Source organism: Aquimixticola soesokkakensis (assembly GCF_900172375.1).
Lineage (GTDB): Bacteria > Pseudomonadota > Alphaproteobacteria > Rhodobacterales > Rhodobacteraceae > Aquimixticola > Aquimixticola soesokkakensis.
Genome location: NZ_FWFS01000005.1, coordinates 55,903 through 264,700, shown reverse-complemented (window position 1 = coordinate 264,700; position 208,798 = coordinate 55,903). Strand labels below are relative to the sequence as shown.

Below are 208,798 nucleotides of genomic sequence, written 5' to 3'. Positions count from 1 at the left end.
GCGGCGATCATCAAGTCGGGCTGCGGCCTTATTACGGCTGGCCGCCACGACCATCGGCCGGAGCGACACGGCCGGAGCGACACGGCCGATGGTGCCTTCTACCGTCGCCTTTCGGCACGGATTGGAACATTCGATGAGCCATCAGGGCAATTGCCGCGACAACGCTGTCGCAGAGAGCTTCTTTCAACTCCTGAAGCGGGAGAAGGTCAGACGCAGGAAATACCGGACCCGCGAGGAAGCACGGCGAGACGTCTTTGAATACATCGAGATGTTCTACAACCCAAAGCGCAAGCACACGAACAACGGCATGCTGTCGCCCGTTGACTTCGAAGAAAGACAGCTCAAACTGGAAAAGGTAGGTGTCTAGGAAAGTAGGGGCACCTCAGGCCGCGCCTTCATCCGAACACCATTTCCGATATCGTCGGCAGAGCCGCAGAGGTCTGTGCGCTTGCTAAAAGCGACGGCGCGACAATACACCCCCCCAAAAAGATCCCCTTCATAGCCGGCATTACGGCTCCGGAGGATCGAGATCCGAAGGGTCGCTACGTAAGTTTCGAAGATATCGGCGCCCTGATCGAATCCTGCCGACGGCCGCACATGCGAGACCTGCTTCTACTCGTCGTCGGGTGCGGTGGCCGGATCGGTACTGTTGCTGATATGACTGGTGCCTAGGTGCGCCTCGATCTCGGCGTCATAGATCTTCCCGGCGACGGCAGTATAGACAACAACACGAGGCCGCCGATCGTCCCGATAACCGGACCTATGCACCGGACTCTGCAGAGACTGATCGCACAGTACGGCGACGGACACCTTCTGCATGAGAAGAATATGCCGATCGCGCAAGGAGCACGAAACTGGACTCAGATGATCCAGAGACTTGTTAAAAGATCCGGAATAGATAAGGAGCGAAACCCTGGAGACACCTGCGCAAATTGGTATTCGATCCGGCGCACTTTCGCGGACTGGCTTGACGAGCGCGTCAGCGATGCGGCTATCTCGGCAGTGATGGGCCACTTCGAAATTTCCTCAAGAACACGGCGACAGCTCTTCGACGCTGTCAGCCCGACAACCGATCTATACAAGCGCCGGAAATTGGGTCCGGTTCTCGAAGTTTCAGATGTTCTTGAGAAAGAATGGTGGCCTTCCATCCAGCCCCATACAAGTGTATTGCTGACGAAATAGCGTCGGTTTACTGATGCGGGCTGATGCAGGAGATATAGAATGACCATGAAAACAAAGGTGCATCAGTATAATGAAAGCCATGTCCACGACGTAACGATTACCCGTGAAAGCCCGAACTACAGGGTTGGCTAGGACCTTGCGCTGACGGGCTTATCTGGCTTGTCGCAACGGCATTGCAAAGCTTTCGCCGCGCCTGTTCGGGGCGCGGCCCTCGGGGTGACATACCCTGTCGGGCGGCCCGCCGCTCGCGTGATACGATCGGATAGACCATGACACCCGCCGCCCGCATCGCCGCCGCTATCGAGATCCTTGACACCGTGTTGTCGGGACAAAATGCCGAGCGCGTCCTGACCACTTGGGCGCGCTCGAACCGTTTTGCAGGATCGAAGGATCGCGCCGCCATTCGCGATCACTGCTTTGATGCGCTGCGCTGTCTGCGCTCCTATGCGTGGCTTGGAAATGCGGGGGAAGAGCCAAGCGGGCGCGCCCTGATGATCGGCGCGTTGCGCGCGCAAGGCTGCAGCGAAGCGGCTTTGGCAGAGATGTTCAGCGCGACCGGATATGGCCCTGCGGCGTTGAGCGAACACGAAACTCGAATGCCAAGTCTGCAGACAGCTCCGCCCGCGGTTGCGCTGGATGTGCCGGATTGGCTTTTCCCTTTGTATCAGAGTGCCTTGAGGGTGGATGCTCACCCAATTCTCGAACTGTGCCGTCACCGCGCTGCGGTGTTTTTGCGGGTCAATCTTGCAAAGGGCACGCGTGAGGCCGCCCAAGAGGACCTGCGTGCGGATGGGATCGAAACGCAGCCACATGCGCTGTCGGATACCGCCCTCGAAGTGACCCATGGCGCGCGCGCTGTTGCCCGTTCTGCGGCCTACGTCAGCGGGCTTGTCGAGCTGCAGGATGTTGCAAGCCAGGCGCTTGTAGATGCTTTACCCTTGGCGCAGGGGATGCGGGTGCTCGACTACTGCGCAGGGGGCGGGGGCAAAAGTCTTGCCATGGCCGCACGGGCGCAGATGCGCGTGACTGCACATGATATTTCCGCCGAGCGGATGCGCGATGTGCCGGTGCGTGCGGCGCGCGCAGGTGCCCGGATCGACACTGCCCTGCAAAGCGAGTTGCGCGGGCCATATGACCTGGTTTTGGTCGATGCGCCCTGTAGCGGGTCGGGGTCCTGGCGGCGTGCGCCGCAGGCCAAATGGGATCTGACGCCCGAGCGCTTGGCGCAGCTGACCACGCTTCAGGCCGAAATCCTGGATGAAACCGCACCTTTGGTGGCTGCCTCCGGGGTTTTGGCCTATGCGACCTGCTCGCTGTTCGAGGCGGAAAACTCCCGACAAGTTGAGGCATTTCTGACGCGCCATCCTGAATGGTCCGTGCAGAACACCCGCCTCTTTACCCCACTGGAGGGCGGCGACGGATTCTTTCTGGCGCAGTTCCAGCGCCAGTCCTGACGGCCTCACGCACGCTTTTCCCTTTCATTTTGGCACCTTCGCCACAGCAAGTGGTCGAAAAACCGGCCAGATCGCTTTGCGCGGTTGTCGAATGACGAAAAGTCATTCAACCTAAAGATGAGTTATCGGTGTTAAGGACCCGTTAACCCTTTTGCGGCGATGGTACAAAATGAGAATCTTGGAGGAACATGGTGTTGGATAAATCGCTCGCGCCGGGCCCCGTGACGCGGGTCGCTTTGCGGCTGGACAGGCGTGCCACTGTGTTGGCGCTTGCCGGTGGAGCCTTGTTGATCGCCGGTTTGCTGGTCCCGCCGGCAACGCTTGGATTGCTGTTGTTTTGCGTTGGCGGGTGCCTGGTCTGGACAGCCGCTGTGGCGCGGCTTTTGGCGCAGCGTCATCGCGCGGTGCGCCGCCGGTTCTACGCCCTCATTTCCAGTTTCGTCGAACATGATGCCTCGCCGTCCTTTACCACCGATATCGACGGTGTGATCGGCTATCAAAACCCTGCCGCGACGATGCGCTTTGGCGGGCAGGGCGGCGAGACCTTGCTACGTATTCTGGGGCAAAGCTTTGCCTCGCCCGCCGCAACCCTGTACCGCCTGCAGACCCGCGCGCAGGCCAAAGGCTCCGCCCGTGAAGATGTGATCACACGCCACGGGCATTTGCGTATTTCCGTTCATGCAACGGGGGAGGACGGCTTCTTGTGGCGGCTCGAAGACATCATCGACCGTACGGAGGGAGAGCTGGGCGGACAGATGTCCGCGCCGGTGTTGACGCTGTCGCGCAGTGGTGCCCTGCTGTCGATGAATGATGCGTTGAGCCGGCTGGTTGGCGGTGACGATGTGCCGCTTGAACGGATTCTCCCTGAGGGGCCGCTGCGTACGGGGGATGTCTATGACATTGCGACCCCCGACGGCGCGCGCAAAATGCGCCTGTTCGAGGTGGAAACCGCCTTGGGGCGGCGCGAAATCTATTTCATGCCCGATACCGCTGTCCATCAGGCGGCCGAATGGGTCGCCTTTGACACGCTGCCGGTTGCTCTTTTGAAGGTTTCCCCGACAGGTGATATCGAGGATGCGAACCGAAGCGCGCGCGACCTCCTGGGTGTTTGCCAGCTCGAGAACCAGCCTCTGGGCAATTTTGTCGAGGGCTTGGGGCGTTCTGTTGTTGACTGGGTGGCGGATGCTGCGGAAGGGCGCGGCATCGGTCGCCCCGAATTCATGCGCGCCTCCGAGGGGGCCAATGACACCTTCATCCAGATTGTGTTGAACCGGATCGACGCCGCAGGCAGCGCCAGTCTGATCGCCGTCCTGTCGGATGCGACGGAGTTGAAGACGCTTGAGGCGAAATTCGTGCAAAGCCAGAAAATGCAGGCAATCGGTCAGCTTGCGGGGGGGATTGCACATGATTTCAACAATCTTTTGACGGCAATTTCGGGGCATTGTGACCTGTTGTTGCTGCGCCATGATCAGGCGGACCCTGAATACGGCGACCTCGTTCAAATTCATCAGAATGCCAATCGGGCGGCCTCACTGGTTGGTCAACTGCTGGCTTTTTCGCGCAAGCAGACCCTCAAGCCCGAGCGGGTCGTCTTGCGCGATGCTCTGGCCGATTTGACCCATCTTTTGAACAGGTTGGTCGGGGAAAGGGTCACCCTGACCCTCAATCACGACCCGGATCTTTGGCCGATCCGCGCGGATAAGCGGCAGTTGGAACAGGTGCTGATGAACCTAGTGGTCAATGCCCGCGATGCCATGTCGGGGGGCGGTCAGATCAAGATCGAAACCAATAACGCGGTGCTGCAAGCGCCTTTCACCCGTGACAGGGTGACACTGCCCGCCGGCGATTACGTGGTGATCAAGGTCAGCGACGAAGGCTGCGGGATTCCGCCCGACCGGCTGCAAAAAGTATTCGAGCCCTTTTACACCACCAAGCGCACGGGCGAGGGCACGGGGCTTGGCTTGTCAACGGCTTACGGGATTATCAAACAAACGGGGGGCTATATTTTTGTGGATTCGGTGGTGGGCATCGGGACCTCTTTCCTTATCTACCTTCCGTCGTTCAACGCGTCCGACCCCGTCGCAGAGGCGGCACCTGCGTCGCTGCCTGTGGCCTCGCCGGAGCGCGGGTCGGGTGTGGTTCTGTTGGTCGAGGACGAAGCCCCCGTGCGCGCCTTTGCCTCGCGCGCGCTGCGCATGCGCGGCTATACGGTGATCGAGGCCGAAAATGCAGAAGAGGCCTTGGAAACGCTTGAGGACAAGTCCTTGGAAATCGACGTCTTTGTGACCGATGTGATTATGCCCGGAATGGATGGCCCGAGCTGGGTCAGCCAAGCCCTCAAGGACCGTCCCGGCGTGAAGGTCGTGTTTGTCTCGGGCTATGCCGAGGACAGTTTTTCCGAGCAGCAGTCGCGAATCCCGAATTCGGTCTTCCTACCCAAACCCTTCTCCCTGTCCGAACTTACGGCCACCGTTCATGACCAGATCCACTGATCGCGGGCCTTGGCGGGAAGGCGGGTTATAGCAGGTTTTGAATAAAACTGTTGCAATGTTCTCTTTTTGGTCTCATGTTGCATTAGGAACAAGACAAGAACACAAGCAGTGATTGCCGCACGGTATCTCGTGTGGGATAAGGGGATCGAACAATGGCTACGGCGACTGCAAACGATATGAAAAAGAACGATAGCGACAAACAAAAAGCGCTCGATAGTGCCCTGGCGCAGATCGAGCGCCAGTTTGGTAAAGGCTCGATCATGCGGCTTGGCGGGGACAATCCGATTGCCGAGATCGAGTCAACCTCGACCGGGTCGCTGGGGCTGGACATTGCACTGGGGATTGGCGGCATTCCCAACGGCCGGATCATCGAGATTTACGGGCCGGAAAGTTCGGGGAAGACGACCCTGACGTTGCACTGCGTGGCGGAAGAACAGAAAAAGGGCGGCGTTTGCGCCTTTGTCGACGCCGAACACGCGCTGGACCCGATTTATGCCCGCAAGCTTGGTGTCAACCTTGATGAACTGCTCATTTCGCAGCCCGATACGGGCGAGCAAGGGCTTGAGATCGTTGATACGCTCGTGCGCTCGGGCGCAGTTTCCATGGTCGTCGTCGACTCGGTCGCGGCGCTGACGCCAAAATCCGAACTGGAAGGCGATATGGGCGACAGCTCTGTCGGTGTCCATGCCCGTCTGATGTCGCAGGCGATGCGCAAGCTGACCGGGTCCATTTCGCGCTCCAAATGTACCGTGATCTTCATCAACCAGATCCGCATGAAAATCGGCGTCATGTTCGGCTCGCCCGAAACGACGACCGGCGGCAATGCGTTGAAATTCTACTCCTCCGTCCGTCTTGATATCCGCCGGATCGGCTCGATCAAGGATCGCGACGAGGTGGTGGGCAACCAGACCCGCGTCAAAGTTGTGAAAAACAAAGTGTCGCCGCCGTTCAAACAGGTGGAATTCGACATCATGTATGGTGAAGGCATCTCCAAAACCGGCGAACTTCTGGACCTTGGCGTCAAGGCGGGCGTTGTCGACAAATCCGGCGCGTGGTTCTCCTATGGGGACGAGCGGATCGGGCAGGGGCGCGAGAACTCGAAACAGTTTTTGCGTGACAACCCGCAGATGGCGCTCGAGATCGAGGATAAAATCCGCGCGGCCCACGGGCTTGAGTTCGACATGGACGCCGGCTTCAAGGAAGATGACGACTCGATGGTCGAGGAATAAGCGCTCAAGCCGTTTTCGAGCGAAATGATCACTGGGCCGGACCGTTTTGGTTCGGCCTTTTACATTTCTACGCGGCCTTTGGCTGCCAAAGCTTGGTGGGCTTATGGACACATGCGACTTGCAGGGATAAACGGGTTCAACCCTGATTGAAGAGAGCCGCATCCCATGCCCAGCTTGAACGAGATCCGTTCCACTTATCTGAAATATTTCGAAGGCCAAGGGCACACGATCGTGCCGTCTTCGCCGCTTGTTCCGCGCAACGACCCGACCTTGATGTTCACCAACTCGGGCATGGTGCAGTTTAAAAACTGCTTCACGGGTGTGGAAAAACGCGACTATGTGCGCGCGACGACTGCGCAAAAATGTGTGCGCGCCGGCGGCAAGCACAACGATCTCGACAACGTCGGCTATACCGCGCGCCACCACACGTTTTTCGAAATGCTCGGCAACTTTTCGTTCGGCGACTATTTCAAAGAGACGGCGATCAATTTCGCTTGGGAGTTGCTGACCAAAGAGTTCGACATCCCCAAGGACAAGCTGCTGGTCACGGTCTATCACACCGACGACGAGGCCGCCGATATCTGGAAGAAAGTCACCGGATTTACCGATGACCGGATCATCCGCATTCCCACAAAAGACAACTTCTGGCAGATGGGCCCGACGGGGCCCTGCGGTCCGTGCACCGAGATTTTCTTTGACCACGGCGACCACATCCCCGGCGGCCCTCCGGGCAGCCCCGACGAGGATGGCGACCGGTTCATCGAAATCTGGAACAACGTTTTCATGCAGAACGAGCAGTTCGAAGACGGGTCCATGACCGAACTGGATATGCAGTCGATCGATACCGGGATGGGGTTGGAACGGATCGGCGCGCTGTTGCAGGGCCATCATGACAACTACGACACCGATCTGATGCGCAGCCTGATCGAGGCATCGGCCAATGTGACCGACGGGGCGCCCGACGGTCCGGGCAATGTGCATCACCGCGTGATTGCCGACCACCTGCGCTCGACCTCTTTCCTCTTGGCGGACGGGGTGACCCCCTCCAACGACGGGCGCGGCTATGTGCTGCGTCGCATCATGCGCCGGGCCATGCGCCACGCGCATTTGCTGGGGGCGAAGGATCCGGTGATGTTCAAACTGGTCCCTGCTTTGGTGCGCCAGATGGGCGAAGCCTATCCCGAGCTTGGCCAGGCGCAAAGCCTGATCGAAGAGACCCTCAAGCTGGAAGAAACCCGTTTTATCCAGACCTTGGATCGCGGTCTTAAGCTGCTGGACGACGAACTTGCAGGTCTACCCGAGGATGCACCGCTTCCCGGCGCTGCGGCCTTCAAGCTGTATGATACCTTTGGTTTCCCGCTCGATTTGACGCAGGATGCGCTGCGCGAAAAGGGCCGCACGGTGGAAACCGAAGGCTTTGACACCGCGATGGCAGAGCAAAAGGCCAAAGCCCGCGCCAGTTGGTCCGGTTCGGGCGAAGCGGCGGATTCGACCATCTGGTTCGACATTGCCGAAACCAAAGGCACCACCGAATTCCTTGGCTATGACACGGAAGAGGCCGAGGGTCAGGTGCTGGCATTGGTCGTTGACGGCGCGCAAGCGGATGGCGCAACCGGCGCGGTGCAGATCGTCGTCAACCAGACGCCCTTTTATGGCGAAAGCGGGGGGCAGGTCGGTGACAGCGGCGTGATCGTCACCGAGACCGGCACAGCGACCATCACCGACACCAAGAAAGTTGCGGGTGTTTTCATCCATATCGGCACGGTGACGGCGGGCGAAATCAAGCGTGGGCAGGGCGCAAAGCTGACCGTGGATCACGCGCGCCGCTCGGCCATCCGTGCCAACCACTCGGCCACGCATTTGCTGCATGAGGCGCTGCGCCGCGCGTTGGGCAGCCATGTGGCGCAGAAAGGCTCGCTGAATGCGGCCGACCGGTTGCGGTTTGACTTCAGCCACAACGCGGCGCTGTCGCCTGCGCAGCTTCGCACCGTCGAGCGCGAAGTGAATGAATTCATCCGGCAAAACTCCGTGGTCGAAACACGGATCATGACGCCCGACGATGCGCGCGGCCTCGGTGCGCAGGCGCTATTCGGGGAAAAATACGGCGACGAGGTGCGCGTCGTGTCGATGGGCGAGCTTGCAGGCTCGAACAAAGGCGCGAATGGCAAAACCTATTCGCTGGAGCTTTGCGGCGGCACCCATGTCAAACGCACCGGCGATATCGGCGCGCTGGTGGTGCTGGGCGATAGCGCGTCTTCGGCGGGCGTGCGCCGCCTTGAGGCGCTGACAGGTCAAGAAGCGCTGGATTATCTGGCCGCGGGCGCAAGCCGCGCCGACCAGGCGGCGGCTGTGATCAAAGCGCCCGTGTCCGAATTGGTCGAGCGGGTGAAATCCCTGTCCGACGATCGCAAGAAGCTGGAAAACGAAGTCGCCACTTTGCGCCGCGAACTGGCGATGTCGGGCGGGGCGCAGGGCGGTCCCGAGGCCCAGGAGGTCAACGGCGTCAAATTCTTTGCGCAGGTGTTGAGCGGCGTGTCGGGCAAGGATCTGCCGGCCCTGATTGACGAACATAAATCCCGCCTCGGGTCGGGTGCGGTTCTGTTGATTGCGGATGCGGATGGCAAGGCGGCCGTGGCGGCGGGCGTGACCGAAGATCTCAAAGGCACGGTCTCTGCCGTCGATCTGGTCAAGGCGGCTGTGGTTGAATTGGGCGGAAAGGGCGGCGGTGGCCGTCCCGATCTTGCACAGGGCGGCGGCAAGGATATTGCCAATGCCGATCAGGCCATTGCGGCCGCAAAATCAACTCTTGAAGGATAAGACCATGCCAGCACTCTGGATTGCCCATGTGAGCGTCACCGACGAAGAGGCCTATGGCAAATATGCCAAGGCCGCCGGTCCAGCCATCGCCCAGCACGGCGGCACGTTTGTGGCGCGCGGTGCGCGCTACGTCCAGCTTGAGGGCAAGGATCGCGCGCGCAATGTCGTTGCCCGTTTCGACACGCTGGAGGCGGCTGTCGCCTGCTACCATTCGGACGAATATCAGGCCGCTCTGGCCTTTGCCAAAGGCGCATCCGAGCGCGATCTTTGCGTGGTGGAAACGACCGAATAAGTCGTCCCGCATATGCAGATTTAGGGCCGCTTCTGTCAGGGAAGCGGCCTTTTTTTATGCGCCAATGCCGGTAGGCTGGCGCGACCAAGAGAGGAGCACGAATATGAGCGAATTAGAGACGCGCTATCGCGGCTACATTGCCTGTCTGAATGCGCGCGAATGGGACCGTCTGGGGGAGTTTGTCGACGAGCGTGCAAGCCATAACGGCGCCGCCTTTGGCCTTGCGGGCTACCGCGCGATGTTGCTGGCAGATGTCGCGGCGATCCCCGATCTGGTGTTCACCATCGACCTGTTGCTCGTGGACCCGCCACATGTCGCGGCGCGGTTGCACTTTGACTGCACGCCGGTGGGGGCGCTTTTTGGTCTGCCGGTGAACGGGCGGCGGGTGCAGTTCAGCGAGAATGTGTTTTACCGCTTCGAGGCGGGCAAGATCGTGGAGGTGCGATCCGTGATCGACACCGCAGCCATTGCGGCGCAAATTGCCTGAAACGAAAAAGGCCCGCGCTGTGCGGGCCTTTTGATTTATGGGGTAAGGCGTTGGCCTTACTTGGCTTTTGCCATCCGCTTGCGTTCGTTGGGGTCGAGGAAACGCTTGCGCAGACGCACCGCATTGGGGGTCACTTCCACCAGTTCGTCGTCGTCGATATAGGCAATCGCCTGTTCCAGCGTCAGCGTCACGGGGGGTGTCAGGCGCACGGCCTCATCGGTGCCCGAGGCGCGCACGTTGGTCAGCTGTTTGCCCTTGAGCGGGTTCACTTCAAGGTCGTTCTCGCGCGAATGCTCGCCGATGATCATGCCCTGATACACGTCCGCCTGCGCACCGATAAAGAAGTGGCCACGGTCTTCCAGTTTCCACAGCGCGTAGGACACGGCCTTACCAGCATCCATCGAAATCAGCACGCCTTGACGACGCCCCGGGATCGCCCCTTTGTGCGGGGCCCAGTCGTGGAACACGCGGTTCAGCACACCGGTGCCGCGCGTATCGGTCAAAAATTCGCCGTGATAGCCGATCAGGCCGCGCGCAGGCACATGGGCCACGATGCGGGTTTTGCCGGCACCGGCCTGTTTCATTTCCACCAGGTCGCCACGACGCGTGCCGGTCAGTTTTTCGATCACAACGCCGGAGTATTCGTCATCCACATCGATGGTGACTTCCTCGATGGGCTCCATGCGCTGGCCGTCAACTTCCTGGAACAGCACCTGGGGACGCGAAATCGACAGTTCGAAGCCTTCGCGGCGCATGTTTTCGATCAACACGCCCATTTGCAATTCGCCACGACCGGCAACCTCGAAGGCCTCGCCGCCGGGGGTGTCGGTGACCTTGATGGCAACGTTGGATTCGGCCTCTTTCATCAGGCGCTCGCGGATGATGCGCGACTGGACTTTCTTGCCGTCACGACCCGCCAGCGGGCTGTCGTTGATGCCGAAGGTCACGGTGATGGTGGGCGGATCGATGGGCTGGGCGGGCAGGGCTTCGTTCACCGAAGTATCGACAAGGCTGTCGGCCACGGTGGCTTTGGACATGCCCGCGACGGAAACGATGTCACCGGCTTCGGCCAGATCGATGGGCTGTTGGCCCAGACCGCGGAAGGCAAGGATTTTGGTGACGCGGAAGTTTTCGATCAGCGAGCCGTCGCGGGCAAGCGCCTTGATCGACTCACCGGCCTTGAGGGTGCCGCTTTCGACGCGACCGGTCAGCAGACGCCCGATGAAGGGGTCGGAACCGAGCGTGGTGGCCAGCATGCGGAACGGCGCGTCGCGCTGTTCAAGCTGCTTGGGGGCGGGGACGTGTTTGAGCACGAGGTTGAACAGAGCGTTCAGGTTCTCGCGCGGGCCGTCCAGCGTTTCGTCGCACCAGCCGTTGCGGCCCGAGGCGTAGAGATGGGGGAAATCGAGCTGTTCGTCATCCGCACCCAGCGAGGCAAAGAGGTCGAAACACTCGTCCAGCGCGCGGTCGGGCTCGGCGTCGGGTTTGTCCACTTTGTTGAGCACAACGATGGGACGCAGACCCAGCGCAAGGGCTTTGGAGGTCACGAATTTGGTTTGCGGCATCGGGCCTTCGGCCGCATCCACCAGCAACACAACACCGTCCACCATCGACAGGATCCGCTCGACTTCGCCGCCGAAATCGGCGTGGCCGGGGGTGTCGACGATGTTGATGCGATGGCCTTCCCATTCGACCGAGGTGGCCTTGGCAAGAATGGTGATGCCGCGCTCGCGCTCAAGGTCATTGCTGTCCATGGCGCGTTCGGTGGTGGCTTGGTTTTCGCGGTAGGTGCCCGATTGCTTCAGCAGCTCGTCCACAAGGGTGGTCTTGCCGTGGTCAACGTGGGCGATGATGGCGATGTTACGAAGGTCCATAGGTGCGTCCCGAAAATTGGTCGGCCCCTAGGGAAGGGAGGGGGCCGGAAAACTCATTTGGCCACGCGTTATACTGCATGCGCGAAAAAGGCTAGACCTAATGGCGTGGCGTTGCGCGCTATTGTGGGGACTGTGCGTCTTGAGAGACCGCCGGTGCCGCTTGGGGGGCTGGACTGTGGCCGGTGTCGGAAAACAGGTGGATCACCAGAATGCCGCCCAGGATCATTGCCATGCCGATCACGGCGGGCAGGTCCAGTTTCTGGCCAAACACCACATAGCCGATTGCGGCGATCAGCGCGATGCCAAGCCCCGACCAGATCGCATAGACGATGCCCACAGGCATGGTGCGCAGGGTCAGCGACAACAGGTAAAAGGCCAGGGCGTAGGAGACGATCAGGATCACGGTCGGCAGCGGGCGGGTGAATTGCTGCGAAGCGGTCAGCGCCGTCGTGCCGATGGTTTCAGCGGCAATGGCGATGACGAGAAACAGATAGGCTTTGGGCATCACGCGTCCTCAGGTGGCGACATAGTGGTCGCGGCGGTGGTTGATGGCGATCACCAGGTTGACGATCATCGCGCCGAGCAGCGAATAGGCAACCTGGGGCAGGGGCAAGAGCAAAGCGGCGATCCCAAAGAGCACCGCATCAAACAAAAGCTGCGTCCAGCCCGCTTTGAACCCCGTGGCCTCCTGCAAATAGAGGGCCAGAATGCCGACGCCGCCAAGCGAGCCGCCATGGCGAAAGATGGCAAGCAGACCGGCCCCCGAGCAAAAGCCAAAGAGCACAGCGCCAAAGATCGGGTTGATCTGGGAAAAGCTGATATAGGCGGGGAAGATTTCCGAGCATAGCGAAAGCCCCGCCACGCAGGCAAAGGTTTTCACGACAAAGCGCAGCCCCATGCGTTTCCACCCGAGCCAGTAGAAGGGCAGGTTGACGACGAAAAACAGCGCGCCAAACGACAGCGGCGTGAGATAGCTCAACAGCACCGCAAGCCCGGCGGTCTGGCCGGTGATCAGCCCCAGATCGCGCAGCGGCACAAGCGCAAAGGCACACATGAAAATGCCAAAGGCAAGGCCCTGTGCATCTTCGATCTGCGAGTGCCGGGTTGCAGGCGCGGGCGGGGCGCCGGTCGTGGGTGTCTTCATGGCCCGAGCATTACGCAACCGCCGATCCAAGGTCCAGACCTTACGCAATGTTAAGAGGCTTGGCCTAAGCTGCAACAGAAGTTTGTTGAAAGGGGTTGCATGGCGTATTCAATTGCAACGTATGATATCGCGGATGTCGTCGTGATCAGCGGCGCCGATCCGTTTGCCTCCGATACCTCCGGTAATGGTGCCGCCGTGGGCAGCACCTTTACGCTTGCCTCCGATGCAAAAACGACGCGCGTGGACATCATCGACAACGACGGTTTTTTCAACGATGGCGATGGATCGCAAGACCTTGCAGCCCCGCTGGAAGGGGAGGGGCAGACGGCCAACGCGGGGGATCGGATCACCCCTGAATATTCCTACCGTATCCGCCCCAATGGCGGCGCTTTGGACGGATCGGACGATATCACGATCTATGTCTATGAGCTGGGCCTCGACAATGACGCGGACGGATTTGCCGCTTCGTCGCGGCTGGAGCCGGGGCAGACCTATACCATCATGCAACATGTGTCCGACGACCCTTCGGTCGCGGCAAACACGCTGGCAGTATGTTTTTGTGTCGGGACATTGATCGCCACCCCCTCTGGCTGGGTTGCGATTGAAACCCTGTCGGTGGGCGACCTTGTCGAGACCCGCGATCACGGCGCGCAACCCCTGCGCTGGCTCGAGCATCGCCACATTCCGCGCGCGCTTCTTGCGCAGGCACCGATGCTGCGCCCTGTGGTCTTTTCGCCCGGATCGCTGGGGCGTGGGGTGCCAAGCGCGCCGCTATGGCTTTCCGCGCAGCACCGTATTCTGGTCAGCGCCCCTGCGGTCGGGCGGATGAGCGCCGGCACAGAGGCGCTGGTCGCGGCCCACCGCTTTGTCGCGCGCCGTGACGGGCAGGCGGGGTGGAGCGGGCCAGAGCTGGCAGCAGGTGCAGCGGTTTCGGGCTATTCCAGCGGCTCGGTCATGCGCCGCGTGTTGCCGCCTGCGGGGGTAAGCTATATTCATCTTGCCTTTGAGCGGCATGAGTTGATTTGCGCAAACGGTGCCTGGGTCGAAAGCCTGTTTGACGGTCCGATGACGCGGCGCGCGGTTTCGGGCGCTGGTGGCGGGTCGGGCGCAGGCTATGAGGCCGCCATCGGCGCGAAGGCCCATACGCCCGCGCGCCCCTTTCTGGAAGGACGGCGCGCAGCGCGGCTTTTGTGGCGCCTTGCGCGCAATCGCCAGCCCGTCCAGCCACCCGAGGCAATGCCTGACTGCGGGACTGATGACTGCGTGACTGACCGCTTGCCTGATGTTTTTCGCGCAGGGGCGCGTCAGCCGGTGTCGTGACCCGGCCGCCCAGACTGAGAGTGTCGCAGAGGCGCGACCTTAGAGCGCTGCGGGCGGGACCTCGATGATATAGGGGCCGGGATCGACGAATTCCGGTTCGCTTGGCACGGGGGCGCTTTCGGGAATCGGGGCGCAGGCCGCCATGGTCAAGGCCAAAAGGGCGGCGGCAAGGGCTGGTGTCTTCATCAGGGTTCGTTCCGGTCGTGATAAGGCGCGCGCGGCGCGGATGTCTTTTGCCCATAACATAGGCTTGGCGCGCCAAAGGCAATGGGAAGGCGCAGCAAAGTGGCGCATTTTGCGACAGGTCGTCCTGCGCCGCCCTGTCGCCTTGCCGGTCAGGGATAGGCTGGTAGGGCGGGTGGTCTGGCACGCGCGATAGGACGGTGAGCGGGGGAATTGGCGCAAGGGCGTGGGGTATTATTATACCTATTTTTTAACTAATTGTTTTTGCTTAATAAATCGCACTTCACGGCGCTTGACTGTGCGGGGTAAATCGTTAGAACACCCCAATCCGAATTCCACCGAATTCATATGCAGGCCGGATAAACCGGTTCGCAGTGATCCAAGGGTACTACAGATGAAAACTTTTTCCGCAACGCCCGCGGACATCGACAAGAAATGGATCCTGATCGACGCTGAAGGCGTTGTTCTGGGCCGTCTTGCGTCGATCGTCGCAATGCGTCTTCGTGGCAAGCACAAAGCCACCTTCACCCCGTCGCAAGACATGGGTGATAATGTCATCATCATCAATGCTGACAAAATCCAGCTGACCGGCAAGAAACGCACTGACGAGCGTTTCTACTGGCACACTGGCCACCCCGGCGGCATCAAGTCGCGCACGATGGGTGAGATCCTTGAGGGCAAATACCCCGAGCGCGTCGTGACCAAAGCGGTTCAGCGCATGCTGCCCGGCGGCAAACTGTCGCGTCAGCAGATGACCAACCTTCGCGTCTATGCAGGTGCCGAGCACCCGCATGAAGCTCAGGCACCCGAAGTGCTGGACGTGAAATCCCTCAACAAGAAAAACACCCGGAGCTAATCCATGGTTGACGAAATCAAATCCCTCGAGGAGCTGAACAGCGTCGCCACTGGCGTCGAAGCTCCCGTTGCGGCTCCCCGTGAGCCCGTTCGTGACGCACTCGGCCGCGCTTATGCGACCGGTAAGCGTAAAGATGCGGTTGCACGCGTCTGGATCAAACCCGGTTCCGGCAAAGTGACCGTGAACGGCAAAGATCTGGAAGTGTATTTTGCACGTCCCGTGCTGCGCATGATCCTGAACCAAGCATTCACGGTTGCAGGTGTCGAAGGCCAATTCGACGTCATGGCAACCGTGAAGGGCGGCGGTTTGTCCGGTCAGGCGGGTGCGGTCAAGCACGGTGTGTCCAAAGCACTGCAGCTTTACGATCCCTCGCTGCGCGCTGCTTTGAAAGCTGCCGGCTTCCTGACCCGCGACAGCCGCGTTGTCGAGCGTAAGAAGTTCGGTAAAGCAAAAGCCCGTAAATCCTTCCAGTTCTCCAAGCGTTAAGCTTTACCGGAAGTTCGATTTTGCAAAAGCGCGCTCTGCAAGGGGCGCGCTTTTCGCATTTGGTCGATGGTGTCGGGTATTTTTATCCGAAAGAAGGCGCAGGTTTTGCCTTTGTCCTGTCGTTGTGCCGGTTTAAAATCGGGGCAAGGGACGGCCAGCTTGGAGATTGTATGGCGATGTCGGATCAAAATTCGGGAGCGCGCCCCGTCACCTCTATTCGCAACCTCGGTCCCGCGATGGCCGCAGGATTTGCGAGAGCGGGCATCGAGACCGCCCAGGAGATTGAAGAGATGGGGGCAGATGCGGCCTATGCTGCCTTTATTGCGGCGGGCGGCACTGTTCATTTCATCGCGTTTTACTCGTTGGTGCTGGGTCTGCAGGGGCGTCCTTGGCGAGACGCCAGTCCCGAGGAACGCCCTGCGTTGCGCAAACGGTTCGAGGCGTTGAAAGCGGGGCGGCCTGCGATGCAAGCCGATGGGGTCGATCCGGTGAACTATGCCATTGAGGCGGATTTGGACCTGATCGGCACCGGATTGCGCCGATAGGTCCTGCCTATTCGCGCAGCATCTGCGCGATGATCGGGCGATCGCGGTGGAAACCCGTGCAAATCGCGCTTGCATCGCGCTTGTGATCTGTCATCTGATCGCAGCACATAGCGGCGTGGGGGCCACAGACGGCATGGCAGGACTATCTCGTAAATTCAGGCGTTTGCGCCAGTCCGAGGCGGCGACCGGGTTGATGTTGATCAGCCCCACGGCGCTCTATGCGCTGGCGCTTTTGGCGATTCCGCTCGGGGCGATTGTGTTGATCAGTTTTTGGACCCAGACAGGCGTGCGCGATTTTGACACGACGCTGACGGGGGCAAACTACGTCGAGGCGCTGAGCGACCCGATTTATCGTGCGCTGATGTTTCGCTCGTTGCGGATTGCGGGATTGGTCACGCTGGTCACGGTGCTGGCGGCCTTTCCCATCGCCTACTTCGTGTCCTTCGGCGTGCCTGCGCAAAAGAAATCGCTGTGGATTTTCTTGATCACCATTCCGTTCTGGACCTCCTATTTGATCCGCGTCTTCCTGTGGAAGGTCATCTTGGGCTATAACGGCGTGTTCAATTCCGGGCTGAAGGTGCTGGGGGTGATTGACCAACCGCTGACCTTTTTGCTCTACAACGCCAATTCGGTGGTGATCACTTTGGCACATGCCTACGCGCCCTTTGCCATTTTGCCAATTTTCGTGGCCTTGGAAAAGATCGACCGCTCCTTGCTGGAAGCGGCGCGGGACTTGGGCGAAAACCGTGTCATGACCTTTTTGCGCGTCACCTTGCCGCTCGCGGCCCCCGGCGTCATCGCCGCCGTGCTGATCGTTTTTATCCCGACCATTGGCGACTACGTCACGCCGGAATTGATTGGCGGACCGGGGGGGACGATGATTGCAAATATGATCCAAGCGCAGTTCCTGCGGCTCAATAACGCGCCCTTGGGGGCGGCATTGGCGGTGCTTGCCATGCTGATCGTCAGCGTGATCGCCGTTGCCTTTCTGGTGCTGGGCAGCCGTGCCTCGGGCGCGAAGGGGACGCGCAAATGAAGGGGCTCAAACTCTACGCCATTCTCTATCTGATCTTTCTTTACGCCCCGATTTTTCTGCTTCCGCTTTTTGCGTTCAACTCATCCACCATCATCGCCTTCCCCTTGCAAAGCTTTACCACGCAATGGTTTTCCGCGCTTGCAGATATCCCCGAGATGCACAAGGCGGTGCTCAACAGCTTAAGGATCGCGGCGACTTCGGCAGTGCTTGCCACGAGCTTTGGCATCTTTGCGGCCATGGCCTCGACGCGCTACCGCTTTCCCGCTCAAAAGGGGCTGATGGGCTTTATCATGCTGCCCTTGGTGTTGCCGGAAATCATCGTCGCCGTGTCGTTGTTGGTGGTCATCGTGAATGCGGGGTTCTCCACAGGGGCCTGGTCGGTGATCGCGGGGCATACGTTGATCTGCACGCCGTTCGCCATCGCGATCTTGCAATCGGCTTTTGCCTCCCTCGACCCGGCACTCGAAGAGGCGGCCTTTGATTTGGGCGAAACGCCGGCCTCAACCTTCCGGCTTGTCACCCTGCCGCTGGTCATGCCGGGCATCATTTCGGCCTTGTTGATTTCCTTTACCATTTCAATGGACGAATTCATCATTGCCTTTTTCCTCACCGGCGCTGATCCGACCCTGCCGGTCTACCTCTTCTCGATGCTGCGCTTTCCCAAATTGTTGCCCGCCGTCATGGCGCTTGGCACGTTGTTGGTGCTGGCCTCTGTGGTCTTGCTCACCATCGCCGAATATTTCCGCCGCCGCGGCATCAAACGCGCCGGCGCAAAAGATACCGGAGGCTTCCTGTGACCCAGATTTCAACCGCCAATCGGGTAAAGCCCACAAAGCCGCTTATTGAAATGCGCGATATATCAAAGCACTACGGTGACTATCACGCGCTGTGCGGCATCACGCTGGATATCCACGAGGGGGAGTTTTTCTCGCTGCTCGGTCCGTCGGGGTGCGGGAAAACCACGCTGTTGCGGGTGATCGCGGGATTTGAGGGGATCGATAGCGGCGCGGTGTTGATCAGCCACCAGGATATGGCACGGGTGCCTGCGAACAAGCGCCCGACGAATATGGTGTTCCAGTCCTACGCCATTTTCCCCCACCTCAGCGTGGCGCAAAACGTCGGCTTTGGCCTGCGAAAATCAACGATGAGCAAGGCACAAAAAGAGGCCGCGGTGGCTGAAGCGCTCGAGATGGTCGGTCTCAAGGGCTATGGCGCGCGTGCGGCCCATGCGTTGTCGGGCGGGCAGAGACAACGCGTGGCTTTGGCCCGCGCCCTGATCCTCAAACCCAAGGTTCTGTTGCTGGACGAACCCCTTTCGGCGCTGGATCGCAAGATGCGTGAACAGATGCAGGTTGAATTGATCCGTCTGCAGCGCCAGGTTGGCATCACATTTATCCTTGTGACCCACGACCAGGAAGAGGCCTTGGTCATGTCGGACCGCATCGCCGTGATGTTCGAGGGCGAAATCGCGCAATGTGACGATCCTGAAATTCTGTACCGCCGTCCCAAATCCAAACGCGTGGCGGATTTTATCGGGGTCATGAATTTTTTACCCGCGACGCTGCACAGCCATGCGGGCACGATTATCGCCGATGTCGCAGGCTTGGGGGAGGCCGAGATCGCCGCGGATCAATGCCCGGCCGGCATTCCCGAGGGCGACGCCCTTGTCGGCTTTCGCCCTGAAACCCTGACGCTGCTCTATGATGGTCAGACCGCCACGCAGCGTGAGGCCGCCGGAGTCATCAGCGAGGTCGTCTACTACGGCGACATGACATATTACGACGTGACCCTTGTGGGCGTAAGCAAACCTGTGCGTATTTCGATGCGCAATGTATTCGGGCGCGATGTCCTGGCGGTGGGCGATGCGACCCGTGTCAGCTGGTCTGCCGGCGCGTTGGTGGTTTTTCCCTGACTTTGGCTTCTTTCGGATAAAAATACCCATTTACCGCGGGTTTCAGCGGCGCGCCGTGGGTATTTGGGTCCGAAAGAAACCACAGGCTGCGCGTCATTGGTCCTGTTCGATCAGGCCCAGACCGCGCAGATAGATTCCGATGCCGGTTTCCAGCAAATCCTCGGGGGGGAAGGGGCTTTGCGTGCCGGGAGACCCACGGGCAAAGAGTTCCACCACCCCGTGGCTCATGGCCCAGATGTGGGCGGCGAACATTTGGGGCGGCGGGCGCTTTTCCAGAGGAATATGCTGCGACAGCTTTTCAGCTGCCTTTTCCAGCACACCGAGCGCGCGGGTTGCCACGAGGTTCAGTTCGGGGGTGCGGTTGATCGAAATGCCGCTTTCGAACATGGCGACGTAATGGCCGGGGTATTTGCGGGCAAAGGCCAGATAGGCACGTCCCGTCGCTTCGAAACTGGCGAGTGCGGACGGCGCGCCACTGGCGAATGCGTAGTCGAGCAGGTCGGCAAAGACGTCATACCCTTGGCGCGCGATTTCGGCGATCAGGTCTTCGCGGCCTTCGAAATGGCGATAGACAGCCGCCGGGGTCACGCCTGCGCTTTTGGCCGCTTCCGACAGGGTAAAGCCCGTGGGGCCTTTTTCCTCGATCAATGTCAGCGCGGCTTCGACGAGGGCCTGTTTGAGGTTGCCGTGGTGGTAGCCGCGTTTATGCATGCCAGATGTCCGGCCCTGCGCAGATGGCAGGGTCGATTTTTTGCACCAGATCGTCGTCCTTTTCGGGATAGTCGATCCGGCTGAGGATCGCGCGAATGACGTTCAGGCGGGCGCGGTATTTGTCATCGGCCAGCACCACCGTCCAAGGGGCGATCGGGGTGTGGGAGCGGGCGAATGTCTCGGCGATGGCGTCGGAATAAGCCTCCCAGCGCGACAGTCCGCCAATGTCGATGGATGAGAGTTTCCAGTGCTTTAGCGGGTCTTTTTCACGCTGCAAGAACCGGCGCAACTGTTCGGCGCGCCCGACGTTGAGCCAGATTTTGATCAGGATGATGCCATCGTCAATCAACGTGTTCTCGACATTGGGAAGCTGGCGGAAAAAGGTCTCGCGCTGGGTGTCGTCGCAAAAGCCGAACACTTTTTCGACCACGGCGCGGTTGTACCACGAGCGGTCGAACAATGTGATTTCACCCGCGCTTGGCAGGTGCTGGAGGTAGCGCTGGAAATACCACTGGCCGCTTTCGGTTTGTGTGGGTTTGGAGAGGGCCACGACCCGTGCGGCGCGGGTATTCAAGTTCTCGCGCACCCGTTTGATGGCCCCGCCTTTCCCGGCGGCATCGCGCCCCTCAAAGAGCACAACGACCCGCTTGCCGCTGTCCTTGACGCCGGCAAGCATCTTGACCAGCTCGAATTGCAGCGCTTGGAGGTCGGCCTCGTAGTCTTTTTTCTTCATCCAGCGCGCATAGGGGTAGGTGTCGCGCAGGATGTCTTTCTTGTCGCCTTCTTGCACGGCCTGGCGGATCTGTTTGGGGGCTTCGTTTTCGAAATATGCGGAAATGGCGCCGTCAAAGGGCAGGTCGGTCGTGTCGGGCGAATCGGACATGTGGCTTCCTTTGAGAGAGCATCGCGACCATCTGGGTCGCGCAAGTTTACGCGCTGCGCCGGATCAGGGCAACGTCGCGCCAGCGGCGCGATCTACGGCGGCTATCACGGCCGGAATGGCAACGTGATGGGGCATATGGCCGATGCCGGGCAGAGCGGTGAGGTGCAGGTCGGGCACATCGCGCGCGAGCGGGACGGCATGGATGTCGAAGGGCACGATGGGGTCGGCTTCGCCGTGGACCGCCTCAACGGGCAGCGCCATGTTGGGATAGCCCGCAAGCAGGGCCGAGACCTCGTCGCGCAGGGCGATCCGTTGTCGGGCATTCACGAGCAGCGTTTCGCGGCGCGCGGACATGAAGGGATGGAAATAGTCGCCATAGCCGCTGGGCGCGGTTTGCGGCGCAAAGACGCTTTCGACCTGTGCGGCGATGTAGCTGCGCGGCACCCAGGCGGTGATCAGCGTGGCCAGTATCGGCCCGACCACCGGCGTTGCCAGCGCGCGGTAAAACAGCGAGGGCGGGTCGGGCCACAGGTGCGAGGGCGCAGAGACGGGCACCAGCGCGCGGATGCTGTCGGGCGCATCCTCTGCCCAGCGCAGCACTACCGAGCCGCCGTAGCTTTGCCCCAAAAGCACCGGGCGGGTCACGCCGATCTGCGCGAGTGCGCCGCGCAGCAGGGCGGCCTGGCGCGACAGTGACCGGTTGTCGTCCATGTCGGCCAGCGCGGGCGTATAGCCAAATCCCGGGCGATCCAGCGCGACAACGTGGTACCGGCTGGCCAGTTGCGGCCCCAGATCGCCGGTAAAGTCGCGCACCGACCCCGAGGCTCCGTGGATCAACACCACGCTTGGCGCGTTCGGATCGCCTGCTTCCCAGAGGTGGACGGGATGGTCATCCACCATCACAAAGCGGCCCAGGGGCGGGTTGGCCCGTTCGACCGCGCGCTCGCGCACCATCGCCCGCGCGACGGAAACGGCCGAAAACAGGGCGATCAGGATCAGGATCACGACGCTAGGGCTTGTTGCCAATTTCGGCAGGATCATAGGGCACCGTCTGGTAAATTTCGTTTATCCAGTTGCCATATAGAAGATGTGCGTGACTTCTCCAGCGATTGGGGGGGCGGTTCTCGGGATTGTCATCGGGATAGTAATTCACCGGCAGGGTGATGGGCTTGCCGCCCTGTTTGTCGCGCATCAGTTCTTCGTGCAGCGTCCCCGTGTCATATTCGAAATGGTTGAAAATATAGAGCGCGCGGTGATCGGGGTCCTGCACAAGGCAGGGGCCGGTGTCATCCGAACCGAGCAGCGGCACAAGTTCGGGCACCGCGTCGATTTCGGATTGGCGCATTTCGGTCCAGCGGCTGACGGGGATCACGCAATCGTCTGAAAACCCACGCAAAAACGGCGAGGCGGGCGCTAGGTTCGTCTGGCGAAAGCAGCCAAAGGCCTTTGCGCGCAACGCATGTTTGGGCACGCCGTGAAAATGGTTGATCATCGCCATGCCGCCCCAGCACACGCCAAAGGTCGAATGCACATGGGTCTGCGTCCAGGCAAACACCTCTTGCAGCTCGTCCCAATAGGTCACCTCCTCGAAGGGCAGGTGTTCGATGGGCGCGCCGGTGATGATCAGACCGTCAAGCTTTTCGCCCGATGCCGCGACTTCGGCAAAGGGGCGGTAGAATTCTTCCATATGTTCGGCGGCGGTGTTTTTGGTCTGATGCTCGCTCATGCGGATCAGCTTGAGGTTCACCTGCAGGGGCGTGGCGCCAATGAGCCGTGCGAACTGGTTTTCGGTCTGGATTTTTTTCGGCATGAGGTTGAGCAGGCCGATGTTGATTGGCCGGATGTCCTGGCTCACCGCACGGCCTTGGCCCATGACCATGACGCCCTCGTTCGAGAGCACGTCGAAGGCGGGAAGGTTTTCGGGCAGGGTGATAGGCATCTGGGTCTTTCCTAAAGGGGAGTGCTGTATTTAGGCGCGCGCGGCGCGGGCATCAATGGCCTGGCCGATCAGATCGTTAAAGGCCTGCGGCGAGGTGGCGCGCGCCACGTCTTCGGCTTTGACCGTCACACCCCATTTATCGGCCATGGCGCGGTAGCGCGGCTGACGATGTGCAAGGGCGGCGGCGTAGGTGTAGCGAATGAAGGCGTCGGGATCGACCTGGGCTTCGGGCAATCCGGTTTCGGCCAGATATTGCGCCCAGATTTTCTCGAGGAAGGCGGGCTGGTAGGCCATGGGTTTGGGGGCGCGGTCAAAGCGGCGCACCAGTTCGGCCGTATGATCCTCGGAGCCCTCGATCCAGACCAGAACGGCCTCGCGTGCGAGGGCCGTGAGGATCGGATCGTCGGGATTATGCGCATCGACCCATTCACAGATCGAGCCGCCCGTATCGCAGACGAAATTGGGGTAGCCGTAGAGGTCACGCGCGCGATTGATGAAATGCGCCGTGTCCAGCAAGGCGGCTTCCTCGGCGGTCTGGAACAGGCTTTGACGGCGGCGGTATTCGGTCATGGGCAAGCCCCCCTTGGCCACCGATCCCGGCTTGCCCAAAAAGGCAGAAACAGGCGCAAGATTGTCAAAGGTGATGTTGGAGCCGATGTAGATCGAATCCGTCATCAAAAGCCCCCGCAGATAGGGGTTTTTCATCGCCTCGAATTTGAGGTTGTCCTCGATCGGTTCGCCCATGTAGCGCGTGCCGATGCGGTAATCGATGGAATAGTGATACCACGTCCCGTCACTGCGCAGCATGTTGGAGACATGGGTTTTTCCAAGGCCGGACATGGCAAAGAGGATCACACGTTTTTCCGGTTCCGCCTGCCAGTCGGCAGCAGAGTGATAGCTTTGGGCAGCATCGGGCAGGGAGGATGTCATCGGGCACGGGCCTTTGGCAATTCTGAAACGGTGGGGGCAGGGGTGCCATGCCCGTCCGGATTTGCCAAGGTTTTTCGCCCGTTTTCTTGTCGCGGCCCTCTTGGGCGGTGGACAGTTGCGCGCGTGCCGCCAATAGTCGGCGCACCACCAGCCAAAAGGACAGAACCGATGCGCGATCCGATATTCGAGGTGACGGAGCCCATGGAGCAACTGCTTGAAATCATGCGGCGTTTGCGCGATCCGGCAGGCGGTTGCCCTTGGGATATCGCGCAGACGTTTGACACCATCGCGCCCTATACCATCGAAGAGGCCTATGAGGTCGAGGATGCGATCGCGCGCGGCGACATGGGGGATTTGAAATCGGAATTGGGCGATTTGCTGTTTCAATCGGTGTTTCACGCCCAAATCGCTGCCGATCAGGGCGCCTTCACCTTTGAGGATGTGGTGCGCGCGATTGCCGACAAGATGATCGAGCGTCACCCCCATGTGTTCGGTGACCAGAGCAACGACAAAAGCCCACAGCAACAGACGGTGGATTGGGAGCACCAGAAAGCGGGCGAACGCGCGCGGCGCGGCGAGCTGCGGGTGCTTGACGGGGTTGCACTGGGGCTGCCGGCATTGATGCGCGCGCAAAAGCTGCAAAAACGGGCCGCGCGGGTGGGGTTCGATTGGCCGGATGCAGGACATGTCGTCGATAAGATTGCCGAAGAAGCGGGCGAATTGGTCGAGGCCCGCGATCAGTTGACGCAGGCCGAGGTGATCGAGGAATACGGTGATCTGATGTTTGTCATGGTCAACCTCGGGCGGCATCTGGGCGTGGAAGCCGAAGAAGCCCTGCGCGCGGCAAATGCTAAATTCCAGCGCCGTTTCAATGCGGTAGAGGATCGTTTGAAAGCGATGGGCAAGGCCCCGAGTGACAGCGATCTGGCGCAAATGGATGCGCTGTGGACTGAGGTAAAGCGCGCCGATAAGGCCGGTGAATTGGGATAGCTCCGGCGTTGGACGTGATAAGAAATCTGCATTCTTCTTGACCTGACATAAATAGTCAGGTTTACGGGGGCCGACCCTTTTTTAAGGGCATGACAACAGGTCCAACTTGGAGGAGACCCCCAATGCGTTTTCGTTCCGTCGCTCTTGCCACCACCACCGCTGTGCTGACCGCCGCTCCGGTTCTGGCTGATGTGAATATCTATTCCTATCGCCAGCCCGAGTTGATTTCGCCGCTGACCGATGCCTTCACGGCCGAGACGGGGATCAACGTGAACGTGGCGTTTCTTGACAGCGGGATGGTCGAGCGCCTTGTGGCCGAGGGCGACCGCTCGCCCGCCGATGTGATCCTGACCGTCGATATTTCGCGCCTCACCGAGGCTGTGGATGCGGGCGTAACCCAACCGCTGTTGACCGAGACCCTGACACAGGCGGTGCCCGAGCAATACCACGGGCCCGATGGCAACTGGTGGGGGGTGACCACGCGTGCGCGCATCGTCTATGCCTCCAAAGAGCGCGTCGCCGAGGGCGAGGTGACCAGCTATGAGGATCTTGCAGATCCCAAATGGAAGGGCCGGATTTGCACCCGTTCCGGCACGCATGCCTATATGATTGCGCTGACCTCGGCCTATATCGCCCATCACGGCGAAGAGGCCGCCAAGACATGGCTCGAAGGCGTCAAAGCCAACCTTGCGCGCAAGCCCCAGGGCAACGACCGTGCGCAGGTCAAGGCGATCTGGGCGGGCGAATGCGACATTTCGCTGGGCAACACCTATTACATGGGCCAGATGCTGGATGATCCCGAGCAGGTGGACTACGCCAATGCCGTCTACCTTGCCTTCCCCGAATTTGAAGGCGGCGGCACCCACGTCAATATTTCCGGCGTGGCCCTGACCAAAGCGGCCAAGAACTACGATGATGCGGTGAAATTCATCGAATTCCTCGTCTCGCCCGAAGCGCAGGAAATCTACGCCGAGGCGAATGACGAATACCCGGTCATCGCCGGGGCCGAGGCCTCCGCGCGGGTTCAGGCCTGGGGCAGCTTTACCCCCGACGAGATTGCCCTGACCGATATTGCCGACCATCGTGCCGCCGCGCTGCGCATCACCGAAGAGGTCGATTTCGACGGCTAAGGCGCAGGCCGGCACCGTCAAGGGACCACAGACACCCGCAAGTCCGCGCGCTTTGCGGGTGTTTTTATGCGCAATTTCCAAGCCTTGGCGGTTTCTTGGCACGCCTGCGACATCTGCGCGCGCGGACAGCCTGTCGCATGGTATGTTCCTGGTGTTTGCAAGATATACCACTGGATAAGAACAGGCCCGGCATTGGCGCGCAAAGCTGTCGTTGTTAGGGTCATCCAAAGCGCTGGTTTAAAAGGAAACACCATGCAAGAGACCTTCCTTGGGTTGGACGCGATTGTACTGGCACGACTCCAGTTCGGCTTCACTGTCGCGTTCCATTTCATTTTCCCGTCGTTTTCCATCGGGACGGCGAGCTACCTTGCTGTGCTGAACGCCTTCTGGCTGAAAACGCGCAATGAAATGTACCTGCGGCTGTTCAATTACTGGCTGAAAATCTTTTCGGTGGCCTTTGCCATGGGCGTCGTGTCCGGCATCGTGATGTCCTATCAGTTCGGCACCAACTGGTCGGTGTTCTCGGACAAAGCGGGGCCGGTGATCGGGCCGCTCATGGCCTATGAGGTGCTCACCGCCTTTTTCCTGGAGGCCGGTTTCCTTGGAATCATGTTGTTCGGACGTGAAAAAGTCGGCGACGGCTTGCATATGATGGCCACAATGATGGTGGCGGTCGGCACGGCGATTTCGGCCACCTGGATTATTTCGGTGAACTCGTGGATGCATACGCCGCAGGGCTATTCCATTGCCGCCAACGGCCAGTTCATGCCCGAAGACTGGTGGGCCATCGTGTTCAACCCCTCCTTTCCCTACCGCCTTGCCCATGCGTTGACGGCAGCCTATCTGACCACGGCGCTGGTGGTGGGCGCTGTCGCCGCTTGGCATTTGCTGCGCGGCGCGCGGGGCAACCCCTCGGTGCGCAAGATGTTTGCCATGGCGATGGGCATGGTGATGGTGGTTGCACCCTTGCAGATTTTTCTGGGCGATGCCCACGGGTTGAACACGCTCGAACATCAACCGGCCAAAGTGTCGGCGATGGAGGGGCATTTCGAAAGCCACCCCGATGGTGCGCCGCTGATCCTGTTCGGCATTCCCGATCAGGAAAATCAGGTGATGAAATATGCGGTGGAAATCCCCAAACTGTCCTCGTTGATCCTCAAACACGACCTCAACGCCCCCCTTGAGGGGCTGGATGTTGTGGCGCGCGAAGACCAGCCGCCGGTGGGCATCGTCTTCTGGTCGTTTCGGGTGATGGTGGGCCTTGGCTTTGCCATGCTGGGGCTGGGGCTGTGGGGCGCGATCGCGCGGTTGCGGGGCAAACTTTACCAAAGCCGCTGGCTTGCGCGCGCGGCTGTCGTGATGGGGCCCATGGGCTTTGTGGCCGTCACCGCCGGCTGGATCACCACCGAAGTCGGGCGCCAGCCCTTTACGGTTTACGGTGTGCTGCGCACGGTGGACAGCGCCTCGCCGCTGGACGCGCCTGCGGTGGGCACCTCTCTGATCGCCTTTATCGTGGTGTATTTTCTCGTGTTCGGGGCGGGCATTTTGTACCTGCTCAAACTGATGTCCAAAGCACCGCATCCGGGCGAAGAGGGGCCGCGCGACGAACCGGGGCCGATGCGCACCACCGGCACGCAGGCGGGGGCCTCGACCGGCGAACAGGGGAAACTGTCCCCCAATCACAAACCCGCAAAATAAGGCGATTTGACCATGGATTACACGCTTATCTGGGCCTTTTTGCTGGCTTTTTCGGTCTTTACCTATGTGGTGCTCGACGGGTTCGACCTTGGGATCGGCATTCTGTACCCCTTCTTCAAAACCAAGCGCGAGCGGGATCTTCTGATGAACTCGGTCGCGCCGATCTGGGATGGCAATGAAACCTGGCTGGTGCTGGGCGGCGGCGGGTTGATGGCGGCCTTTCCGATGGCCTATGCGATCATCCTGCCCGCGCTCTATCCCCCTATCATCGCCATGCTTTTGGCGTTGATCCTGCGCGGGGTGGCCTTTGAATTTCGTTGGCGCGCCGAGGGGGCCTTTGGCAAGCGGGTCTGGGACTATGCCTTCATCGGCGGCTCGACACTTGCGGCCTTCATGCAGGGCGTGGCTCTGGGCGCGCTGTTGCAAGGCATCGAGGTCGAGGGGCGCGCCTATGCGGGCGGCTGGTTTGACTGGCTGACACCGTTTTCGGTTCTCACGGGGCTGGCCGTGGTGACGGGCTATGCGATGCTTGGCGCGGCGTGGCTGGTGTGGAAACTCGACGGGGTCGAACATGTCAAAGCCCGCGAAATCGCGCGCTTTGCCGGTATCGCCACCGTGGCCTTCATCGTCGCCGTGTCCTTTATCACGCCCTACCTGAACTACGCCTATTACGAACGCTGGTTTGTCTGGCCGCAGATTGCCTTTTCGGCGGTGGTGCCGGTTCTGGTCGCGGTGCTGATCGTGGCCATTGCGCGCTCTTTGCTGCGCGGCGGGCGCGATTGGGTGCCCTTCGTGCTTGGCCTCGGGCTGTTTGCCTTGTGCTTTATCGGTCTTGGCATTTCGATGTTTCCCTATGTGGTGCCGCCCAGCGTCACCCTTTACGAGGCCGCGGCACCGGAAAAATCGCAGGTTTTCATGCTGGTGGGGGCGGTCGTGCTGATCCCGATCATCCTGGGATACACCGCCTATGCCTATTGGGTGTTTCGCGGTAAGATCGATCCTGAAAAAGGGTACCACTGAGGAGGCTTTGCCATGCACAACACCAGGCTTTCGCACCTGCGTCACGACCGCAGCGCCTTGGGCAAATGGCTGATCCGCACGGGGTGGTTCGTGCTGTTGTGGGCCGCAGGGGTCGCTTGTGTCGGGGCGGTCGGCTATGCGATCCGCAGCGCGATCCTGTGAGGCGCGGGCAGACCAAATGACAAAGGCCCGCAGCGTTGCGGGCCTTTTTGATTTCTGTGGGGCGGGGTGAAAGTGGCGCGGCGCAAAGGAGGTGCTAGACCTCGATCACCTCGACGCGCTGGCCCTTCACCGCCAAGGCGAGTTCGCCCTTGCACAGGCGCAGGGCGTCATTGCCAAAAACCTCCGCGCGCCAGCCTTTGAGGGAGGGCACATGGCGCTCGCCAGCGGCAATCATGTCCAGCTCCGAAGCCGAGGCAATCAGTTTTGCCGCCACATTGGCATTGTCGGATTTCGCCTTTAGCAAAACGCGCAGCATATCCGCGAGTGCCGGGTTGACCTGCAATTTGTCGCGGCTTTCGTCAACCTTGGGCATGTCCTCGGTCCGGTAGGCCGCGGCCTTGGCGATCGCCGCCAGAATGCCGTCCGCGATGTCGCCCTTGCGCGCCTCGCGCAACAACAGCCGCGAGCGGTTCAGATCCTCGCTCGATTTGGGTTTGGTCGACGCCAGTTCCAGCAGCGCATCGTCTTTGTAGACGCGCGAGCGCGGGATATCGCGGCTCTGGGAATAGCTTTCGCGAAAGGCGGCAAGTTCTTTCACGGCGGCCAGAAATTTGCCCGAGGTGGTGCGGGTTTTCACCCGTTTCCACGCCTGCTCGGGTTCGACCACATAGGTCTCGGGCGAGGTGAGGATCGTCAGCTCCTCAGCAACCCATTTCTGGCGGCCTGATTTTTCGATCTCGCCGGCCAGAAATTCGTAGATCTGGCGCAGGTGCGTCACATCGGCCAGCGCATAGGTTTTTTGCGCATCCGTAAGGGGGCGACGCGACCAATCGGTAAAGCGCGAGGTCTTGTCCAGGCCCTCTTTGGCGATTTTGCGCACGAGCGTTTCATAGCCCACCTGTTCGCCAAAGCCGCAGACCATCGCGGCGACCTGAGTGTCAAACAGCGGCTCGGGCAGCACTTTGCCCTGAATGTAGAAAATTTCGAGATCCTGACGCGCGGCGTGGAACACTTTGACCACGCGGGTGTCGGCCATCAGATCGTAGAGCGGTTGCAAATCAATGCCCTTGGCCAGCGGATCGACCAGCACCGCCTCGTCCTCGGTGCTCAGGCCCGCGCGCGGGGGCACGGCCAGCTGCACCAGACAGAGTTTCGAATAATACGTGCGTTCGCGCAGGAACTCGGTATCGACGGTAACGTAAGGCGCTTGCGCTGCCATTTCGCAGTAGGCCGCAAGGCCCTCGGTGGTGGTAATGGTGATCATCTGGCTCATGTCTTTGGCTCGGGTCCGTCCCGATCCAGACTTGATACGCCGCTTTTTTCTGAATGGAAAGAGAGGCGCGCTGCCGGGCTGCGCTTTGCAGATCGGTGCTTGGCAAACAGGCACGCACAGTGCTAATCGATGCAGCATGAGACCGACAACCGCGCGCGGCGCCATCCCGATCTTTCGCTGCATTATCCGCTGACCACTGTCACGCGGGTCCGGTCTCTTTTCGCTCAGACGAATAGCTGCTAAAGCCCGCGGGGACACCCGAGGAAACGCTATGACCCAGACCCAGACCATCCGGCTGACCAACACGAAGACCCGTAAAAAGGAGGACTTCGTGCCGATCGACGCGCAAAATGTGCGGATGTATGTCTGTGGACCGACGGTCTATGATCGCGCCCATATCGGCAATGCGCGCCCTGTGATCGTGTTTGATGTGCTGTTTCGGCTGCTGCGCCATGTCTACGGCGCCGATCACGTGACCTATGTGCGCAATTTCACCGATGTGGATGACAAGATCAACGCGCGCGCGGCTGAAAGTGGCCGCTCGATTGGCGAGATTACCGCCCAGACAACGCAGTGGTATCTGGACGATATGGGCGCGGTCGGCGCGCTTGAACCCAGCGCAATGCCGCGCGCGACCGCCTATATTCCCCAGATGGTGGCCATGATCGAAGGGCTGATCGCCAAGGGCTTTGCCTATAGCGCCGAGGGGCATGTGCTGTTTGCGGTCGATAAATACGCAGCCTACGGCAAGCTGTCGGGGCGTTCGATTGACGACATGATCGCGGGGGCGCGGGTCGAAGTGGCCCCCTACAAACGTCACCCGATGGATTTCGTGCTGTGGAAACCCTCGGATGCGCAGACGCCGGGCTGGGACAGCCCCTGGGGCCGCGGGCGTCCGGGCTGGCATATCGAATGCTCGGCCATGGCGGCCGATCTTTTGGGCGCGCATTTCGACATTCACGGCGGCGGCAACGATCTGATGTTTCCGCACCACGAAAACGAAATTGCCCAAAGCTGCTGTGCGCATGGGCATGAGAGCGATGGCGGCGGCTTTGCCAATGTCTGGCTGCACAACGAAATGTTGCAGGTCGAGGGCAAGAAGATGTCCAAATCCCTGGGCAATTTTTTCACCGTGCGCGACCTGCTGGACCAGGGCATTCCCGGCGAGGTGATCCGCTTTGTGTTCCTGTCCACCCATTACCGCAAGCCGATGGACTGGACGCAGGACAAGGCCGATCAGGCCTTTGCCACGCTGAAAAAATGGCGCGAGGCGATGGGCGCCTGGGGCTATGACAAAAGCTTTGCCGATGAGGCCGTTGTGGCCTGCCTTGCCGATGATCTCAACACCGCAGGGGCGCTGAGCGCGCTGCACCACCAGTTCGACGCGATCCGCAAACGCCACGCCGCATGGTCCAAGGACGATCCGGCCGAACAGGCCGACATCGTGGCGCTCATGGGGCGTTTCGTGGCCTCTGCGCAGATGCTGGGGCTGCTGACGGATGATTTGGGGGGCTGGGACAGCGACAGGGTTGACCTGACGCCCTTTGCCACGGCCTTGTTTGCCTTGCGCGAAACGGCGATGCAGACCAAGGACTTCGCGCCCGTGGATGCGCTTAAATCCGCGTTGCTCGCGGCAGGCGTCGAGGTGCGCATGTCCAAAACCGGCGTGGAGCTGGACGCAGGTCCGGGCTTTGATGCCACCAAACTGGAGGGCCTGCTGTGAGCGCACCCATCGCCAAGGACCGCCTCTATCTCTTTGACACCACGCTGCGCGACGGGCAACAGACCCAAGGCGTGCAGTTTTCCACGCCCGAAAAGCACATGATCGCCGAGGCGCTCGACGATCTGGGGGTGGACTACATCGAGGGGGGCTGGCCCGGTGCAAACCCCACCGACAGCGCGTTTTTTGCCGAACCGCCCCAAACCCGCGCGACCTTTCTGGCCTTTGGCATGACCAAGCGGGCAGGGCGCTCTGCCGAGAATGACGAGGTGCTGGCGGGCGTGTTGAATGCGAACACCAAGGCGGTGTGTATCGTCGGCAAGACCCATGATTTTCACGTCACCACCGCCCTTGGCATCTCGCTTGAGGAAAACACCGACAATATCCGCGCCTCTATCGCCCATATCGTGGCGCAGGGACGCGAGGCGCTGTTTGACGCCGAACATTTCTTTGACGGGTACAAGGCCAATGCCGACTATGCGCTTGCCTGTCTTCACGCGGCCTTTGGTGCGGGGGCGCGCTGGATTGTGCTGTGTGACACCAACGGCGGCACTTTGCCCGACGAGGTGCATGAGATCACCAAAGCCGTGATCGACAGCGGCATCCCCGGCGCCCGTCTGGGCATCCACACCCATGACGACACGGGCAATGCGGTGGCGAATTCCCTGGCCGCCGTCAACGCAGGGGCGCGCCAGATCCAGGGCACGTTGAACGGCTTGGGCGAGCGCTGCGGCAATGCCAATCTCATCACGCTGATCCCGACCCTGAAGCTGAAAGAACCCTATGCCTCGACCCTTGAAACGGGGGTCAGTGACGATGCGCTGGCGGGGCTGATCAAGGTCAGCCGGATGCTCGACGACATCCTCAACCGCGTGCCGACGCGCGCTGCGCCCTATGTCGGTGCCAGTGCCTTTGCCCATAAGGCAGGGCTGCACGCGAGCGCCATCCTCAAAGACCCCACGACTTACGAACATATTGACCCCGCGCAGGTGGGCAATGAACGTATCGTGCCAATGTCCAATCAGGCGGGCCAGTCGAACCTGCGTAAGCGTCTGGCAGATATGGGAATTTCCGTTGACCCCAAGGACGCGCGCCTTGGTGCCCTGCTTGAGCGGGTGAAAGAGCGCGAGACAGAGGGCTATTCCTACGACACGGCGCAGGCCAGTTTCGAGTTGCTGGCGCGCGACGAATTGGGCCTTTCGCCGGAATTTTTCGCCGTTGACCGCTACCGCGTGACAGTGGAACGCAAACGCGCGCCTTCGGGCAAGATGATGCACCTGTCCGAAGCGGTCGTTGTGGTCAATATCGGTGGGGAGCGGCACCTGTCGGTCTCCGAAAGCCACATGCCCGACGGGTCGGATGCCGGTCCGGTGAACGCGTTGTCCAAGGCGCTGGCCAAGGATCTGGGGCCCTATCAGGCCGTGATCGAGGATATGGATCTGGTCGATTTCAAAGTGCGCATCACGGGTGGCGGCGTCGAGGCAAAGACCCGCGTGACCATTGATCACGAGGACGCCACGGGGCGGCGCTGGTCGACGGTGGGCGTCTCGCCCAATATCATCGACGCAAGTTTCGAGGCGCTGCTGGATGCGATCCGCTGGAAACTGGTGCGCGACGGGGCCAAAGCGCTGGGAGCCGAATGATGGATTGGCAGGCCTGCGCCGCCTTGGTGGAAAAGGGCGATCCGGCGCGGTTTCGCGCGGTGATGGCGGCCCCCGTGGCGGCGCGCGCGCGGCTGTTTCCGATCTATGCCTTCACGCTTGAAGTCGCCCGTGCGCCCTGGCTTACCCGCGAAAGCATGATTGCCGAAATGCGTCTGCAATGGTGGCATGACGCGCTGGACGAAATCGCCGCTGGCGGGGTCATCCGTCGCCACGAAGTGGTCACGCCGCTGGCGCTTGTACTGGAGGAAGCCGTGGACACGCCCGCCTTGGCCGCACAGTTGCAAGGCGCCTGCAGCGCGCGTCTGTGGGACATCTACACGGATCCTTTCGACACGGATGCCGCGCGGGCCGACTATATTTCAAAGACTTACGTCGATCCTGTCGTGGTGTCCGCAGCGCTGTGCGAACTTGAGCCGCAGCATATCGATGTGGCGCGCGACATTGCCTTTGCCGGTGGGCTGGCGCGGTTTCTGGCCGCTGTCCCCGCATTGGAGGCACAGGGGCGGCAGCCGGTCGAGGGGCTGGCGCTGGAGCGCATCGCCCAGATGGCCGGGGACGCCTTGGCCAAGGCCAGAGCCGGCGCGGTGTTGATCGGCGCGCAGTCACGCAGCGCGCGCGCGCCACTCATCGATGCGATGATGCTGTTGCCGACCTTGAAACTGATCGCCACCGATCCCGAGCGCGTGCCCGCAGGGGCGCTGCCGGATCGCCCGATCCGCGACGGGTTGCGCTTGGCGGCCTTGGCTCAGGCGCCCAGCTGGGCTTTCGCCTGATACCACGCCAGAACATGCAGGCGGATGGCGGTCGCAAGGCCGGTGTCGGGCGCGCGCGCATCGTCAATTTCCGCCGCGAGCACATTGACGGGCTTGCCGTCGGCTTCGGCGATCTGGCGAAAAGCACGCCAGAACGGCGGTTCGAGCGACACAGATGTGCGGTGGCCATGCAGCGTGAGGGAATGTTTGGCCGGGCGGTCACTCATCCGTCCAGATCACTCATTCGTCGTTGTAATCGTTGGATTCATTGTCGCAATCGCCGTCGCCATGCTGGCTGTTGCGCTGCGATCCGCGCGCCGCTTCGCTGCCCGCCGTCATCTGCGGGTCGCGTTTGTGCCCGTCGAGCTTGCGATCCATATTGGCGCTCGTCGCCTCATCCAAGTGCCGCTGCGCTTTGGTGCGGCCAAATTTGGCAGCATTGCTGTCAGCCTTCGCACGCGCGTCCTCGCGGTCGCGGCGTTTGCGAAATTGGTTGAGGTTGGTGACGTTACTCATGCCGATCACCTTACACGTCCCAAGGCGTTGCTGCAATTCTTGTGAATATTCAGAGAGTTGATTTTTTATCAAACAGTCGAAAAATTTAAGGCAAAAAACCACCGGCCAAAGGGAAAAAAGGCGACCCGAGCGGGCCGCCTTTCCCATAAAACCAAGTGAGTCGCGCCTATTTCGGGCCGATCATGTCCTCGGGGCGGACCACGCGATCAAAGGTTTCGGCATCGACAAACCCCAGCGCGATGGCTTCCTCTTTCAAGGTGGTGCCGTTTTTATGCGCGGTTTTGGCAACTTTCGTGGCGTTGTCGTAACCGATCGTCGGCGCCAAAGCGGTCACCAGCATCAGGCTTTCTTTCATCAGCTTTTCAATGCGCGCTTCGTTCGCTTTCGTGCCCACAACCATATTGTCGGTAAAGGCCGAGGCGCTGTCGCCCAAAAGCTGCATGGATTGCAAGACGTTATAAGACATCATCGGGTTGTAGACGTTCAACTCGAAATGGCCTTGCGACCCGGCAAAGCCGATGGCCGCATCGTTGCCCATCACATGGGCGCAGACCATCGTCAGCGCTTCGGCCTGGGTCGGGTTTACCTTGCCCGGCATGATCGAGGAGCCGGGTTCGTTTTCGGGCAGAATCAACTCGCCCAGACCCGAGCGCGGACCCGACCCGAGCAGGCGCATGTCATTGGCGATCTTGAACAGCGACCCTGCAACGGTTTTGAGCGCGCCCGAGAACATGACCATGGCGTCATGGGCGGCGAGGGCTTCGAACTTGTTGGGCGCGGTCACAAAGGGCAGGCCGGTGATCTCGGCCATATGTTTGGCAACGGCTTCGGCCCAGCCTTTTTTGGTGTTGAGGCCCGTGCCCACGGCTGTCCCGCCTTGGGCCAGTTCGTAGATGTCGGGCAGGCAGGCGTTGACGCGCTCGATGCCTTTTTTGACCTGATGGGCGTAGCCGGAGAATTCCTGCCCCAGAGTGAGCGGGGTAGCATCCTGCGTGTGGGTGCGCCCGATCTTGATGATATCCTTGAATTCTTCGGATTTCGCAACAAGGGCGGCGTGCAGTTTTTCAAGCCCGGGCAAAAGGACATCGCGCGCCTGCATCCCGATGGCGACATGCATCGCGGTGGGAAACGTGTCGTTGGAGGACTGGCCCATGTTGCAATGGTCGTTGGGGTGCACGGGTGTCTTGGACGCCAGTTTGCCGCCAAGCATCTCAATCGCGCGGTTCGAGATGACTTCGTTGGCGTTCATGTTGGACTGGGTGCCCGACCCGGTTTGCCACACGACGAGCGGGAAGTTGTCGTCGAACTTGCCGTCGATGACTTCGCTTGCCGCGGCGATAATCGCATCCGCCAGCTCTGCCGACAGATTGCCTTGCGCGCGGTTTTCCATGGCGCAGGCTTTTTTGACCACCCCGAGGGCGCGGATGATCGGCACGGGCTGCTGTTCCCAACCGATGGGGAAGTTCATGATCGAGCGCTGTGTCTGCGCGCCCCAATATTTGTCGGACGGAACTTCGAGTGGGCCGAAGCTGTCGGTTTCGGTACGTGTCGTGGTCATCGCGGCATCCCTACAAAAAAGGTCAGTGTCGCGTGCTGTGATAGGGGGTGGGGCCACGCAATGCAATTGCGCTGAACGGGCTGATAGCGCAATCAAGCGGGAAAAACGCGTCAAGCCGCGGGTTGTGATCACAGGAAAAACCTCCGTGATCACATCGCGATAAGGGAAAAGTCAGGCAGCTCTATTTGCGGAATTTGTCGAGGCTGACGATTTCCGCATCGCCCGTGGGGGCAGGGCGCTCGGGCGTTGCGGGGCGCTCATGCGTGGCCTCGTCGAATTCGGCGACATCGCCATCCGCGGCATCGTCATCCTCGTCCTCGTCGTCTTCCTCCCCGACATGGGTTTCAAAACGCAGGCCGAACTCGACCGAGGGGTCCACGAAGGTGCGGATCGCATCATAGGGGATGTATAGCGGTTCCGGGCTATCCCCGAAATTCAGGGTGATTGAAAAGCCGTCATCCGTCACATCGAGATTGTCGAACCAATGCTGGATCACGACGGTCATTTCTTCGGGGTAACGGTCCGACAGCCAATCCGCGAGTTCGACATCGGGGTGCATCGTGTCAAAGGTGATAAAGAAATGATGCGCCCCGGGAAGCCCGTCAGCGGCGACGCGGTCCAGAACCTTGCGGATCAGTCCCCGCATGGCGCTATGCATCAGGTTTCCGTAGTCGATGGAATTGGCCATCGGGTATCCCCTTATCGTCGTGCAATCATCGGGCGGGCAAGGCGTCGCAGTCCGGTTGTGGTGCGCAGCCCGAGCGCTGCAACCTCTTGCGCGTGCAAGCCACGTCCCCGGCCCGTTCACCCCGACCTGTTAATGTCGCACAGCATAAGGGATTCTGGACCGAAGGAAAGGGCGAACCAGCGCGTTAAGGGGATGGGGCCAGTCGATCTGCTGTCGATCTTCGGCCGGTGCTTTGACGGGGCGCTGTGTCGGGGCGACGTTGGGGCGCTTCCATGACAGCACCGCCGCAAAACGACCCAAAGGCCCGTGGCAACTGCACCCGTAACAGCGCATCTGGCGCAGGCCAGCGGGGGGTCAGGAAAAGCGCATCCCCGACAGCGCCAGGGCAAGCGTATCTTTGGGAAGGGCCCCCACCTGTTCCAGAAATCCTAGGAAATCAAAGTGGTTATAGGCTTCGACGATCAGCCCGCCTTCCATGCGCATCATCACATGGCCATTGATTTTAACGGGTTGCATTGTTTCGGCCGATTTTGCGGCCATGCTGACCATGGCAGAGACCCAGTCGTCTTGGACCAGAACCAGATCGACGGAAAATTTGATTTCGCGCAGCATACTTTGCACCGCGAGAACAAGGTCGCGCATATCGGCTGCGCTGGCTTGCAGGTCGGGCATCATCCCGTTGGCTGCTGCTTGCGGAGCAAAAAATTCATCGACGGCGTCCAAGTCGCCTTGTGACCAAACCCGGTCGTACCAAGACTGCAACAGCTGTTGATACTCCATGCTGTCGGCCCTCTCGTGTTATAAGTTTCCTAGACTGAGAGGTTTAGACCAATTTGCTTAATGTTTTCTCACCAAGCCCGCGCCGCAGGGGCGTGTCACGTTGACTGCGCTGCAAGTGCGCCGTTGCACAGCTGTCTTGGGCCGTGAGCCGGGCCGTGAGCGGGCAAGGAAAAGGTGGAATGCGGGAAAAGTGCAGGTTTCTGTTGCCAGGTACCTGCGAACCCCGCCTTAGGTCGCTAAACCCAAGGACTTAGGTTTCGATATTTCGCACAGCTTACGCTGCGAGAGCCATCGGAGCTTTGTTGTCATTTGCAACTAGCTTAAGTGTACCGATAACGGTGGTAACTCACCGAAACAAAGCAAACCCCTTTAGACGTCCGTCGATCCTATTTCGTCCCCATGATCCAAACCACAACCGCCTCAAATGAAGGCCGGATGCAGCGGTGTTATGGTGGAGACGCCGGGTACCGCCCCCGGGTCCGATCCGCGTATTACGAGCGCGTTTATGTCCATAGTCGAGCAAGCCCGACAGGCCCTACTTAGGCGCAAATGCCGACGGCTTCAAGGGGGCAGGGCCACAGCACTCTGCGCGCGGTGCCACAGAAAAACGCCGCCCCCAAGGAGAGCGGCGTTTCAAAGTCATTCTCGATATCAGGGCCTTAGAAGCCGGCTTTGATTTTCTCGAACTCTTCGGATTGTTGTTCGCGCAGGGCGATAGGCATGGGAAGTTGCGCGAGCACAGGTGCGGCGATCGGGCCGAGACCCGCAGCGACCAAAGCCTCTTCTCCCAAAGCGTCGAGCGCGGGTTTGTTGGATTGGCCCCAACCGGCATCCAGCAAGGGTTCGGTGGTCGAGGGGTCGAGGAAGGCATTGAGGAAATCATAGGCCTTTTCCTCATCGCCGGGGCCGTCTTTGAGGTTCACATAGCCACAGAGCCAGAGCGAGGACCCCTCGGCCGCTTCGCGCTGAAAGCCGATGGGGAAGGATTCCTCGACCATCGTGGGCAGGGTTTCGTTCCACGCCCAGCTGACCAGAACCTCGCCGGTGGCCATCAACTGGCTCAACTCGCCCGGATCGATCCAATAGGTGCGCAGGTAGGGATGCACCGCACGCAGCCAGGCGGAGGCGGCTTCGAACTGCTCCTGGGTCGCCGTGGTCCAATCGGTCACGCCGGTGGCAAGATAGGCCAGCGCATAGGCGTCATCGACATTGTCGGGAATGGTCAGCCGCCCCTGATATTTGGGGTTTTGAAACACCTGAAGGCTGGCAACATCCTCGGCAGGGACTTCGTCGGTGTTATAGGCGATGGCCGTGGAGCCGAAATCGGTCGGGATAAAATAGGCCGCATCGGTGGTCACGGACTCGCCGGTCAGATTGGCATCCAGATCGGCGTAATGGGTGATCTTGCTGGTATCCCACGGCTCGAGAATATCCGCCTCGATCCATTTGCTGACCGACCCGGCGCAGACATGGCTGACATCGGCCTTGAAGCCCGACACCAGTTTTTGCAGCGCTTCGTCTTCCTCGCCAAAAAAGGCAAAGGAGGGGCTGTCCCCGTTCTTTTCGAGATAGGTCTGATGGAAGGCAGGATCTTCGAAACCGGAGTAGTCAAAGACCAGCAGATCGTCGTCGGCGGCCAGCAGGGGCGTGGCGCAAAGCGTGGCCAAACTCGTGCCAAGCAGAAGGGATTTGAGCGTCATGTGCGTCTAGAACTCCACAGATGAAAAGGGATCAGTGCAAAGACGCTAAGCGTGCCTGCGCGGGCTCGCAAGAGGTCTGATGCGCGCGACTTGCGGTTTTTTGCCCATTCAACGGGCAAAATTATCGTTGCGCTGAAATTTGCGGCGCAAATTTTCGGGGTGGCGCGGGCAAAATTCTTCGACGAAGAATTTTAAGCGGCGGATTTTTAGCTAAAAATCCGCCTTGCCCTGCCGGGTGCGTGCGCGCCCGCCGCGCCGCAGGTTCTTTTGGGCGGCGCGCCGCTCGCTTAGAGCGGCCATCACCTGCGCGCGCGCTTGGGGTGTCAGGCTGGACCAGCTTGCAATTTCGTCGAGGCTGCGCTGGCATCCGATGCAAAACCCCGTCACCGGATGCATTTGGCAGATGTTGGTGCAGGGGCTTTCGATTTCGTCGCGGCGCCAAGGATCCGTCATGTCGCACGTCCAATGTGGCTTAACCTGTCCAGCGCGCCTTGCAAAATATAGCCCGCCGCCACCTGGTCGATAAGTTCGGCCCGCCGTGCGCGCGAGGTATCGCTTTCCAGCATCGCGCGTTCGGCGGCGACTGTGGACAGGCGTTCGTCCCAAAAGCAGATCGCCAGATCAGGGGCAAATTCGCGTGCCAGATTGCGCACGAAAGCGCGGCTTTTCTGGCAGCGCGCGCCTTCGGATCCATCCATGTTGCGCGGCAGCCCCATCACCAGACCGGCGATGTCGCGCTTTTGCACGATCTCCATTAAGGCCTGCGCATCCAGCGTGAACTTCTTGCGCCGGATGGTGGTCAGCGGCGAGGCGACCGAGCGGAAGGTATCAGAGACCGCGATGCCGATGGTTTTCTCGCCGAAATCGAGGCCCACAAGGCTGCGCATGGCGGGCAGGGCGGCGGCAAATTGCGCGATGTCGTCGTAGATCATGGGGCCACCCCTGCGGTGCGGGCTGCGGTTGCGATTGTTGCGGTTGCGGCGGGATCGCTTGCAAAGACGCTTTGGGCCTCTTGCCAGATCGCGCGCGCGCGTTCAGTTTGGCCCAGCACGCCAAGGGCCGAAATCAACTGCGCCCATTCTGGGGCGGTGCCGCCGGAATTGGCAAGCCGTGCAGAGAGGCTTTCGACCATGCCTTCGATCATCGCGCTGCGGTCGCTGTCGGACAGGTCTGCGGCGTTTTCGATGTCTGCGGCGGTGGGGCCGGCCAGCGGTGTGGCCGGTGGCAGCGTGTAGCGCAGGCCCGCTTCTGCGGCGAGGTCCTCGATGCGGGCGCGGATCGGGGCGAGCCAGGGGGCGTCGGGGGCCGAGCTGGTGACCAGCGGTTCCCAGAGGCGAAACGCCAGATCGGGACGTCCGGTTTGGGCAAACATCAGCCCCGAATAGTAGCGCGCGGCGGCGTTTTGCGGGTCACGGCGCAGGGCTTGGGTCAGGGCGTCTTCGGCCTGCGGCGAGACATAGCCATTGGCGGCAAGGATCATCATATCGGCCAATTGCACATAGTCTTGCGCCGTTGCGGCCGCGCCCTTGGTCTCGATCAGACGGGTTTGTGCCTGATGCGCCTGAACAAAATGCCCCAAGGCCGCTTCATTGCGGGCCAAAAGGCGCAGGCCGGTCTCATCGTCACCACGGGTCTGCAGCGCCTCGCGCAGCTGGGCGACAAGGGCTTCGAGGTCGGGGTTGGCCGCAGTTTGCGGCGCAAGGTCAAGCGCGGCGACTTCGGCCTCGGCGCTGCTTTGGCTCGGGCGGGTTTGACGGGTGGTTTCAGCGATTTCCAACCGCTTTTGCAACGGCAGGTCGATGTATCCCGGCGCACCCAGATCCCAATAGAGCCAGGCCGCTGCGCCCACGACCCCCAGCGCCAGAAGACCCGCCGCAAGCGGCGAGGCGGTAGCGGTGAGGGCAGGGGCAGGGGTGCTGCGTGCCGTGTCGAGCAGGCGGCGCGACACTTCGGTATCGGCGCGTTTGGCATCTTCGGGCGATATCGTGCCGCGCGCCAGATCGCGCTCGATTTCAGTCAGCTGGTCGCGGTAGACCGCGCGCTCGACCTCGGCCCGCGCAAGGGGGGCTTTGCGCAGGCCGCGCCCGTTGCGCATCGCCAGCGCCAGCGTGGCCGCAGCCAGCAGCGCCATCGCGGCGGCAACGATCGAGAAGCTTGCGGGGATGTCGAACATGGCCAAGGCGCCCTTTTCAAACGGTGATCGTGTCAAACGGTGATCGTGTCGGTTGCGCCTCCTTTAGCGGCAACGGGCGCGCGGGAAAAGGGTCAAGGCGCTGCTGCCTGCGCGCCATTGGTCGCAGTCGCAGGCCGCCGCTGTACGCGAAGCCGCGGGCATGGAACCAATTTTCGCCGCGCTGCGTTGCCTTTTCAACAGACACAGACATTGGACGAATTCATGAGCGATACTCCTAAAACCGCATCGGGCAATACTGCATTGGCTTTCATTTTGGGCGCGGTGGTCGTCGTTCTGGCCGGCTTGGTTTGGTATATGAGCACGGGCGGCGAGTTGCCCGGCGCGTCCGAACCGGAAATCCAGATCGACCTTCCGGGCGACAACTGATCGGGGCAGATCGCGCGCGCCCGCAGCCTCCAGAGTAAGGGGCGATTTTTATCCCGTCCAACGATGAGCAAATTTCAGCGCTATCACAACGGGTTGTGCGGCGAAAACATGCCACGCCCCCTCAGTGGTCCTTGCGCGCTTGCGCCAAACGGGGCCGTGATGTGCAAAGGCGACAGAAAAACACAGGCTTTCACAGCCCGATGTTGGCAAATGCACAAAGACAATCGCCCCTCAGACCTTGACCACGGGGCATTTGCGGCACAGGTATGTGGCAGAAGACTAACCAGACTCTCAAAAAGGTATTTCAAAATGGCTTTCGAACTTCCAGACCTTCCCTATGCCCATGATGCGCTTGCCGATCTTGGCATGTCCAAAGAGACCCTTGAGTACCACCACGACCTGCACCACAACGCCTATGTCACCACGGGCAACAAGTTGATCGAGGGCACCGAGTGGGCTGGCAAATCTGTCGAAGAGATCATCAAAGGCACCTATGATGCGTCTTCGGTGGCGCAGTCGGGCATCTTCAACAACGCCTCGCAACATTGGAACCACACCCAGTTCTGGGAAATGATGGGTCCCAAAGGCGATGTGATGCCGAGCGAGCTTGAAAAAGCCATCACCGAGTCGTTCGGCTCTGTCGACAAGTTCAAGGACGCCTTCGCGGCAGCAGGCGCGGGTCAGTTCGGCTCCGGCTGGGCCTGGCTGGTCAAAGACGTGGATGGCGGCCTGAAAGTCACCAAAACCGAAAACGGCGTGAACCCGCTGTGCTTTGGTCAGACTGCCCTGCTGGGCTGCGATGTGTGGGAACATTCCTATTACATCGATTTTCGCAACAAGCGTCCCGCCTATCTGTCGAACTTCCTCGACAAGCTGGTGAACTGGGACAACGTCGCCTCGCGCCTCTAAGGGGTGCTTGCGGCGCTGGCACGAAACAGCGTTTGCAATCAGATGACGGGCGCTCCCTTGCGGGGGCGTCTTTTTTCATGCGCGGGTTTTCGCTTTTAAATCATAATCTTGCGCGATCACATTCTCGAATTTTATGGAACGGGTCAGGGCGCGGCGCGTTGAATTTGCGACACTGACACAGGAGGTCGCAATGACAGGTATCAAATCCGGTGCATGGGTGGTCGTCGCAGATAGCGAAAAGGCCCTTTTTCTCGAAAACATGACGGACGCGCAGGACCCCAATCTGGTGGTGCGCCGCGTGGATGAACAGGACAATCCCTCCGATGGGGCGCAATCGGCCAATCGTCCGGGACGGATGGATGGGGCGGGCGGGCGCTCGGCCTTTGACGACACCGATTGGCACCAGCTTCAAAAGGAACGCTTTGCCGAGGATCTGGCCGAAACCCTGTATAAAATGGCGCATAAGCATCGCTTTGAAAGCCTGATCATCGTGGCGTCACCGCAGGTGCTGGGGGATTTGCGTCCGCATCTGCACAAAGAAGTAAAAGACCGGCTTGTGGGGGAGATTGCCAAGACGCTGACCAATCACCCGCTCTCGGAGGTCGAAAAGATCGTGTCCCACGCGGCCGCGTAACGCGCAGGCTGCGACGCCCGCCTCCGTCGGGCGGGGCATGGTGGGGCGGGAGAGTTGTGAGGTTCTCTCCCGTCCTCTGGATTTCAAACCCTCGCGAAGAACTCTGAGCTTTGACCCTCGCGAAGAACTCTGAGCTTTGACCCTCGCGAAGAACTCTGAGCTTGGATCCTCGCGAAGAACTCTGAGCTTGGATCCTCGCGAAGCCTCCTGAGCTTTGAGCCTCGCGAAACACGTTGCGCGTGCCCCCCTTTGCGGTCGGGCGCGTTTTTATGCGCGAGGGACGCCTGTGGTCGCGCGCGCAGCCCCGCTGCCGCTCAGGGGCGGCGATAGCGCTTGCAGCGCGGCGCAATCCGGTGTTTTTAGCTGGGCAATTTCGACTAATCTGGCGCATCCGATGACATTGAGCGATCCGCAAAAAGGCGCTTTGGCGCTCTTTGGCACCTACACGGCTTGGGGGCTTTTGCCGCTGTATTACCGCCATTTCGCGGATATGCCGCCGGTTGAAATGCTTGCGCATCGCACGCTTTGGACCTTTGTCCTCTTTGCCGCGTTCATGGCGATGAAAGGCCGCTTGAAAGAACTGCCGCTTCTGTTTCGCGCGCAGTTTTTCAAAGTGCTGGCGGCGGGCGTTTTCATCGCAACCAACTGGTTTCTCTATATCGGCGCGGTGGGCGCGGGCAAAACCATCGCGGCGTCCTTGGGGTACTATATTTTCCCGCTGGTCTCGGTGCTGATGGGGCTTGTGATCTTTCGCGAGCGCCTGCACGGGATGCAGATCATCGCGATCTGCCTTGTGGCGATTGCGGTGGGTATTTTGACCCTCGGCTTTGGCGCGCCGCCCTATCTGTCGTTGGGCATGGCGTTCAGCTTTGCCGCCTATGGCGCGGTGAAAAAGACGATGACAGCGGGGCCGATCCTGTCGGTGACCGGGGAAGTCGCCTTGCTGGCCCCCTTCGCGCTGATCTGGCTGGTGGGCGCGCAGCTGTACGGGTGGGGCGCAGACGCAACCCACCCGGCGGGACGCTTTGGCAGCTCGCTGGGCGATAGCCTGTTGATTGTCTTGTCGGGCGTGTTTACCGGCGTGCCGCTGTTGTGGTTTGCCTATGGCGCAAAACGCCTCACGCTGGTGGCCACGGGCCTTGGGCAATATTACAACTCGTCGCTGCAACTGGCTGTTGCGGTATTTCTCTTTGCAGAACCCTTTACGCGCTGGCATGCGATTGCCCTGCCGATCATCTGGTTCGCGCTGGCGCTGTTCATGGTGCAGGTCTGGCGCGACGAGCGGGCAAAATCGCGGGCGCTGGACATGCCGCTGGTCTAGCGCCGTGTCCCCCCTTTGGGGGGGGGGCTCTATCCGGCGATCTGCGCCAGCGCGCCTTGCAACGCATCGACGGTGTGCACGGTGCGATAGGACGCCGTGAGGGAAGCATCGGCAAACCCCCCCGCGACCAGATGCGCCACCAACCCGTCCAGCGGTGCCCAATAGGCATTGGTCGAAAGCAGAAAAATCGGCTTGTCATGCAGGCCGATCTGTTTCCACGTCAGCACTTCGAAAAACTCGTCGAGCGATCCGGCACCTCCGGGCAGAACCACGATCACATCGCAGTTCATGAACATGACCTTTTTGCGCTCGTGCATGTTTTCGGTGACGATGAAATGCGACAGGTCACGCTTGCCGACTTCGCGGTTGAGCAGGTGCACGGGGATGACACCAAAGGTATCGCCACCGGCGTTCTGGGTGGCGCGGGCCACTTCGCCCATCAGCCCGACATCGCCCGCGCCATAGACCAAACGCCAGCCGCGTTCGGCGATCATGCGGCCTGTTGCGCGCGCGGCCTGTGCAAATTCGGGATCATGGCCCGACCGCGAGCCGCAAAAAACGCAAACAGATAAGGCAGCAGGGGCCGAGGGCGCACGGGAGGGCGCAGGGGAGAGTGGCGCAGATGCCATGAGATGAACCTTTCACTACACAGGCTTTTGACCCGTGATAGCGGCGTTGCTAAGCTGTCTCAACCGCCAATGGGCGGATTGTTGCGCAAGCACCCGGTCGCGATCAATTCGCCTGCATGGCGCGGGCGAGGACGGGTGAAACAGGCCCGGGATCGGGCCAGATACGGGGACGGATATGGCAAAGAACCTGATGGGCGGTGTGGTGACGGGCTTGGCCGCTGCGGGTGTGGTGCTCGTGGTCGCGGGCGGTGTCAGCGTGGTCCTGCCCGGCCTCTGGACCGGCAGCGATCCTGCGCGCCCTTTGACGGCTGACGCGCCCCAAGGACAGGGGGCTTTGCGCGCACCGGCCAATGACACCCGCGCCCCCGAGAGCCAAACCACCCAAAGCGAGGCTCTCGGCGCGCCGGCGGGGGGCACGGGACAGCCGGAGGGAATGCCAGAGGGAATGCAAGCGGCACTTCCAGAGGGCGCGGATGCGGATATCGCGACTGCCGCGACCCCGCGCGTTGCGCCCCATGCCCTTGCGGGCGGGAGCGGCGGCGGCGCAGACCCTCAGGCGGCAAGCCGACAAGACTCCGAGGCCACAAGCCGACAAGATGCGGAGACCACGGCAGACAGCGACCTTGCCAGCGCGCAAGACCCTGTCCGCGAAACCGGCGCGGATGTCGCGCAGCAGCAGATCATGCCCAGCTTTGATCTGGTGCGCCTTGACGGGGATGGTGCCGCCGTGGTTGCGGGCCGCGCCGCCTCCGGCGCGCAGGTGTCGGTGATGTCGCAAGGCGTGGAAATCGCGCGCACCCAAGCCGATGCGGCAGGCAATTTCGTCGCTCTGTTCGATTTGGCAACCGAGAGCGCCCATGCGCTGACCCTCTCGGTGACTGATGCCAGTGGCAACACCCAGCTGTCCCAAGGCGTCGCCCTCGTGGAAGCGGCTGCGCCGCAAGAGGGCGGGGGTGCTCCGAACGCCCCCTTGGCCCAAGGCGACACCGCCGCGCGCGCGCAGGTCGGCCCGAACGCAGATCCGCAAGCACACCCGAAACCCGCGCCAACGGTGCTTTTGGCGCAGGGCGGTGCCGTGACGGTGCTGCAAAACGCCACCAGCGCGGCGCAAAGCGCCTCCGGCGATCAGGCTGAAGGCAGCGCCGCGCAAACCGCCATCGACGCAATTTCCTACGATGCGGCGGGCGGCGTCGTTCTGTCGGGGCAGGCACCGGCGGGCAGCCTGGTGCGGATCTATCTGGATACGGTTTTGATCGGCGAAACCGGGGTGGGCAGCGATGGCAGATGGCAGTTTTCCCCCGACGATCCGGCGGCGATCGCAGCGGGTACCTACCAGCTGCGTGCCGATGCCATCGGCCCTGACGGGGCGGTGCTGTCGCGAATCCAAACCCCCTTCAAACGTGAAGATATCGCCCAACTCGCGCAGCTGCGCTTGCAGGCTGAAACGCAGGCCCAAACCCAGGCCGCCCTGCAGGCGCGCACGGGCGAAACAGTGGGCGAAACGGCGGGCGAGCCCGTGGCAGAAACGGGGGCAGAGATGGGGGCAGAAACGGGCGCAACGCAGAGCGGTCAGGCTTTGGCGCGAACCGCCGCGCAAAGCGAAAGCACCGGCGTTCCCGTCGCGGGGGCGTCGCTTGCGGGGCTGTCGGCGCAGGGGCAACGCCCCCAAACCGCCGCCCAAACCCAAAGCACCAAGGCCGCGAAACCTGCCAAAAACGCTGCGGTGGCGGCGCAGGACGGGCTGGCGCAGGACGGTCAGGACGCTTTGACCGCTCAGGCCTCTGGGGCCGCTGGAACAGGCCTTGCCGAAACGGGGGGCGATGTTGGCACTGCGCAGCCCCAAACCCGTGCCGAAGTGATCACCGTCCAGCCCGGAAACACGCTTTGGGGCATTGCCTCGGCCAGCTACGGCGACGGGTTTGCCTATGTGCGGGTGTTTCGCGCCAATGAGGGCAAGATCACCGATCCCGACCTGATTTACCCCGGGCAGGTGTTCACGGTTCCCCCGCGCTGACCCTAAGCTGTGGAATTTCGCGCGCCGCGCCTGGTGGCTTGGGTTGTGCGCGCAGGGCTTGGGCTTTAGGTTGGCGGCTGCTACAGCGCAGGCCAGTTCGGGCCCTGCGCTCAGCCTGCCAGAAGGACGACAGATGCGCGGCTATTCCAGCTCTTCCCCGACCGATCAAAAGCCCCCACAAAAAACGGACAGCCTGCGCGTGATCCGCGCGATGGTGCCGTTTTTGTGGCCGCGCGACAATCGTGGCAACCGTATCCGCCTGATCGTGGCCTTGGTGCTGTTGTTTTCGGCCAAAGGGATCGAAACCGCCACGCCTTTCTTTTTCAAATCCGCCGTCGATGCCCTGGCGGGCGAGGCGCAGGGCACATCGCTGGCCATGGCCAGCGTGCTTGGCGCGGTCGGCCTGACGCTGGCCTATGGGCTTGCGCGGGTGACGACGGTCGGTTTTCAACAGATGCGCAACGTGCTGTTTGCGCCGGTAGGGCAAGCGGCGCTGCGCAAGCTGGCGATCCAGACCTTTGAGCATATCCATGCGCTGTCGCTGCGCTATCACCTTACGCGCAAAACCGGTGGCCTGAGCCGCGTCATCGAGCGCGGAGTGAAGGCCGTGTTCTTTCTGCTTGATTACCTTGTATTTTCTTTGATGCCGCTGTTGGTGTCACTGCTGTTTGTTCTGGCGGTTTTCGGCTTTGCCTTTGGGGTGTCCTATCTGGTGGTCGTTGCGCTGACAATCGTGTGTTACATCGTGTTCACGCTGCAAGTGACTGAATGGCGGGTAAAAATCCGCCGCGAGATGAACGCGCAGGACACGGATGCGAACCAGAAAGCCATCGACAGCCTGCTGAATTTCGAAACCGTTAAATATTTCGGGGCCGAAAAACGTGAGGCGGCGCGCTATGACCGCGCGATGGCGGGCTACGAAAAAGCCGCTGTCAAAACCGAGATTTCGCTGTCTTTCCTGAACTTTGGCCAATCGCTGATCATGACGGTGGGTCTGGTCAGCGTAATGGTTCTGGCGGCGATCGGCGTGCAGAACCAAACGCTCACTGTGGGCGATTTCGTCATGGTCAATGCCTATATGATCCAGATCACCATGCCGCTGAACTTCCTTGGCTCCATGTATCGCAACATCCGCCAAGCCCTTGTGGACATGCATGAAATGTTCGAATTGCTCGACCAACCCGCCGAGATCACCGATCGGGCGGACGCGCAGCCCATCAAGGTTGCGGGGGGCGCGGTGACGCTTGAGGATGTACGCTTTGGCTATGACCCGAGCCGCGAGATTTTGCACGGCATCAGCCTGTCGGTGCCTGCGGGCAAAACCATTGCCATCGTCGGCCCGTCAGGGTCGGGAAAATCCACCATCGGGCGGCTGTTGTTTCGCTTTTACGATGTCACGGGCGGCGCGTTCAAAATCGACGGGCAGGATCTGCGGGACGTAACCCAGGACAGCCTGCACGCCCAGATCGGCGTGGTGCCCCAAGACACGGTGCTGTTCAACGACAGCATCGGCTACAACATCGGCTACGGGCATGAAAACGCAACGCAATCCCAGATCGAAGCTGCCGCGAAAGCCGCGCAGATCCATGATTTCATCGCCGGTCTGCCGGCGGGCTATGACACGGCCGTGGGCGAGCGCGGATTGAAACTGTCGGGGGGCGAAAAGCAACGCGTCGGCATCGCACGCACCCTGTTGAAAGACCCGCCGATCCTGTTGCTCGACGAGGCGACTTCGGCGCTGGACACCCAGACCGAGCAGTCGATTCTGAGCGCGTTGAAACGTGCAGGCGAGGGGCGCACGGTGCTGACCATCGCGCACCGCCTGTCGACCATCGCGGATGCGGATGAAATCGTCGTTCTGGAGGCCGGGCATATCGTCGAGCGCGGCACCCATGAGGCGCTGTTGCTTGCGGGGGGGCGGTATTTTGCGATGTGGAACGCGCAGGCTGAAGAGCGGGCTGAAGAACGGGCCGAGGAGGGGCCTCGCGCGTAGGACGACCTGCGTCGCGCGCCGGGGGATTCGGGGGATGGGGGCAAAAAGCGCCCCCGTGATGGGCACGGGACTTGGCAAGGCCTTGAAGTGATCCATCTTTCAGCCTCCCGCGTATGAGGGAGAACAGAAAGAGGACCCTATGGCCGAGACGACGATCTGGTGGCTGCGCCGCGACCTGCGCTTGCGTGACAACCCCGCTTTGGTGGCTGCGGCCAAGCGCGGCGCCGTGATCCCTGTGTTTATCTGTGACACCTCGGTTGACGAGCTTGGCGCAGCGGCGAAATGGCGCTTGGGGTTGAGCTTGGCGGATCTGGACGCGCGGCTGCGCGCCTTGGGATCGCACATCGTCTATCGCACCGGAGAGGCTTTGGAAGTGCTCGATCTGGTGATCGAGGAAAGCGGCGCAACGGGCGTTTTCTGGAACCGCTATTATGAAAAGCGCGCCGTCGAGCGCGACAAGGCGGTTAAATCGGCGCTGAAAGAGGCGGGCGTCGAGGTACAATCCTTCAATGCGCATCTTTTGTTCGAACCTTGGGAGGTCGAGACCAAGCAAGGTGGCTATTACAAGGTCTATTCCCCCTATTGGCGTGCCGTCAAAGACCGGCCGATTGCCGACCCTCTGGCCGAGCCTGCAATCAGCGCGCCTGAGGTCTGGCCGCAAAGCGAGGCGCTAAAAGACTGGGATTTGGGGGCGCAGATGCGGCGCGGCGCGGATGTCGTGGCGCAGCATGTACATGTGGGCGAAGAGCGGGCGACCGCGCGGCTGGGAGCCTTTGTGCGCGACCGGATCGACGACTACAAGGACGCGCGCGATTTCCCGGCCCTTCCGGCGACCTCGGGCCTGTCTGAAAACCTCACCTACGGGGAAATTTCGCCGCGATCCATATGGCATTCGGGCGTGCGGGCGCGCGAGGAGGGCAAGCGCGGGGCCGAACATTTCCTCAAGGAACTCGTCTGGCGCGAATTTGCATGGCATTTGCTGTGGCACGAGCCGGATCTGGCAACGCGAAACCACCGCGAGGGCTGGGACGACTTTCCTTGGCGCGGCGATAGCAAAGCGGCAGAGCGCTGGCGGCAGGGGCGCACGGGCATTCGCTTTGTGGATGCGGCCATGCGCGAACTCTACGTGACGGGCACGATGCACAACCGCGCGCGCATGATCGTCGCTTCCTATCTGACCAAGCACATGATGACGGATTGGCGTGTCGGGCTGGCCTGGTTCGAGGACTGCCTGATCGACTGGGACCCGGCCTCCAATGCCATGGGCTGGCAGTGGGTGGCGGGATCAGGGCCGGATGCGGCGCCGTATTTTCGGGTGTTCAACCCCGACGGGCAGGCGGAAAAATTCGACAAGAACGGGGACTATCTCAACGCGTGGATTGCCGAAGGCCAGTCCGATCCGCCCGCAACGGCGCTGTCCTATTTCGAAGCTGTGCCAAAGGCATGGGGCCTTGGCGCACAGGACAGCTACCCCGAGCCGGTGGTGGGGTTGAAAGAAGGACGCGAGCGGGCTTTGGCGGCCTATGGCAACCGTTAGCGCGCAGCGCACCCAAGGGCACAGGCCTGATGCGTTTTTGCGCGCGCGGGGGTGACGCGGCGGGTTTTCAGGCTAGATTAACACGGGACAGGCGGGTGACATTGCGCTGCAATGCAACGGCTGCGACGACAGGGGCGACGCATGAGCGAGACGATTTATACCACCACCGAAGGCCAGAGCGGCCTGCCGCGCTATTTCGCGCAGGTCTTTGATATTGCGAAAGGTCTGGGCAATGGCCGCCTTGATCTTGCGCTGGATGACGGGCGGGTGTTTCGCGCGCAGGGGGCCAAAACCGGACCCGTGGCGCGGGTGGAAATCCACAACAAGGACACGTTTGCGCGGCTGATCCGCGAGGGCGATCTGGGCTTTTGCGACGCCTATATCGAGGGCTGGTGGTCCACACCGGATTTGCAGGCGTTTCTCGACCTGATCCACGCGGATAACGACGTGCTTTGGGACGGGTTTCCGGGGATGAAACTGGTGCGCGCCTATGAACTGATGCGCTTTTGGATGCAGTCCAATTCCAAAAAACAAGCCCGCAAGAATATCTCCCATCACTATGATCTGGGGAATGATTTCTACGGCCTGTGGCTGGATGACACGATGACCTATTCGTCCGCGATCTATGAAAGTGGTCAGGAAAGCCTCGAAGCCGCGCAGATCGCGAAATACAAATCCATGGTTGATCTGATGGGCGTCAAGGCGGGCGATCACGTGCTGGAAATCGGCTGTGGTTGGGGCGGATTTGCCGAATATGCCGCCGGAACGCGCGGGCTGCGGGTCACGGCGCTCACCATTTCCCAAGAGCAACATGATTTCGCCGTGGCACGGATGCAACGGCTTGGCCTGTCGGATCGGGTCGAGGTGGTGATGCGCGACTATCGCGATGAGCGCGGCTCCTATGACGGGATCGCTTCGATCGAGATGTTCGAAGCAGTGGGCGAAAAATACTGGCCTGCCTATTTCAACACCGTGCGCGAGCGCCTCAAACCGGGGGCAAAAGCCACGCTCCAGATCATCACCGTGCGCGATGACAAGTTTGAAAGCTATCGAAAGGGTGTTGATTTCATTCAAAAATACATCTTTCCGGGGGGGATGTTGCCCTCGCCCAAGGCGCTGCGCGCGCAGATCACGCAGGCGGGGCTGGAATTTCAGAAATCCATCGAGTTCGGCGAAAGCTATTCGATCACCCTGCGCCGCTGGCACGACACGTTCAACGCGCGCTGGTCTGAGGTGGCAAAGCACGGATTTGACGAGAAATTCCGCCGCATGTGGAATTTTTACCTTACCTCTTGCGCGGCAACCTTCCACAGCGGAAACTGTGACGTGACACAGGTTACAATGACGCGCCCTGCCTGAGCGTTGGGAAGGGGCGCGCAGCACGAGGTACGAGCGCCCTATGCCCACCGCATCCAAACTTGTCGCGGCCCTTTGGTTCGCGGGACTTGCGTGGTTTTCGTCGCAACTGGTCAAACCCTACATGCCCGAAGGCACGGGGTTCGGGTGGTTTTGCGAAGTCTGCGCGGGCATCGGATTTTTGATCGGATGGGTGTTTTTGGGCAAGCGCGCAGGCGATACGATGCGCGCCGCTCTGGGCTATGGGTTGACGGCGTCGCTTTTGACCACGGCTTGGGCGCTGTTCCTGTTTTCAGGCCGCGAAATGATCCTGCGGGCTCTGGCGCGGCGCTATGACGGGCCGATGGAGGCCATCATCGCCACGTTCGAACTGGTCAAGGATTACGCGATCGTCATGGCCAAGCCGGATGTGCTTGGGGCCTTGATCGTGGGCGGGTTGATCGGCGGCTGGCTGGTCGAGCGGACCGCCAGAAGCTGGAGCTGAGGCCATGGCGTTGAAAGAGATGTTGCGCGGGGCGCTGCGCGCCGGGGGGCTTGCGCCGGATCGGTGCGAGGCGGCTCTGGCCTATCTGTGCGCGGTGATCGGCCCTGACACGCGGCTAGAATTGATGCGCGCCGCTGTGCCCGAATTGATGCTGTGCTTTGACACGCTGACGGTCGAACAGGCGCGCGCGCAACTGCCCAAAATCCTGCTGCGCGCCCAATGCCGGCTGCATGCCGGTCAAAACCGCCCCTCGCGCTGGTCGCAAGCGCAGGGGCGCGACACGATTGACGTTGCGGTGGCGCGGATGCCCTACAACGCCTTTTTCGCGGTGCGTGAAGACGATCTGACCCATCCGCGCTTTGATGGCACGCGCTCGGCGCTGATCAATCGCGCCGCGTTCATGATGGGGGATGCGGTGTCGGTTATGCCCTATGACCCGCTGCGCGATCGCGTGTTGCTGGTCGAACAGTTCCGCTTTGCGCCCTATGCGCGCGGCGATGCCTTTCCTTGGGTGATCGAGCCGGTCGCAGGGCGCATTGACCTTGGCGAGACCCCCGAGGAGGCGGCGCGGCGCGAATGCGTGGAGGAGGCAGGGCTTGCGTTGCAAGAGCTGGTCGCCTGCGGGCAGTTTTACCCATCCCCGGGCGGTGTCAGCGAATTCATGTATTCCTTCGTGGCCTGCGTCGCGCTGCCCGACGATCTTGCGGGGTTTGGCGGCCTGGAATCCGAGGATGAGGATATTCGCACGCTTCTTTTGTCCTTTGACGCGCTGATGGAAATGGTGGACACGGGGGCTGTGCAAAACGGCGTGCTTCTGGCCTCGGCGCTTTGGCTGGCGCGGCATCGCGATCGGCTGCGCCGCGCCGTTTAGCGCGTTTCGCCGTGCCGTTTAGCGCGTTTCGCGGGCCTTCATCGCCAGCCAGATCAGCGCGCCGCCCGCCAGCGCGAGCAGGGGCAGCATCGCCAGATTCACCGCCGTCCAGCCTGCCTGCGCCGACCCGCCCGAGCAGTTCATCAAACCGCCCGAAGCAAGCGAGGCCACCGTCACGCCGCCAAAGACGATCAGATCGTTCAGGCCCTGGATGCGGCCGCGTTCCTCGGGGGTGTGGGAGGTCGCCAGCATCGTCGTCGCACCGATAAAGCCGAAATTCCAGCCGATGCCCAGCAGGATCAGCGCGCCGAAGAAATTGGCCAGCGCCACGCCCGAGAGGGCCGTGATCCCCGCGCCTGCAAGGATGAACAGCCCGAGGGCCATGATCCGTTCCACCCCGAAACGGCTGATCAGATGGCCGGTGAAAAACGAGGGCACAAACATCGCAAGCACGTGGAAGGCGACCACATCGGCCGCGTTGTTTTGCGTAAACCCGCAGCCCACAACGGCCAGCGGCGTCGAGGTCATCACAAGGTTCATCAGCGCATAGGAGACCATGCCCGTGATGATTGCGACCGCGATGCGCGGGGTGCGCAACAGCGCGCTGCGGCTGCGGCCCTTGGGGGCGGTCCCCGCCGGCACAGGCGGGCGGGGGATGTCGAGAAACAGGAACAGGCCCGAGCCGATGACATTGATCGCCATCACCGCCAGATAGGTGCCGAAAAACGGGATGACCAGCGCTTGGGCCGTGGCCTTGACCAGTTGAGGGCCGATGAGGGCGGACACGAGCCCGCCCGCCAGCACGTAGGAAATCGCTTTGGGGCGAAAGGCCGGCGCGGCTGTATCGGTGGCGGCAAAGCGAAAGAACCCCTGCGAGGACTGGTAGACTCCCGTCAGCAACCCGCCCGCGCAAAACAGCCAGAAATTGGCGGTGAACAGCGCATAGGCACAGACGGCGGCGCCAAATGTTCCGGCGGTGGTTCCGACCCAAAATCCCGCGCGCCGCCCATGGGTCTGCATGAAATTCGACAAGGGCGTGGCCGCCAGCATCGAGCCGAGCACGATCATCGAAATCGGGAGCGTCGCAAGGCAGGGATTGGTGGCCAGCGACTGGCCTGCCAGCCCGCCGATGGTAAAAATCATCGGCATCTGCGCGCCCAAAAGCGCCTGCGCTATCACGAGGATCGCAACATTGCGCTTGGCGCGGGCGGAGGCCGGCGCCGGGGCGGGCAGGGGAGCGGTCTGTGTCATGTCGGTCTGTCTCGCGAAGGGCAGGGTTTAAGGGAAGCGGCGATCGATCAGATGCGCAAAGGAGCCAAAGCTGTGCCCCGCGCGCAGCCCCATGTCGGGCAGCTTTGCCCCACTGGCGTCGCGCGCGCTGAACAGCGGCGCGCCGCGCGCCTGTTGGGTTGTGGCGTAATGGAATTCATGCGCCGCCCAGGCACCGGCGAGGGGCGCGTGGTCGGTAAAGACTTCGCGGTAGCCCAGATGCAGCTTGCGGGTGGCAAAAGACGTCGTGAGGTCCAGCAACCCCGCCATTTTATGGGCGCGGCCCTCGGCATCGATCAGGGTCTCGCCCAGCACCATGTAGCCGCCGCATTCCCCGTAGGTCGGGGTGGTTGTGGCCTGCGCGCGCAGGCTGGTCAGAAACCGCGCGTTGCTGGCCAATGTGCCTGCGTGAAGTTCGGGGTAGCCGCCGGGCAGAAAGGTGAAATCGGCGGGGGGCACGGGATCGTCGTTGAGCGGCGAAAACGGCAGGATTTCAGCGCCCTGCGCGTGCCAGTCGGCCAGTTGATGGGGATAGGCAAAGGCAAAGGCCGCATCGCGGGCCAGCGCGATACGCTGCGCGGGGGGGGCAAGGCGCGCAGCGGCGGCGGGCTTTGGGGCACTAGCCAACGCACACAGGCGCGCCAGATCAAGGCTGGCAGCGATCCTGCCCGCAGCCAGATCGAGAAACCCCTCGAGATCGGGGTGTTCGCCCGCCTGCACGAGGCCAAGGTGGCGCGCGGGCATCATCAGGGCGCTGTCACGGTGCACCGCGCCCAGCAGGGCGATGTCATGCTTTGCGCACAGCGGGCCAAGGGCGCTGCGCAGCATGGCCTCATGGCGGGGCGAGCCGACGCGGTTCAGGATCAGCCCCGCGATGCGTATTTGGGGATCGTGGTGCACAAAACCGGCGGCAATCGCGGCAACGGATTGCGCCATGGACGCGCAGTCGATCACCAGAACCACCGGAATGTCGAGGGCTTTGGCCAGCGCGGCGGCGGACCCGCGCCCCTCGGGAAAGGCGCCGTCAAAGAGGCCCATCGCGGCCTCGACCACCGTCAACCCCTCGCGCGCGACAAGGCTGCACAAGCGCGCCGGCGTCATGGCAAAGGCATCAAGATTGAGCGCCTCCTGTCCGGTCGCGGCGGCGTGAAACCGCGGGTCGATGTAGTCGGGGCCGGATTTCGCGCCGCGCACGTCAAGGGCGCGCAGGCGCAGCGCGCGCAGGATTCCCAGCGTCACGGTGGTTTTGCCCGCGCCCGAACTCGGGGCGGCGATCATCAGGGCGCGCGCGCTCATGGGCGGCGCAGCGGATCGAGGTTGCGCGGGGCTTCGCCCAAGGCCATTCCTTGCCAGTCGAGCACCTGGCGCAAGAGCACCGCAGGGCCGATGCACAGGATTGCAGGCGACCCGATGCCGCTGCTTTGCATGTCGCTTTCGAGCCTGCCAAGCGTCGTTTCTAATACGCGCTGGTCGGGCAGCGTGGCGTTTTGCACGACCGCGACGGGTTCACTGGCCAAGCGATCGGCGCGGATCAGCCGTGCGGCCAGATCGCCCGCCACCCGCGCCCCCATGTAGACGACCAGAACAGGTGCGCCGCGCGACAGGGCGGTCCAATCAAGCGGGGCAAGCGCGCCGCGTGCATCATGGCCGGTGACAAAAGTCAGCGCGGTGTTGGTGTCGCGATGGGTGACGGGAATACCGGCATAGGCCAGCCCGCCGATACCGGCGGTGATCCCGGGAATGACGCGGATCGGCACGTTGTTTTGCACCAGAACCTGCGCCTCCTCGCCGCCGCGCCCAAAGACGAACGGGTCGCCGCCCTTGAGGCGCAGAACCCGTTTGCCCGCGCGCGCCAAAGCCACGAGTTCCTCGGAAATATCCGCCTGTTTCACCGATCCTGCCACGCCACCGCGCTTGCCCATGGCGATTTTGTCGGCCCGCGGCGCCCAGTCGAGCAGCGCAGGATTCACCAGCGCATCAAAGACGATCACATCGGCCTGCGTGAGCGCATGCAGCCCGTGCAGCGTCAACAGGCCAGGGTCGCCCGGACCAGCCCCCACCAGCCAGACCCAGCCCGCCTCGAAGCGCGGCCAGTCGGTGTCGCAAAGCGGGGGCAGGTGAAGGGGTGGGACCTGCGAAGGTTCAAAGGGCGGGTTGGGGATCTGTGTCATGGCTGTGTTTATGGCCGCTTTGGGTGCAGAGGCAAATCCCGAAAGCAAAAGAGGCCCCAAAAACCGGTGCGAAGGCAGAATTGGCGTGGCGGGGCGCGGGGCGCGCGACTAGAGTGAGGCCATGAGTTCACAGACCCCCGATCCGGCCAAGCCCGACCTGACCGCTCCGCCCGCGCTGCGCCGGGGCTGGACGACGGGTGCCTGCGCGACGGCGGCGACCCGTGCGGCGCTGATGGCGCTTTGGGGCGAGGGCTTTCCCGAAAGGGTGCGCATCACCCTGCCGCGCGGCGAGCGGCCCGAATTCGCGCTAAGCTACACCGCGCAAGGCGCGGGCTGGGCCGAGGCCGGCATCATCAAGGATGCCGGTGACGATCCCGATGTGACCCATGGCGCCGAAATCCGCGCGCGGGTCTGTGCCAGCGGCGGCGGCGTGCAGTTTCGTGCGGGCGCGGGCGTCGGTACGGTGACCAAAGCGGGCCTGCCGATCGGGGTGGGCGAGCCGGCGATCAACCCTGTGCCGCGCGAGATGATGTGCGCGCAGGTGACTGAAATGGCAGCGCGGCTCGGGCAGGTGCCGGATGTCGAGATCACCGTGTCGATCCCGCAAGGGGCTGAAATCGCGCTCAAAACATGGAATCCGCGCTTGGGGATCAAGGGCGGGCTGTCGGTGCTTGGGACTACCGGTGTGGTGCGGCCTTTTTCCTGCGCGGCGTGGATTGCCTCCATCCATCGCGGCGTGGATGTGGCGCGCGCGGGCGGGCAGACCCATGTGGCGGGCTGTACCGGCGCGACCTCGGAACGGGTGGTGCAGGCGCTGCACGGCCTGCCCGATCACGCCATGCTCGACATGGGGGATTTCGCGGGCGGCTTGGTGAAATACCTGCGCAAACATCCCGTGGCGCGGCTGACGATCGGCGGCGGGATTGGCAAAATGGCCAAGCTTGCGCAGGGCGCGCTCGATCTGCATTCGCGCCGCTCGCAGGTGGATTTTGCGCGCCTTGCCGCGCGGGTTGGCGTTGCCGGTGTGGCACAGGCCAACACGGCGCTGGAGGCCGTGCAAATGGCACCCGATGTGGCCGATCTGGTCGCTTTGGACGCGCTCGCGACGGTCAGGGCGCTGCTGCGCGACACAGAAATCGCACTCGATATCGTGGTCATCGACCGCGCGGGCGCAATTTTGGCGCGCGCGCAATGATTTTGCTGTTGGCAGGGACATCCGAGGCCCGTGACATCGCCACTGTTCTGGCACAGGCGCGCACGCCGGTTGTCGCGAGCCTTGCGGGGGTGACGCGCGAGGCGCGCCCCTTGCCGGTCGAAACGGTGGTGGGCGGATTTGGCGGCACGGCGGGATTTGAAGACTTCCTTCAGGCGCGCGCCATCCACGCGGTGGTCGATGCGACCCATCCGTTTGCGCGCGACATCACGGCGCGCACGGCAGCGGTCTGTGCGCGGCGCAACCTGCCCTATCTGCGGCTGGCGCGCCCTGCGTGGAGCGCGCGCACGGGGGATGTCTGGCGCGAGGTGGAGCGGCTGGAACAGGCCACGGTCTTCATCCCCAAAACGGCGCGGGTGATGGCGGTGACGGGGCGCTCGACCTTGCCCGCTTTTGCGGCGTTTGCCCCGCGCGAGGTGTTGTTCCGCGTTGTCGATCCGCCCCAAGATCCCTTTCCCTATCCGGGGCGCTGGTTGGTGGGGCGCCCGCCCTTGTCGATCGAGGATGAGCTGCGGCTGATGCGCAGGGAGGCGGTGGATTGGCTGGTGGTCAAGAATGCCGGGGGTGCCGGGGGGCGCGCAAAACTGGAGGCGGCGCGGGTGCTGGGGGTCAAGGTTGCCCTGCTGCGCATGCCGCCGGTGGCGCCCGATGTCGAATGCGCCTCAAGCGTTGCCCATGCGCTGGACTGGATCGGAGATCACCTGTGACGCAGTATGTGGCGGGCGAGCGGATTATTCGCGGCGCGCAATGTATTGCCCAAGGGGCGGATTGGCTGGCGGCGCGCGAGCCGCGCTTTGCCCATGCGCTGGCCCTGAGTGGCCCCTTGCCGCTGCGCCTGACCGAGGATGGCTTTGGAGCACTCTTGCGCGCCATCGTCAGCCAGCAGGTTTCGGTGGCTTCGGCGCGCGCGATTGTGGCGCGGCTGGAGGCGGCGGGGATGTGCGATCCGGCTGTCGCCGCCGCCGCCAGCGAGGATGATCTGCGTGCCTGCGGTCTCTCGCGCCAGAAAATCGTCTATACCCACGCGCTGGCGCGTGAAGGCATCGCATTTGATGCGCTGCGCGACCTGCCGACACCGGAGGTGATCGCGACGCTCACCGCGGTGAAAGGCATCGGGGTGTGGACGGCGGAAATCTATGCCAAGTTTTCGCTCGGGCGTGCGGATGTGTTCGCGGCGGGCGATCTGGCCCTGCAAGAGGGCGCGCGGATGCTGTTTCAATTGCCGTCGCGGCCCAAGGAACGCGCGCTGCGCGAAATGGCGCAAGACTGGTCGCCGTGGCGCAGCGTTGCAGCGCGGCTCTTGTGGGCCTATTACCATGTCGAGAAAAGCCGCGAAGGGGTGCTGTGATGAAACTCAATTCCAAGATGAAAGACAGCCATTCGGGCGATATCCGCAATGTCGTCGTGTTCCTGCATGGCTATGGTGCCGATGGCGCGGACTTGCTGGGCTTGGCGGATCCGCTGGCCGAACACCTGCCTGACACGGCGTTTTTTGCGCCCGATGCACCCGAACGCTGTGTGGCGAATCTGATGGGATTCCAGTGGTTCCCAATTCCCTATATCGACGGGTCCTCCGAGGAGGAAATGATGCAGGGGATGGAGCGGTCGGTCGCTGAATTGAACGACTACCTTGACGAAATCCTTGTGGATACAGACCTTGAGCCGGAAAATATGGCTTTGGTGGGGTTCAGTCAGGGGACGATGATGAGCCTGCATGTCGCGCCGCGCCGCGAAGATGCAGTGGCCTGTGTGGTCGGATTCTCGGGGCGTCTTTTGCAGCCTGAAACGCTGGAGGATGAGGTGGTGTCGAAAATGCCTGTGCTTTTGTTGCATGGCGACGAGGACAATGTCGTGCCCCCCGAAAGCCTGCCTTTGGCCGCAGAAGCCCTTGAAAGTGCAGGGTTTAGCGAAATTTTTGCCCATGTGATGCGCGGCACGGCCCATGGGATTGCACCCGATGGCTTACAGGTCGCGCTGGCGTTTTTGCGCGAAAAACTGGGCTATGAGACCGCGTGAGGCGCGCCACGCGCTCACATCTGCGTGTTGTGCAGGTATAGGCGGGCCCTTGCCGCTCTTTTTATCAGCTGCCGGAATATCAAGCGCAAATTAAGGTGACGTTAAGTTATTTTGGCAAGACTGTGGCAAGAGCTTGACCATCGTCACCTAATGTTTACGTTCAAGGTCACACTCTAGGAGGAGTTATATCATGGATAGCATTTTGATGACCGTTTTCGCCGCAGCGGCTTGTGTCGGCGGTATTGCCTATCTTGCGTCCATGCTTCGTCCCGTACAGATGCCCGTAGCGCTGCGCGTCCCTGTCGAGCGTCGTCAGGACATGCGGTCCCGTGACATGCGTCGCCGGTCGTGGTGATCGTGATGTCCTGCTCTCAGCGCGGGACATGGCTTGGGGCAACGTGATTTAAGGGCGCTCTGGCGCCCTTTTTTGTGCCCGGCTGCCTTTTTTGTGACCGGCTGCCTTTTTTGTGCCCGGCTGAAGGTGCCCGAGTTTCTTGTCTGGCAGGCCGGTTTGAGGATCCGCACCGCGCGCCGGTGCACGACCAAGGCGCAAACTGCGTTTTGCGCGCGCCCAATATTGCGCCGCTTTGCGCGCGAACTGCGCAGGACGATGGCGCGGGGTTTGATCGGGGCGCTCGAAACCGTCACAGAGCTGTCATCGCGGCCTGCTACACAGTGGGTAACGGCCTTGGGCAAATGCAGGGGCTTGTCAGGCTCAAGCCGCGAGATATAGTCAATTGTATCGGGGCAGGAGGTCCTGTCAGGGCCAAATGCGACCCCGACTGGTAAGACGGATTGGACCCCACGCGCTGATGGCAGACTTGCAAACAGACTTTGAAACTGATGGACCCAGACGTTATGGGCAGTGATTTTAAAACGACATTCGTCCGCGAACCGGGATCGCTCAAGCATCATCCGGCCTTGGTGCTGAACGCGGATTACCGACCGCTTTCCTATTTTCCGCTGTCGCTGTGGCCATGGCAGGAGGCGGTGAAGGCGGTCTGGCTCGATCGGGTCGATATCGTTGCCGAATATGACCATGTGGTGCGCAGTCCGAGCAAAGTGATCCGCATCCCCTCGGTCGTCGTCCTCAAAGATTATGTCAAACCTCAAAAGCGCGTGGCCTTCACGCGCTTTAATCTTTTTTTGAGGGATGAATTTTGTTGCCAGTACTGCGGGGGGCGCGATGCGGCGGGGCGTGGCGATCTGACTTTTGATCACGTAATTCCCCGCGCGCGCGGCGGGATCACCAGTTGGGAAAACGTTGTTGCGGCCTGTTCGCGGTGCAATCTGCGCAAAGGGTCGAAATCCCTGCGCCAGGTTGGCATGACCCTGCGCCGCACGCCGCGTGCGCCGGATGCGATGGAAATGCACAATCAGGGCCGTAAATTCCCGCCCGGCCATTTGCATTCGAGCTGGATTGATTTCCTGTATTGGGACGCCGAACTCGAAGAATAGCGCGCGCTGTTTTTGCAGACATCGCGGCGATCTTGGGGCCGGACCTGCTGGACAGGGGCCTGCGCGGGCGCTAAGACGATATTGTTTGCGCTAACATGCCGTTTGCAGGCGGCAGGTATACTGATATTTGTGAGCTGCGCTTCGAGCGGGCGTGTCGGTTCCAACCGCTGGGCACTGTGGCGCGGCGCTGATGGAAAATCCGGCACGGCCCTTGCGAAAGGGCCTCACGGCGGCTGTCCGGTTGCGTTGCAAGGCGTTTGGTGTTTTGCAGGGTGGCAACAGCCTCTACTAACGACAGTGGCAAGCGGTCAAACCGTTCGCCCAAAAGGAGAAATGCATGGTCTCGCGCGTCATTCCGGTCGATGATTTCGATCTCGTGATTTTCGGGGGGACGGGGGATCTGGCACGTCGCAAGATTCTTCCCGGTCTTTATCGTCGCTATTGTTCGGGACAAATGCCCGATCAGGCCCGCATCATCGGCGCGGCGCGTGGCGATCATGATGCGGACGAATTCCGCTCGATGGTGCGCGATGCGATCAAGGAATTTTCCAAGAAAAACGACTGCGACGACGACAAGATCGAAGCCTTTCTCAAGCAGCTCGATTTCGTGTCGATTGATGCGCGCGGTGACAAGGGCTGGCCCGAACTCAAAGGGCTGATGCGCGATGGCGTTGTCAAAGCCTTTTACTTTTCCGTGGCGCCCTCGCTGTTTGGCGATATTGCCGAGCGCCTGCACCTCAACGAAATCGCGGATGCCCAAAGCCGCATCGTGGTTGAAAAGCCCTTCGGGCGCGATCTGGAGTCCGCCAAGGCGCTCAACAAGGACCTCGCCAAGCATTTCGAGGAAACCCAGATTTACCGCATCGACCATTATCTGGGTAAGGAAACCGTCCAGAACCTGATGGCGATCCGCTTTGGCAATATCCTGTTCGAGCCGCTGTGGAATTCGCAATACGTCGATCACATCCAGATCACCGTGGCCGAAACCGTGGGCGTGGGCGGGCGCGGCGAATATTACGACAAATCCGGTGCGATGCGCGACATGGTGCAAAACCACCTGATGCAGCTTTTGTGCCTGATCGCGATGGAGCCGCCCGCGCGTTTCGAGCCGGATTCAGTGCGCGATGAAAAGCTCAAGGTGATCCGCGCGCTCGAACCCGTCGATCCCCATCACATCGTGCGCGGGCAATATGCAGCGACCGAGTCCGAGGCCGATTACCGCACCGATGCGGGCGATCCGCGGTCGCGCACCGAAAGCTATGTTGCCCTGCGGGCGATGATTTCCAACTGGCGGTGGGCGGGCACGCCCTTTTACCTGCGCACCGGCAAAAAGCTGAAGGCGCGCACCTCGGAAATCGCGGTTGTTTTCAAGGATGCGCCGCATTCGATTTTCGGCCCCGATGCAGGGCGCCATCGCAACATCCTGTCGATCCGCGTGCAGCCCAACGAGGGCATCACCATGCAGGTGACGATCAAGGAACCGGGTCCGGGGGGCATGCGGTTGATCGACGTGCCGCTGGATATGACCTTTGCCGAAGCTCTGGGCGAGGAGGCGGAGGATATCCCGGACGCCTACGAGCGCCTCATCATGGATGTGATCCGCGGCAACCAGACGCTGTTCATGCGCGGTGACGAAGTGGAAGCAGCCTGGGCCTGGACCGACCCGATCATTCAGGGCTGGGAATTGCGCAACGATGTGCCCAAACCCTATGATGTGGGGTCGAGCGGGCCTGAGGACGCTTTGATGATGATGCACCGTGACGGGCGTCGCTGGCGGGAGATCAAGGAATGAAATTCGTCGAATATTCCGACCGCGATGCCCTGATGCTGGGGCTGGCCGATAAAATCGCGGGCGAGTTGCGCATGGCGCTCGCGTCCAAAGACCGTGCCAGCCTGTCCGTGCCCGGAGGCACCACGCCGGGGCCGGTGTTTGACAGCCTCTCGGCGGTGTCGCTGGACTGGGCGCGCATGGATGTGTTGCTCAACGACGAGCGCTGGGTGCCCGAAACCTCCGAGCGCTCCAACACCGCGCTGCTGAAGCGTCGGTTGTTTGTGGACAAAGCGGCGGCGGCGGTGATGATTCCGCTTTATGGCGATGCGCCGCGCCCCGAAGAAAAACTGGCCGATCTGGCGCAGGCCGTTGATGCGATCCTGCCGCTGGATGTGCTGTTGCTGGGCATGGGCGCGGATATGCACACTGCGTCGATTTTCCCCGGTGCGGATCTGCTGAGCGAGGCCTTGGCGGAGGATGCGCCGACGCTGTTGCCGATGCGCGCGCCCGGTGCGCCCGAGCCGCGGATCACCTTGAGCGCGCGGGCACTCAAATCCGCGATCAACATTCATATTCTCATCACGGGGGCGGAAAAACGCGCCGCGCTTGAGCGCGCGCGCGGGCTTGATCCGATGGAAGCCCCCGTTGCGGCCATCCTTCCCCATGCAACGGTCCATTGGGCCGCCTGAAGCCAGAAACGAGCGGAGCCAACCATGTTTGACGCCCTGAAATCTCTCGACGCGGCGGCACAGGGCCGTACCATCGTCGATCTCTTCAACGCCGATCCCGACCGCGCGCAAGGGTTTTCGATCCGCGCCGAGGACCTGCTGTTTGACTATTCCAAAACCACCATCGGCGCGCCCGAGCGTGAGGCGCTGATCGCATTGCTCGACACCAGCGGCGTCGCGGCCAAGCGCGATGCGATGTTCTCGGGCGAAAAAATCAACGTCACCGAAGGGCGCGCCGTGCTGCACACCGCGCTGCGCAATCTTGACGGCGATCCGGTCCTTGTGGATGGCAAGGATGTCATGCCCGGCATCAAGCAAACGCTGGCAAGGATGGATGATTTTGCCGATCGTGTCCGGCGTGGCGATATCTCGGGCGTTGGCGGCGAACCCTTCACGGATGTGGTGAATATCGGGATCGGCGGCTCTGACCTTGGGCCTTTGATGGCCTATGTCGCGCTGCAACCCTATGCCGATGGCCCGCGCTGCCACTATGTGTCCAACGTCGATGGCGCGCATATTGCGGATGTTCTTTCGGGTCTTAACCCGCTGACAACGCTGGTGATTGTCGCATCAAAAACCTTCACCACCATCGAAACGATGACCAATGCGCAAACCGCGCGCGCGTGGATGTTGCCCAAAGTCGGACAAGAGGGCGTGTCGAAGCATTTCTGCGCGCTCTCCACCGCCAAGGACAAAACCGCCGATTTCGGCATTGATCCCGATCTGGTGTTCGGCTTCGAGGACTGGGTGGGCGGGCGCTATTCGCTCTGGGGGCCGATCGGCCTGTCGATCATGCTGGCCGTTGGTCCGCAGCGCTTTGCCGAATTCCTGCGCGGCGCCCAGGCGATGGACACGCATTTCAAAACCGCGCCCTGGGCGCAGAACCTGCCGGCGATGCTGGCCCTGGTCGGCCTGTGGCACAATCAGGTGCAAGGCCATGCGACACGCGCCGTTTTGCCGTATGAACAGCGCCTTGCGCGCCTTCCGGCCTATTTTCAGCAGCTTGAAATGGAAAGCAACGGCAAGTCGGTGGCGATGGATGGCACCAGCTTGCCCTTTAATTCCGGTCCGGTGGTTTGGGGCGAGCCCGGCACCAACGGCCAGCATGCCTTTTACCAGCTGATCCATCAGGGCACGCGGGTGATTCCGTGCGAATTCATGGTCGGCCGGTCGGGGCATGAACCCAATCTGGCCCATCAGCATGAATTGCTGGTGTCCAACTGTCTGGCGCAATCCGAAGCGCTGATGCGCGGGCGTTCGCTAGAAGAAGCCACCGAGATCATGCGCAAAAAAGGCTTTGAAGGTGCCGAGTTGGACCGTCAGGCCCGTCATCGCGTCTTTCCGGGCAACCGGCCCTCGACGACATTGGCCTATGAAAAGCTCACGCCCTTTGTGCTGGGCCAGATCATCGCCCTCTACGAGCATCGCGTCTTTGTTGAAGGCGTGGTTCTGGGCATCAATTCCTACGATCAATGGGGCGTTGAATTGGGCAAGGAACTGGCGCTGGCGCTGCAACCCGTGCTTGCGGGGGACAAGGACGGCGCGGATAAAGACGGCTCGACGCGCATGTTGGTCGATTTTCTCAAGGTCTGAGACCCGCCACGACAGTCAAAGCCCCGCAGGTCATGCGGGGCTTTTTTTATGGGGCGCAGTCAGGCTGGCGGTCAGGCTGACGGTTGGGCTGGCGGTCAGGCTGGCAGTCAGGCTGGCGGTTGAGCTGACGGTTGGGCGGGCGATTTGCGGGCGGATGTGAGGGCGCGCACCAGGCGTCCGTCGATCACGATCAACCCCGCCGCGATCAGCGCCAGACCGGCATAGGCATCGAGCGGCAGCACATCGCCAAAAAACACCGTCCCAAGCAGGATCGACACGGGCGCGACAAGCAAGGTGACCAGCGTGGTGTTGCCCGAACCGGCCAGTTTCAACACGCGGTAATATCCCAGATAGGCCACCCCCGTCGCGATGATCGACAGGTAGCTTCCCGCCAGAACGACCGGCAGCGTCAGAGAGATGTCGGGAATGCCCTCGCGCAGCAGGGCAAGGGGCAAGGCAACGCAGGCCGCGCCGCTCAACATCCCCGCCGCCGCGACCTCGGGGGCAATGTCGGTCAAAAACCGACGCGACAGCGCCCCGCCCACCGCATAGGCCAGAGCCGCGCCGATCAGGGACAGCTGCGCGAGCGAGGTGAGGTCGAAATGGGTCAGCGCCTTGAGGCCGATCACCGTGGCCACGCCTGCCAGCCCCAGCAAAACGCCCGTAACTTTGCGCGGTGTCAGGCGCTCGTCGCGAAAGGCGATGGCGGCGACGATGACGCCGAAAACGGCGGTCGAGGCGTTGAGAATGGCCGCAAGCCCGGCGGGAATATGTTGCTGGCCCCATGAGATCAGGAAAAACGGCGTGACGTTGTTCACGGCGCCAATGCCGATGAACAGCGCCCAAAGCCGCCAGTCGCGCGGCAGGGGCTTGCCGCGCGAGAGCGTCCAGATCCACAGAAAACAAGCGCCAAAGGTGATGCGAAAGGCCGCGATGGTCAGGGCCGGAAGCTTTGCAGCCAGCACCGAGGTCGCCGGAAAAGAGCCGCCCCACATCAGCGCCAAAAGCCCTAACCCCAGCCAGGCCGCAGGGGGGATGGCCTTTTGGGCGACGGCAGGGCGGGGGGAACGTTTTGCGGGGGGCATGGGGGTCGGCGCTTGCATGGGAGGGCTCTTGATAAGGTCAGCGGTCTTGCATAGGCAGCTGCACGCGGCGCGGCAATGGGCGGGCTTTGCAATCGTGGGGATGCATCAGGGCTGACACAAAACGGCCCCGCAAAATGCAGGGCCGTTTGAGGTGGTTCTGTGTCGCGCGATCAGAACGCGTAGGCGACTTTCAGGCCCAGAGCGATGGCATGGTTGTCCTCGAACTCGGCGTTGAAATCATTGGTGGTCGCATCGCCAATCATGACGTAGCGCAGGCCGCCGGAGATCTTGACCTTGTCCATCGTGTATTGGCCGCCGATCTGTGCCGACCAGTAGCCATCGGTCGGCCCAAGGTTGGATACGGTGCCATTGCCCGATTTCTCGTAGCCGATGGAAAACGACCCTGCAAAGCTGTCGGAGAACTTGCGACCGACGCCCAGCGTGTAGGACCATGTGTCCTCGTCATAAGAGACCAGTTCGTCGTAGTTTGCCGGAGAGATTTCGAAATCGCTCCAGTTCACCCACCGCGCCGAGGCCATCAACAATGTGTCAGCCATGATGCCGGTCTGGAAATCGATGTTGACCGATTGCGGCGAATGGGAGGTGAACTCCGACGAACCAAGCGGCACATTGGCGCCAAACAGCGCGACATAGGCGGTTTCTTCCGCTTCGAGCGTGTGCTCGATCTTGGAATTATAGGTGATGCTGGCGCGCAGGGCGATTTCGGGAATCTCGTAAGAGGCCCCGATCGAATAGCCCGTGCCGTAGTCGCGGTTGGTGTCGAGCGTATAGGCGTCCACATAGCCCACACCGGGCACAAAGCTGTTGATGCCGACGGTGCCTTCGATGGATTCATAGCGCAAGCCGCCGTGCATCGCGATGCGGTCGGTGAACTTGTAGCGCAGCATCAGATTCGCGGCTTCGCTGTTCAATTCGGCGGTGGTGCCCATGATCGGATAGCCCAGATCGGCATCCTCATAGCTGACATCGGCGCCGTAGGGTTGATCGTAATAGAGCGCAATCGACAGTTTGTCCGTCAGATCCTGTTTCACACCGAATCCGAGCTGCAGGTAGGATTCGCCGACCTGACCGGAATTTGCGCCATTCGCGGGATAGGTGCCGCTCACATCGGGGCTCACCGAGCCGATGCTGAATTCGACCAGATTGCCGTCCTCGAACAGGATTGCATTCGACTGGCCGGAGCGGTCGATGCCGCCCGCCTGCGCGCCCGCGGTCAAGGTCACAAGCGCCGTCGCGCACAGCGCCGCAGACCGCAGGCCCTTGGTATAAATATGTGTCATGTTCCATCCCTTTTTCGCGTGGCTTGCACCACTGTCTTCGCGCAGGCTCTCACCCCTGCATACCCATGTGCCTTGGGGCAGAGCCAAGCCTGCGCCCAAAACGATCTACCGACAGACATTGCGGCCAACTGGTTAAAATCGCGTTGGCAGCCGTTGCGAAACCTTCGGGGGAGACCCCGGGAAAGGTTGGCAATTCAATGGTCTGTGACGGTCGATGTGCTGGCGGGTCGCCAGCGTCTCCTCATCTGAACAGCCTAGAACCAAGGGGCTACGCTGGGCAAATCTAACGCCGCGTCATCTTGGAATCTCGCAAAATTCAGGGGCGCAAATCGCGGGTTGCGCCGAGTGTGATATTTTTGACGAAAACATGAGGAACGCGATGCAAGATACCGAAAATGCGCCGCTTTTTTGGTCTGAGTTTCGGCGCTTCGGGGCGGTCCGGCGCAAGATTGGTCAGAATTTGCGACCTTTCACGGCGACACTTGCGCGCGGCGCGGGGCGAATCTTGTCAGAGGTGAACGGTTTTGAAATCCCGCCGCATGTCTTTTGTGACGCGCCCCCAATCGGAGCTATGGGTGCGGTCCTGATGCGCCTGCAGCGCGGCTTCAGAGCGAAACACTTCGCTGAGGTGAAACACATGCGGAGTCAGCTCGTCCTGCCACAGATCAAAGTCCAGACACCCCGGTTCGTTGCGCGAAAGGCGGATGTGTTTGGCCATCAAGGACAGCAGATCCTCGACCTCGGTCGGGGCGCAGGTCAGGGTTCCGGTCAGCATTACTCTGGACATTGGCGCGACCTTTTTTGGGGTTCCGGCGATGATGGCGCCTGAGCTGGCCAAACGCTGGCTCAAGACAGGCAAAAGGCGCCCCCGAAAGGACGCCTTGCACGGATCATTCCAGTTCAATCGTTCCCGGCGGCTTCGAGGTCACGTCGTAAAAGACGCGGTTGATGCCTTTGACCTCGTTGATGATGCGGGTCATGGTTTCGCCCAGAAATTCATGGGTGAAGGGATAGGTGTCGGCGGTCATCCCGTCGACCGAAGTCACGGCGCGGATCGCCAAGGCGTAGTCATAGGTCCGCCCGTCGCCCATCACACCCACGGTGCGCATCGGCAAAATGGCGGCAAAGGCTTGCCAGATGTCATCATAGAGGCCGTGCTTGCGGATCTGGTCGATGTAGACCGCATCGGCCTTTTGCAAGATCGCCAGCTTTTCGCGGGTGATCTCGCCCGGGCAGCGGATCGCAAGGCCGGGTCCGGGGAAGGGGTGACGCCCGATGAAACTGGCCGGCAGGCCCAGTTCGGTGCCCAAAGCGCGCACTTCGTCCTTGAACAATTCGCGCAGCGGCTCGACCAGCTTGAGGCCCATTTTCTCGGGCAGACCGCCGACGTTGTGGTGCGATTTGATCGTCACCGAGGGCCCACCGGCAAAGGACACCGATTCGATCACATCGGGATAGAGCGTCCCCTGGGCGAGGAATTCCGCGCCCTCGATCTCATTGGCGTATTTCTGGAACACGTCGATGAACAGGCGGCCGATGATCTTGCGCTTGGTTTCGGGGTCGGACACACCGTCGAGTTCGCCCAGAAACAGATCGCTTTCATCGGCGTGGATCAGCTTGATCTTGTAGTTGTCGCGGAACATTTTCACGACTTCCTGCGCCTCGTTGAGCCGCAGCAAACCGTGGTCGACAAACACGCAGGTCAACTGGTCGCCAATGGCTTCGTGCAGCAAAATCGCCGTCACCGAACTATCGACGCCACCCGACAGGCCGCAGATCACCTGCTTGTCACCGACCTGCTCGCGGATGGTCTTGATCGCCTCGTCCCTGTAGGCGGCCATCGTCCAGTCGCCGGTGAAACCCGCAAGTTTGACAAAGTTTTCAAACAGGGTTTTGCCGTTCGGCGTGTGGTGCACTTCGGGGTGGAACTGCACAGCATAAAAGTGACGCGTCGTATCGGCGGTGATCGCGAAAGGCGCGCCCGAGGAGGTGGCGTAGACCTTGAAGCCGGGGGCAATTTTGCTGACGTGATCGCCGTGGCTCATCCAGACCTGTTCGCGCGCTTTGCCATCGGCACCGCTTTCAAGGAACCAGCCGTTGAAAATATCGAGGCGATCGTCAGACGGGCTGACGTAGGCGCGACCGAATTCGGCAGTGCCATGGCCCGATTCAACGTGACCGCCAAGCATCTGCATCATCACCTGCTGGCCATAGCAGATCCCCAGCACCGGCACGCCAAGCTCGAACACTTTCGCAGGCGGGCGCGGGGAGCCTTGGGTGGTCACAGAGGCCGGTCCCCCCGACAAGATCACCGCTTTGGGGGCAAACTCGGTCAGGAAAGCGTCGTCGACTTTCTGGAACGGATGGATTTCGCAATAGACATTCAACTCGCGCAGGCGACGCGCGATGAGCTGCGTTACCTGAGAACCGAAGTCGATGATGAGGAGGCGGTCATGGGATGTGCTGGTCATGCTTTCGCTTTAGGGCGCAACCCGTTTTTAGGCAAGAGGGCGGATGCGCTGGCAGGACCCGCAAACGGCAAAAATATGCCGCTGTGGTTGGTTTGCAGACGCCCGGCGGCAGAGCCGAGCGGTGGGGCGGGCGGTTTGCACCGTCCCGCGCAGGCTTAAACGGTGTCGGGCGTGTTGCGTGGCAAGAGGCGCGCTTCGCCCATCAGCGCGATCAACAGCTCGACATGGCGTGACACCGAATAGCCCGCAGCGCCCGAGGCACGCTGTTCTTCGATCCGCGCTTCCTCTTCGACCAGATTGGTGACCGCGCGCAGGGGGGTGGGGATCTGCGCGGTGCGCATGACGCGTTTGAGGTCGCGGTTGCGGTTGTAGGTTTCCAATCCGCAGCGCGCGGCACGGATCAAAAGGGAAGGGCGGCGCAGGGCCTCGAGAGCGATGTGCAGGTCGGTCATCATATGTCCTTTCATGTGGGGCCGATGCGGCGGGACACAGCGATCTGCTGCGCTTTCCACCGTGGCGTGAGAGGACGATTGCACAACCTATGCGGGTGTTGCGCTCTGGCAAACCCATGCGTGCGGCCTTGCGAAAGATTGTTCACAATTTGTCAACAATATGATGGAGCGGCCGTAAATATTAACTTCTCGGTAACTGACTCAACTTTAGGTTGCTAGTTGTCGGGGTAATTCGGGGGATATCGCGGGGATAACCTGTGGATACGAAGACCTCGATGGAAATTGTTACAAAAACCGAAACAGTCGGGTGTGCCGACCTGGTGGCAGCGCCCCCAGCATCGGTGACAGACACAAGGGAACGGACATGGCGAATACGGGAACACACGGGGGCGCTGCGCCCCATCTGCCCAATTGGGTCCCGAGCGATGCGCGACATTATCTTGAACACACGGAAGCGGGGCTTTCGATCCGCGAATTGGCGCGCAATGCGGGCGTCCACGCATCCACGGTGATGCGACAGGTCCGCAAATTCGAAGCCAAACGCGACGACCCGTTGATCGACGAGGCTTTGACGCATCTGGGCCGCATGGCCGATGTGGTGCCCCGCTCGCCTGTCCTGCCTGCCCCTTCGGAGACCCCAACCATGTCCCCCAAACCCACATTCCAGCATAAAACTGCCGCCGCAAACGAGGGCGAAAGCCCCGTATCCGATGCGCCCGATGACGCCACCATCGAGCGCGAAGCGCGCCGCGTCCTGCGCCGCCTGAGCGAGGTCGGGGCCTGTCTGGCGGTGGCCAAGGACATGGAAAAGGCGGTGGTGGTGCGTGATTTGCCCGACGGGCGCACGACCCGCACAGCGGTGCTGGATCGCCCGATCGCACAGGCCATGGCGCTCAAGGACTGGATCACGGCCAAAGAAACGGGGCGGATCACCCGCTATTTCATCACACAGGCCGGTCGCGCCGCACTCAAGCGCTTTGTGGCGGCTGAAGAAAGTGCGCGCGCCGGTTTTGCCGAAGCTCCCGCCAAATTCGGCGATCAGCACCGCGAGTGGGGCGAGCGCGATGTGGCCGAGGACGGGCGTCCCAAACGCCAGCGCTACAATATGGCCGAAAGTCCGGTCCTGGGCCTTGCGCGGCGGCGCGACAAGGATGGGGCCTTTTTTCTGGAACCCGAACTGGTTGCTGCGGCAGAACGTCTGCGCGAGGATTTCGAACTGGCACAGATGGGGCCGCGGGTCACGCAAAACTGGGACAAATTTCTGACCGGCGGGGATCGGGGCAGTTTTCAGCCCAATGATGCGCGCGGGTTTGGGCCGCAGGCGGCGCGCGACCGTGTCGCTGTCGCTCTGGCGGAGCTTGGGCCGGGGTTGGGGGATGTGGCCTTGCGCTGCTGCTGCTACCTTGAGGGGCTGGAACAGGCAGAAAAACAGATGAACTGGGCCGCGCGCTCGGGGAAGATCGTGCTGCGGATCGCGCTGCAACGGCTCAAACGTCATTACGATGCGGCGGGCTATTCGAATTTGATCGGCTGAGGGCAGGGCACCTTACGCAAGAAGGGCCAGCGGTTGCTGGCCCTTCTTTGTGTGCGCTTCTATGCGTCAGGTGCTATGCCTCGGGGGCATTTACGCGGTGGTCGGCGTGTCGCTTGTCACCGGAATTCCGGGATAGGCGTCGATATTGCCCGACTTCAGGTCCTGATTGGCCTGTTCCACACCGGCCTTATAGTCGGGGTGCACGCGTTCCAGAACAGCGTACCAGCGCTCGCGCACCGAGTCCGACACCGGCGCCATGGCGCGCGCCATGTTCAGGTGCAACCGCGCCCGCTCGTCATCGCCAAGCACCTCTTTGTAGAGCGCGCGGGGCTGGACGTAATCCGCATCCGAATCCTCCTGAACGTATTTATCCGCATCGCCCGAGATTTTCAGCGGCGGCTCGGCTGCAGTTGCATCGGGTTTCGCGCTTTCCCCATATTGGTTGGGCTCGTAATAGGCATCGGGATGGCCGGTGACCTGCGGGAAGAACCGCATGGACCCGTCTTTGTGGTAATGATGCATCTCCGACTTGGGCGCATTGGCGGGCAGGGCCTCGTAATGGGTGCCAAGGCGATAACGGTGCGCATCCGCATAGGAAAACACCCGCGCTTGCAGCATTTTATCGGGGGAGAACCCGATGCCCGGCACTTTGTTGGAGGGCGAATAGGCCGCGTTTTCAATGTACTGGAAATAGTTTTCCGGATTTTCGTTGAACTCGAGCATCCCCACGGGGATCAGCGGGTAGTCCTTGTGCGACCAGACTTTGGTCAGATCGAAAGGGTTGAAATCCAGCGTCTCGGCCTCGGCTTCGGGCATGACCTGAATGTTCAATTCCCATTTGGGGAAATTGCCGTCCTCGATGGCGTTATAGAGGTCTTCCTGATAGCTTTCGCGGGTTTTCCCGATCAGATCCTCGGCCTGTTCGTTGGTATAATTCCGGATCGGCTGCTGGCAGCGGAAATGGAACTTCACCCAAAAGCGCTCTCCTTGCGCATTCCACATCGAAAACGTGTGCGAGCCATAGCCATGCATGTGCATCGGGTTCACCGGAATGCCGCGATCGGACATCAAAATCGTGACCTGATGGATCGATTCCGGCTGGGCAGCCCAGAAATCGAACATCGCCTCGGGCGAGCGCAGGTTGGTTTTGGGGTGGCGTTTTTGCGTGCGGATAAAGTCGGGGAATTTGAACCCGTCACGGATGAAAAAGATCGGGGTGTTGTTGCCAACGACGTCCCAATTGCCATCCTCGGTGTAGAATTTCACCGAAAAGCCGCGCACATCGCGCTCGGCATCGGCCGCGCCCAGTTCACCGGCCACCGTGGACCAGCGCGACAGGATATCGCAGGAATTGCCGACCTTGGAAAAGATCTTGGCGCAGGTGTACTGGCTGATGTCATGGGTGACGGTAAAGGTGCCCGCCGCGCCCCAGCCCTTGGCGTGGACAACGCGCTCGGGGATGCGTTCGCGGTTCTGGTGGGCGAGCTTTTCGATCAACTGGTAGTCGTCGAGCATCGCCGGACCGCGCGGCCCTGCGGTTTTGGTGGTGTCATTGGAGGGGACCGGCGCGCCGGCCGAGGTTGTGAGCTTGGTCATAGTGCATCTCCCTTGCGTGTTGATGTTGAACGCAGGGTAGCGCGATCCGTTGCATAAATGAAAATTTGAAATTATAGCAATTGCAATTAGAAATACTTATGACAAATTGCTGCACCGCGGCTTTGCCACCAGACATGTGCCACACACCAAGGGATCGCGCGCCGAATGAACCTGACGATCAAACACCTCAGCTATTTCGTGGCCCTCGCGGAAACCGGATCTTTTGGCGGGGCCGCGGCCAAGGTCCATGTGACGCAACCGGCTTTGTCGCTTCAAATCAAGGACATGGAGGCGCGCATCGGCACGGCGCTTGTCGAACGCCTGCCGCGCGACATCCGGCTGACCCGCGCCGGGCAGGAAGTGTTGACGCGCGCGCGGGTCATTCTGGCGCAGATGCGGGATCTGGAAGCGGCGGTGCGCCTGTCGGAGGGTCTGCGCGGTCAGCTGTCGCTGGGGGTAATCCCGACGATTGCGCCCTATCTGCTGCCCCGTGCGCTGACGCGGATCAAGGCCGCGAACCTCGATCTGGAACTGCGGGTGCGCGAGGCCCAGACCGCCGATCTGCTGGCAGCGGTGGCGCAGGGACGGCTGGACGCCGCCGTCATCGCGCTGCCCTTTGAACTGGACGGGCTGGTGGCCGAACCGCTGTTCACCGACCGCTTTTTGCTGGCAGGGTCACGGGCGCGTATCGACAGCCTGCAAGGCACGAGCGCGCCGATGCGGCCCACCGATCTGCCGCCCGATGCGCTGCTGCTGCTGGACGAGGGGCACTGTCTGGCCGATCAGGCGCTGGAGGTCTGCGGGTTGAAACGCGCGCGCGCCTCGGTTGATCTTGGCGCCTCGTCGCTGGGAACGCTGTGCGGGATGGTGGGGCAGGGCTACGGGCTGACCTTCGTGCCCGAAATCGCGCTCAAGGCCGAACAGGCCGCCAGCCCCGAAATGGCCGTGCTGCGCTTTCCCACCCCCGAACCGGCGCGCACGATTGCTCTGGTGCGCCGCGCCTCCACCGAGGGCAAAAGCTGGTTCACCGATCTCGCCGCGCTGATCGCCGAGGCGGGAACCACCCAGATCGGCCTTGCGCGCGCCGATGTGCCCCAACAGGCCCGCGCCTGAACGCAAAAGGCCCGCCACCGGGGCGAGCCTTTCGTCACTGAGCGTGATGGAACCGCTTAGGCCGCAGCTTCGGCGGCTTTTGCGTCAAGGTATTTCAACAGGTTCTCGGGCGAGCTTTCCCCGTAGGGGTCTTCGCCGTGGTTGTCGCACAGGCCGGGCTCTTCGAACCAGGCTTCGATCTCACCGTCATTGACGATGGCGGCGTAGCGCCACGAACGCAGACCGAAACCGAGGTTGTCCTTGCGCACCAACATGCCCATGCGGCGGGTGAATTCCCCCGATCCGTCGGGAATGACGCCAACGTTTTCAAGGTTCTGACCCTTGGCCCATTGGTTCATCACGAAGGCGTCGTTGACGGACATGCAATAGATCGCGTCGATGCCTTTGGCTTGGAAATCGGCAAAGCCCTTTTCGAACCCCGGAAGCTGGTAGGTCGAGCAGGTGGGGGTAAAGGCGCCCGGAAGCGAGAAGAGCACAACGCGCTTGCCTTTGAAATAGTCGGAGGTGGTTTTATCTTCCCATTTGAAGGGGTTGGGGCCTTCGATGCTGTCGTCACGCACACGGGTGTGGAAGGTCACTTCGGGAAGTTTGTAGCCGGCTTTCATCGCGTCTGTCCTTTGCACTGGCACCGCCCTGACGGCGGCTTGGGGAGGAAAGACACAGCAAGACCTTGCAAAAACGGCGCAAGCGATGCTGCATCTGCACTATGGCGAGGGGTTTAGAGCGATTCTAAGGCACGTTTCAACGTGCATATGCCGCATGACAGGGTTGTGTCAGCCGATAGGGTTTTTGCGGGACATTCCCGTCCCCCTTGCCTATAAGACATGCAATTGCGACATGGGCGCCCGAGGAGCGGCGCGAGAGGACTTAGCGATGCGTGACCTGAAAATCCCCGAGCAACGCCACCCCGAAAAGGCGAAGCGCCCCGACAACGCCCAGCCCAAGAAACCCGACTGGATTCGCGTCAAGGCGCCGACTTCGGAGGGCTACAAGAAAACCCACGCCATCATGCGCGAGCACAAGCTGACCACCGTCTGCGAAGAGGCCGCGTGCCCCAACGCGGGGGAATGCTGGTCGCAGGGCCACGCGACGATGATGATCATGGGTGAAGTCTGCACGCGCGCCTGTTCGTTTTGCAACATCGCCACCGGCAAACCGCCCGAAGCGCTGGATGTCTTCGAACCGGGCCGTGTGGCGGATGCCGTCAAGAAGCTCGGCCTGAATCACGTGGTTATCACCTCTGTGGACCGCGACGATATCGAGGACGGCGGGGCCGAGCATTTTGCCCAGACCATCCGCGCCATCCGTCGCCAGTCTCCGGGCACGACAATCGAAATCCTGACACCGGATTTCATCCGCTGCGACCCTTCCGTCCTGGAACTTGTGGTCAAAGCCAAACCCGATGTGTTCAACCACAACCTTGAAACCGTGCCGGGCCTCTATCCCGAAGTGCGCCCCGGCGCGCGCTATTTCCACAGCCTGCGGCTGCTGCAACGGGTCAAGGAACTGGACCCCACAATGTTCACAAAATCGGGCATCATGGTCGGGCTGGGCGAGGACAAACAAGCCGTCACCCAGGTGATGGAAGACATGCGCGCTGCCGACATCGATTTTCTCACCATCGGCCAGTACCTGCAGCCAACCCCAAAACACCACCGCGTTGACCGCTTCGTCACGCCAGATGAATTCGCCACCTATGAGCGCACGGCCTATAACAAAGGCTTCCTGATGGTCTCGGCCACGCCGCTCACGCGCTCAAGCTACCATGCAGGGGACGACTTTGCGCGCCTGCGCGAAGCACGGTTGAAAAAACTCGGCGCTTGAAAGAGTAAAATTGCCAAGAAAACACACCCCGCCGGAGCGATCCGCGCGGGGTTTCTTTCGGAGCTAAATACCCATGGCGCTCTCGTTTCCAAGGGGCGGATTTTGGGTATTTTTATCCGAAAGAAACAAGGGGCGTTACTCAGATTGTGACGGTGGCACTGCTTTGAGATAGGCAACCAGATCGGCCACATCTTCTGGGGGAAGCTGGGCGAGATTGTCGATCACATAGGCCATATGGCCACCGGCGCTGTCAAAATCGGGGGTAAAGCCCGATGTCAGGTAATAGGCGATATCCTCGGGGGACCAATCCAGCCCGCTTGGGGTGATGTCGGGGTAGGTGCCGCCTTCGGGGTTGGGGCCACCTGCCAGCCAGTCGTCGCGCTTGAGTTGTCCCAGAGCGCCACGCGGGGTGTGGCATTCGGCGCAATGGCTCAGGCCTTCGGCAATGTAGCGGCCGCGGGTTTCCTGCTCGGAGAGGTTACCCGTTACGCTCCAGTCCTCACGCAAGAACAGCAGCTTCCAACCACCCAAAAGGCGGCGCTGGTTGAAGGGGAAGCCGACATCATGGGGCTTTGAGGGGCTGTCGGATGCGGGCAGGGTCATCAGATAGGCGTGCAAGGAGACGATGTCTTCGGGGGTGGTGTTGATGTAGGTCGTATAGGGGAAGGCGGGGTAGTAATGCGTGCCATCGGGGGAGGTGCCATGATGCATCGCGTTGTACAGATCGCGCGCGCTCCAACCGGCGATTCCGGCCACGGACGGGGATATGTTGGGCGCGTAGAATGTGCCGAAATCCGACGCCAGGGCCATTCCGCCCGAAAGCGCGCCGCCTGGATCGTCGCTATTCATGTGGCACGAGGCGCAGCCCCCCGCATGAAAGACCCATTCCCCGCGCGCAAGATCAGGGTCTGGCGCGCCTGCGAAACTGCCTTCGGGTTCCGCTGCCGGGATTGTCAAAAGCCAAAAGACGGCAAAGCCGAAAGCGGCAAGTCCGAGAAGCGGAAACAGGATACGGCGCATGGGACCTCTTGCATCAAACAGTTTCCCGGACGTTAGCAGGAATGACTGCGGGGCGCGCAACCGTGTTTTGACATTTTCGTGATTGGTCCGATCAGCGCGGCAGCACCGGCTTGCGGGGGGACTCTATCGTCAAGGCCTCCGGCCAGCCGACGACATGCTCTATCGCCACCAGGACCAGGCAGATCGCGACCACGCCGAGCACCAGTTTGACCCGTTTGGCCGAGGGCGGTTTGCGCGCCCAACGCGCGGCGCGCAGGAGGTGCATGGGGTTCATAGCTGGGGCTTTCTATCCGGTTTTGGTTGTTTTGGGTGGCACAATCGCGCGGGCTGGGGCACAACTTGGCTTGAATTCAGGCGGTTAGATTGACACATCTAGGCCGCAGACGACAGCCGAAAGAGACCCGATGCCGACCCACACCGACCGCCGTCATATGCCCTACAGCGTTGAACAGATGTATGATCTTGTGGCGGATGTGGCGCGCTATTCGGAGTTCCTGCCGTGGTGCGCGGCCGCGCGCATCCGCTCGCAAACGCCACATGAGGACCACTGTGTGCTTGATGCGGATCTGGTGATCTCGTTCAAAGTGTTTCGCGAAAAATTCGGCAGTCGCGTCACCTTGTGGCCCGCGTTTAGCGGTGCGGGGGACGTGGCCGGCATGAAGCGCATCGACACAGAATATCTGGACGGACCGTTTCGCTATCTCAAGAGCTATTGGCAATTCGCGCCCGCACAGGGGGGCGGATGCGATGTGGAATTCTTCGTCGATTTCGAGTTCAAAAACGCCATTTTGCAAGGGGTGATCGGGGTCGTGTTCAATGACGCCATGCAGCGTATCGTGCGTGCATTTGAACGGCGCGCGGCCGCGCTTTACGCCTGATCAGCTGCGGCTGACGAATTCCACCAACCCGCCCCACGGAAAGCGGCCAACCCAGACGGGGCGATCGTGGTGGTCGGCTTCGCGCATCGGGCCGTGGTACAGATAACCGCCTGCCGCGCGAAACCGATCGACCACGGCAAAGAGGTTGCTGACGACAAGCTGCGTCGAAAACGCCGACCCTGCGCGTGTGCCGGCGCTGCATTCGCGCAACTCAACGCGCTCGGACTGGCCCAGCGGCAGGTCCAGAACCGGCGAGGTCACGCTTTGCGCGCCCATGACCCGCGCGCCGAAAGCCTGTGCGAAAAACGCGGTGGCCTGGGCGAGATCGGGCACGTCGATGCGGGTTTTGTGTGGCTCTGAGGGGATGATATCCTGAGCGCAGGGCTGGTCTGCCAATCGCCTCGGGATTGGTAGGGACGTGAATTGGGGCGCTGATCGGGACTCTGGCTGGGGCATGCTACGGTCTCGCTACAGTTGCTGTCTTGACTGTAACGCTTCACGGTGGTGATTCAGTTGCAGATCATTCAAAATTTAATTTCTTTGGCCAAGATTGCGCGTCAAATGCCATGCAAACGGTGCGCAATCGCCGCTTTGGGCATCCTGTTGTCGTTGCCAGTCGCGCTGTCTGATTGCGCAGGCCGATCGAACAGGTCGCTCAGCTGCGCAGGTTTTGTGCCAGAAGCTGCAGCGCATGGGCCACGGTGGCGGCGCGCACCTGAGCGCGGCCCAAGGGGCCGAAATCAACGGTTTCGACCTGCGCGGGCTGACCGCGACGCGCAAGGCCAAAGCAGACGCGGCCTTCGGGTTTGTGCCCGGATCCACCCGGACCGGCGATGCCGGTCACGGCCACGCAGAGATCGGCCTGCGCCCGCGCCAGGGCGCCCAAGGCCATCTCGCGCGCCACGGATTCGCTGACGGCCCCATGGGCCTCGAGGGTGGCGGCGGACACCGCGAGCATGTCGATTTTGGCGGCGTTGGAATAGGTGACAAACCCGCGATCCACCACATCCGAACTGCCCGCCACATCGGTCAAGGCGGCGATGATGAGGCCGCCGGTGCAGCTTTCGGCGGTGGCGATTTTCACCCCCGCCGCCCGCGCCAGGGCCAAAACCTCTGCCCGAATGTCGGCCCGAATGTCGTCAGCGCCGCTCATCGCATCATCAGGCCATGCGCGGCCCCGGCGGCGATGATCACCACAACGGCGGCCATGGCCCCGGCGATCAGGTCGTCAAGCATCACGCCAAGCGCGTCGCCGCGACGGTCCGCCCAGCCCACAGGACCCGGTTTCCAGATGTCAAACAGGCGGAAGGCCAGAAAGGCGACGAGCCAGCCGGGCCACAGGGCGGTGACATCTGCCCCCATCATCGTGGCGCCCAAAGACACGGGCCACAGGGCGATGAACTGGCCTGCCACCTCGTCGATCACCACTTCGGAGGGGTCTTTGGAGGCCGAGGTTTCGAGGTATCGGCTGATGGCGCGGATGCCCAGAAGCGTCACCGCCAAAGTGGCGACCAGAACCAGCGGAAATCCCCCCAGACTGTGCAGCGCATAGAGCACGGGCAAGGCAACAAACGAGCCCCAGGTGCCCGGAGCCGGGGTCAGGTTGCCGACCCCAAAGAAGGTCGCGATCATTTTGGCAAATCCGTTCATGACTGGTCCTTTGCGTTCTGAAAATTGCGAATAAACAGCTGCTTACAGGCTGATCAGCAGGGCGCTGGCCTGCGCGGCAATGCCTTCGCCGCGCCCCGTAAATCCCAGCTTTTCCGATGTGGTGGCTTTGACGGAGACGCGCGCGACCTCAAGCCCCATGATCTGGGCAAGGCGCGCGCGCATGGCTTGGGCATGCGGGCCGATCTTGGGGCGCTCGCAAATCAGCGTGACATCGCAGTTTGAAATCCGGTAGCCCATCTCTTGCGCCAGATCGACGGCGTGGCGCAGGAAGATATCGGATGGCGCGCCTTTCCACTGCATATCGCTGGGCGGAAAATGCTGGCCGATGTCGCCTTGGGCCAAGGCTCCGTAAATCGCATCCGTGAGGGCATGCATGCCCACATCGCTGTCGGAATGGCCGTTCAGCCCGTGGCTATGCGCAATCTTGAGACCGCAGAGCCAAAGATGGTCGCCTTCGACAAAACTATGGACGTCAAATCCGGTGCCAACGCGCATATCCATCGCCGTCTCCTGTGCGGGGGTGGCAGGGGCGGAGCGCGCCAGAAGGGCGTATGCTCGATCGAAATCGCTTGCCTGCGTAATTTTGAAGTTATCCTCGTGACCGGCGACGATGGCCACATCCAGACCTGCGGCGCGGGCCACGGCGACATCATCTGCCGCGCTGCTTTGGGCCAAATCTGCGCCCAGATCAGCGACCTGTCGATGGGCCTCGAGGATGGCGGTAAAATGGAAACCCTGCGGGGTTTGCGCGCGCCACAGCCCGTCGCGCTGCTGCGTGCCGCTTACGCGCGGGCCGTCGGGGGTCTGGGTGCCGCGCCACAGCGCATCTGTCACCGCAAGGGCAGGGGCCGCGCCCTGCGCGTGATCCAGCGCCTGCACCACGGTTTCGATCACCACTGCCGGAACACAGGCGCGGGCCGCATCGTGGATAAGCACCTGATCCACCTTGCGCGCCACCAGCGCCTCAAGCCCTGCGCGCACGGAGGCGGCGCGGGTCTTGCCGCCGTTGACCTGAATCACGCGCGCGCCGTCACAAAGCGGTGCGATCCGCGCAGCATCTTCGGGGCGGGTCACAACGACGATCAGATCGACATGGGGGGAGAGCGCCGCAAGCGTGTGGTCGATGACGCGCTGCGCGCCGATCATGCGCCACTGTTTGGCCAGGCCGCCGCCCGCCCGCAGTCCCCGTCCTGCGGCCACGACGACCGCGGCCCGCAGCGGCGTTTCCCGCGGCGCGGGCGTCCTGTGCGGCGTGTCGGGCGAAAGCGGGGCATCGGTCATGAAACGCGGTCCAAAGCGGGTGAGAGGGTGGTTGCCAAACTCCTAAGCGCTCGCGGCGGGGCTGTCCATGCCAAGCTCCCCGCCGGCGGGGCGGGCGCAAACGCCCCGCGCCAGACAAGCGCCGCGCGCAAATTTGCCGTCCTCCTGCACATTCGCGATATCTGCCTAAATTACAGGCATATCTGAATAGAGGCCTTAAATTTGGGCCAACGGGTTTGAACTCCGCGAAAACTCGGAGTAGCCCTGTAAGGAATGCTTAAGGATTAATCGCTTGCCGCTTTCTCTGGCTGATCTCACGTTGGACCCTCCGGTGTTTCTGGCCCCCATGGCCGGAATTACCGATCTTCCGTTTCGCAATCTGGTTGCGTCTTTTGGCGCGGGCCTTGTTGTGTCGGAAATGGTGGCCAGTCAGGAAATGGTGCAATCCAAACCGGGCGTGCGCGAAAAGGCCGAATTGGGCTTTGGGGTGGAAAACACCGCCGTGCAGCTCGCCGGACGCGATGCCCAATGGATGGCCGAGGCCGCGCGGATCGTTGCGGGCAACGGGGCGCGTATCATCGACATCAACATGGGCTGCCCTGCGAAAAAAGTGGTGAACGGCTATTCGGGCTCGGCGCTGATGCGCGACCTCGATCACGCGCTGACCCTGATCGAGGCGGTGGTGGGCGCGGTGTCGGTTCCCGTGACGCTGAAAACCCGCCTTGGCTGGGACGATGCCTTGCGCAATGCGCCTACGCTTGCGCGACGCGCGCAGGATGCGGGGGTTCAGCTTGTGACCATTCACGGCCGCACCCGCTGTCAGTTCTACAAAGGCTGCGCCGATTGGGCCGCGATCCGTGCCATCAAAGAGGCCGTCACCATTCCCGTTGTGGCCAATGGCGATATCACCTCGCCCGGGCGGGCGCGCGACGCGCTGCGCCAATCGGGTGCGGATGGGGTGATGATCGGGCGCGGCGCGCAGGGGCGTCCGTGGCTTTTGGCCGAGGTCGCTGCAAATCTGACCGGCGCGCCCGCCCCGCGCATCCCCCAGGGGCGCGCTTTTGCCGACATGGTGGCGGGTCACTATGAGGCGGGGCTGTCGTTTTACGGCAAGGATTTGGGCCTCAAAGTGCTGCGCAAGCATCTGGGGTGGTACATGGACACCGCCGCGACCAGTGGCGATCTGCGCAAGCGCCTGTTGACGGCAAAATCCCCCGCCGAAGTCTTTGCGTTGATCCCCGACGCGCTTGGCGCGTCTTCGCAACCCGACGCGCTTGGTGCGGATCTGCGCGCACCCGCACGGCGTGCGGATTCTTCGACCTCCTCCCCTGATCGCGAGCCTGCCGCATGATTCCCAGTTTCGATACTCTTTGGCCTTCCTTGCCGATCCCTGCGCTGATTATCGACGCAGCCGATCTGGTGGCCGATCTCAATGCGGCGGCGGAAAATTTCCTCAATGCCTCCGCCAAATCCATGCGCGAAACGCCGGTGCTGGACCGTTTGGCAATCGATGCACCGCTTGAGGAATCCTTTCTGCGGGTGCGCCGCGACAACGCGCCCTTGTTCATCAACAATGTGGATGTCTCCTCGGGCCAGAGCGCGCCGGTGCAATGCAATATCCAGCTTGCGCCGCTGCTTGGCCTGCCGGGGGCGATCCTCATTTTGATGGAGCCGCGCCAGATTGCAGATCGCCTCGGGCGCGCGCATTCGGTCAAATCCTCCGCCCGCTCGGCCATCGGCATGGCCGAAATGCTGGCCCATGAAATCAAGAACCCGCTGGCCGGCATCACCGGTGCGGCGCAACTGTTGTCCATGAGCCTGACGCCCGAGGATCAGGAACTTACCGATCTGATCGTGGCCGAAAGCCGCCGGATCGTCGCGCTGCTCGATCAGGTTGAGCAATTTGGCAACCTGCGTCCGCCCGAACGGCGCGCGGTAAATATCCACGATCTGCTGGACCGTGCGCGCAAATCCGCCGAAGTGGGCTACGCGGCCAATATGCATTTCGTCGAGGATTTCGACCCCTCCTTGCCCGCAACCTATGTCGATGGCGACCAGATTTTGCAGGTGTTTTTGAACCTGCTCAAGAATGCCGCCCAAGCGGCGGGCCAGAATGGCGGCACCATCCGCTTGCGCAGTTTTTATGACCTGTCGCTGCGGCTGCGGCGCAAGGACGGGACGGGCGGCGCCTTGCCGTTGCAAGTTGAAATCATCGACGATGGCCCCGGTATCCCGCCCGATATCGCCGCCGATATTTTCGAGCCCTTCGTGTCGGGGCGCGAGAATGGCACGGGGCTGGGTCTGGCGCTGGTGTCCAAGATCATATCCGACCATGAGGGCTGGATTTCCGTTGACAGTGTCCCCGGGCGGACCGCCTTTCGCATCTCGCTGCCCGTTGCGCCCAAGGACAGTGCAAAATGACCCGACAGCCTGACAGAAAACTGTCTCACTTTGGGGATAAACCCTCTGCAAGTGACCCGTATTTAAAGACTTTCGCGCAAATGCCCTGTTGCCAGCGCGCCGTGACCAAGGAGATCTGAACATGGACGGAACCGTTCTTGTTGCCGACGACGACCGCACCATTCGCACCGTCCTGACCCAAGCGCTGACCCGCGCGGGCTGCAAGGTTCATGCGACCTCGTCGCTTGTGACGCTGATGCGCTGGGTCGAAGAGGGCAAAGGCGATCTGGTGATCTCCGATGTGATCATGCCCGATGGCAACGGGCTTGAAGCCTTGCCCAAAATCGCACAGGAACGCCCCGGCCTGCCCGTGATCGTCATCTCGGCCCAAAACACGATCATGACGGCCATTCAGGCCGCCGAGGCCGAAGCCTTTGACTATCTGCCCAAGCCCTTTGATCTGCCGGATTTGATGAAACGGGCAGCGCGCGCGCTTGAGGTCAAACGCCGCGCCAATCCCGCGCCCTCAACCGCCAAAGCGCCCGTCCAACCCAAGGAAGACCTGCCGCTGGTGGGGCGCACCCCGGCGATGCAGGCGCTCTATCGCCTTGTGGCGCGGGTGATGAACACCGATCTTCCGGTGTTGATCACGGGCGAAAGCGGCACGGGAAAATCCCTGATTGCCCGCGCGATCCACGATTTTTCCGACCGCCGCACCCTGCCGTTTGTCGTGGTGTCTGCTGCCGATTTGCAGACGATGGAAGGGCCTGCAACGGTCATTTCCAAGGCCAAGAACGGTTCGATCCTGTTTGACGAGGTGGGCGATGTCGACGAGGAGGCGCAGGCGCGCATCGTGCGGATGCTCGACAGTTTCACCGATAACGCGCCGCGCATCATGGCGACCTCCCAGGCCAACCTGAGTGCCAAAATGGAAAGCGGCGCCTTTCGTCAGGACCTGTTTTACCGGCTGGGCGGGGTGACGATCAACGTGCCCTCCTTGCGCGAGCGGGTGGATGACATCCCGCTGCTGGCAGAGCATTTTCTGGGCCGCGCCGAACGCGACGGGCTGAGCCCGCGCCGCTTTAGCCCCGAGGCGCTCGACCTCGTGCGCGCCTACAGCTGGCCCGGAAACGTGCGCCAGTTGGAAAACACCATCCGCCGTCTGGTGGTGACCGCCCCCGAGGAAGAAATTACCCGCACCGAAACCGAGGCCGTGCTGGGGAATCAACCGGCAATGGAGCCGCTCAAGGGCGGGGGCGAGGGCGAACAGTTGACCTCTTCGGTGGCCAAACACCTGCGCCGCTATTTCGACCTGCACGGGGGCATGTTGCCGCCGCCCGGCCTGTACCAGCGCATTTTGCGCGAAGTCGAGGCGCCTTTGATCGAGATCGCGCTGGATGCGGTTGGCGGAAATCAGGCAAAATGTGCTGATCTGCTTGGCATCAACCGCAATACCTTGCGCAAAAAGATCACCGACCTCGATATTCAGGTGACACGCCGCCGCAAATTGATGTAAAACCGCAACAAGGCCGTGGTTTTTCGGGCGCAGTGAGAAATTCGTCGCAGGTGCGGCAGATTTGTCAGCCCGCGCGCCACGGCCCTGATCAAAAGAGGCACGCCAGAGGCCTCGCAGGCGGTTAAACAGGAATTTGCGGTGCGACTTTTCGTCAACACCTCACGGATAAAGACGGATCGCGCAAAAGCCGGTCAGGACCAAGCCGATACGGCAGGGGATGACGGCACACAGGGTGATCCGGCCGTGCGCGACCCCGGGGCGTTCCCCGCGACGCAGAGCGATGTCACCGCGCGCGCCGAGGGGGCTGCGCGCAGCCCGTCGCGCGCCCGCATGGGGCGGCGGATGCGCACCGAAGCAATGATGCGCTTTGCCCGCCTGCGCCGTCAGCGCCGGTTTCAGAACATTCTCACCATTGCCGTGGTCGGGCTGGGACCGATCCTTGCGCTGGCCACCTTTCTGGTGCTTGGGCCTCTCGATCAGGGGGCTGCGACCACGCCGCTGCGGGCCACGTTGCTGGCCGATTTCATCTATGTTTTGATCGTTGCCTCGCTGGTGGCGCAGCGCGTTGTGCGCATGGTGATTGCGCGGCGCAACCAGTCGGCGGGGTCGCGCTTGCACCTGCGCCTTACCGGGGTCTTTGCGCTTTTGGCGCTGATCCCGACGGTGACGGTGGCGGTCTTTGCGGTGGCGACGCTGAACTTCGGGCTTGAGGGGTGGTTTTCGGAACGGGTGCGCAATGTAGTGGGCACCTCGATGCAGGCGGCTGAAGCCTATGAAGCCGAGCACCGCGACGCGCTTGTGGCCGACACGCGCGGGCTGTCCAATTTTATTTCCGATGCGCGGCGCCAACTGACATTGCTGCCGGACGGGGAGCTGCGCCAAGTGCTCAACCAGGGGCAGGGGCTGATCCAGCGCGGGTTGCGCGAGGCCTATGTGATCGACAGCAAAGGCGAAATCCGCGCGCGCGGCACACGCAGCTATCTCTTTGATTACGAACAACCTTCAGAGGCGGACATCACCCGCGCCGGTGCGGGCGAAGTGGTGGTGATCCGCGATTGGGATGTGAATGAATTTCGCGCCCTGATGAAAATTTCCGGATTTGCCGATCGCTATCTCTACGTCACCCGCGACGTGGACGGGGCGATTTTGAGCCTGCTGGACGACACGCAACAGACGGTCAAACTCTACACCCAGCTTGAAAACGAACGGGGGCGGCTGCTGTTCGAATTCGGGCTGATTTATCTGGGCTTTGCGCTGATCCTCATTTTGGCTGCGACATGGCTGGGCCTGTGGTTTGCCGAACGGCTTGCGCGCCCTGTGGGGCGTCTGACGGGGGCGGCGCAACGCGTGGGGGGCGGCGATCTGGACGTGCAGGTCATCGAGGAAGAGGGCAACGACGAAATCGCCATGCTGGGGCGGATTTTCAACCAGATGACACGCCAGCTCAAAGGCCAGCGCGAGACGCTGCTCGAGCGCAACGATCAGATCGACGCGCGGCGTCGCCTGTTTGACTCGGTGCTCGGCTCGGTCACCTCGGGGGTGATCGGTCTGGATGTGGCCGGGCAGGTCACGCTGGCAAACCGCTCGGCGCTCAAGCTGGTGGATATCGACGAGACCCGCGCGCAGGGCGAACCCCTGTCGGTCGCCGTGCCGGAATTTGCCCCGTTGTTTGACGCGCTGCGTGCCTCGGGGCGTGAAACCGCGCAGGACGAAGTGCGCCTGACGCGCAGTGGCCATCAGGAAATCCTGCTGGTGCGCATGGCGCTGCGGCGCGGCGAAAGCGGCGACCCCGAGGGCTATGTGGTCGCGTTCGACGATGTGACCTCGCTGGTCAGCGCGCAACGCTCTGCGGCCTGGGGCGATGTTGCGCGCCGCATTGCCCATGAGATCAAGAACCCGCTGACGCCGATCCAGCTTTCGGCCGAGCGGATCAAGCGCCGGTTCCGGCGCGAGCTGGGGGAAGAAGAGGCCATCGCGCTGGAACAGCTGACCGATGTGATCGTGCGCCAGACAGGCGATCTGCGCCGGATCGTGGACGAGTTTTCCAAATTCGCCCGGATGCCCGAGCCGGAGCGGCGCGATCACGATCTGGCCGAACTGGCGCGGGGCGCGGTGTTGTTGCAGCAAAACGCCCAGCCCGATGTCAAAATCGAGTTTTCGTCGGATGCGGCGCGCTACCCGATGAGCGTGGATGCGACCATGATGGGGCAGGCCTTGACAAACCTGATCAAGAACGCCGGAGAAGCCATTGAAACCCTGTATGAAAAGGGCGCTCCTGATGGGCATGAAAAGCGGATTCGCGTGCGCCTTGAGCGCTGCGAGTTCACCGAAGAGGGCGACAGCCTGCGCAAACCGGGCGTGCTGTTGGTGATTGAAGACAACGGCATCGGCCTGCCGCAAGATCGCTCGCGGCTGTTCGAGCCCTATGTGACGACGCGCGACAAGGGCACGGGACTTGGCCTGCCGATCGTGAAGAAGATAATTGAGGAACATGGCGGCACGCTGCATCTGTCGGATGCACAGCCGCTTGATCGCACAGCCCAAATCGGCGCGCGGGCGGAAATTCGCCTCTCGTTAGAACAAGCCGAAATGCGTGTGCAAAAACAGGAGCTTGCAGTATGATGTTTGGATGGGGGTTCAGCCATGGGTGATATTTTGATTGTGGATGACGAGCGCGATATTCGCGAACTCGTCTCGGATATTCTGAAGGACGAAGGCTACGAGACGCGGCTTGCGCATAATTCGGATGCCTGTATGGCGGCGATTGCCGAGGCCAAGCCTGCGCTGATGATCCTCGATATCTGGCTCAAAGACAGCGACATGGACGGGATCGATATTCTCAAAACCGTCAAGCGCGACCACCCCGAAATTCCGATCATCATCATTTCGGGTCATGGCAACATCGAAATTGCTGTCGCTGCGATCAAACAAGGGGCCTATGATTTCATCGAGAAGCCTTTCAACATCGACCAGTTGCTGGTGGTGATGGGGCGCGCGATGGAGGCCTCGCGGCTGCGGCGCGAAAACGCCAGCCTGCGGCGGCGCGACAATGCGGCGGTCGATATGATCGGCTCTTCGGCGGTGTTCAAACTGCTCAAATCCAACCTCGACAAGGTGACGAAATCCAACGGGCGCGTCATGCTGAGCGGCCCGGCGGGCGTGGGCAAGGAACTTGCCGCGCGCTATATCCACCAGCAATCCAACCGGGCCAGCGGCCCCTTTGTCACCGTCAATTCCGCCTCCATCGAACCCGACCGCATGGAAGAAGTGCTCTTCGGGCGCGAAACCCCCGAGCGCGGCGTTGAAAAAGGGCTGCTCGAGCAGGCCAGCAACGGGGTGATTTTCTTTGACGAGGTGGCGGATATGCCCCTTGGCACCCAGTCCAAAATCCTGCGCGTTCTGGTGGATCAAAGCTTTGTGCGGGTCGGGGGCGGCGATAAAGTGCGCGTCGATCTGCGGGTTGTGTCCTCGACCAACCGCGATTTGCAGGCCGAAATCGCTGCCGGCACCTTTCGTCAGGAACTCTATCACCGGCTGAACGTGGTGCCGATTGCGGTGCCGTCGCTGGAAGAGCGGCGCGAGGATATTCCCGAACTTGCTGAGGCTTTCCTCACGCATTTCAACGAGACCCAGGGCCTGCCGCTGCGCAAGCTTTCGGCCGATGCGGTGGCCTTGCTGCAAACGCTGCCCTGGCCTGGCAATGTGCGCCAGCTCAAGAATGTCATCGAGCGGGTGTTGATTTTGGGCGATGGCGCGGGAGAAATCTCCGCGGCCGAATTGCCCTCCGACGATACCGCCCCCAGCGACGAAGGCCGCGCGGTCCTGTCCTCGACGATTGCGACCATGCCGCTGCGCGAAGCGCGCGAATTGTTCGAACGCGAGTATCTTTTGACCCAGATCAACCGCTTTGGCGGGAATATTTCGCGCACAGCGACCTTTGTGGGCATGGAACGCTCGGCCTTGCATCGCAAACTCAAGTCTTTGGGCGTCGTGACGGGGGCGAAATCGGGCGGGCGCATGGCCTATGTCGAGGAAGAACCCGCAGAGTAGGCGCGCGCGGTTTTGCACCTGCGCAGCGCCGCTTGCGCGGGCATTGACCCGCTTTTAAACGCGTGCGATGTCGGGGCCATGTTTCAAGAACAGACAGGCCGCGCGCGGATGTCACAACAAGTCAGGGCAAGGCGATGAAAGTCATCATTTGCGGGGCAGGGCAGGTCGGCTGGCAAATCGCGCGCCAGTTGTCCGGCGAGCACAACGATGTGACGGTGGTCGATAGCAACTCCGAACTGGTGCGCCGCGCCACGGATACGCTGGATGTGCAGGGGGTGACGGGCTTTGCCTCCTATCCCGATGTGCTGGAACAGGCGGGCGCGCGCGACGCGGATATGGTGATCGCGGCGACCTATTCGGACGAGGTCAACATGGTCACCTGTCAGGTGGCGCATTCGATCTTTTCCATCCCGCGCAAGATCGCCCGTTTGCGCGCGCCCTCCTATCTGAACTCGGCCTATTCCGATCTGTACCGGCGCGACCATCTGCCGATCGATGTGGTCATTTCCCCCGAAAAAGAAGTCGCGGATGCGGCCTTGCGGCGTCTTTCGGCGCCAGCGGCCTTTGACACGCAAAGTTTTCTGGGCGGCGCGGCGCAGCTGGTCGGTATCACGCTTGATGAGTCCTGTCCTGTGCTCAACACCTCCCTACGCCAGCTCACCGATCTGTTTTCGACCCTGCAAGCGGTGGTCGTGGGCATCCGGCGCGACGGGCGCATTTTTGCCCCCGAAGCCGATGACCAGCTGTTTGGCACCGATGAAGTCTATGTCATGCTCAAATCCGAAGATCTGGCGCGCACGCTGGAAATCTTTGGCAAAACCCAAAAGAAACAAGAGCGTGTGGTGATTTTGGGCGCAGGCAACGTGGGGCTTGGTGTCGCCCGCGCGCTGGAGGCGAGCACCGAACGGGTGCGCGCCAAACTGATCGACCGCGACCGCGTGGTGGCTGAACGCGCCGCCGACTCGCTGGAGCGCACGATTGTGTTGCACGGCGATGCGCTGGACGTGGAATTGCTGGGCGAGGCGGGCATTTCCAAAGCCAACGCCGTGCTCTGCGTCACCGATGACGACAAAACCAACATTCTGGCGGCGGTGCGCGCCAAACAGGCGGGCTGCCAGCTGGCGATTGTTCTGGTCAACGACCCCTCGCTGGTGCCGATCCTGAACGGGCTGGACATCGACGCCTATATCAACCCGCGCGCCACCACCGTGTCCTCGATTTTGCGCCATATCCGCCACGGGCGCGTGCGCGGTGTCTATTCTGTGGGCGATAACGAGGCCGAGGTGATCGAAGCCCAGGTTCTGTCAACCTCGCCGCTGTCAGGCCAGCAAATCCGCGACATCGATTTCCCCGAAGGCGTTCTCGTGGGCGCGGTCATGAAGGGGGCGAAATACGTCAAACCCACCGCCGCAACCCGCATCGAGGAGGGCGATGTGATCGTCCTCTTCGCCATGGCCAGCGATGTGCGCGAAGTCGAGCGCCTGTTGCAAGTCTCCATCGACTTTTTCTAGACATGCTCGCGCGCCTCGTCACCTTGCCGCTGTTTGTGATCCTCATGGGAATGGGGGCGGCGCTGATGTTCGTGCCGGCGCTTTTCGGGCTGATCAACGAAGAATTCGCGGATGCGCGGGCGTTTTTCTACGGCGGGGTGATTTTCCTCATTCTGGCCAGCTTTGTCGGCATCGCCTCTGCCAATCGGGTGGTCAAACGCCAGTCGCGCGCGCATCTGCTGACCCTGCTTGCGGCCTATACCGTCTTGCCGCTGATCCTCGCGGTGCCGGTGGTGGAGGGCTTTGTGCCGGTGCCGCTGTTTGATGCCTGGTGGGAAATGGTGTCGGCCTTTACCACCACCGGGGCGTCGCTTGCGCCCGATCCCGGCGCGGTCACCGACACCCAGTATCTGTGGCGTGCGCTGGTGGGCTGGGCGGGGGGCTTTTTCGCCTGGGTCACCGCCATCGCCATTCTCGCGCCGCTCAACCTGGGCGGATTCGAGGTGCTGTCGGACGGGGGTACGGGCCAGACCATCCGCTCGACCACGACGAAACGCATCGACAGCGCCATGCAGGGCAGCAGCGGTGGCTTCAGCCAGATCACCCGCGTGGCCGATACCTCCGAGCGCTTGTTGCGTTACACGGGGCGGTTGTTTCCGATCTACACGGGGTTGACGCTGGTGCTCTGGCTTGCACTTGCGGTCACGGGCACCGCCCCCTTCGTTGCCTTTTGCCACGCGGCCTCCACCCTTGCGACCTCGGGGATCTCGCCCGCAGGCGGCCTGACGGAAACCCGCGGCGGCTTTTTTGCGGAGGCGCTGATCTTTGCCTTCATGTGGCTCGCCATTTCGCGCAAGACCTTCACCTCCGACCATCCCACGGCCTATAAAGTGCCGCTTTCGGCCGATCCGGAAATGAAGATGGCCTTGCTGGTGATCACCGTGCTGCCGCTGTTGCTCTTTGTGCGTCACTTCATCGGCGTGGTCGAAGTCGAGGGCGGCTCGACGGTGCTTTCTGCCCTTTCTGCGCTGTGGGGCGGCGTATTCATGGTGCTGTCCTTTTTGACCACCACCGGCTTTGAAAGCGCAAGCTGGGAGGCCTCGCGCCTGTGGTCCGACCTCACGGCGCCGGGCTTGTTGCTGGTCGGGCTGGCGATGATGGGGGGCGGGGTGGCGACCACGGCGGGGGGCATGAAATTGCTGCGCGTCTATGCGCTGATCCGCCACGGCGAGCGCGAACTCGAGAAAATGGTGATGCCCCATTCCGTGGGCGGCGCCGGTGCGCAGGCGCGCCGCATCCGCCGTCAGGGGGCCTATGTGGCGTGGGTGTTTTTCATCCTCTTTGCCAGTGCCGTTTCGGGGGTCATGCTGGCGCTGTCGCTCTTTGGCGTGGGGTTTGATCAGGCGGTGGCCCTTTCTGTGGCGGCGCTGACCACCACGGGGCCGCTTGCGCAGATCGCCCCTGCAACCCCTGTGATCTATGCCAGCCTCTCTGATCCGGTGCGGGTCATCTTGGCCTTTGCGATGATCGTGGGGCGGCTGGAAACGCTGGCCTTTGTGGCCATCCTCAATCCCGAGTTCTGGCGCTAGGCAAAACGCGCGCGCTGCTGGGCGTCGCGCAAGCGCTACATTTTTGCCGCATGTGCGCAAATGCACGCAGGTCACGCGCTTTAGGGGCTGGAAACCCTGAAATTAATTGTCATACTTGCCTGAAGTGCTGCCGCCCGAGGGGCAGTCCGCAACATAAGCGCAAGAAAACAAGGCAATTTATAATGGCTGGCGATAAACAGAACCTTCAGGATGCGTTCCTAAATCATGTCCGCAAGACCAAGGTTCCCGTAACTATTTTCCTCATCAACGGTGTAAAACTCCAAGGCGTGATTACATGGTTTGACAACTTCTGTGTGTTGCTGCGTCGCGATGGCCAATCCCAGCTTGTCTACAAGCACGCTATTTCGACCATCATGCCCGCACAGCCGATCAACCTGTATGATGGTGAAGAGAGCTAATTGGAAGAACACGCAAGCAAGCCGACACGGGCTTGGGTTCTGCACCCCGATGTGAAAAACGACCGCGACCGGCGTGAAGCCGAAGTCGCGCTTGAAGAAGCTGTGTCTCTGGCCGCCGCTTTGCCGCATCTTGAGGTCGTAGGCTCCGAAATCGTTCCCGTGCGCAAACCCGAGCCCGGCACGTTGTTTGGCAAGGGAAAACTCGAAGAACTGGCCTTTCGTTTGTCGCAGGCCGAGGTCGACCTTGTGCTGGTTGACGGGCATGTGACGCCGGTTCAACAGCGCAATCTTGAAAAACAGTGGAAGGTGAAGCTGCTCGATCGCACGGGCCTGATCCTTGAAATCTTCTCGGATCGCGCGCGCACCCGTGAGGGCGTGTTGCAGGTCGAAATGGCCGCGCTGTCCTATCAGCGCACGCGGCTGGTGCGGGCCTGGACCCACCTTGAACGCCAGCGCGGCGGGCTTGGGTTCGTGGGCGGTCCGGGCGAGACGCAGATCGAGGCGGACAGACGCGCGATTGACGACCAGCTTGTGCGGCTGCGCAAACAGCTTGCCAAAGTGGTCAAGACCCGCGAATTGCACCGCGCCTCGCGCGCCAAGGTGCCCTTTCCGATTGTGGCGCTGGTGGGCTATACCAACGCCGGAAAATCGACGCTGTTCAACCGCGTGACCGGGGCGGATGTCTTTGCCAAGGATATGCTTTTTGCCACGCTCGATCCCACGATGCGCGGCGTCAGCTTGCCCGCCCCCCAAGGCGGCACCGAGCGCGAGATCATCCTGTCCGATACCGTGGGGTTCATTTCCAACCTGCCCACCCAGCTTGTCGCGGCCTTTCGCGCCACGCTTGAAGAGGTGCTGGATGCTGATCTGATCGTGCATGTGCGCGACATCGCCAGCCCCAATTCCGAAGAGCAGGCCGATGATGTGCGCGACATTCTAACCAAGCTTGGCGTCAAGGAAAACGCGCCGCTTCTGGAGGTCTGGAACAAGATCGACCTGATGGAGCCGGGCGCCCATGAGGCCATGCGCACCCGCGCAGCCCATCACGACAATATCTTTGCCATCTCGGCGCATACAGGCGAGGGGGTCGAGGAGTTGCTCGGAGCGATTTCCGGCTGGTTCGAAGAAGAAAAAATCGCCCGCGAGGTCGTTTTGCCTTTTTCGGAGGGGCGCAAACGGGCCTGGCTGTTCGAGGAGGGCGTGGTGGAAGGCGAAACCATCGAGGAAGACGGCTATCGCCTTGAGGTCCTCTGGACGCCGCGTCAGGAAAAGAACTTTCGCGAGATTTGAAAAAGGCCCCGGTGAGGGGCCTTTTTTCCGAGCCTGTCCGGGTGACTAGCGCGTCGCAAGGTAGTCGCCGGCAACGTAACCGGTGACGTCAGGCGTGTCTGTCAGGGACACGCGGCACCAGAGCTGCCCGACCTCGGTGACGCAATCGCGCCGCGTCAGCGCTGTGCCATCGGGCAGGCCCATCAGGATCGAATAGCCCAGCCCCGGACCCGCGCGCAGCTTGAGCAGGTCATCGGGGCCGGTGCCGCTGACCACGACGGCCGTCCCGCCAATGGCGCCGCAGCCGGTCAGGGCAAGCACCGCAAGCCCCGTCAAAATGGCACATTTTCGCATCGTTGAACCTCATTTCCTATCTGCGGACAGGCATAAAACCCGGGCGGCTGTGATCCAAGTGTTTTCAGCGCATCGCACGCCTGCGGGCAAAGTCTAGCCTGCGTCGTTCAACAGGGTCATCGCGGCCTCGGAGAGGTCCAGATCCACCGCTTTGACCAGCGTTTCCAACTGGCTTGGCTTTGACGCCGAGGCGATCGGTGCCGTGACGCCCTCCTTGCGCATCAACCAGGCCAGCGCGATTTCCGCATGCGAGGCACCTGTGTCTTGCGCGACCGTGTCCAGCGCGTCGAGCAGGCGCAGACCTTTGTCGTCGAGGTATTTGCCCACCATCCGCGCACGCTGCCCGCTGACATCTTCGGGGCGGCGGTATTTGCCCGTCAGAAATCCGGCGGCGAGGGAGAAATAGGTGATCACCCCGATTTCGTTGTCCACGCAGTATCGCGCCAAGGGGCCTTCGAACCCTGCGCGATCGTAAAGATTGTATTCGGGTTGCAGAACCTCGTAGCGCGGCAGATTGGCCTGCTTGGCGGCACCCTGTGCGGCCTCCAACTGCGCGGCGTCCAGATTGGAGCCGCCAACGGCGCGAACTTTTCCGGCCTGGATCAGCTTGTCATAGGCGGCCAGCGTTTCCGCATAGGGCGTATCGGGATCGGGAAAGTGGCTCAGGTAGAGATCGATGTAGTCGGTCTTGAGGCGCGAGAGGCTGTCTTCCACCGCGCGTTCGATCCAGCGCGCGCTCAGCCCCGCGCCATCGGGCATCTGCGAGCCCACTTTGGTGATCAGGGTGATCTTGTCGCGCTTGGCGGGGTTTGCGGCCAGCCAGTTGCCGATCACGGTCTCGCTTTCGCCGCCCGTGTTGCCATCGGCCCAGGCAGAGTAGACATCGGCGGTGTCGATCGCGTCCAGTCCCGCATCGACGAACCCGTCGAGCAACTTGAAAGAGGTTGTTTCATCGGCGGTCCAGCCAAAGACGTTGCCGCCAAAAACCAGCGGGGCGATTGAAAGGCCGCTACGGCCAAGGGTGCGTTTTTCCATCTCGAAACTCCTGCGTCACTCCGGTTCCCATTCACTTAGGGCGCGGGGGGCCTTGCGCCAAGGGGCAGGAAGGCAGGTAGGAAGGCTGGCGCAGGGTGCCCGGCGCGTTGCTGCAAACTGTATGGAAACTGTATCGACACAGTCACCCATACAGTTTAGCGCGCGCCGCTTTCCCCTTGGGACCGGATCACCGTCACGCCAGTGGCCGCCGCGCGCGCCAGTTCGGGATCAAGCGACATGGGCACATATTCCCCGCGCCGCCACTGCTCGCCCAGATCGTCGTAATGCCGGCTGAGGAAATGGCCCGATTGCCCGCTCGAGAGAACAAAGACAGAGCTGTCGGGATCGGCAAAATCATAAACGCCGCGATAGACGGCCGCGTGGACATTCACAAACGGATCGCGCCCCGTGCCGCGCGTCACGCCGCGTTGCAGGGTGTTGTCGCCGCCCGAGGTCGGCTGGCGCAGGTTCACAAACCAGCGCAGGACCGGCATGCGCCCCAGAACGCCGTGGTTTTGCTGGGCCTCATGGGCCGTCCCCCATTGCAGGCTTTCAAGCGCGCCGCCATAGGTCTGGTCGATCCACAAAAGCGCATCATCCAGCGCAAGGCGCGCAATGTCGGTGCAGGTTTCATCCGCCGCCGATTGCAGCACATCGCACCAGATCGCCGCCCCTTGGGCATTGCGGTAGACGCGCTCGATAAACACGGGATCGACATGGGTAAATTTCGCCGCAAGCGGCCCCAATTCGTCCTGGATCAGGCGCTGTTGCAGCGCGCGCATCCAGGCCGAATAGATCAGCGGCTCGGGCAGATGCTCGCTCATCTCGCCGTTCCATGCGGCCAGCATATCGAGCGCCTGTTTGCGCCGCTCCTCAAGCGTGCCCTCGGGGGCGGCTTCGCCGGTGTACCACAGATCGGCGGCCACCAGCGGCAAGAGCGCGCGCGCGGCGTTGGAAACCGTGTCATTTTGCGCTTCGATAAAGCTTTCGCGCGTGTGGACCTCGCGACTTTGCATCAGGCGCGACCAGCGTAAAATCCGCTGCGTGTCGCCCCACAGATAGGACATGTGCTCGGGAAAGGGGCGGTTGACGGTTTTGTTGTTGGTATTGCCGATCAGCCCGCCCGCAGGATTGCGGCTGACGGGCCAGTCGGCCACATCCATCCAGCCGTGCCAGCGGTTGATGTCGGCCCATCCCGGAGTCGGCAGGCGCCCGAGGGACTGGTTGGCCGGATCGCGCAAGGGCACGGCGCCTGCGCTGACCATCGCGATGTTCCTTGCATCGGCAAAGACGATATTCATCGCGGGGGCAACCAGACTGTGGCTGGCGGTGATGCCCTCATCGACGGTTTGCGCCCCCATGATGTCCAGCGCCGCCGTGATCGAGGTGTCGGCCTCCGAGAGCACCGTCGCAGAGAGCGACACCACGTAGCCCGGCGGCGTGATGGTGCCCAGATCAAAGACGGATGGCGGCAGGATCGGGCCGTTTTGCGACCATTGGCGTTGCAGCGTGATGGGCTCTGCGTCCTTGATGCGGATGATCGAGGGGCGGGTGGTCAGGGGCGCATATCCGGTCGGGGTTTGCACTTCGCGCGGATTGTCGGGGTTTACCTGTTCGATATGCAGGTCCATGTCGTCGGTAAACGCCGCCGCAATCCCCCAGCCCAAAGCCGCCGAGCGCCCCGACAGGATGGCCGGAACGCCGGGCATCGTCGCGCCGATCACCCCGCCCGAGGACAGTTCCAGGCGCGCCAGATACATCGGCGCGGGCGCGGTCAGATCCATATGCGGATCATTGGCCAGCAAGGTGCCCCCCGAGGCCGAGCGCGCAGGGCCTGCCGCCCAGACGTTGGAGGCCGCGCCAAAGGGGCTGGCGGCGAAATGCAGGAAGGCCAGATCGGCCTGCGCGACCTCGGTCGTGGCGTTGTGCAGTTGGGGAAACAGCGCGCCATAGCGGGGCAGGTCCATCGTCCCGGCACCGGGCGTGTCGGGCAGGATGTCGCGCACACGGTCCTGCGACAGCGTCAACGACACCCGCGCGCGCAGCACCTCATCCTTGAGGTGATAGGCGTTCTGCACGGCCACAAGTTTCAACAGGGCGATGGAATCGCTCGGTTGCCAGGGGGCAATTTCAAAGGGGTAAAAGAAAAACTCCGGTGCGCCGCGCCCGCGCGCGCCCGCGTTCACTTCGCGCAGCCACGCGTTCACCCCGTCGCTATAGGCCTGAAGGGCGGCTTGGGTTTGGGGGCTTTGGGCCGAGAGGGAGGCCTGCGCGAGGCGGTAGATATCCAGGCGGCGCATCAATTCGTCCGAGGCGAGCGTTGTGCGTCCGAAAACTTCGGACAATTTGCCCTGCGCGGTGCGGCGCATCATCATCATTTGCCACAAGCGGTCCTGCGCATGGGCAAAGCCGAGGCCGTAGTAGACTTCGCGATCCGAGACGCCGAAAATATGGGGCACATCGGCATTGTCGCGCACGATTTCGATCTGGTCGACGGGATCGCTGACACGGTAGGTCGCATCGTAATCGGGCAGGGAGCGCGCCGCGAGCCAATAGCCCATCCACAGGGCCGCCAGCGACAAGACCGCGGCCGCCACAAGGAGACGCAAAAGCCAGCGAAAGAATTTGGCCATAGGGGAGCTACCTTCGAAGAAGCTAAGGGGTGCACGTGCAGGGCCGTCTTGCGGGAATGCCTGTTGACGCGCGCGCCGCGGCGTTTACGTTTCGTGCATCTTTAAGCCAATGCGGCACGCGGTAAAAGGCCCCTCACGGTCTTTCGATCCGCGCCCTGGCCGACCAGCACGCCCGGGCGCGGATCGCGGCGTTTGGGGCAACACAAAGGATATCACGATGGCAACACTTACCTTTCTGGGCCTTGGCGTCATGGGCTACCCGATGGCGGGGCATCTGGCCGCCATGGGACATGACGTTTGTGTCTACAACCGCACGGCCGCCAAAGCCGAGGCCTGGGCCAAAGAGCATGGCGGCCGGTTCGCGCCGACACCGGCACAAGCGGCGCGCGGGGCTGACATCGTGTTTTCCTGTGTGGGCAATGACGACGACCTGCGTTCGGTGGTGCTGGGGGAAAACGGCGCTTTGGCGGGCATGGCATCGGGGGCGATTTACGTCGATCACACAACAGTCTCACCCAAAGTGACCCGCGACCTTGCAGCGCAGGCGCAGGCGCAGGGGATCGGCTATGTGGATGCACCGGTCTCTGGCGGGCAGGCGGGGGCCGAAAACGGTGCGCTGTCGGTGATGTGCGGCGGCGCACAGGCCGATTTTGACCGCGCCGCGCCAATCATGGAGGCCTATGCCAAAATCTGTCGCCGTCTGGGCGAGGTCGGCGCAGGGCAGGTGACCAAAATGTGCAACCAGATCGCCATCGCAGGATTGGTCCAGGGCCTGTCGGAAGCCCTGCTGATGGCGGAGAAATCCGGCCTTGACGGCGAAGCGGTGGTCGAGGTGATTTCTCAAGGCGCGGCCGGCAGCTGGCAGATGGCCAACCGTCACAAAACCATGCTGGCCGACGCGTTCGAGCACGGGTTTGCGGTGGATTGGATGCGCAAGGATCTGAAAATCTGTCTGGAAGCGGGCGATGAGGTCGGCGCAAGCCTGCCTGTCACCGCGCTGGTCGACCAGTTCTACAAAGAGGTGCAGCTGATGGGGGGCGGACGCTGGGACACCTCTGCGCTGTTCAAGCGCCTCAAGGCACTGGGCTAGACTGCAGCACTGGGGGTGCGGCGCGCGCGGGGGTGTAGGCCTTGACAGGGTGCAAGCGCGGGTGAACATTCGTTCTGTTGCAGAATAATTTGATGCGAGGCATGGCATGAACCCACAAAGCGACGGTGCGCTCCCCCTGACGCAGGAGGCTTTGGATCCACAGCGCGTGATGCCGCTGCGCGACATCCGCGCCGCCCTGATGCGGATGAATATGTCAGCAGATGCCAAATCTCTGTTGTTGAAGCTTGCCGATGTCACCTGTGTGATCGGCGGTAAAACCCTCGCCATCGGGCGCAAGATTGTCGAAATCTGCCTGGTCCTGCTGCGCAGCTTTCCCAATCTGATGTTCGGGGCGATGGTCGCGGCCTTGATGAGCCTTGTGATTGGCGCCGTTCCGCTTCTGGGGCCCGCGCTTAGCGTTTTGCTGACGCCGTTGATGCTGGCGGTTGGTATCGGCGCCGGGGCCTTGGCCGATATCATGCAGGGGCGTGTCGGGGCAGGCATGACAGCGTTTTGCGACGCGCTGGAAATGACGGTGGCACAGGCATAAGATGACAACCACACTGGAAGATTTCGAGGGCATCGACGGTGTCGTCGCGGATGATTTGCGGTTTCGCATGAAACTGGGGATCGGCGCGGATGCCTATCGGTCTTTGCGCTACTCCAGGCGGGTGATGGAGCTATGGGATGTCGGCGGGGTGGCGATGGCCGACGCCAATTTCGCCGCGACATCGACCACGCTCGGCGGTTTTTTCGGAGGCTCTGGCATAATGGCGACCCTTGGGGTGGCAACGGCGGCAACACCGGTTGGCTGGACGATCGCGGCCGGCCTGGTCACTGCAAGCGCCTATTTCGGCGTGACGCGGCTGGCGGGAAGTTATGCCGGTACGCGCGTCGTCTCGGTGCCGGTTTTCATCAACACGCCCGTGGACATTTTGGGCGTGACCCTTGTCGACATGATCGGCACGCTTGCAGTCAAGATGAGTGAAATCGACGGCCATGCGGATGAGCGGGAATTGCAGGTCATCAAAGACTATTTCGTCGAGGAGTGGGGCATTGATGCGCGCTATGCGTCGCGTGCCATCAACCTGATCGCCGAAAATGACGCCAAAATTTCCCTGCGCGAAAGCGCGACGGCGCTTGGGGCCTTTGTGCGCGACGCCGAAGATTGCAACGCCGAGGTGATGCGCAAGGACTTGATGGCGCTCTTGCACGAGATTGCGCTTGCCGATGGCAAGCTGGACGAGCGCGAAGAGCTTGCGTTGGAAAAGATCGACGAGATTTTGCGCACCGAAATCAATATGTCGATCAGCCGGACCCTCAACTTTGTCGGCAAGGGCGTGTCCGAAGGTGCGGGCACTGCCGCAGGACAGGTGGCCAAAGGCGCGGAGGCGGTTGCGCAGGGGCTTGGCACGGGCGCGCGCAATGTCTCTACGCGGGCCGGGTCTTTGTTGTACAGTGCGCGAAAAGCGACCGCGCAAGTGTCAGATGCGACCGAACGCCTGTCGCGCGGCGTTGCAGGCCGGCTGGGGAGCGGTTTGGGGAGCGCTCTGTCGCGCCGGCTCAAGTTAAAAGGCACTCAAGAGGAATAGCGCTGCAGGAATAGCGCCGCCTGCCATGGTCGAAAGCGCCCGCAAATGCGGGCGCTTTTCTGGTATTTCTGGCGCGTTCTCGGCGTTTTTAGGGGATGATGCGCGTGTATTTGGTGCCGCGCACGGTTGCGCCCGCGATCAGACCCGCCTGACCGAAGACAACCGCAATCACAGGTGCGCGCGATGTGGTGGTTTCCGCCGTCAGGTTCTCGCCGCGATTGGCGATGGCATATTCCACATCCGCGCCTGCCGCCCAACCCGCCGAGGAGCGGAATTCCGACAGGGCCGCGTTGGTCATGAAGAACAAAACATGGGCGTATTGCTGTGCGCCGATCTGCAAGCCAAAGCTCGCTTGGGCGGAATTATAGTAATCCACCGTTGTGTTGCCCACCCGAAGCGCGCCGCGCCCGTAAGCGCCGCCAAGGCCAAACCCCGCTTCGGTGATCAGCGGCATGACCAGAATGCCCACCGATTTGTCGCGCAACTGCTGCGTGCCGGGAAAGTCGTTATAAAGGTAGTTCAGCGTGGCATCGACGCGCGCGTCGATCGTCGCGCCGCCGTTCGAGCTGATGGAATTGTTGCAGGCCGCAAGGCCAAGGGCAGAGGCGCCAAGCGCCAGAAACCGCCGCCGGGTCGGGGGCAGGTGCACCGCCTGCTGGGTGGAAATATCGCTCATGTCACTGCTCTCTTTCGTCCGCTTGGCACGGAACCTATGATTGATCCTTTGATTGTGCACAGATTAGCGCCAATCCTGCCGGTTTGTCACCCGCAGATGCGTCTTTTGCGATAGATCAGCGGGACCTCGCGCGCGCGTCCTTTGGTGTTTTGACATCACGCGCGGCCCATGGCGGCAAACCACGGAAAAACCCGTGCCCGGATAAAGGGCCAAAGCGCGGGCGCGCCGCGCGCGATCTTGTCGCCCACGCGGGTGTCAAGCTGGGCCAAAGTCACGTCATAGGTCCGCCAGGACCCGCCGTCACTGGCCAGATTGTGCAGCACCGGCTGGGCGCGGTCGATGGATTTGGCAAAAATTGCCGTCGGACTTTGGGCCGCCTCGAAAGCGTCCCACGTGGCGCGAAACTCTGTGGCTGTGGCCCGGGGCAGCAGCCCGAACAAACGGTGCGCCGCTTTGAGTTCGGCGCGCGCCTGGGCGGCTTGGGCGGCGGGGTCCACCGCACCGTGGATCGGGGTGTCCCCCGCGTCCACTTCGACGATGTCGTGCAACAAAAGCATCCTCAGCGCCAGCGCAAGATCAACCTGCGGGGCGGCCAGATCGCCAAGCGTGAGCGCATAGAGCATCACATGCCAGCTATGTTCGCCCGTGTTTTCGGGGCGCGAGCCGTCCGCAATGGGCGTGGCGCGCAGCACGGATTTGAGCTTGTCGGCCTCGCACCAGAAGGCAAAGCGCGCGGCCAGATCCTCCTCCCCGGGGCGCTCTTCGAAGCGGTCGATGCAAAACCGGTAGAGCGCGGGCACAATGGCGGCGGTTTTCGTTGCGCGCCCCGCGGTCAGGTTGCGCCAGACGATCTCGCGTTCCTCATCGCTCTGCTCTGGCGCGCCAACGGATTGCAGCACAGGTGTCAGGAAATCCACCGCCTTGGCATAGCGCGCGGTGGGCGTCTGCATCGCTTCGAATTCCTGCCACAGCGCCAGAAAGCGCGCGCGCAGATCCTCGGGCAAAAGCCCGTAAATGCGCGTGGCGGCGCGGGCTTCGGCCTCGGCCACCTCGACGGGGTTGTGGAAAATATGGATCGGGTGGTCGCCTGCATCGATTTCGACGATATCATGCAGCAACAGCATGGTGATGGCGCGGTCGACATCGACGCCCGTCTGCGCAAGGGGGGCGAAAACAGCAGCCGCAAGGGCGGCATGCCAGCTATGTTCGGCGGAGTTTTCGAACCTTGCGCGGTCCATCGTCTGATTGGCGCGCTCGACCGTTTTCAGGCGGTCGGCTTCCATCAGAAAGGCAAATTGGGCGTCGAGGCGGGCGGTTGATCCCGCCTCGAAAGACTGTGTCAGCGTCATTTCTAGTCGTTGCCGCTGTCCTGCGGGGCCTCGGTGCGCGCACTGCCGGTCCTGATTTCGCGGATGCGCGCCTCGAGAAAAGCCCGCCCGCGCTGTTCGGCCATGCGCACGCGGGCGGCGGTCAGAAACGCCTCCTGCGTGGTGGTCGAGGTGGCACCGATCACCCGTGCGACTTCGGCCACGAGCTGGTCGTCGCCGGTTTCGGCCATGGCCTCGATCGTGTCGCGCGCCAGCGCATCGGCTAGGTCGTTCGTCGCACTCATGATGGGTCCTTAGCGGCTGTTTTCGGTCAGGCGACGGCGCACATAGCCATCCACCGATCCGATCATGGTTTCCATATGCGGGTCTTCAAAGAAATGCCCCGCACCCTCGACTTGTTCGTGGGTGATGGTGATGCCTTTTTGCTCGTGCAGCTTGTTCACCAGCGTTTCGGTGTCCTTGGGCGGGGCCACACGGTCGGCGGTGCCGTTGATGATCAAACCCGAAGACGGGCAGGGCGCCAGGAACGAAAAATCGTACATATTCGCGGGCGGAGCCACGGAAATAAAGCCGGTGATTTCGGGGCGGCGCATCAGCAATTGCATGCCGATCCATGCCCCGAAGGAAAAGCCCGCAACCCAGCAATGTTTGGCATTGGGGTTTTGCGATTGCAGGTAATCCAGCGCCGAGGCCGCATCGGACAATTCACCAATGCCCTGATCATATTCGCCCTGCGAGCGGCCCACCCCCCGGAAATTGAACCGCAACACGGTAAAGCCCATGTTGTGGAAGGCATAATGCAGGTTGTAGACGACGCGGTTGTTCATCGTGCCGCCAAACTGCGGATGCGGGTGCAAGATGATGGCGATGGGGGCGTCGCGCTCGCGCTGGGGGTGATAACGGCCTTCAAGCCGGCCTTCGGGGCCGGGAAAAATCACTTCGGGCATCGGGTCCCTGTCTCCTGCAGCGCGGTGCGCTTGGTCTGGTTTCGCGCAGGCGCGGGGCCTGCAACGATCTTCGTTGAACGGCGCGAGGCCGCAGTGTCTTGTCCGCGCTTTGTCGTGGCCGCTTTGACGGGGGCGCAGGGGCCCCGACAACGCGGGGCTGGCAACGGTTGCGTCTGTCCAGCACAGCTCTAGGGGGGTGGTGGAATTCGCTGGGGGAATTCCGCGACCTTCATTCTTGACGAATTCGGTCAGGCACCTTAGAACAATTCTAAACAGTGGCAACGACCCACAGTCGGTGGCCGCGCACGGGTGACACGGAGGTAAGCGTCAAAGGCCTCTGCGTCAATGATGGATGGGGATTCTCGCGCGGTTGGGGGCGGTTTTTTGCTGTCGCTGACGGGTATTAGGCCCAAAGCGGGCAGTATTTCGCGCTCAGGCGGTGCTGGTTGGCTGAACGGGCGAGGTTCAGGCGGGCTGCGGGCAGGCTGCAAACGGGCTGCCGACGGGCGGGCAACGGGACTGTGTCGGTACGCTGTGTGTGGGTGCTGTGTGTTTCCTAACCGCGCCCTGCGCGCTAGGAATGTGCCAGAAAACGGGGGCGCCTGCCTGTGGCAGGAGATGCCTTGTAACGACGGGTTGGAGAACGGGCGATGAAACTGAGTACAAAGGGGCGCTATGCGATGGTCGCTCTGGCTGATCTGGCGCTGCAAAAAGAGGGCAAGCTGTTGTCTTTGGCGGAGATTTCCAAGCGACAGGATATTTCGCTGCCCTATCTCGAACAGCTTTTCGTCAAGCTGCGCCGCGCGGGTCTGGTGGATTCGGTGCGCGGACCGGGCGGGGGCTATCGCCTTGCCAAGATCCCGTCGGAGATTCGGGTGAGCGACATTCTGGAGGCGGTCGATGAAACCGTGTCGGCGATGCACACCGGCGCAGGGGCATCGGGCGGCGTGTCGGGCAGCCGCGCGCAATCGATGACCAACCGCCTGTGGGAAGGGCTTTCGGCGCAGGTCTATGTCTTTTTGCACCAATCGCGCCTCTCGGATGTGGTGACCAACGAACTAAGCCCCTGTCCAGCCGTGCCCAACCTGTTTGTGGTCGTGGACGAATAGAGCCGTCGTCGAACACCGAGTGACAAACGAAAAGAGTCTGACGTGAGCAATCGCCCATACCTTGACTGGAATGCCACAGCGCCGCTGCACGATGCGGCGCGCGCGGCCATGATCGCGGCCATGGATGTGCTCGGCAATCCCTCAAGCGTGCACAGCGAAGGGCGCGCGGCCAAGGCGCTTTTGGAACGCGCGCGCACGCAGGTGGCGCAGGCCTTCGGGGCAGAGGGGGCTGACATCGTCTTCACCTCGGGCGCGACCGAAGCTGCCGGATTGGCGCTGGCGGGGCGGGACCTGCACTGTTCGCATGTCGAACACGAAGCGGTGTCTTCGTGGTGCGTCGTGGATGCGCCGGTCGATGCTGCGGGGCAGGTCTGCGTGGCTGATCCGGCCCGCGCGGCGCTTCAACTGGCCAATTCGGAAACGGGGATCGTGCAGGACCTGCCGCAGGGGCTGGCGGTTTGTGATGCCACGCAGGCCTTTGGCAAATTGCCAATCGCCTTCAACTGGCTGGGCTGCGACATGGCGCTGGTGTCGGCGCATAAACTGGGCGGGCCCAAAGGCGTCGGGGCGCTGGTCCTCAAGCAGGGTTTGGATGTCACTGCGCAGATCATGGGCGGCGGTCAGGAAATGGGACGCCGCTCGGGCACCGAAAACCTGATCGGGATCGCAGGCTTTGGTGCTGCGGCAGAGGCGGCGGCCCAGGCCCAGGCGCAGGGCGTTTGGGACGCGGTGGCCGAGATTCGCGACCATCTGGAGGCACGGCTGTTGGAGGCCGCGCCCGAGGGGATCGTGGTCGGGCAGGGACAAAAGCGGCTGGCAGGCACGGTGAATTTCGTGACCCAAGGCTGGAAGGGCGAAACGCAGGTCATGCAGATGGACCTTGCCGGTTTTGCGGTTTCGGCAGGATCGGCCTGTTCGTCGGGCAAGGTGCGGGCAAGCCGTGTCTTGCGGGCGATGGGCCTGAACGATAGTCAGGCGTCAAGCGCGCTCAGGGTCTCGATCGGGCCGGGCGTGACGCGCAACGATGTGGACCGTTTTGCGGACGCATGGGCGCAGGCGCATAAAAGATACAAGGCCCGCGCCGCGTGAGGCGGTGCGCGCAATCAACGAGACAAGAGGGCACAACTGCCCCGCAACGCACATGAAGGAGCATCCCGATGGATGACATTCAGGTCAAAGACGGCGTCGAAGAGGAAACGGTTGCGGCCGTAAAAAACCTTGCCGGCACCTATAAATACGGCTGGAACACCGAAATCGAGATGGAATACGCCCCCAAGGGGCTGACCGAGGATATCGTGCGCCTGATCTCGGCCAAGAACGAAGAACCCGAGTGGATGCTGGACTGGCGTCTGGCGGCCTTCGAGCGCTGGAAAACGCTGGAAGAACCCGATTGGGCGATGGTGAGTTACCCCGAGATCGATTTTCAGGACCAATATTACTACGCGCGTCCCAAATCCATGGCAGAAAAGCCCAAATCGCTCGACGATGTGGACCCCAAGCTGTTGGAAACCTACAAGAAACTCGGCATCCCGCTGAAAGAGCAGCTGATCCTTGCGGGCGTCGAGGGCGCCGAAGAAATCGCTGCCGACGGCGAGAATTCCGAGCGCAAAGTGGCGGTCGATGCGGTGTTTGACTCCGTGTCTGTGGGCACGACGTTCCAGAAAGAACTCAAAGCTGCCGGCGTGATCTTCTGCTCGATTTCCGAGGCGATCCGCGAGCATCCCGAGCTGGTGAAAAAATACCTCGGCTCGGTCGTGCCCGTGTCGGACAACTTTTATGCCACGCTGAACTCGGCGGTCTTTTCGGATGGCTCCTTTGTCTACATTCCGCCCGGCGTGCGCTGCCCGATGGAACTGTCGACCTATTTTCGCATCAACGCCGAAAACACCGGCCAGTTCGAGCGCACGCTGATCATCGCGGACAAGGGCTCTTTCGTGTCCTACCTCGAAGGCTGCACCGCCCCGCAGCGCGACGTTGCACAGCTTCACGCGGCCGTGGTCGAGATCGTGATCGAGGAAGACGCCGAAGTGAAATATTCCACCGTGCAAAACTGGTTCCCCGGGGACGAGAACGGCAAGGGCGGCATCTACAACTTCGTGACCAAGCGCGCCGATTGCCGCGGGGATCGTGCCAAGGTGATGTGGACGCAGGTCGAAACCGGCTCTGCGGTGACGTGGAAATACCCTTCTTGCGTGCTGCGCGGCAACGACTCTCAGGGTGAATTCTATTCCATCGCCATCACCAACAACATGCAGCAGGCCGACACGGGCACCAAGATGATCCATCTGGGGCGCAACACCAAGTCGCGCATCGTGTCCAAAGGCATCTCCGCGGGCAAGGCGCAAAACACCTATCGCGGCCAGGTGACCATGCACCCGCGCGCGCAAAACTCGCGCAATTACACGCAGTGCGACAGCCTGTTGATCGGCGGCGATTGCGGGGCGCATACCGTGCCCTACATCGAGGTGCGCAACAACAGTTCGCGCGTCGAACACGAGGCGACCACCTCGAAGGTGGATGACGACCAACTCTTTTACTGCCGCTCGCGCGGGATGGACGAAGAGGAGGCCGTGGCGCTGGTGGTGAACGGGTTCTGCAAGGAAGTGCTGCAAGCGCTGCCGATGGAATTCGCGATGGAAGCCCAGCAACTGGTCGCCATCTCGCTTGAAGGTTCGGTGGGCTAAGGGAGGCGTGGCATGAGCTATCTGCAACTGCAACAGGTGCTGCTGGGCTCTGGCGGTGTGGCGGTGGGGATTTTCCTCGGCGCGGTCATCGGGCTGAGTTTTCGTGCGCGCAGCGCGGGCACCGACGGGCTGTTTCGCGGCTCGGTTTATGCCACCGCCTTCATCGCCTCGGCTTTGGCATTCTTTGCCTCCGTCGTCATCCGCATCTTCTTTTAAGCGAGTCCCATGTCCGTCACCCCCTCCCTCAACGCCGGTCCCAAAGCCGCCAAGCCGCTGCGCGCGATCGCCAAGATCCCGCCAGAGGGGCCGCCGTTGACCTTTGTGCCGGAGGTTGCGCAATGGGTGCGCGCGCATTACGAGCGCGCTTCGGTGATTTTGGAATACGGGTCTGGCGGTTCGACCGCGCTGGCGGCAGGGATGGCCGGCAAGACCGTCTTCTCGGTGGAAAACGCGCGCAAGTGGCACAACATGATGCGCAAGCATTTCGAGCGCCACCCGCCCGCCGCCGATCTGCACCTGCATCTTGCCCCCATTGGCCCCACCAAAGACTGGGGCTTTCCCGAAACGACCGCCAAATGGCGCAGTTTTTGCGAGTATCCGCTGGGGGTTTGGGGGCGCGAGGATTTCAAAGCGCCCGATCTGGTGCTTATCGACGGGCGGTTTCGTGCGGGATGTTTTCTGGCGGTTTTGCTGGAAAGCCCGCGGCCCGTGACGGTGCTCTTTGATGATTACGCCAAACGGGCAGAGGAATATGCGATCTGCGAAAGTTTTGCGCCGATCGTCGAGCGCCGTGGCGATATGGTGAAATTCGAATTGAGCCCCCAAAGCCTGCCGCGCGGGCGGCTGCTTGAGGTGATCAAAGCCTTTCAGAGGGCGTTGTGATGGGGATCAGTGACATGAAAAAAATCGCACTGCCATCGCGCGACAGGGGCAATTTGCCTAAAATTCGCCGCAAATTCTTGCGATCCTTCGGGCGTAATGTACCCAGAGGAGTCCAAGGTTATGGACCAACAAAAGCAGAATTTTCAGGATCGCCTGTTGCGAACCGGCAAGACTGTCACCGGCCCCGCGTTGAGCACATCGACTCTCGCAAGCGAGCGCAACAAACGCATCTCGACCTTGATGACCGCCACACCCAAGGGCAAGAGTTCCCCCGCGCAGCGCAGCTTTGCCAAGGCGCTGTCCGTGCTTGGGCTCGGGCTTGCGCTTGGCATGTCGGTGGGGCTGGGATGGACCCAACAGATGCCGCTCAGCGATTTGTTGAGCAATGTCAAACAAGTGGCAGCGCGTTTCTAGCGCGCGCCACCCGCCACACAGAAAACACACGAAATCAGACCGTACAAATGTACGACACCCTCGCCGGATCGCATCCGTGCGGGGCTGTTGTGCTGTCCAATTGAAAGGCCAAAAAATGTTGGAAATCAAAAACCTGCATGTGAAACTTGAAGAAGAGGACAAGCAAATCCTCAAAGGCATGTCGCTCAAGATCGGTGAGGGCGAAGTGCACGCCATCATGGGGCCCAACGGCTCGGGAAAATCGACGACCTCCTATGTGCTGTCGGGCCGTGACGGCTATGAAGTCACCGAAGGTTCGGCAACGCTCAACGGCGAGGAATTGCTGGACATGGACCCCGAAGACCGCGCCGCTGCGGGCCTGTTCCTGGCCTTCCAGTATCCCGTCGAAATCCCCGGCGTGGGCAATATGACCTTCCTGCGCACCGCCGTGAACGCGCAGCGCAAAGCGCGCGGAGAAGACGAATTGTCGGCGGCCGAATTCCTCAAAGAGGTCCGCGCCAAAGCCAAAACGCTGAAAATCGACGCGGATATGCTCAAGCGCCCCGTCAATGTCGGCTTTTCGGGCGGCGAGAAAAAGCGCAACGAAATCCTGCAGATGGCCATGCTTGAGCCGAAAATGTGCATCCTCGACGAAACCGATTCAGGTCTGGATGTCGATGCGATGAGACTTGTGTCGGACGGCGTGAACGCCCTGCGCGATGGCAAGCGGTCCTTCCTTGTGATCACGCACTACCAGCGTCTGCTCGACTACATCAAACCGGATGTTGTCCACATCATGTCGGACGGGAAAATCATCAAAAGCGGGGGTCCCGAACTGGCACTCGAAGTCGAACACAACGGCTATGCGGACCTGCTTGCGGAGGCCGAATAATCATGGCGCGCGCTGATCTGAAACAACGCAAACTCGACGCCACCACCGAGCGGCTGCGCGATTTCGCCATGCCTGCGGGGGGCAAATGGGCCCGGGAAGCCCGCGAGGCGGCTTTGCTGCGCCTTACGGGCATGGGCCTGCCAACCAAACGCGACGAATACTGGCGCTGGACCGATCCCAGCAGCCTGATTTCCCCCGACGACCGTCGTGCGGCGGTGTTTGATGCGGGCGAGCCACGCCCCTTTACCGACATCGACGCGCTGAAAATCGTCTTTGTCGACGGGGTGTTTGACGCTGAGGCGTCGGATGAGCTTGCGGGGGAAAACCTTGAAATTACCCGTCTGGCCGAGGCCACACAGGCCGATATCCACTGGGCGTCCAGCGTGTACGGCGTGCTTGAGGAACGGGGGCAGACGCCGGTGGAGCGCCCGCTTGGCGCGCTGAACACGGCCTTTGCGAGCGACGGGATTTGCATCCGTGTCAGTGGCGTTGTGACCCGTCCGGTCAACATCACCTATCTGCACGCCAGCGAAACCTCGGATGCGGTGCTGCATCACGTGGTCAAACTGGAAGAGGGCGCGGCGTTGACGCTGCTGGAAAACGGTCCTGCTGCTGCGCGGTTCAACAAATGCATCGAGGTTGAAATTCCCGATGGTGCCAAGTTCAACCACGTGCGCACCCAGGGGCGCGATCACGAACGCCGTGCGGTGACGCATCTCTACGCGCGTCTGGGGTCGAATGCGGCCTTCAAAAGCTTCACGCTGACCGCCAACGGCGTGCTGACGCGCAACGAGGTGGTGCTGGAGCTGGTTGGCAATGACAGCATGGCCCATGTCGCCGGTGCGGCTTTGGGGGACGGCGATTTTCACCACGACGACACCGTGTTCATCACCCATGACGCCGAGCGCTGCGAAAGCCGTCAGGTGTTCAAAAAGGTGCTGCGCAACGGGGCAACGGGCGTGTTCCAGGGCAAGATTCTCGTCAAGAAAGACGCGCAGAAAACCGATGGCTACCAGATCAGCCAGTCGCTTTTGCTGGATGATGACAGCCAGTTTCTAGCCAAGCCCGAGCTGGAAATCTATGCCGATGACGTGGTTTGTTCCCACGGTTCGACCACGGGCGCGATTGACGAGCAGGCGCTCTACTACATGCGCTCGCGCGGTGTGCCCAAGACCGAGGCCGAGAACCTGCTGACGCTCTCGTTCCTCGCTGAAGCCATCGCCGAAATCGAAGACGAAGCGATTGCCGCGGACATCAACGACCGGCTGGTGGCATGGCTGGCCCGTCGCGGCCATGGCAAGGGCTGAGGCGACCCGCGTGTCCCTCATTCCCGATATCCTGCGCAGCTACCGCGCGCCGCGAGAGGTCTTGCGGCGCCGGTTGTCCCATGCCGACGAGCGCCACGCGATCGGCATCCTGATCCTGGCCTGCCTGATGATCTTCGTGGCGCAGTGGCCCGTGAACGCCCGTGCAGCCTACCTTGATCCCAGCATTCCACTGGGCGGGCGACTGACGGGGGCAGGGGTTGCGTGGATGATGATCGGCCCGATCCTGCTCTACGCTTTGGCCACGCTGTCGCATCTGGTGGCGCGGCTGTTTGGCGGCGCGTGCCTGTATTTTGACGCGCGATTTGCCCTGTTTTGGGCCTTGCTCGCCGCCTCGCCCGTGTGGCTTCTTTGGGGGCTGGCGGTTGGCTTTGCCGGGGCCGCCCATCCCGCCGCGCAGGCGATTTCCCTGATTGCGTTTGCGGTCTTCATGGCCTTCTGGCTGATCGGCCTCATCCATGTCGAACGCTCCCCCGTCCATCCGAGAGGCACCGCCTGATGTTTGACGTCCAAAAGATCCGCGCCGATTTTCCGATCCTGTCGCGCGAAGTCAACGGCAAGCCGCTGACCTATCTCGACAACGGCGCTTCGGCACAAAAGCCGCAGGTGGTGATCGATGCAATCACCCGGGCCTATTCCCATGAATATGCCAATGTGCACCGCGGCTTGCATTATTTATCGAACCTTGCGACCGACCATTACGAAAGCACGCGGGCCAAAGTGGCGCGGTTTTTGAATGCGGGTCACGAGGATGAGATCCTCTATACCAGCGGCACGACGGAGGGCATCAATCTGGTGTCTTACGCCTGGGGCATGGAAAACTTGCGCGCGGGCGACGAGATCGTTCTGTCCATCCTCGAGCATCACGCCAACATCGTCCCGTGGCATTTTTTGCGCGAACGGCTGGGGGTGGTGCTGACCTGGGTCGATTGTGCCCCCGATGGCAGCCTCGACCCACAGGCGGTGATCGACGCCATGGGCGCAAAGACCAAACTGGTCGCCGTCACCCAGATGTCGAATGTCACGGGCACGCGGGTGGATGTCAAAACCATCTGTCACGCCGCGCGCGAACGGGGCATCGCGACGCTGGTCGACGGCTCGCAGGCGGCGGTGCACGGACCTGTGGATGTGCAGGACATCGGGTGCGATTTCTACCCGATCACCGGCCATAAACTTTACGGGCCCTCGGGATCGGGCGCGATTTACATCCGTGCCGAACGCCAGGCGCAAATGCGCCCCTTCATGGGCGGGGGCGACATGATCGACACAGTGGGGCGCGAGACCATCACCTGGGCCAAACCACCGCTCAAGTTCGAAGCGGGCACGCCCGGTATTGTGCAAACCATCGGGTTTGGCGTGGCGCTCGACTACCTGATGGGGCTGGGTATGGACCAGATCGCCGCCTATGAGGCCGGGCTTGCCGCCTATGCCACCGAGCGGCTCGCCACCCTGAACTGGCTGTCGGTGCAAGGGACGACCGCTGACAAAGGCGCGATCTTTTCCTTCACGATGGAAGGGGCACATGCGCATGACATTTCCACTGTGCTCGACAAACGCGGCGTTGCCGTGCGCGCCGGTAGCCACTGCGCCATGCCTTTGATGGAGCATCTGGGCCAGAGCGCGACCTGCCGGGCGTCCTTTGCGATGTACAATACCCGCGACGAGGTCGACACGCTGGTCTCCGCACTGGAACTCTGTCGCGATCTTTTCGGCTAGACCAAAATCTTCGTCGAAGATTTTGCCACGGCATTTTCTTCGACGAAGAAAATGACCCCGCGCGGCGCAAGGCGATTGCAGGGGCCAAATCTTTGCCCTATACCGCCGCCCAAGGCACCCATAGCTCAGCTGGATAGAGCGCTGCCCTCCGAAGGCAGAGGCCGCAGGTTCGAATCCTGCTGGGTGCACCACAACATCCCAAAAGATGCCTGCCAATGAAGCATAAGCTTGCACGTTTCGTGCGGTTTTCATGCACATCCCTTGTCAAGAGGTATTCCGGCTAATCACTGAGCCGCCAGTCAGGCAAAGCGAAATGGTCACCGGTCAGGCAAAGCGAAATGGTCACCAGTCAGGCAAAGCGAAATGGTCACCGGTCCAAATGCCAGGCACTGACAGGAAAGGCAGGAAGGCGGATTTCGCCGCAGGTACGCACTCATCCCGGATACACTTCGGAAGCGGACATGCAGCCTACTCGCGACAACGGGTACCTCGAAAGGGGTGCGGGGAGGCTGAGATGAAAATCGGCGGGGCCTGCAAAACGCAGGACCATCGTCAACTCAGCTCAAAAAATATCTAAATGAATCATGGTGGCAATGTCGTCCAGTGGCCCCATGCGAATGAGCTTCCCGCCCCCCACATCAGCCCCCTGCACGACAAGTCGGCGCTCGTCTTGGTATGCGTACCGAAAGTGCTTCGTTGTGGCCACGTTAGGGACTCCAGAAGGCGGGAAATATGGGTCCAGATAAGTCACATCTGCGAAGTAGGAACGTGCGCCGGGAAGCTGCTGTTCAACGGCGCAGAGCAACCGTTTCTCGAACTCCGCAGGATGGTTGATGATCACCGCGCCCGTCGCACCCCAGTCTGCAATCATGCGAAGCTCTGGTGTCTTCCCCAAGCAGTACAGGCCGTATGCGTCGATGCTCAAGCGTATGGCGAAAACATGGTCACGCTCTTCGTCGGGCACATCTTGCGGGTTGGCAACCACACGACGGACTTCCTCTGTGGAAAGGATGCCCTTGACCTCTATCGAACATTCGTCGTCCTGAACGGCGAAGATGTCCGAGTCCGTGAACCGTTTCGCCGGTTGGATCATCAGCGCACCTTCGTTAAAGAGGCCCTGCATATGGTCAAGCCGTCCGAACCGTAGCAGGCAGCGGGGGGAGGCAGCCGAGAACGGCTGTCCGGCTCGTTTGATCCTTGCCCGACGTGGTTCATCGAATGGCAGCATCTCCTTGAATGGCTTTCCGGTGAATTTGGCCGAGTAGGACCCATGCCGTAAGCGAAGCTCTTCTGCACATTCTGTCAACCGAACGCATAACTCCGCGAGGGTCTGCCCTTTCACGAGGACAATCAGCGCGTCAACGCTGACCCGCACAGTATTGTTCACAATGTCCGCAAGCCGCTGCTCAAGCTCCGCGTCGCTAGCCCGTCGAAGATAGCGAGTCTGACGATAGTTCTCAATAATCTGGCGGGTCGGATCAGAATTCATTTCAGAGTAGACATTGCGCCGTTGAAAGGTGGACTGCCAGCTTGAAAGGCCTCGTCGGCCTCTGTGCATGCTTATGCCTTGCGGCGAGAAATTCTGCCAAATAGCTTACTGAAATTGAATATAAAATTCCAATCTACAGCAACGCCGACTTATCTGGGTGTGAAAACTTATGGTGCATTGGCAAAAGCGCGATCTTCACAACAGATCAGGCCGCGTCACACCTTGTAGTAGTCGCGATACCAGGCAACAAAAGCCTTCACCCCTTCGGTGACGCGGGTTTTGGGGCGATAGCCGGTCAGGGTTTTCAACAAATCCGCGTTGGCCCATGTGGCGGGAACATCGCCCGCTTGCATCGGCATCAGGTTTTGTTTCGCGCGGCACCCCGTGGCCGCCTCGATCGCCTTGATGAAATCCACCAGTTGCACGCAGTCCGAGTTGCCCAGATTCACCACCCGCCAGGGCGCGACGGGCGAAAGGCTGTCGCCTTCGGGCACCTCCCTGTTGGCTGGGCGTTCGGGGATGGCGTCCATCAACAGGCGAATGCCCTCTACCAGATCGACGACATAGGTAAAATCACGCTTCATATCGCCGTAGTTGTAGACGTCGATCGGATCACCGTTCAGGATCGCCTTGGTAAATTTGAACAAGGCCATATCTGGGCGGCCCCACGGGCCGTAGACCGTAAAGAACCGGAACATGGTCACCGGAAGGCCGTAGAGATGGGCATAGGAATGCGCCATGGCTTCGGTGGACTTTTTCGTCGCGGCGTAAAAGGAAATCTGGTGATCCGCGCGGTCAGTTTCCACATAGGGCATCACGTCATTCGCCCCATAGGCCGAGGAGGTGGAGGCGATCAGCAGATGCCGAGGCGGATGGGCCCGCGCCGCTTCGAGCAATTCAAAGGTGCCGATGATGTTGCTTTCCAGATAGCTGCGCGGATCCTCCAGCGAGTGACGCACCCCCGCCTGACCCGCAAGATGGATCACCACTTCGGGCGTTTCCTCGGCAAACAACCCCATCAGCAGACCAGGGGTTTCGACCTTGTCATGCACGCAACGGTAGTGGGGGGACTCCTTCAACATGGCTTCGCGCCGCTGCTTGAGGGCAACGTCGTAATAGTCGCTTAGCGCATCGACGCCGATGACCCGAAATCCCTCATCCAGCAAACGGCGGCACAAAAAATAGCCGATAAATCCGGCAGATCCGGTCACAAGTGCAGTTTTCATCGATCCGCTCCGCAGGGCTGGCGCGCGGCAAAAGGCGCGCTGGTGTGTCGAGGGCGCGCTCGGCGTCCTCTGCCTGGCCTTCCTATAGCTTGCTCGCCAGCGGGCTGCCGCAAAAATCCACGCCTCTGGCGCAAACTTGCGTGTCTGCCCGCGCGCGATCTGCACAGTATCTGCGCTTTTTCGAACCTTGCGCCCACTTGCAGCGATTGGCTGTGCGCCCTTAGATAGATGGCAACAGGGCAGGGCACCAAGAGGGCGCCACCTGCCGTCACAAGGATACTGTCATGAAAAATATCGGTTTTCTGTCCTTCGGGCATTGGGCGAACGAGCGTGGATCGCAGGTGAAATCAGCGTCGGATGTGCTTTTGCAATCCATTGATCTGGCACAGGTGGCCGAGGACTTGGGCCTTGATGGGGCGTATTTTCGCGTCCACCACTATGCGCAACAGCTCGCCGCGCCATTTCCGCTTCTGGCGGCCATCGGGGCGCGCACGCAGCGCATCGAGATTGGCACAGGCGTGATCGATATGCGCTATGAAAACCCGTTGTATATGGTCGAGGACGCGGGTGCGGCGGATCTGATTTCGGGCGGGCGCTTGCAGCTTGGCATTTCGCGCGGCAGCCCCGAACAGGTCGTCGACGGGTGGAAGTATTTCGGCTATCAGCCCGGCGAGGGCGAAACCTCTGCCGATATGGCCCGCCGCCATACGGAGGTCTTTCTGGATCAGATCGAGGGGCGCGGATTTGCCAAACCCAACCCGCGCCCGATGTTCCCCAATCCCCCCGGGTTGCTGCGCCTCGAGCCGCAATCTGCCGGGTTGCGCGAGCGGATCTGGTGGGGATCGGCGTCCAATGCCACCGCGATCTGGGCCGCAGAAAAGGGGATGAACCTGCAAAGCTCGACCCTGAAAGAGGACGAAGGCGGCGCGCCGTTCCATATCCAGCAAGCCGAGCAAATCCGCATCTACCGCGCGGCCTGGGCCAAGGCGGGCCACACGCGCCAGCCGCGCGTGTCGGTCAGCCGCTCGATCTTTGCGCTGATGAATGACGACGACCGGATGTATTTCGGCAACGGGTCGAAATCGGCAGACCAGATCGGGGTGATCGACAATATGCGTGCCGTATTCGGGCGGGGCTATGCCGCCGAGCCGGACAAGTTGATTGACCAGCTCAAGGGCGACGAGGCGATTGCCGCGGCCGACACGCTGTTGCTGACGGTGCCAAACATGCTGGGCGTCGATTACAATGCCCATGTGATCGAAAGCCTTCTGACCCATGTCGCGCCCGCTCTCGGCTGGCGTTAACCCCTGACTGGCCTGCGCGTGGCACAGGCTTCCTGCAGGCCCTCCGCCTGACTGAAAGGAATATGTGATGAGTACCGCCGACGCCCTGCGCAAATTGCGCGACAGCCTTCCTTTGAGTGCCCGTATGCCCGTGGTTTTTCTGGGCCATGGCACCCCGATGAATGCGATCAACGACACGGGGTTCAGCCGTGCGTGGAGCGCCCTGGGCCAAAGCCTGCCGCGCCCGCAGGCCATTCTTGTGGTGTCGGCCCATTGGATGACCCAGGGCACCACCCTTGTCGATGTCTCGGCCTTGCCGCGCACGATCCATGATTTCGGCGGCTTTCCCGAGGCGCTTTTTGCCCAGCAATATCCCGCCGCCGGCGCGCCGGAACTGGCGCGCGATGTGGTGTCCCTGCTGGCCAGCCACCACGCTCAGGAAGATGACACCTGGGGTCTGGATCACGGCGCGTGGACGGTGCTGAAGTTTCTGTACCCCGAGGCCGATGTGCCGGTGTTCCAGATCTCTATCGATATGTCCAAAGACCTTGCCTACCAGCTTGAGATCGGTGCGACGCTTTCGGCCCTGCGCGACCGCGGGGTGCTGATTTTGGGGTCCGGCAATATCGTTCACAACCTGCGCAGGCTCAGCAGTCGTCCGCAGGATTTCGCGCTCGCATTTGATGCGCAGTTTGCCGACCGGCTGGCGGCGCGCGATTTCGCCGCTTTGGGCGATCGCGCGCGCATGGGGGCGGTGTTTGCCCAGGCGCACCCGTCGGTGGATCATTATCTACCGGCGCTGACCATCGCGGGCGCATCCGACGCCCGCGATAATCTGACCTTCATGACCGAGAGCATCGACATGGGGTCGCTTTCGATGCGCTCGTTCGTGTTTCACGCTGCCTAGTCAAGCTTGCCCAGCACATCGCGCAGCGTGCCCACCAGCGTGTCGATCTGATCTTTGGTGATCATCAGCGGCGGGGACATGGCGATGATGTCGCCGGTGGTGCGGATCAGGATTCCTGCCTCATAGGCTTTGAGGAAAGCGGTAAAGGCACGTTTGGTCGGCTCGCCCGCGATGGGGTCAAGTTCAATCGCGCCGATCAGCCCTTCGTTGCGGATGTCGATGACATGGCGCGCATCGCGCAGGCTGTGCAGCGCCTCTTGCCAATAGGGGGCAAGGCTGGCGGCGTTTTCGAACAATCCTTCCTCGGCGTAGGTATCGAGTGTGGCGATCCCGGCCGCGCAGGCAATCGGATTGCCCGAATAGGTATAGCCGTGGAACAGCTCGATCATATGCTCGGGACCGTTCATGAAGGCATCATGCACCGCGCCGCTGGCCAGCACCGCGCCCATGGGGATGGTGCCATTGGTCAGCCCCTTGGCCGTGGTCATCAGGTCGGGCGTGACGCCGTAGTGCTGGGCGGCAAAGGGCGCGCCAAGGCGGCCAAAGCCGGTGATCACCTCGTCGAAAATCAAAAGAATGCCGTGTTTGGCCGTGATGTCGCGCAGGCGTTGCAGATAGCCCTTGGGCGGCAACAGCACGCCGGTGGAACCTGCCATCGGCTCGACGATCACGGCAGCGATCGTGTCGCCCCCGTGCAGGGTCACGATGCGCTCCAGCTCGTCGGCCAGATGCGCGCCATGCTCGGGCTGGCCCTTGGAAAAGCGGTTTTCGGGCAGATGGGTGTGGGGCAGGTGATCAACGCCCGCCAGAAGCGTGCCGAAATTCTTGCGGTTGGTGACGATCCCGCCCACGGAAATGCCGCCAAAGTTCACCCCGTGATAGCCGCGCTCGCGCCCGATCAGGCGGGTGCGCTGACCTTCGCCGCGCGCACGGTGGTAGGCCAGCGCGATCTTGAGCGCTGTCTCGACCGATTCAGAGCCGGAGTTGGTGTAGAACACATGGTCCATGCCCTCGGGCGCGATATCGACCAGACGGTTGGCCAGTTCGAAGGCAATCGGGTGGCCCATCTGGAAGGCAGGCGCATAGTCCATCTGTGCGACTTGCTTTTGCACCGCTTCGACGATTTTGGGGCGGCAATGGCCCGCGTTACAGCACCACAAACCGGCGGTGCCGTCCAGGATCTGACGCCCTTCGGAGGTGGTGTAATGCATGTCCTTGGCGGCGACCAGCATGCGGGGGTTGGCCTTGAACTGGCGGTTCGCCGTGAACGGCATCCAGAAGGCATCAAGGTCGTTGGCTTTATGATCATGCATGGCGGTGGTCCAAAATGGCGGGGTCAGTATGAAGCCCACAGGAGGCCCCGGGGGCGGCTTTGCCGACTATCGCGCATTTTACCGCTTGGTAAATAAAAATCTTAACGCGCGCGGGGAAAGCCGCGCGCGTTAAGACCTCAGTAAGGCAGACGCGCATTTTCTGGGCAGCCGCCTTGCACAAAGAGCATTTCTAATTCTGCGCTGCCGCATGCTAGAAAAGGACAACACAAGAACACATCGAAATTCTCCCAAACCCAAAAAGGGGAACACCATGGCTACTCTCGCTCAAAACACCAAATTCGCCCAACCGATCCTTGGCTTCTTTGCCGCCGCTGCAGCACAGGTCGGTGCTTTCTTTGACAGCCTCGCAAACGCAAATTCGCATATGATGCGCTACAAAGAACTCGACGCGCTGTCGGATGCGGAACTTGCCGAACTGGGCCTGACCCGCAACATGCTGGTCCACCACGTTTTCGGGTCGCTCAACTAAGCGCAACCCGCTTTCCAAGATCAAAAAGGCGCAGGGGAGATCCTGCGCCTTTTGTCGTTTTTGGGGGTGTTTGGTCGGAGTGTCGTTTGAGAGCAGGGTGGCACGCCCCTCAAGGGTCTTCACCAAAACGACAGGCAAACAAAACGGCGCTTGGCGTCACCTTCCAAAAGCTCGGACGGGACCCGAAGCTTTGAGGTGACGCCAAACGCCGCTGAAGTCTTGCTACCGGCTCAGCAATCACTGACCCGAAGATAACGGGTGGGCGATCAACCGTTCCAGGTGCGGATCGGACCGCAATCCATATGAACAAAGTTCGAACCGCGATAGGTGCCAACGCCGCCTGCGTTGCAGGTTTTCGCCGCGCCTGCCATCTGCGCAACCGAGCGCGATTTGAGACGCAAATCGGCCGCTTCGCCCTTCATGTGCAGCGAATTCTTCGCAACACCCGAAGAGCGCGAGCGCAGCATGTTGTTGGTTTCCGGCGAACGGTAGCCCGAGAGCAGCATATAGGGCTCGTCCGTGTCCATCAGGCTTTTGGAAGCGGCCATAATGTCCACGGTGCGCGGGTCCATGCCGATCATTTTGGAATTGCGCCAGTCGCGCATGAAATAGGTGATCTCTTTCAGGGCTTCCTGGATGTATTCACCTTCGATCCAGTAGATCGTGTCGATGCTTTCGCCGGTACGGCCCGAATACATCGAAATCCGGCGGATATCGCCCGCGCCGCGCAAAAAGCCGGCGGCATTGGCATAAGAGGGGGCGGCCACAAGTGTCGTTGCCGCGAAGGCGCGCAAAAGTCCGCGCCGCGAAAAGCCCGTTGAGCTCGTGTCTGTCATCTGTCCAAAGCGTCCCGTTCGCTTGCCTGTTTTCATGTGCCCGGCCTTATGGCGGCCGGATCGGTCTTTTACGGCGACCGAGTAACCGAACAACTCGTCACAGTTTCGGACCAGTCTCGCGTCGGGTGGCAGCCCCTGCGTGGTCCGGCACTGCCTGTTCGGGCACTGCCTCACCCTATCCCCAAGGTGTGGACCCGTTATGACACAGGACTATTCACGGACCAAGAGGGGGTTCCCGACGAATCCTTACCAAGGCGTGAAATCGGCAGATTTTTGCGCAAGTCCGGTTAACCATACCTTGCCACGGGCGCTGGCATGGTTGATTTTGCACAAGAATGCCGCAGTTCGCGATGTAATTTCCCGCCGTATGCCGTTTAGCGCGCGCCGGGCGAGGGGCGGGCGCGGGTCGGATTGGCGGAACGAACGCCGATTTACGGGTGTTTGGGTGTGACGCTGCCGTCACAAATTTTGACAACAGCGTCATAGGCAATGCATCGCGCGCCGATTATAGCCTATGAAGATCGGCAAGGACTGCGCCAAGGAGGCCATTCATGACCAAAGTTATTTCGCGCATTGATGATGTGCTCAACGATTGCGCCGCGCGCGCGCTGACAGGTGACAAACTGCGCGCGGTGGCTCTGCGGACGGCTCTGGCGCTTGGCGTGGCGGCGATGGCGCTTGGCGCGCCCCTTGCAACGCCGGTGGCGGCGCAAAACGCGACAGGTCAAAGCGGCGCGGGCCAGGCGGTGCAAGTGACGGCCTTCATGCAGGCCGTGGCCGAAGCGGCCTCGGATGACAGCGAGATTGCCGCCTTTTACCGCGCAACGAATTACCAGCCGATCTGGACCTCCAACAGCGCGCGCGATGCGTCGCGGCGGCGCGCTTTGCTGGCGGCGGTGCAGGCGGCGCCCGATCAGGGATTGCCCGCATTTGACACCACGCTGCTCAGTGCCAACATGCGCGCCATCACATCCGAGCGCGAGCAGGGGCAGGTTGAAGTCGCCCTGTCCAAATTGTTTTTGACCTATGCGCGCGATCTGCAGACCGGCATTCTGACACCCTCGCAGGTCGTGTCGGATATCAAACGGGTCGTGCCGCTGCGTGATGGCACCCAGACCCTGATCAATTTCACCAAATCCTCGCCCGCCGCCTTCCTGCGCGGCCTTGCGCCCAGCTCGCCCGAATACACGCGGCTGATGCGCGAAAAGCTGACGATGGAAAAGGTCATCGGCCAGGGCGGTTGGGGGCCGCAGGTGCCCAATGGAAAACTCGAGCCGGGGGCGAGCGGCGCAGGCGTGGTCGCGCTGCGCAACCGTTTGATGGCGATGGGGGATCTGGGACGGACCAATACTGCAACCTATGATGCGCAAATTCAGAAAGCGGTCCAGATTTTCCAGATGCGCCACGGTTTGGCCGCGGACGGGGTGGTTGGCGCCGGGACTTTGGCGGCGATAAATATCGAACCCGCGCAGCGTCTGGCGTCGATCGTGGTGGCCATGGAGCGCGAGCGCTGGATGAACATCCCGCGCACGGGGCGCTACATCTGGGTCAATATCACGGATTTCACGGCCAAGATCTATGACGACGACAAGCTGACGTTTGAAACGCGCTCGGTTGTGGGGGCCAATGATCGCGATCGCCGCACGCCGGAATTTTCCGACATGATGGAGCATATGGTGATCAACCCCTCGTGGAACGTTCCGCGCTCGATCACCACGAAGGAATATCTGCCCCTGATGCAAAAGAACCCCAATGCGGCGGGGCAGCTTGATATCGTGGACAATAACGGGCGGGTCGTGCCGCGCTCGGCCATCAATTTCAACGCCTATACGGCCAGCAACTTTCCCTACCGGATGCGCCAGCCGCCGTCGGACGGCAATGCGCTGGGGTTGGTGAAGTTCATGTTCCCCAACAAGTACAACATCTATCTGCATGATACGCCGTCGAAATCATTGTTTGCGCGCGAGAGCCGTGCTTTTTCGCATGGCTGTGTGCGCCTGAACGACCCCTTTGATTTCGCCTATGCGTTGCTGGCCAAGCAATCCAGCGATCCGGTGGGAGAATTCCAGTCCCATCTGCGCACCGGTCAGGAATCGGTGATTGCGTTGCAGACCGAAGTTCCGGTGCATCTGGTTTATCGCACTGCCATCAGCATGCCCAAGGGCGGGATGGAATACCGCACCGATGTCTACGGGCGCGACGCCGCGATCTGGGCGGCCTTGCAAAACGCCGGTGTGCAGCTGCGCGCTGTGGGCGGCTGATCCCGGATACAGAGGGCAAAGAAAGACGTTTGAAAAGGGCTGCCTGAAAAGGGCGGCCCTTTTTCGGTGCGGGGTGCGCGCTTTGGGGGCTGTGGCCGGGGTATTTGGGTCCGAAAGAAGCCAAATTGCGCTTCTGGACGTTCTGGGGTATGCGTTTTTCAAAGCCGGAGATGAGCCATGGTCGAGAAGAAGAACAATAGCGGGCGCGGTGCGCGTGATTTGCGGGTCAAAGTGAAATCCGCACGCGGGCGCAAGCTGTCCTCGACACTCTGGCTCGAGCGCCAGTTGAACGATCCCTATGTGCGGCGTGCACGCGCGGAGGGGTATCGGGGGCGCGCGGCGTTCAAGATTCTGGAACTGGATGATAAATACCGCTTTTTGGTGCCCGGCGCGCGCGTTGTCGATCTGGGCTGTGCGCCCGGGGGCTGGTGTCAGGTGGCCGTCAAGCGGGTGAATGCGCTTGGCGAGCGCAGCGACAAGAAGGTCGGGACGGTTTTGGGCGTCGATTTGCAAGATATCGAACCGATTGCCGGTGCCCAGACGCATACGCTTGATTTTCTGGACGAGGGCGCGGAAGAGCTGGTCAAGGACTGGCTGGGCGGGCCTGCGGATGTGGTGATGTCGGATATGGCGGCCTCGGCCTCGGGGCACCAGCAGACGGACCACTTGCGGATCATGACGCTCTGCGAGGCGGCGGCCTATTTTGCCTTTGATGTGCTGGTACCGGGCGGTACATTCGTGGCCAAAGTGCTTGCGGGGGGGGCTGAGGGCGATTTGCAAAAGCTGCTCAAACAGAAGTTCACCAAGGTTGTGAATGTAAAACCGCCTGCCTCGCGCTCTGACAGTTCCGAGAAATTCGTGGTTGCCACGGGTTATCGCGGCTAGGCACGTGATCTTGCGATGCGGGGGCGTTTCGTGCTGCGCGTGCAGCGTTGTGCTTGATTAATTTTTAACACTGTGATCGGGTAACCGGATTGGGGAGCCTTTCTTGGGGGCTTTGGGCATCTTCCTTGGGACGGGCAGATGAGTGATTGGATCATGGCAGAGGTGCCGGGCGCGCGTGTCGCGCTCGACCCGCAATTGGGAAATATCCGCGAATTGGTGCTGGGTGGCGGGCCGTTGCTGCACACCGCCCATTGGGTTGGCACCGAAGCGGCCAAAGACTGCGCCGCGCCCGTTGATGCCCATCTTGCCGGTGATTTCTTTTGTGCGCCCTTCGGGGCACATGGGATGGCGGGCGTGCCCCCGCATGGCTGGAGTGCCAACAGCGACTGGGCTGCCGTCACCCGCGCCCATTCTGCCGAGCGGGCGATTTTGCGACTGGAGTTGCAGCGCGAGGTGATGGGGGCGCGCATTGCCAAGGAAATCAAGCTGCGCGCGCATCATCCGACCCTCTATCAGACCCACCGGATCAGCGGCGGGCGGGGGCTTTTGCCCTTTGCGGCGCATCCGATGATCCGGATGCGCGCGGGCGGGCGGATTTCCACTTCGCCCAAGCGGTTGGCCTTTACGCCCCCCCAGCCCATCGGGGATGCAGAGCGGTTGAAGTATCCTGCCCAATCCACGGATATTACGGCCTTTCCCGCGCTTGACGGCTCTGTCGATCTGACGCGGTTTTCCTCCGGCACGGGCCATGAGGATTTCGTCACGCTGGTCGAGGCGCAAGGGCGCAGCTGGGGATGGACGGCGGTGGTGCGCAGCGCCGAGGAGGACATCGTGTTCTTTCTGAAAGACGCGCGGCTTGCGCCTGTGACCATGCTGTGGCTGTCCAACGGCGGGCGGTTTTCCAGCCCCTGGGACGGGCGGCACGAGGGCGTTCTGGGCATCGAGGATGGCCATGCTGCAGGCGGCTACACGCAGGCGCAGGCGCAAGCGGGCGAGACGCCGCTGGCCGATCTGGGGTTGGCGGGCGGTTTGGTTCTGGACCCCGACACGCGGTTTGATTTTCGTCACGCGATTGGCCGCATTGCCAAACCTGCGGGCTGGAAACAGATCGCTGACATTGCGCTCGAGGCGGACAAGCTGATCCTGAGCGAGGTCACGGGGGCGCAGATCACGCTGCCGTTCATGCGCGAATTCCTGAGTTTTTAGCGGCGCGGCGATTTTTTCGGGAACCCGGACCCTCGTCAGACGTTTTATCCATACCAAAAGGAACACAGCAACGCGCGTGCTGCGCGGCGATGACTTGGAAACCAATTGGAAACCAAGTTGCGTCGTCGCCCAAAGCAGGGGCGTTTGTTATCCCCGTGAGTCCTTGATGGGCCGGTCTGCAAGGATCGATCTGTTCGGTCGACTTTGGTCGGCCACCTGTGGTCCAAGGCGCGTCCCCGCCAAGGATCCTTTCGCGTCAACGGGCTGTCCCGCCCAAAGACACAAACCCCGAAGTCTGTCCCGGCTTCGGGGTTTTTCTTGTCTGATCAAACCCTTACTATCCTTCATTTTTCATTTTTGTGACAGGGGTCGGAACTTTAGCACGCCCTGCGGGTTGTCCTTGCAACGAGCCGATATGGTTCACAATTCAACTCTAGGAGGCTTACCATGCTTGGTTGGGCACTTACTTTTCTCGTCGTCGCACTGATTGCAGCCGCTCTTGGTTTTGGTGGTATTGCCGGTGCATCCGCTGGGATCGCACAGATTCTCTTTGTCGTGTTCCTGATCCTCTTTGTGGTCGCCATGATTGCGCGCGCTGTTCGCGGACGCCCGCCGGTCTAAACGATCCGTTCTGCGCAGCATGACGCTGCTTGAGTGACAAAAGGCCGCGCGATTGCGCGGCCTTTTTGCGTGCCGCACCCGGCAAATACGCCAAAAAACAGGTTACGGGCCAATAGGTTACACTTCGAGAATGGTGCAGGTGTTTTTCAGCGCGGCCTCCTGCAGCGCGCCCGACAGGGTTCCCCCGCAAATCACCCGCTCCACCTCATGCAGCTGCCCCCAGCGATGCGGCGCGTCGCGGCCGATTTTTGCGTGATCCATCACCAGGGTCCGTTCCTGCGCACATGCAAAAATCGCTTTTCGAGCGCGGATTTCATCAAGATTGAAGTCCAGCAAGTCGCCCTGCGCCGAAATCCCCCCCACGGAAAATATCGCGTGTTCGAACCGCAAACCCGCAAAGAATTCCGCGCTTTCCGCGCCGATGAAATCCATATCGCGCAGGCGCACATTGCCCCCCGCAAGCGTGATCTTGATGCCTGCCGCCAGTCGCAGCGCCATGACCACATGGATGTTGTTTGTGGCCACGGTCAGGTCTTTGTGGCCCACCAAAGCGCGGGCCACGGCCTCGACGGTGGTGCCGGTGCCCATGGCGACAGTGGCCCCGTGGGGAATAATCTGTGCCATCTTGAGACCGATGCGGGCCTTTTCATCGCGTGAGGCGGTGAGGCGGGGCTGGTAGTCGATGTTTTCGCTGGCCGTTGCAAGGGTCACGCCACCATGACGCCGCCGCACCATGCGCGCCTCGTCCAAAGCGCGCAGATCGGCGCGCAGGGTTTGCACCGTGACATCCAGCATATCCGACAGAGCGGTCGTTGAAAGTTCGCCGTAGCTTGACAGCAGGTTTACGATACGGTCGCGGCGGCGGGCGGTTTCCGTGATACTCATGTTCGTTCGAACCTATGATCCTCATTGCCGTACAATAGTTTCCGCCCAGCGCGTGAAACGCAATCTGCAATTTTTCATATATTTTTCGAATTGTCACAGAGCTGTAATATCCAGCCCCTAAAGCAGCCCGCGAGAGGTCGCCCCGTAGACTTCCTTTCGAACGAAAGCTCAAATATCAGGAGACACTGATGTCGCGTTCCCTTCTGGCTGCCACCCTCGTGCTGGCGCTTCCCGCTTTGGCTCAGGCCGAAACTCTGACTTTGTACACCTCCCAGCCCAATGAGGATGCGCAGAAAACGGTCGACGCCTTTGAAGCGGCCCATCCCGAAATCGAGGTCGAATGGGTGCGCGATGGCACCACCAAACTGATGTCGCGCATCGCCGCCGAATCCGAGGCCGGCCAGCCGCAGGCCGATGTTCTGTTGATCTCGGATATGGTCACGCTGGAAGGCATGGCGCAAGAGGGTCAGCTGGTCGCCTATGTGTCGCCCGAGGACGCCGCCTATGATGCCTCGCTTTACAGCGCGCAGGGCTACTACCATTCCACCAAGCTGATCACGACCGGCATCGTTTACAACACCGGCGCCGAGATGGTGCCGACCTCCTGGGCGGATCTGGTTTCCCCCGACATGGCCAATCTTGTCGCCATGCCGTCGCCGCTTTATTCGGGCGCGGCTCTCATCCATCTTGCGACACTGACGGGCGACGACAGCCTTGGCTGGGACTATTACGACGCGCTTGCAGCCAATAATGCCCGCGCCGAAGGCGGCAATGGCGGCACGTTCAAGGCGGTGGCCTCGGGCGAAAAACCCTATGGCGTGCTCGTGGACTACATGGCCCTGCGCGCACAGGCCGAAGGCTCGCCCGTGGGCTTCGTCATCCCCGAGGAAGGCGTCTCCTATGTGACCGAACCGGTGGCGATCATGGCCAGCACCGCCCATCTGGAAGCGGCGCAGACCTTTGTGGATTTCCTGCTGAGTGCGCAGGGTCAGGATCTGGTCGTCGACATGGGCTATATTCCCGCCCGCACCGGCGTGGCCAGCCCCGAGGGCTTTCCCGCACGCGACGAAATCAAGCTGATGGCCTTTGATCCAGCCCAGGCGCTGGCAGACTCCGAGGCCAACAAGGCGCGCTTTGCCGAGGTCTTTGGCGTTCAATGAGCCTGCACGCACCACATGCCCCCAACAGCCGGTCTTTGGACCGGCTGTTGCCGCTCTTGCTGTTGCCGGTGGCGCTGATCGCCCTTGGGCCGGTGGCCCGCCTGTTGCTTGAGGGCATCGGGTTCGGGGATGGCTTTACCACCCGCCACCTCACAACGGTGCTGACACGCCCCTCGACGGGCAGCGCGCTGACCCATTCGCTGGTCACCGCGGGCGGGGGCACGGTGCTGTCGATCCTGATCGGCGGGGCCTTTGCCTATCTCGTGGCGCTCACCGATCTGCGGGGCAAGGGGGGCTTGGTGTTCTGTCTGATGGTGCCGATGATGATCCCGCCCCAGATCACCGCGCTGGCCTGGATGCAGATGGCGGGTCCGTCTTCGACGCTGTTGAAAATTCTGGGCCTTGCGCCGCCCCTTGGCAGCCCGCAACCGCTGCATTCGCCCGGCGGGATTATCCTGCTGCTGGGGATTCAGCACGCCTCGCTGGTGTTTTTGACCCTGCGCGCGGGGTTGCGGATGATTCCGGCGGATCTGGTGGAGGCCGCGCGCATGTCGGGGGCAGGGCCGTTGCGGGTCTGGACCCAGACCGTTCTGCCCCTGTCCCTGCCGGCGCTGATCGCCGGTGGCGCGATGGCCTTTGTCACCGCCCTGGGCAACTTCGGCATTCCGGCGATGCTGGGCATCCCTGCGGGCTATGCCACCCTTCCAACGCTGATTTACCAACGGCTTGTGGGGATGGGGCCCTCGGTTTTGCCCGAAGTGGCGGTGCTGGCGCTGCTCATCGGGGGCGTCGCGATCCTCGGGGTGCTGGTCAGCCGCTCTGTGCTGACGCGCCGCCGCTTTGGCCTTGTGGGGCTGTCGGGCACGCCGCTGGCGCTGAGCCTCGGTGCGGCGCGCCGTCCGGTTGAAATCACCCTGTGGGCGTTCATTTTTGTCATCCTTGCGCTGCCGCTTCTGGCGCTGCTTGCGACCTCGCTTATTCCGGCCTACGGCGTCACGCTGACCTTTGGCAACGCCACCTTCGACGCCTGGCGCGAGGTGTTGGTCACCCAGCCCGTCACGCGCCGCGCCTATGGCAACTCGCTGATGCTGGCGACCTCTGCAGCGGCGGTGCTTTTGGCGCTCTGCCTGCCGCTGGCCTGGCTGATGGAGCGGCGCGCAAGCCGGTTCAGCCGCCTGCTCGACGCACTCATTGACCTGCCCTATGCGCTGCCGGGGGTTGTGCTGTCGATTGCCTGCATCCTGACCTTCCTCAACCTGCCGTTCACCGATCTGACGCTTTACGGAACGATCTGGATCATCCTGATGGCCTATCTTGCGCGGTTTTTCGTGGTCATGCTGCGCCCGATCCAGGCGAGCATCGCCCAGCTTGATCCTGCAATGGAAGAAGCGGCAGCGAGCGTCGGGGCGCGGGTGGGGCGGCGGTTGCGCGATATCGTTTTGCCGCTGGCAGCCCCTTCGGCGGCGGCGGGGGCAATCCTTGTGTTCCTGACGGCGGTCAACGAGCTGACCGTCTCGGCGCTGCTGTGGTCCTCGGGCACCGAAACATTGGGCGTGGTCATCTACAATCTCGAAGACAGCGGCGACACGGTCATGGCCTCGGCTCTGGCGATGTCCATCGTGCTTCTCATCGTCGTTTTGATGGGGCTGGTCCAAGCCGGCGCCCATCGGTTTCCAAAAGGGGTGATCCCGTGGCAGAGCTAGGCTTTCGCAATCTTTCCAAGACATTCGACGGCGCTGCGGCGTTGCAAGACATCAACGCCCAGATCAAATCGGGGGAATTTGTCGCCCTGTTGGGACCCTCGGGCTGTGGCAAGACCACGCTGTTGCGCCTGACAGCCGGGTTTGAACAGCCCAGCGCAGGGGCGATTTCGCTGGGTGGACAGACCGTGGCGGATGCCGCGCGGGCGGGGAGTTTTGTGCCACCCGAGGCGCGCGAGATAGGCATTGTCTTTCAATCCTATGCGCTGTGGCCGCATAAAAGCGTGGCGCAGAATGTCTCCTATCCGCTGGAGGTACGCCGGGTGCCACGCGCCCAGCGCGCAGCGCGCGTCGAAGAGGCGCTGGCGCTCACAGGGCTGAGCGGCCTTGCCGATCGCAGCCCCGCGCAGCTTTCGGGCGGGCAACGCCAGCGGGTCGCTCTGGCGCGCTGTCTGGTGTTTGATCCGCGTGCTGTCCTGCTCGACGAGCCACTGGCAAATCTGGACCTCGCGCTGCGCGCCTCGATGCACGAGGTGTTTTCGATGTTTCACCGCCGCACCAAGGCCACGATGCTCTATGTGACCCACGACCAAAGCGAAGCGCTGGCGCTTGCGGATCGCGTGGCGGTGATGGCGGCGGGCAAAATCCGCCAGTTCGCCAGCCCCGAAACGCTTTACCGCGCGCCGCTGGACTGCTTTGTGGCGGGGTTTGTGGGCGAGGGGGCGGTCGTGGCGCTGCAGGCCGCAGGTCCGGTTTCCAATGCCTTTGGCGCGCGCGACGGCGCGCAGTGCGATGTCACGGTTTTCGGCCAGACCCTGCGCGCGCGCAGCACCCAAGACTCCCCGACCCACGTCAGCATTCGCCCCGAGTCCCTGCGCCTGTCACAAGACGGTGCCGTTCGGGCGCGGGTGATCGGCTGCACCTATCAGGGGGGGCGGTTTCGCCTGAGCCTTGATACCGGCGGCGAAACGCTTGTGGCCTTTGCACCCCGGCGCGCCGCGATCGGGGAAACGCTGGGGGTGGAATTGCACGATCTCTGGGCGTTTCACGACCCCAAAGCCGCCCGCAGCGATGTGCTGATGCAGCGGGCACTCGCCCATGTTTGAACCTGCACAAAGGTGTTGCGCGCCTCAAACCGCGCCCGAAGCCGCCCCCAATACCCTGCGCGACGCGACCCGCAGGACGCGCGCCGCAGCGCAGGTCGTCGCCCCTTGGGTCGAGGTGCTCTCGGGACTGGGCGAAAAAGGTCCGGCCTGCATCCGCCTGTGGACAGGGCGCGAGGTCTGGCTGCTTGACGTGGGCGTCGGCCCCGAAGCCACATCGCCCTTCAACCCCGACTGGCTGGTCGGCGCGGATCGCGTGTTGATCACCCATGATCACATCGACCACATCGGGGGGGCAGCCCATGCGGTTGCGGCTGGCCTGCCGATCCATTGCACGGCGCTGACGGCCCGTGCTCTGCCCATCGGCGCGCAGGTCACCCTGCTGCCCGACAGGGGACAAAGCGATGTGGCGGGCGTATGCGTCACCACGGGGCGCAATGGCCATGCCTTGGGCGGGGTCTGGTTTCACATCGCTCTGGGGCAGGGGCTGTTTTTCTCCGGCGATTGGTCGCAAGAAAGCGACTGGTTCGCCTTTGATGCACCGCCGCGCGCGGCAACGGCGCTGATTGACGCCTCCTACCACCTTGACGATGTGCCCCAGGCGGCGCGCAAAGCCGCTCTTGACGGGATGCTGGCCCAAAATGCGCACCGCCAGATCCTGTTTCCCGTGCCGCCCTCGGGGCGCGCGGGCGCGCTGGCCTTGCACCTGATGCGCCTTGGCACTGTTACGCTGGATGACAGCTGCCAAAGGGCTGTCGCCCGCGCACTCGAGAGCGGGGGGCTTTGGGCGGGCGCGCAGGCTGTTGTGCCGCTTTTGGGGCAGTCTTTCGACCCTAACGCTCGTTTTTTGATCTGCGACACCCCGAATGCCGATGGGGGACTGGCATGGGAGATCGTGCAAAACTGGCGCGACAGCGGCCGGTTGGGTACCGAAACACTGGTGGTTTTCACCGGCCATATGACCGCCCATGCCCGCGCCATTGCCGCGCAGGGCGGCTGCTTTGCGCGCTGGAATGTCCACCCGCCCCTCAGCGCCCAGATCGCGCTGCTCGATCATCTGGGCGCCTCGCGCTATGCGCCGCTGTTTTGCTGTCTGCCCGAGGACTACGCGCTGGAGCCGCGCATCACGGCGCGTCTGGTCTTGCATGAAAGAACGCCGCTGTGATCCCGCCCCGCCAAGCCTTTGTCGTCCTGCGCCACGGGGAGACCGATGCCAATCGCGACCGGATCATTGCCGGACGCAGCGAGGCGCAGTTGACACCGGCAGGGCGCAGCGCCGCGCGCGCGCTGGCGCAGTGGCACTGGCCGGTGCCGCTACGACTGTTTGTCAGCCCGCAACAGCGCGCCGCCGACACGGCCGCTCTGGCGTTTCCCGACCATAGCGCGCAGGTGCTTTCCGGTCTGCGCGAACGGGACTGGGGCGTGTTCGAAGGCCAACCGGTGGGCAATCTCCCCCCCCGCGAGGCGACCCCACGCGACGGCGAGCCCTGGGCGGATATGGTGGCGCGCGTTGATGCGGCGCTTGGCGTGGCACTTGATCAAAGTGCCGCCGATCAGGCGCTTGCGGTGCTTGTGGCGCATTCCGGCGTCATCCGGGCGCTGCGCCTTCTGTGCGGCGCCAGTCCCCATGGTCCCTCGCCGCACAATACGACCCCCTATCTCTTCGTGCGCCACGCCACAGGCTGGCACGAACACAGGCCCGACAAGAAAGACAAAACATGGATTGTGTAATTTTTGACATCGACGGAACCCTCGCCGAATTCGACGCGCCGCGCCTTGGGCATCTTGTGCATGGCACGACCAAGCGGTGGCAGGAGTTTCACGATGAAATGGCGGCGGCGGCTGTGATCGCCCCTGTCGCGCGTTTGTTGCGCAGTCTCAAGGCACAGGGCGAAGCCGTGGTGCTGTGCACCGGACGCCCCGAGGGCTGGCGCGCGCAGACGCAGGCGTGGCTGGCGCAGGCAGACATCCCGCATGACGCGCTGTATCTGCGCCGGCGAGACGAAGACCACGCAAGCGATCCCGAGGTCAAACGAAGCGCCCTTTCGCGGATCAAATCCGACGGGTTTCGCCCTTGGCTTGTGGTCGATGACCGCAGCGCTGTGGTCGATTTCTGGCGGGCTTCGGGTCTGACCTGCCTGCAATGCGCGCCGGGGGATTTTTAGCAGAGCGTAGCTGCATCAGGGCAGGCGGCCCTTGCGCCCCGCCCGCCGAAACACCCGCCCGCCGAAACATCCGCCAGCCGCCGCCAGCAACCCGCGCCATCGCCGCGCGGGGCGGCGGCTTTGCTAGGCGACGTTGCGGCCCGCAGAGGGTTTGGCGGGGTGAAAGCTCTGCGCATCCTCGTCGGTCATCGGCATGAGCGAAAAGAACCCCACCTCCGCCTCCATGGATTTGATATTGCCCAGCAAGCTTACCGAGGCCGCGTTGGTTTCTTCGGACATGGCCGCATTGTGCTGCGTCGTCTGATCCAGATCGGTCACCGCCGTGTTCAGCTCGCCCAGACCCGAGGCCTGTTCCTTGGTCGATTGGGCCACTTGCACGATTCCGCTGTGAATGCTTTCGACGACCTGCTTGATCTGGGTCAGCGCACCGCCCGCTTCGCGCACCAGATTTACACCGGTGCTGACCTGCTTTCCCGAAGTGCTGATCAATGTTGCAATTTCGCGTGCGGCTTCGGAGGAGCGTTGCGCCAGGGCGCGCACCTCTGAGGCCACGACCGCAAACCCGCGTCCTGCTTCACCTGCCCGCGCGGCCTCAACCCCGGCGTTGAGCGCCAGCAGGTTGGTCTGAAAGGCGATATCGTCGATCACCGAGGTGATAGAGGCCACTTGTTTGGCCGAGGTTTCGATCTCGTCCATCGCGTGGACGGCTTTCTCGACAACGGCGGTCGCATCATCGGAGTAGTTTTGCGCGTCTTCTGACTGGGATTTGACCGTTTCGGCCGTTCCCGCAACGCTTTTCACGGACGAAAGCAGCGTCTCGAGCGCGGCGGCACTTTGTGCCAGGGTCGAGGCCTGGATTTCGGTGCGGCGCGCAAGATCGGTCGTGGCCTGACCGATGGCGGCGGATTCGCCACGGATCGTGAGCGTACTGTCGACCACGCGCGACATGGTCTGCGACAGTTTTGTGATCGCGGCATTAAAATTCACGCGAAGCTGGTCGAATTCACCAAGATCCACGGTGACGCGCGCCGTCAGATCGCCCTCGGCAAGGGCGGACAGGCTGCGGCTGAGGGCGTCGGTCGCTTGCCGATAGATCGTTGTGTCGACGGCAAATTTCACAACCTTCACAACATTGCCTGCGGCATCGTAGATCGGGTTGTAGCTGGCCCTGATCGTGACCTCGCGCCCGCCCTTTCCGATCCGTGTAAATTCATCTGCAAAGCGCTCGCCCGCGCGCAAGCGGTGCCAGAATTCCTTGTAGTCTGCGCTGGATACTTCGGTATCGCGCACGAACATACTATGATGTTTGTTGGCAATCTCCGACAGATCATAGCCCATCGCCTGGCAAAACAGGTCATTGGCGCGCACAATCGTTCCGTCGGGTTTGAATTCGATGACCGCCTGAGATTTGCCGATTGCCGTAATCTGACCCTCGGCATCGGCGGCTGCGTTTTTGGAGTCGGTGATGTCAAACGCGTATTTCACCACCTTGAAGGGGCGCACTTCGGGATCCAGAATGGTCTCGTAGGTCGCTTCGAGCCAAATGATATCGCCCTTTTTATTGCGGCGTTTGATTTGGCCTTTCTCGGAGGATCCTTTTGCAAGACGCGACCAGAACGCGGAATATTCGGCGGTGTTTGCCTCGCCCTCCAGCATTAGGATGCGGTGATGTTTGCCGACAAGTTCGTCAACCGAGTAGCCAACGGTGCGGCAGAAAATATCGTTTGCAGCCAGGATTATGCCGTCCTGGTCGAATTCGATGACGGCCATCGAGCGGGCGACGGCATCGACTTTGCCGCGATTGTCGCGCCGTGACAGATGGTAGTGCGTGATATCATGTGCGCAGATGTAGATGTGATCGATATTTGTACCGTCGCGCGACACGGGGATAATTTTCTGATCGACCCAGAATTCTTCAGTCTTGCGATCAAGCAGGGGCATGATACGCGCGTTGGGCTTGCCAAGATCAAGCGCCTGCCAGATCCGGGCAAATTCCTGCTTGTCCTTGTCACGGACAAGATCGGAAAAATTCCGCCCCAACAAATCTGCGCAACTGTACCCGCAGCTTTTGGAAAACAGGTCGTTCACGGCGGTGATCGTCCCGTCCGGCGTGGTGATCACCGTGGCAAAAGCGTCCTTAATCGCCGCAAGATCATCTGCCGCCATACGCGCATTCAAATCATTGCGTTTTGTAAGTCGTTTTAAAAACATGTGTCACCCGTTGCTTGTTAGGAGCACAGTGCAGAAAATGTCTTAAGGTCGATTTAACCTTGGGCCGGCAATCGAAAAAAAATCGCGGCGATGCGCGATTTCATAAATCTTGTCGTGAAGGGACCCAAAAAGCAGGGGCCCAAAAAGCAGGGGCCCAGAGACAGAACAGATACAGATACAGATACAGATAAGGGAAGTCGCATGAAACAGCCGTTCAAACACGGTCGCATGATCGCCAAATCCATCCCCAGACCACAATTTTTACGTATAAAAATAATGCCTTAGGGGGATTATGGCGGAGAGACAGGGATTCGAACCCTGGGAACCCTCACAGGCTCAACGGTTTTCGAGACCGCCCCGTTCGACCACTCCGGCACCTCTCCGCGGTCTTGGTGAGGGGCCGTTTAAGGAATGCGCGGGGTGGGTGCAAGGGAAATTTTCGCCCGCTGCGGATTTTCCCCGCGGCGCAGGCTGGCGCGGTTGGAGGGGCGGTCTGTGGCGCATCGCAGGGGCATCGGTTGGGCTACCGGTCAGGGCCGCCTGTCGCGCGCATCGATGCGCCGCGCGTTCTGACGCATTTGTCAAATATGCTTGCTTGAAAGGGGGCGGGGCGCAGCCTAGCTTAGGTCAGACCACGATAAAAGGACGGTGCCGGTGATCTTGAACGATACGATGCAACGCGCTTGGCAATTTACACAACAGGGGCGTGACGCGGGGCCTGATATGGTGTCCTCCCGTACTCTCTCTGGCCGAATTTTCTCTGGCCGCGTTCTTTCTGGCGTTTTGGCGGGCGCGTTTTTGGCCGTTCTTCCCGCTTTTGGTGCGACAGGCTCAGCGCAAGCCGCAAGCGTGGCCGATCTTGCGCAGGCGATGCAGCTGGAGACCGTCATCGACATCATGGCGCTGGAAGGCGTCAAATACGGGCAGGATATCGAGGATCAGATGTTTACCAGCGGCGGTGGCGCGGCGTGGGATCAACTGGTCGCGGAACTCTATGACCCCGAGCGGATGCGCGCGACGGTGGTGGCCGCACTTGAAACCAGCCTGAAAGCCGAAGCAATTGACGAAAGCGTTGCGTTTTTCGACAGCGCGCTGGGGCAGAAGATCACAACGCTCGAAGTCTCCGCGCGCGAGGCGATGATGGATGACGCCGTCGAAGCCGCGGCGCTGGACAGTTGGGCGTCGCGCGCGATGCAAGACAGCCGCGCCGCGCAGATCGACACGTTTATCGAGGTCAACGATGTGATCGACCTGAATGTGATCGGCGCGTTGAACGCGAATTACGCGTTTTATTCAGGCATGGCCGAGGGCGGTGCTCTGGGCGCTGCGGTCTCCGAGGATGACATGCTTGCCGATGTCTGGTCCCAGGAGGAGGATGTGCGGGCGGAAACCATTGACTGGTCGCACGCATATCTGTCGCTGGCCTACCAACCGCTCAGCGACGACGAACTTGCGCAATATCTGGCGTTTTCGCAGACCCCGGCAGGGCAGAAGTTGAACCTTGCGCTCTTTGCCGCCTTTGACGACATGTACCTTGAGCTGTCCAAAGGTCTGGGGCGCGGCGTGGCGATTTTCATGGCCGGTGAAGACCTGTAGCGCGTGCGGGCAGTCCGTGCGGGCAGGGCTGGCGGGCAGGGTGGCCAGGGCGACGGCTGTAAAAGCAGCTTGGGTCACGCGGGCCTTGACAGGCGGGGGTGTTTTCTCGATAAGGCGCCATCTCGGCGTCTCTGTTTGACTCGCCGGGGTTTTCTATTGGGCGCAAGCCATGGGAGACCTGTTTCGGGGAAACCTGACGACCAGGGGAACCTAAGCCTGGGGAAACCTAAGACTAGGAAATCCTAAGACTAGGAAAACCTGTCTATCAGGGAAACCTGTGCTGACGCGCGATGGAAGTGAGACGAAGACCTGCATGCGCAGGCTTCATTTGCAATCAGTCCCGCGAGGGGCGCGCTGTTCGAGGCTGGCAGATCCGTCTGCCGCAACATCTTTGCCACCGGTTTGAACCGGGCGCAGAGAGGCCACAGAATGCGGAAAGAAAAGGATAACTGCATGTTTGCGGTTCTGAAAACTGGCGGTAAACAATACCGCGTGCAAGCTGGCGACGTGCTTCGCGTCGAAAAGCTGGCAGCTGAAGCTGGTGAAACCATCCAGTTCAACGACATTCTGATGCTCGGTTCGACCATCGGCGCGCCCTTCATTGAAGGCGCTGCGGTGCAGGCCGAAGTGATCGACCAGATCAAAGGCGAGAAAGTCATTTCCTTCGTGAAACGTCGTCGGAAACACTCCTCGAAGCGGACCCGTGGCCACCGTCAGAAACTGACGCTGGTGCGCGTGACCTCGATCCTCGAAACCGGCGCCGACAAATCCGGCGTCAAAGTGGCTACTGGCAAAGCGCCGGCAGTCGCAGCACAGTAAAGGAGACCTGAGAGATGGCACATAAAAAAGCTGGTGGTTCATCCCGTAACGGTCGCGACTCTGCGGGTCGTCGCCTTGGTGTGAAACTCTACGGTGGCCAAGCGGCGATCGCAGGCAACATCATCGTGCGTCAGCGCGGCACGCGTATGTTCCCGGGTGAGGGCGTTGGCCTTGGCCGTGATCACACGATCTTCGCCAAAACCGACGGCAAAGTGACATTCCACAAGGGCCTCAAAGGCCGGACCTTCGTGTCCGTTCTGCCCGAAGCGGAAGCCGCTGAATAAGCCACTTCGAATTGGTGAGACATCAAGGGGAGCGGCGCACATGCCGCTCCCCTTTCTCGTTTGAACAGACCACAGCGCCGCGGGAGAGAGACGCTGCGCACAGGGGGCTTTGGACGGGTTCACGGTTCGGTAACGATCGGCGTGCTAAATGCGCGCTCGGGTAAAAGCAGAACAGGCTTTTCGAGGAGGAGAGTAAAATGGTCATGGATAACGTGCTCAATCATGTCACATCCACCGCGCCCCAGGGGCTTGCGGCGGACACGCAGCTTATCATTCAGGCCGAGCGCTTTGTGCTGCGCCCGCCGCGCCGCTCGGATGCAGGGCTTTTGGCGATGTATGCCGGTGACAAGCGCGTGGCCCAATCGACCCGCTCGATTCCCCATCCGCTGCCCCCCGGCGCGACCGAAGCCTTCATCGCCCGCTCCCTCGATCACGGCAACGCCAAGGAAGCCTGGGTGCTGGATGGATCCGCGCAGGGGCTTTCCGAGGTGCTTGGGGTGATCTCGCTCAAACCGCTGGATCGCAACCAATCCGAAGTCGGCTATTGGGTGGCGCCGATGTTCTGGAACACGGGCCTTGCGTCAGAGGCCCTACAGGCCATCGTCGCGGCCAATCCGCAAAAGTGCAAAACCATCTTCGCGGAGGTCTTTCAGGACAATGCGGCCTCGGCGCGGGTGGTCACCAATGCAGGCTTTACCTATCTCGGCGACGCCGAAGCCTTTTGCGTGGCGCGGGGGGCGAAAGTGCCTACATGGACCTATCTGCGTAAATTCGACTGATCCGGCGCGCGGGTCAGCCCGCCACGGTTTCCTTTTTAGAGCTGTCTGGCGGGCGCTCGTAAAGCCTCATTGAGTTTCATGCGCGCGCGCGGTATGGCTCAGGCTCTGAAAAGGACATAATTTATGAAGTTTCTCGATCTCGCCAAAGTCTATGTGCGCTCCGGCTCCGGCGGGAATGGCTGCGTTGCCTTCCGCCGTGAAAAGTTCATCGAATACGGTGGGCCCAATGGCGGTGACGGCGGTCGTGGCGGCAGCGTTGTTGTGGAGGCTGTCGAAGGCCTGAACACGCTGATTGATTTTCGCTACCAGCAGCACTTTTTTGCCCAGAACGGCAAGGGCGGTGCAGGGCGCAACATGACCGGCGCAGATGGCAACGACATCGTTCTGAAAGTGCCCGTCGGCACCGAAGTGCTTGATGAAGATCAGGAAACCGTGCTGTGCGATATGATCGAAGTCGGTCAACGCGTGACGCTGTGCCGCGGTGGCAATGGCGGCTGGGGCAACCTGCATTTCAAATCCGCAACCAACCAGGCCCCGCGTCACGCCAACCCCGGACAGGACGGGGTCGAGCGCACGCTTTGGCTGCGACTGAAGCTGATCGCGGATGCGGGCTTGCTGGGGCTGCCCAATGCGGGCAAATCGACCTTCCTTGCGGCCACCTCGAACGCGCGGCCCAAGATTGCCGATTATCCCTTTACGACGCTGCATCCGAATTTGGGCGTTGTCGGGATTGATAACTCCGAATTTGTGGTTGCCGATATTCCCGGGCTGATCGAGGGCGCATCCGAAGGGCGGGGTCTGGGCGATCAGTTTCTGGGCCATATCGAGCGCTGCGCGGTGCTGTTGCACCTGATTGACGGCTTTTCCGAAGATGTTGTGCAGGACTATAACACCATCATCAAAGAGCTTGAAAACTATTCGGAAATTCTGGCAGGCAAGCCGCGCATCACCGTGTTGAACAAGATCGACGCCATACCCGACGAGGACCGCGCCGAACGCGTGGATGCGCTTCAAAAAGCCTCCGGCGGTCGCGTGTACATGATGTCTGGCGTCTCGAAAGAGGGTCTGGATGTGGTGCTGCGCGCGCTGAAGGCCGAAATTTCCATGGACCGTTTGCGCACACAAAAAGCCGATGAAGACGACCAAGAGGATGGGGAGGCCAAGTCGTGGCAACCGTAATCCAGACATCCGAGCGCGCGTTGCCCGAAATCGCCACCCCTGAGGGGGCCATCGTGCCAACCCGCCTTGCGGGGGCAAAACTTGTGGTGGTCAAGATCGGCTCTGCCTTGTTGGTGGACCGTGCGTCGGGCGATTTGAAACACGATTGGGTCAAGGCTCTGGCCGAAGATGTTGCCGCGCTGCGGGCGGCGGGCACGGGCGTTTTGCTTGTCTCGTCGGGGTCTATTTCCCTCGGTCGCCGCGTTCTGGGCTTGCCGCCGGGCGAGCTGCCGCTGGAACAGTCGCAAGCGGCCGCCGCCGTGGGGCAGATCCAGCTTGCACGGGCCTATGAGGAAGTTTTGAACCCGCATGGGATCACCTGCGCGCAGGTGCTGTTGACGCTGGAAGATACCGAAGATCGCCGCCGCTACCTGAATTCGCGCAACACCTTGTCGGCCTTGATAAAATTCGGTGTGGTGCCGATTGTGAACGAAAATGACACCATCGCCACCGATGAAATCCGCTACGGCGACAACGACCGTTTGGCGGCACAGATCGCGGTGACGGTCGGGGCGGATCGTCTGGTCTTGCTGTCGGATGTGGACGGGCTTTACACCGCAAACCCGAACGTCGATCCGCAAGCCGTTCATTTCCCAAGCATTTCCGAGATTACACCGGAAATCGAAGCCATGGCCGGCGACCCCGTGTCGGGCGTGTCAAAGGGCGGGATGAAAACCAAGCTCATGGCGGCAAAGACCGCGATGGGCGGGGGCTGTGCGATGGCGATCACCGAAGGCTCGAGCCTGCGACCGCTCACCGGCCTGGACGCAGGCGCGCGCTGCACGTGGTTCCTGCCGCATGAAGATCCCAATCTGGCGCGCAAACGCTGGATCGGCGCGATGAAACCCCATGGGGAAATCACGGTGGATGCGGGCGCGGTCAAAGCGCTGATGGAGGGCAGTTCCCTGTTGCCGGCGGGGGTGCGCGCGGTGCGCGGCACCTTCGGGCGCGGCGAGCCTGTGTTGATTTTGGGGCCGGACGGCGCGCGTTTGGGCCAAGGCCTGATCCGCTACACCTCGGCAGAGGCGCAGATCATCAAAGGCGCGCAAAGCCGCGAAATCAAAGAGCTTTTGGGGTACGGCGGGCGCGCCTCGCTTGTGCACCGTGACGATATGGTTCTGTAAGCCGTTGGAAAAACGTCCAAAGTTGCTTACCTGACAGTTTGTAAAAGAGACAACCGGAGGTCGACATGAAAGACATGGATGACATCGCAGGCTTGATGAAAGCCATCGGGACACGCGCCAAAGCCGCCAGTGCGACGCTGGCCTTCGCCGCGCCCGAGGTCAAAACCAAAGCGCTTGAAACCGCCGCCGACACGGTCTGGGCACGGCGCGACGACATCATGGCCGCCAATGCCAAAGACATGGCGTTCGGGCGTGAAAAAGGGCTGACGCCTGCGATGCTGGATCGTCTTTTGCTCGACGAGGCCCGTATCGCAAGCATCGTCGCCGCTTTGCGCGACGTGGCGGCGCAGGACGATCCTGTCGGCCATGTCATGAGCGAATGGGACCGCCCCAACGGGCTGCACATCCAGCGCGTGCGCACGCCGCTGGGCGTGATCGGGGTGATCTACGAATCGCGCCCCAATGTGACGGCAGATGCGGGGGCGCTGTGCCTCAAAGCAGGCAATGCGGTGATCCTGCGCGGCGGCTCGGAAAGTTTCCATTCCTCCGGTGCGATCCATGCCTGTCTGGTCGCCGGGCTGAAGGCTGTCGGTCTGCCCGAGGATGCGATCCAGCTGGTGCCGACCCGCGACCGCGCGGCAGTGCAGGAAATGCTGACCATGGTCGAGTCTATCGACGTCATCGTGCCCCGCGGCGGCAAGGGATTGGTGGGGCTGGTACAACGCGAAGCCCGCGTGCCGGTCTTTGCCCATCTTGAGGGGATCGTGCATATCTACATCGACAAGGCGGCCGATTTTGACAAGGCGCTGCGCATCGTGGTGAACGCGAAAACCCGCCGCACGGGGATTTGCGGCGCGATGGAGTGTCTTTTGGTGCACCGCGATCTGGCGGACACGCTGGGGCGCGATCTGGTGCAGGCTCTGCTCGACAAAGGGGTCGATGTGCGCACCGATGCGACCTTGGGCGTGATCGACGGCACCACACCTGCCACAGAGGCCGATTGGGGGCATGAGTACCTCGACAGCATCTGCGCGGCGAAAGTGGTGGACGATCTGGACGCCGCCATCGCCCATATCCAGCGCTATTCGTCCAGTCATACCGATGCGATCGTGACCGAGGATGACGCGGCAGCGGCCACCTTCTTCCAGCGCATCGACAGTGCGATTTTGATGCGCAATTCCTCAACGCAATTTGCCGATGGCGGCGAATTCGGCATGGGCGGCGAAATCGGCATTGCCACGGGCAAGATGCACGCGCGCGGTCCGGTGGGCGCTGAACAGCTGACCTCGTTCAAATATCTCGTGACCTCGGACGGGGCAGTGCGCAGCTAAGGCGCGGGGGACCCGATCCGGGCAAAGTTTCGATCCGGCGCGCGTCCTGTCGGGCGCGCGCCGTTTTTTTGACGCAAACAGGTTTTTTTAAGCAAACAGGGCGGCGTTCAGAAACTCAAGCTCAGTTCAGTCGCGCTTGCGCTGACGCGGATGTGGCGCGACAGCACTTCGGCTTGCAGCGGGGCGAGCAGGAACTGGATGTCATTGGCGCGCAGGCCGTCGGGCAGGCTGACCGCGGCCAGACGGTCGAACAGGGCCGCATCGACGTTCATTTTATCCGCCGTAGCCACGATATGCCACTGGCTGGCGCTGTGCGTGACGCGGATGTGCCCACCACGCGGCAGTGCGGTTTCGGCGCAAAGGATCAACAGGGTCGCCAGCTTGACCTCGGCGCGCAGGTGGTCGCCCTCGACCTCCCAGGCGTAGCTCATGCGCCCGCCGTCCAGCGCCTTGAGAATGGCCACCATTTCGCTGCGCCCCGTCGTTTGCCCGGGGCTTGCCGCGCCAAAGGCCACACGAAAGAACTTTACCCGCGCGTTTGCATTGTCCACGCTTTCCGAGATAAGGCTGATTTCAGGCCCCACGGAGGTGCCCGCCATCGCCAGTAATTCGACGCCATTGGCGATTGCGCCCACGGGCGATATCAGGTCATGACAAATGCGCGACCCGATGAGCGCCGCAAGATCGCGGGCAAGCTGGTGAGAGGACAGGTTGGTCTCGGTCATTGGCAGCCTTTCTCAGGGCAGTTGGGGGCGTTTCGGGGGCGTGTCGGGGTCGTTTCGGGCGGGCAATCAGGCGCGCCTTACAACGGCGCATGACGCATTATGGGTGTGAAAGCAAAGACATGGAAGATCTCAACGCAATGCTGGAGCCCGGACAGATTGTCCGCCACCCCGAACGCCCCGACTGGGGCATCGGGCAGGTCCAATCCAACATCAACGGCAAGTTGACCGTGATGTTTGAAGAGGAAGGCAAGGTCGTGATTGACAGCAGTCGGGTCATGGTGCTTCCGGTGTTCGGCTGAAACGTCGCGCTGGACGTTCGTGGTCGCGCTACAGTGGCAATTTTCATCCCCTTTTGCAACTGTCGGGCGATTTGGGCGCGGCGCGGGCGCGGCCTTCCCACCGCGTACAGTTGCAAAGCGCCAGCGGGGCGCGTAGAACCCGCGCACCTGAAACCATGCGACAGGCCCGATGATACCGCCAGATCCCCAGTTCGAAACCCGTTTTGCCCGTGACGCGGCCGATCTCGAAGCCGCGCAGCATTTGCGGTATCGGGTGTTTGTCGAGGAACTCGGGGCCGACGGGGTGCTTGTCGATCACGTGGCCCAATTGGAGCGCGATGATTTCGACCCCTATTTCGAGCATCTTCTGCTGATCGACAGGACGCGCTCCGGCGCCGTGCGCGAACAGATCGTGGGCGTTTACAGGGTGCTGTCGGACGAGCGCGCCAAAGTGGCGGGGCGGTTCTATTCCGAGGACGAATTCGACCTGACCGCTTTGAAAACCTCCGGGCGGCGGCTGTTGGAACTGGGCCGTTCCTGCCTGTTGCCCGATTATCGCGGTGGCATGGCGATGTTTCATCTCTGGAACGCGCTCGCGGCCTATGTCGTGGAAGAAAATATCGACGTGCTCTTTGGCGCGGCCTCGTTTTTTGGCACGGATGTGCAGGCTTTGGCCGAGCCGCTGTCGCTGCTGCATCACCGCCATCTTGCGCCCGCCGAGCTGCGCGTGCGCACCCAGCCGGGGCATTTCCACAGCATGAACTTGATGCCCGAGGCGCAAATCGACCGCCGCCGCGCGATGCTGAACGTGCCGTCGCTGATCAAGGCCTATCTGCGCCTTGGCGGCTGTGTTGGCGAGGGGGCCTTTGTCGATGAAGCCTTTAAAACAATTGATGTGTGTCTGGTGATGGACACGCAAAAACTGTCAGAGCGCCAGCGCAATATCTACATGCGCGGCACGGAGAACGGCACGGGGCGCAGCACGCTAAAGGGGCCAGAAAAGGCGCCAGAAGAGGGGCCCCAAAAGGGGCCGCGCACGGGGACAGCGGCGCAATGATACCGCTTTGGGAGGCCGATACACCCCCCGATCCGGTCGTCTTGCGCAAGCGCGATTGGGGGCTTGTGGTACTGCGCGCCGTGCCGATTGTGCTGTTCATCCTGCTGTGCCTGATATTGCTGTTGGTCTGCCGCGGGGTCGAGCGGCTGCTGGTCGGCGACAAACGCCCTGTCAGCAGTATTTTTCCCTATGTTGTCTGTCGCTTCGCGCTGCTGGTTTTGGGATTGAAACTGACGGTTACGGGGCGGGCGATGGCGCAGCGCGGCGCGATTGTGGCCAATCATTCGAGCTGGCTTGACATTCTGGTGCTCAATGCGACGCATCGGCTGTTCTTTGTGTCCAAGGCGGAAGTCTCGGGTTGGGCGGGCATCGGGACGCTGGCCAAAGCCACCGGGACGGTGTTCATCAACCGTGACCGCCGCGAGGCCGCCGCACAAAAACAGATCTTCGAGGACCGCCTGCGCAGCGGTCATAAACTGTTGTTTTTTCCCGAAGGTACTTCGACCGACAGTCTGCGGGTTTTACCATTTAAATCAACGCTTTTCGCGGCATTCTTTACGCCGGAACTGCGCGAAACCGTCTGGGTGCAGCCCTGTTCGGTCGTCTATCGTGCGCCCGAGGGTCAGCCTGCACGGTTTTATGGCTGGTGGGGCGATATGGCGTTCGGACCTTCGGCGCTCAAGGTGCTGGCGGCGCGACCACAGGGCAGCGTCGAGGTCGTGTACCACCCTGCGCTCAAAGTGTCGCAATTTGCGGATCGCAAGCGGTTGACGCAGGTCTGCGAAGAGGCGGTGCGCGCCGGCTTGCCCGATCGCCTTTGACCACGGGAAGCGCGGCGTGAGGCCTCGGGATCTGGGTATTTTTATCCGAAAGAAACCAAGGCGGGCCGGAAGCGACCCAGAAGCGACAAAGCCCGTCCTGTCGGGTTTTGAGACAGCGGGCTTTGTCGGGGCGGTGTCAGGCAGGGTCAGGCGGTGGTTGGCATTGCCGCGTTGATGGTGGCGATGATGTCGGCCAAGGCTTGCGCGGGGCTGTCGGATTTCCAGATTTCATCGCCGATCGCAAAGAAATCGGTGATCGGGGTGAGGCGGGTGATATCTGCAAGGGTCAGCGCGCCTTCGGCGACCACGGGGACTTCGATCACATCCGACCACCATTGGAACAGGTCATCCTCGGCGCGCGTCCCGTCGCCAAGGCCACTTTCGCCCACGGGCCCAAAACTGACGTAATCCGCGCCGATTTCAGCCGCTGTCATGCCGTCATGGCGCGAGGCGGCGCAATAGCAGCCCACGATGGCATCCGCGCCCAGTTCCTTGCGCACATTGCGTACCGAGCGCGAGCCTGTCGCAAGATGGACGCCGTCGAGCCCCAGCCGTTCGACCAGTTGCACATGGGCTTCGATCACGATGGCCACATCGCGCGCATGGCAGATTTCGCGCAAGGCATCAGCGGCGCGCGCCACATCGTCTTCGTCCTTGCTGGCCAGGGCAAGGCGCAGGCAGGCGACCTCATTGGCATCCAGAACGGCCGCCAGAGCGGCCGGAAAGCTGTCGAGGTCGAAACTCGCCGGTGTCACGAGGTAGATCTGGGGGGTTTCTTTTTCGGGGGTATCGGAGGTCGTGGCCATGGGGGTATCCTGAACTCGGGTTTGACGCCCCCTATAGCGGGTTTCGCTTTTGGGCGGAAGGGTGTCAACGCGCGGGGCTGTCAGCGCCTGCGCGCCCTTGCCACAGGAGGCTTTGCGCAGTATTGCCCGCACGCAGCCTTTTTCAGCCCTGACAGGATTTTCCGATGACCGGACCGACCCCCGCCTTTGTCCTTGTACGCCCGCAAATGGGTGAGAATATCGGTGGCGCGGCGCGGGCGATGTGGAATTTCGGGCTTGACCGGATGCGGGTCGTGGCCCCGCGCGACGGTTGGCCCAACGAGCGGGCGGTGGCACTTGCCTCGGGCGCGGGGCGGCTGCTGGACGAGGCGGGGCACTATGACACCGTGCGCGCCTCTCTTGCCGATTGCGACTATGTTTTTGCCACCACGGCGCGGGCACGCGGGCTGACCAAGCCCGTCATGAGCCCCGAGCGGGCGATGGCGCATGCGCGCGCCTTGCAGGCCGAGGGCAAGAAGGTCGCCGTCATGTTCGGGCCCGAGCGCGCGGGGTTGGAAAACGAGGACGTGGCCGAGGCCAATGCGATCATTTCCGTCCCCGTGAATCCCGATTTTGCTTCGCTCAATCTGGCGCAATGCGTGCTGCTGGTCGCCTATGAGTGGCGGCGGCAAACCACGCAGGTCGTGCCCGAGGTGGTAGAACTGGCCAAAACCGAGTGGGCAGGGCACCATGAGGTTGAAAAGCTCGCCGATCACTACGAAGAGGCGTTGGACCGTGCGGGGTTCTTTTTCCCTGACGCCAAGGCGGAGGGCATGAAGTTGAACCTGCGCAACCTGTGGAGCCGCATGCCATTGACGCGTTCGGATGTGCAGATTTTCCACGGCATGATGCGCCAAATGGTGCGTTGGGTGGAATATGGCGGCAAGGCGGCGCGCGAGTCCAGGCGCGACGAACAGTGATCCGGCGCAGCGCGCGGCCCTGAGGCGGGCTGCGCGACAGCGGCGCAGGCCTGCGACATTGAGGACGGCTTGCCCCCGCGCGCCGTGCCATTTAGGGTCCGCCCAAGATCAGAGAAGGGATCGCAGATGAGCGCGAAACGCAGCATTTTCGAGGAGGTCGGCAGCGACGAAAAAGTGGCACCCCGCGCGCAGGGCGGCTTGATCGACAAGCCCTCGGGCGCACGCAGGGGCATTCGCGCGTGGCTGATCGTGATTTTCGTGCTGGTCATGGCGATGATTGCCGTGGGTGGGCTGACACGGCTGACCGACAGCGGCCTGTCGATCACCGAATGGAAACCGCTTTCCGGAGCGGTGCCGCCGATGAACGCCGCCGATTGGCAGGCCGAATTCGACGCCTACAAGGCCTCGCCGGAATTCCAGATCCAGAATTCCGATTTCACCCTGTCGCAATTCAAGTCGATTTTCTGGTGGGAATGGGCGCACCGCCAATTGGGGCGCGTCATCGGACTGGTCTGGGCCTTGGGCTATGCATGCTTTGCCATCGCGCGCAAAGTCCCCAGCGGTTGGCACAAGAAACTGATCTGGATCGGGGCTTTGGGCGGCTTGCAAGGCGCAATCGGCTGGTGGATGGTCTCTTCGGGGCTTGAAGGGGATCGCACCGATGTTGCGTCCTACCGCCTCGCGACCCACCTTGGCCTTGCCTTCATCATTCTGGGCTTTCTGGCGTGGTACACTTTCCTGTTGTCACGCTCGCAAACCCAGCTGTTGCAAGCCCGCCGCGCAGGGGATCGCAAACTGTTTGGCATCACCACCGGACTGCTGCACCTTGCCTTCGTGCAAATCCTGCTGGGCGCCCTGGTCGCGGGCATTGATGCAGGACGCGGCTTTACCGATTGGCCGTTGATGGGGGGGCAGATCCTGCCACCCGATCCGTTCTCGATCACACCGCTCTGGCGCAATTTCTTCGAGGACCCCGGTTTGGTGCAATTCATGCACCGCTGCGCAGGGTATCTCTTGTTTGCCTTCGGGGTGGTCGTCACCCTCAAAGGGCGCAAATCGGCCATTCGCACCACGGTTGGCGCCTACACGCTGCTGGGGGCCGTGTTGGTGTTGCAGGTGGTGCTAGGCATCGCCACCGTGATGCACGGCGCACCGCTGGCGCTTGGCCTTGCGCATCAGATCGGAGCCGTCGCACTTTGGGTGGTGATCCTGCGCGCACGTTTCGCCGCCGCCTACCCACAGGCGCAATCCATTCGCGGAGATGTGAAATGACGGCTTTTGACGATTTGATGGCGTTTCAGCACGACACCGAAGCCTTGGCGCAGGTCGCAGGCCGGCTGGGCTGGGATCAGGAAACGGTGATGCCGCGCGGCGCGGCCAATCAGCGCGGCGAGGAAATCGCCGCCCTCGAAACCGTGCTGCACGCGCGGCGCACCGATCCCAGATTGGGGGACTGGCTGGAGCGGATCGACGATGCGCGCCTCCCGCCCGCAGATCGCGCCAAGCTGCGCCACATCCGCACCTCCTATGCGCGCAACACCAAAGTGCCCGCCAAGCTGGCGGCCGAACTGGCACGGGTCACCTCCGTCAGCCAGGGGATCTGGGCCCAAGCCCGGGCGAGCGACGATTACAACGCCTTCGCACCGACCTTCGAAACCGTGCTGCGCCTCAAACGCGAAGAAGCATCGGCCTTGGCCGAGGGGGGCGATCTCTACGATGCCCTGCTGCAGGATTACGAACCGGGCACAACGGCGGCAGAACTGGACGCGATGTTCGGGGCGCTGCGCCCGCGCCTTGTTGCCCTGCGCGATCGCATTCTGGGCGCGGATCAACCCCTGGCCCTGCAAGGCCATTTTCCCGCCGAGACGCAAATGGCATTGTCCGCCGATCTGGCCACCAGCTTTGGCTACGACCTCTCCAAGGGGCGGATCGATCGCGCCGTCCACCCGTTTTCCTCGGGCTCGGGCGCGGATGTGCGCATCACCACCCGCACCGACGAGGCCGATCCGTTCAACTGTTTCTATTCGACCATCCACGAGGTCGGCCATGCCTGTTACGAGCAAAACATCGACCCCGAATTCGCGCTGACGCCCCTTGGCGCGGGCGTCTCCATGGGCGTGCACGAAAGCCAGAGCCGGATCTACGAGAACCAGATTGGCCGCTCGCCCGCCTTCACCCGCTATCTGTTCCGGCGCATGTCGGAAAAATTCGGTGCCTTGAATTTGTCCTCGCCCGACGCCTTTACCGCCAGCGTGAACCGCGTCACCCAAGGTTTCATCCGCACCGAATCCGACGAGGTGCAATATAACCTGCACGTGTTGCTGCGCTTTGATCTGGAACGCGACCTGATCGCAGGGCGGTTGGATGTTGCCGATCTGCCCGAAGCGTGGAACACGCGCTTTGCAGCCGATTTCGGCGTCACGCCGGATCGTGTCTCAAAGGGCTGCTTGCAGGATGTCCACTGGCCCGTCGGGCTGTTTGGCTATTTCCCGACCTACAGTTTGGGCAATGTCTACGCAGGCTGCCTGATGCAGGCGATGCGCGCCGAAGTCGGGGGGCTGGACGCGGCCTTCGAGCGCGGCGATACGCGCCTTGCCACCGACTGGCTACGCGAAAAAGTCCAGCAATTTGGCGGACTCTACACACCGCGCGACACGATCAAACGTGCCTGCGGCTTCGAGCCCAACGAAGGCCCGCTTCTGGACTACCTCGAAGCAAAATTCGCCGCGATCTACGGGTTCTAAAAGACGAAGGGCCGCATCTTCGCGCTGCGGCCCTGCTTCTTTCGGATCCCAATACCCCCGTCACGCCGATAGCAGCTTGGCCATCGCCGGGGCAAAATAGGTAAGGATGCCGTTGCAGCCTGCGCGTTTGAAACACATCAGACTTTCGACCATGGCCTTTTCCCCGTCAATCCAACCGTTTGCCGCTGCGGCTTGGATCATCGCATATTCGCCCGACACCTGATAGGCAAAGGTCGCAACGCCAAAGTTCTCGCGCACAGAACGGATGATATCAAGATAGGGCATCCCCGGCTTCACCATCACCATATCCGCGCCCTCCGACAGGTCGCGCTCGATCAGCCGCAAGGCTTCCTCGGAATTGGCAGGGTCCATCTGGTAGGTCTTCTTGTCGCCCTTCAGCGCCGCCGAAGCCCCGACCGCATCGCGAAACGGCCCGTAGAACGCCGACGCATATTTCGACGAATAGCTCATGATCGACACGTTGATATGGCCCTCGGCCTCCAGCATGGTGCGGATCGCACCGATGCGCCCGTCCATCATATCCGAGGGGCCGATGATATCCGCGCCCGCTTCGGCCTGCGCACGCGCCATTTTCACCAGCGCCGCGACGGTCTCATCGTTCACGATCTCACCCTCGACGACAAAGCCGTCATGGCCGTTGATGTTGTACGGATCGAGCGCAACATCGGTCATCACCGCCATCTCGGGCACTTCGGCCTTGAGCGCGCGAATGGCGCGGTTGGTCAGGTTGTCGGCGTCCCACGCCATGGCACAGTCAAGCGTGCGGTCCTCAGCGCTGGTATAGGGAAAGAGGCAAATCGCAGGCACACCGGCGGCAAAAGCCTCGACCGCGCGGCGCACCAACACATCCACCGTCAGCCGCTCGACACCGGGCATGGAGGCCACGGGGGTGGTTTCGTTCACGCCGTCGCGAATGAACACGGGCCAGATAAGATCAGCCGCCGCCAGATGGTTTTCACGAACGAGTCCGCGCAGGGACTCCATCTTGCGGGTACGACGCAACCGGTGGGCGGGGAAAGCGGCGACAGTGGCACGGCTCATGGGCTGATCCTTGCGGTTTTATTGCAGTTGCATGACGGGTGGCATGGAACATCCGCCCGTTCAAGGGTAGGAATTGCGCAAACGGCGCTTTAGATTGCGCCAAACGACGATGTGTCGCAGCCGGACCCGCACGAACGGCCCGCCGCAAGTCGTTGGCCAAAGACCAGATAACGCAAGATCGGACCCAAACCAGTGGATATCTATCTCAAGATCCTAGAAGTGATCAACATGCGGTCCTTTTCCAATCTGTGGTACTGGATCGCGCTGGCGGTTCTCTGGTCGACCGCGTCGCATTACGTGTTGGGCGTGCCCTTTGACCTGATGACGCGCGCGCGCAAACAGGGCGGCGAAACCATGGTCGACCTTGAAGATCTCGTGCGCATCAACGTCAACAGATTGCTGACGATTTCCGAGGTGTCGGGCCTGATGATTACGGCGGGAACCGCCGCGGCTTTGACGGCTTTGTTTATCACCGGTTTCTTTTACAACTTCGAATTCGGGCAGGCGTTGTTCTTGATGGCTTTCCCGATGACGCTGGTGTTTTGGATGTCGGTTGGCACAGCGCAACGGATCAAACGGGTGGATCAGGGCGGCGATGTGCTGCTCAAACAGTTGACGCGCCACAGATTTCGCACCCAACTGATTGGAATGGCGTCTATTTTTGTCACCGGCATGTGGGGCATGTATCAAAACCTCTTTGTTGGCCCTTGGGGCCACTAGCGACAAAAGACGGGCCCCAAAAGACGGGCCCCAAAAGACGGGCCGCACGCCCTCAAAGGACTATAGATTTGGCTGAGACTGCACATATCCGCGTCGGTGGCGCGCCCGAAGGCTTTGATGCCGCTTTGGTGGCGCGCGAAGTGGCCAAGGCCGCCGGCCCCGTGTTGCATGTGGCACGCGACGACAAACGTCTGGCGGCGATGCGCGCGGCTCTGGCGTTTTTCGCTCCCGATATTCCGGTGGTCGAATTTCCGGCCTGGGACTGCTTGCCCTATGACCGGATTTCGCCCAATGCCGATGTGTCGGCGGCGCGGATGGCCACGCTGGCGGCTCTTGCGCAGGGCGCGTTGCGCGGGAAATTCGTCCTGCTCACCACGCTGTCCGCTGCAACCCAGCGGGTGCCCGCACGCGACATCCTGCGTGAAGCGGCCTTTAGCGCGCAGGTCGGGCGGCGCCTGAACGAACCCGCGCTGCGCGCTTTTCTGGTGCGCATGGGCTTTACCCAGGCGCCCACGGTGATGGAGCCGGGCGACTACGCCGTGCGCGGGGGAATCATCGACATTTTTCCCCCCGGCCAGGACGGGCCGATCCGGCTGGACCTCTTTGGCGATGTGCTTGACGGCGCGCGCCGCTTTGATCCTGCCAGCCAGCGCACGGTGGAAAAGCTTGAGACCATTGAACTTGCGCCGGTGTCCGAGGTCATTCTCGACGAGGCGGCGATCACGCGGTTCCGCCAGAATTACCGCATCGAATTCGGCGCGGCAGGCAATGATGATCCCCTCTATGAGGCGGTGTCGGCGGGGCGCAAACATGCGGGCATCGAACATTGGTTGCCCTTTTTCCACGAGCGTCTGGAAACCCTGTTCGACTATCTGCCTGATGCGGTTATTTCTCTTGATGATCAATCGGATACAGCGCGTATTTCACGTTGGGAAAGCATCGCCGATCAATATGGGACGCGTAAACATGCGCTGAGCCAGAAAAAGAAAATGGATGCGCCCTACAAGCCCTGTCCGCCCGAGTTGATGTATCTTGACGATCTCGCGTGGCGCAATGCGATTTCGGGCCATCGGCTGTTGCATTTCTCGCCGCTCCCCCAGGCCTCCGGGCCTAATGTCATCGATGCCGGCGGGCGGATCGGGCGCAATTTCTCGCCAGAGCGCCAACAGGAATCTGTCAGCCTTTTCGAAGCCTTGGAGAAACATGTTGAGGCGCGGCGCAAGCTGGGGCAGGTGGTCATCGCCTCGTTTTCCGAAGGCGCGCGCGAGCGGCTTGCGGGCTTGCTGGAGGATCAAGGGCTGGTCGGGGCAACCCAGATCGGCGACTGGCGCGATGTGCCCGAGGGCAAGGGCGGCGTCTATCTGGCGGTTTGGGGCCTTGATCAGGGGTTCGAGGCCAAGGATATCACCGTCATTTCCGAGCAGGACGTGCTGGGGGATCGTCTGGTAAGCCGCACAAAACGCAAACGAAAAGTCGAAAACTTTTTGACCGAGGTGCAAAGCCTCAGTCCGGGCGATCTGATCGTTCACGCCGACCACGGTGTGGGGATTTATCGCGGCCTCGAGGTGGTCACCGCACTTGGGGCGGCGCATGAATGCGTGCTGCTGGAATATGCAGGCGGGGACCGGCTTTATCTTCCGGTGGAAAATATCGAGCTGCTCAGCCGGTTCGGCCATGACGAGGGGTTGCTTGACAAACTGGGCGGCGGCGCCTGGCAAGCCAAGAAAGCGCGGCTCAAACAGCGCATCCGCGACATTGCCGACAAGCTGATCCGCATTGCCGCCGAACGCCATCTGCGTCACGGCCAGATCATGGAACCGCCTGCCGACATGTGGGAAGCGTTCTGCGCGCGGTTTCCCTATTCGGAAACCGAGGATCAGTTGAAGGCCATCGAGGATGTGCTCGACGATCTCGAAAGCGGCACGCCGATGGATCGCCTGATCTGCGGGGACGTGGGCTTTGGCAAAACCGAGGTCGCGATGCGGGCAGCCTTTGTGGCGGCGATGGCGGGCGTTCAGGTCGCGGTGATTGCGCCAACCACCTTGCTTGCACGCCAGCACTATAATTCCTTTGCCGAGCGGTTTCGCGGATTTGCGATCAATGTCAGACCGTTGTCGCGCTTTGTTGGCGCGCGCGAGCAGGCTAAGACGCGCGAAGGATTGGCGACGGGCGAAGTTGATATTGTCGTCGGCACCCATGCGTTGCTCGCCAAATCGGTGCGCTTCAAATCCCTCGGCCTGCTCGTGGTGGACGAAGAACAGCGCTTTGGCGTGAACCACAAAGAACGGCTCAAGTCGCTCAAATCCGATATCCATGTGCTGACACTCTCGGCAACGCCCATTCCGCGCACCCTGCAGATGTCGCTGACGGGGGTGCGCGATCTGTCGATCATCGGCACGCCGCCTGTGGATCGTCTGTCGGTGCGCACCTATGTGTCCGAATTCGACACGATCACGCTGCGCGAGGCATTGCTGCGCGAACATTTCCGTGGCGGACAGAGTTTCTTTGTCGTCCCGCGCATCAAGGACATCCCCGAAGTCGAGGAATTCCTGAAAGAACATGTGCCCGAGGTGACCTATGTCATCGGGCACGGCCAGATGGCCGCGGGCGATCTGGACGCGCGGATGAACGCCTTTTACGACGGGAAATACGATGTGCTGGTCGCTACGACGATTGTGGAAAGCGGCATCGACATTCCGACTGCCAACACGATGATCATCCATCACGCCGATATGTTCGGTCTGGCGCAGCTGTATCAAATCCGCGGTCGTGTCGGGCGCTCCAAAACACGGGCCTATGCCTATCTGACGACCAAGCCGCGCGCGCCGCTGACACCGGCGGCGCAAAAGCGTCTGCGGGTGCTGGGCAGTCTCGACACATTGGGGGCGGGCTTTACGCTTGCCTCTCAGGATCTCGATATTCGCGGCGCGGGCAATCTTGTTGGCGAGGAACAGTCCGGTCAGGTCAAGGAAGTGGGTTACGAGCTGTATCAGGCCATGCTGGAAGAGGCGATTGCCAAGATCAAATCGGGCGAGACCGAATCCATCGTGGCGGATGACGACGCCTGGGCACCGCAGATCAACCTCGGGGTTTCTGTTTTGATTCCGGAGGTTTACGTGCCCGACCTCGATGTGCGTCTGGGGCTGTATCGCCGCTTGTCCGCGCTGAAAACCAAGGTCGAGCTGGAAGGCTTCGCGGCTGAATTGATCGACCGGTTTGGCAAGCTTCCCAAAGAGGTGAACACGCTTTTGCTGATCGTGCGGATCAAGGAAATGTGCCGCCGCGCTGGCATTTCACGACTGGATGGCGGGCCAAAGGGGCTGACGATCCAGTTCCACAACGACAAATTTGCCAATCCGGCAGGCTTGGTCAAATTCATTCAGGGCGAAGGCCCGGCGGCCAAAGTATCGGGGACCAAGATCGTCGTGCGCCGCGATTGGGCCAAGGACAGCGACAAGATCAAAGGCGCGTTTTCGGTGGCGCAGGATCTGGCGAAATACGCAAAACCGGGCTGAGGCCCCGCTGAGCTGCGGACATGAAAAAGGGCGCCTCTCGGGGCGCCCTTTTGAGTGTTCGGGGACGGGATTATTCGGCGGGCTGAACCTGCGCGCCCGTTTCCAGCGCGCGGGTTTTGCTCATCAGGAGCCACGCCAGACCCGAGCAGCAGAAGGTGCCCAAAACCAGCGGCACATAGCTGCCATTAAACGCGAGGCCGATGGGCGCTGCGACCAGCACCGCACCAACGGTCGACAAGGCGCCAATCACCGACGACCCCAGACCCGCCATGTGCCCCAAGGGTTCCAAAGCCAGCGCGTTGAGGTTGCCAAAGGTGATGCCGACCATGAAATAGACCGTCACGGACCACGCAAAATACAGCGGGAAATCAAGCGCTTGGGGAATCAACCCCGTGGAGATAACCGCCAGATAAGCGCAGGAAATAAAGGTCTGGCCGATATAGGCCGCGATGGCGAGGCGGCGCATCCCGATCTTGTTCACCAGTGTCGCGTTCACGATCGTCCCTGTGCCTGCCAGCAGCGCCATGCCCGCAAACCAGAACGGAAAGCTCGCCGCTTTGTCAAAGACCTGATCGTAGATTTGCTGGGTCGAGGACAGCATGGCAAACATCTGGCCAAAGCCCAGGATCAGCACGCCCAGGATCAACATGACCATTTTGTTGGACAGGACTTCACGCACCCCCGATTTCAGCAAGCGTGCCGAAATGGCGCGCCGTTCGGTCGGGTCCAGCGTTTCAGGTTGGCGCAGATTGAGCCACAGAGCGGCGAAAACACCCAGCACAGCATAGGAAACGAACACGCCGCGCCAGCTGGAAAAGGCGACAATGCCCGTCCCGATGGCCGGGGCCAAGGCCGGAATCATGATGAAAATCATCATGAAGAAAGAGGTGATCCGCGCCATTTCGCGGCCCTTGTAGAGGTCACGCACCATGGCAAGCGCAACAATACGCGGGCTGGCAGCCCCAAGACCTTGCAGCGCGCGCGCCACCAGAAGTCCCTCAAGGGAAGTCGCGCGGGCGGCCAGCACGGCGCCGACGATATAGATCGCGATACCGGCGGTGATGGTCATTTTGCGCCCGACAGCGTCGGAAATCGGGCCAACGACAAAGGTACCCACGCCCATGCCAGCCATGAAGGCGGTCAGCACGAGTTGGGCTTTGTTGATGTTATCGGGGGTCAACTCGTCGGCAATCGCCGGAAGCGAGGGCAGCATGGAGTCGATGGAAAAGGCGACCATGGCGAAAAGAAACGCCAGCATCACCACGAATTCGAGGTCGGATAAACGACGGGGCATAAGGGAGGCTCCGAGAATGGGACCTGATCGGCAGGTCTGACAGAATAACGAGCAAGTCAGCGTGGCGGCGGGAGGAGGAGGAGGACGGGAGAACCGGATCGCCAAACTGTGTGCCAATAGCACATACCTGCGGTTGTCAGAGGCTACCCTCTAGACCACGCTCTGACTAGCCCCGCGCAACGCTTTGGGGACAATTTTTCTGCGCCTGAGCGCAAAGGCGTCCTGCACAAATGCGCAAGTCGGCGCCGCCTGCGCGCAACCTGCGTTTCATGCACCCCCACCGTCGAGGCTGTCTGCCGTGTTTTGCGAAGGGCTTATCGGTTCTGGCGTTACGCGCTTGAGCGTTACGCGCTTTCCTGGGCCTTCAATTCCGCGATCACCCGTTCCCACAGCGCCGTTGGCTGCGCGCCCGGAACGGCATGGGCGTTGGCGATGACATAGGTCGGCACGGAGGTCACGCCATGCTCGCGGGCATAGGTTTCGCGGGCGGCGATCTCGTCGATATCGGCATCCGAGGCGAGCAGGCGGCGCACAAGTGCTGCGTCCATGTCCAGCCCATCGGCCAGATCAGCGAGAACCTCGGCATCACCGATGTCGCGCCCCTCCAGCCAATATGCGCTGAACAACGCCGAAACCATCGCCGCCTGACGCCCCTCGATGCCCGCCCAATGGATCAGCCGATGGGAGTCGCGCGAATTTGGGCTGTGGGTCAGTTTTTCGAAATCCACCTCCAGACCCGCCTCGGCAAACAGCGCGGCGAGATCGACATGGGCGGCAACGGCTTTGTCTTTGGAGCCAAAGATCGCCTCAAGATATGTGGCGCGCGCAATGCCCGCCTGCGGCATGTCGGGCGCAATCTGGAACGGATGCCATTCAATGGTGAACGGGTGATCGGGCTGCGCGGCCAGAGCGGCGTCGAGGCGGGCTTTGCCAAGAAAGCACCAGGGGCAGACGGGATCGGAGAAGATGTCGAGTTTGACCATGAAGGACTCTTTGATGAGGGTTCGCTCCGCGCCGCAGGGATGGCGCGGCGGCGGATGTTGCCCAAAGCCTAGCAGCTTGGCCGGCGAAATCGAACCCGCAATCGCCGCCCGGCGCAGGCAGGCCCGATCACGGCTCTGCCGCTGCGCCTCTGACCCTGTCCCAACGCTGTACCGTGCCAACGGCCTGACTGTGCGATTCGGGCAGGGAGTTCGGAACAAAATTCCGCCCCCTCACAATTTTCCGAAATCCGCATGTTCTCCTTGCCCTATATGTTGTGTTTGCGGGGTTTGCAAACTTTGCAAACCCGACTCTGTTTTTGATTTGTTCGCCCTGCGTTCCGTTGGAATTGCCGAAATCCGCGCAAGGGCTTGCGCCAAATATGTCAGCTCTCGAAGCCGTGACCGGCGCAGGGAATCGTGGTTAAAGTACTGACATCAAACAAATTGTTACACGGTGACCCTCATGGCGTTCTATTCTGATACGAGTTTTTCGACCTACCAGGGTCGGGCGAAACGCACCCTTGGCGACTCCAAGGCGCGCGATGGCGCATCTTTGGCAACACGGCTGACCAGCGAAGAGCTTCAACGCCCGGTCCCACGCAAATCCATGCGCTTGCCGATTGTCACTTTGGTGCTTGGGTCGATCGCAGCACTCGCCATCGTTGCAGGGGCGCTGAACCACTTGCCGACCGGCTCGGTTGTTTCCGAGCTTGAGAATATCGAAATTACCCTTGGACGTCTTCCTCAGTAACGGGACGAGGCACCCGAACCCGCCGACAAATGAGCGGGAAACAGAGGTGTGACACCAAGGCATACGGGCGGACTATCGAGCAGTTGATACCCCCCAAAGTGAGGCCCTGCGAAAGATGCGACAACAGCATCCGCAGGGCCTTTTTCGTGTTGGCACTCGTCTTTTCGCGATCATTGGGACATAGTTCGGCATCACGATGGAGGCCGACATGGGCGAGACATATCTTCTCAAAGCTGCCGAGATTGGCGCGCAGGCGGGAACGGATAAAACCCATTTTCTCAACACCAATGCGCAGCGGCGCAATCTGTCGCTGGGGGATCTGACGGGGCTGACGGGGATCGGGGTGCATTTGATCGAGGTCGCCCCGGGCTGCGAGACCACCGAACACCACGTTCATTTCTACGAGGATGAAGCGGTCTATGTGCTGTCAGGCACGGCCACCGCACGCATCGGCGCGCAGAACCACGCCATCGCGGCGGGCGATTTCATCGGCTATCGCAAAGGGGGGCTGGCGCATTCGATCCAGAACACCGGAGACGAGGTGCTGCGCTGTCTGGTGGTCGGCGAGCGCGCAGCCCATGATGTGGCGGATTACCCCGATCAGGGCAAGCGCATCTACCGCAACGCCGGCCAGCCCTGGGACCTTGTCGCGCAGGGCGACATCACGCAGCTGGGCGGCGCGGTCGGCAAGAAATAGCGCGCCCCTAAAAAAGGCCCGGTTAAAAAAGGCCCGGTTAAAAACGGTCGGGTTAAAAACGGTCTGGCTAGAACACGGTCTGGCTAGAACACGGTTTGGGCGGCCATATTGGCCACGCCCGTCGTTGCCTTGACGCCCGTGCCGACGGTTTTCACCGCCACGCCGCAAGACGACAGCACAAAGGCGGCAAGCACGAGACTTGCCGCCAATTTCGTTGATGCACCCAAATCACTCATCCGGTCACTCATCCGTTTTAGAACCAACTCTGCACGGTGCGCGCACCGCCCGAGACATCTTCGCCCACGCCCGCAACGGTGTTGCAAGCAGCGGTCAGAGAGGCCAGCGCCAAAAGAGTTGTCAGTGTCAGAACGCGGGTCATTTTTCGCTCCACCAGGTTTCGGTTTGCCACATAATCCAGTCGCCATAGATCGGCACTGTGTCGGGATAGTGCAATGCGCTGTCATGCGCAATCCAGCTGACGTTCCACTGGTAAATCGGGATGGCATACCGCCCCGTTGTCAGCACCCGGTCCAGCGCCTTGGTCGCCGCGACGAAATCCTCGTTGGACTGTGCGGAGACCAGCGTGTCGATCAGACCGTCGATGGCCGGGCTTTTGGCCCCCATCAGGTTGCGCGATCCTTCGCTATCTGCGGCAGCCGATCCCCAATATTGCATCTGCTCCGTGCCCGGCGACAGCGACAGGCCGCGGCGGATGTCGGTCAGACCGAAATCAAACGCCGCCAACCGTTCCTCGTATTGCGCGGGATCGACGGTCGTCACTTTGGGGGTGATGCCCGCTTGGGCAAGTTGCTCGACGTAGAGGTCGATGATCGACCCGTTCTCGCCATCGCCGCTTTTGAGCAGGATCTCGAAGGTGAAAGGGGCGCCATCCGCACCCGTCATCACCCCGTTTTCCACCGTATAGCCGGCCTCCTCGAACAGCTTCAGCGCCGCGCGCAGATTGCTGCGGTTGGACTGGCTGCCATCGGAAGCGGGCAGGGCGTAACCTTCGAGCGCGCCGGGCAGCAAGTCATCGCGATAGGGGGTCAAAAGGTCCAGAACGCGCCCCTGCGCGGGGCCATCCGACATCGCCAGCGGCGAATTGGAAAAATACGAGGTGATGCGCGGCTGTTTGGAGCCGTTTTTGACCTCGTTGATATATTCGAAATTGAACAGGTTGATCAGCGCCTGACGGACGCGCCAATCCGCAAGCTGGGGTTTGCGGGTGTTGAACACAAAGCCTGTCATGCCCGAGGGGCGTTGATGGGCGATTTCATCCTTGATCACCGCGCCATTGGTAACGGCGGGATAATCATATTGCTGTTCCCATGTCTGGGCGTTGAATTCGCGGTGGGAATTCAGCTCGCCCGCCTTGAAAGCTTCGATCACCAGCGAGGAATCGGCAAAGAATTCCCAGCGGATCTCGTCAAAATTGTCGAGCCCCTGCATCACGGGCAGATCACGGCCCCAGTAGTCGGGATTGCGTTTGAGCGACACGTAAGAGCCCGCTTTGAAATCGTCGATGACATAGGGGGCCGAGGTCAGCGGAATATTGTCAAAGCCGCTTTCGCTAAAGGCCTCTTCCTTGCCCTCCCACTGTGCTTTGGACAGAATCGGGCGCAATCCGGCCAAAAGCGCCAATTCGCGGTTGTCGGTGTTAAAGGTGAATTTGACCTTGTTCTCGCCAGTCTGTTCGACCGAGGCAACCGCGTCATAAAAAGAGCGGTAGCGCCCCGAACCCACGGTGCCGAGCAATTCATGCGAAAAGATCACATCCGCTACGCTCAGCGGGCTGCCATCGGAAAACGCGGCTTCGGGGCGCAGGGTGAATTCCACCCACTCGCGATTCGGTCCGGTTTCCACCGCCGAGGCCAAAAGCCCGTATTCGGTGAAGGGTTCATCCCAGTTCCGGTACATCAGGCTTTCGGCCATCATAAAGCGCAACTGCCACGGCGCGGAGCCTTTGGTAATGAAGGGATTGAGGCTGTCGAAACTGCCGCCTTCGCCGGTAATCAAGGCACCGCCCTTGGGCGCATCGGCATTCACATAGGGCAGGGAGGTAAAGTCCGCCGCAAGCGCCGGATCGCCATACATAGCGATGCCATGGGACGGTTCGGCCCAAAGCGGCGTCGCGAGCAGACTTGTGGTGAGCGTCAGAATCGCGGCTGCGCGCAGCCCCGTCACGCGGCGCATAATTGGTGTCGTCATTTCGAGAACAATGCCTCCTGTCCCGTAGTGTTTGTGGCGAGACTAGAGGGGCCTGCCAGCCTTTTCAAACTTTTAGCTTGGAGTGGGGCGCACAACGGCGTATAAAGACCTCACTGCTCGATAGGTTTCTTGCCTGTATGAAACCTGCCTCAATAACTTAACGCCAGCTTCGTGCTGGCGTTTTTTTTTGGCCAAACTGCGGTTGGGGTGGGCCGATGCTCCTTATTTTGCAAGGTGATGTGGCGCGTGACGCCGCGGGGGCGCGGGCCGATGCGCGCCTTACGGGCGGCAAATTGCCCTCTAATTTTGCCTGAGTCGCGCCCCGCTGTCAGAACAGGTGCCGATTCCGTGATGTCGGGTGCAAACATATGCCGCAAGAAAATCCTACCCTTTGCAGCCGCAGCATCTACATTGACAGTCAACGGATCTGCTACAGGACGACACTCGGTTGGCTTGGGCGCGACAGATTGCACGTGAAATTTGGAGACATCATATGCCCCTCGAAGGTAAACTCGCCGTCATCACCGGTTCCAACTCCGGCATCGGCCTTGGTATTGCGCAGGAAATGGCAAAACAGGGCTGCAACATTGTCCTCAATTCCTTTACCGACTCCAAAGAAGACCACGATCTTGCGGACAAGCTGGCCAAGGAATTCGCCGTTCACGTCACCTACATCAAGGCCGATATGTCCAAGGGCGACGAATGCCGCATGCTGATCGAACAGGCGGGCGACATCGACATTCTGATCAATAACGCAGGCATCCAGCACGTCGCCCCGATCGACGAATTTCCCGAAGACAAATGGAACGCGATCATCGCCATCAATCTCAGTTCGGCGTTTCACACCACGGCCGCCGCGCTGCCCGTGATGCGCAAACGCGGCTGGGGGCGGGTGATCAACATCGCCTCGGCCCACGGCCTGCGCGCCTCGCCCTATAAAGTCGCCTATGTCGCCGCCAAGCACGGCATTCTGGGCATGACAAAAGTCGCCGCGCTGGAAACGGCCAAGGACAATATCACCGTGAATGCCATCTGCCCGGGCTATGTGCTGACCCCGCTCGTCGAGGCGCAAATCCCCGACACGATGAAAGAATACGGCATGTCGCGCGAGGAGGTCATCGAAAAGGTGATCCTTGCCAAAGCCCCGACCAAGGAATTTGCCACCACCGCACAGATCGGCGGCACCGTCGCTTATCTGGCGTCGAACTATGCCGCGCAGGTGACCGGCACCTCGATTTCCGTGGATGGCGGCTGGACAGCGCAATAATGGATCGCCCCCTGACGCCCACGGGGGGCGCGGCCCCCCCAAAGCCCGCAAAGCGACGGGCGAAACCGGCGGTGAAATCCATCAATCTTGCGCTGCAGGGCGGCGGGGCGCATGGCGCCTATACCTGGGGCGTTCTGGATCGGCTTTTGGACGAGGAGCGCGTGGAAATCGCCGCGATTTCAGGTACATCTGCGGGTGCGCTCAACGGGTTTGCCTTGAAAATGGGACTGGCGCAAAGCCGCGATCACGCCCGCGAAAACCTCAACTGGCTCTGGCGCCAGATGGGCGCGATCACCGATATGCGCATGGCCAACTGGCTGACCCATTTCGGCCCGGCAACCGCGCAGGTCGCGCGCGCTGTCGAACTCGCCTTTGCCCAGCCGCTGATGGAAATGATGAGCAACGCCGTCAGCCCCTATGCCTATGGCCCGTTTTACGAAAACCCGCTTGAACGCATCGTGCGCAAGTTCGATTTCTCGCAAGTGGGCGACTGCGGCGGGCCGCGGTTGATGATTTCGGCCACGAATGTGCGCACGGGAAAAATCCGCGTGTTCGAGGACGCCGAAATCACCGATGATGTCGTTCTGGCCTCGGCCTGTTTGCCCACGGTCTTTCAGGGGGTGAAGATCACCGACCCCAAAACCGGCGTTGAGGATGTGTTTTGGGATGGCGGCTTTACGGGCAATCCCGCGCTGTTTCCGCTCTATGCGACCGATTTGCCCGAAGACATTCTGATCGTGAATATCAACCCGCTCGAACGCAAGGAAATGCCGCTCTCACCGATGGAAATTGCCAATCGGGTCAACGAGATATCCTTTAACTCTTCTTTGTTGCGCGAATTGCGCGCTGCCGAATTCGTGCAGCGCCTGATTGCCCAGGGGCGGATGCCCGAAGGCGCGATGAAGAATGTCCATGTGCATATGGTGTCGGATGACCGGCTGATGAACGAATTGTCGGCCACCACCAAACTGATCCCGACACCGATCCTGCTCAGCCGCCTGTTCGACGCCGGTCGCGTCGCCGCGGACCGGTTTCTGGAGGATCATTTCGACGACCTCAACGAGCGCGGGACAATCGATCTCAAAGAAATGTTTTCATGATTTAACAATGCCTTAAGCGGAAATTTTAAAGTGCAGACTGCCCCGAAGCACTGGACAGGGCGCCGCTTTCGACTGCCAGTTTTGCGTCTTTCCCATTCGGGTAAACAAGCCCTGCCGAAATCACCAGTTTGGCTGCATCCTCGATGCTCATATCGAGGATAATGATGTCGCTCAGCGGGAAAAACAGCAAAAATCCCGAGGTCGGGTTGGGCGTGGTCGGGACAAAGACCGACATCACCGGCTCGTCACCGGGGGTTGCTTGGGCCACTTCGCCACGGGCCTGAGTGGAAATAAAGCCGATGGCCCAGATGCCGCGGCGCGGATATTCCACAAGGCAGGCCTTGTCAAAGGAGGTTTCCGATTGGGCGAAAACCGTTTCTGCAATTTGTTTCAAACCGTTATAGATCGATCTTACGATGGGCGTGCGATCCACGAGCCGCTCGGCCCAGCGGATGAAACTGCGCCCGATCAGCCCCTTGGCAAGCCAGCCAACGATCACCGTGAAGACCAGGAAAATGATCACCCCAACGCCGCGCAGGTTCACCGTCAACTTGTCGGCAGGGTCGGTATATCCCAGGAAACGGTTCAAGACCTCCGTCGGATGATAGGTTTGGGGCACAAAGGTCAGCACCCAACCATCCACCCATCCGATCACGGTCCAGATGACATAGGCCGTCAGGCCGATGGGGGCGACGACCACTAGGCCGGTCAGAAAGGCGGCCCGCAGGCTCGACCCCAATGTGCGGCGGTGCTTGGGGTCTTGCGGGGTCTCGTCAAAAGGTTTGCTCATCTGGCGGGATCTATCGCTTTGTAAAAATCGGGGAGGCGTGGCGAAAACTCACGCTAATCTAAGCGCCGCACCTTCGCGCCACAAGGCAGAGCGCGCCGAAAATCGAACGCGCAGCGCGGTTTGTCGCAGGCGCGCAAGGCGCGCAGCCTCATCCTTTGGCAAAAGCGATGGCAATCGCGCAGGCAAGCCGCGCATTGTTGAGCACCAGCGCAATATTGGCGATCAGCGAACGCCCCTCGGTCAGGCGGAACATCGCGTCGAGCAGGAAGGGCGTGACCTCTTTGGCGCCAATGCCCTTGGCCGTCGCCTCGGCCAGCGCCGCCTCGATCACCGGATCAATTTCGGCGCGCGCAATTTCCGCCTCACGCGGGATCGGATTGGTGATCAACTGCCCGCCTTTAAGGCCCATTGCTTGCCGTATCTGCGCCGCTTGCGCAATCAAAGCAGGGTCATCCAGACGCAGGGGCGTGGCAATACCGCTGTCGCGCGACCAAAAGGCGGGCAGGGCGTCCTGCCCGACCGTGATCACCGGAACGCCATGCGTTTCAAGCACTTCCAGTGTCTTTGGGATGTCGAGGATCGCTTTGGGACCAGCGGCGACAACCGTCACCGGGGTCTGCGCAAGTTCCAGCAGATCGGCTGAAATATCAAAGGTTTCCGACGCGCCCCGATGCACCCCGCCGATACCCCCCGTGGCAAAGACCTTGATCCCGGCCAGATGCGCGCAGATCATCGTTGCCGCCACAGTGGTCGCACCGTTCCCTTTGCGCGCGATGCAGACCGGCAGGTCCGCGCGGCTGAGTTTGGCAACATCCTTGGCCTGAGCCAGCGCCTCCAGCTGGTCAGAGGTCAGCCCGACATGCACCGTTCCGCCCAAAATGGCGATGGTGGCCGGAGTCGCGCCATGCGCGCGCACCTCGGATTCGACCCGCCGCGCGGTTTCAAGGTTTTGCGGATAGGGCATGCCGTGGGTGATGATCGTGCTTTCCAAGGCCACCACGGGTTGGCCCGCGCTTAGCGCTTGCGCAACATCGGGCGACAGGATCAGGGGCAAATCGGGCAAAGTCATAGAGGCGTTTCTCCGGAAACATAGGCAGCCGCTGCGGTGAGGGCTGCGGATAGGGCGATATCGGGGGCGGCGGCGTTGCGTTCAGCGGCAATATGGGCCGCCATGAAGGTGTCGCCTGCGCCGGTGACGCGGGCCACCAGTACCGGGGGCGGTGTTTGAACAAGGCAGAGGTCGGCTGTCGCGAAGGCCGCGGCCTTGCCGCCATCCGTCACCAGAGCGCGCGTCGCGCCCCGCTCGACCATGGCGCGGGCCGCCGTTTGCGCGCTGTCGAAACCGCTGTGGCACAGCAGACCGGCCTCCTCGAGGTTGACGTAGAACGTCGTCCCCGCGTGACCAAAAAAGGGCGCAAGCCGCTCTGCTTTGCCGGGGCTTGCCGGCGCCACCCGCAGGTCGGCGCGCGCAAAGATGGCGCTTTTGGCAATGCGGCGCAGCAGATCGAGCGTGAGGTTCCCGTCCAGAGCGATCGTCCCCCCAAAGGGCGCTTGGACAGTGCCCAAGGGGCCATGCTCCAGGGCGCGCAGGATCTTGTCGCCCGCCTGCTCGAGCGAATGCGCATCGGCGATTGCGGCGATCAGCCCGTTTGCGCCCTCGATCGCCATATAGCTGTCGGTGGGCAGATCCTCGGAGCGGTAAAGATGCGCCACCCCCAGACCGCGCGCGCGCGCCTGCGCCAAAAGGCCGTCGCCCGCAGCGTCGCGCCCCACGGCGCTCAGCAATTCGCAAGGCACATCAAAGCGCGCCAGAGCCATCGCGATATTCATCGCGACACCGCCCGGCACACGGGTAATGCGCCCCGGAACGTCGGACCCTTGCCGCATCGCAGAGGAGGAGCGGCCGATGATGTCCCACAAAACCGAGCCAATGCACAGAACGGGCAGCTTTTCGAGAGAATGTGTCATCCGGCCTTTTTGACCGTTTGGACAAGTTCTCGCAAGGCGGTTTCAACACCGCCCGGTGTTTTGCCAGACCCGAGCTCGCAGAGCTGCCGCCAAAACGGGCATCTGTCGTCGTCGCGCAAGGAGGATCTGTGGGGCGGCGAAATCCCCCAAGGGGCGGCGCGATGCAAACCGCGGCGATAAGGCTTGCACGGGGGATGGTTCCGGTCTATACGCGCGGCACTTCACAGGCGAGGCTCGGGCCCTCGGGGGAGATATCCTCGAACGGTCCACCGGTTGGGACCCCGATTTTTCGGGATCATCCCTCAAGGTCTCGCTCAGGCGCAAACCGGAAAAGGAACATTATTATGGCGCTTCCCGATTTCAACATCCGTCAGCTTCTCGAAGCAGGCGTTCACTTTGGTCACCAGACGCAGCGCTGGAACCCGCGGATGCAAGAATACATCTACGGCGACCGCAACGGTATCCACATTTTCGACCTGACCCAGACCGTTCCCATGCTGGAACAGGCGCTGCAGGTTGTGCGTGACACCGCTGCAAAAGGTGGCCGCATTCTGTTCGTGGGCACCAAACGTCAGGCCGCTGGCGCGATTGCCGAAGCTGCCGAGAAATCCGCACAATACTACATGAACCACCGCTGGCTCGGCGGCACGCTGACCAACTGGAAAACCGTGTCCCAATCCATCGCCCGTCTCAAAATGATCGACGAGCGTCTGGCAAACGGTGCAGAGGGCCTCACCAAGAAAGAGCGCCTGAACATGGAACGCGACCAAGCCAAGCTGAACGCTTCGCTCGGCGGCATTCGTGAAATGGGCGGCGTGCCCGACCTGTTGTTCGTCATCGACGTCAACAAGGAAGACCTCGCCATCCTCGAAGCTCAAAAACTCGGCATTCCCGTTGTGGCGATCGTTGACTCCAACTGCTCGCCCAAAGGCATCGACTACGTGATCCCCGGCAACGATGACGCAGCGCGCGCAATCGCTCTGTACACCGATCTCGTCGCACGTGCAGCACTGGACGGCATGACCGCTTCCATGGGCGCAGCCGGTGTTGACCTCGGTGCACTCGAAGACGCACCCGTCGAAGAAGCTGTTGAAGCCTAAGCGATTTTCGGAGCCTGCAGCTTTTGCGCAGGCTCCGGTTTCCTTGCGGCGCCGCGCGACATCGCGGGCGTCTTTTCTTTGTCATGTGGATTTTACGAGGGCAGGGTAGTCCCGCTCTAAACCCCATAAGACACCACCAGATACCCACCAGATTTTGAGGAGAGCCGACATGGCAATTACTGCAGCTCAGGTGAAAGAATTGCGCGAAACCACTGGCGCAGGCATGATGGACGCGAAAAAAGCGCTGACCGAAAACGACGGCGATTTTGACGCCGCGATCGATTGGCTGCGCACCAAAGGCCTCGCGAAAGCCGCGAAAAAATCCGGTCGCACCGCAGCAGAAGGCCTTGTGGCCGTCGCTGTGAACGGCGGCACCGGTGTCGCTGTTGAAGTGAACTCCGAAACCGACTTTGTTGCGAAAAACGCCGAGTTCCAGAAACTCGTCGCCAGCATCGCTGACGTTGCCCTGACGACCGACAGCGTAGAAGCGCTTGTCGCAGCCGACCTTGACGGCAAATCCGTGGGCGACACCGTGACCGCGAAAATCGCGACCATCGGTGAAAACCTCGGCGTGCGCCGCATGTCCAAAGTCGAAGGCGTCTCCGTCGTGTCCTATGTGCACAACGCAGCAGCACCCGGCATGGGCAAAATCGGTGTTCTCGTGGCGCTTTCGGGCGAAAACGAAGCTTTCGGCAAGCAGGTTGCGATGCACATCGCCGCTGCAAACCCCGCCTCGCTGAGCGAAGCTGATCTTGATCCGGCTGTTGTCGAGAAAGAAAAGCAGGTGCAGATGGACATCGCGCGCGAGTCCGGCAAGCCCGAAAACATCATCGAAAACATGATCAAAGGCCGCATGAACAAATGGATCGCTGAATCCACGCTTCTGGGTCAGGCGTTTGTCGTGAACCCCGATCTCACGGTTGAAGCCGCTGCAAAAGAAGCCGGCGTTGAAGTGACCGGTTTCGTGCGTCTCGAAGTCGGCGAGGGCATCGAAAAAGAAGCCGAAGATTTCGCGGCTGAAGTTGCGAAAACGCTCAAAGGCTAACGCCGCGAGCACGCGCTTTGTTTGGGAAATGGCTGACCTTCGGGTTGGCCATTTTTCGTTTGAACGGTTGGTTTTAGGATCTTGCGGCGCGGCCGTGGTCATGAAAATGCGGTGCAACTCGGGGAAGCTGCACCGCACATTGCGCAAACGACGCACGCGGGATGACACTGCGCGCCGAAGTTGGTGGGTCGGGCAGGGGCCGCAAAATACCGACCCCCAGCCCGAATTCCGGTCCCCCGGAGACCTTCCTTAAACGGCCTGAAGACTGCCGCTGCCGGTCGGTTCGTTGTTCCATAGCAAAAGCTACCACTCACGGAACATCGACACTATGTCCGTTAACGTAACGTAAAGAAAGTCATGTATTCCATACCTGACCAAACGGTCAGCATTTATAAATGATAAAATTCAATGACTTGCGACAAAATCTTGAAACAACAACGCCCTAGGCCTCGATGACGAAAATCTGATTCTGAAAGGAAGCCTTTAGAACAGCTTGCGCGGTGGTCTCTGCGTTCAGGGCTTCGCGGGCAAGGCGCAGGTGTTTTTCAACCGTGGCCGACGTCAGCCCCATGATTTCGGCAATATCGGCCGTGGTTTTGCCGTCGCCAACCCATTCGAGCGCCTCGCGCTGGCGTTTGGTCAGCGATTTGCGCGTTGCGGCATAGGGCAGGGAATTCACGCGCAGGTGGAACATGTTGTTCATCGCTTCGATCTTGCGCCCTTCAACCGCCCAAAGCGCATCGACCTGCGATTGGGGTGTATCGACGGGCGCCGTCAGGGCGATAGCACCTTTGATCCGCGTCGAAGTGTCGGCAAAACTTACGGAAAAGCCTGAAACGACACCGAAGGAGCGGTTCATCTCCACGACTTTCAACTCGCTCGGACTGAGAATATGAGCGTTGCTTTGCATCCAGCTCCAGGAACATGCGCCGGTATTTTCGGCAGCCCAACGCACCATAGGCGCATGGAAATACATCCCGTCGTCGAAAAAGCGTTTGGCATAGGCGGGATCATGGTTCGTCAGAATGACGATATCATCATGCGCGCCAAAGGAGTTGGGCGTGCGAAACCGCGTGTAGCCGTAGAGCAAGCGGTCAAATCCGAAACTTCCCATCGCACTGACATGCGTGTCCCAAAGTTCTTCGATCGTCCGTGCATCCATGATGCGCTCGAGATAATCCAGAAGGTCTACCACGTTCTCCACCGCTTTCGTTGCCAGCCCGTTGCGCGCGCGCGAAAAACTTGGCGTGAAGAGCGCGCGGCTGTCCGCCAAGCTGACACAAATCTATACAAAGATATATCCGTTTTGCGACGCAAATCAGCGCAAGAGGATGAATCCTTTGAATTTCGCCTGCGCGTCCTCTCATTTATTATCATAATACTGATTATAAGAAGTACGGATTGACCTGCGAGACGGTCGAGCTTTCCCCTGCGACGCTGCGATAATTAAGGACAGACCGGTGATCGCGCCCTTTGTCGGTAAAAATCTCGCGAAGTCTCAAGAGAGCTGCAACCTTTTGCTCTCCGATGCGTTATGTATGCGTGATGACCAAAGATGACAGGATATTTCCGATGATTTCTCGACGCATGCTTCTTGCCTCCGGTGCCGCAGCCGCGCTGCCTTTGCCCGCTCTGGCTCAACGTGCGCCGCAAACCTATGAGATCCCGTCGCGCTTCATGCCGACTGTGGTCGATATCCAACCGGGTTTCATCGAAGGCGAAATTCACGTAAACCCCGCACGTCATTACCTTTTCCTGATCCTCGAGAACCAGAAAGCCCTGCGCTACGGCGTGGCTGTCGGCTCTGAGGGTCGCAATTTTTCTGGCAGTGCAACAATCAAGCGCAAGGTCGAATGGCCCAGCTGGACCCCGACCAAAAACATGATTGCCCGCGAACCTGACGTGTACGAACAGTTTGCAGGCGGCGTGCCCGGCGGTCCTGATAACCCTCTTGGGGCGCGCGCGCTGTATCTGTATCGCAACGGGCGCGACACGATGTATCGCATCCACGGAACACCGCAGCCCTGGACCATCGGCACCTCCGTGTCGTCGGGCTGTGTGCGGATGATCAACGAGCATGTCGAAGACCTTTACGAACGCGTCCCGCTGGGAACGCGCGTCACGGTGCACAACACCACCGCCTGAGTTCGAAACGGCATCACCTTCACACCACAAGACACGAGAAAGGCAGGGAAATCCCCTGCCCTTTCTTTTTTCAAACATGCGCCACCTAATCCAGGGCCCATCTAACCCAAGGCCCATTTAACCCAAAGCATAGCCCGCGCCGCGCACGGTGCGCAGCGGATCGCCGCCGCCGAACTGGCAGAGCGCTTTGCGCAAGCGACCGATATGCACGTCAACGGTGCGCGTATCGACATAGATATCGCGGCCCCAGACACGATCCAGAAGTTGTTCGCGCGACCACACCCTTCCGGGCTTTTCCATGAACGTCGTCAAAAGGCGAAACTCGGTCGGGCCAAGCTTTAGCTGCTCGCCCGAGCGAAACACCTTGTGGGTTTCCGCATCCAGCGTGATGTCGTCAAAGGCCAGGGTTTCGCCCACCGATGCCGGACGCACACGGCGCAACTGCGTGCGCACGCGGGCCATCAACTCGACCACGGAATAGGGTTTCACGACGTAATCATCCGCGCCGGTTTCCAACCCCCGCACGCGGTCCACCTCTTCGGAGCGCGCCGACAGCATGATAATCGGCACATTGCGGGTTTCGCTGCGCAGTTTTAGGCGGCGGCAGACCTCGATCCCGCTCACGCCGGGCAGCATCCAGTCCAGCACGATGATATCGGGCGTTTCCTCGTCCACCAACATCAGTGCCTCGTCGCCGTTTTCAGCGGTGGTCACCCCAAAGCCCTCAGCGGAGAGGTTGTAAGAAAGCACCTCTCGCTGGGCGGGCTCGTCCTCGACCAACAGCACACGCGGTTGAACATTCGCCATTAGCTCAGGCCCATATCCGATGTCGAGGTCAGGTCACCCTTGGGGCGGCTTTCATCCGGCAGGCTGCCGGTCACAAGGTAGATCACCTGCTCTGCGATAGAGGTGGCGTGATCGCCCATCCGTTCGATATTTTTGGCAATGAAATGCAGGTGCATACAGGCGGTGATGTGGCGCGGATCTTCCATCATATGGGTCAGGAATTCACGAAACAGCGCATTGTACATCTGGTCAACGTCAAGATCGCGGTGGCGCACTTCTTCGGCCAGCGTCACGTCGCGCTGGATATAGGCATCGAGCGAAATCTTGAGCATCTGCTCGACTTCGCGCGCCATGCGGCGGATGGATTTCGCCGTGCCGCCGATCGGGTCCATTTGCGACAGGATCGCGGTGCGCTTGGCCAGATTTTTCGAGTAATCGCCGCAGCGCTCGAGGTTGCCTGCGATTTTCATCACCGTCAGAACCGTGCGCAGGTCAGAGGCCGCCGGTGCGCGGATCGCGATAACGCGCGCGGCTTCGACGTTGATCTGCTCTTCGAGCGCATCGACAGCCTTGTCGGCAGCGCGCACTTGCGCGGCGAGTTCGACATCGCGATCCTCAAGGGCGCGCGCGGCATCGGAGATATTATGTTCGACCAGCCCGCCCATTTTGACAACAAGCGCCTGAATGGCTTCAAGATCGCGGTCAAAAGCGGAAGCGATGTGAGTTTCGGAATTCATCTGTCTGCTCTCCTCAGCCAATCCGGCCGGTAATGTAGGATTCAGTCCGCGGATCGGTCGGGTTGGTGAAAATCGTGCCTGTCTCGCCGTATTCGACGAGGTTGCCGAGGTGGAAAAACGCCGTGCGTTGCGACACGCGCGCCGCTTGCTGCATCGAGTGGGTCACGATGACCACCGAGTAGTTGGCGCGCAGCTCGTCGATCAGCTCCTCGACCTGTGCGGTCGCGATCGGGTCGAGTGCGGAACAGGGTTCGTCCATCAACAGCACTTCGGGTTCGGTCGCAACGGCGCGCGCGATGCAAAGACGCTGCTGTTGCCCGCCCGACAGGCCGGTGCCCGGCGCATGCAGACGGTCCTTGACCTCGTTCCAGATCGCCCCGCGCCGCAGGGATTTTTCAACGATCTCGTCCAGATCGGCTTTGTTTTTCGCCAGACCGTGGATGCGCGGACCATAGGCGATGTTGTCATAGATCGATTTGGGAAAAGGGTTGGGTTTCTGGAACACCATGCCCACCTTGGCGCGCAGTTGCACCGGATCGACCCGTTTGTCGTAAATGTTTTCACCATCGAGCTGGATCGAGCCTTCCACGCGGCAGATGTCGATGGTGTCGTTCATCCGGTTCAGGCACCGCAGGAAGGTGGATTTGCCACAGCCGGACGGTCCGATAAAGGCGGTGACGGTTTTGTCTTTGATCTCGACGTCAACGTCCTTGATGGCGTGGGTGTCGCCGTAAAACACCTGCACGCCCTTGGCGGAGATTTTCACGTCCTGCATATCAACGTCCTGTTTTGTAAGTCGCATATCGTTCATTTGTCTGCTCTCCAGTTTACCAGCGGCGCTCGAAGCGGCGGCGAAGGATCACGGCAATGATGTTCATTGTCATGAGAAAGAGCAGGAGGATGATGATCCCGCCCCAAGCACGTTCGTAATAAGCGGGGTCAGCACGCTTGGCCCATTCATAGATCTGCGCGGGCATGGCCGAGTTCGGTGCCATGAAGCCTGCGGCAATCCCGTCGGGCATGTTGGAGGCGATGTAGCCCACCATGCCGATCAGCAGCAGCGGCGCGGTTTCCCCCAGAGCCTGTGCCAGCCCGATGATGGTGCCGGTCAAAATCCCGGGCATGGCCAGCGGCAGCACGTGGTGGAACACCGACTGCATCTTGGAAGCCCCGATCCCGAGCGCGGCATCGCGGATCGAGGGCGGCACGGCCGACAAAGCGGCCCGTGTGGAAATGATGATCGTCGGCAATGTCATCAGCGTCAGCACCAGACCGCCCACCAGGGGTGCGGATTTGGGCAGGTGGCCGAACTGGATGAACACCGCAAGGCCCAGAATACCGAAGACAATCGAGGGCACGGCCGCGAGGTTGGAAATATTGACCTCGATGATGTCGGTCCAGCGGTTCTTGGGCGCGAATTCTTCGAGGTAGATCGAGGTCGCAACACCGATGGGCAAGGACAAAACCAACACCACCAGCATCATGAACAAGGAACCGACCATCGACACACCGATTCCGGCCTGTTCGGGACGGCTTTCCGACGCATCGGCCCCGAAAATGAAATCCCAGTTCCACGTCCGGTTGACGACCCCTGCCGTGCGCAGCGTGTCGATGATATCAAGGTGGGCTGCATCGAGGTTCTTGTCGCGTGCCAAGGCCTCGCGGGTCACCCGGCCCTTGAGGTAGCCATCCACGCGGCTGGAAGCCAGCAGGCGGAATTCCACCGTTTGCCCGACCAGCTCGGGATCGTCGAGCACAGTCTGGCGCACCTGCCCCGTGGCCGAGGCCGACAGGATATCGGCCAGCTTCTTGGGGGCCATATCGGTGGTGATGCCATTCTGGCTGACTTCGGTTGCAAAGGCGTTCTGGATCAGCGGCGCATAGCCAAAGGTCGTGGTCTTGGCCATCTCGGCCGGATCGCGGTTGCCCTGTTTGTCGACCACCGCCGGATCAAGATAGACAGGCACGGTGACAAAGGTCTGGGTGTAGGCGGGAATGCCGTTACCGATGATCGACACCAAAAGGGCGGCGAGAAAGGCAAGGCCAAGGACGATGGCTCCGATGCCGTAAGCTTTGAAACGGGCTTCGGCGCGGTTGCGTTTCTTGGTGCGCGCATCCGTCGTCAGGATCGACGATTTGGGCGCGGCGGAGGGGGCGGGTGTGTTGGCGTCTGCGAGCGACATCAGTCGTACTGCTCCCGATATTTGCGCACGATGTAGAGTGCAAAGATGTTGAGACCGAGGGTCATGACGAAAAGCGTCATCCCCAACGCGAAGGCCACCAGCGCTTCGGGCGAGGCAAAATCCGCATCCCCCGTGAGCTGGCTGACGATCCGCGTGGTCACGGTGGTCATGGCGTCCAGCGGGTTCATCGACAGGCGGGCCGCAGCCCCTGCCCCGAGCACGACAATCATCGTCTCGCCAATGGCGCGCGAGGCCGCCAAAAGGATCGCCCCCACGATGCCGGGCAAGGCTGCGGGCAGCACCACCTGACGCACGGTTTCCGATTTCGTTGCCCCCAGCCCGAGCGAGCCGTCGCGCATGGATTGGGGCACGGCGTTGATGATGTCATCCGACAGCGAGGACACGAAGGGGATCAACATCACCCCCATGACCAGGCCGGCCGTCATCACCGAGGTGCCACCCTGCATCCAGGTCACGCCGAAGGTGCCGTCCTGTCCGAACAGCTTCATCAACAGCGGACCAACGGTCAGCAGCGCAAAGAGACCGTAGACGATGGTCGGAATGCCTGCGAGCACCTCGAGCAGCGGCTTGGCAAAGGCGCGCACTTTGGGACCGGCGTATTCGGACAGATAAATGGCGGCAAACAATCCCACCGGCACCGCAACAATCAGCGCCACGATGGAAATGTAGAAGGTGCCCCAGAACAGCGGAAGAATGCCCAGTTCGGACCCGCCCCCGAACGACGGGGCCCAGGTGGTGCCAAAGAAGAAATCCATCGCCGGATAGAGACCGAAAAAGCGGATGGTATTGCCCAGAAGCGACAAAACGATGCCCACGGTTGTGAGAATGGCAATCATCGCCGCCAAAATCAGCAGGCCTTTGACAACCCGTTCCACCGTGTTGCGCGCCCGGAAGTCTTTGGTGATCTGCGACCAGGCGACAAAGCCTGCCACCAGCGCCACAGCAAGGACAACGCCGCTCATCAACCAACTGCCAATCGCGCTGACATGGCGCACGGCCTCGGCGGCGGCCAGCATATCGGGGGTGACCTGTGCCGCCACGGGCACGCCGGCGCTGACCGAAAGCGCGCGCACATCGGTGGTGGTTGCGTCCAGCGCATTGGCATCGGACGCCGAAATCAGCCCCTGCGCCACGGCGCGGTTCAGACCTTCGGCGACCCGTTGCACATCGGACATGATCAACGACAAAGCGCCCGTGTCAGCATAGCTGTCGGGCGAAATATGGGAGGATGCGACTTGGGTTGCGGCCAGCGGTTGCAGCAGCAGCCAGATCCCGAGGATCAAGACAGCGGGCAAAAGCACCGCGAGCATGACATGGTTGCCATAGTAGACGGGCAATGAGTGGAGGTTGCGAACATCCCCCTGCGCGTCGGCCATTGCGCGGGAACGACCCGCGACAAAGCCCGCAGCAGCGAGGATGAGGACAATCACGAGAAGCCAGAGAGCGGGCATGGGTCTCACTTTGCGATGGCGCGTTGCAGGTCAAGCTCGAGCGTGCCGGCCCGAGCTTTTCGTCGAAACGGCGGCGCAAGAAATCCCGCGCCGCCGCCAATGGTAAAAGGCGTTTGGCCTAAGTTTTGGCCTGCCTTGTGGCCTGCCTTAGTTCATGGTGCCCATGACGGTTTCGTCAGCAACCGAAGCCTGCGTTGCAGCAAGTTCGGGGTCGGACACGAGGCCGTAAGCCGAGAGCGGGCCATCGGGGCCAGCCATGTCGTCGGACACGAAGAACTCAGCGTATTCTTTGAGACCGGGGATCACGCCGATATGGGCTTTCTTGACGTAGAAGTAGAGCGGGCGCGACACGGGGTAGTCGCCGGACGCGATGGTTTCGGTGGAGGGCTCAACGCCCGACACTGTCGCCACTTTCAGCGTGTCGGTGTTGTTCTCGTAGAATGCCAGACCAAAGACGCCGATGCCGTTGGGGTTGTTGCCGATCCGCGCAAGCGTTTCGGTGTAGTCGCCGTCGATGTCGACCGACATGCCATCGGTGCGCACCGCCATGCAGGCGCCTTCTGCGTCATCTTCGGACATCCCGGAGGCGATCATCGCTTCCATTGCGCCGGTGTCTTCACAGCCTTGCAGCAGCACTTTTTCTTCGAACACTTCACGGGTGCCGTGTTTGGTGCCCGGAATGAAGGCTGCGATTTCAACGGCGGGAAGCTCGGGGTTCACCTGGTCCCAGGTGGTCACCGCGTTGTCGGCCAATGCGCCGTCAACCAGCGTTTGCGCGGTCAGCGCGCTGTAGATGTCGGCTGGGGTGAAAGCGGTGAACTCGGGGCCGTTCAGCTGGCTTGCGAACACGATGCCATCATAGCCGATGCGCACTTCCATGATGTCGGTCACGCCGTTGGCCGCGCAGGTTTCGACTTCGGAGGATTTGATGGCGCGCGATGCGTTTGCAACGTCGATGGTGTTCTCGCCAACGCCGTCACAGAATTGCTTGAGACCTGCGGAGGACCCACCGGATTCAACGACCGGCGTGGGGAAATCGAAGTTTTCGCCGAAGGCTTCTGCCACGATGGAAGCGTAGGGCAGAACGGTCGACGAACCTGCAACCTGAACCTGATCGCGCGCAGCGGCGGCGGTGGCGGAGACTGCGGCAATCGCCAGCACGGAGGCGGACAGTTTCACAAAGGACATATGTAACTCCTGATGTCTTTCGGTGTCTTTAAAACTCTTCGAGGCGCTTCCTGCGTCTCGTGAGCCGTGACCTAAGGCCGTTTCGCCACGCTTTTGTGACAGCAATGTAACAGGTTTATGACAAAGGTCGCCAGCACCTGCGAAATCCGCCCCGCCTGTCACAGAGCCTTAAGACCTGTGACGGAGTCCTTAACGGCGCAACCCCTTATTCCTTGGGCAAAATAACCGAAAAACAACTGCCCTGCCCTGCGTGGCTTTCGATGCGCAAACGCCCGCGATGACGCGACACGATGTGTTTTACAATCGCCAGCCCAAGGCCCGTGCCGCCCATTTCGCGCGAGCGATGGGAATCAACGCGGTAAAACCGTTCGGTGAGTCGCGGAATGTGAACGGGCGAAATACCCTCGCCCTGATCGGCGATATCAATGCGCAACGCGGCGCCGCGCAGCGTGGGTTCCAACACGTGATTGGTGATGCAGACGGACACTTCGCTGTCCTTGCGCCCGTATTTGATCGCGTTTTCGATCAGATTGGTAAAAACCTGCACCAATTGGTGACTGTCGCCGGGCACGACGGCGCTGTCGTCACAGCCCTCCATGCGGATGGTGACGCCGCGCGCCTCGGCCTGCGGACGCAGGGTCGAAATACACGCGCGCAAACTGCCCGCGATATCAACCGCTTCTGTCGGGCGCATCCGCTCTTCTGATTCGACGCGGCTGAGCGACAAAAGATCCCCCACCAGCCGGTTCATCCGATGGGCTTCGCGGTCCATGATCCCCAAAAACCGGTCGCGCGCGCCGGCATCATCGCGTGCCGGACCGCGCAGGGTTTCGATAAATCCCATCATCGCCGTGAGGGGCGTGCGCAATTCATGGCTGACATTGGCGACGAAATCGCGCCGCATCTGCCCCGCCTCTTGCAGCGGCGTTTCATCTTCGAAACAGACCAGAACCCCCTTGAAGTCGCTCAGCGACAGGGGCGTCACATGGGCGCGAAAGCTCATGTCGCGCGCGCCATCTGCCTTGCGAAAACTTGCCTCGCCCGCCTGCCCGATCCGCAACGCGGCTTCGATGACATCCAGCAACATCGGCTGGCGCAGCGCGGTAATATAGGGCCGCCCCTGCCCGATGTTTTCCAGCAGCTCCTCGGCACGCGCATTCGCGGCCGCGATCCTCTCGTCTATGGAAATGGCCAGAGCGGGCAATGGCACCGCCGCGACCAAAGACTGCGCACTGGCATGTGCCGAATTGCTGGAGATCGTATCACTGGGCATGATCTGTCCTGACATAGTGTCTTGCGGGCCGCTGCTCGGGCAGAGACGGTGCCTGCAGGTTTCTCCTTTCAGGCGCGGCCTGTCAAATGCTGCCGCCCCCTGTTCGCGCCGCGCGCTGCGGGGTGAAGCACGGTTTATCCGCGGACTGCGCAGCGGGTATCAGGCGCGAGCCTGCGCAAAAAATGTAACACTTTTGCAAAATGCGATGATTTGCAAATGTGAAATCCGATATTGCATTTAGGAAAAATTATACGCTTCAATAGGTTCAATGACCAACCAAAGCGGGAATCGCTGATCGGCATGACGATTATGATGACACCACCAACGCCCCTCTATGCGCAATCGACCTCCAGGAAACCCGACCAGAACCAGACCCGCATTCTGGTCGTTGGCGAGGTTGCGCGCTGGCGGTTGAAAGGTGGCGCCATCATCGATGAACCCGATCTGCACTATGCCGACTTTTACGAACTGACCTTTGACCTCATGGCGACGCTGCGCCCCGATGTCGTCTTGTCGCCGGTGATTTGCGCGGCCTTCGACTGCCTCGATCTGGCGCAGCGCCTCTCGCAGCTCGAATTTCGCGGCCTGTATCGCAGCGTAGCCGTCGGCCTGCCGCGCCCCGAAATCATCAAGCGCGAAGTGCGCGGCCTGTGCCCCGATATCGATTTTGATTTCCTTGCCGATGACGCCCTCAGCCCGACGCTGAACTAGGCCGCCTCAGTCAAGCGCCACCAACCTGTCGCGAAACAGCCGCGCGCGGGTTTGATAATGCAGCGCCGAGGCGCGCAGCCCGTCGATCTGCGCAGGCTCCAGGGGGCGCACGACTTTGGCAGGGACGCCCATCACCAAAGACCCGTCGGGTATCTCGCGCCCTTCCGTCACCAGCGCCCCTGCCCCGATCAGGCAATTCTTGCCGATTCTGGCCCCGTTCAGCACCGTTGCCCCCATGCCGATCAGGGTATTGTCCCCGATCACACAGCCATGCAGCATGGCCTTATGGCCAATGGTGCAGCCTGCACCAATGTCGAGTCCAAAGCCCATATCCGTGTGCAACACGCAGTTTTCCTGAATATTGCTGCCCGCGCCGACCAAAATGACTTCGTTATCGCCGCGCAGCGTCGCGCCAAACCAGATATTGGCCCCCGCCTGCAACACGACCTTGCCGATGACATTGGCATCGGGCGCAATCCAGACATCTCCGGTTTCCGGCAAAACCGGCGCGTGGTCGTCCAAGGCATAAAGCGTCATCTGGGCCCTTTCTGGCGCATCGCGCCTAAGCGTCGCGGTCTTCGAATTCCTGAAATTCCGTTTGCAGGCTGCGCACGAAGGTGACCAGCCCGGGTTGTTGGGCGCGGCGCATACGTTCCGCCGTCACGATCACTTTAAGCTTCTCGAAACTCGCGTCCAGATCGTCATTGACCAGCACGTAATCATAGCCGTCCCAATGGCTGATCTCGTCCCAGCTTTTTTGCATCCGCTTGGAAATGACCTCGTCACTGTCTTGTCCGCGCGTTTCCAGGCGGCGGCGCAATTCGCGGATCGAGGGCGGCAGCACGAAAATCGACAGAACATGGTCGCGCAGGCTTGAGTTGGAAATCTGCTGTGCCCCCTGCCAGTCCACATCGAACAACACATCGCGCCCCGCCTCGATCGCCTCGCGCACGGGGGCGGCGGGCGAGCCGTAGAAATTGCCAAACACATGGGCATGCTCAAGCATCTCCCCTTGTGCGACCATCGTTTTGAAGTCGGATTCCTCGACGAAATGATAATGCTCGCCGTCCACTTCGCCGGCGCGCGGGCTGCGGGTCGTGGCCGAGACCGAAAACCGCAGGCTTGTGTCCCAATCCATCATCCGGCGCGCGAGGGTGGATTTGCCGGCCCCCGAAGGCGAAGACAAAATAACAAGCAGGCCGCGGCGCGTGTCGGTCATGAAACAGTCCTTTGGGCAAAGTCACGAAAACTTAGGTGTTTTGGCCATCCTATAAACGGCTGCGCGCTGGCGGGCCAGAGGAAGTCCCCCGCAGGTCAAACAGAATCGCCCCCCCTTCCCGCCCGCGCATCCCCCAGCCAGTGCCCACAGGGCGCCAATTTACAATTGCGGCAGCCCACCCGCCCCGAGGACCGCGTTAACCATGTTCTGTGCCACAGTTGCGCCTTATTTCTCTAAATTCCCGCCTGAAAAGAGAAAAAACAGACCGTCCCGAAGGGTGCATATCTGCTATGCGGCATGTGCAACGCGGTAGAGCCAAAGAAATTTTGATCCAAAGACAGCGATCGGTCTTTGGCCGCAACTCTTTCATATTGCGTCAAAAATATCTCGGCTTTGGTCAATTCGCGCCGGATCCGGGCGCGTAACCTCCCGATTTCACCTCAAATACGCGCCCGAACATTAACCATTCGTTAGTTTTTCTCCCCAAATGGGGCAGAGTCGTGGCATATTGAGGACAAGGCAAGATTGCTTGCCACATGTTAACTTCCGCCAGACCGAAAACCGGACCCCGATGTCCATGGGTTTCCAGCGGATCGATTGAATAGGTGAACGTCGTGAAAATTGAATATGTCAGCGGATCGAACGTCGTGTCTTTCATGCCGCGCAAGGCAAGCCCCTTTCCCGCCCTCAAAGAGGTCGAAGCCTATTGGGAAGGCCTGCGCAAAGGGCGCCCCGTGCCTGCGCGCTCGGATATCGATCCGCGCGGGATGCAATCGGCGCTTGAATATGCGTTCATTCTGGAACGCATCGCCCCCGGCGTGGCGCGCTTTCGCCTTGCGGGCATGCATCTGACCGACCTGATGGGCATGGAGGTGCGCGGCATGCCTTTGACGGCAATGTTCACCCCCGAAAGCCGCACCAAAATCGCCGCCGCCCTTGAAGCCGTGTTTGAAGGCCCGCAGATCAGCCAGATCACGCTGACCGGCGAGCGCGGCATCGGGCGCGGCCCGCTTGAGGCGCAATTGCTGCTTTGCCCGCTGAAATCCGACCTTGGGGATGTGAACCGCGTGCTGGGCTGTTTCCAGTCCCACGGTGCCATCGGCCGCCAGCCGCGCCGCTTTGACGTCAGCGAAGTGATCGCGCGCGACATTCTGAGCGACAGTGCCACCCCCGATCTGACCCCGCAGGGCACCATCGACCCCGCCGAGGCACCGCGCCCGACCCGCACGCCCCAAGGTTTTGCCGAAGCCAAGCGCGGCTTTGGCCCCGAGCGCGCCCGCCCGCCCCTGCGTCTGGTCCACAACGAGCAGGAATAAAAACGGCGGGGCTGCGGCCCTGAACGCGCGCAGCACGTCGCGCGTTGACACATAGGTTTGCCTTGCCTTTGCCGGCGGCGTAAGACTGCGACAGAGCCAAAGACCGCGCTTGACGGCCTTTGGTCGTCGCAGTCCCATCTAAATACGCCATCCAAGAACGCAAGGCATCCGCACAATGGACATTACCTATCAGGTCGAACCCTCTCTTTCTGCTGAGGAATTTCAAACGGTGTTGCGCAGTTCCGGTCTTGCGGCGCGCCGCCCCGCCGATGATCTTGCCAAGCTTGCGGCGATGATTGACGGCGCGCAGATCATCGTCACCGCGCGCGATGGCGACAAAATCGTCGGTGTCGCCCGCTCGATCACCGATTGGGCGTTTTGCCTGTATTGTTCGGACCTTGCGGTGGATGAAAGCTATCAGGGGCATGGCATTGGCAAGCTGTTGTTGAAAATGACCGTCCGCCAAGCGCCCGATGTCGACACCCATCTGCTGTTGTCCGCCCCCAAGGCCGTGACCTTTTACGAACACGCGGGCTACACCCGTCACGACGCGGCATTCATTTTTCACAAAGGCGTTTAACGGCTGCGCACAACTACCTGTTTCCATTAAAAAAGCCGACCCCCAAGGGGTCGGCTTTCTCGCGTAATCAAGCATCAGGCCTCCCCGCCTTTTGCGATTACGACAGCTCTTAGGCGTTCACGACCGCCGCCTGGTCCTGTTTGCGTCTGGACAGTTCTTCGGCCACGAGGAACGCGAGTTCCAGCGATTGCGAGGCGTTGAGACGCGGATCGCAAGCGGTGTGATAGCGATCCGACAGGTCCTCATCGGTCACGGCGCGCACGCCGCCGGTGCATTCGGTCACATCCTTGCCGGTCATTTCGACATGAACACCGCCCGGAACCGTGCCTTCTGCGCGGTGGATGGCAAAGAAATCCTGCACTTCGGACAAGATCGCATCGAAGGGCCGCGTTTTATAGCCCGTCGAGGATTTGATGACATTGCCGTGCATCGGATCGCAGGACCAGACGACATTCGCGCCCTCATCCTGCACCGTTTTGATCAGACGTGGCAGGTTATCGCCCACTTTGCCCGCCCCGAACCGCGCGATCAGCGTCAGACGCCCCGCCTCGTTTTCAGGGTTCAGCTTGTTCATCAAGACCTTGAGGTCCTCAGGCGTCGTGGTGGGACCACATTTCAGACCGATGGGATTGGCCACGCCACGGCAGAATTCCACATGGGCGCCGTCAGGCTGACGGGTACGATCCCCGATCCAGATCATATGGCCCGAGCCCGCAATCGTCTGGCCGGAGGTGCTGTCCACACGCGTCAGCGCCTCTTCGTATTCCAGCAAAAGCGCCTCGTGAGAGGTATAGAAATCAACGGTTTGCAAGTCGGGGTTGCTTTTACCCGTCATGCCGGCCGCCTTGATGAAATCCAGCGTATCCTGAATCCGGCTCGCCATGTCGCGGTATTTTTCCGCCTCGTCACGCTCGGTAAAGCCCAGGGTCCAGGCATGCACGCGGTGGATATCGGCAAAACCGCCTTTGGAAAAGGCACGCAGCAGGTTAAGCGAGGCAGCGGCCTGCGTGTAGGCCTGCAACATGCGCTGGGGATCGGGGATACGCGCCTCGGGCGTGAAATCGAACCCGTTGATGATATCGCCACGGTAGCTGGGCAATTCCACGCCGCCAATGGTTTCGGTGGGGGCCGAGCGCGGTTTGGCGAATTGACCCGCCATACGCCCCACTTTGACCACGGGCACTTTCGCGCCAAAGGTCAGCACCATGGACATTTGCAGCATGACTTTAAACGTGTCGCGGATCAGGTCCGCGCCAAATTCGGCAAAGCTTTCCGCACAATCGCCGCCCTGCAGCAGAAAGGCCTCCCCCCGCGAAGCGGCGGCCAGTTGCGATTTCAGCGTGCGCGTTTCACCGGCAAAAACAAGCGGCGGATATTTGGCAAGCTGTGCTTCTACAGCAGTCAGCGCGGCCTCGTCCGTATAGACGGGCATCTGCACCCGAGGCTTGGAACGCCAGGCAGTTTTGACCCAATCTTGCATGTTTCTCTCCGAAAATTATCTGTCTCAAGCTGTGTTTCGGCGCGGTGCGACAGGTCAGAATTAACCTGATGTTAGCGCTGATAACGAGATGCTTATATTCGCGCTCTCGCGACAAGAAAACCCATAAAAGCGGGCCAAATTTCGCGCAACTGCCTAAAGGCTGGGCGAAATGCGAAAGATCGCGCCGCGCGTCTCGCTGATAAACCACAGCGTGCCATCCGGCGCACTCACCACATCGCGCACACGCTCGGTTTCGGGCCAGGACAGGCGTTCTTCGCTCCAGCTGTCGGGATCAATGTGGGAAATATAGTCGAATTTCAGCGATCCGATGAAATGATCGCCCTGCCAGTCCTCAATTTGCGATGTGGTGGCAATGGCATAGCCCGAGGGGGCCATAGAGGGGTCCCAATAGAACTGCGGCTGGGTCATGCCCTGTGCGGCTGTCCCTTGGGCAAAGCCGCTGCCGTTATAGTTGGTGCCAAAGGAAATTTCCGGCCAGCCGAAATTCGCGCCCTTTGCGAGGCGGTTGATTTCATCCCCGCCTTTGGCGCCATGTTCTGCGATCCAGATCTGGCCGCTGGCATCCATCGCCGCGCCCTGGGGATTGCGGTGCCCGTAGGACCAGATGTCGGGCTGCGCCTTGGCAGTATCGACAAAGGGATTGTCACTTGGCAGTGAGCCGTCACGGTTGATCCGCACGACTTTGCCGTTGTGGCGCGACAGGTCCTGGGCAAGCGGACCCTCGCCGCGCTCGCCGATGGTGAGGTAGATCGTTCCATCCGCGCCCTCAACGATGCGCGAGCCGAAATGCTGCCCCGCGCGGCTGCCCTGCGACATTTGGAAAATATCATCGCCCGTCAGGCTGTTGCTTTCCAGATCGAGCCTGCCCTTGAACAGCGCCGTGCCCGCGCCCCCCGCCATGGGTTTGGCGTAGCTCAGGAAAATCTCGCCGCTGGTCGCGAAATCGCGTGGCACCATGACATCAAGCAAGCCGCCCTGCCCGGAATCGCGCACCTGCGGCACGCCGCTGACCGGCACCATCGTGCCCCCCACACCGCGCAGCAACCGGCCGGATTTTTCGCTCACCAAAGTGGACCCATCGGGCAGGAACGCCAGCGCCCAGGGCATGTCCAGCCCCGTGACGATCTGCGTGACCTCCACAGGGCCGCTTTGTGTGGCGCGCTCCACCGCATCAGCGGCAAGGGGTGCCAGCAAGGTTCCCACAAACAGCGGGCCGAGGGTCATCAATCGCATGGTGGCTCTCCAAAATATCAGAATGTCGGTTGCCCCAGTTTAGGGCCTTCGGCACGAATGTGGCATCACCCCTGCGCGAGGTAGCTTGTTGCCTGCAAGAATTTTCACCCCGACGCTGCGTAAAGCGACAAAAGCAACGATTTAGCCAAAAGGCCATGCGGCGGATATCTTTCCAATTGGTAAAAGCTTGTCTAGGTTTGCCCACAGGAGCCGCGCCAAAGACGTGCGGCCCAGAAAAGTCTCAATATGGGAGAGATACATGAAAAAGCTGCTTTTGGCCTCTGCGGCCACGATGATTGCTGCAGGTGCGGGCTATGCCCAGGACAGCGAAACGTTGAATGTCGGCGTGATTCTCGGCTTTACCGGCCCGATCGAGTCGCTCACCCCCGGCATGGCTGCCAGCGCTGAACTGGCCCTGACCCAGGTCAACGACAGCGGCGCTTTCGAGGGCTACACACTGGCCCCCGTGCGCGCCGACAGCACCTGCACTGATTCTGCCGCCGCAACCGCCGCGGGCGAACGCCTTGTGACCTCCGACAATGTCGTCGCCATCATGGGCGCCGATTGTTCCGGTGTGACGGGCGCTGTTCTGGCCAATGTCGCCGTTCCCAACGGTGTGGTCATGGTGTCGCCCTCGGCCACTTCGCCCGCGCTCTCGCAAGCCGAAGACAACGGCCTGTTCTTCCGTACCTCGCCCTCCGATGCGCGTCAGGGGGAAATTCTGGCAGATGTGCTGGAAGAAAAAGGCATCGAAAGCGTTGCCGTGACCTATACCAACTCCGACTACGGCAAAGGCCTGTCGGATGCGTTTGCGGCGAATTTCGATGGCGAGATCACCATCAACACCAGCCATGAAGACGGCAAAGGCGACTATTCCGCCGAGATCGGCGCATTGGCCTCTGCGGGCGGCGACGTGTTGGTCGTGCTTGGCTACGTCGATCAGGGCGGCAAGGGCATCATGCAGGCAGCCATCGACACCGGCGCGTTTGACACCTTCCTGCTGGGCGACGGCATGTACGGCCAAAGCCTTGTCGACACCTTCGGCGCGGATATCGACGGGTCCATCGGGATCGTGCCCTGGTCCGAAGGCGAAGGCACCGAAGCCTTCAACGCGCTGGCCTCCGAAGCCGGTATCGAACCGAGCGGCGCCTACACCCGCGAAAGCTACGACGCGGCGGCCCTCATCGCTCTGGCTCTGGCCGCAGGCGAGCCGACACGCGAAGGTGTGAAAGCCAACCTGATGGCCGTTGCCAACGCGCCGGGCGAGCCGATCCTGCCGGGCGAATTGGGCAAAGCCATCGAAATTCTCAAGTCGGGCGGCGACATCGACTATGTCGGCGCAACCAACGTCGAGCTGATCGGTGCGGGCGAAGCGGCAGGCAGCTACCGCTACTACACCATCACCGATGGCGATTTCGAAACCGTCGAAATCCGCTAAAATTTTGGAAAACTGCAAGGTCCGGCCCTGTCACAGGGTCGGACTTCGCACATGTAGAAGCTGGCACCACGGCGGGGACACCGGGGTGTAACGGGGACAGATTTGATGATTACTGTCGAAGACCTGCACATGCATTTCGGGGGCTTTCGCGCCGTCGATGGCGCATCGATCACCATCGAGAAAGGGTCGATCACCGGCCTGATCGGCCCCAATGGCGCGGGCAAAACGTCACTGTTCAACGTGATCGCGGGGGTGTTGAAACCCACGTCGGGGCGGGTGATTTTCGACGGTGAGGACATCACCGGCCTTGCGCCCCACGCCTTGTTTCACAAAGGGTTGCTGCGCACCTTTCAGATTGCGCATGAATTTTCCTCGATGACGGTGCGCGAGAACCTGATGATGGTGCCTGCGGCGCAATCGGGCGAAGGCCTGTGGAACACGTGGTTTCACCGCAAACGCATTCAGGCCGAGGAAAGCGCCCTGCGCGCCAAGGCCGATGAGGTGCTGGAGTTTCTGACCATTCCCCATATTGCCGACGAAAAAGCGGGCAATATTTCGGGCGGGCAGAAAAAGCTTCTGGAACTGGGCCGCACGATGATGGTCGATGCCAAGATCGTGTTCCTCGACGAAGTGGGCGCGGGCGTCAACCGCACGCTTTTGTACACGATTGGCGATGCCATTAAGCGTCTGAACACCGAGCGCGGCTATACCTTTGTGATGATCGAACACGATATGGATTTCATCAAACAGCTCTGCGATCCGGTCATCGTCATGGCCCAAGGCCAGGTGCTCGCCCGCGGAACGGCCGAAGCCATCATGTCCAACGAGGCGGTGATCGAGGCCTATCTTGGCACAGGGCTGAAGAACAAAGGCCTCAAAAGCCCCGACCAAGCCGCAGGAGCACCCGCATGAGCTTTCTTTGTGCAACCCGGATGCGGGGTGGCTACGGCGGCGCGGATATTCTGCAAGGCTGCGATATCACCGTCGAAAAAGGCGAAATTGCCGTGATCGTCGGCCCCAACGGTGCCGGAAAATCCACCGCGATGAAGGCCGTGTTCGGCATGATGTCGCTGCGCGAGGGGTCGGTGGTCTTTGACGGCGAGGACATCACCAAACTCTCGCCCCAGGATCGCGTCGCCAAGGGCATGGGATTTGTGCCCCAGACGAACAATATATTCGGCACGATGTCGGTCGAGGAGAACCTCGAAATGGGCGGCTTTCTGCGCCGCGACGATATCTCGGTGACGATAGAACAGATTTACGATCTCTTTCCGATCCTGCGCGAAAAACGCGCACAGGCGGCGGGGGAATTGTCCGGCGGGCAGCGCCAACAGGTCGCCGTGGGCCGCGCCTTGATGACCCAGCCGAAATTGCTGCTGCTGGATGAACCCACCGCAGGCGTGTCGCCCATCGTCATGGATGAGCTGTTCGACCGGATCATCGAGGTGGCGCGCAGCGGCGTGTCGATCCTCATGGTCGAACAAAACGCCCGACAAGCGCTTGAAATCGCTGACAAAGGATATGTTCTCGTGCAGGGCGGCAATGCCTATACCGACACGGGTGCCGCATTGCTGGCAAATCCCGAGGTGCGGCGCACCTTTCTGGGGGGCTGAGCGTGGGCATGGTATCACACCACAATCTGAAAGCGGCGGCCGTGCTTTGTACCCTGCCGCTCTGCGCCCAAGCCGCGCCCGAGCCCGTCATCGCCGTCTTTTGCCTGACCGATACGGTCTGTCGCAATTCGGCCGACAATTGCGCCGCCGATGGGTATTCGGTGCGCTTTACCAAGTTTGACGACCTCAGCGGCGTGCTGCGCTTTGACAACGGGCCGGACCTGCGCGCGCAGGCAACCACCATTGCGGGCCAGACCAAATCCACATTCTCAGACCGCGACGGCACGTGGGAATTTACCCATGACCGTGACCAGACGTTTACCTTGATGCGGCGCGCGCCCAATGCCTTGCCGACCTATGAGACGTATTACGCAGGCACTTGCAGGGACCAATCATGATCGACCTTTTGAACGCGCTTGTCGCGCTGTTGAACTATGTGGTGATCCCCGCCACGGCCTATGGCGCCCAACTTGCCCTTGGCGCGCTTGGCGTCACGCTTGTTTTCGGCATCCTGCGGTTTTCCAACTTTGCCCATGCCGATGTCATGGCCTTCGGGACCATGGTGGTGATCGGCGTCACGGCGCTGTTTCAAAGCTGGGGGATCAGCTTTGGGATCCTGCCGACCGCGCTGCTTGCCCTGCCCTTTGGCTGTCTTGCGACCATTGCGCTGGTGCTGGGGACCGACCGCGTTGTTTACCGTTTCTATCGGCGGGTGAAAGCCGCGCCGGTGATGTTGATGATCGTCTCCATCGGGGTCGCCTTTGTGATGAACGGCGTGGTGCGCATGTTTGTAGGCACCGAAGACCGGACCTTTTCCGACGGCGCGCGGTTCCTGATTTCCGCGCGCGATTTCAAGGCGGCGACCGGGCTTGATGAGGCGCTGTCGCTCAAAACCACACAGGCCGTAACAGTTGTCACCGCCGTGATCGTGGTCGCTGCGCTGTTTTGGTTTTTGAACCGCACCCGCACCGGAAAATCCATGCGCGCCTATTCCGACAACGAGGATCTTGCCCTCTTGTCGGGGATCAATCCCGAGCATGTTGTGCGGGTCACCTGGGTGATCGTCGCGATCCTTGCGACCGTCGCAGGCACCCTCTACGGACTGGATAAGTCGTTCAAACCCTTCACCTATTTCCAGATCCTCCTGCCGATGTTCGCAGCGGCGATCGTGGGGGGATTTGGCTCGCCTCTCGGGGCGATCGTGGGCGGCTTTACCATTGCCTACGCTGAAATCCTGTTCACCTATGCATTCAAAAAAGTGGCAGGCTACGTGTTGCCAGAGGCCCTGCAACCTGACGGGTTGGCACAGCTTTTGTCGACGGATTACAAATTCGCGGTCTCGTTCGCGATCCTCGTGATCGTCCTTTTGTTCCGCCCCAATGGCCTGTTCGGAGGAAAATCCGCATGAGTTCCCGCGTCCAAGATACGCCGACCTCCCGCCTGCGTGGCCCGCTGTTGTTTGCGGCTGTCGCGCTGCTGATCCTGCTTACCGGCCTCACCTCAAGCTGGAATGCCGCCCTGTCGCTTTTGAACATGGGGCTGATTTCGGCCATCATGGCGCTTGGGGTCAATGTGCAATGGGGCTACGCGGGGCTGTTTAACGTCGGCATCATGGGCTTCATCGCCCTTGGCGGATTGGGCGTGGTGCTGACCGCCATGCCCCCCGTTCCCGAAGCATGGGCCGCGGGGGGGGGCCGTGTGATTGCGGCGCTGGCCTTGGCCGCCGCGGTGATTGCCACCGCCGTTTTGCTGTGGAAACGCATGGCGAAGGGGCGCGCGCGCGGGCTGGCCATCGCCGCCCTGTTGATCCTTGGGTTTTTCGCCTTTCGCGCGGTGTTCGATCCCGCTGTCGCCGCGATTGAGGCGGTAAACCCTGCTGCGACCGGCTATCTGGGCGGGCTTGGCCTGCCGGTCTTGTTCAGCTGGCCGGTGGGCGGATTGCTTGCCGCCGGGGCGGCTTGGGCGATTGGCAAAACCGCGCTGGGGCTGCGCGAGGATTACCTTGCCATCGCCACGCTCGGCATTTCCGAGATCGTCATCGCCATGCTCAAAAACGAGGACTGGATGACGCGGGGCGTGAAAAACGTCATCGGCCTGCCCCGCCCCGTGCCCTATGAAATCGACCTGCAACAGTCGCAGTGGTTTGTCGGCCAGATGCAGGCCATCGGTGCCGATCCCGTCACAGCCTCTGCGATCACGGTGAAACTGGCCTATGCGGCGCTCTTTATCGTCGTTCTGGGCATTGTGTTATGGGGCGCGGAACTGGCGCTTAAGTCGCCTTGGGGCCGGATGATGCGCGCCATTCGCGACAACGAAGTGGCCGCCGAAGCCATGGGCAAGAACGTCAAAGGTCGCCATCTGGAGATTTTCATCATCGGCTCGGCCATTGTCGGCATTGCAGGGGCCATGATGACCACGCTGGACGGGCAGTTGACGCCCTCGACCTACCAGCCGCTGCGCTACACTTTCCTGGTGTGGATCATGGTGATCCTTGGCGGCTCGGGCAACAACTGGGGCGCGGTTCTGGGCGGGCTATTGGTCTGGTTCCTCTGGGTTCAGGTCGAGCCTATCGGCGGTTGGCTGATCAGCGCGCTGACCAGCGGCCTTGGGCAGGATCACAGTATCACAAGCGCCCTGCAGGAACGCGTGGCCTACACGCGGCTGATGACCATGGGGATCGTCTTGCTGCTGGTCCTGCGCTTTAGCCCGCGGGGCCTGCTTCCCGAGCGTTAGGTCGACCCCGCCCTGCGATATCGACAAACGCCTGCAATATGAAACGCCTCCGACAATCGGGGGCGTTTTGTTTTGCGCCTTGGCCGTGAAACAGCTCAAACGCACAACGCCGACCCAAAGGGCCGGCGCTGCAGATCAAGTCATTGGTACTAAAAAAGCTTTCGCCCACTCACGGCTAAAACTCGACTGCGCCCTTCTGGCGCGAAAATAACAGGTTACGAAGCGCGCAACAGCTGCGCTTCGTGTTTTTTCAAGGTCCGGCGCGCCGCATGGTAGCTGTTCAGACCCGCCAGATTTTCCAACTCGGGGAAGAGCGACATGATCTCGGCCTGCTGGGGCGCTTCTAGGCCGCGCATCGAGCGCTGGCCGGGTTGGAAGCTTTCGGTCCAGCACCCGTTCGACAGGACCACTTCGTGATTTTCACACATGAAGTGGATGTAACGTGTTTCGGACACATGGGCGCGCTCGATCCCCGGCAGGCCGATCAGGTGTTTGGCCGCAGACAGAACTTCGGATTCCTCAAAGAACAGCTGCGCTTTCTCCGAGGCAATCAGCACGCGGTGCTGGGGGGAGACCATCATGTCGCGCTCGGGCAAACCATTGCCCAGAGAGCCCGCACGGATCAGCACCGGCTGAAGATCGGGCTGCGCGGCGAGGTCACGCGCGCTCAGGGATTTTTCCCCGACCCATGCAATTTCCTGCTGGCCGTTGTCGCGGGTGAACACTTTGTCGCCCGCTTGCAGGTCTTCGACCATGACTTCGCCGCGCGGTGTCACAATCGCCGTGCCGGGCGTGAAGCAAACGATGACATGTTCGATGTCGGTGTAGTTGATATTCGCATAGGCGCCCGTGGCCTCGTTGAACATCTGGATTTGCCCGTTGAAACCGGCGTTGCCGTTGGTTTCGGGGTTGTCGACGCGGTTCACGACCTTGAAGCCTTCGGCGCGCAGCCCCGACAGGTCGAGCGTGTCGTTGTCATCGCCTTCAAAGCCGCCGTTGACGGTCGTGTTCACGTTGCGGGTGTCGTCACCGAGTTCGTCAAGATAGAAGGTATCGGCACCGGCGCCGCCCTCAAGCACATCGTTGTCGCCGCCGCCGTGGATCGTGTCATTGCCCGCGCCACCGTAGACCTTGTCGGTGCCGGAGCCTGCAGAGATCGTGTCGTCGCCCTCACCGCCGTAAAGGATGTCCTTGCCCGAGCCGCCCAGAATGGTGTCGTTGCCACCCTCGCCATAGATCGTGTCGTCGCCTGCGCCACCGTCGAGGTAGTCATCGCCATCCTCGACCACCGGACCCGCAAGATGGTCATAGCGCACCGAGGGATGCGTGTCGGTGAGCTTGACGATGGTATAGGTTTCGCCCGCCTGCATCGGCGCATCGGACACAAATCCGACCGAGTGGTTCGACCCGAGTTCAACCACATAGATGTTGATGATCTTGCCGGCGCTATCGGTCACGGAATAGGAATATTCCGGTGTCAGACGGTCGCCAACGCGCCCGGTCCGGCCATCAATCGTGACGCGGCTTCCGGAAATGTCCTGACTGGTATCGCCGTCGTTGAAATAGGCGTCGCGATCAGAGACCCCGACGATCACCGGCGCAGCGCCCGCCGCGATCGTAAAGGTGTTGCCCTTTACATCGGAGTCGCCATTCGTGTCGTTGGGAAAGGCGCTGTCATTGCCGCGCTTGATGCTTTCGCTTACGGTCGAAAGATCCCAGACATAAAGCGAATGATCGGTGCTGGAGTCGTAGCAATCGGACCCGGCAGGTGCGAGCGTGTCGCCATAGATCGTGTCATTGCCGCCGTTACCGTAAACCGTATCGCCGCCGCCGCCCGCGTAGATCGTTTCGGATTTGGAGGTGCCGACAAGGCTGTCGACGCCATCGGTACCGTTGATGATGGTGCTTGAGGTAGACCCTGACGAATGGGAGGAGGTGGTCATGGCAGATCCTTATGCGTCAAATGCGCAATGAGTTTCGCAGGTAAACTTCTGCGCCGCGTTAACGAATGTGGCACCCAAAGGTCCAAGGACCCGTGGGCAAAAGTGAGAGATTTTGTCTGGACCACCCTTTTGGCGAGCCGGTTCCAAACCAACGAGCGATCGTGAGGACTGCCACCTTCGATGCTTCTGTCGTTAATTCCATGGTAACTCAAAACGCTGCTTCTCGCCACATTGCTGCCGCAAAAAATACTGCGTCGCAGCAAAAGCCCGGGGCCTCGCTTGCCCCTCTTTCGCACTGGACCCGCTCATTTGGCGTCAAAACAGGGTGAATTGCGCCTGAAACCTGCAATTTCACCCCAGGTTTCAGGCGATTGTTTCCCCTTTGTGTTCAATCACACCTTCGTCAGGCAAAGGCGCTGTCGCATTTTTGCCAAGGTTCGCGCGCGGAAGGTTCGCGCTGAGTGCCTTATATTTCAGCACAAATACACGCATAGGGAGAGCTCCCTATGGCATTGAACACAAACGAAAGAGAATCACGATTGTCGCAAAATGCGAAAGCCGCGCCCTGAAATCAGGCGCGGCTTTGCACAGGTTCGTGCAGAGCATGATGACCGCAGGACAGCCCCAGTTCCTGCGGTCCCTCGCGTGTCAGGCGTGGCAGCGCCTGACACTTGAAGCCGGTGCCGTCGCGTTAGTCGACCAGCAGACGGGCTTCGTGTTTTTTGAGGGTCCGGCGCGCCGATTGATAGGCGTTGATGCCGGTTTTCTCACGCAGCTCGGGGAAGAGTTCGAAGATCTCCTCGCGCTGTGCATTGCCGATACCGCCCAGCGTCAGGTCGCCCGGCTGGAAGCTTTCCGACCAGGTGCCATCCGACAGCACGACCTCGTGGCGGTCGAACATGAAGTGGATGTAGCTGGTCTGCATGACCTCCACGGTCTGAATGCCCGCGTTATTCACCAGATGTTTGGAAGCCGCGAGAATTTCGTGCTCTTCAAAGTAGAGCGCGGTTTTATCGTTGGCCACCAGCATGCGGTGGTTGGGCGAGACCATCATGTCGCGTTCGGGCACACCGTTGCCAAGCGCGCCCTTGCGGATCAGCACGGGGCGCAGATGCGGGTTCAGCGCAAACTGTTTCCAGTCCATGTCCTTCTTGCCCGCCCAGCGGACTTCCTGGATGCCGTTGTCGCGGGTGATGATCCGGTCGCCTTCGCGGATGGATTCCACCGGCACTTCGCCGCGCGGGGTCGCGATCAGCGTTCCGGGCGTAAAGCAGGGAATGACGTTTTCAATATTCTCGAAGGTCATCGTGCCGGTGACATCGCCGTTGTCGCTGCGGAATTCGACCGTCCCGTTTTCGGGGTTCGACGAGTCGTAGACGATCTTGATATTGCCCGCGCCGGTCAGGTCCAGCGTGTCGGTATCGCCATCATCGGGGTCTTCGCCCCCATCGACATGATCGCCGGGATTGCCGCCAAGGAAGGTGTCATCGCCAAAGCCGCCCGACAGCGTGTCGATGCCGTCGCCACCGGTGATGGTGTCATCGCCATCGCCGCCGTCGATCACATCGTCATCCTTGCCGCCGTCGATCACATCATTGCCGGCGCCGCCCAGGATGACGTCGTTCTCGTTGCCGCCCAGAATGATGTCGTCGCCCTCGCCGCCATCGACATAATCCGCGCCGAGACCGGCGTTGATCACATCGTTGCCGGTGCCGCCGTAGATTTCATCGTTGCCCGAAGAACCTTCGATGGTGTCATCGCCTTCGCCGCCGTCGATGTAATCCTCGCCGTTGCCGCCAAAGATCGTGTCGTTGCCAGCGCCGCCGAGCAGCGTGTCCTTGCCGTCGCCCGAGGAAATCACATCGTCGCCGTCGCCGCCGTCAATGAAATCGGCCTGTGCGCCACCGATCAGCGTATCGTTGCCCGCGCCACCGTAGATCGTGTCGGAGTCCGAGCCGCCGTCGATGTAATCATCACCGTCACCGCCGATCAGCAGATCGCGACCCGCGCCGCCGTAGATCGTGTCATTGTCGATCCCGCCGTCGATGGTGTCATCGCCATCGTCGCCATAAAGCGTATCGGCATCGTCGCCACCGATGATGGTGTCATTGCCCGCGCCGCCGTGGACTTCGTCACGGTCGTTGTTGGGCAAGGGATCGGTGTCGTCGCTTTCGTCGGTGTGGTTCATCACCCCGTCTTTGTCGGAGGCGTCGATGTAGTCATCGCCGTCACCGCCATAGATCAGGTCCGACCCGTGGCCCCCCATGATCGTATCGTTGCCAGCGCCACCATCGACAAAGTCGTCGTCGATCCCGGCGTCGATATAGTCGTCGCCGGTGCCGCCATAGATCGTGTCGGCGTCGTCGCCGGTGTAGATGATGTCATTGCCCGCGCCGCCATCGACATAGTCCATGCCGTCGGTGGTGTTCTGGTCGGAGGCAAAGGGATAGGCGCCTGTCGGGATGCGGGGATCGTCGCCCACATAGTCGGAGAAAGTATCAAAGCCCGCGATGATCGTGTCGTTGCCGTCACCGCCCTCGATGTGATCGGCGCCCTGCACGTCCTCGATATAGTCGTCGCCGTCGCCGCCGTAGACGGTATCGTCGTCGATGCCCGAATAGATCGTGTCGTTGCCCGCACCGCCCTCGATGTAATCGGCGTCGTCACCGGTGATGATGGTGTCGTTGCCCTCACCGCCATAGACCGTGTCCTTGTCGTCATTGGGGTCGTCATCGACCGGAATAACCGACGAATAGGGCGAATAGTCGAGGTCCGCGAGCCCGTTGGGATCGCTCAGCGCCAGCAATTGGGCAATGGTATCTGGGCTGTCGCCCCCGGCCACGTCGATGAAATCGTCGCCCGCGCCGCCATCGGCCGTATCGGAGCCGCTGGCATCGACGATCGTGTCGTTGCCCGCCTCACCATAGAGCGTGTCATCGCCCGCGCCGCCGTCGATGTGGTCATCGCCCAGACCGGCATAGACCGTATCGTCGCCCTCATAGGCTTCGATGATGTCATCGTTCGAGCCGACATTGCCCAGGATGGCGTCATTGGCGTCGACCATGTCGCCTTCGGGATCGCCCGTGTAGGCGGTGTCGATCAGATCATCCCCTGCCGTGCCCTCGACGATACCGTCAAGCGGGTCTTCATAGAGCGGGATGCCGATGGCGTTGAGCGCCTCGGGGCTGTCGAGCTGGGCCACCGTCAGACCGGGGAAGGTCAGCGTTTCGCCATTGGGGAAGGTCAGCACCGCATTGCCATCGGTGTCCGCGGACACAACGACGGTGTTGGTGGTGACAGGAATGCCGGTGGCGTCATGCAATTCGGAGACATCAAGCGTATCAATGCCGGTAAACGTGCCATCGCCATTGTCGATCGGTGCGTCAAAGTCGAGCAGCGTGTCGTTGCCATCGTTGTCGGAGAACTTGATGACATCGGCGTCGCCATCGGGCGTGCCGTCGCTGTCGCGCCCCAGCGAGACCGTATCGTCACCGGCCCCGAGATCGGCGTAATCCGCGCCTTCGCCCAGATCGACCGTGTCGTCGCCTGCGCCGCCGGTCACGGTGTCATCGCCAGACCCCAGCAGCACATTCTCGATTTCGCTAAAGCTAGCCGTGTCCGAGCCGTTGGAAATCGTGCCCGTTTCGGGATCATCCGACAGGACAACAGTGGTGTCCTGGGTGACGGCGGTGGCATCCAGCGTGTCCCCGGCGGTTTCGCCGGTCTCGCCGCCGATGATGGTGTCATTGCCAAAGGAGTCTTCGAGCACGAAGGTGTCGTCGCCCGCTTCACCATGCATTTCATCCGCGCCAAGGCCGCCGATGAGAATGTCATCGCCGCCGCCGGTCGGCGTGGTCGAGGAGGTGTAATCGACATGCGCGTTATCAAGCGTCGCGCCCGATGTGCCCAGATCGACGGTGATCACCACGTCGTTGAAGTCCTTGTCACCAAGGCAGTTGAGATCCTCAAAGCCCAGCGTGACCGAGCCGTCGGCATTGGTGGCCAGCAATTTCGTATGCACCAGCTTGTCGCTGTTGAGGCCGACGTTCGACCCGTAGCCCGAGGACAGGAACGTGCCTTCGGGCGACACGATGCCCACACCCACGGTCGCACCCGCAGCAGCATCATAGCTATAGCTCGTGCCTTCGGCAGTTTTGGCGTTGTCGCTCAGCAGCACGATATTGGAAATCGCGCCCGTGTCGGGGTCGATGGTATAGGCATAGACCTTGTTCACGTAGCCAGCGGTTCCGGCGTCGATGGTGATGGTCACACCGCCGTCGCCATAGGTGCTGTCGCCATAGAGCACATCGTCGCCCGCGCCGCCACTCAGGGTGTCATTGCCCGCGCCGCCATAGACTTCGTCATTGCCTGCGCCCGCCAGCACCGTGTCATCGCCCGCGCCCGCATCGACGATGTCGTCATCGCCGCTCTCGCCGTCCAGCAGTGCGTCGTTATTGTCGATCATGTCGCCATCGGGATCACCCGTGTAGGCGATATCGATCAGATCGTCGCCTGCGGTGCCCTCGACAACCCCGTCTGCCTCGGCGTGCACATCATTGTCGAACACGGCGACATAGTTGATTTCGCCGTTGAAGTGCTGGTCATAGCAGCCATCGTCGCTTTCGCGTGCGCCAAAGGTGAAATTCTCGTCATCGTTGTCGCCGATGTCGAGGTCCAGACCGGTGGAATTGAATTCGGTGGAATAGGTGGTGCCATCGGTGACGTTCTCGACGATGAACGAACCAACGCCTGCCGCATCCCATGTGTAGGACACGCGCACATCGTCACCGGGGTTGAAAAAGCCCTTGGCCGTGGAGAGAGCCACGGATTTGCCATTGGCGTAATGCACGGCCTGAACCTGACCCGACGACGTCACGTTGATGCCGAAATAGCCCTCGGAGGATTTGTCGCAATATTCGCCGCGCGATACCAGCGTCTCGGTGCCACGGTAATATTCGGAGTCCTGGTTGAATTCGACCTGGATGGTCCCGCTGTCGAGGTCGAAGGGATTGTCATCGCCCTTCACGTCGAAGCGGTCGTTATACCCGTCAAGCTTCAAGGCACCGGATTTGGCCGTCGCGCCGTTGAACATCGCACCGTTCTGCGCCACACCATCCGAAAGGCCGGTGTCTTTGGTCGTCGCGCCATCCGCAAATTCCCACAGACCGATCAGGTGATCGGTGTTGCCGTCATAAGCGTTGTCGTCAGAGTCGTGATCGCCCTTGTGGCCACCGTCATAGGTCTTGCCACCGCAAATCCACCAATAGGTCATGTCTCTCTCCTTACCAAAGTGGACGCAAGGCGCCCGCAACCCGGAATTCCGGTACACAATATGATGCCGCTACGGATGCGATATCCGGTGAGGGCGCGCGGGCGGCGCATCATATCCAAGCTGTGGAGAAACAAGGCGGGCAAGGCTTTGAACCGGCATCAAAAGGCTAAATGCCTTCGCCAGTCGAAGCGATAGCTCCGCAGTGGGACAGACTGCCCCCTTTGTGCGCGTTTAACAGATATACAGACCCCTCCGTATATCGCTCAACGGTCGCACCTTGTTGCTCCGGCACTTCCCGGATCAGATGCGGCCGCCCCCGTGACCATGTAGATATCGCCCCCCAGTTGGGCTGATGAGTGCAGAATAGGCAAAGTTTGGGGTCAACAAAGCTAAAATTTTCGCCCTTTCGCCGCGCAGCGCATCAAATCGCCCTAATTTTGCCCCTCTTCGCGCTTTGTTCCGCCGCGCGCGGGCGCGCCACCGGCCGCGACGCCCGATCAGCGCAAGCCCGCCAAACAGGGCGAAAAGTCATTTGAGGTCAGCAGGTTGTTCCATGTTTCCTGCGAAATATACGATCGGATATCAAGACGCGGCATAAACCGGAGGTGCGTGGAATGACGCAGCGGCAGGGCTTTGCGCGCCCGTTAACCTGCGCGGCGCAAAGATGGCCTTGCAAAGAAAGAAATTTTGCAGGCTCTTGCGCGCTTCGCAACAATGCCAACCCCCTGCGATATTTGTTTCCGCCGAGGCGATAGATGCCGCCGCGCGCGGTGCGAATCGGCCGCGCCATGCGCCGCAATTCTGCCACGCGGATCGCGGGCGACATTTCGCAAGACCGTAAACAAAGACATTGATTTTGCACGACTGTTTCCCTATCCGCGCCTTGGTTTTGGCACATTGTTGCGCGCCCCGCCCCGCCCCCCTGCCCGGCGCGCCCGCGCGCTGCGGGGGACACGGGGGCAGGACACGGGCACGGGGACGGGCACGGGCGCGATTTCGCTCGTGAAGCGGCGCGCGGCGCGCTAAAGACGCTACATGAGCAACACCGATCCCTTTGAAATTTTTTGTGTCGTCCAACCGGGTCTGGAACCCACCCTTTTGGCCGAGGCCAAAGGCGCGGGGTTTGCGCAGGCGCAGGCGGTGACGGGCGGCGTCCAGTTCATGGGCCAGTGGCCCGATGTATGGCGCGCCAATCTGTGCCTGCGCGGCGCGACGCGGGTGCTGGCGCGCCTTGGCAGCTTTCGCGCGATGCATCTTGCCCAGCTCGACAAACGCGCGCGCAAATTCGACTGGGGCGCGGTTTTGAAACAGGGCGTGGCGCTGCGCGTCGATGTCACCTGTCGCAAGTCGCGCATCTATCACGCAGGGGCCGCAACACAGCGCATCGAAACCGCGCTGCGCGAAAGCCACGGGCTGACGGTGGTCAAAGAGGCCAGCGAGGCCGAATTGACCCTCAAGGTGCGGATCGAGGACGATCTTTGCGTCTTTTCCATCGATACCTCCGGCGAGAGCCTGCACAAACGCGGCCATAAAGAAGCGGTGAACAAAGCGCCGATGCGCGAGACGCTCGCGGCGCTCTTTTTGCGCGATTGCGGCTATGACGGCTCGGAGCCGGTGGTTGATCCGATGTGTGGCTCGGGCACATTCGTCATCGAAGCGGCGGAAATCGCGGCGGGTCTCAAACCCGGACGCAGCCGCAGTTTCGCCTTTGAAAAGCTTGCCAGTTTCGATCCCACCCGCTGGGCGGCGATGAAAGCGGCCAGCACGCCCCGCCCGGTGACCCTGCGCTTTTACGGCTCGGACCGTGACGCGGGCGCTGTGCGCATGTCCAAAGCCAATGCCGAGCGGGCCCAGATTGCGGATCTGTGCAGCTTTCACTGCCATGCGGTCGGGGACCTCAAACGCCCCGAGGGGCAAGCGGGTCTGGTCATCGTCAACCCGCCCTACGGCCTGCGCATCAGCGAGAAAAAGCTGCTCTTTGCGGTCTACGGGACGCTGGGCAAAGTGTTGAAGGCGGAGTTTTCCGGCTGGCGCGTGGCGATGATCGCGCCCGATGCCGGTCTGGCCAAGGCCACCGGTCTGCCGTTTCTGCCCGACAGCCTGTCCGTCTCGCATGGCGGCACCAAAGTCACCCTGTGGAAAACCGCCCCCCTGCGCTAGCGGGGGCCTTGCGCTTTTGTAGCGGCGTTGTTGCAAAACTTAGGGGCCGCCCTGCGCGGGCTTTGCGCTAGATCAAGGTCAGGCGCGCGTCAAAGCGCCATGGTTCACGCAAAGGGGAGGTTGTTGTGGCAGGCATCATCATATCGCTCGCGCTACTTATGTATCTGGCCTATCGCGGCATTTCGGTGGTCATTCTGGCACCGCTTCTGGCGCTTTTGGCCGCGCTTTTGGCGGGGGCACCGCTTTTGGCGACCTATACGCAGGTCTTCATGCCGGCGCTGGGCAAATATATCACCGCGTTTTTCCCGCTGTTCCTGCTGGGCGCGGTGTTTGGCAAGTTGATGGAAGTGACCGGATCGGCGCGCGCGCTGGCCGAGGCGATCACGGCGCGCGTGGGCACGGGGCAAACGGCCATGGCCGTGGTGCTGGCCTGTGCGATCCTGACCTATGGCGGCGTGTCGCTTTTTGTGGTGGCTTTTGCGGTTTATCCCGTTGCCGCCGCGCTTTTCGTGGCCGCAAACCACCCCAAACGCTTTATTCCTGCCGCGCTGGCGCTGGGCTCTTTCACCCTCACCATGACGGCCCTGCCCGGCACACCGGCGATCCAGAATGCGATCCCCTCGCCCTATTTCGGCACCGACACCTTTGCCGCGCCGGTTCTGGGCATGGTGGCGGCGATCATCATGTTTGCCGGGGGCGTTTTGTGGCTCAACCGGCGGATCGCGCGCGCTACGGCCGCGGGCATGGGCTACGGCGAGGACGACCAATACGCCCGCGCCGCAAGCGCGCGCAGGACCCACAAAAGCGAAGACACGCGCAAGCTGCCATCGCCATGGCTGGCGGTCCTGCCCATCGCGGTGGTGATCGGGTTGAACCTGATCCTGACGCGCCTTGTGCTGCCCGCGCTTGACACCTCCTATCTGGCGCAAGAGCAGTTCGGCGCGGTCGGGCTGGATGACGTGCGCGGAGTCTGGGCGATCATCGCGGCGCTTTTTGCCGCCGTGCTGGTGTTGGTCGCGACGAATTTCGCCCGCCTGCGCGGCGATCTGCGCGAGACCTTGGGTCTGGGGGCGACGGGGGCCTTCCTGCCGATTTTCAACACGGCCTCCGAAGTGGGCTATGGCTCGGTGATTGCGAGCCTGCCCGCCTTTGCCGTGATTGCGACGGCGGTCACCGGCCTGTTTCCCTCCAACCCGCTGATTTCCGAAGCCATCGCGGTCAATGCGCTGGCGGGGATCACCGGATCGGCCTCGGGCGGCTTGTCGATTGCCTTGCAAACGCTGGGCGATACCTATGCGCAACTCGGTCAGGCGGCGGGCATCAGCCCCGAGTTGCTGCACCGCGTGGCCGCGATTTCATCGGGCGGGTTTGATTGCATGCCCCATAACGGCGCGGTGATCACCTTGCTCGCAATCACGGGCCTCAACCACCGCAAAAGCTATCCCGATATTTTCGTGGTCGCGGTTGCGGTGCCGATGGTGGCGCTGGTCGCGGTGATCACTTTGGGCACGGTGTTTGGCTGATCCGGGTCACAGGGTCTGCGCGCTGAACGTATCGCACGCGTTGAGATCTTCGCTGGTGTAGCCGATGTCGAACCAGCGCTGGCGCTGCGCGGAGGTGCCATGGGTGAAACTGTCGGGCATGGGGCGCTGGCCTGCATTGCGCTGCAGCGTGTCATCCCCGATCTGCGCGGCTGCCGTCATCGCTTCACCGATATCGCCGCGCTCCAATGTGCCAAGCGTGTCTTGGGCGTAGCGCGCCCAGATGCCGCTGTAGCAATCGGCCTGCAATTCGATCCGCACGGAAATCGCGTTGGATTGCGCCTGTGAGGCGGTGGCGCGGATCTGGTTGGCCTGCCCCAGAATGCCCAGTTCATCCTGCACGTGATGCGCGACCTCATGGGCCACCACATAGGCGGCGGCGAAATCGCCCTGCGCGCCCAGACGCTGCGACAGCGTGGTGAAAAACGCCGTGTCCAGATAGATGCGCTGATCGACGGGGCAATAGAACGGTCCCGTCGCCTCGGAGGCGCTGCCACAGGACGAGGCGGTGGCGCCCGTGAACAGAACCAGCGTGACGGGATCATAGTCGTGCCCGTATTGCGCCAGAATATCGGCCCAAGCGGCTTCGGTGTCGGCCAGAGTGACCGACACAAACGCGCCCGCCTGCGCGTCGGCTGCGCTTAACGTGGTCTGGCTGGAGGGGGCCGCGCCGCTTGTGGCGCCATTGAGCAGGGGGGTGACATCGACGCCCAGCACCCAGCCGATCAGCACGATGGCCACCAATCCCAGCCCGCCCACGCCGCCGGCAACGCGCCCGCCCGAACTACGCCGGTCTACGATATTGCGCGAACCGCGCCGCCCTTGCCATTTCATCTTGCGCCTGCCCTTCAAATTGTCGTCGCGCCTCACTCTAGCGTGAACTTGCCCCGCCTCAAGTGCCCAAAGCCGCAGCCAAGGTTGACGCATGGCGCACAAAATGCCCTAAAGCACAGGCACCGCAGCACGCGGCATTCAACGGATATTTTATGCTCAAACGACTTTACGCGTGGACGCTGGCACAGGCCCAAAGCCGCCATGCGCTCTGGATTTTGGCTTTTGTGGCCTTTGTTGAAAGTTCGGTCTTTCCGATCCCCCCCGATATTTTGATGATCCCGATGATCATCGCCCGTCCCAAGGCGGCGTTCAAAATCGCGGGCATTGCCACGCTGGCCTCGGTGCTGGGCGGGATGTTTGGCTATCTGATCGGCTATGCGCTGTTTGATGTGGTCGGCCAGCCGGTATTGGAGCTGTATGGCAAGGCGGCGCAGGCCGAAGCCTTTAGCGCGCGGTTCAACGACTGGGGTGCCTGGGCGGTTCTGATCGCAGGTGTTACGCCCTTCCCCTATAAGGTGATCACGATCATGTCGGGTTGGACGCAACTGTCGCTGCCCGTCTTTATCCTGTCCTCGGTCGTGGCGCGGGCATTGCGGTTTTTTGTCGTCGCGGCCTTGTTGTGGAAATTCGGCGCGCCGATCCGCGACTTTATCGAAAAACGCCTGGGGCTGGTGTTTATCGCCTTTTGCGTCCTTCTTGTGGGCGGTTTCGTCCTTTTGAAATATCTCTGAGGTCTGTGATGAAACTTACCCGATCCACGCTTGTCACCATCGCCACCGCAGGGTCCGGCGCGCTTTTGCTGGGGGCTTTGGGCTTTCAGCTGGCCGGATATGCGCCTTGCAAGATGTGCCTGTGGCAACGCTGGCCCCATGCGCTGGCGCTGGTGATTGGCGCGGCCTATTTTGCCACGAAATCGCGGCTTTTGTGCTGGCTGGGCGCTTTGGCAGCGGCCAGCACCAGCGCGATCGGCGCCTTTCACGCCGGCGTCGAGCAGAAATGGTGGGAGGGCCCGACGTCGTGCACTGGCGCGGGCGATGCCTTGTCGGGGCTTGCGGGCAGCGATCTTTTGCCCGGGTCCGCGACCTCGGGGATCGTGATGTGCGATGCCATCGTCTGGGACCTGTTCGGTGTGACGATGGCGGGCTGGAATTTCCTCTTTGCCGGAGCGCTGGCGGTGATCTGGGTGCTTGCGGCCCTGCGCAAAGCGTGAGCGCCATGCGTGACGACGACAAGGTCATCGACCTCAAAGCCGCGCGGCGCAAGAAGCGCAAGACTCTGGGCGGCGCGGCCGCCGATCGTCACGCCGAGGCGCTGCGCGCGCGGTTTGCCAGATCGCGCGGCGCGACGGGCCGCCCTGCCCCGCAATCGCGCGCACAGGCAAACTCAGCGACGCTGCTGCGGCTGGTGCTGATCCTCGCCGTGATTGGCGCTGCGGTCTATTTTCTGGGCTGAGCGCCTTTGGCGGATGTCTTTTGGGTATTTTTATCCGAAAGAAGGCTGGTAGCGCGCCCGATTGCCTCAATGGACCGTGAATTCGCCCGCGACATTGCGCCATTCGTTCGGGCCGATCATCTTGCGATGGGTAAAGCGCACGAAGGCCAGTTTGCCTTCGATTTCGGCCTGCCAGAATGCGATGAATTTGAACAGGCGCGGGTGATCGGGCGCAAGGTCGTAGTCCTGCCATGTGAAGCTGTTGAGCACATGGGTGAAGTCGGGCATGTGGTAGATGAATTCGGCGGTGGTCAGGCCGTATCCGCGGAGCATCAATTCGGTTTCCGACAGGTCGGGTCGGGGTTCGTGGTGCAGGCTTGGGCCTGGGGCGTGGGAGGTCATTGGCATCTGCTTTCTGCTGAGGGGCCACCTTTGCCTGTGGCCCTGACTGACAGCCTGCGCCTCTTTGGTTAAAAATCAACAAAAACAGCTTGTTAGCAGGGCGTCACCCTGGCTGCCAAATTTGCGTGCCGCGCTGTGTCAGAAAGGCTTTCAAAACCGTCTTTGGCCCCATTGCACCCTGCATCCTGTCTGGGGTAAGGTCTGTGACAACAATATGTAGGCAAGCCCCGTTTGCGGGCGTGCATCACAGAAAACAACGGGCGGATGACGTGACCGACACTCCTCAAACCCCTGAAACAGAAGACGAAAAGCCCGCACCCAAGTCCGCATGGACCGGTCCGCAGATTTCCATCACCGAGGAAATGAAGTCTTCTTATCTTGATTACGCAATGAGCGTTATCGTCAGCCGCGCGATCCCCGATCTGCGCGACGGGTTGAAGCCCGTGCACCGGCGCATCCTGTTTGCGATGCATGAGGGCGGCAATACGTTTGACAAAAGCTATCGCAAATCCGCCCGCGCCGTGGGGGATACGATGGGGAAATACCACCCCCATGGCGATAGCGCGATTTATGATGCTCTGGTGCGGATGGCGCAGCCGTTTTCGATGTCGCTGCCGCTGCTTGATGGTCAGGGCAACTTCGGTTCGATGGATGGCGATAGCGCGGCCGCGATGCGCTATACCGAGGTGCGGATGGCCAAATCTGCCTCGTTCCTTTTGGCCGATATCGACAAGGACACCGTTGATTTCACCCTGAACTATGATGGCAAGGACCGCGAACCCACTGTTTTGCCTGCCCGTTTCCCCAATATGCTGGTGAATGGTGCGGGGGGTATTGCGGTCGGGATGGCGACCAATATTCCGCCCCATAACCTGGGCGAAGTCGTGGATGCCACGCTCGAGATGATCGAGAATCCCGATATTTCCACCGAGCGTCTGATGGAAATCGTGCCTGCGCCCGATTTTCCCACGGGGGGCATCATTTTGGGCCGCTCGGGCGCGCGCAAAGCCTATCTTGAGGGGCGTGGGTCGGTCGTGATCCGTGCCAAAACGCGCGTCGAGGAGATCCGCAAGGACCGCTTTGCCATTGTCGTCGACGAGATTCCCTATCAGGTGAACAAGGCCGCGATGATCGAGAAGATCGCGGAGATGGTGCGCGACAAGAAGATCGAGGGCATTGCCCACGTTCAGGATGAATCCGACCGTGTCGGTGTGCGCGTGGTGATCGAGTTGAAACGCGATGCCACGGCCGAGGTGGTGCTGAACCAGCTGTTCCGCTTTACCCCGATGCAGACCTATTTCGGCTGTAACATGCTGGCGCTGAATGGCGGTCGCCCCGAACAGCTGACATTGCCCGATTTCCTGCGTCATTTCATCAGCTTCCGCGAGGAAGTTGTGGCGCGGCGCACTGCCTTCGAGCTGCGCAAGGCCCGCGATCGCGCGCATATTCTGTGTGGTCTGGCTGTGGCTGTGACCAATGTGGACGAGGTGGTGGCGACAATCCGCTCCTCTGCGGATGCAGCCGAAGCGCGCAGCAAGCTGATGACGCGGCGCTGGCCGGCGATGGACATTGCCGAATACATCAAGCTGGTGGATGACCCCAGCCACACGATGAATGAGGATGGCACCTATAACCTGTCGGAAACGCAGGCGCGGGCCATTCTGGAACTGCGGCTGCAACGCCTGACGCAACTGGGCGTTCAGGAAGTCACCGACGAGTTGAAAGTGCTGGCCGGTCGCATCCGCGAGTATCTGGAAATCCTGTCGAGCCGCGCGCGGATCATGGAAATCATTTCCAACGAATTGCGTGAGGTCCGCGACCTTTTTGCCGTGCCACGGCGCACGGAAATCGTCGATTGGTCCGGCGATATGGACGACGAGGATCTGATCGAGCGCGAAGATATGGTCGTGACCATCACTGCCTCGGGTTGGGCCAAGCGCACACCGCTGGCCGATTACCGCGCGCAGCGTCGGGGCGGCAAGGGTCTGTCGGGCATGGCGACCAAGGACGAGGATGTGATCACAACGCTCTTCGTGGCCAATACCCACACGCAGCTGTTGTTCTTTACCACCGATGGCATGGTCTACAAGCTCAAGACCTGGCGCCTGCCCCAGGGCGGTCGCACGTCCAAAGGCAAAGCGATCGTCAATATCCTGCCGATCCCGACGGGCGTGTCGATCGCGGCCATCATGCCGGTGGATCGCGACGAAAAGGATTGGGACGACCTGCAAATCATGTTTGCGACCTCCAAAGGATCGGTGCGGCGCAACCGGTTGTCGGATTTCACCAACGTCAAGGCCAACGGCAAGATCGCGATGAAATTCGAGGGCGACGACGAGGGCGCACGCTTGATCAACGCGCGCATCTGCGACGAGAATGACGATGTGATGCTGGTCACCAATTCGGGCCGCGCCATTCGCTTCCCGGTGCCGGACGTGCGGGTGTTCAACTCGCGCGCCTCCATGGGCGTGCGCGGGGTGAAATTGTCGGGCGGCGACGAAGTGGTGTCGATGTCGGTGCTCAAACACTTCGAGGCCTCCTCCGAAGAGCGCACCGCCTATCTCAAGATGCGCCGCCAGATGGCGGGCCTGGACGAGACCGAAGTCGCGGATGAAGACGAAGACGCGGTGGAAGGCACGATCACCGCCGAGCGCTTTGAGGAAATGCAGGCGGCAGAAGAGCTGATCCTGACCATTTCCAAAGGCGGCACGGGCAAGCTGTCCTCATCGCATGGCTATCCGATCCGCGGTCGCGGCGGCATGGGCGTGATGGCGATGGACAAGGCGATGCGCGGCGGCGACCTTGTGGCCTCCTTCCCCGTGTCGATGGGCGACCAGATCATGCTGGCCACCTCGAAAGGCCAGTCGATCCGCTGCCCTGTGGGCGGGATTTCCTTCCGCTCGCGCGCTGCAGGGGGGGTGAAGGTCTTCGATACCGGTCGCGGTGAAGAGGTCGTTTCGGTTGCGTGGATTGCCGAGCAACCGGATGACGAACTCGAGGCGACAACCGGCGAGGCCGAAGCGCAAACCGGCACGGACAGTGCCCCGGAACCGGGTGAGGATGCGCGCTAAGGCGGGCGCTGCGTCAAAACGCCGACCCGTGAGCAAAAAAGATCGGGGTGCGCCAGTCGCACCCCGTTTTTTTTGACAAAAGCCGGTTTGACCTTTGCGGTTTTCGCGCCAGATAGCTTTGTGCGCCACGCCAAGGCATCACGGTTTCGTGAGCGCAATCGCAGCGAAAGCAGTGCTGTGATCTGCCAGACCCGCGACTGACGCAGGGTCAAAGTTAAAATTTAGGTAAAATTTGCCAAAATCGGTTTTCAAAGATTGCAGCTGCGCCGGATATTCGCAAAAGTGATGGTGATCCTTCATTTTCGCAAAAGCATATTTGCAAAATTGAGTGGCGAAAAGTGGTATTGCAAAAATACCTTATACTAGGTTTTGTGGGGGTATACCCAAAGCAGGCTTTGGGTAGCGGCCTCACCGAGACGCTGCGGCCTTTGCGCCAAGGCTGGACAGACACCCAGCGACCCGCGCGCTGACCAGACAGTTGACACGCTTGGCCCTGCCACGCGGACCGTTTTTGGCCCCCCGGGGCCACTCTCTTTGCTGGACGCACCCCCTTTGGGGCCACGCAAAGCCAACAACAATCCAATCGGGCGACAGACCCGGGTGCTAAAGGAACTTGCATATGGACCGCTGGGATGACCTGAAATTTCTTCTGGCCATTTCAAAGACAGGCACGATGGCTTCGGCCGCCCGCCTGCTTGGAACGAATGCCGCTACAGTGTCGCGCCGGATGGACCGCCTCTCCGAAGAGTTGGGCGTCACACCGGTGATCAAGACCCCCTCGGGCTGGGGACCGAACCCCGAGATTGCGGCGCTGATCGATGCCTCGGATTCCTTTCAGGAACATATCCGCCGCGAAAAGAACATCCTGCGCTCGCGCACGGGGGTCGGCCCGTCCGATATCTGTATCGGCTGCTCGCCGGTGATTTCCAACCGCATCCTGTTTCCCCACCTCAAGCGCGATCCCAACCTGCTGGAGACCATGCGCCTGACGTTTCAGGACCGTATTCTGGTGGAAACCCTGTCGGATAACGACGTGATCCTGACCGTTGCACAGCCCTCCAACGGGCGTCTGATGGTGCGTAAGGTCGGGGCCTTCGGCATGGCCGCCTATGTCCACAAAGACAACCGCGACACCAAGGATTGGGTCAGCATTCCGGCCAATATCCAGCCCTTCGAGTTGGGCGATGTGGTGCAGGACCATTTCGGCACCGAGCCGCGTATCCGCGTCGATACGTTCCAGCACATCCAGAATGTCATGCAGGCCACCGGCTTTGCGGGCATCCTGCCGACCTTGGTGGGCGAAGAGGAACCGCATCTCGAGCGCGTCGAGGACCTCACGCGGGTGGCGGATATTTTCATGTGCTACCACGAAAGCCGCAAAGGCGATCCCGCCATCGAAGCCACCACCCGCTTTATTGCCGATGCTTTCACCTACCTCGAACAGAACGGCCCGACAGCCGGTTAGGCCCCCGACAGCCGGCTAGGCCCCCGACAGCCGGTTAGGCACAACGGGTCGCGCGACCTGCAAAACCGGTGCCTGCGCGCGGCACCGGTTTGATCGGGGGCCTGCCGGGGCCGCCTGTTTCTGCAAAGCCACACAGAGGCGCGCAGTTTCACCGCCCGCGCGCGCGACCTAGCCGTGGCAGGGCGCGCGGCCTATGCAGGCGGATATCCCGAATTCTGGAGCTCCTCCCATGACCTTGACCCTGCG

194 protein-coding genes, 2 tRNA genes, 1 other RNA gene and 1 pseudogene (1 of these 198 cut by a window edge) are annotated in these 208,798 nt (G+C 61.3%); 120 read left to right on the top strand and 78 right to left on the bottom strand.

Going from position 1 to position 208,798, the window contains the following annotated elements:
• From AQS8620_RS08450 to AQS8620_RS08415, 7 genes are all read left to right on the top strand, one after another.
• Positions 1–367 (top strand): IS3 family transposase (locus AQS8620_RS08450; protein WP_234990426.1); only part of this gene is annotated, 367 nt, incomplete at its 5' end.
• A 1,084-nt stretch (positions 368–1,451) separates the two neighbouring features.
• Entirely contained in the window at positions 1,452–2,636 is a 1,185-nt protein-coding gene (locus AQS8620_RS08440) for an RsmB/NOP family class I SAM-dependent RNA methyltransferase (RefSeq protein ID WP_085836401.1), read from the top strand.
• A 188-nt stretch (positions 2,637–2,824) separates the two neighbouring features.
• Positions 2,825–5,128 (top strand): hybrid sensor histidine kinase/response regulator, encoded by a 2,304-nt coding sequence (locus AQS8620_RS08435; protein WP_085836400.1) that lies wholly within the window; start codon positions 2,825–2,827, stop codon positions 5,126–5,128.
• A gap of 152 nt (positions 5,129–5,280) precedes the next feature.
• The gene (gene recA, locus AQS8620_RS08430; protein WP_085836399.1) at positions 5,281–6,357 is read left to right on the top strand and encodes a recombinase RecA; all 1,077 of its coding nucleotides are present in this window, start codon (positions 5,281–5,283) and stop codon (positions 6,355–6,357) included.
• A gap of 165 nt (positions 6,358–6,522) precedes the next feature.
• Positions 6,523–9,174, top strand: a complete 2,652-nt coding sequence (gene alaS, locus AQS8620_RS08425) for an alanine--tRNA ligase (RefSeq protein WP_085836398.1) — start codon at positions 6,523–6,525, stop codon at positions 9,172–9,174.
• 4 nt (positions 9,175–9,178) lie between these two features.
• Positions 9,179–9,466, top strand: a complete 288-nt coding sequence (locus AQS8620_RS08420; protein WP_085836397.1) for a DUF1330 domain-containing protein — start codon at positions 9,179–9,181, stop codon at positions 9,464–9,466.
• A gap of 103 nt (positions 9,467–9,569) precedes the next feature.
• Positions 9,570–9,953, top strand: coding sequence for an ester cyclase (locus tag AQS8620_RS08415; RefSeq protein ID WP_085836396.1), 384 nt, complete (start codon positions 9,570–9,572; stop codon positions 9,951–9,953).
• Between the two features lie 56 nt (positions 9,954–10,009).
• Here AQS8620_RS08415 and typA read toward each other — a convergent pair whose 3' ends face one another.
• The 3 genes from typA to AQS8620_RS08400 all read right to left on the bottom strand — a co-directional run bounded on the left by typA (position 10,010) and on the right by AQS8620_RS08400 (position 12,971).
• Entirely contained in the window at positions 10,010–11,827 is a 1,818-nt protein-coding gene (gene typA, locus AQS8620_RS08410) for a translational GTPase TypA (RefSeq protein ID WP_085836395.1), read from the bottom strand.
• A 118-nt stretch (positions 11,828–11,945) separates the two neighbouring features.
• A complete protein-coding gene (locus AQS8620_RS08405) occupies positions 11,946–12,332 on the bottom strand; it encodes a DMT family transporter (RefSeq protein ID WP_085836394.1) in 387 nt (128 codons plus the stop codon).
• Between the two features lie 9 nt (positions 12,333–12,341).
• On the bottom strand, positions 12,342–12,971 hold the full coding sequence (locus AQS8620_RS08400; protein WP_085836393.1) for a YitT family protein: 630 nt from the start codon (positions 12,969–12,971) through the stop codon (positions 12,342–12,344).
• A 99-nt stretch (positions 12,972–13,070) separates the two neighbouring features.
• On the opposite strand from AQS8620_RS08400, the gene AQS8620_RS08395 reads away from it, so the two are divergent.
• Positions 13,071–14,291, top strand: a complete 1,221-nt coding sequence (locus AQS8620_RS08395; RefSeq protein WP_085836392.1) for a Hint domain-containing protein — start codon at positions 13,071–13,073, stop codon at positions 14,289–14,291.
• A 39-nt stretch (positions 14,292–14,330) separates the two neighbouring features.
• Here the strand turns inward: AQS8620_RS08395 and AQS8620_RS17060 are convergent, their stop codons facing one another.
• Positions 14,331–14,477: a hypothetical protein gene (locus AQS8620_RS17060; protein ID WP_159453220.1), complete on the bottom strand. Its 147-nt coding sequence runs from the start codon at positions 14,475–14,477 to the stop codon at positions 14,331–14,333.
• A 391-nt stretch (positions 14,478–14,868) separates the two neighbouring features.
• Here AQS8620_RS17060 and rplM point away from each other — a divergent pair, with 391 nt between their 5' ends.
• The 6 genes from rplM (at position 14,869) to AQS8620_RS08360 (ending at position 19,309) form a co-directional block, all read left to right on the top strand.
• Positions 14,869–15,330, top strand: a complete 462-nt coding sequence (rplM, locus tag AQS8620_RS08385; RefSeq protein ID WP_085836390.1) for a 50S ribosomal protein L13 — start codon at positions 14,869–14,871, stop codon at positions 15,328–15,330.
• A gap of 3 nt (positions 15,331–15,333) precedes the next feature.
• Entirely contained in the window at positions 15,334–15,816 is a 483-nt protein-coding gene (gene rpsI, locus AQS8620_RS08380) for a 30S ribosomal protein S9 (protein ID WP_085836389.1), read from the top strand.
• Between the two features lie 176 nt (positions 15,817–15,992).
• The gene (locus AQS8620_RS08375) at positions 15,993–16,361 is read left to right on the top strand and encodes a TfoX/Sxy family DNA transformation protein (protein WP_085836435.1); all 369 of its coding nucleotides are present in this window, start codon (positions 15,993–15,995) and stop codon (positions 16,359–16,361) included.
• A 133-nt stretch (positions 16,362–16,494) separates the two neighbouring features.
• Entirely contained in the window at positions 16,495–17,397 is a 903-nt protein-coding gene (locus tag AQS8620_RS08370) for an ABC transporter permease (protein WP_085836434.1), read from the top strand.
• The gene (locus AQS8620_RS08365) at positions 17,394–18,194 is read left to right on the top strand and encodes an ABC transporter permease (protein WP_085836388.1); all 801 of its coding nucleotides are present in this window, start codon (positions 17,394–17,396) and stop codon (positions 18,192–18,194) included. Before AQS8620_RS08370 ends, AQS8620_RS08365 begins: the two co-directional genes overlap by 4 nt.
• A 50-nt stretch (positions 18,195–18,244) precedes the next feature.
• Positions 18,245–19,309, top strand: a complete 1,065-nt coding sequence (locus AQS8620_RS08360; RefSeq protein ID WP_085836387.1) for an ABC transporter ATP-binding protein — start codon at positions 18,245–18,247, stop codon at positions 19,307–19,309.
• 93 nt (positions 19,310–19,402) lie between these two features.
• Here the strand turns inward: AQS8620_RS08360 and AQS8620_RS08355 are convergent, their stop codons facing one another.
• The 5 genes from AQS8620_RS08355 to AQS8620_RS08335 all read right to left on the bottom strand — a co-directional run bounded on the left by AQS8620_RS08355 (position 19,403) and on the right by AQS8620_RS08335 (position 23,772).
• Positions 19,403–20,020: a TetR/AcrR family transcriptional regulator gene (locus tag AQS8620_RS08355; protein ID WP_085836386.1), complete on the bottom strand. Its 618-nt coding sequence runs from the start codon at positions 20,018–20,020 to the stop codon at positions 19,403–19,405.
• The gene (gene ppk2 / locus AQS8620_RS08350) at positions 20,013–20,903 is read right to left on the bottom strand and encodes a polyphosphate kinase 2 (protein WP_085836385.1); all 891 of its coding nucleotides are present in this window, start codon (positions 20,901–20,903) and stop codon (positions 20,013–20,015) included. Before ppk2 ends, AQS8620_RS08355 begins: the two co-directional genes overlap by 8 nt.
• A gap of 63 nt (positions 20,904–20,966) precedes the next feature.
• Positions 20,967–21,944 (bottom strand): alpha/beta fold hydrolase, encoded by a 978-nt coding sequence (locus tag AQS8620_RS08345; protein WP_085836384.1) that lies wholly within the window; start codon positions 21,942–21,944, stop codon positions 20,967–20,969.
• Positions 21,913–22,842, bottom strand: a complete 930-nt coding sequence (locus tag AQS8620_RS08340) for a homoserine O-succinyltransferase (RefSeq protein ID WP_085836383.1) — start codon at positions 22,840–22,842, stop codon at positions 21,913–21,915. The genes AQS8620_RS08345 and AQS8620_RS08340 overlap by 32 nt, the downstream gene beginning before the upstream one ends.
• 30 nt (positions 22,843–22,872) lie before the next feature.
• On the bottom strand, positions 22,873–23,772 hold the full coding sequence (locus AQS8620_RS08335) for an ATPase (protein WP_085836382.1): 900 nt from the start codon (positions 23,770–23,772) through the stop codon (positions 22,873–22,875).
• 168 nt (positions 23,773–23,940) lie between these two features.
• On the opposite strand from AQS8620_RS08335, the gene mazG reads away from it, so the two are divergent.
• The 5 genes from mazG to AQS8620_RS16880 all read left to right on the top strand — a co-directional run bounded on the left by mazG (position 23,941) and on the right by AQS8620_RS16880 (position 28,772).
• Positions 23,941–24,762: a nucleoside triphosphate pyrophosphohydrolase gene (gene mazG / locus AQS8620_RS08330; RefSeq protein WP_085836381.1), complete on the top strand. Its 822-nt coding sequence runs from the start codon at positions 23,941–23,943 to the stop codon at positions 24,760–24,762.
• Positions 24,763–24,884: 122 nt separating this feature from the next.
• A complete protein-coding gene (locus AQS8620_RS08325; protein ID WP_085836380.1) occupies positions 24,885–25,892 on the top strand; it encodes a Fe(3+) ABC transporter substrate-binding protein in 1,008 nt (335 codons plus the stop codon).
• Positions 25,893–26,144: 252 nt separating this feature from the next.
• A complete protein-coding gene (locus AQS8620_RS08320) occupies positions 26,145–27,590 on the top strand; it encodes a cytochrome ubiquinol oxidase subunit I (RefSeq protein WP_085836379.1) in 1,446 nt (481 codons plus the stop codon).
• A gap of 6 nt (positions 27,591–27,596) precedes the next feature.
• The gene (gene cydB / locus AQS8620_RS08315) at positions 27,597–28,610 is read left to right on the top strand and encodes a cytochrome d ubiquinol oxidase subunit II (RefSeq protein ID WP_200809607.1); all 1,014 of its coding nucleotides are present in this window, start codon (positions 27,597–27,599) and stop codon (positions 28,608–28,610) included.
• Positions 28,611–28,622: 12 nt separating this feature from the next.
• Positions 28,623–28,772 carry a hypothetical protein gene (locus AQS8620_RS16880; protein ID WP_234990424.1) on the top strand — a complete coding sequence of 50 codons (150 nt, stop codon included), beginning with the start codon at positions 28,623–28,625 and terminating at the stop codon, positions 28,770–28,772.
• 94 nt (positions 28,773–28,866) lie between these two features.
• Here AQS8620_RS16880 and rnd read toward each other — a convergent pair whose 3' ends face one another.
• Positions 28,867–30,036, bottom strand: coding sequence for a ribonuclease D (gene rnd / locus AQS8620_RS08310; protein WP_085836433.1), 1,170 nt, complete (start codon positions 30,034–30,036; stop codon positions 28,867–28,869).
• A gap of 280 nt (positions 30,037–30,316) precedes the next feature.
• On the opposite strand from rnd, the gene cysS reads away from it, so the two are divergent.
• From cysS to AQS8620_RS08295, 3 genes are read left to right on the top strand one after another with little or no spacing between them, the layout of a single operon-like run.
• Entirely contained in the window at positions 30,317–31,768 is a 1,452-nt protein-coding gene (cysS, locus tag AQS8620_RS08305) for a cysteine--tRNA ligase (RefSeq protein ID WP_085836377.1), read from the top strand.
• A gap of 8 nt (positions 31,769–31,776) precedes the next feature.
• On the top strand, positions 31,777–33,408 hold the full coding sequence (cimA, locus tag AQS8620_RS08300; protein WP_085836432.1) for a citramalate synthase: 1,632 nt from the start codon (positions 31,777–31,779) through the stop codon (positions 33,406–33,408).
• Entirely contained in the window at positions 33,408–34,202 is a 795-nt protein-coding gene (locus AQS8620_RS08295) for a squalene/phytoene synthase family protein (protein ID WP_085836376.1), read from the top strand. The genes cimA and AQS8620_RS08295 overlap by 1 nt, the downstream gene beginning before the upstream one ends.
• On the opposite strand, the gene AQS8620_RS08290 is transcribed toward AQS8620_RS08295, so the two are convergent.
• The 10 genes from AQS8620_RS08290 to ccmI form a co-directional block, all read right to left on the bottom strand.
• A complete protein-coding gene (locus tag AQS8620_RS08290) occupies positions 34,175–34,408 on the bottom strand; it encodes a ribbon-helix-helix domain-containing protein (protein ID WP_085836375.1) in 234 nt (77 codons plus the stop codon). The genes AQS8620_RS08295 and AQS8620_RS08290 overlap by 28 nt on opposite strands.
• 13 nt (positions 34,409–34,421) lie before the next feature.
• Positions 34,422–34,697: a DUF4169 family protein gene (locus AQS8620_RS17275; protein WP_085836431.1), complete on the bottom strand. Its 276-nt coding sequence runs from the start codon at positions 34,695–34,697 to the stop codon at positions 34,422–34,424.
• 166 nt (positions 34,698–34,863) lie between these two features.
• Positions 34,864–36,255 carry a class II fumarate hydratase gene (fumC, locus tag AQS8620_RS08280; RefSeq protein WP_085836374.1) on the bottom strand — a complete coding sequence of 464 codons (1,392 nt, stop codon included), beginning with the start codon at positions 36,253–36,255 and terminating at the stop codon, positions 34,864–34,866.
• A gap of 181 nt (positions 36,256–36,436) precedes the next feature.
• Positions 36,437–36,943: an SspB family protein gene (locus AQS8620_RS08275; protein WP_085836373.1), complete on the bottom strand. Its 507-nt coding sequence runs from the start codon at positions 36,941–36,943 to the stop codon at positions 36,437–36,439.
• Positions 36,944–37,297: 354 nt separating this feature from the next.
• Positions 37,298–37,723: an ester cyclase gene (locus AQS8620_RS08270; protein WP_085836372.1), complete on the bottom strand. Its 426-nt coding sequence runs from the start codon at positions 37,721–37,723 to the stop codon at positions 37,298–37,300.
• Positions 37,724–37,912: 189 nt separating this feature from the next.
• Positions 37,913–38,292: a transfer-messenger RNA gene (gene ssrA / locus AQS8620_RS08265) on the bottom strand.
• Positions 38,293–38,382: 90 nt separating this feature from the next.
• On the bottom strand, positions 38,383–39,423 hold the full coding sequence (locus AQS8620_RS08260) for an ABC transporter substrate-binding protein (RefSeq protein WP_085836371.1): 1,041 nt from the start codon (positions 39,421–39,423) through the stop codon (positions 38,383–38,385).
• 210 nt (positions 39,424–39,633) lie between these two features.
• Positions 39,634–39,876: a DUF1289 domain-containing protein gene (locus tag AQS8620_RS08255; RefSeq protein ID WP_085836370.1), complete on the bottom strand. Its 243-nt coding sequence runs from the start codon at positions 39,874–39,876 to the stop codon at positions 39,634–39,636.
• Positions 39,873–40,355, bottom strand: coding sequence for a Holliday junction resolvase RuvX (gene ruvX / locus AQS8620_RS08250; RefSeq protein WP_085836369.1), 483 nt, complete (start codon positions 40,353–40,355; stop codon positions 39,873–39,875). The genes AQS8620_RS08255 and ruvX overlap by 4 nt, the downstream gene beginning before the upstream one ends.
• Complete coding sequence (gene ccmI / locus AQS8620_RS08245) at positions 40,352–41,596, bottom strand: c-type cytochrome biogenesis protein CcmI (RefSeq protein ID WP_085836368.1); 1,245 nt, start codon at positions 41,594–41,596, stop codon at positions 40,352–40,354. Before ccmI ends, ruvX begins: the two co-directional genes overlap by 4 nt.
• 222 nt (positions 41,597–41,818) lie before the next feature.
• On the opposite strand from ccmI, the gene AQS8620_RS17145 reads away from it, so the two are divergent.
• The 4 genes from AQS8620_RS17145 to rarD all read left to right on the top strand — a co-directional run bounded on the left by AQS8620_RS17145 (position 41,819) and on the right by rarD (position 44,847).
• Positions 41,819–41,983: a hypothetical protein gene (locus tag AQS8620_RS17145; protein ID WP_200809606.1), complete on the top strand. Its 165-nt coding sequence runs from the start codon at positions 41,819–41,821 to the stop codon at positions 41,981–41,983.
• A 309-nt stretch (positions 41,984–42,292) separates the two neighbouring features.
• Positions 42,293–42,892 (top strand): superoxide dismutase, encoded by a 600-nt coding sequence (locus AQS8620_RS08240; protein ID WP_085836367.1) that lies wholly within the window; start codon positions 42,293–42,295, stop codon positions 42,890–42,892.
• 190 nt (positions 42,893–43,082) lie between these two features.
• The gene (locus tag AQS8620_RS08235; RefSeq protein ID WP_085836430.1) at positions 43,083–43,526 is read left to right on the top strand and encodes a host attachment family protein; all 444 of its coding nucleotides are present in this window, start codon (positions 43,083–43,085) and stop codon (positions 43,524–43,526) included.
• Positions 43,527–43,920: 394 nt separating this feature from the next.
• A complete protein-coding gene (gene rarD, locus AQS8620_RS08230; protein ID WP_234990423.1) occupies positions 43,921–44,847 on the top strand; it encodes an EamA family transporter RarD in 927 nt (308 codons plus the stop codon).
• 29 nt (positions 44,848–44,876) lie between these two features.
• Here the strand turns inward: rarD and AQS8620_RS08225 are convergent, their stop codons facing one another.
• The gene (locus tag AQS8620_RS08225) at positions 44,877–45,476 is read right to left on the bottom strand and encodes an LOG family protein (protein ID WP_085836366.1); all 600 of its coding nucleotides are present in this window, start codon (positions 45,474–45,476) and stop codon (positions 44,877–44,879) included.
• Positions 45,477–45,651: 175 nt separating this feature from the next.
• Between AQS8620_RS08225 and AQS8620_RS08220 the strand changes: the two genes are divergently transcribed.
• The 6 genes from AQS8620_RS08220 (at position 45,652) to AQS8620_RS08195 (ending at position 53,731) form a co-directional block, all read left to right on the top strand.
• Complete coding sequence (locus tag AQS8620_RS08220) at positions 45,652–47,490, top strand: LysM peptidoglycan-binding domain-containing protein (protein ID WP_085836365.1); 1,839 nt, start codon at positions 45,652–45,654, stop codon at positions 47,488–47,490.
• Between the two features lie 133 nt (positions 47,491–47,623).
• Positions 47,624–49,483, top strand: coding sequence for an ABCB family ABC transporter ATP-binding protein/permease (locus AQS8620_RS08215; protein WP_085836364.1), 1,860 nt, complete (start codon positions 47,624–47,626; stop codon positions 49,481–49,483).
• Between the two features lie 139 nt (positions 49,484–49,622).
• Positions 49,623–51,020 carry a cryptochrome/photolyase family protein gene (locus AQS8620_RS08210; RefSeq protein WP_085836363.1) on the top strand — a complete coding sequence of 466 codons (1,398 nt, stop codon included), beginning with the start codon at positions 49,623–49,625 and terminating at the stop codon, positions 51,018–51,020.
• A 141-nt stretch (positions 51,021–51,161) separates the two neighbouring features.
• Positions 51,162–52,379 (top strand): SAM-dependent methyltransferase, encoded by a 1,218-nt coding sequence (locus AQS8620_RS08205; protein ID WP_085836362.1) that lies wholly within the window; start codon positions 51,162–51,164, stop codon positions 52,377–52,379.
• 40 nt (positions 52,380–52,419) lie between these two features.
• The gene (locus AQS8620_RS08200) at positions 52,420–52,860 is read left to right on the top strand and encodes a TrgA family protein (protein ID WP_085836361.1); all 441 of its coding nucleotides are present in this window, start codon (positions 52,420–52,422) and stop codon (positions 52,858–52,860) included.
• Positions 52,861–52,864: 4 nt separating this feature from the next.
• Positions 52,865–53,731, top strand: coding sequence for an NUDIX domain-containing protein (locus AQS8620_RS08195; RefSeq protein ID WP_085836360.1), 867 nt, complete (start codon positions 52,865–52,867; stop codon positions 53,729–53,731).
• A gap of 18 nt (positions 53,732–53,749) precedes the next feature.
• Here AQS8620_RS08195 and AQS8620_RS08190 read toward each other — a convergent pair whose 3' ends face one another.
• From AQS8620_RS08190 to cobA, 3 genes are read right to left on the bottom strand one after another with little or no spacing between them, the layout of a single operon-like run.
• On the bottom strand, positions 53,750–54,982 hold the full coding sequence (locus tag AQS8620_RS08190; protein ID WP_085836359.1) for an MFS transporter: 1,233 nt from the start codon (positions 54,980–54,982) through the stop codon (positions 53,750–53,752).
• A gap of 27 nt (positions 54,983–55,009) precedes the next feature.
• On the bottom strand, positions 55,010–56,296 hold the full coding sequence (locus AQS8620_RS08185) for a cobyrinic acid a,c-diamide synthase CobB (protein WP_085836358.1): 1,287 nt from the start codon (positions 56,294–56,296) through the stop codon (positions 55,010–55,012).
• A complete protein-coding gene (gene cobA, locus AQS8620_RS08180) occupies positions 56,293–57,171 on the bottom strand; it encodes a uroporphyrinogen-III C-methyltransferase (RefSeq protein WP_085836357.1) in 879 nt (292 codons plus the stop codon). Before cobA ends, AQS8620_RS08185 begins: the two co-directional genes overlap by 4 nt.
• A gap of 121 nt (positions 57,172–57,292) precedes the next feature.
• Between cobA and AQS8620_RS08175 the strand changes: the two genes are divergently transcribed.
• From AQS8620_RS08175 to pgi, 9 genes are all read left to right on the top strand, one after another.
• Positions 57,293–58,366: a cobalt-precorrin-5B (C(1))-methyltransferase gene (locus AQS8620_RS08175; protein WP_085836356.1), complete on the top strand. Its 1,074-nt coding sequence runs from the start codon at positions 57,293–57,295 to the stop codon at positions 58,364–58,366.
• Entirely contained in the window at positions 58,363–59,091 is a 729-nt protein-coding gene (locus AQS8620_RS08170) for a cobalt-precorrin-6A reductase (protein ID WP_085836355.1), read from the top strand. The genes AQS8620_RS08175 and AQS8620_RS08170 overlap by 4 nt, the downstream gene beginning before the upstream one ends.
• Complete coding sequence (locus tag AQS8620_RS08165) at positions 59,088–59,732, top strand: DNA-3-methyladenine glycosylase family protein (protein WP_234990422.1); 645 nt, start codon at positions 59,088–59,090, stop codon at positions 59,730–59,732. Before AQS8620_RS08170 ends, AQS8620_RS08165 begins: the two co-directional genes overlap by 4 nt.
• Complete coding sequence (locus tag AQS8620_RS08160) at positions 59,732–60,400, top strand: alpha/beta hydrolase (protein ID WP_085836353.1); 669 nt, start codon at positions 59,732–59,734, stop codon at positions 60,398–60,400. Before AQS8620_RS08165 ends, AQS8620_RS08160 begins: the two co-directional genes overlap by 1 nt.
• Positions 60,401–60,590: 190 nt before the next feature.
• Positions 60,591–60,755, top strand: coding sequence for a hypothetical protein (locus AQS8620_RS17055; protein WP_159453219.1), 165 nt, complete (start codon positions 60,591–60,593; stop codon positions 60,753–60,755).
• 503 nt (positions 60,756–61,258) lie between these two features.
• Complete coding sequence (locus tag AQS8620_RS08155; protein WP_085836352.1) at positions 61,259–61,858, top strand: HNH endonuclease; 600 nt, start codon at positions 61,259–61,261, stop codon at positions 61,856–61,858.
• A 337-nt stretch (positions 61,859–62,195) separates the two neighbouring features.
• A complete protein-coding gene (gene zwf / locus AQS8620_RS08150) occupies positions 62,196–63,650 on the top strand; it encodes a glucose-6-phosphate dehydrogenase (RefSeq protein ID WP_085836351.1) in 1,455 nt (484 codons plus the stop codon).
• Positions 63,647–64,318, top strand: a complete 672-nt coding sequence (gene pgl / locus AQS8620_RS08145; protein ID WP_085836350.1) for a 6-phosphogluconolactonase — start codon at positions 63,647–63,649, stop codon at positions 64,316–64,318. Before zwf ends, pgl begins: the two co-directional genes overlap by 4 nt.
• Before the next feature lie 24 nt (positions 64,319–64,342).
• Positions 64,343–65,950 carry a glucose-6-phosphate isomerase gene (pgi, locus tag AQS8620_RS08140; protein WP_085836349.1) on the top strand — a complete coding sequence of 536 codons (1,608 nt, stop codon included), beginning with the start codon at positions 64,343–64,345 and terminating at the stop codon, positions 65,948–65,950.
• A 107-nt stretch (positions 65,951–66,057) separates the two neighbouring features.
• Here the strand turns inward: pgi and AQS8620_RS08135 are convergent, their stop codons facing one another.
• The 5 genes from AQS8620_RS08135 to AQS8620_RS08115 form a co-directional block, all read right to left on the bottom strand.
• On the bottom strand, positions 66,058–67,053 hold the full coding sequence (locus AQS8620_RS08135; RefSeq protein WP_234990421.1) for a DMT family transporter: 996 nt from the start codon (positions 67,051–67,053) through the stop codon (positions 66,058–66,060).
• Between the two features lie 152 nt (positions 67,054–67,205).
• On the bottom strand, positions 67,206–68,336 hold the full coding sequence (locus tag AQS8620_RS08130; RefSeq protein WP_085836348.1) for an OmpP1/FadL family transporter: 1,131 nt from the start codon (positions 68,334–68,336) through the stop codon (positions 67,206–67,208).
• A 508-nt stretch (positions 68,337–68,844) separates the two neighbouring features.
• Positions 68,845–69,123: a putative quinol monooxygenase gene (locus AQS8620_RS08125; RefSeq protein WP_143267476.1), complete on the bottom strand. Its 279-nt coding sequence runs from the start codon at positions 69,121–69,123 to the stop codon at positions 68,845–68,847.
• A 103-nt stretch (positions 69,124–69,226) separates the two neighbouring features.
• A complete protein-coding gene (gene guaA / locus AQS8620_RS08120) occupies positions 69,227–70,807 on the bottom strand; it encodes a glutamine-hydrolyzing GMP synthase (RefSeq protein ID WP_085836346.1) in 1,581 nt (526 codons plus the stop codon).
• 155 nt (positions 70,808–70,962) lie between these two features.
• A complete protein-coding gene (locus tag AQS8620_RS08115) occupies positions 70,963–71,259 on the bottom strand; it encodes a DUF6477 family protein (RefSeq protein WP_085836427.1) in 297 nt (98 codons plus the stop codon).
• A 364-nt stretch (positions 71,260–71,623) separates the two neighbouring features.
• On the opposite strand from AQS8620_RS08115, the gene AQS8620_RS08110 reads away from it, so the two are divergent.
• Positions 71,624–72,793, top strand: coding sequence for a DUF6456 domain-containing protein (locus AQS8620_RS08110; protein ID WP_085836345.1), 1,170 nt, complete (start codon positions 71,624–71,626; stop codon positions 72,791–72,793).
• A gap of 90 nt (positions 72,794–72,883) precedes the next feature.
• Here AQS8620_RS08110 and AQS8620_RS08105 read toward each other — a convergent pair whose 3' ends face one another.
• A complete protein-coding gene (locus AQS8620_RS08105) occupies positions 72,884–74,389 on the bottom strand; it encodes a catalase (RefSeq protein WP_085836344.1) in 1,506 nt (501 codons plus the stop codon).
• A gap of 165 nt (positions 74,390–74,554) precedes the next feature.
• Here AQS8620_RS08105 and AQS8620_RS08100 point away from each other — a divergent pair, with 165 nt between their 5' ends.
• Complete coding sequence (locus AQS8620_RS08100) at positions 74,555–75,502, top strand: hydrogen peroxide-inducible genes activator (RefSeq protein ID WP_085836343.1); 948 nt, start codon at positions 74,555–74,557, stop codon at positions 75,500–75,502.
• A gap of 56 nt (positions 75,503–75,558) precedes the next feature.
• Here AQS8620_RS08100 and AQS8620_RS08095 read toward each other — a convergent pair whose 3' ends face one another.
• Positions 75,559–76,107 (bottom strand): peroxiredoxin, encoded by a 549-nt coding sequence (locus tag AQS8620_RS08095; RefSeq protein ID WP_085836426.1) that lies wholly within the window; start codon positions 76,105–76,107, stop codon positions 75,559–75,561.
• Positions 76,108–76,375: 268 nt separating this feature from the next.
• On the opposite strand from AQS8620_RS08095, the gene lipA reads away from it, so the two are divergent.
• Complete coding sequence (gene lipA, locus AQS8620_RS08090; protein WP_085836342.1) at positions 76,376–77,326, top strand: lipoyl synthase; 951 nt, start codon at positions 76,376–76,378, stop codon at positions 77,324–77,326.
• A gap of 135 nt (positions 77,327–77,461) precedes the next feature.
• Here lipA and AQS8620_RS08085 read toward each other — a convergent pair whose 3' ends face one another.
• Both AQS8620_RS08085 and AQS8620_RS08080 read right to left on the bottom strand, forming a co-directional pair.
• Positions 77,462–78,346 (bottom strand): cytochrome c, encoded by an 885-nt coding sequence (locus tag AQS8620_RS08085; protein WP_085836341.1) that lies wholly within the window; start codon positions 78,344–78,346, stop codon positions 77,462–77,464.
• Between the two features lie 91 nt (positions 78,347–78,437).
• Positions 78,438–78,620: a hypothetical protein gene (locus AQS8620_RS08080; protein WP_085836340.1), complete on the bottom strand. Its 183-nt coding sequence runs from the start codon at positions 78,618–78,620 to the stop codon at positions 78,438–78,440.
• A gap of 130 nt (positions 78,621–78,750) precedes the next feature.
• On the opposite strand from AQS8620_RS08080, the gene AQS8620_RS08075 reads away from it, so the two are divergent.
• Positions 78,751–79,224, top strand: coding sequence for a type II toxin-antitoxin system RatA family toxin (locus tag AQS8620_RS08075; protein WP_085836339.1), 474 nt, complete (start codon positions 78,751–78,753; stop codon positions 79,222–79,224).
• Here AQS8620_RS08075 and AQS8620_RS08070 read toward each other — a convergent pair whose 3' ends face one another.
• The 4 genes from AQS8620_RS08070 to AQS8620_RS08055 all read right to left on the bottom strand — a co-directional run bounded on the left by AQS8620_RS08070 (position 79,225) and on the right by AQS8620_RS08055 (position 82,176).
• Entirely contained in the window at positions 79,225–79,557 is a 333-nt protein-coding gene (locus tag AQS8620_RS08070) for a hypothetical protein (RefSeq protein WP_143267475.1), read from the bottom strand.
• A gap of 322 nt (positions 79,558–79,879) precedes the next feature.
• Positions 79,880–80,377, bottom strand: coding sequence for a CinA family protein (locus AQS8620_RS08065; RefSeq protein ID WP_085836337.1), 498 nt, complete (start codon positions 80,375–80,377; stop codon positions 79,880–79,882).
• Positions 80,374–80,874, bottom strand: a complete 501-nt coding sequence (locus AQS8620_RS08060; protein ID WP_085836336.1) for a phosphatidylglycerophosphatase A family protein — start codon at positions 80,872–80,874, stop codon at positions 80,374–80,376. Before AQS8620_RS08060 ends, AQS8620_RS08065 begins: the two co-directional genes overlap by 4 nt.
• Positions 80,875–80,916: 42 nt before the next feature.
• Positions 80,917–82,176, bottom strand: a complete 1,260-nt coding sequence (locus AQS8620_RS08055) for a bifunctional 2-C-methyl-D-erythritol 4-phosphate cytidylyltransferase/2-C-methyl-D-erythritol 2,4-cyclodiphosphate synthase (protein ID WP_085836335.1) — start codon at positions 82,174–82,176, stop codon at positions 80,917–80,919.
• A gap of 271 nt (positions 82,177–82,447) precedes the next feature.
• On the opposite strand from AQS8620_RS08055, the gene dusB reads away from it, so the two are divergent.
• The 9 genes from dusB to hflX all read left to right on the top strand — a co-directional run bounded on the left by dusB (position 82,448) and on the right by hflX (position 94,909).
• Entirely contained in the window at positions 82,448–83,506 is a 1,059-nt protein-coding gene (gene dusB, locus AQS8620_RS08050) for a tRNA dihydrouridine synthase DusB (RefSeq protein ID WP_085836334.1), read from the top strand.
• Positions 83,503–84,576 (top strand): two-component system sensor histidine kinase NtrB, encoded by a 1,074-nt coding sequence (locus AQS8620_RS08045; RefSeq protein WP_085836333.1) that lies wholly within the window; start codon positions 83,503–83,505, stop codon positions 84,574–84,576. The genes dusB and AQS8620_RS08045 overlap by 4 nt, the downstream gene beginning before the upstream one ends.
• Positions 84,577–84,697: 121 nt before the next feature.
• The gene (locus AQS8620_RS08040) at positions 84,698–86,071 is read left to right on the top strand and encodes a response regulator (RefSeq protein ID WP_085836332.1); all 1,374 of its coding nucleotides are present in this window, start codon (positions 84,698–84,700) and stop codon (positions 86,069–86,071) included.
• A gap of 330 nt (positions 86,072–86,401) precedes the next feature.
• Positions 86,402–88,693, top strand: coding sequence for a sensor histidine kinase NtrY-like (locus tag AQS8620_RS08035; RefSeq protein ID WP_085836425.1), 2,292 nt, complete (start codon positions 86,402–86,404; stop codon positions 88,691–88,693).
• 21 nt (positions 88,694–88,714) lie between these two features.
• Complete coding sequence (ntrX, locus tag AQS8620_RS08030; RefSeq protein ID WP_085836331.1) at positions 88,715–90,121, top strand: nitrogen assimilation response regulator NtrX; 1,407 nt, start codon at positions 88,715–88,717, stop codon at positions 90,119–90,121.
• Between the two features lie 134 nt (positions 90,122–90,255).
• Positions 90,256–91,632, top strand: coding sequence for a Trk system potassium transporter TrkA (gene trkA, locus AQS8620_RS08025; protein ID WP_085836330.1), 1,377 nt, complete (start codon positions 90,256–90,258; stop codon positions 91,630–91,632).
• A 2-nt stretch (positions 91,633–91,634) separates the two neighbouring features.
• Positions 91,635–93,200 (top strand): TrkH family potassium uptake protein, encoded by a 1,566-nt coding sequence (locus tag AQS8620_RS08020; RefSeq protein WP_085836329.1) that lies wholly within the window; start codon positions 91,635–91,637, stop codon positions 93,198–93,200.
• Between the two features lie 182 nt (positions 93,201–93,382).
• Complete coding sequence (gene hfq / locus AQS8620_RS08015; RefSeq protein WP_085836328.1) at positions 93,383–93,619, top strand: RNA chaperone Hfq; 237 nt, start codon at positions 93,383–93,385, stop codon at positions 93,617–93,619.
• Positions 93,620–94,909: a GTPase HflX gene (gene hflX / locus AQS8620_RS08010; RefSeq protein ID WP_085836327.1), complete on the top strand. Its 1,290-nt coding sequence runs from the start codon at positions 93,620–93,622 to the stop codon at positions 94,907–94,909. It begins immediately after the preceding gene.
• Between the two features lie 45 nt (positions 94,910–94,954).
• Here the strand turns inward: hflX and AQS8620_RS08005 are convergent, their stop codons facing one another.
• The 3 genes from AQS8620_RS08005 to AQS8620_RS07995 all read right to left on the bottom strand — a co-directional run bounded on the left by AQS8620_RS08005 (position 94,955) and on the right by AQS8620_RS07995 (position 98,910).
• Positions 94,955–95,242, bottom strand: coding sequence for an SH3 domain-containing protein (locus AQS8620_RS08005; protein ID WP_085836326.1), 288 nt, complete (start codon positions 95,240–95,242; stop codon positions 94,955–94,957).
• A gap of 93 nt (positions 95,243–95,335) precedes the next feature.
• On the bottom strand, positions 95,336–96,277 hold the full coding sequence (locus AQS8620_RS08000) for an aldo/keto reductase (RefSeq protein ID WP_085836325.1): 942 nt from the start codon (positions 96,275–96,277) through the stop codon (positions 95,336–95,338).
• A gap of 155 nt (positions 96,278–96,432) precedes the next feature.
• Entirely contained in the window at positions 96,433–98,910 is a 2,478-nt protein-coding gene (locus AQS8620_RS07995; RefSeq protein WP_085836324.1) for a penicillin acylase family protein, read from the bottom strand.
• 109 nt (positions 98,911–99,019) lie between these two features.
• Here AQS8620_RS07995 and AQS8620_RS07990 point away from each other — a divergent pair, with 109 nt between their 5' ends.
• The 3 genes from AQS8620_RS07990 to AQS8620_RS07980 all read left to right on the top strand — a co-directional run bounded on the left by AQS8620_RS07990 (position 99,020) and on the right by AQS8620_RS07980 (position 101,592).
• The gene (locus AQS8620_RS07990) at positions 99,020–100,000 is read left to right on the top strand and encodes an NAD(P)-dependent oxidoreductase (RefSeq protein ID WP_143267474.1); all 981 of its coding nucleotides are present in this window, start codon (positions 99,020–99,022) and stop codon (positions 99,998–100,000) included.
• A 106-nt stretch (positions 100,001–100,106) separates the two neighbouring features.
• A complete protein-coding gene (locus AQS8620_RS07985; protein WP_085836322.1) occupies positions 100,107–100,550 on the top strand; it encodes a hypothetical protein in 444 nt (147 codons plus the stop codon).
• A 1-nt stretch (position 100,551) separates the two neighbouring features.
• Positions 100,552–101,592 carry a TerB family tellurite resistance protein gene (locus AQS8620_RS07980; RefSeq protein WP_085836321.1) on the top strand — a complete coding sequence of 347 codons (1,041 nt, stop codon included), beginning with the start codon at positions 100,552–100,554 and terminating at the stop codon, positions 101,590–101,592.
• An 88-nt stretch (positions 101,593–101,680) separates the two neighbouring features.
• On the opposite strand, the gene AQS8620_RS07975 is transcribed toward AQS8620_RS07980, so the two are convergent.
• From AQS8620_RS07975 to AQS8620_RS07960, 4 genes are all read right to left on the bottom strand, one after another.
• Complete coding sequence (locus AQS8620_RS07975; RefSeq protein WP_085836320.1) at positions 101,681–102,268, bottom strand: lipid-binding SYLF domain-containing protein; 588 nt, start codon at positions 102,266–102,268, stop codon at positions 101,681–101,683.
• Between the two features lie 155 nt (positions 102,269–102,423).
• Positions 102,424–103,617: an HD domain-containing protein gene (locus AQS8620_RS07970; protein ID WP_085836319.1), complete on the bottom strand. Its 1,194-nt coding sequence runs from the start codon at positions 103,615–103,617 to the stop codon at positions 102,424–102,426.
• A 2-nt stretch (positions 103,618–103,619) separates the two neighbouring features.
• Positions 103,620–103,880, bottom strand: a complete 261-nt coding sequence (locus AQS8620_RS07965; RefSeq protein ID WP_085836318.1) for a hypothetical protein — start codon at positions 103,878–103,880, stop codon at positions 103,620–103,622.
• 9 nt (positions 103,881–103,889) lie between these two features.
• The gene (locus AQS8620_RS07960) at positions 103,890–104,543 is read right to left on the bottom strand and encodes an alpha/beta hydrolase (RefSeq protein WP_085836317.1); all 654 of its coding nucleotides are present in this window, start codon (positions 104,541–104,543) and stop codon (positions 103,890–103,892) included.
• A 650-nt stretch (positions 104,544–105,193) separates the two neighbouring features.
• On the opposite strand from AQS8620_RS07960, the gene iscR reads away from it, so the two are divergent.
• The 11 genes from iscR to AQS8620_RS07905 all read left to right on the top strand — a co-directional run bounded on the left by iscR (position 105,194) and on the right by AQS8620_RS07905 (position 113,735).
• Positions 105,194–105,652 carry a Fe-S cluster assembly transcriptional regulator IscR gene (gene iscR, locus AQS8620_RS07955; protein ID WP_085836316.1) on the top strand — a complete coding sequence of 153 codons (459 nt, stop codon included), beginning with the start codon at positions 105,194–105,196 and terminating at the stop codon, positions 105,650–105,652.
• Positions 105,653–105,694: 42 nt separating this feature from the next.
• A complete protein-coding gene (locus tag AQS8620_RS07950) occupies positions 105,695–106,741 on the top strand; it encodes a cysteine desulfurase family protein (RefSeq protein ID WP_085836315.1) in 1,047 nt (348 codons plus the stop codon).
• A gap of 68 nt (positions 106,742–106,809) precedes the next feature.
• Positions 106,810–108,336, top strand: a complete 1,527-nt coding sequence (sufB, locus tag AQS8620_RS07945) for a Fe-S cluster assembly protein SufB (protein ID WP_085836314.1) — start codon at positions 106,810–106,812, stop codon at positions 108,334–108,336.
• A gap of 12 nt (positions 108,337–108,348) precedes the next feature.
• On the top strand, positions 108,349–108,552 hold the full coding sequence (locus AQS8620_RS07940; RefSeq protein ID WP_085836313.1) for a hypothetical protein: 204 nt from the start codon (positions 108,349–108,351) through the stop codon (positions 108,550–108,552).
• 9 nt (positions 108,553–108,561) lie between these two features.
• Positions 108,562–109,218 carry a hypothetical protein gene (locus AQS8620_RS07935; protein ID WP_234990420.1) on the top strand — a complete coding sequence of 219 codons (657 nt, stop codon included), beginning with the start codon at positions 108,562–108,564 and terminating at the stop codon, positions 109,216–109,218.
• Positions 109,219–109,338: 120 nt separating this feature from the next.
• A complete protein-coding gene (locus tag AQS8620_RS07930; RefSeq protein WP_085836312.1) occupies positions 109,339–109,632 on the top strand; it encodes a hypothetical protein in 294 nt (97 codons plus the stop codon).
• Positions 109,633–109,747: 115 nt separating this feature from the next.
• On the top strand, positions 109,748–110,503 hold the full coding sequence (gene sufC / locus AQS8620_RS07925; protein WP_085836311.1) for a Fe-S cluster assembly ATPase SufC: 756 nt from the start codon (positions 109,748–109,750) through the stop codon (positions 110,501–110,503).
• 2 nt (positions 110,504–110,505) lie between these two features.
• Complete coding sequence (sufD, locus tag AQS8620_RS07920) at positions 110,506–111,810, top strand: Fe-S cluster assembly protein SufD (RefSeq protein WP_085836310.1); 1,305 nt, start codon at positions 110,506–110,508, stop codon at positions 111,808–111,810.
• A gap of 10 nt (positions 111,811–111,820) precedes the next feature.
• Complete coding sequence (locus tag AQS8620_RS07915; protein ID WP_085836423.1) at positions 111,821–112,327, top strand: hypothetical protein; 507 nt, start codon at positions 111,821–111,823, stop codon at positions 112,325–112,327.
• Positions 112,327–113,544, top strand: coding sequence for a cysteine desulfurase (locus tag AQS8620_RS07910; RefSeq protein WP_085836309.1), 1,218 nt, complete (start codon positions 112,327–112,329; stop codon positions 113,542–113,544). Before AQS8620_RS07915 ends, AQS8620_RS07910 begins: the two co-directional genes overlap by 1 nt.
• Positions 113,545–113,658: 114 nt before the next feature.
• Positions 113,659–113,735, top strand: a tRNA-Arg gene (locus tag AQS8620_RS07905).
• A gap of 371 nt (positions 113,736–114,106) precedes the next feature.
• Here the strand turns inward: AQS8620_RS07905 and AQS8620_RS07900 are convergent.
• Together AQS8620_RS07900 and AQS8620_RS07895 are read right to left on the bottom strand one after the other, a co-directional pair.
• Entirely contained in the window at positions 114,107–115,033 is a 927-nt protein-coding gene (locus AQS8620_RS07900) for a hypothetical protein (protein ID WP_085836308.1), read from the bottom strand.
• A 215-nt stretch (positions 115,034–115,248) separates the two neighbouring features.
• Positions 115,249–116,259, bottom strand: a complete 1,011-nt coding sequence (locus tag AQS8620_RS07895; protein ID WP_085836307.1) for an NAD-dependent epimerase/dehydratase family protein — start codon at positions 116,257–116,259, stop codon at positions 115,249–115,251.
• 284 nt (positions 116,260–116,543) lie between these two features.
• Between AQS8620_RS07895 and AQS8620_RS07890 the strand changes: the two genes are divergently transcribed.
• Both AQS8620_RS07890 and ygiD read left to right on the top strand, forming a co-directional pair.
• Positions 116,544–117,563 carry an LLM class flavin-dependent oxidoreductase gene (locus AQS8620_RS07890; RefSeq protein ID WP_085836306.1) on the top strand — a complete coding sequence of 340 codons (1,020 nt, stop codon included), beginning with the start codon at positions 116,544–116,546 and terminating at the stop codon, positions 117,561–117,563.
• A 67-nt stretch (positions 117,564–117,630) separates the two neighbouring features.
• On the top strand, positions 117,631–118,449 hold the full coding sequence (gene ygiD, locus AQS8620_RS07885; protein ID WP_085836305.1) for a 4,5-DOPA-extradiol-dioxygenase: 819 nt from the start codon (positions 117,631–117,633) through the stop codon (positions 118,447–118,449).
• On the opposite strand, the gene aptA is transcribed toward ygiD, so the two are convergent.
• Positions 118,446–119,762, bottom strand: a complete 1,317-nt coding sequence (gene aptA / locus AQS8620_RS07880) for an omega-aminotransferase AptA (protein WP_085836304.1) — start codon at positions 119,760–119,762, stop codon at positions 118,446–118,448. The two genes, ygiD and aptA, sit on opposite strands and share 4 nt — an antisense overlap.
• A 271-nt stretch (positions 119,763–120,033) precedes the next feature.
• On the opposite strand from aptA, the gene AQS8620_RS07875 reads away from it, so the two are divergent.
• Complete coding sequence (locus tag AQS8620_RS07875) at positions 120,034–120,252, top strand: DUF1127 domain-containing protein (protein WP_159453218.1); 219 nt, start codon at positions 120,034–120,036, stop codon at positions 120,250–120,252.
• A 266-nt stretch (positions 120,253–120,518) separates the two neighbouring features.
• Here AQS8620_RS07875 and mepK read toward each other — a convergent pair whose 3' ends face one another.
• Positions 120,519–121,088: a peptidoglycan L,D-endopeptidase MepK gene (gene mepK / locus AQS8620_RS07870; RefSeq protein ID WP_085836302.1), complete on the bottom strand. Its 570-nt coding sequence runs from the start codon at positions 121,086–121,088 to the stop codon at positions 120,519–120,521.
• 671 nt (positions 121,089–121,759) lie between these two features.
• Between mepK and AQS8620_RS07865 the strand changes: the two genes are divergently transcribed.
• The 4 genes from AQS8620_RS07865 (at position 121,760) to AQS8620_RS07850 (ending at position 126,061) form a co-directional block, all read left to right on the top strand.
• Positions 121,760–123,349, top strand: a complete 1,590-nt coding sequence (locus AQS8620_RS07865) for a L,D-transpeptidase family protein (protein ID WP_085836422.1) — start codon at positions 121,760–121,762, stop codon at positions 123,347–123,349.
• Positions 123,350–123,526: 177 nt separating this feature from the next.
• Positions 123,527–124,234 carry an RlmE family RNA methyltransferase gene (locus AQS8620_RS07860; RefSeq protein ID WP_085836301.1) on the top strand — a complete coding sequence of 236 codons (708 nt, stop codon included), beginning with the start codon at positions 123,527–123,529 and terminating at the stop codon, positions 124,232–124,234.
• Positions 124,235–124,372: 138 nt separating this feature from the next.
• Positions 124,373–125,440: a hypothetical protein gene (locus AQS8620_RS07855; protein ID WP_085836300.1), complete on the top strand. Its 1,068-nt coding sequence runs from the start codon at positions 124,373–124,375 to the stop codon at positions 125,438–125,440.
• A 447-nt stretch (positions 125,441–125,887) separates the two neighbouring features.
• On the top strand, positions 125,888–126,061 hold the full coding sequence (locus tag AQS8620_RS07850) for a DUF1328 domain-containing protein (RefSeq protein WP_085836299.1): 174 nt from the start codon (positions 125,888–125,890) through the stop codon (positions 126,059–126,061).
• A 117-nt stretch (positions 126,062–126,178) separates the two neighbouring features.
• Here the strand turns inward: AQS8620_RS07850 and AQS8620_RS07845 are convergent, their stop codons facing one another.
• Positions 126,179–126,946, bottom strand: coding sequence for a DeoR/GlpR family DNA-binding transcription regulator (locus AQS8620_RS07845; protein ID WP_085836298.1), 768 nt, complete (start codon positions 126,944–126,946; stop codon positions 126,179–126,181).
• Between the two features lie 188 nt (positions 126,947–127,134).
• Here AQS8620_RS07845 and AQS8620_RS07840 point away from each other — a divergent pair, with 188 nt between their 5' ends.
• The 6 genes from AQS8620_RS07840 (at position 127,135) to AQS8620_RS07815 (ending at position 133,074) form a co-directional block, all read left to right on the top strand.
• A complete protein-coding gene (locus tag AQS8620_RS07840) occupies positions 127,135–128,106 on the top strand; it encodes an ABC transporter substrate-binding protein (RefSeq protein ID WP_085836297.1) in 972 nt (323 codons plus the stop codon).
• Entirely contained in the window at positions 128,103–129,809 is a 1,707-nt protein-coding gene (locus AQS8620_RS07835) for an ABC transporter permease (protein ID WP_085836296.1), read from the top strand. The genes AQS8620_RS07840 and AQS8620_RS07835 overlap by 4 nt, the downstream gene beginning before the upstream one ends.
• Positions 129,797–130,912 carry an ABC transporter ATP-binding protein gene (locus AQS8620_RS07830; protein ID WP_085836295.1) on the top strand — a complete coding sequence of 372 codons (1,116 nt, stop codon included), beginning with the start codon at positions 129,797–129,799 and terminating at the stop codon, positions 130,910–130,912. The genes AQS8620_RS07835 and AQS8620_RS07830 overlap by 13 nt, the downstream gene beginning before the upstream one ends.
• A 151-nt stretch (positions 130,913–131,063) precedes the next feature.
• Positions 131,064–132,074 (top strand): MBL fold metallo-hydrolase, encoded by a 1,011-nt coding sequence (locus AQS8620_RS07825; protein ID WP_085836421.1) that lies wholly within the window; start codon positions 131,064–131,066, stop codon positions 132,072–132,074.
• A complete protein-coding gene (locus AQS8620_RS07820; RefSeq protein WP_234990417.1) occupies positions 132,071–132,640 on the top strand; it encodes a histidine phosphatase family protein in 570 nt (189 codons plus the stop codon). The genes AQS8620_RS07825 and AQS8620_RS07820 overlap by 4 nt, the downstream gene beginning before the upstream one ends.
• The gene (locus AQS8620_RS07815; RefSeq protein WP_085836294.1) at positions 132,628–133,074 is read left to right on the top strand and encodes a phosphatase domain-containing protein; all 447 of its coding nucleotides are present in this window, start codon (positions 132,628–132,630) and stop codon (positions 133,072–133,074) included. Before AQS8620_RS07820 ends, AQS8620_RS07815 begins: the two co-directional genes overlap by 13 nt.
• Before the next feature lie 123 nt (positions 133,075–133,197).
• On the opposite strand, the gene AQS8620_RS07810 is transcribed toward AQS8620_RS07815, so the two are convergent.
• Both AQS8620_RS07810 and AQS8620_RS07805 read right to left on the bottom strand, forming a co-directional pair.
• Positions 133,198–135,240: a methyl-accepting chemotaxis protein gene (locus tag AQS8620_RS07810; RefSeq protein ID WP_234990416.1), complete on the bottom strand. Its 2,043-nt coding sequence runs from the start codon at positions 135,238–135,240 to the stop codon at positions 133,198–133,200.
• A gap of 338 nt (positions 135,241–135,578) precedes the next feature.
• Positions 135,579–135,668: transfer RNA gene (locus tag AQS8620_RS07805), tRNA-Ser, on the bottom strand.
• Between the two features lie 415 nt (positions 135,669–136,083).
• On the opposite strand from AQS8620_RS07805, the gene AQS8620_RS07800 reads away from it, so the two are divergent.
• The 7 genes and pseudogenes from AQS8620_RS07800 (at position 136,084) to AQS8620_RS07770 (ending at position 142,436) form a co-directional block, all read left to right on the top strand.
• The gene (locus tag AQS8620_RS07800) at positions 136,084–136,881 is read left to right on the top strand and encodes a DUF2059 domain-containing protein (RefSeq protein WP_159453217.1); all 798 of its coding nucleotides are present in this window, start codon (positions 136,084–136,086) and stop codon (positions 136,879–136,881) included.
• Positions 136,882–137,334: 453 nt separating this feature from the next.
• Positions 137,335–137,694 (top strand): annotated as a pseudogene (gene rplU, locus AQS8620_RS07795) (50S ribosomal protein L21); the annotation flags it as partial.
• Positions 137,695–137,714: 20 nt separating this feature from the next.
• On the top strand, positions 137,715–137,984 hold the full coding sequence (rpmA, locus tag AQS8620_RS07790) for a 50S ribosomal protein L27 (RefSeq protein WP_085836291.1): 270 nt from the start codon (positions 137,715–137,717) through the stop codon (positions 137,982–137,984).
• Positions 137,985–138,187: 203 nt separating this feature from the next.
• Entirely contained in the window at positions 138,188–138,763 is a 576-nt protein-coding gene (locus tag AQS8620_RS07785) for a GNAT family N-acetyltransferase (protein ID WP_370737886.1), read from the top strand.
• A gap of 123 nt (positions 138,764–138,886) precedes the next feature.
• The gene (gene obgE, locus AQS8620_RS07780) at positions 138,887–139,942 is read left to right on the top strand and encodes a GTPase ObgE (RefSeq protein WP_085836289.1); all 1,056 of its coding nucleotides are present in this window, start codon (positions 138,887–138,889) and stop codon (positions 139,940–139,942) included.
• 53 nt (positions 139,943–139,995) lie between these two features.
• Positions 139,996–141,105, top strand: coding sequence for a glutamate 5-kinase (gene proB, locus AQS8620_RS07775; RefSeq protein ID WP_085836419.1), 1,110 nt, complete (start codon positions 139,996–139,998; stop codon positions 141,103–141,105).
• A gap of 65 nt (positions 141,106–141,170) precedes the next feature.
• On the top strand, positions 141,171–142,436 hold the full coding sequence (locus tag AQS8620_RS07770) for a glutamate-5-semialdehyde dehydrogenase (RefSeq protein ID WP_085836288.1): 1,266 nt from the start codon (positions 141,171–141,173) through the stop codon (positions 142,434–142,436).
• A 107-nt stretch (positions 142,437–142,543) separates the two neighbouring features.
• On the opposite strand, the gene AQS8620_RS07765 is transcribed toward AQS8620_RS07770, so the two are convergent.
• Complete coding sequence (locus AQS8620_RS07765) at positions 142,544–143,161, bottom strand: histidine phosphotransferase family protein (protein ID WP_085836287.1); 618 nt, start codon at positions 143,159–143,161, stop codon at positions 142,544–142,546.
• Positions 143,162–143,280: 119 nt separating this feature from the next.
• Between AQS8620_RS07765 and AQS8620_RS07760 the strand changes: the two genes are divergently transcribed.
• The 3 genes from AQS8620_RS07760 to olsA all read left to right on the top strand — a co-directional run bounded on the left by AQS8620_RS07760 (position 143,281) and on the right by olsA (position 145,317).
• Complete coding sequence (locus AQS8620_RS07760) at positions 143,281–143,460, top strand: DUF3553 domain-containing protein (protein WP_085836418.1); 180 nt, start codon at positions 143,281–143,283, stop codon at positions 143,458–143,460.
• Between the two features lie 169 nt (positions 143,461–143,629).
• Positions 143,630–144,496 (top strand): L-ornithine N(alpha)-acyltransferase, encoded by an 867-nt coding sequence (olsB, locus tag AQS8620_RS07755; RefSeq protein WP_085836286.1) that lies wholly within the window; start codon positions 143,630–143,632, stop codon positions 144,494–144,496.
• Positions 144,493–145,317: a lyso-ornithine lipid O-acyltransferase gene (olsA, locus tag AQS8620_RS07750; RefSeq protein ID WP_085836285.1), complete on the top strand. Its 825-nt coding sequence runs from the start codon at positions 144,493–144,495 to the stop codon at positions 145,315–145,317. Before olsB ends, olsA begins: the two co-directional genes overlap by 4 nt.
• 146 nt (positions 145,318–145,463) lie before the next feature.
• Here the strand turns inward: olsA and AQS8620_RS07745 are convergent, their stop codons facing one another.
• On the bottom strand, positions 145,464–146,123 hold the full coding sequence (locus tag AQS8620_RS07745) for a thiamine phosphate synthase (protein ID WP_085836417.1): 660 nt from the start codon (positions 146,121–146,123) through the stop codon (positions 145,464–145,466).
• Positions 146,124–146,287: 164 nt separating this feature from the next.
• Between AQS8620_RS07745 and AQS8620_RS07740 the strand changes: the two genes are divergently transcribed.
• From AQS8620_RS07740 to AQS8620_RS07730, 3 genes are all read left to right on the top strand, one after another.
• A complete protein-coding gene (locus AQS8620_RS07740; RefSeq protein WP_085836284.1) occupies positions 146,288–147,061 on the top strand; it encodes an RNA methyltransferase in 774 nt (257 codons plus the stop codon).
• A 126-nt stretch (positions 147,062–147,187) separates the two neighbouring features.
• Positions 147,188–148,333 carry a heme A synthase gene (ctaA, locus tag AQS8620_RS07735; protein WP_085836283.1) on the top strand — a complete coding sequence of 382 codons (1,146 nt, stop codon included), beginning with the start codon at positions 147,188–147,190 and terminating at the stop codon, positions 148,331–148,333.
• On the top strand, positions 148,330–149,805 hold the full coding sequence (locus AQS8620_RS07730) for a carboxypeptidase M32 (RefSeq protein WP_085836282.1): 1,476 nt from the start codon (positions 148,330–148,332) through the stop codon (positions 149,803–149,805). The genes ctaA and AQS8620_RS07730 overlap by 4 nt, the downstream gene beginning before the upstream one ends.
• 60 nt (positions 149,806–149,865) lie before the next feature.
• Here AQS8620_RS07730 and hemB read toward each other — a convergent pair whose 3' ends face one another.
• A complete protein-coding gene (hemB, locus tag AQS8620_RS07725; RefSeq protein ID WP_085836281.1) occupies positions 149,866–150,867 on the bottom strand; it encodes a porphobilinogen synthase in 1,002 nt (333 codons plus the stop codon).
• Between the two features lie 192 nt (positions 150,868–151,059).
• On the opposite strand from hemB, the gene AQS8620_RS07720 reads away from it, so the two are divergent.
• On the top strand, positions 151,060–151,587 hold the full coding sequence (locus AQS8620_RS07720; RefSeq protein WP_085836280.1) for a component of SufBCD complex: 528 nt from the start codon (positions 151,060–151,062) through the stop codon (positions 151,585–151,587).
• Positions 151,588–151,655: 68 nt separating this feature from the next.
• Positions 151,656–155,102: a transcription-repair coupling factor gene (gene mfd, locus AQS8620_RS07715; protein WP_085836279.1), complete on the top strand. Its 3,447-nt coding sequence runs from the start codon at positions 151,656–151,658 to the stop codon at positions 155,100–155,102.
• Positions 155,103–155,172: 70 nt separating this feature from the next.
• On the opposite strand, the gene AQS8620_RS07710 is transcribed toward mfd, so the two are convergent.
• Together AQS8620_RS07710 and AQS8620_RS07705 are read right to left on the bottom strand one after the other, a co-directional pair.
• Positions 155,173–156,396, bottom strand: a complete 1,224-nt coding sequence (locus AQS8620_RS07710) for a multidrug effflux MFS transporter (protein ID WP_234990415.1) — start codon at positions 156,394–156,396, stop codon at positions 155,173–155,175.
• 344 nt (positions 156,397–156,740) lie between these two features.
• Entirely contained in the window at positions 156,741–157,379 is a 639-nt protein-coding gene (locus tag AQS8620_RS07705; protein WP_085836278.1) for a DsbA family oxidoreductase, read from the bottom strand.
• Positions 157,380–157,842: 463 nt separating this feature from the next.
• Here AQS8620_RS07705 and AQS8620_RS07700 point away from each other — a divergent pair, with 463 nt between their 5' ends.
• Positions 157,843–158,130: a hypothetical protein gene (locus AQS8620_RS07700; protein WP_085836277.1), complete on the top strand. Its 288-nt coding sequence runs from the start codon at positions 157,843–157,845 to the stop codon at positions 158,128–158,130.
• A 208-nt stretch (positions 158,131–158,338) separates the two neighbouring features.
• Positions 158,339–158,827, top strand: coding sequence for a cupin domain-containing protein (locus AQS8620_RS07695; RefSeq protein ID WP_234990414.1), 489 nt, complete (start codon positions 158,339–158,341; stop codon positions 158,825–158,827).
• 83 nt (positions 158,828–158,910) lie between these two features.
• Here the strand turns inward: AQS8620_RS07695 and AQS8620_RS17050 are convergent, their stop codons facing one another.
• The 3 genes from AQS8620_RS17050 to AQS8620_RS07685 are packed head-to-tail and all read right to left on the bottom strand — an operon-like array spanning position 158,911 to position 161,035.
• The gene (locus AQS8620_RS17050) at positions 158,911–159,063 is read right to left on the bottom strand and encodes a hypothetical protein (RefSeq protein WP_159453216.1); all 153 of its coding nucleotides are present in this window, start codon (positions 159,061–159,063) and stop codon (positions 158,911–158,913) included.
• Between the two features lie 17 nt (positions 159,064–159,080).
• Entirely contained in the window at positions 159,081–159,206 is a 126-nt protein-coding gene (locus AQS8620_RS07690) for an entericidin EcnA/B family protein (protein WP_085836275.1), read from the bottom strand.
• Positions 159,203–161,035, bottom strand: a complete 1,833-nt coding sequence (locus tag AQS8620_RS07685) for an extracellular solute-binding protein (protein WP_085836274.1) — start codon at positions 161,033–161,035, stop codon at positions 159,203–159,205. Before AQS8620_RS07685 ends, AQS8620_RS07690 begins: the two co-directional genes overlap by 4 nt.
• A 493-nt stretch (positions 161,036–161,528) precedes the next feature.
• Between AQS8620_RS07685 and AQS8620_RS07680 the strand changes: the two genes are divergently transcribed.
• Both AQS8620_RS07680 and AQS8620_RS07675 read left to right on the top strand, forming a co-directional pair.
• Complete coding sequence (locus AQS8620_RS07680) at positions 161,529–162,302, top strand: 3-hydroxybutyrate dehydrogenase (RefSeq protein WP_085836273.1); 774 nt, start codon at positions 161,529–161,531, stop codon at positions 162,300–162,302.
• Entirely contained in the window at positions 162,302–163,402 is a 1,101-nt protein-coding gene (locus AQS8620_RS07675; protein ID WP_085836272.1) for a patatin-like phospholipase family protein, read from the top strand. The genes AQS8620_RS07680 and AQS8620_RS07675 overlap by 1 nt, the downstream gene beginning before the upstream one ends.
• Positions 163,403–163,427: 25 nt before the next feature.
• Here AQS8620_RS07675 and AQS8620_RS07670 read toward each other — a convergent pair whose 3' ends face one another.
• From AQS8620_RS07670 to AQS8620_RS07660, 3 genes are all read right to left on the bottom strand, one after another.
• The gene (locus AQS8620_RS07670) at positions 163,428–164,192 is read right to left on the bottom strand and encodes a DUF502 domain-containing protein (protein WP_085836271.1); all 765 of its coding nucleotides are present in this window, start codon (positions 164,190–164,192) and stop codon (positions 163,428–163,430) included.
• A 148-nt stretch (positions 164,193–164,340) separates the two neighbouring features.
• Positions 164,341–165,261, bottom strand: a complete 921-nt coding sequence (locus AQS8620_RS07665) for a pseudouridine-5'-phosphate glycosidase (protein WP_143267472.1) — start codon at positions 165,259–165,261, stop codon at positions 164,341–164,343.
• Positions 165,258–166,160 carry a PfkB family carbohydrate kinase gene (locus tag AQS8620_RS07660; protein WP_085836270.1) on the bottom strand — a complete coding sequence of 301 codons (903 nt, stop codon included), beginning with the start codon at positions 166,158–166,160 and terminating at the stop codon, positions 165,258–165,260. Before AQS8620_RS07660 ends, AQS8620_RS07665 begins: the two co-directional genes overlap by 4 nt.
• 344 nt (positions 166,161–166,504) lie before the next feature.
• Here AQS8620_RS07660 and rpsB point away from each other — a divergent pair, with 344 nt between their 5' ends.
• Positions 166,505–167,260, top strand: a complete 756-nt coding sequence (gene rpsB / locus AQS8620_RS07655; RefSeq protein WP_085836269.1) for a 30S ribosomal protein S2 — start codon at positions 166,505–166,507, stop codon at positions 167,258–167,260.
• A 169-nt stretch (positions 167,261–167,429) separates the two neighbouring features.
• Positions 167,430–168,305 carry a translation elongation factor Ts gene (gene tsf / locus AQS8620_RS07650; protein ID WP_085836268.1) on the top strand — a complete coding sequence of 292 codons (876 nt, stop codon included), beginning with the start codon at positions 167,430–167,432 and terminating at the stop codon, positions 168,303–168,305.
• A gap of 442 nt (positions 168,306–168,747) precedes the next feature.
• Here tsf and AQS8620_RS07645 read toward each other — a convergent pair whose 3' ends face one another.
• Positions 168,748–169,578, bottom strand: a complete 831-nt coding sequence (locus tag AQS8620_RS07645; RefSeq protein ID WP_306345903.1) for a helix-turn-helix transcriptional regulator — start codon at positions 169,576–169,578, stop codon at positions 168,748–168,750.
• A gap of 299 nt (positions 169,579–169,877) precedes the next feature.
• On the opposite strand from AQS8620_RS07645, the gene AQS8620_RS07640 reads away from it, so the two are divergent.
• Positions 169,878–170,450, top strand: a complete 573-nt coding sequence (locus AQS8620_RS07640) for a L,D-transpeptidase (RefSeq protein ID WP_085836413.1) — start codon at positions 169,878–169,880, stop codon at positions 170,448–170,450.
• 117 nt (positions 170,451–170,567) lie between these two features.
• Here AQS8620_RS07640 and phoB read toward each other — a convergent pair whose 3' ends face one another.
• The 7 genes from phoB to AQS8620_RS07605 all read right to left on the bottom strand — a co-directional run bounded on the left by phoB (position 170,568) and on the right by AQS8620_RS07605 (position 178,089).
• Entirely contained in the window at positions 170,568–171,257 is a 690-nt protein-coding gene (phoB, locus tag AQS8620_RS07635) for a phosphate regulon transcriptional regulator PhoB (protein WP_085836267.1), read from the bottom strand.
• A complete protein-coding gene (gene phoU / locus AQS8620_RS07630; protein ID WP_085836266.1) occupies positions 171,257–171,973 on the bottom strand; it encodes a phosphate signaling complex protein PhoU in 717 nt (238 codons plus the stop codon). Before phoU ends, phoB begins: the two co-directional genes overlap by 1 nt.
• Positions 171,974–171,986: 13 nt before the next feature.
• The gene (pstB, locus tag AQS8620_RS07625) at positions 171,987–172,784 is read right to left on the bottom strand and encodes a phosphate ABC transporter ATP-binding protein PstB (RefSeq protein WP_085836265.1); all 798 of its coding nucleotides are present in this window, start codon (positions 172,782–172,784) and stop codon (positions 171,987–171,989) included.
• Positions 172,785–172,800: 16 nt separating this feature from the next.
• Entirely contained in the window at positions 172,801–174,156 is a 1,356-nt protein-coding gene (gene pstA, locus AQS8620_RS07620; protein WP_085836264.1) for a phosphate ABC transporter permease PstA, read from the bottom strand.
• Entirely contained in the window at positions 174,156–175,628 is a 1,473-nt protein-coding gene (gene pstC, locus AQS8620_RS07615) for a phosphate ABC transporter permease subunit PstC (protein ID WP_085836263.1), read from the bottom strand. Before pstC ends, pstA begins: the two co-directional genes overlap by 1 nt.
• A gap of 147 nt (positions 175,629–175,775) precedes the next feature.
• Positions 175,776–176,816, bottom strand: a complete 1,041-nt coding sequence (locus AQS8620_RS07610) for a PstS family phosphate ABC transporter substrate-binding protein (RefSeq protein ID WP_085836262.1) — start codon at positions 176,814–176,816, stop codon at positions 175,776–175,778.
• A gap of 205 nt (positions 176,817–177,021) precedes the next feature.
• A complete protein-coding gene (locus AQS8620_RS07605) occupies positions 177,022–178,089 on the bottom strand; it encodes a sensor histidine kinase (protein ID WP_085836261.1) in 1,068 nt (355 codons plus the stop codon).
• Between the two features lie 312 nt (positions 178,090–178,401).
• Here AQS8620_RS07605 and AQS8620_RS07600 point away from each other — a divergent pair, with 312 nt between their 5' ends.
• Positions 178,402–178,800, top strand: coding sequence for a hypothetical protein (locus tag AQS8620_RS07600; protein ID WP_143267471.1), 399 nt, complete (start codon positions 178,402–178,404; stop codon positions 178,798–178,800).
• A gap of 6 nt (positions 178,801–178,806) precedes the next feature.
• Here the strand turns inward: AQS8620_RS07600 and AQS8620_RS07595 are convergent, their stop codons facing one another.
• Both AQS8620_RS07595 and gmk read right to left on the bottom strand, forming a co-directional pair.
• The gene (locus AQS8620_RS07595) at positions 178,807–179,337 is read right to left on the bottom strand and encodes a gamma carbonic anhydrase family protein (protein ID WP_085836259.1); all 531 of its coding nucleotides are present in this window, start codon (positions 179,335–179,337) and stop codon (positions 178,807–178,809) included.
• A gap of 25 nt (positions 179,338–179,362) precedes the next feature.
• Positions 179,363–180,019, bottom strand: a complete 657-nt coding sequence (gene gmk, locus AQS8620_RS07590; RefSeq protein WP_085836258.1) for a guanylate kinase — start codon at positions 180,017–180,019, stop codon at positions 179,363–179,365.
• Between the two features lie 614 nt (positions 180,020–180,633).
• On the opposite strand from gmk, the gene AQS8620_RS07585 reads away from it, so the two are divergent.
• Both AQS8620_RS07585 and AQS8620_RS07580 read left to right on the top strand, forming a co-directional pair.
• Positions 180,634–181,335, top strand: a complete 702-nt coding sequence (locus AQS8620_RS07585) for a PAS domain-containing protein (RefSeq protein WP_085836412.1) — start codon at positions 180,634–180,636, stop codon at positions 181,333–181,335.
• Between the two features lie 175 nt (positions 181,336–181,510).
• Complete coding sequence (locus AQS8620_RS07580; protein ID WP_085836257.1) at positions 181,511–181,915, top strand: GNAT family N-acetyltransferase; 405 nt, start codon at positions 181,511–181,513, stop codon at positions 181,913–181,915.
• A gap of 109 nt (positions 181,916–182,024) precedes the next feature.
• On the opposite strand, the gene AQS8620_RS07575 is transcribed toward AQS8620_RS07580, so the two are convergent.
• Together AQS8620_RS07575 and AQS8620_RS07570 are read right to left on the bottom strand one after the other, a co-directional pair.
• Entirely contained in the window at positions 182,025–183,395 is a 1,371-nt protein-coding gene (locus tag AQS8620_RS07575; protein ID WP_085836256.1) for a class II 3-deoxy-7-phosphoheptulonate synthase, read from the bottom strand.
• A gap of 153 nt (positions 183,396–183,548) precedes the next feature.
• Positions 183,549–184,649: a PQQ-dependent sugar dehydrogenase gene (locus AQS8620_RS07570; protein ID WP_143267470.1), complete on the bottom strand. Its 1,101-nt coding sequence runs from the start codon at positions 184,647–184,649 to the stop codon at positions 183,549–183,551.
• A 259-nt stretch (positions 184,650–184,908) separates the two neighbouring features.
• Between AQS8620_RS07570 and AQS8620_RS07565 the strand changes: the two genes are divergently transcribed.
• The 6 genes from AQS8620_RS07565 to AQS8620_RS07540 all read left to right on the top strand — a co-directional run bounded on the left by AQS8620_RS07565 (position 184,909) and on the right by AQS8620_RS07540 (position 190,433).
• Positions 184,909–186,087 carry an ABC transporter substrate-binding protein gene (locus AQS8620_RS07565; RefSeq protein WP_085836254.1) on the top strand — a complete coding sequence of 393 codons (1,179 nt, stop codon included), beginning with the start codon at positions 184,909–184,911 and terminating at the stop codon, positions 186,085–186,087.
• Between the two features lie 105 nt (positions 186,088–186,192).
• Entirely contained in the window at positions 186,193–186,999 is an 807-nt protein-coding gene (locus AQS8620_RS07560) for an ABC transporter ATP-binding protein (protein ID WP_085836253.1), read from the top strand.
• Positions 186,996–187,700 carry an ABC transporter ATP-binding protein gene (locus tag AQS8620_RS07555; protein ID WP_085836252.1) on the top strand — a complete coding sequence of 235 codons (705 nt, stop codon included), beginning with the start codon at positions 186,996–186,998 and terminating at the stop codon, positions 187,698–187,700. Before AQS8620_RS07560 ends, AQS8620_RS07555 begins: the two co-directional genes overlap by 4 nt.
• Before the next feature lie 8 nt (positions 187,701–187,708).
• Entirely contained in the window at positions 187,709–188,098 is a 390-nt protein-coding gene (locus tag AQS8620_RS07550) for a hypothetical protein (RefSeq protein WP_085836251.1), read from the top strand.
• Positions 188,098–189,108, top strand: coding sequence for a branched-chain amino acid ABC transporter permease (locus AQS8620_RS07545; RefSeq protein ID WP_085836411.1), 1,011 nt, complete (start codon positions 188,098–188,100; stop codon positions 189,106–189,108). The genes AQS8620_RS07550 and AQS8620_RS07545 overlap by 1 nt, the downstream gene beginning before the upstream one ends.
• Complete coding sequence (locus tag AQS8620_RS07540; protein ID WP_143267469.1) at positions 189,105–190,433, top strand: branched-chain amino acid ABC transporter permease; 1,329 nt, start codon at positions 189,105–189,107, stop codon at positions 190,431–190,433. Before AQS8620_RS07545 ends, AQS8620_RS07540 begins: the two co-directional genes overlap by 4 nt.
• A gap of 215 nt (positions 190,434–190,648) precedes the next feature.
• On the opposite strand, the gene AQS8620_RS07535 is transcribed toward AQS8620_RS07540, so the two are convergent.
• Both AQS8620_RS07535 and AQS8620_RS17215 read right to left on the bottom strand, forming a co-directional pair.
• A complete protein-coding gene (locus tag AQS8620_RS07535) occupies positions 190,649–192,376 on the bottom strand; it encodes a Hint domain-containing protein (protein ID WP_085836250.1) in 1,728 nt (575 codons plus the stop codon).
• Between the two features lie 691 nt (positions 192,377–193,067).
• Complete coding sequence (locus tag AQS8620_RS17215; protein WP_085836249.1) at positions 193,068–197,648, bottom strand: Hint domain-containing protein; 4,581 nt, start codon at positions 197,646–197,648, stop codon at positions 193,068–193,070.
• 1,035 nt (positions 197,649–198,683) lie between these two features.
• Between AQS8620_RS17215 and AQS8620_RS07520 the strand changes: the two genes are divergently transcribed.
• Both AQS8620_RS07520 and AQS8620_RS07515 read left to right on the top strand, forming a co-directional pair.
• Positions 198,684–199,808: a THUMP domain-containing class I SAM-dependent RNA methyltransferase gene (locus tag AQS8620_RS07520; RefSeq protein ID WP_085836247.1), complete on the top strand. Its 1,125-nt coding sequence runs from the start codon at positions 198,684–198,686 to the stop codon at positions 199,806–199,808.
• 125 nt (positions 199,809–199,933) lie between these two features.
• Complete coding sequence (locus tag AQS8620_RS07515; protein ID WP_234990413.1) at positions 199,934–201,331, top strand: GntP family permease; 1,398 nt, start codon at positions 199,934–199,936, stop codon at positions 201,329–201,331.
• Between the two features lie 6 nt (positions 201,332–201,337).
• On the opposite strand, the gene ypfJ is transcribed toward AQS8620_RS07515, so the two are convergent.
• Positions 201,338–202,183, bottom strand: coding sequence for a KPN_02809 family neutral zinc metallopeptidase (ypfJ, locus tag AQS8620_RS07510; protein WP_085836245.1), 846 nt, complete (start codon positions 202,181–202,183; stop codon positions 201,338–201,340).
• A gap of 152 nt (positions 202,184–202,335) precedes the next feature.
• On the opposite strand from ypfJ, the gene AQS8620_RS07505 reads away from it, so the two are divergent.
• Genes AQS8620_RS07505 through AQS8620_RS07495 form a run of 3 tightly spaced genes read left to right on the top strand, consistent with a single transcriptional unit; the run spans position 202,336 to position 203,635 of the window.
• Positions 202,336–202,914 carry a YqaA family protein gene (locus AQS8620_RS07505; RefSeq protein ID WP_085836244.1) on the top strand — a complete coding sequence of 193 codons (579 nt, stop codon included), beginning with the start codon at positions 202,336–202,338 and terminating at the stop codon, positions 202,912–202,914.
• 8 nt (positions 202,915–202,922) lie between these two features.
• On the top strand, positions 202,923–203,393 hold the full coding sequence (locus AQS8620_RS07500; protein ID WP_085836243.1) for a disulfide bond formation protein B: 471 nt from the start codon (positions 202,923–202,925) through the stop codon (positions 203,391–203,393).
• 5 nt (positions 203,394–203,398) lie between these two features.
• A complete protein-coding gene (locus AQS8620_RS07495; RefSeq protein WP_085836242.1) occupies positions 203,399–203,635 on the top strand; it encodes a hypothetical protein in 237 nt (78 codons plus the stop codon).
• A gap of 66 nt (positions 203,636–203,701) precedes the next feature.
• Here the strand turns inward: AQS8620_RS07495 and AQS8620_RS07490 are convergent, their stop codons facing one another.
• Positions 203,702–204,016: an usg protein gene (locus AQS8620_RS07490; protein ID WP_085836241.1), complete on the bottom strand. Its 315-nt coding sequence runs from the start codon at positions 204,014–204,016 to the stop codon at positions 203,702–203,704.
• Between the two features lie 269 nt (positions 204,017–204,285).
• Between AQS8620_RS07490 and gyrA the strand changes: the two genes are divergently transcribed.
• The 3 genes from gyrA to AQS8620_RS07475 all read left to right on the top strand — a co-directional run.
• Positions 204,286–207,087 (top strand): DNA gyrase subunit A, encoded by a 2,802-nt coding sequence (gene gyrA / locus AQS8620_RS07485; protein ID WP_085836240.1) that lies wholly within the window; start codon positions 204,286–204,288, stop codon positions 207,085–207,087.
• A 619-nt stretch (positions 207,088–207,706) separates the two neighbouring features.
• On the top strand, positions 207,707–208,552 hold the full coding sequence (locus AQS8620_RS07480) for a LysR family transcriptional regulator (RefSeq protein WP_085836239.1): 846 nt from the start codon (positions 207,707–207,709) through the stop codon (positions 208,550–208,552).
• 229 nt (positions 208,553–208,781) lie between these two features.
• Positions 208,782–208,798, top strand: partial view of a hypothetical protein gene (locus AQS8620_RS07475; protein WP_085836238.1) — the beginning only. Its footprint extends 886 nt past the window's final position; the window shows 17 of its 903 coding nt (coding positions 1–17); it begins with the start codon at positions 208,782–208,784; its stop codon lies off the right edge, out of view.

Coding starts and splice junctions, on each gene's coding strand:
- AQS8620_RS08440 (WP_085836401.1), top strand. CDS start 1,452: ATGACACCCGCCGCCCGCATCGCCGCCGCTATCGAGATCCTTGACACC.
- AQS8620_RS08435 (WP_085836400.1), top strand. CDS start 2,825: ATGGTGTTGGATAAATCGCTCGCGCCGGGCCCCGTGACGCGGGTCGCT.
- recA (WP_085836399.1), top strand. CDS start 5,281: ATGGCTACGGCGACTGCAAACGATATGAAAAAGAACGATAGCGACAAA.
- alaS (WP_085836398.1), top strand. CDS start 6,523: ATGCCCAGCTTGAACGAGATCCGTTCCACTTATCTGAAATATTTCGAA.
- AQS8620_RS08420 (WP_085836397.1), top strand. CDS start 9,179: ATGCCAGCACTCTGGATTGCCCATGTGAGCGTCACCGACGAAGAGGCC.
- AQS8620_RS08415 (WP_085836396.1), top strand. CDS start 9,570: ATGAGCGAATTAGAGACGCGCTATCGCGGCTACATTGCCTGTCTGAAT.
- typA (WP_085836395.1), bottom strand. CDS start 11,827: ATGGACCTTCGTAACATCGCCATCATCGCCCACGTTGACCACGGCAAG.
- AQS8620_RS08405 (WP_085836394.1), bottom strand. CDS start 12,332: ATGCCCAAAGCCTATCTGTTTCTCGTCATCGCCATTGCCGCTGAAACC.
- AQS8620_RS08400 (WP_085836393.1), bottom strand. CDS start 12,971: ATGAAGACACCCACGACCGGCGCCCCGCCCGCGCCTGCAACCCGGCAC.
- AQS8620_RS08395 (WP_085836392.1), top strand. CDS start 13,071: ATGGCGTATTCAATTGCAACGTATGATATCGCGGATGTCGTCGTGATC.
- AQS8620_RS17060 (WP_159453220.1), bottom strand. CDS start 14,477: ATGAAGACACCAGCCCTTGCCGCCGCCCTTTTGGCCTTGACCATGGCG.
- rplM (WP_085836390.1), top strand. CDS start 14,869: ATGAAAACTTTTTCCGCAACGCCCGCGGACATCGACAAGAAATGGATC.
- rpsI (WP_085836389.1), top strand. CDS start 15,334: ATGGTTGACGAAATCAAATCCCTCGAGGAGCTGAACAGCGTCGCCACT.
- AQS8620_RS08375 (WP_085836435.1), top strand. CDS start 15,993: ATGTCGGATCAAAATTCGGGAGCGCGCCCCGTCACCTCTATTCGCAAC.
- AQS8620_RS08370 (WP_085836434.1), top strand. CDS start 16,495: ATGGCAGGACTATCTCGTAAATTCAGGCGTTTGCGCCAGTCCGAGGCG.
- AQS8620_RS08365 (WP_085836388.1), top strand. CDS start 17,394: ATGAAGGGGCTCAAACTCTACGCCATTCTCTATCTGATCTTTCTTTAC.
- AQS8620_RS08360 (WP_085836387.1), top strand. CDS start 18,245: ATGCGCGATATATCAAAGCACTACGGTGACTATCACGCGCTGTGCGGC.
- AQS8620_RS08355 (WP_085836386.1), bottom strand. CDS start 20,020: ATGCATAAACGCGGCTACCACCACGGCAACCTCAAACAGGCCCTCGTC.
- ppk2 (WP_085836385.1), bottom strand. CDS start 20,903: ATGTCCGATTCGCCCGACACGACCGACCTGCCCTTTGACGGCGCCATT.
- AQS8620_RS08345 (WP_085836384.1), bottom strand. CDS start 21,944: ATGATCCTGCCGAAATTGGCAACAAGCCCTAGCGTCGTGATCCTGATC.
- AQS8620_RS08340 (WP_085836383.1), bottom strand. CDS start 22,842: ATGCCTATCACCCTGCCCGAAAACCTTCCCGCCTTCGACGTGCTCTCG.
- AQS8620_RS08335 (WP_085836382.1), bottom strand. CDS start 23,772: ATGACATCCTCCCTGCCCGATGCTGCCCAAAGCTATCACTCTGCTGCC.
- mazG (WP_085836381.1), top strand. CDS start 23,941: ATGCGCGATCCGATATTCGAGGTGACGGAGCCCATGGAGCAACTGCTT.
- AQS8620_RS08325 (WP_085836380.1), top strand. CDS start 24,885: ATGCGTTTTCGTTCCGTCGCTCTTGCCACCACCACCGCTGTGCTGACC.
- AQS8620_RS08320 (WP_085836379.1), top strand. CDS start 26,145: ATGCAAGAGACCTTCCTTGGGTTGGACGCGATTGTACTGGCACGACTC.
- AQS8620_RS16880 (WP_234990424.1), top strand. CDS start 28,623: ATGCACAACACCAGGCTTTCGCACCTGCGTCACGACCGCAGCGCCTTG.
- rnd (WP_085836433.1), bottom strand. CDS start 30,036: ATGATCACCATTACCACCACCGAGGGCCTTGCGGCCTACTGCGAAATG.
- cysS (WP_085836377.1), top strand. CDS start 30,317: ATGACCCAGACCCAGACCATCCGGCTGACCAACACGAAGACCCGTAAA.
- AQS8620_RS08295 (WP_085836376.1), top strand. CDS start 33,408: ATGGATTGGCAGGCCTGCGCCGCCTTGGTGGAAAAGGGCGATCCGGCG.
- AQS8620_RS08290 (WP_085836375.1), bottom strand. CDS start 34,408: ATGAGTGACCGCCCGGCCAAACATTCCCTCACGCTGCATGGCCACCGC.
- AQS8620_RS17275 (WP_085836431.1), bottom strand. CDS start 34,697: ATGAGTAACGTCACCAACCTCAACCAATTTCGCAAACGCCGCGACCGC.
- fumC (WP_085836374.1), bottom strand. CDS start 36,255: ATGACCACGACACGTACCGAAACCGACAGCTTCGGCCCACTCGAAGTT.
- AQS8620_RS08275 (WP_085836373.1), bottom strand. CDS start 36,943: ATGGCCAATTCCATCGACTACGGAAACCTGATGCATAGCGCCATGCGG.
- AQS8620_RS08270 (WP_085836372.1), bottom strand. CDS start 37,723: ATGGAGTATCAACAGCTGTTGCAGTCTTGGTACGACCGGGTTTGGTCA.
- AQS8620_RS08260 (WP_085836371.1), bottom strand. CDS start 39,423: ATGACGCTCAAATCCCTTCTGCTTGGCACGAGTTTGGCCACGCTTTGC.
- AQS8620_RS08255 (WP_085836370.1), bottom strand. CDS start 39,876: ATGACGGATCCTTGGCGCCGCGACGAAATCGAAAGCCCCTGCACCAAC.
- ruvX (WP_085836369.1), bottom strand. CDS start 40,355: ATGATCTACGACGACATCGCGCAATTTGCCGCCGCCCTGCCCGCCATG.
- ccmI (WP_085836368.1), bottom strand. CDS start 41,596: ATGTTCGACATCCCCGCAAGCTTCTCGATCGTTGCCGCCGCGATGGCG.
- AQS8620_RS17145 (WP_200809606.1), top strand. CDS start 41,819: ATGAGCGATACTCCTAAAACCGCATCGGGCAATACTGCATTGGCTTTC.
- AQS8620_RS08240 (WP_085836367.1), top strand. CDS start 42,293: ATGGCTTTCGAACTTCCAGACCTTCCCTATGCCCATGATGCGCTTGCC.
- AQS8620_RS08235 (WP_085836430.1), top strand. CDS start 43,083: ATGACAGGTATCAAATCCGGTGCATGGGTGGTCGTCGCAGATAGCGAA.
- rarD (WP_234990423.1), top strand. CDS start 43,921: ATGACATTGAGCGATCCGCAAAAAGGCGCTTTGGCGCTCTTTGGCACC.
- AQS8620_RS08225 (WP_085836366.1), bottom strand. CDS start 45,476: ATGGCATCTGCGCCACTCTCCCCTGCGCCCTCCCGTGCGCCCTCGGCC.
- AQS8620_RS08220 (WP_085836365.1), top strand. CDS start 45,652: ATGGCAAAGAACCTGATGGGCGGTGTGGTGACGGGCTTGGCCGCTGCG.
- AQS8620_RS08215 (WP_085836364.1), top strand. CDS start 47,624: ATGCGCGGCTATTCCAGCTCTTCCCCGACCGATCAAAAGCCCCCACAA.
- AQS8620_RS08210 (WP_085836363.1), top strand. CDS start 49,623: ATGGCCGAGACGACGATCTGGTGGCTGCGCCGCGACCTGCGCTTGCGT.
- AQS8620_RS08205 (WP_085836362.1), top strand. CDS start 51,162: ATGAGCGAGACGATTTATACCACCACCGAAGGCCAGAGCGGCCTGCCG.
- AQS8620_RS08200 (WP_085836361.1), top strand. CDS start 52,420: ATGCCCACCGCATCCAAACTTGTCGCGGCCCTTTGGTTCGCGGGACTT.
- AQS8620_RS08195 (WP_085836360.1), top strand. CDS start 52,865: ATGGCGTTGAAAGAGATGTTGCGCGGGGCGCTGCGCGCCGGGGGGCTT.
- AQS8620_RS08190 (WP_085836359.1), bottom strand. CDS start 54,982: ATGACACAGACCGCTCCCCTGCCCGCCCCGGCGCCGGCCTCCGCCCGC.
- AQS8620_RS08185 (WP_085836358.1), bottom strand. CDS start 56,296: ATGAGCGCGCGCGCCCTGATGATCGCCGCCCCGAGTTCGGGCGCGGGC.
- cobA (WP_085836357.1), bottom strand. CDS start 57,171: ATGACACAGATCCCCAACCCGCCCTTTGAACCTTCGCAGGTCCCACCC.
- AQS8620_RS08175 (WP_085836356.1), top strand. CDS start 57,293: ATGAGTTCACAGACCCCCGATCCGGCCAAGCCCGACCTGACCGCTCCG.
- AQS8620_RS08170 (WP_085836355.1), top strand. CDS start 58,363: ATGATTTTGCTGTTGGCAGGGACATCCGAGGCCCGTGACATCGCCACT.
- AQS8620_RS08160 (WP_085836353.1), top strand. CDS start 59,732: ATGAAACTCAATTCCAAGATGAAAGACAGCCATTCGGGCGATATCCGC.
- AQS8620_RS17055 (WP_159453219.1), top strand. CDS start 60,591: ATGGATAGCATTTTGATGACCGTTTTCGCCGCAGCGGCTTGTGTCGGC.
- AQS8620_RS08155 (WP_085836352.1), top strand. CDS start 61,259: ATGGGCAGTGATTTTAAAACGACATTCGTCCGCGAACCGGGATCGCTC.
- zwf (WP_085836351.1), top strand. CDS start 62,196: ATGGTCTCGCGCGTCATTCCGGTCGATGATTTCGATCTCGTGATTTTC.
- pgl (WP_085836350.1), top strand. CDS start 63,647: ATGAAATTCGTCGAATATTCCGACCGCGATGCCCTGATGCTGGGGCTG.
- pgi (WP_085836349.1), top strand. CDS start 64,343: ATGTTTGACGCCCTGAAATCTCTCGACGCGGCGGCACAGGGCCGTACC.
- AQS8620_RS08135 (WP_234990421.1), bottom strand. CDS start 67,053: ATGCAAGCGCCGACCCCCATGCCCCCCGCAAAACGTTCCCCCCGCCCT.
- AQS8620_RS08130 (WP_085836348.1), bottom strand. CDS start 68,336: ATGACACATATTTATACCAAGGGCCTGCGGTCTGCGGCGCTGTGCGCG.
- AQS8620_RS08125 (WP_143267476.1), bottom strand. CDS start 69,123: ATGTCCAGAGTAATGCTGACCGGAACCCTGACCTGCGCCCCGACCGAG.
- guaA (WP_085836346.1), bottom strand. CDS start 70,807: ATGACCAGCACATCCCATGACCGCCTCCTCATCATCGACTTCGGTTCT.
- AQS8620_RS08115 (WP_085836427.1), bottom strand. CDS start 71,259: ATGACCGACCTGCACATCGCTCTCGAGGCCCTGCGCCGCCCTTCCCTT.
- AQS8620_RS08110 (WP_085836345.1), top strand. CDS start 71,624: ATGGCGAATACGGGAACACACGGGGGCGCTGCGCCCCATCTGCCCAAT.
- AQS8620_RS08105 (WP_085836344.1), bottom strand. CDS start 74,389: ATGACCAAGCTCACAACCTCGGCCGGCGCGCCGGTCCCCTCCAATGAC.
- AQS8620_RS08100 (WP_085836343.1), top strand. CDS start 74,555: ATGAACCTGACGATCAAACACCTCAGCTATTTCGTGGCCCTCGCGGAA.
- AQS8620_RS08095 (WP_085836426.1), bottom strand. CDS start 76,107: ATGAAAGCCGGCTACAAACTTCCCGAAGTGACCTTCCACACCCGTGTG.
- lipA (WP_085836342.1), top strand. CDS start 76,376: ATGCGTGACCTGAAAATCCCCGAGCAACGCCACCCCGAAAAGGCGAAG.
- AQS8620_RS08085 (WP_085836341.1), bottom strand. CDS start 78,346: ATGCGCCGTATCCTGTTTCCGCTTCTCGGACTTGCCGCTTTCGGCTTT.
- AQS8620_RS08080 (WP_085836340.1), bottom strand. CDS start 78,620: ATGAACCCCATGCACCTCCTGCGCGCCGCGCGTTGGGCGCGCAAACCG.
- AQS8620_RS08075 (WP_085836339.1), top strand. CDS start 78,751: ATGCCGACCCACACCGACCGCCGTCATATGCCCTACAGCGTTGAACAG.
- AQS8620_RS08065 (WP_085836337.1), bottom strand. CDS start 80,377: ATGAGCGGCGCTGACGACATTCGGGCCGACATTCGGGCAGAGGTTTTG.
- AQS8620_RS08060 (WP_085836336.1), bottom strand. CDS start 80,874: ATGAACGGATTTGCCAAAATGATCGCGACCTTCTTTGGGGTCGGCAAC.
- AQS8620_RS08055 (WP_085836335.1), bottom strand. CDS start 82,176: ATGACCGATGCCCCGCTTTCGCCCGACACGCCGCACAGGACGCCCGCG.
- AQS8620_RS08045 (WP_085836333.1), top strand. CDS start 83,503: ATGATTCCCAGTTTCGATACTCTTTGGCCTTCCTTGCCGATCCCTGCG.
- AQS8620_RS08040 (WP_085836332.1), top strand. CDS start 84,698: ATGGACGGAACCGTTCTTGTTGCCGACGACGACCGCACCATTCGCACC.
- AQS8620_RS08035 (WP_085836425.1), top strand. CDS start 86,402: ATGGGGCGGCGGATGCGCACCGAAGCAATGATGCGCTTTGCCCGCCTG.
- ntrX (WP_085836331.1), top strand. CDS start 88,715: ATGGGTGATATTTTGATTGTGGATGACGAGCGCGATATTCGCGAACTC.
- trkA (WP_085836330.1), top strand. CDS start 90,256: ATGAAAGTCATCATTTGCGGGGCAGGGCAGGTCGGCTGGCAAATCGCG.
- AQS8620_RS08020 (WP_085836329.1), top strand. CDS start 91,635: ATGCTCGCGCGCCTCGTCACCTTGCCGCTGTTTGTGATCCTCATGGGA.
- hfq (WP_085836328.1), top strand. CDS start 93,383: ATGGCTGGCGATAAACAGAACCTTCAGGATGCGTTCCTAAATCATGTC.
- AQS8620_RS08005 (WP_085836326.1), bottom strand. CDS start 95,242: ATGCGAAAATGTGCCATTTTGACGGGGCTTGCGGTGCTTGCCCTGACC.
- AQS8620_RS08000 (WP_085836325.1), bottom strand. CDS start 96,277: ATGGAAAAACGCACCCTTGGCCGTAGCGGCCTTTCAATCGCCCCGCTG.
- AQS8620_RS07995 (WP_085836324.1), bottom strand. CDS start 98,910: ATGGCCAAATTCTTTCGCTGGCTTTTGCGTCTCCTTGTGGCGGCCGCG.
- AQS8620_RS07990 (WP_143267474.1), top strand. CDS start 99,020: ATGCGGCACGCGGTAAAAGGCCCCTCACGGTCTTTCGATCCGCGCCCT.
- AQS8620_RS07985 (WP_085836322.1), top strand. CDS start 100,107: ATGAACCCACAAAGCGACGGTGCGCTCCCCCTGACGCAGGAGGCTTTG.
- AQS8620_RS07980 (WP_085836321.1), top strand. CDS start 100,552: ATGACAACCACACTGGAAGATTTCGAGGGCATCGACGGTGTCGTCGCG.
- AQS8620_RS07975 (WP_085836320.1), bottom strand. CDS start 102,268: ATGAGCGATATTTCCACCCAGCAGGCGGTGCACCTGCCCCCGACCCGG.
- AQS8620_RS07970 (WP_085836319.1), bottom strand. CDS start 103,617: ATGACGCTGACACAGTCTTTCGAGGCGGGATCAACCGCCCGCCTCGAC.
- AQS8620_RS07965 (WP_085836318.1), bottom strand. CDS start 103,880: ATGAGTGCGACGAACGACCTAGCCGATGCGCTGGCGCGCGACACGATC.
- AQS8620_RS07960 (WP_085836317.1), bottom strand. CDS start 104,543: ATGCCCGAAGTGATTTTTCCCGGCCCCGAAGGCCGGCTTGAAGGCCGT.
- iscR (WP_085836316.1), top strand. CDS start 105,194: ATGAAACTGAGTACAAAGGGGCGCTATGCGATGGTCGCTCTGGCTGAT.
- sufB (WP_085836314.1), top strand. CDS start 106,810: ATGGATGACATTCAGGTCAAAGACGGCGTCGAAGAGGAAACGGTTGCG.
- AQS8620_RS07940 (WP_085836313.1), top strand. CDS start 108,349: ATGAGCTATCTGCAACTGCAACAGGTGCTGCTGGGCTCTGGCGGTGTG.
- AQS8620_RS07935 (WP_234990420.1), top strand. CDS start 108,562: ATGTCCGTCACCCCCTCCCTCAACGCCGGTCCCAAAGCCGCCAAGCCG.
- AQS8620_RS07930 (WP_085836312.1), top strand. CDS start 109,339: ATGGACCAACAAAAGCAGAATTTTCAGGATCGCCTGTTGCGAACCGGC.
- sufC (WP_085836311.1), top strand. CDS start 109,748: ATGTTGGAAATCAAAAACCTGCATGTGAAACTTGAAGAAGAGGACAAG.
- sufD (WP_085836310.1), top strand. CDS start 110,506: ATGGCGCGCGCTGATCTGAAACAACGCAAACTCGACGCCACCACCGAG.
- AQS8620_RS07910 (WP_085836309.1), top strand. CDS start 112,327: ATGTTTGACGTCCAAAAGATCCGCGCCGATTTTCCGATCCTGTCGCGC.
- AQS8620_RS07900 (WP_085836308.1), bottom strand. CDS start 115,033: ATGAATTCTGATCCGACCCGCCAGATTATTGAGAACTATCGTCAGACT.
- AQS8620_RS07895 (WP_085836307.1), bottom strand. CDS start 116,259: ATGAAAACTGCACTTGTGACCGGATCTGCCGGATTTATCGGCTATTTT.
- AQS8620_RS07890 (WP_085836306.1), top strand. CDS start 116,544: ATGAAAAATATCGGTTTTCTGTCCTTCGGGCATTGGGCGAACGAGCGT.
- ygiD (WP_085836305.1), top strand. CDS start 117,631: ATGAGTACCGCCGACGCCCTGCGCAAATTGCGCGACAGCCTTCCTTTG.
- aptA (WP_085836304.1), bottom strand. CDS start 119,762: ATGCATGATCATAAAGCCAACGACCTTGATGCCTTCTGGATGCCGTTC.
- AQS8620_RS07875 (WP_159453218.1), top strand. CDS start 120,034: ATGGCTACTCTCGCTCAAAACACCAAATTCGCCCAACCGATCCTTGGC.
- mepK (WP_085836302.1), bottom strand. CDS start 121,088: ATGACAGACACGAGCTCAACGGGCTTTTCGCGGCGCGGACTTTTGCGC.
- AQS8620_RS07865 (WP_085836422.1), top strand. CDS start 121,760: ATGGCGCTTGGCGCGCCCCTTGCAACGCCGGTGGCGGCGCAAAACGCG.
- AQS8620_RS07860 (WP_085836301.1), top strand. CDS start 123,527: ATGGTCGAGAAGAAGAACAATAGCGGGCGCGGTGCGCGTGATTTGCGG.
- AQS8620_RS07855 (WP_085836300.1), top strand. CDS start 124,373: ATGAGTGATTGGATCATGGCAGAGGTGCCGGGCGCGCGTGTCGCGCTC.
- AQS8620_RS07850 (WP_085836299.1), top strand. CDS start 125,888: ATGCTTGGTTGGGCACTTACTTTTCTCGTCGTCGCACTGATTGCAGCC.
- AQS8620_RS07845 (WP_085836298.1), bottom strand. CDS start 126,946: ATGAGTATCACGGAAACCGCCCGCCGCCGCGACCGTATCGTAAACCTG.
- AQS8620_RS07840 (WP_085836297.1), top strand. CDS start 127,135: ATGTCGCGTTCCCTTCTGGCTGCCACCCTCGTGCTGGCGCTTCCCGCT.
- AQS8620_RS07835 (WP_085836296.1), top strand. CDS start 128,103: ATGAGCCTGCACGCACCACATGCCCCCAACAGCCGGTCTTTGGACCGG.
- AQS8620_RS07815 (WP_085836294.1), top strand. CDS start 132,628: ATGGATTGTGTAATTTTTGACATCGACGGAACCCTCGCCGAATTCGAC.
- AQS8620_RS07810 (WP_234990416.1), bottom strand. CDS start 135,240: ATGGCGGCAGATGATCTTGCGGCGATTAAGGACGCTTTTGCCACGGTG.
- rpmA (WP_085836291.1), top strand. CDS start 137,715: ATGGCACATAAAAAAGCTGGTGGTTCATCCCGTAACGGTCGCGACTCT.
- AQS8620_RS07785 (WP_370737886.1), top strand. CDS start 138,188: ATGGATAACGTGCTCAATCATGTCACATCCACCGCGCCCCAGGGGCTT.
- obgE (WP_085836289.1), top strand. CDS start 138,887: ATGAAGTTTCTCGATCTCGCCAAAGTCTATGTGCGCTCCGGCTCCGGC.
- AQS8620_RS07770 (WP_085836288.1), top strand. CDS start 141,171: ATGAAAGACATGGATGACATCGCAGGCTTGATGAAAGCCATCGGGACA.
- AQS8620_RS07765 (WP_085836287.1), bottom strand. CDS start 143,161: ATGACCGAGACCAACCTGTCCTCTCACCAGCTTGCCCGCGATCTTGCG.
- AQS8620_RS07760 (WP_085836418.1), top strand. CDS start 143,281: ATGGAAGATCTCAACGCAATGCTGGAGCCCGGACAGATTGTCCGCCAC.
- olsB (WP_085836286.1), top strand. CDS start 143,630: ATGATACCGCCAGATCCCCAGTTCGAAACCCGTTTTGCCCGTGACGCG.
- olsA (WP_085836285.1), top strand. CDS start 144,493: ATGATACCGCTTTGGGAGGCCGATACACCCCCCGATCCGGTCGTCTTG.
- AQS8620_RS07745 (WP_085836417.1), bottom strand. CDS start 146,123: ATGGCCACGACCTCCGATACCCCCGAAAAAGAAACCCCCCAGATCTAC.
- AQS8620_RS07740 (WP_085836284.1), top strand. CDS start 146,288: ATGACCGGACCGACCCCCGCCTTTGTCCTTGTACGCCCGCAAATGGGT.
- ctaA (WP_085836283.1), top strand. CDS start 147,188: ATGAGCGCGAAACGCAGCATTTTCGAGGAGGTCGGCAGCGACGAAAAA.
- AQS8620_RS07730 (WP_085836282.1), top strand. CDS start 148,330: ATGACGGCTTTTGACGATTTGATGGCGTTTCAGCACGACACCGAAGCC.
- hemB (WP_085836281.1), bottom strand. CDS start 150,867: ATGAGCCGTGCCACTGTCGCCGCTTTCCCCGCCCACCGGTTGCGTCGT.
- AQS8620_RS07710 (WP_234990415.1), bottom strand. CDS start 156,396: ATGCCCCGTCGTTTATCCGACCTCGAATTCGTGGTGATGCTGGCGTTT.
- AQS8620_RS07705 (WP_085836278.1), bottom strand. CDS start 157,379: ATGGTCAAACTCGACATCTTCTCCGATCCCGTCTGCCCCTGGTGCTTT.
- AQS8620_RS07700 (WP_085836277.1), top strand. CDS start 157,843: ATGGCGTTCTATTCTGATACGAGTTTTTCGACCTACCAGGGTCGGGCG.
- AQS8620_RS07695 (WP_234990414.1), top strand. CDS start 158,339: ATGGGCGAGACATATCTTCTCAAAGCTGCCGAGATTGGCGCGCAGGCG.
- AQS8620_RS17050 (WP_159453216.1), bottom strand. CDS start 159,063: ATGAGTGATTTGGGTGCATCAACGAAATTGGCGGCAAGTCTCGTGCTT.
- AQS8620_RS07690 (WP_085836275.1), bottom strand. CDS start 159,206: ATGACCCGCGTTCTGACACTGACAACTCTTTTGGCGCTGGCCTCTCTG.
- AQS8620_RS07685 (WP_085836274.1), bottom strand. CDS start 161,035: ATGACGACACCAATTATGCGCCGCGTGACGGGGCTGCGCGCAGCCGCG.
- AQS8620_RS07680 (WP_085836273.1), top strand. CDS start 161,529: ATGCCCCTCGAAGGTAAACTCGCCGTCATCACCGGTTCCAACTCCGGC.
- AQS8620_RS07675 (WP_085836272.1), top strand. CDS start 162,302: ATGGATCGCCCCCTGACGCCCACGGGGGGCGCGGCCCCCCCAAAGCCC.
- AQS8620_RS07670 (WP_085836271.1), bottom strand. CDS start 164,192: ATGAGCAAACCTTTTGACGAGACCCCGCAAGACCCCAAGCACCGCCGC.
- AQS8620_RS07665 (WP_143267472.1), bottom strand. CDS start 165,261: ATGACTTTGCCCGATTTGCCCCTGATCCTGTCGCCCGATGTTGCGCAA.
- AQS8620_RS07660 (WP_085836270.1), bottom strand. CDS start 166,160: ATGACACATTCTCTCGAAAAGCTGCCCGTTCTGTGCATTGGCTCGGTT.
- rpsB (WP_085836269.1), top strand. CDS start 166,505: ATGGCGCTTCCCGATTTCAACATCCGTCAGCTTCTCGAAGCAGGCGTT.
- tsf (WP_085836268.1), top strand. CDS start 167,430: ATGGCAATTACTGCAGCTCAGGTGAAAGAATTGCGCGAAACCACTGGC.
- AQS8620_RS07640 (WP_085836413.1), top strand. CDS start 169,878: ATGATTTCTCGACGCATGCTTCTTGCCTCCGGTGCCGCAGCCGCGCTG.
- phoB (WP_085836267.1), bottom strand. CDS start 171,257: ATGGCGAATGTTCAACCGCGTGTGCTGTTGGTCGAGGACGAGCCCGCC.
- phoU (WP_085836266.1), bottom strand. CDS start 171,973: ATGAATTCCGAAACTCACATCGCTTCCGCTTTTGACCGCGATCTTGAA.
- pstB (WP_085836265.1), bottom strand. CDS start 172,784: ATGAACGATATGCGACTTACAAAACAGGACGTTGATATGCAGGACGTG.
- pstA (WP_085836264.1), bottom strand. CDS start 174,156: ATGTCGCTCGCAGACGCCAACACACCCGCCCCCTCCGCCGCGCCCAAA.
- pstC (WP_085836263.1), bottom strand. CDS start 175,628: ATGCCCGCTCTCTGGCTTCTCGTGATTGTCCTCATCCTCGCTGCTGCG.
- AQS8620_RS07610 (WP_085836262.1), bottom strand. CDS start 176,816: ATGTCCTTTGTGAAACTGTCCGCCTCCGTGCTGGCGATTGCCGCAGTC.
- AQS8620_RS07605 (WP_085836261.1), bottom strand. CDS start 178,089: ATGCCCAGTGATACGATCTCCAGCAATTCGGCACATGCCAGTGCGCAG.
- AQS8620_RS07600 (WP_143267471.1), top strand. CDS start 178,402: ATGACACCACCAACGCCCCTCTATGCGCAATCGACCTCCAGGAAACCC.
- AQS8620_RS07595 (WP_085836259.1), bottom strand. CDS start 179,337: ATGACGCTTTATGCCTTGGACGACCACGCGCCGGTTTTGCCGGAAACC.
- gmk (WP_085836258.1), bottom strand. CDS start 180,019: ATGACCGACACGCGCCGCGGCCTGCTTGTTATTTTGTCTTCGCCTTCG.
- AQS8620_RS07580 (WP_085836257.1), top strand. CDS start 181,511: ATGGACATTACCTATCAGGTCGAACCCTCTCTTTCTGCTGAGGAATTT.
- AQS8620_RS07575 (WP_085836256.1), bottom strand. CDS start 183,395: ATGCAAGATTGGGTCAAAACTGCCTGGCGTTCCAAGCCTCGGGTGCAG.
- AQS8620_RS07570 (WP_143267470.1), bottom strand. CDS start 184,649: ATGCGATTGATGACCCTCGGCCCGCTGTTTGTGGGAACCTTGCTGGCA.
- AQS8620_RS07565 (WP_085836254.1), top strand. CDS start 184,909: ATGAAAAAGCTGCTTTTGGCCTCTGCGGCCACGATGATTGCTGCAGGT.
- AQS8620_RS07560 (WP_085836253.1), top strand. CDS start 186,193: ATGATTACTGTCGAAGACCTGCACATGCATTTCGGGGGCTTTCGCGCC.
- AQS8620_RS07555 (WP_085836252.1), top strand. CDS start 186,996: ATGAGCTTTCTTTGTGCAACCCGGATGCGGGGTGGCTACGGCGGCGCG.
- AQS8620_RS07550 (WP_085836251.1), top strand. CDS start 187,709: ATGGTATCACACCACAATCTGAAAGCGGCGGCCGTGCTTTGTACCCTG.
- AQS8620_RS07540 (WP_143267469.1), top strand. CDS start 189,105: ATGAGTTCCCGCGTCCAAGATACGCCGACCTCCCGCCTGCGTGGCCCG.
- AQS8620_RS07535 (WP_085836250.1), bottom strand. CDS start 192,376: ATGACCACCTCCTCCCATTCGTCAGGGTCTACCTCAAGCACCATCATC.
- AQS8620_RS17215 (WP_085836249.1), bottom strand. CDS start 197,648: ATGACCTATTGGTGGATTTGCGGTGGCAAGACCTATGACGGTGGCCAC.
- AQS8620_RS07520 (WP_085836247.1), top strand. CDS start 198,684: ATGAGCAACACCGATCCCTTTGAAATTTTTTGTGTCGTCCAACCGGGT.
- ypfJ (WP_085836245.1), bottom strand. CDS start 202,183: ATGAAATGGCAAGGGCGGCGCGGTTCGCGCAATATCGTAGACCGGCGT.
- AQS8620_RS07505 (WP_085836244.1), top strand. CDS start 202,336: ATGCTCAAACGACTTTACGCGTGGACGCTGGCACAGGCCCAAAGCCGC.
- AQS8620_RS07500 (WP_085836243.1), top strand. CDS start 202,923: ATGAAACTTACCCGATCCACGCTTGTCACCATCGCCACCGCAGGGTCC.
- AQS8620_RS07495 (WP_085836242.1), top strand. CDS start 203,399: ATGCGTGACGACGACAAGGTCATCGACCTCAAAGCCGCGCGGCGCAAG.
- AQS8620_RS07490 (WP_085836241.1), bottom strand. CDS start 204,016: ATGACCTCCCACGCCCCAGGCCCAAGCCTGCACCACGAACCCCGACCC.
- AQS8620_RS07480 (WP_085836239.1), top strand. CDS start 207,707: ATGGACCGCTGGGATGACCTGAAATTTCTTCTGGCCATTTCAAAGACA.